This window comes from Buttiauxella sp. JUb87, from assembly GCF_004361975.1.
Taxonomy (GTDB): domain Bacteria; phylum Pseudomonadota; class Gammaproteobacteria; order Enterobacterales; family Enterobacteriaceae; genus Buttiauxella; species Buttiauxella ferragutiae.
Window position 1 is genome coordinate 1 of sequence record NZ_SNVY01000003.1, and the last position, 230,686, is coordinate 230,686.

Annotated in this window: 204 protein-coding genes, 2 tRNA genes, 1 rRNA gene, 1 other RNA gene, 4 pseudogenes and 1 other annotated feature (1 of these 213 cut by a window edge); of the genes and pseudogenes, 121 read left to right on the forward strand and 91 right to left on the reverse strand. The window is 50.2% G+C overall.

Annotation, left to right across the window (positions count from 1 at the left end):
- From rrf to dkgB, 3 genes are all read left to right on the forward strand, one after another.
- Positions 1 to 90 (forward strand): 5S ribosomal RNA (gene rrf / locus EC843_RS12085); the annotation flags it as partial.
- Positions 91 to 150: 60 nt separating this feature from the next.
- Positions 151 to 227, forward strand: a tRNA-Asp gene (locus EC843_RS12090).
- Between the two features lie 176 nt (positions 228 to 403).
- Entirely contained in the window at positions 404 to 1,207 is an 804-nt protein-coding gene (gene dkgB, locus EC843_RS12095; RefSeq protein ID WP_133522304.1) for a 2,5-didehydrogluconate reductase DkgB, read from the forward strand.
- A gap of 8 nt (positions 1,208 to 1,215) precedes the next feature.
- Here dkgB and yafC read toward each other — a convergent pair.
- A pseudogene (yafC, locus tag EC843_RS12100) lies at positions 1,216 to 2,117 on the reverse strand (DNA-binding transcriptional regulator YafC); the annotation flags it as partial.
- A gap of 104 nt (positions 2,118 to 2,221) precedes the next feature.
- Between yafC and EC843_RS12105 the strand changes: the two are divergent.
- The 3 genes from EC843_RS12105 to EC843_RS12115 all read left to right on the forward strand — a co-directional run bounded on the left by EC843_RS12105 (position 2,222) and on the right by EC843_RS12115 (position 5,190).
- Complete coding sequence (locus EC843_RS12105; RefSeq protein ID WP_133522305.1) at positions 2,222 to 3,397, forward strand: MFS transporter; 1,176 nt, start codon at positions 2,222 to 2,224, stop codon at positions 3,395 to 3,397.
- Between the two features lie 150 nt (positions 3,398 to 3,547).
- Positions 3,548 to 4,351, forward strand: coding sequence for an endonuclease/exonuclease/phosphatase family protein (locus tag EC843_RS12110; RefSeq protein WP_064549333.1), 804 nt, complete (start codon positions 3,548 to 3,550; stop codon positions 4,349 to 4,351).
- Positions 4,352 to 4,422: 71 nt separating this feature from the next.
- On the forward strand, positions 4,423 to 5,190 hold the full coding sequence (locus EC843_RS12115) for a class I SAM-dependent methyltransferase (RefSeq protein WP_133522306.1): 768 nt from the start codon (positions 4,423 to 4,425) through the stop codon (positions 5,188 to 5,190).
- A 50-nt stretch (positions 5,191 to 5,240) separates the two neighbouring features.
- On the opposite strand, the gene mltD is transcribed toward EC843_RS12115, so the two are convergent.
- Together mltD and gloB are read right to left on the reverse strand one after the other, a co-directional pair.
- Positions 5,241 to 6,599, reverse strand: a complete 1,359-nt coding sequence (gene mltD, locus EC843_RS12120; RefSeq protein WP_064549329.1) for a murein transglycosylase D — start codon at positions 6,597 to 6,599, stop codon at positions 5,241 to 5,243.
- A 70-nt stretch (positions 6,600 to 6,669) separates the two neighbouring features.
- A complete protein-coding gene (gene gloB / locus EC843_RS12125) occupies positions 6,670 to 7,425 on the reverse strand; it encodes a hydroxyacylglutathione hydrolase (protein ID WP_064549327.1) in 756 nt (251 codons plus the stop codon).
- Between the two features lie 36 nt (positions 7,426 to 7,461).
- Here gloB and EC843_RS12130 point away from each other — a divergent pair, with 36 nt between their 5' ends.
- Positions 7,462 to 8,229: a class I SAM-dependent methyltransferase gene (locus EC843_RS12130; RefSeq protein WP_074388609.1), complete on the forward strand. Its 768-nt coding sequence runs from the start codon at positions 7,462 to 7,464 to the stop codon at positions 8,227 to 8,229.
- Here EC843_RS12130 and rnhA read toward each other — a convergent pair.
- On the reverse strand, positions 8,177 to 8,752 hold the full coding sequence (gene rnhA / locus EC843_RS12135; protein WP_162303012.1) for a ribonuclease HI: 576 nt from the start codon (positions 8,750 to 8,752) through the stop codon (positions 8,177 to 8,179). The genes EC843_RS12130 and rnhA overlap by 53 nt on opposite strands.
- Here rnhA and dnaQ point away from each other — a divergent pair.
- On the forward strand, positions 8,706 to 9,437 hold the full coding sequence (gene dnaQ / locus EC843_RS12140) for a DNA polymerase III subunit epsilon (protein WP_064549323.1): 732 nt from the start codon (positions 8,706 to 8,708) through the stop codon (positions 9,435 to 9,437). The two genes, rnhA and dnaQ, sit on opposite strands and share 47 nt — an antisense overlap.
- A 133-nt stretch (positions 9,438 to 9,570) precedes the next feature.
- Positions 9,571 to 9,647, forward strand: a tRNA-Asp gene (locus EC843_RS12145).
- Positions 9,648 to 9,699: 52 nt separating this feature from the next.
- Here the strand turns inward: EC843_RS12145 and EC843_RS12150 are convergent.
- The gene (locus tag EC843_RS12150; protein ID WP_064549321.1) at positions 9,700 to 11,187 is read right to left on the reverse strand and encodes an NCS1 family nucleobase:cation symporter-1; all 1,488 of its coding nucleotides are present in this window, start codon (positions 11,185 to 11,187) and stop codon (positions 9,700 to 9,702) included.
- A gap of 225 nt (positions 11,188 to 11,412) precedes the next feature.
- On the opposite strand from EC843_RS12150, the gene hpxA reads away from it, so the two are divergent.
- Both hpxA and puuE read left to right on the forward strand, forming a co-directional pair.
- The gene (hpxA, locus tag EC843_RS12155; protein WP_074388607.1) at positions 11,413 to 12,150 is read left to right on the forward strand and encodes an allantoin racemase; all 738 of its coding nucleotides are present in this window, start codon (positions 11,413 to 11,415) and stop codon (positions 12,148 to 12,150) included.
- A 31-nt stretch (positions 12,151 to 12,181) separates the two neighbouring features.
- The gene (gene puuE, locus EC843_RS12160) at positions 12,182 to 13,138 is read left to right on the forward strand and encodes an allantoinase PuuE (protein ID WP_133522307.1); all 957 of its coding nucleotides are present in this window, start codon (positions 12,182 to 12,184) and stop codon (positions 13,136 to 13,138) included.
- Positions 13,139 to 13,179: 41 nt separating this feature from the next.
- Here the strand turns inward: puuE and hpxZ are convergent, their stop codons facing one another.
- From hpxZ to EC843_RS12180, 4 genes are read right to left on the reverse strand one after another with little or no spacing between them, the layout of a single operon-like run.
- Positions 13,180 to 13,563, reverse strand: a complete 384-nt coding sequence (gene hpxZ / locus EC843_RS12165) for an oxalurate catabolism protein HpxZ (protein WP_064549318.1) — start codon at positions 13,561 to 13,563, stop codon at positions 13,180 to 13,182.
- Between the two features lie 10 nt (positions 13,564 to 13,573).
- Entirely contained in the window at positions 13,574 to 14,953 is a 1,380-nt protein-coding gene (locus EC843_RS12170) for an AtzE family amidohydrolase (protein ID WP_133522308.1), read from the reverse strand.
- Positions 14,950 to 15,138: an oxalurate catabolism protein HpxX gene (hpxX, locus tag EC843_RS12175; protein ID WP_121814255.1), complete on the reverse strand. Its 189-nt coding sequence runs from the start codon at positions 15,136 to 15,138 to the stop codon at positions 14,950 to 14,952. Before hpxX ends, EC843_RS12170 begins: the two co-directional genes overlap by 4 nt.
- 10 nt (positions 15,139 to 15,148) lie before the next feature.
- On the reverse strand, positions 15,149 to 16,735 hold the full coding sequence (locus EC843_RS12180) for a gamma-glutamyltransferase (protein WP_133522309.1): 1,587 nt from the start codon (positions 16,733 to 16,735) through the stop codon (positions 15,149 to 15,151).
- Between the two features lie 115 nt (positions 16,736 to 16,850).
- Between EC843_RS12180 and EC843_RS12185 the strand changes: the two genes are divergently transcribed.
- The 5 genes and pseudogenes from EC843_RS12185 to uraH all read left to right on the forward strand — a co-directional run bounded on the left by EC843_RS12185 (position 16,851) and on the right by uraH (position 21,291).
- A complete protein-coding gene (locus EC843_RS12185; protein WP_064549348.1) occupies positions 16,851 to 17,690 on the forward strand; it encodes a MurR/RpiR family transcriptional regulator in 840 nt (279 codons plus the stop codon).
- A gap of 273 nt (positions 17,691 to 17,963) precedes the next feature.
- Positions 17,964 to 19,205, forward strand: a complete 1,242-nt coding sequence (locus tag EC843_RS12190; RefSeq protein WP_133522310.1) for an alanine--glyoxylate aminotransferase family protein — start codon at positions 17,964 to 17,966, stop codon at positions 19,203 to 19,205.
- A pseudogene (gene hpxK / locus EC843_RS12195) lies at positions 19,205 to 20,458 on the forward strand (allantoate amidohydrolase); the annotation flags it as partial. The gene EC843_RS12190 and the pseudogene hpxK, both read left to right, overlap by 1 nt.
- On the forward strand, positions 20,441 to 20,959 hold the full coding sequence (gene uraD / locus EC843_RS24815; protein WP_243739145.1) for a 2-oxo-4-hydroxy-4-carboxy-5-ureidoimidazoline decarboxylase: 519 nt from the start codon (positions 20,441 to 20,443) through the stop codon (positions 20,957 to 20,959). The pseudogene hpxK and the gene uraD, both read left to right, overlap by 18 nt.
- Positions 20,956 to 21,291, forward strand: coding sequence for a hydroxyisourate hydrolase (gene uraH, locus EC843_RS12200; RefSeq protein WP_064549308.1), 336 nt, complete (start codon positions 20,956 to 20,958; stop codon positions 21,289 to 21,291). Before uraD ends, uraH begins: the two co-directional genes overlap by 4 nt.
- A 2-nt stretch (positions 21,292 to 21,293) precedes the next feature.
- On the opposite strand, the gene EC843_RS12205 is transcribed toward uraH, so the two are convergent.
- Both EC843_RS12205 and fadE read right to left on the reverse strand, forming a co-directional pair.
- Complete coding sequence (locus EC843_RS12205) at positions 21,294 to 22,061, reverse strand: amidohydrolase (protein ID WP_064549306.1); 768 nt, start codon at positions 22,059 to 22,061, stop codon at positions 21,294 to 21,296.
- 109 nt (positions 22,062 to 22,170) lie between these two features.
- Positions 22,171 to 24,615, reverse strand: a complete 2,445-nt coding sequence (gene fadE / locus EC843_RS12210; protein WP_121814252.1) for an acyl-CoA dehydrogenase FadE — start codon at positions 24,613 to 24,615, stop codon at positions 22,171 to 22,173.
- 213 nt (positions 24,616 to 24,828) lie between these two features.
- Here fadE and lpcA point away from each other — a divergent pair, with 213 nt between their 5' ends.
- Together lpcA and EC843_RS12220 are read left to right on the forward strand one after the other, a co-directional pair.
- Entirely contained in the window at positions 24,829 to 25,410 is a 582-nt protein-coding gene (gene lpcA / locus EC843_RS12215; RefSeq protein WP_133522554.1) for a D-sedoheptulose 7-phosphate isomerase, read from the forward strand.
- 163 nt (positions 25,411 to 25,573) lie between these two features.
- Positions 25,574 to 26,341, forward strand: coding sequence for a class II glutamine amidotransferase (locus EC843_RS12220; protein ID WP_064549303.1), 768 nt, complete (start codon positions 25,574 to 25,576; stop codon positions 26,339 to 26,341).
- Here the strand turns inward: EC843_RS12220 and dpaA are convergent.
- Positions 26,312 to 27,049 carry a peptidoglycan meso-diaminopimelic acid protein amidase gene (gene dpaA, locus EC843_RS12225; protein WP_064549301.1) on the reverse strand — a complete coding sequence of 246 codons (738 nt, stop codon included), beginning with the start codon at positions 27,047 to 27,049 and terminating at the stop codon, positions 26,312 to 26,314. The genes EC843_RS12220 and dpaA overlap by 30 nt on opposite strands.
- Positions 27,050 to 27,535: 486 nt before the next feature.
- Between dpaA and EC843_RS12230 the strand changes: the two genes are divergently transcribed.
- The 8 genes from EC843_RS12230 to dinB all read left to right on the forward strand — a co-directional run bounded on the left by EC843_RS12230 (position 27,536) and on the right by dinB (position 34,779).
- Positions 27,536 to 28,879, forward strand: coding sequence for a Na(+)-translocating NADH-quinone reductase subunit A (locus EC843_RS12230; protein WP_133522311.1), 1,344 nt, complete (start codon positions 27,536 to 27,538; stop codon positions 28,877 to 28,879).
- A 3-nt stretch (positions 28,880 to 28,882) separates the two neighbouring features.
- Positions 28,883 to 30,121: an NADH:ubiquinone reductase (Na(+)-transporting) subunit B gene (locus EC843_RS12235; RefSeq protein ID WP_121814250.1), complete on the forward strand. Its 1,239-nt coding sequence runs from the start codon at positions 28,883 to 28,885 to the stop codon at positions 30,119 to 30,121.
- On the forward strand, positions 30,114 to 30,908 hold the full coding sequence (locus EC843_RS12240; RefSeq protein WP_064549295.1) for a Na(+)-translocating NADH-quinone reductase subunit C: 795 nt from the start codon (positions 30,114 to 30,116) through the stop codon (positions 30,906 to 30,908). Before EC843_RS12235 ends, EC843_RS12240 begins: the two co-directional genes overlap by 8 nt.
- Positions 30,901 to 31,539, forward strand: a complete 639-nt coding sequence (locus EC843_RS12245) for an NADH:ubiquinone reductase (Na(+)-transporting) subunit D (RefSeq protein ID WP_081908371.1) — start codon at positions 30,901 to 30,903, stop codon at positions 31,537 to 31,539. The genes EC843_RS12240 and EC843_RS12245 overlap by 8 nt, the downstream gene beginning before the upstream one ends.
- Before the next feature lie 6 nt (positions 31,540 to 31,545).
- Complete coding sequence (gene nqrE / locus EC843_RS12250; RefSeq protein ID WP_064549293.1) at positions 31,546 to 32,142, forward strand: NADH:ubiquinone reductase (Na(+)-transporting) subunit E; 597 nt, start codon at positions 31,546 to 31,548, stop codon at positions 32,140 to 32,142.
- A 12-nt stretch (positions 32,143 to 32,154) separates the two neighbouring features.
- Positions 32,155 to 33,378: an NADH:ubiquinone reductase (Na(+)-transporting) subunit F gene (gene nqrF / locus EC843_RS12255; RefSeq protein WP_064549291.1), complete on the forward strand. Its 1,224-nt coding sequence runs from the start codon at positions 32,155 to 32,157 to the stop codon at positions 33,376 to 33,378.
- 11 nt (positions 33,379 to 33,389) lie between these two features.
- Positions 33,390 to 33,614: a (Na+)-NQR maturation NqrM gene (gene nqrM, locus EC843_RS12260; protein ID WP_064549290.1), complete on the forward strand. Its 225-nt coding sequence runs from the start codon at positions 33,390 to 33,392 to the stop codon at positions 33,612 to 33,614.
- 109 nt (positions 33,615 to 33,723) lie between these two features.
- A complete protein-coding gene (gene dinB, locus EC843_RS12265) occupies positions 33,724 to 34,779 on the forward strand; it encodes a DNA polymerase IV (protein WP_064549288.1) in 1,056 nt (351 codons plus the stop codon).
- Between the two features lie 97 nt (positions 34,780 to 34,876).
- Here dinB and pepD read toward each other — a convergent pair whose 3' ends face one another.
- Positions 34,877 to 36,334 (reverse strand): cytosol nonspecific dipeptidase, encoded by a 1,458-nt coding sequence (gene pepD / locus EC843_RS12270; RefSeq protein WP_064549287.1) that lies wholly within the window; start codon positions 36,332 to 36,334, stop codon positions 34,877 to 34,879.
- Between the two features lie 265 nt (positions 36,335 to 36,599).
- On the opposite strand from pepD, the gene gpt reads away from it, so the two are divergent.
- The 3 genes from gpt to crl all read left to right on the forward strand — a co-directional run bounded on the left by gpt (position 36,600) and on the right by crl (position 38,877).
- Positions 36,600 to 37,058 carry a xanthine phosphoribosyltransferase gene (gene gpt / locus EC843_RS12275; protein WP_064549286.1) on the forward strand — a complete coding sequence of 153 codons (459 nt, stop codon included), beginning with the start codon at positions 36,600 to 36,602 and terminating at the stop codon, positions 37,056 to 37,058.
- Between the two features lie 112 nt (positions 37,059 to 37,170).
- Positions 37,171 to 38,418 carry an esterase FrsA gene (frsA, locus tag EC843_RS12280; protein ID WP_133522312.1) on the forward strand — a complete coding sequence of 416 codons (1,248 nt, stop codon included), beginning with the start codon at positions 37,171 to 37,173 and terminating at the stop codon, positions 38,416 to 38,418.
- Positions 38,419 to 38,475: 57 nt separating this feature from the next.
- Complete coding sequence (gene crl, locus EC843_RS12285; RefSeq protein ID WP_064549283.1) at positions 38,476 to 38,877, forward strand: sigma factor-binding protein Crl; 402 nt, start codon at positions 38,476 to 38,478, stop codon at positions 38,875 to 38,877.
- Between the two features lie 46 nt (positions 38,878 to 38,923).
- On the opposite strand, the gene EC843_RS12290 is transcribed toward crl, so the two are convergent.
- A complete protein-coding gene (locus tag EC843_RS12290; RefSeq protein ID WP_064549281.1) occupies positions 38,924 to 40,024 on the reverse strand; it encodes a porin in 1,101 nt (366 codons plus the stop codon).
- A gap of 294 nt (positions 40,025 to 40,318) precedes the next feature.
- On the opposite strand from EC843_RS12290, the gene proB reads away from it, so the two are divergent.
- The 4 genes from proB to EC843_RS12310 all read left to right on the forward strand — a co-directional run bounded on the left by proB (position 40,319) and on the right by EC843_RS12310 (position 46,790).
- Positions 40,319 to 41,422 (forward strand): glutamate 5-kinase, encoded by a 1,104-nt coding sequence (gene proB / locus EC843_RS12295; RefSeq protein WP_064549280.1) that lies wholly within the window; start codon positions 40,319 to 40,321, stop codon positions 41,420 to 41,422.
- A gap of 10 nt (positions 41,423 to 41,432) precedes the next feature.
- Entirely contained in the window at positions 41,433 to 42,686 is a 1,254-nt protein-coding gene (gene proA / locus EC843_RS12300; RefSeq protein WP_064549279.1) for a glutamate-5-semialdehyde dehydrogenase, read from the forward strand.
- 492 nt (positions 42,687 to 43,178) lie between these two features.
- Positions 43,179 to 46,019, forward strand: a complete 2,841-nt coding sequence (locus EC843_RS12305) for an autotransporter outer membrane beta-barrel domain-containing protein (RefSeq protein WP_064549276.1) — start codon at positions 43,179 to 43,181, stop codon at positions 46,017 to 46,019.
- Positions 46,020 to 46,169: 150 nt separating this feature from the next.
- Complete coding sequence (locus tag EC843_RS12310) at positions 46,170 to 46,790, forward strand: helix-turn-helix domain-containing protein (RefSeq protein WP_064549274.1); 621 nt, start codon at positions 46,170 to 46,172, stop codon at positions 46,788 to 46,790.
- A gap of 33 nt (positions 46,791 to 46,823) precedes the next feature.
- Here the strand turns inward: EC843_RS12310 and ampH are convergent, their stop codons facing one another.
- On the reverse strand, positions 46,824 to 47,975 hold the full coding sequence (ampH, locus tag EC843_RS12315) for a D-alanyl-D-alanine-carboxypeptidase/endopeptidase AmpH (protein WP_255424171.1): 1,152 nt from the start codon (positions 47,973 to 47,975) through the stop codon (positions 46,824 to 46,826).
- Between the two features lie 177 nt (positions 47,976 to 48,152).
- Entirely contained in the window at positions 48,153 to 48,440 is a 288-nt protein-coding gene (locus EC843_RS12320) for a hypothetical protein (RefSeq protein ID WP_064549271.1), read from the reverse strand.
- 433 nt (positions 48,441 to 48,873) lie between these two features.
- Here EC843_RS12320 and lpxP point away from each other — a divergent pair, with 433 nt between their 5' ends.
- The 3 genes from lpxP (at position 48,874) to sbmA (ending at position 51,695) form a co-directional block, all read left to right on the forward strand.
- Complete coding sequence (gene lpxP / locus EC843_RS12325; protein ID WP_064549268.1) at positions 48,874 to 49,800, forward strand: kdo(2)-lipid IV(A) palmitoleoyltransferase; 927 nt, start codon at positions 48,874 to 48,876, stop codon at positions 49,798 to 49,800.
- A gap of 56 nt (positions 49,801 to 49,856) precedes the next feature.
- Positions 49,857 to 50,378 carry an isochorismatase family protein gene (locus tag EC843_RS12330; RefSeq protein ID WP_133522313.1) on the forward strand — a complete coding sequence of 174 codons (522 nt, stop codon included), beginning with the start codon at positions 49,857 to 49,859 and terminating at the stop codon, positions 50,376 to 50,378.
- A 96-nt stretch (positions 50,379 to 50,474) separates the two neighbouring features.
- Complete coding sequence (gene sbmA, locus EC843_RS12335; protein ID WP_133522314.1) at positions 50,475 to 51,695, forward strand: peptide antibiotic transporter SbmA; 1,221 nt, start codon at positions 50,475 to 50,477, stop codon at positions 51,693 to 51,695.
- Positions 51,696 to 51,731: 36 nt separating this feature from the next.
- On the opposite strand, the gene EC843_RS12340 is transcribed toward sbmA, so the two are convergent.
- From EC843_RS12340 to EC843_RS12350, 3 genes are read right to left on the reverse strand one after another with little or no spacing between them, the layout of a single operon-like run.
- Entirely contained in the window at positions 51,732 to 53,267 is a 1,536-nt protein-coding gene (locus EC843_RS12340; RefSeq protein WP_121814246.1) for a DHA2 family efflux MFS transporter permease subunit, read from the reverse strand.
- Positions 53,268 to 53,277: 10 nt separating this feature from the next.
- The gene (locus EC843_RS12345; protein ID WP_133522315.1) at positions 53,278 to 54,456 is read right to left on the reverse strand and encodes an efflux RND transporter periplasmic adaptor subunit; all 1,179 of its coding nucleotides are present in this window, start codon (positions 54,454 to 54,456) and stop codon (positions 53,278 to 53,280) included.
- A gap of 20 nt (positions 54,457 to 54,476) precedes the next feature.
- Positions 54,477 to 54,932, reverse strand: a complete 456-nt coding sequence (locus tag EC843_RS12350) for a MarR family transcriptional regulator (RefSeq protein WP_133522316.1) — start codon at positions 54,930 to 54,932, stop codon at positions 54,477 to 54,479.
- Between the two features lie 195 nt (positions 54,933 to 55,127).
- Here EC843_RS12350 and EC843_RS12355 point away from each other — a divergent pair, with 195 nt between their 5' ends.
- A complete protein-coding gene (locus EC843_RS12355; protein WP_133522317.1) occupies positions 55,128 to 56,237 on the forward strand; it encodes a DUF1615 domain-containing protein in 1,110 nt (369 codons plus the stop codon).
- 48 nt (positions 56,238 to 56,285) lie between these two features.
- Here EC843_RS12355 and EC843_RS12360 read toward each other — a convergent pair whose 3' ends face one another.
- The gene (locus EC843_RS12360) at positions 56,286 to 56,609 is read right to left on the reverse strand and encodes a DUF2755 family protein (RefSeq protein WP_064549248.1); all 324 of its coding nucleotides are present in this window, start codon (positions 56,607 to 56,609) and stop codon (positions 56,286 to 56,288) included.
- Between the two features lie 273 nt (positions 56,610 to 56,882).
- Here EC843_RS12360 and EC843_RS12365 point away from each other — a divergent pair, with 273 nt between their 5' ends.
- Positions 56,883 to 57,113: a DUF2754 family protein gene (locus tag EC843_RS12365; RefSeq protein WP_064549245.1), complete on the forward strand. Its 231-nt coding sequence runs from the start codon at positions 56,883 to 56,885 to the stop codon at positions 57,111 to 57,113.
- 3 nt (positions 57,114 to 57,116) lie between these two features.
- Here EC843_RS12365 and ddlA read toward each other — a convergent pair whose 3' ends face one another.
- Positions 57,117 to 58,217, reverse strand: coding sequence for a D-alanine--D-alanine ligase (ddlA, locus tag EC843_RS12370; RefSeq protein WP_121814243.1), 1,101 nt, complete (start codon positions 58,215 to 58,217; stop codon positions 57,117 to 57,119).
- A gap of 247 nt (positions 58,218 to 58,464) precedes the next feature.
- On the opposite strand from ddlA, the gene EC843_RS12375 reads away from it, so the two are divergent.
- The 4 genes from EC843_RS12375 to adrA all read left to right on the forward strand — a co-directional run bounded on the left by EC843_RS12375 (position 58,465) and on the right by adrA (position 61,954).
- The gene (locus tag EC843_RS12375; RefSeq protein WP_064549239.1) at positions 58,465 to 59,685 is read left to right on the forward strand and encodes a multidrug efflux MFS transporter; all 1,221 of its coding nucleotides are present in this window, start codon (positions 58,465 to 58,467) and stop codon (positions 59,683 to 59,685) included.
- 254 nt (positions 59,686 to 59,939) lie between these two features.
- On the forward strand, positions 59,940 to 60,200 hold the full coding sequence (gene iraP, locus EC843_RS12380; RefSeq protein ID WP_064549344.1) for an anti-adapter protein IraP: 261 nt from the start codon (positions 59,940 to 59,942) through the stop codon (positions 60,198 to 60,200).
- Positions 60,201 to 60,418: 218 nt separating this feature from the next.
- Positions 60,419 to 60,736: a PsiF family protein gene (locus EC843_RS12385; RefSeq protein WP_064549236.1), complete on the forward strand. Its 318-nt coding sequence runs from the start codon at positions 60,419 to 60,421 to the stop codon at positions 60,734 to 60,736.
- A 150-nt stretch (positions 60,737 to 60,886) separates the two neighbouring features.
- Positions 60,887 to 61,954: a diguanylate cyclase AdrA gene (adrA, locus tag EC843_RS12390; protein ID WP_064549233.1), complete on the forward strand. Its 1,068-nt coding sequence runs from the start codon at positions 60,887 to 60,889 to the stop codon at positions 61,952 to 61,954.
- A 34-nt stretch (positions 61,955 to 61,988) separates the two neighbouring features.
- Here adrA and proC read toward each other — a convergent pair whose 3' ends face one another.
- Positions 61,989 to 62,798 (reverse strand): pyrroline-5-carboxylate reductase, encoded by an 810-nt coding sequence (gene proC / locus EC843_RS12395; protein ID WP_064549230.1) that lies wholly within the window; start codon positions 62,796 to 62,798, stop codon positions 61,989 to 61,991.
- A gap of 147 nt (positions 62,799 to 62,945) precedes the next feature.
- Here proC and EC843_RS12400 point away from each other — a divergent pair, with 147 nt between their 5' ends.
- The 5 genes from EC843_RS12400 (at position 62,946) to ppnP (ending at position 65,760) form a co-directional block, all read left to right on the forward strand.
- Positions 62,946 to 63,407 carry a YaiI/YqxD family protein gene (locus EC843_RS12400; RefSeq protein ID WP_133522318.1) on the forward strand — a complete coding sequence of 154 codons (462 nt, stop codon included), beginning with the start codon at positions 62,946 to 62,948 and terminating at the stop codon, positions 63,405 to 63,407.
- A gap of 263 nt (positions 63,408 to 63,670) precedes the next feature.
- Positions 63,671 to 64,195, forward strand: a complete 525-nt coding sequence (gene aroL / locus EC843_RS12405) for a shikimate kinase AroL (RefSeq protein WP_133522319.1) — start codon at positions 63,671 to 63,673, stop codon at positions 64,193 to 64,195.
- Positions 64,196 to 64,239: 44 nt separating this feature from the next.
- Positions 64,240 to 64,431, forward strand: a complete 192-nt coding sequence (locus tag EC843_RS12410) for a YaiA family protein (protein ID WP_121814240.1) — start codon at positions 64,240 to 64,242, stop codon at positions 64,429 to 64,431.
- Positions 64,432 to 64,708: 277 nt separating this feature from the next.
- Positions 64,709 to 65,386 carry an AroM family protein gene (locus EC843_RS12415; protein WP_133522320.1) on the forward strand — a complete coding sequence of 226 codons (678 nt, stop codon included), beginning with the start codon at positions 64,709 to 64,711 and terminating at the stop codon, positions 65,384 to 65,386.
- 80 nt (positions 65,387 to 65,466) lie between these two features.
- Positions 65,467 to 65,760, forward strand: coding sequence for a pyrimidine/purine nucleoside phosphorylase (ppnP, locus tag EC843_RS12420; protein WP_034457894.1), 294 nt, complete (start codon positions 65,467 to 65,469; stop codon positions 65,758 to 65,760).
- Between the two features lie 42 nt (positions 65,761 to 65,802).
- Here ppnP and rdgC read toward each other — a convergent pair whose 3' ends face one another.
- A complete protein-coding gene (rdgC, locus tag EC843_RS12425; RefSeq protein ID WP_064549221.1) occupies positions 65,803 to 66,714 on the reverse strand; it encodes a recombination-associated protein RdgC in 912 nt (303 codons plus the stop codon).
- Positions 66,715 to 66,839: 125 nt separating this feature from the next.
- Between rdgC and mak the strand changes: the two genes are divergently transcribed.
- Complete coding sequence (gene mak / locus EC843_RS12430; RefSeq protein WP_064549218.1) at positions 66,840 to 67,751, forward strand: fructokinase; 912 nt, start codon at positions 66,840 to 66,842, stop codon at positions 67,749 to 67,751.
- 81 nt (positions 67,752 to 67,832) lie between these two features.
- Here mak and sbcC read toward each other — a convergent pair whose 3' ends face one another.
- Both sbcC and sbcD read right to left on the reverse strand, forming a co-directional pair.
- Complete coding sequence (sbcC, locus tag EC843_RS12435) at positions 67,833 to 70,988, reverse strand: exonuclease subunit SbcC (protein ID WP_133522321.1); 3,156 nt, start codon at positions 70,986 to 70,988, stop codon at positions 67,833 to 67,835.
- Positions 70,985 to 72,202, reverse strand: a complete 1,218-nt coding sequence (gene sbcD, locus EC843_RS12440; protein ID WP_064549215.1) for an exonuclease subunit SbcD — start codon at positions 72,200 to 72,202, stop codon at positions 70,985 to 70,987. Before sbcD ends, sbcC begins: the two co-directional genes overlap by 4 nt.
- A 191-nt stretch (positions 72,203 to 72,393) precedes the next feature.
- Here sbcD and phoB point away from each other — a divergent pair, with 191 nt between their 5' ends.
- The 4 genes from phoB (at position 72,394) to proY (ending at position 77,732) form a co-directional block, all read left to right on the forward strand.
- Positions 72,394 to 73,083, forward strand: a complete 690-nt coding sequence (gene phoB / locus EC843_RS12445) for a phosphate response regulator transcription factor PhoB (protein ID WP_064549213.1) — start codon at positions 72,394 to 72,396, stop codon at positions 73,081 to 73,083.
- Positions 73,084 to 73,105: 22 nt separating this feature from the next.
- Positions 73,106 to 74,404 carry a phosphate regulon sensor histidine kinase PhoR gene (gene phoR, locus EC843_RS12450; protein WP_064549211.1) on the forward strand — a complete coding sequence of 433 codons (1,299 nt, stop codon included), beginning with the start codon at positions 73,106 to 73,108 and terminating at the stop codon, positions 74,402 to 74,404.
- 566 nt (positions 74,405 to 74,970) lie between these two features.
- Entirely contained in the window at positions 74,971 to 76,293 is a 1,323-nt protein-coding gene (brnQ, locus tag EC843_RS12455) for a branched-chain amino acid transporter carrier protein BrnQ (protein WP_064549209.1), read from the forward strand.
- 71 nt (positions 76,294 to 76,364) lie between these two features.
- Entirely contained in the window at positions 76,365 to 77,732 is a 1,368-nt protein-coding gene (gene proY, locus EC843_RS12460; protein WP_064549207.1) for a proline-specific permease ProY, read from the forward strand.
- Between the two features lie 45 nt (positions 77,733 to 77,777).
- On the opposite strand, the gene EC843_RS12465 is transcribed toward proY, so the two are convergent.
- Complete coding sequence (locus EC843_RS12465; protein WP_064549205.1) at positions 77,778 to 78,071, reverse strand: YicS family protein; 294 nt, start codon at positions 78,069 to 78,071, stop codon at positions 77,778 to 77,780.
- 185 nt (positions 78,072 to 78,256) lie between these two features.
- Between EC843_RS12465 and malZ the strand changes: the two genes are divergently transcribed.
- The 4 genes from malZ to EC843_RS12485 all read left to right on the forward strand — a co-directional run bounded on the left by malZ (position 78,257) and on the right by EC843_RS12485 (position 83,379).
- Complete coding sequence (gene malZ, locus EC843_RS12470; RefSeq protein ID WP_133522322.1) at positions 78,257 to 80,074, forward strand: maltodextrin glucosidase; 1,818 nt, start codon at positions 78,257 to 78,259, stop codon at positions 80,072 to 80,074.
- Positions 80,075 to 80,247: 173 nt separating this feature from the next.
- Complete coding sequence (locus EC843_RS12475) at positions 80,248 to 80,889, forward strand: hydrolase (RefSeq protein WP_121814234.1); 642 nt, start codon at positions 80,248 to 80,250, stop codon at positions 80,887 to 80,889.
- Positions 80,890 to 80,944: 55 nt separating this feature from the next.
- Positions 80,945 to 81,487, forward strand: coding sequence for an antibiotic biosynthesis monooxygenase (locus tag EC843_RS12480; RefSeq protein ID WP_121814233.1), 543 nt, complete (start codon positions 80,945 to 80,947; stop codon positions 81,485 to 81,487).
- A gap of 23 nt (positions 81,488 to 81,510) precedes the next feature.
- On the forward strand, positions 81,511 to 83,379 hold the full coding sequence (locus tag EC843_RS12485) for an amidohydrolase (RefSeq protein WP_133522323.1): 1,869 nt from the start codon (positions 81,511 to 81,513) through the stop codon (positions 83,377 to 83,379).
- Positions 83,380 to 83,430: 51 nt separating this feature from the next.
- Here EC843_RS12485 and EC843_RS12490 read toward each other — a convergent pair whose 3' ends face one another.
- Complete coding sequence (locus EC843_RS12490) at positions 83,431 to 84,033, reverse strand: peroxiredoxin C (RefSeq protein WP_064549195.1); 603 nt, start codon at positions 84,031 to 84,033, stop codon at positions 83,431 to 83,433.
- Between the two features lie 201 nt (positions 84,034 to 84,234).
- On the reverse strand, positions 84,235 to 84,816 hold the full coding sequence (acpH, locus tag EC843_RS12495; protein WP_133522324.1) for an ACP phosphodiesterase: 582 nt from the start codon (positions 84,814 to 84,816) through the stop codon (positions 84,235 to 84,237).
- 107 nt (positions 84,817 to 84,923) lie between these two features.
- Here acpH and queA point away from each other — a divergent pair, with 107 nt between their 5' ends.
- The 7 genes from queA to EC843_RS12530 all read left to right on the forward strand — a co-directional run bounded on the left by queA (position 84,924) and on the right by EC843_RS12530 (position 91,708).
- Positions 84,924 to 85,994, forward strand: coding sequence for a tRNA preQ1(34) S-adenosylmethionine ribosyltransferase-isomerase QueA (gene queA, locus EC843_RS12500; RefSeq protein ID WP_064549191.1), 1,071 nt, complete (start codon positions 84,924 to 84,926; stop codon positions 85,992 to 85,994).
- A gap of 80 nt (positions 85,995 to 86,074) precedes the next feature.
- Positions 86,075 to 87,202 carry a tRNA guanosine(34) transglycosylase Tgt gene (tgt, locus tag EC843_RS12505; protein ID WP_064549189.1) on the forward strand — a complete coding sequence of 376 codons (1,128 nt, stop codon included), beginning with the start codon at positions 86,075 to 86,077 and terminating at the stop codon, positions 87,200 to 87,202.
- Positions 87,203 to 87,223: 21 nt separating this feature from the next.
- Positions 87,224 to 87,556: a preprotein translocase subunit YajC gene (gene yajC / locus EC843_RS12510; protein ID WP_034457929.1), complete on the forward strand. Its 333-nt coding sequence runs from the start codon at positions 87,224 to 87,226 to the stop codon at positions 87,554 to 87,556.
- A gap of 27 nt (positions 87,557 to 87,583) precedes the next feature.
- Positions 87,584 to 89,431, forward strand: coding sequence for a protein translocase subunit SecD (gene secD / locus EC843_RS12515; protein ID WP_074388604.1), 1,848 nt, complete (start codon positions 87,584 to 87,586; stop codon positions 89,429 to 89,431).
- A gap of 10 nt (positions 89,432 to 89,441) precedes the next feature.
- Positions 89,442 to 90,413 carry a protein translocase subunit SecF gene (gene secF / locus EC843_RS12520; RefSeq protein ID WP_064549185.1) on the forward strand — a complete coding sequence of 324 codons (972 nt, stop codon included), beginning with the start codon at positions 89,442 to 89,444 and terminating at the stop codon, positions 90,411 to 90,413.
- Between the two features lie 140 nt (positions 90,414 to 90,553).
- Positions 90,554 to 90,919, forward strand: a complete 366-nt coding sequence (locus EC843_RS12525) for a VOC family protein (protein WP_064549342.1) — start codon at positions 90,554 to 90,556, stop codon at positions 90,917 to 90,919.
- A 72-nt stretch (positions 90,920 to 90,991) separates the two neighbouring features.
- Entirely contained in the window at positions 90,992 to 91,708 is a 717-nt protein-coding gene (locus EC843_RS12530) for a YafY family protein (RefSeq protein ID WP_133522325.1), read from the forward strand.
- 36 nt (positions 91,709 to 91,744) lie between these two features.
- On the opposite strand, the gene EC843_RS12535 is transcribed toward EC843_RS12530, so the two are convergent.
- Both EC843_RS12535 and EC843_RS12545 read right to left on the reverse strand, forming a co-directional pair.
- Positions 91,745 to 92,638, reverse strand: a complete 894-nt coding sequence (locus EC843_RS12535; RefSeq protein WP_064549181.1) for a nucleoside-specific channel-forming protein Tsx — start codon at positions 92,636 to 92,638, stop codon at positions 91,745 to 91,747.
- A gap of 884 nt (positions 92,639 to 93,522) precedes the next feature.
- Positions 93,523 to 94,083 (reverse strand): DUF3251 domain-containing protein, encoded by a 561-nt coding sequence (locus EC843_RS12545; RefSeq protein ID WP_133522327.1) that lies wholly within the window; start codon positions 94,081 to 94,083, stop codon positions 93,523 to 93,525.
- 151 nt (positions 94,084 to 94,234) lie between these two features.
- Between EC843_RS12545 and nrdR the strand changes: the two genes are divergently transcribed.
- From nrdR to pgpA, 6 genes are all read left to right on the forward strand, one after another.
- Positions 94,235 to 94,684: a transcriptional regulator NrdR gene (nrdR, locus tag EC843_RS12550; protein WP_064549177.1), complete on the forward strand. Its 450-nt coding sequence runs from the start codon at positions 94,235 to 94,237 to the stop codon at positions 94,682 to 94,684.
- A 5-nt stretch (positions 94,685 to 94,689) separates the two neighbouring features.
- Positions 94,690 to 95,808, forward strand: a complete 1,119-nt coding sequence (ribD, locus tag EC843_RS12555) for a bifunctional diaminohydroxyphosphoribosylaminopyrimidine deaminase/5-amino-6-(5-phosphoribosylamino)uracil reductase RibD (protein WP_133522328.1) — start codon at positions 94,690 to 94,692, stop codon at positions 95,806 to 95,808.
- 76 nt (positions 95,809 to 95,884) lie between these two features.
- On the forward strand, positions 95,885 to 96,355 hold the full coding sequence (ribE, locus tag EC843_RS12560; RefSeq protein ID WP_064549174.1) for a 6,7-dimethyl-8-ribityllumazine synthase: 471 nt from the start codon (positions 95,885 to 95,887) through the stop codon (positions 96,353 to 96,355).
- 20 nt (positions 96,356 to 96,375) lie between these two features.
- Positions 96,376 to 96,795: a transcription antitermination factor NusB gene (gene nusB, locus EC843_RS12565; RefSeq protein WP_034457944.1), complete on the forward strand. Its 420-nt coding sequence runs from the start codon at positions 96,376 to 96,378 to the stop codon at positions 96,793 to 96,795.
- A gap of 57 nt (positions 96,796 to 96,852) precedes the next feature.
- Positions 96,853 to 97,830, forward strand: a complete 978-nt coding sequence (gene thiL, locus EC843_RS12570; protein ID WP_121814225.1) for a thiamine-phosphate kinase — start codon at positions 96,853 to 96,855, stop codon at positions 97,828 to 97,830.
- Positions 97,817 to 98,323: a phosphatidylglycerophosphatase A gene (gene pgpA / locus EC843_RS12575; RefSeq protein WP_133522329.1), complete on the forward strand. Its 507-nt coding sequence runs from the start codon at positions 97,817 to 97,819 to the stop codon at positions 98,321 to 98,323. Before thiL ends, pgpA begins: the two co-directional genes overlap by 14 nt.
- Before the next feature lie 618 nt (positions 98,324 to 98,941).
- On the opposite strand, the gene EC843_RS12580 is transcribed toward pgpA, so the two are convergent.
- Positions 98,942 to 99,604 carry a DUF1120 domain-containing protein gene (locus tag EC843_RS12580; protein WP_064549168.1) on the reverse strand — a complete coding sequence of 221 codons (663 nt, stop codon included), beginning with the start codon at positions 99,602 to 99,604 and terminating at the stop codon, positions 98,942 to 98,944.
- A gap of 375 nt (positions 99,605 to 99,979) precedes the next feature.
- Between EC843_RS12580 and EC843_RS12585 the strand changes: the two genes are divergently transcribed.
- Positions 99,980 to 100,660, forward strand: a complete 681-nt coding sequence (locus EC843_RS12585) for a DUF1120 domain-containing protein (protein WP_064549166.1) — start codon at positions 99,980 to 99,982, stop codon at positions 100,658 to 100,660.
- 168 nt (positions 100,661 to 100,828) lie between these two features.
- Here EC843_RS12585 and EC843_RS12590 read toward each other — a convergent pair whose 3' ends face one another.
- From EC843_RS12590 to xseB, 4 genes are read right to left on the reverse strand one after another with little or no spacing between them, the layout of a single operon-like run.
- The gene (locus EC843_RS12590; RefSeq protein ID WP_064549164.1) at positions 100,829 to 101,803 is read right to left on the reverse strand and encodes an aldo/keto reductase; all 975 of its coding nucleotides are present in this window, start codon (positions 101,801 to 101,803) and stop codon (positions 100,829 to 100,831) included.
- A gap of 55 nt (positions 101,804 to 101,858) precedes the next feature.
- On the reverse strand, positions 101,859 to 103,721 hold the full coding sequence (dxs, locus tag EC843_RS12595) for a 1-deoxy-D-xylulose-5-phosphate synthase (RefSeq protein ID WP_133522330.1): 1,863 nt from the start codon (positions 103,719 to 103,721) through the stop codon (positions 101,859 to 101,861).
- 17 nt (positions 103,722 to 103,738) lie between these two features.
- Positions 103,739 to 104,638 carry a (2E,6E)-farnesyl diphosphate synthase gene (gene ispA / locus EC843_RS12600; RefSeq protein WP_064549159.1) on the reverse strand — a complete coding sequence of 300 codons (900 nt, stop codon included), beginning with the start codon at positions 104,636 to 104,638 and terminating at the stop codon, positions 103,739 to 103,741.
- Positions 104,639 to 104,881, reverse strand: a complete 243-nt coding sequence (xseB, locus tag EC843_RS12605; protein WP_034493701.1) for an exodeoxyribonuclease VII small subunit — start codon at positions 104,879 to 104,881, stop codon at positions 104,639 to 104,641. It lies immediately after the preceding gene.
- 204 nt (positions 104,882 to 105,085) lie between these two features.
- On the opposite strand from xseB, the gene thiI reads away from it, so the two are divergent.
- Positions 105,086 to 106,534: a tRNA uracil 4-sulfurtransferase ThiI gene (gene thiI / locus EC843_RS12610; protein WP_133522331.1), complete on the forward strand. Its 1,449-nt coding sequence runs from the start codon at positions 105,086 to 105,088 to the stop codon at positions 106,532 to 106,534.
- A 707-nt stretch (positions 106,535 to 107,241) separates the two neighbouring features.
- On the opposite strand, the gene yajL is transcribed toward thiI, so the two are convergent.
- A complete protein-coding gene (gene yajL, locus EC843_RS12615; protein ID WP_064549155.1) occupies positions 107,242 to 107,835 on the reverse strand; it encodes a protein deglycase YajL in 594 nt (197 codons plus the stop codon).
- The gene (panE, locus tag EC843_RS12620) at positions 107,795 to 108,709 is read right to left on the reverse strand and encodes a 2-dehydropantoate 2-reductase (protein ID WP_133522332.1); all 915 of its coding nucleotides are present in this window, start codon (positions 108,707 to 108,709) and stop codon (positions 107,795 to 107,797) included. The genes yajL and panE overlap by 41 nt, the downstream gene beginning before the upstream one ends.
- A 138-nt stretch (positions 108,710 to 108,847) precedes the next feature.
- Here panE and EC843_RS12625 point away from each other — a divergent pair, with 138 nt between their 5' ends.
- A complete protein-coding gene (locus EC843_RS12625) occupies positions 108,848 to 109,339 on the forward strand; it encodes a YajQ family cyclic di-GMP-binding protein (protein ID WP_034457969.1) in 492 nt (163 codons plus the stop codon).
- A 72-nt stretch (positions 109,340 to 109,411) separates the two neighbouring features.
- Here EC843_RS12625 and EC843_RS12630 read toward each other — a convergent pair whose 3' ends face one another.
- From EC843_RS12630 to EC843_RS12665, 8 genes are all read right to left on the reverse strand, one after another.
- Complete coding sequence (locus EC843_RS12630; protein ID WP_121814219.1) at positions 109,412 to 110,782, reverse strand: MFS transporter; 1,371 nt, start codon at positions 110,780 to 110,782, stop codon at positions 109,412 to 109,414.
- A 118-nt stretch (positions 110,783 to 110,900) separates the two neighbouring features.
- Positions 110,901 to 111,788: a heme o synthase gene (cyoE, locus tag EC843_RS12635; protein ID WP_064549149.1), complete on the reverse strand. Its 888-nt coding sequence runs from the start codon at positions 111,786 to 111,788 to the stop codon at positions 110,901 to 110,903.
- A gap of 11 nt (positions 111,789 to 111,799) precedes the next feature.
- Complete coding sequence (locus EC843_RS12640) at positions 111,800 to 112,129, reverse strand: cytochrome o ubiquinol oxidase subunit IV (RefSeq protein ID WP_064549147.1); 330 nt, start codon at positions 112,127 to 112,129, stop codon at positions 111,800 to 111,802.
- Positions 112,129 to 112,743, reverse strand: a complete 615-nt coding sequence (locus EC843_RS12645; protein ID WP_064549145.1) for a cytochrome o ubiquinol oxidase subunit III — start codon at positions 112,741 to 112,743, stop codon at positions 112,129 to 112,131. The genes EC843_RS12640 and EC843_RS12645 overlap by 1 nt, the downstream gene beginning before the upstream one ends.
- Complete coding sequence (gene cyoB / locus EC843_RS12650; RefSeq protein WP_121814218.1) at positions 112,733 to 114,724, reverse strand: cytochrome o ubiquinol oxidase subunit I; 1,992 nt, start codon at positions 114,722 to 114,724, stop codon at positions 112,733 to 112,735. The genes EC843_RS12645 and cyoB overlap by 11 nt, the downstream gene beginning before the upstream one ends.
- 19 nt (positions 114,725 to 114,743) lie before the next feature.
- Entirely contained in the window at positions 114,744 to 115,691 is a 948-nt protein-coding gene (gene cyoA / locus EC843_RS12655) for a cytochrome o ubiquinol oxidase subunit II (protein ID WP_121814217.1), read from the reverse strand.
- A 473-nt stretch (positions 115,692 to 116,164) separates the two neighbouring features.
- Positions 116,165 to 117,640: a muropeptide MFS transporter AmpG gene (gene ampG, locus EC843_RS12660; protein ID WP_133522333.1), complete on the reverse strand. Its 1,476-nt coding sequence runs from the start codon at positions 117,638 to 117,640 to the stop codon at positions 116,165 to 116,167.
- Positions 117,641 to 117,688: 48 nt separating this feature from the next.
- A complete protein-coding gene (locus EC843_RS12665; RefSeq protein ID WP_064549138.1) occupies positions 117,689 to 118,267 on the reverse strand; it encodes a lipoprotein in 579 nt (192 codons plus the stop codon).
- A 305-nt stretch (positions 118,268 to 118,572) separates the two neighbouring features.
- On the opposite strand from EC843_RS12665, the gene bolA reads away from it, so the two are divergent.
- The 9 genes from bolA to EC843_RS12710 all read left to right on the forward strand — a co-directional run bounded on the left by bolA (position 118,573) and on the right by EC843_RS12710 (position 129,228).
- On the forward strand, positions 118,573 to 118,890 hold the full coding sequence (gene bolA / locus EC843_RS12670; protein WP_064549136.1) for a transcriptional regulator BolA: 318 nt from the start codon (positions 118,573 to 118,575) through the stop codon (positions 118,888 to 118,890).
- Between the two features lie 355 nt (positions 118,891 to 119,245).
- Positions 119,246 to 120,544 (forward strand): trigger factor, encoded by a 1,299-nt coding sequence (tig, locus tag EC843_RS12675; RefSeq protein ID WP_064549134.1) that lies wholly within the window; start codon positions 119,246 to 119,248, stop codon positions 120,542 to 120,544.
- A 318-nt stretch (positions 120,545 to 120,862) separates the two neighbouring features.
- Positions 120,863 to 121,486 (forward strand): ATP-dependent Clp endopeptidase proteolytic subunit ClpP, encoded by a 624-nt coding sequence (gene clpP / locus EC843_RS12680; protein ID WP_034457992.1) that lies wholly within the window; start codon positions 120,863 to 120,865, stop codon positions 121,484 to 121,486.
- A gap of 130 nt (positions 121,487 to 121,616) precedes the next feature.
- Positions 121,617 to 122,891, forward strand: coding sequence for an ATP-dependent protease ATP-binding subunit ClpX (gene clpX, locus EC843_RS12685; RefSeq protein ID WP_034457994.1), 1,275 nt, complete (start codon positions 121,617 to 121,619; stop codon positions 122,889 to 122,891).
- Between the two features lie 307 nt (positions 122,892 to 123,198).
- Positions 123,199 to 125,553 carry an endopeptidase La gene (lon, locus tag EC843_RS12690; RefSeq protein WP_064549120.1) on the forward strand — a complete coding sequence of 785 codons (2,355 nt, stop codon included), beginning with the start codon at positions 123,199 to 123,201 and terminating at the stop codon, positions 125,551 to 125,553.
- 211 nt (positions 125,554 to 125,764) lie between these two features.
- Positions 125,765 to 126,037 (forward strand): nucleoid-associated protein HU-beta, encoded by a 273-nt coding sequence (gene hupB, locus EC843_RS12695; protein WP_034457998.1) that lies wholly within the window; start codon positions 125,765 to 125,767, stop codon positions 126,035 to 126,037.
- A gap of 268 nt (positions 126,038 to 126,305) precedes the next feature.
- Positions 126,306 to 128,177 carry a peptidylprolyl isomerase gene (gene ppiD / locus EC843_RS12700; RefSeq protein WP_133522334.1) on the forward strand — a complete coding sequence of 624 codons (1,872 nt, stop codon included), beginning with the start codon at positions 126,306 to 126,308 and terminating at the stop codon, positions 128,175 to 128,177.
- A 163-nt stretch (positions 128,178 to 128,340) separates the two neighbouring features.
- Positions 128,341 to 128,706, forward strand: a complete 366-nt coding sequence (locus EC843_RS12705) for a helix-hairpin-helix domain-containing protein (RefSeq protein ID WP_133522555.1) — start codon at positions 128,341 to 128,343, stop codon at positions 128,704 to 128,706.
- A gap of 123 nt (positions 128,707 to 128,829) precedes the next feature.
- Complete coding sequence (locus EC843_RS12710; RefSeq protein WP_064549116.1) at positions 128,830 to 129,228, forward strand: YbgC/FadM family acyl-CoA thioesterase; 399 nt, start codon at positions 128,830 to 128,832, stop codon at positions 129,226 to 129,228.
- A gap of 33 nt (positions 129,229 to 129,261) precedes the next feature.
- Here the strand turns inward: EC843_RS12710 and queC are convergent, their stop codons facing one another.
- Positions 129,262 to 129,957, reverse strand: coding sequence for a 7-cyano-7-deazaguanine synthase QueC (gene queC, locus EC843_RS12715; protein ID WP_064549114.1), 696 nt, complete (start codon positions 129,955 to 129,957; stop codon positions 129,262 to 129,264).
- Positions 129,958 to 130,035: 78 nt separating this feature from the next.
- Entirely contained in the window at positions 130,036 to 131,739 is a 1,704-nt protein-coding gene (locus EC843_RS12720; RefSeq protein ID WP_133522335.1) for an SgrR family transcriptional regulator, read from the reverse strand.
- Positions 131,740 to 131,840: 101 nt separating this feature from the next.
- Between EC843_RS12720 and cof the strand changes: the two genes are divergently transcribed.
- A complete protein-coding gene (gene cof, locus EC843_RS12725; RefSeq protein WP_064549111.1) occupies positions 131,841 to 132,662 on the forward strand; it encodes an HMP-PP phosphatase in 822 nt (273 codons plus the stop codon).
- Positions 132,663 to 132,724: 62 nt separating this feature from the next.
- Here the strand turns inward: cof and EC843_RS12730 are convergent, their stop codons facing one another.
- Both EC843_RS12730 and EC843_RS12735 read right to left on the reverse strand, forming a co-directional pair.
- Complete coding sequence (locus EC843_RS12730; RefSeq protein WP_208111320.1) at positions 132,725 to 133,939, reverse strand: lysozyme inhibitor LprI family protein; 1,215 nt, start codon at positions 133,937 to 133,939, stop codon at positions 132,725 to 132,727.
- A 64-nt stretch (positions 133,940 to 134,003) separates the two neighbouring features.
- A complete protein-coding gene (locus tag EC843_RS12735) occupies positions 134,004 to 135,056 on the reverse strand; it encodes a PLP-dependent cysteine synthase family protein (protein WP_133522336.1) in 1,053 nt (350 codons plus the stop codon).
- 126 nt (positions 135,057 to 135,182) lie between these two features.
- On the opposite strand from EC843_RS12735, the gene EC843_RS12740 reads away from it, so the two are divergent.
- The 5 genes from EC843_RS12740 to amtB all read left to right on the forward strand — a co-directional run bounded on the left by EC843_RS12740 (position 135,183) and on the right by amtB (position 141,161).
- Positions 135,183 to 135,644, forward strand: a complete 462-nt coding sequence (locus EC843_RS12740) for an Lrp/AsnC family transcriptional regulator (RefSeq protein WP_064549128.1) — start codon at positions 135,183 to 135,185, stop codon at positions 135,642 to 135,644.
- Between the two features lie 56 nt (positions 135,645 to 135,700).
- Positions 135,701 to 137,479, forward strand: coding sequence for a SmdA family multidrug ABC transporter permease/ATP-binding protein (locus tag EC843_RS12745; RefSeq protein ID WP_133522337.1), 1,779 nt, complete (start codon positions 135,701 to 135,703; stop codon positions 137,477 to 137,479).
- Positions 137,472 to 139,250 (forward strand): SmdB family multidrug efflux ABC transporter permease/ATP-binding protein, encoded by a 1,779-nt coding sequence (locus EC843_RS12750; RefSeq protein WP_064549105.1) that lies wholly within the window; start codon positions 137,472 to 137,474, stop codon positions 139,248 to 139,250. Before EC843_RS12745 ends, EC843_RS12750 begins: the two co-directional genes overlap by 8 nt.
- Positions 139,251 to 139,503: 253 nt before the next feature.
- Positions 139,504 to 139,842 (forward strand): P-II family nitrogen regulator, encoded by a 339-nt coding sequence (glnK, locus tag EC843_RS12755; protein ID WP_002891893.1) that lies wholly within the window; start codon positions 139,504 to 139,506, stop codon positions 139,840 to 139,842.
- Positions 139,843 to 139,874: 32 nt separating this feature from the next.
- Entirely contained in the window at positions 139,875 to 141,161 is a 1,287-nt protein-coding gene (amtB, locus tag EC843_RS12760; protein WP_133522338.1) for an ammonium transporter AmtB, read from the forward strand.
- 157 nt (positions 141,162 to 141,318) lie between these two features.
- Here the strand turns inward: amtB and tesB are convergent, their stop codons facing one another.
- Positions 141,319 to 142,179, reverse strand: coding sequence for an acyl-CoA thioesterase II (gene tesB / locus EC843_RS12765; protein ID WP_064549101.1), 861 nt, complete (start codon positions 142,177 to 142,179; stop codon positions 141,319 to 141,321).
- Positions 142,180 to 142,394: 215 nt separating this feature from the next.
- Here tesB and EC843_RS12770 point away from each other — a divergent pair.
- Positions 142,395 to 142,907, forward strand: a pseudogene (locus EC843_RS12770) (YbaY family lipoprotein); the annotation flags it as partial.
- A gap of 131 nt (positions 142,908 to 143,038) precedes the next feature.
- Here the strand turns inward: EC843_RS12770 and EC843_RS12775 are convergent.
- On the reverse strand, positions 143,039 to 143,350 hold the full coding sequence (locus EC843_RS12775) for an MGMT family protein (RefSeq protein ID WP_133522339.1): 312 nt from the start codon (positions 143,348 to 143,350) through the stop codon (positions 143,039 to 143,041).
- Between the two features lie 172 nt (positions 143,351 to 143,522).
- Between EC843_RS12775 and ffs the strand changes: the two genes are divergently transcribed.
- Positions 143,523 to 143,619: signal recognition particle sRNA small type (ffs, locus tag EC843_RS12780), an RNA gene on the forward strand.
- 23 nt (positions 143,620 to 143,642) lie between these two features.
- Here the strand turns inward: ffs and EC843_RS12785 are convergent.
- A complete protein-coding gene (locus EC843_RS12785; RefSeq protein ID WP_133522340.1) occupies positions 143,643 to 145,073 on the reverse strand; it encodes a PLP-dependent aminotransferase family protein in 1,431 nt (476 codons plus the stop codon).
- Positions 145,074 to 145,163: 90 nt separating this feature from the next.
- Here EC843_RS12785 and EC843_RS12790 point away from each other — a divergent pair, with 90 nt between their 5' ends.
- The 3 genes from EC843_RS12790 (at position 145,164) to EC843_RS12800 (ending at position 147,081) form a co-directional block, all read left to right on the forward strand.
- Positions 145,164 to 145,778 carry a hypothetical protein gene (locus tag EC843_RS12790; protein WP_064549126.1) on the forward strand — a complete coding sequence of 205 codons (615 nt, stop codon included), beginning with the start codon at positions 145,164 to 145,166 and terminating at the stop codon, positions 145,776 to 145,778.
- Positions 145,779 to 145,812: 34 nt separating this feature from the next.
- On the forward strand, positions 145,813 to 146,631 hold the full coding sequence (locus EC843_RS12795) for a GNAT family N-acetyltransferase (protein WP_121814209.1): 819 nt from the start codon (positions 145,813 to 145,815) through the stop codon (positions 146,629 to 146,631).
- A 96-nt stretch (positions 146,632 to 146,727) separates the two neighbouring features.
- Complete coding sequence (locus tag EC843_RS12800) at positions 146,728 to 147,081, forward strand: DUF1428 family protein (protein ID WP_064549091.1); 354 nt, start codon at positions 146,728 to 146,730, stop codon at positions 147,079 to 147,081.
- 41 nt (positions 147,082 to 147,122) lie between these two features.
- On the opposite strand, the gene EC843_RS12805 is transcribed toward EC843_RS12800, so the two are convergent.
- Positions 147,123 to 148,694, reverse strand: coding sequence for an EAL domain-containing protein (locus EC843_RS12805; RefSeq protein WP_121814208.1), 1,572 nt, complete (start codon positions 148,692 to 148,694; stop codon positions 147,123 to 147,125).
- 142 nt (positions 148,695 to 148,836) lie between these two features.
- Between EC843_RS12805 and EC843_RS12810 the strand changes: the two genes are divergently transcribed.
- Positions 148,837 to 149,559: a GntR family transcriptional regulator gene (locus EC843_RS12810; protein ID WP_133522557.1), complete on the forward strand. Its 723-nt coding sequence runs from the start codon at positions 148,837 to 148,839 to the stop codon at positions 149,557 to 149,559.
- Here the strand turns inward: EC843_RS12810 and EC843_RS12815 are convergent.
- On the reverse strand, positions 149,547 to 150,746 hold the full coding sequence (locus EC843_RS12815) for an enolase C-terminal domain-like protein (protein WP_133522341.1): 1,200 nt from the start codon (positions 150,744 to 150,746) through the stop codon (positions 149,547 to 149,549). The two genes, EC843_RS12810 and EC843_RS12815, sit on opposite strands and share 13 nt — an antisense overlap.
- Before the next feature lie 306 nt (positions 150,747 to 151,052).
- Between EC843_RS12815 and EC843_RS12820 the strand changes: the two genes are divergently transcribed.
- Complete coding sequence (locus EC843_RS12820) at positions 151,053 to 152,423, forward strand: PTS transporter subunit EIIC (protein ID WP_133522342.1); 1,371 nt, start codon at positions 151,053 to 151,055, stop codon at positions 152,421 to 152,423.
- A 64-nt stretch (positions 152,424 to 152,487) separates the two neighbouring features.
- Here the strand turns inward: EC843_RS12820 and EC843_RS12825 are convergent, their stop codons facing one another.
- From EC843_RS12825 to EC843_RS12840, 4 genes are read right to left on the reverse strand one after another with little or no spacing between them, the layout of a single operon-like run.
- On the reverse strand, positions 152,488 to 153,159 hold the full coding sequence (locus EC843_RS12825; RefSeq protein WP_064549083.1) for a methionine ABC transporter permease: 672 nt from the start codon (positions 153,157 to 153,159) through the stop codon (positions 152,488 to 152,490).
- Positions 153,144 to 153,935: a methionine ABC transporter ATP-binding protein gene (locus EC843_RS12830; RefSeq protein WP_133522343.1), complete on the reverse strand. Its 792-nt coding sequence runs from the start codon at positions 153,933 to 153,935 to the stop codon at positions 153,144 to 153,146. The genes EC843_RS12825 and EC843_RS12830 overlap by 16 nt, the downstream gene beginning before the upstream one ends.
- Positions 153,932 to 154,741: a MetQ/NlpA family ABC transporter substrate-binding protein gene (locus EC843_RS12835; RefSeq protein ID WP_064549081.1), complete on the reverse strand. Its 810-nt coding sequence runs from the start codon at positions 154,739 to 154,741 to the stop codon at positions 153,932 to 153,934. Before EC843_RS12835 ends, EC843_RS12830 begins: the two co-directional genes overlap by 4 nt.
- An 18-nt stretch (positions 154,742 to 154,759) precedes the next feature.
- Positions 154,760 to 155,797 carry an isopenicillin N synthase family oxygenase gene (locus tag EC843_RS12840; protein ID WP_064549079.1) on the reverse strand — a complete coding sequence of 346 codons (1,038 nt, stop codon included), beginning with the start codon at positions 155,795 to 155,797 and terminating at the stop codon, positions 154,760 to 154,762.
- A 294-nt stretch (positions 155,798 to 156,091) separates the two neighbouring features.
- Between EC843_RS12840 and ykgO the strand changes: the two genes are divergently transcribed.
- On the forward strand, positions 156,092 to 156,232 hold the full coding sequence (gene ykgO / locus EC843_RS12845; protein WP_034458060.1) for a type B 50S ribosomal protein L36: 141 nt from the start codon (positions 156,092 to 156,094) through the stop codon (positions 156,230 to 156,232).
- Between the two features lie 39 nt (positions 156,233 to 156,271).
- Here the strand turns inward: ykgO and EC843_RS12850 are convergent, their stop codons facing one another.
- From EC843_RS12850 to acrA, 6 genes are all read right to left on the reverse strand, one after another.
- A complete protein-coding gene (locus EC843_RS12850) occupies positions 156,272 to 156,730 on the reverse strand; it encodes a YlaC family protein (RefSeq protein ID WP_064549077.1) in 459 nt (152 codons plus the stop codon).
- A gap of 102 nt (positions 156,731 to 156,832) precedes the next feature.
- Positions 156,833 to 157,399 (reverse strand): maltose O-acetyltransferase, encoded by a 567-nt coding sequence (maa, locus tag EC843_RS12855; RefSeq protein WP_064549075.1) that lies wholly within the window; start codon positions 157,397 to 157,399, stop codon positions 156,833 to 156,835.
- 195 nt (positions 157,400 to 157,594) lie between these two features.
- Positions 157,595 to 157,813, reverse strand: a complete 219-nt coding sequence (locus EC843_RS12860; protein ID WP_064549071.1) for an HHA domain-containing protein — start codon at positions 157,811 to 157,813, stop codon at positions 157,595 to 157,597.
- A 29-nt stretch (positions 157,814 to 157,842) separates the two neighbouring features.
- The gene (gene tomB / locus EC843_RS12865) at positions 157,843 to 158,217 is read right to left on the reverse strand and encodes an Hha toxicity modulator TomB (RefSeq protein ID WP_064549070.1); all 375 of its coding nucleotides are present in this window, start codon (positions 158,215 to 158,217) and stop codon (positions 157,843 to 157,845) included.
- A 555-nt stretch (positions 158,218 to 158,772) separates the two neighbouring features.
- On the reverse strand, positions 158,773 to 161,922 hold the full coding sequence (gene acrB / locus EC843_RS12870) for a multidrug efflux RND transporter permease subunit AcrB (RefSeq protein ID WP_064549068.1): 3,150 nt from the start codon (positions 161,920 to 161,922) through the stop codon (positions 158,773 to 158,775).
- Positions 161,923 to 161,944: 22 nt separating this feature from the next.
- On the reverse strand, positions 161,945 to 163,144 hold the full coding sequence (gene acrA, locus EC843_RS12875; RefSeq protein ID WP_064549066.1) for a multidrug efflux RND transporter periplasmic adaptor subunit AcrA: 1,200 nt from the start codon (positions 163,142 to 163,144) through the stop codon (positions 161,945 to 161,947).
- A gap of 143 nt (positions 163,145 to 163,287) precedes the next feature.
- Between acrA and acrR the strand changes: the two genes are divergently transcribed.
- Positions 163,288 to 163,929: a multidrug efflux transporter transcriptional repressor AcrR gene (acrR, locus tag EC843_RS12880; RefSeq protein WP_064549064.1), complete on the forward strand. Its 642-nt coding sequence runs from the start codon at positions 163,288 to 163,290 to the stop codon at positions 163,927 to 163,929.
- 130 nt (positions 163,930 to 164,059) lie between these two features.
- Positions 164,060 to 167,437, forward strand: coding sequence for a mechanosensitive channel MscK (gene mscK, locus EC843_RS12885; protein WP_083963461.1), 3,378 nt, complete (start codon positions 164,060 to 164,062; stop codon positions 167,435 to 167,437).
- Positions 167,438 to 167,440: 3 nt separating this feature from the next.
- Here mscK and rsmS read toward each other — a convergent pair whose 3' ends face one another.
- Together rsmS and priC are read right to left on the reverse strand one after the other, a co-directional pair.
- A complete protein-coding gene (gene rsmS / locus EC843_RS12890) occupies positions 167,441 to 167,596 on the reverse strand; it encodes a pleiotropic regulatory protein RsmS (RefSeq protein WP_064549061.1) in 156 nt (51 codons plus the stop codon).
- A gap of 152 nt (positions 167,597 to 167,748) precedes the next feature.
- Entirely contained in the window at positions 167,749 to 168,285 is a 537-nt protein-coding gene (priC, locus tag EC843_RS12895) for a primosomal replication protein PriC (protein WP_064549058.1), read from the reverse strand.
- A 44-nt stretch (positions 168,286 to 168,329) separates the two neighbouring features.
- Here priC and EC843_RS12900 point away from each other — a divergent pair, with 44 nt between their 5' ends.
- The 4 genes from EC843_RS12900 (at position 168,330) to EC843_RS12920 (ending at position 172,013) form a co-directional block, all read left to right on the forward strand.
- Complete coding sequence (locus EC843_RS12900; protein WP_064549056.1) at positions 168,330 to 168,707, forward strand: DUF454 family protein; 378 nt, start codon at positions 168,330 to 168,332, stop codon at positions 168,705 to 168,707.
- 126 nt (positions 168,708 to 168,833) lie between these two features.
- Positions 168,834 to 169,385 carry an adenine phosphoribosyltransferase gene (apt, locus tag EC843_RS12905; protein ID WP_034493753.1) on the forward strand — a complete coding sequence of 184 codons (552 nt, stop codon included), beginning with the start codon at positions 168,834 to 168,836 and terminating at the stop codon, positions 169,383 to 169,385.
- A 297-nt stretch (positions 169,386 to 169,682) separates the two neighbouring features.
- Positions 169,683 to 171,596 (forward strand): DNA polymerase III subunit gamma/tau, encoded by a 1,914-nt coding sequence (dnaX, locus tag EC843_RS12915; protein ID WP_133522344.1) that lies wholly within the window; start codon positions 169,683 to 169,685, stop codon positions 171,594 to 171,596.
- Positions 170,932 to 170,996, forward strand: a sequence feature (DnaX frameshifting element). It overlaps the preceding gene by 65 nt.
- A gap of 87 nt (positions 171,597 to 171,683) precedes the next feature.
- On the forward strand, positions 171,684 to 172,013 hold the full coding sequence (locus EC843_RS12920) for a YbaB/EbfC family nucleoid-associated protein (RefSeq protein WP_034458087.1): 330 nt from the start codon (positions 171,684 to 171,686) through the stop codon (positions 172,011 to 172,013).
- Between the two features lie 98 nt (positions 172,014 to 172,111).
- On the opposite strand, the gene EC843_RS12925 is transcribed toward EC843_RS12920, so the two are convergent.
- Positions 172,112 to 173,017, reverse strand: coding sequence for a LysR family transcriptional regulator (locus tag EC843_RS12925; RefSeq protein WP_133522345.1), 906 nt, complete (start codon positions 173,015 to 173,017; stop codon positions 172,112 to 172,114).
- Between the two features lie 110 nt (positions 173,018 to 173,127).
- On the opposite strand from EC843_RS12925, the gene EC843_RS12930 reads away from it, so the two are divergent.
- The 7 genes from EC843_RS12930 (at position 173,128) to EC843_RS12960 (ending at position 180,766) form a co-directional block, all read left to right on the forward strand.
- On the forward strand, positions 173,128 to 173,994 hold the full coding sequence (locus EC843_RS12930; protein WP_133522346.1) for a pirin family protein: 867 nt from the start codon (positions 173,128 to 173,130) through the stop codon (positions 173,992 to 173,994).
- A 74-nt stretch (positions 173,995 to 174,068) separates the two neighbouring features.
- Entirely contained in the window at positions 174,069 to 174,746 is a 678-nt protein-coding gene (locus EC843_RS12935) for an isochorismatase family protein (protein ID WP_064549047.1), read from the forward strand.
- Positions 174,747 to 174,854: 108 nt separating this feature from the next.
- Entirely contained in the window at positions 174,855 to 175,460 is a 606-nt protein-coding gene (recR, locus tag EC843_RS12940; RefSeq protein WP_064549045.1) for a recombination mediator RecR, read from the forward strand.
- A gap of 111 nt (positions 175,461 to 175,571) precedes the next feature.
- Complete coding sequence (gene htpG, locus EC843_RS12945) at positions 175,572 to 177,446, forward strand: molecular chaperone HtpG (RefSeq protein WP_064549122.1); 1,875 nt, start codon at positions 175,572 to 175,574, stop codon at positions 177,444 to 177,446.
- 208 nt (positions 177,447 to 177,654) lie between these two features.
- Positions 177,655 to 178,299, forward strand: a complete 645-nt coding sequence (gene adk / locus EC843_RS12950; RefSeq protein WP_064549043.1) for an adenylate kinase — start codon at positions 177,655 to 177,657, stop codon at positions 178,297 to 178,299.
- A gap of 135 nt (positions 178,300 to 178,434) precedes the next feature.
- Entirely contained in the window at positions 178,435 to 179,397 is a 963-nt protein-coding gene (gene hemH / locus EC843_RS12955; RefSeq protein ID WP_133522347.1) for a ferrochelatase, read from the forward strand.
- A 64-nt stretch (positions 179,398 to 179,461) separates the two neighbouring features.
- On the forward strand, positions 179,462 to 180,766 hold the full coding sequence (locus EC843_RS12960) for an inosine/guanosine kinase (protein ID WP_064549039.1): 1,305 nt from the start codon (positions 179,462 to 179,464) through the stop codon (positions 180,764 to 180,766).
- 87 nt (positions 180,767 to 180,853) lie between these two features.
- Here the strand turns inward: EC843_RS12960 and ybaL are convergent, their stop codons facing one another.
- Positions 180,854 to 182,512: a YbaL family putative K(+) efflux transporter gene (gene ybaL, locus EC843_RS12965; protein ID WP_121814197.1), complete on the reverse strand. Its 1,659-nt coding sequence runs from the start codon at positions 182,510 to 182,512 to the stop codon at positions 180,854 to 180,856.
- Positions 182,513 to 182,726: 214 nt separating this feature from the next.
- Positions 182,727 to 183,935 carry an MFS transporter gene (locus tag EC843_RS12970; RefSeq protein WP_064549035.1) on the reverse strand — a complete coding sequence of 403 codons (1,209 nt, stop codon included), beginning with the start codon at positions 183,933 to 183,935 and terminating at the stop codon, positions 182,727 to 182,729.
- 171 nt (positions 183,936 to 184,106) lie between these two features.
- Between EC843_RS12970 and ushA the strand changes: the two genes are divergently transcribed.
- Complete coding sequence (gene ushA / locus EC843_RS12975) at positions 184,107 to 185,759, forward strand: bifunctional UDP-sugar hydrolase/5'-nucleotidase UshA (protein ID WP_133522348.1); 1,653 nt, start codon at positions 184,107 to 184,109, stop codon at positions 185,757 to 185,759.
- A gap of 167 nt (positions 185,760 to 185,926) precedes the next feature.
- On the opposite strand, the gene EC843_RS12980 is transcribed toward ushA, so the two are convergent.
- The 4 genes from EC843_RS12980 to copA form a co-directional block, all read right to left on the reverse strand.
- The gene (locus tag EC843_RS12980) at positions 185,927 to 186,814 is read right to left on the reverse strand and encodes an AraC family transcriptional regulator (protein WP_133522349.1); all 888 of its coding nucleotides are present in this window, start codon (positions 186,812 to 186,814) and stop codon (positions 185,927 to 185,929) included.
- Positions 186,815 to 186,906: 92 nt separating this feature from the next.
- Positions 186,907 to 187,386 (reverse strand): Cys-tRNA(Pro)/Cys-tRNA(Cys) deacylase YbaK, encoded by a 480-nt coding sequence (gene ybaK, locus EC843_RS12985; protein WP_064549003.1) that lies wholly within the window; start codon positions 187,384 to 187,386, stop codon positions 186,907 to 186,909.
- Positions 187,387 to 187,710: 324 nt separating this feature from the next.
- Positions 187,711 to 188,517, reverse strand: a complete 807-nt coding sequence (locus EC843_RS12990; RefSeq protein ID WP_121814194.1) for a TraB/GumN family protein — start codon at positions 188,515 to 188,517, stop codon at positions 187,711 to 187,713.
- A 112-nt stretch (positions 188,518 to 188,629) separates the two neighbouring features.
- Positions 188,630 to 191,137, reverse strand: coding sequence for a copper-exporting P-type ATPase CopA (copA, locus tag EC843_RS12995; RefSeq protein ID WP_133522350.1), 2,508 nt, complete (start codon positions 191,135 to 191,137; stop codon positions 188,630 to 188,632).
- Positions 191,138 to 191,245: 108 nt separating this feature from the next.
- Here copA and cueR point away from each other — a divergent pair, with 108 nt between their 5' ends.
- Positions 191,246 to 191,647, forward strand: coding sequence for a Cu(I)-responsive transcriptional regulator (gene cueR / locus EC843_RS13000; protein ID WP_133522351.1), 402 nt, complete (start codon positions 191,246 to 191,248; stop codon positions 191,645 to 191,647).
- Between the two features lie 162 nt (positions 191,648 to 191,809).
- Here the strand turns inward: cueR and EC843_RS13005 are convergent, their stop codons facing one another.
- From EC843_RS13005 to tesA, 8 genes are all read right to left on the reverse strand, one after another.
- Positions 191,810 to 192,727: a hypothetical protein gene (locus EC843_RS13005; RefSeq protein ID WP_133522352.1), complete on the reverse strand. Its 918-nt coding sequence runs from the start codon at positions 192,725 to 192,727 to the stop codon at positions 191,810 to 191,812.
- Between the two features lie 114 nt (positions 192,728 to 192,841).
- On the reverse strand, positions 192,842 to 193,615 hold the full coding sequence (locus tag EC843_RS13010; RefSeq protein ID WP_133522353.1) for a hypothetical protein: 774 nt from the start codon (positions 193,613 to 193,615) through the stop codon (positions 192,842 to 192,844).
- A complete protein-coding gene (gene tssI / locus EC843_RS13015; protein WP_133522354.1) occupies positions 193,608 to 195,947 on the reverse strand; it encodes a type VI secretion system tip protein TssI/VgrG in 2,340 nt (779 codons plus the stop codon). The genes EC843_RS13010 and tssI overlap by 8 nt, the downstream gene beginning before the upstream one ends.
- Positions 195,948 to 196,286: 339 nt before the next feature.
- On the reverse strand, positions 196,287 to 196,733 hold the full coding sequence (locus EC843_RS13020) for an NfeD family protein (RefSeq protein ID WP_133522355.1): 447 nt from the start codon (positions 196,731 to 196,733) through the stop codon (positions 196,287 to 196,289).
- Positions 196,730 to 197,644: an SPFH domain-containing protein gene (locus EC843_RS13025; protein ID WP_064548991.1), complete on the reverse strand. Its 915-nt coding sequence runs from the start codon at positions 197,642 to 197,644 to the stop codon at positions 196,730 to 196,732. Before EC843_RS13025 ends, EC843_RS13020 begins: the two co-directional genes overlap by 4 nt.
- 159 nt (positions 197,645 to 197,803) lie before the next feature.
- Positions 197,804 to 198,658, reverse strand: coding sequence for a co-chaperone YbbN (locus EC843_RS13030; protein WP_064548988.1), 855 nt, complete (start codon positions 198,656 to 198,658; stop codon positions 197,804 to 197,806).
- Positions 198,659 to 198,717: 59 nt separating this feature from the next.
- Positions 198,718 to 199,488 (reverse strand): SDR family oxidoreductase, encoded by a 771-nt coding sequence (locus EC843_RS13035; protein WP_121814191.1) that lies wholly within the window; start codon positions 199,486 to 199,488, stop codon positions 198,718 to 198,720.
- A gap of 28 nt (positions 199,489 to 199,516) precedes the next feature.
- Positions 199,517 to 200,146 carry a multifunctional acyl-CoA thioesterase I/protease I/lysophospholipase L1 gene (gene tesA / locus EC843_RS13040; protein WP_121814190.1) on the reverse strand — a complete coding sequence of 210 codons (630 nt, stop codon included), beginning with the start codon at positions 200,144 to 200,146 and terminating at the stop codon, positions 199,517 to 199,519.
- Between tesA and ybbA the strand changes: the two genes are divergently transcribed.
- Together ybbA and ybbP are read left to right on the forward strand one after the other, a co-directional pair.
- The gene (ybbA, locus tag EC843_RS13045) at positions 200,114 to 200,800 is read left to right on the forward strand and encodes a putative ABC transporter ATP-binding protein YbbA (protein ID WP_064548982.1); all 687 of its coding nucleotides are present in this window, start codon (positions 200,114 to 200,116) and stop codon (positions 200,798 to 200,800) included. The genes tesA and ybbA overlap by 33 nt on opposite strands.
- Positions 200,797 to 203,214 carry a putative ABC transporter permease subunit YbbP gene (gene ybbP / locus EC843_RS13050; RefSeq protein ID WP_133522356.1) on the forward strand — a complete coding sequence of 806 codons (2,418 nt, stop codon included), beginning with the start codon at positions 200,797 to 200,799 and terminating at the stop codon, positions 203,212 to 203,214. The genes ybbA and ybbP overlap by 4 nt, the downstream gene beginning before the upstream one ends.
- A 47-nt stretch (positions 203,215 to 203,261) precedes the next feature.
- Here ybbP and mnmH read toward each other — a convergent pair whose 3' ends face one another.
- The 6 genes from mnmH to EC843_RS13080 all read right to left on the reverse strand — a co-directional run bounded on the left by mnmH (position 203,262) and on the right by EC843_RS13080 (position 209,588).
- Entirely contained in the window at positions 203,262 to 204,359 is a 1,098-nt protein-coding gene (gene mnmH / locus EC843_RS13055) for a tRNA 2-selenouridine(34) synthase MnmH (RefSeq protein ID WP_133522357.1), read from the reverse strand.
- A 122-nt stretch (positions 204,360 to 204,481) separates the two neighbouring features.
- Positions 204,482 to 205,546 carry a 5-(carboxyamino)imidazole ribonucleotide synthase gene (gene purK, locus EC843_RS13060; RefSeq protein ID WP_121814187.1) on the reverse strand — a complete coding sequence of 355 codons (1,065 nt, stop codon included), beginning with the start codon at positions 205,544 to 205,546 and terminating at the stop codon, positions 204,482 to 204,484.
- Positions 205,543 to 206,052, reverse strand: a complete 510-nt coding sequence (purE, locus tag EC843_RS13065) for a 5-(carboxyamino)imidazole ribonucleotide mutase (RefSeq protein WP_133522358.1) — start codon at positions 206,050 to 206,052, stop codon at positions 205,543 to 205,545. The genes purK and purE overlap by 4 nt, the downstream gene beginning before the upstream one ends.
- A gap of 207 nt (positions 206,053 to 206,259) precedes the next feature.
- Entirely contained in the window at positions 206,260 to 207,387 is a 1,128-nt protein-coding gene (locus EC843_RS13070; protein WP_133522359.1) for a glycoside hydrolase family 99-like domain-containing protein, read from the reverse strand.
- A gap of 21 nt (positions 207,388 to 207,408) precedes the next feature.
- Positions 207,409 to 208,671: an MFS transporter gene (locus EC843_RS13075; RefSeq protein WP_133522360.1), complete on the reverse strand. Its 1,263-nt coding sequence runs from the start codon at positions 208,669 to 208,671 to the stop codon at positions 207,409 to 207,411.
- Positions 208,672 to 209,057: 386 nt separating this feature from the next.
- Positions 209,058 to 209,588 (reverse strand): hypothetical protein, encoded by a 531-nt coding sequence (locus tag EC843_RS13080; RefSeq protein WP_064548969.1) that lies wholly within the window; start codon positions 209,586 to 209,588, stop codon positions 209,058 to 209,060.
- 421 nt (positions 209,589 to 210,009) lie between these two features.
- Between EC843_RS13080 and EC843_RS13085 the strand changes: the two genes are divergently transcribed.
- The 7 genes from EC843_RS13085 to EC843_RS13110 all read left to right on the forward strand — a co-directional run bounded on the left by EC843_RS13085 (position 210,010) and on the right by EC843_RS13110 (position 227,036).
- A complete protein-coding gene (locus EC843_RS13085; protein ID WP_133522361.1) occupies positions 210,010 to 210,582 on the forward strand; it encodes a hypothetical protein in 573 nt (190 codons plus the stop codon).
- A 90-nt stretch (positions 210,583 to 210,672) separates the two neighbouring features.
- Complete coding sequence (locus EC843_RS24545; RefSeq protein ID WP_166642060.1) at positions 210,673 to 210,846, forward strand: hypothetical protein; 174 nt, start codon at positions 210,673 to 210,675, stop codon at positions 210,844 to 210,846.
- A 470-nt stretch (positions 210,847 to 211,316) separates the two neighbouring features.
- Positions 211,317 to 220,832 (forward strand): autotransporter-associated beta strand repeat-containing protein, encoded by a 9,516-nt coding sequence (locus EC843_RS13090; protein WP_133522362.1) that lies wholly within the window; start codon positions 211,317 to 211,319, stop codon positions 220,830 to 220,832.
- A gap of 73 nt (positions 220,833 to 220,905) precedes the next feature.
- The gene (locus tag EC843_RS13095; RefSeq protein WP_133522363.1) at positions 220,906 to 222,087 is read left to right on the forward strand and encodes an outer membrane protein transport protein; all 1,182 of its coding nucleotides are present in this window, start codon (positions 220,906 to 220,908) and stop codon (positions 222,085 to 222,087) included.
- Positions 222,088 to 222,400: 313 nt separating this feature from the next.
- Positions 222,401 to 224,380, forward strand: a complete 1,980-nt coding sequence (locus tag EC843_RS13100; protein WP_064548960.1) for an alkyl sulfatase dimerization domain-containing protein — start codon at positions 222,401 to 222,403, stop codon at positions 224,378 to 224,380.
- Positions 224,381 to 224,431: 51 nt separating this feature from the next.
- Positions 224,432 to 225,223 (forward strand): hypothetical protein, encoded by a 792-nt coding sequence (locus EC843_RS13105; protein WP_133522364.1) that lies wholly within the window; start codon positions 224,432 to 224,434, stop codon positions 225,221 to 225,223.
- A 205-nt stretch (positions 225,224 to 225,428) separates the two neighbouring features.
- On the forward strand, positions 225,429 to 227,036 hold the full coding sequence (locus EC843_RS13110) for a mechanosensitive ion channel domain-containing protein (protein ID WP_133522365.1): 1,608 nt from the start codon (positions 225,429 to 225,431) through the stop codon (positions 227,034 to 227,036).
- Positions 227,037 to 227,044: 8 nt separating this feature from the next.
- On the opposite strand, the gene EC843_RS13115 is transcribed toward EC843_RS13110, so the two are convergent.
- Positions 227,045 to 227,299, reverse strand: coding sequence for a membrane-associated sensor domain-containing protein (locus tag EC843_RS13115; protein WP_064548953.1), 255 nt, complete (start codon positions 227,297 to 227,299; stop codon positions 227,045 to 227,047).
- A 149-nt stretch (positions 227,300 to 227,448) separates the two neighbouring features.
- On the opposite strand from EC843_RS13115, the pseudogene EC843_RS24820 reads away from it, so the two are divergent.
- Positions 227,449 to 227,523, forward strand: a pseudogene (locus EC843_RS24820) (type II toxin-antitoxin system mRNA interferase toxin, RelE/StbE family); the annotation flags it as partial.
- A gap of 2 nt (positions 227,524 to 227,525) precedes the next feature.
- On the opposite strand, the gene EC843_RS13120 reads toward EC843_RS24820, so the two are convergent.
- The 3 genes from EC843_RS13120 to ppiB all read right to left on the reverse strand — a co-directional run bounded on the left by EC843_RS13120 (position 227,526) and on the right by ppiB (position 229,646).
- On the reverse strand, positions 227,526 to 228,311 hold the full coding sequence (locus EC843_RS13120) for a hypothetical protein (RefSeq protein WP_133522366.1): 786 nt from the start codon (positions 228,309 to 228,311) through the stop codon (positions 227,526 to 227,528).
- A 106-nt stretch (positions 228,312 to 228,417) separates the two neighbouring features.
- Positions 228,418 to 229,137, reverse strand: a complete 720-nt coding sequence (gene lpxH / locus EC843_RS13125; protein WP_202914399.1) for a UDP-2,3-diacylglucosamine diphosphatase — start codon at positions 229,135 to 229,137, stop codon at positions 228,418 to 228,420.
- 14 nt (positions 229,138 to 229,151) lie between these two features.
- Positions 229,152 to 229,646 (reverse strand): peptidylprolyl isomerase B, encoded by a 495-nt coding sequence (gene ppiB / locus EC843_RS13130; RefSeq protein WP_064548946.1) that lies wholly within the window; start codon positions 229,644 to 229,646, stop codon positions 229,152 to 229,154.
- A gap of 176 nt (positions 229,647 to 229,822) precedes the next feature.
- On the opposite strand from ppiB, the gene cysS reads away from it, so the two are divergent.
- Positions 229,823 to 230,686 carry the 5' portion of a cysteine--tRNA ligase gene (gene cysS / locus EC843_RS13135; protein ID WP_121814172.1) on the forward strand. The gene runs 525 nt beyond the window's last position, so 864 of the gene's 1,389 nt are visible here — the first part of the coding sequence; the start codon lies at positions 229,823 to 229,825; its stop codon lies off the right edge, out of view.

Here is a 230,686-nt window from a genome sequence, read left to right on the forward strand (position 1 = left end):
ACCTGACCCCATGCCGAACTCAGAAGTGAAACGCCGTAGCGCCGATGGTAGTGTGGGGTCTCCCCATGCGAGAGTAGGGAACTGCCAGGCTCCAAATTCAAAGCAGTAAAAGCCAGACTGTGACATCTGGTGGTAGTAAAGAAATTCGGTGGAGCGGTAGTTCAGTCGGTTAGAATACCTGCCTGTCACGCAGGGGGTCGCGGGTTCGAGTCCCGTCCGTTCCGCCACTTATTAAGCCCTGAGTCTTTTAGACTCAGGGCTTTTTGCCGTCTAAAATTCACTGAAAATTTTCTTATTATTGTTAATTTCGCAAATATCTTCTGCATTTGGATCTCTTTTTTAGCAAAGTAATCACCTCCATAATCCTCGTATAACAAATATATATCCCCCAACGAGGTAAAAAATGACAATTCCTGCATTTGGTTTAGGTACTTTTCGCTTAAAAGACGACGTTGTTATCGCATCGGTAAAAACTGCTCTTGAACTGGGATACCGTGCCGTAGATACAGCTCAAATCTATGATAATGAAGCTGCAGTCGGCCAGGCGATTGAAGAAAGTGGAGTGGGGCGTGATGAACGGTTTCTCACCACCAAAATTTGGATTGAGAATCTTGGAAAAGACCAATTAATTCCAAGTCTGAAGGAAAGTTTGCGTAAACTGCGTACGCCATACGTTGATATGACACTTATTCACTGGCCTTCACCGAATAATGCTGTTTCGGTAGAAGAATTCATGCAGGCATTGTTGGAAGCAAAAAGTGAAGGCTTGACTCGCCATATTGGTGTTTCTAACTTCAATATTGATCTGATGCAGAAGGCTATTGATACCGTTGGGGCTGAAAATATTGCAACTAACCAGATTGAGCTTTCACCTTACTTACAGAATCGCAAGGTAGTTGAATGGGCACAAGTGCAGGGGATTCATATAACGTCATATATGACGCTTGCCTATGGCAAGGCTCTGAAAGACGAAGTGATTAGCCAGATTGCACTGAAACATAATGCGACTCCGGCCCAGGTTATTTTAGCGTGGGCAATGCAGTTGGGTTACGCAGTCATTCCTTCTTCGACTAAGCGCGAGAATTTGCAAAGTAATTTACAAGCACAGGCTGTGCTTCTCGATACTGAAGATATGACTACTATTGCTGCTCTGGATTGCAATGACCGGCTGGTTAGCCCAGAAGGTTTGGCTCCTGAGTGGGATTGATTACCCATTACAGCCCCTGCGGGGGCTGTTGAACATGTTCACTCAGAAAATCAATGAACGCCCGTATCCGACTACTCACGGCCCGATCACTGTAATACACCGCGCTAAATGGCATCTCTACCGGCAGTAACTTATCAGCCAGTAATTCGACAAACTTCCCCTCAGCAATTTCCCTGTTAATCATATAGTCAGAAAGGCAGGCTATCCCATTCCCATTCAGGCAAAGTTGCTTGAGAGTCTCACCACTGTTTGAGGTTATTCCTGGTGTTATGTCATACCGTAACCCATCAGACTGTGCGACAGGCCATTTATTCAAACTCTCCGTCTCAGAAAAACCCAGGCAAATATGATCCTGAAGATCTTCTGCACATTGTGGTAAGCCATGCTGCGCTAAATATTCTGGTGATGCGATAATTTTACGGCGGCTGGTAAAAAGCGGTCTGGCTCGTAGAGTTGAGTCAGTCAAAGTACCTGCGCGTATAGCAACATCTACTTTGCGCTCAATCAGATTTATGAATGTTTCTGATGAAATGAGAGAAAGTGTCACATCCGGGTAACGTTCACGGAATGGTTTAATCAACGGCATTAAAAGATGTAGCATTACTGGTGTGGCAGCATCGATACGCAGTAAACCACGCGGGCTTTGTCTGGTTTCCATCAACTCATTTTCTGCGGTGGTCATATCTTGCAAGATCTGCTGTACGCGGCGGAAATAGCGCTCACCTTCCTCAGTCAAGCTCAACTGGCGCGTTGTACGATTAAGAAGTGTCACACCCAACTTCATCTCTAGTTTCTTTACCGAACGACTCACAGCTGAATTTGCTTGTTCGAGTTGCACTGCCGCACGACTGAAACTTCCGTTTTCCACAACGGCGACAAAAATTGCCAGTTCTTCAGAGGTGGCTTTCATTATTGCTCCTGAGACAAAATTGTATTGAGATTTTGCATATTTTTGTTATTTAACCACCTTGCCATACTGCGTGTCATCAAAAGACACCTGCTATGGAGTAAATCATGCCACTGGCACTATGGGCACTGACTATCAGTGCATTTGCTATCGGTACTACCGAATTCGTTATTGTTGGGTTGGTGCCAACAATTGCCGATCAACTTTCAATTTCACTACCTTCTGCTGGGTTACTGGTTTCAATTTACGCATTGGGTGTTGCCGTCGGAGCACCGGTATTAACTGCTCTGACAGGAAAACTCCCACGCAAACAGCTGTTGGTAGGTTTAATGGCACTTTTCACTGCAGGCAATTTGTTAGCCTGGCTGTCACCAAACTATGAAACATTGGTTGTTGCTCGTCTGCTGACGGGTCTGACACACGGAGTGTTCTTTTCAATTGGCTCCACGATTGCAACAAGCCTCGTACCTAAGGAGAAAGCTGCCTCAGCGATAGCGATTATGTTTGGTGGTTTAACCGTTGCCCTGGTGACAGGTGTTCCACTTGGGACGTATATCGGCCAGCATTTCGGCTGGCGTGAAACCTTCCTTGCGGTATCTGTTATCGGAGTTATTGCCTTAATTAGCAGCACTATTCTGGTTCCTAAAGATATCCCGATGCGAGCAGTCGCTAGCCTTAAAGATCAATTAAAAGTGATGACCCATCCTCGCTTGCTGATCATTTATGCGATCACTGCGCTGGGCTATGGCGGTGTGTTTACCGCATTCACCTTCCTGGCTCCGATGATGCAAGACCTTGCAGGTTATTCACCGGTGGCAGTAAGTTGGATTTTATTGGGCTACGGCGTTTCTGTTGCGATTGGCAATATCTGGGGAGGTAAACTTGCAGATCGCCATGGTGCAGTACCGGCATTAAAGTTTATTTTTGCTTCACTTGCCGTATTACTTTTAGTGTTTCAATTTACCGCGAGTTCACATGTTGGATCGTTAGTCACAGTGCTGATTATGGGGGTTTTTGCCTTCGGAAATGTGCCTGGTTTGCAGGTCTACGTGGTGCAGAAAGCAGAGGAATATACCCCAAATGCGGTAGATGTTGCCTCTGGACTAAATATTGCCGCATTTAATATTGGGATAGCATTAGGATCGATTATTGGCGGACAAACAGTACAAAGCTTTGGTTTGGAGCAAACCCCATGGATCGGGGCGGTTATTGTCGCTGGTGCATTACTGTTAATTAACTTCAGTGGTCGGCTTGATACACGCCGTGAAATTGCTATCGGTTAACCTACGCGAGCCAGATTGTTAGCAATTACTTACGGTCTTGTTCAGCAATGGTTTGAATTGGTCGTTGAAACTCGACTCTAAAGTCCCTATAACTGAAAGACAGCCTTCGATGTGGAGGCTTCTTTGGTTACAGGAGTCATTAGTAAAAACGTGCGCAAAAATACTTATGCCATGAGATATGTTGCCGGTCAGCCAGCAGAACGCATTCTGCCTCCAGGCTCATTTGCGACTATAGGTCAGGCATTGCCGCCCGGAGAACCCCTGCCGAGTGAGGCATCATTAAAAGTATTGGTATGGAACATCTTCAAGCAACAGCGCGCAGAATGGCTTTCAGTGCTGCAAAATTTCGGGAAAGATGCCCACCTGGTTTTATTGCAAGAAGCGCAAACTACGCCTGAACTGGTTAGATTTGCCACCAGTAATTATCTGGCGGCAGACCAGGTACCGGCTTTTGTATTGCCTCAACATCCTTCAGGCGTCATGACGTTATCTGCGGCACATCCTGTTTATTGCTGTCCATTACGCGAAAGAGAACCGATTTTACGTCTATCTAAATCCGCATTAGTGACAGTTTATCCATTACCTGATGGGCGGCTGTTGATGGTCGTTAATATTCATGCTGTGAACTTTAGTCTCGGCGTGGATGTGTACAGCAAACAACTTGGTCCAATTGGCGACCAAATTGGTCACCATAACGGCCCAGTTATCATGGCAGGGGATTTCAATGCCTGGAGCCGCCCACGTATGAATGCGCTTTACCGCTTCGCTCGTGAAATGACATTACGCGAAGTGCGCTTCACTGACGATCATCGCCGTCGTGCATTTGGGCGCCCACTCGATTTCGTGTTTTACCGTGGTTTGAACGTCACAGAAGCCTCTGTTCTGGTGACTCGCGCATCTGACCATAACCCTCTACTAGTCGAATTCCGTCCCGGCAAACCTGAGCTGAAGTAAGGTTAGTCAGGTCTGCCATCGGGCAGACCTATGTGCTGCCCTTTCTTATCATCAACTGCAAGGACAAGACAATGACAACACAATCTCACCATGACAAAGTCGATCAGCAATTTGGCTCACAGGCTAGTGCCTATCTGACCAGTGCGGTTCATGCTTCTGGTCGTGATCTCGAACGCCTCAGTGAACGCCTGGTGGCATTTCCACAGGCTCGATTACTCGATATGGGATGTGGGGCCGGGCACGCGAGCTTTATTGCGGCAGCGCAGGTGAGGGAAGTTGTTGCTTATGATCTCTCAGAGCAAATGCTGGCTGTGGTGAATGAAGCGACTAAAGCTCGTGGGATCAATAATGTTGAAACTCAGCAGGGTTACGCTGAAGTCTTACCTTTCGATGATTGCTCATTTGATGTTGTGATAAGCCGTTATTCAGCCCACCACTGGCATGATGTCGGTAAAGCGTTGCGTGAAGTAAGGCGCGTATTGAAACCTGGCGGTGTTGTCATTTTCATGGATGTGATGTCTCCGGGACACCCTGTGTTAGACATCTGGTTGCAAACGGTAGAAGCATTACGCGATACCTCTCACGTGCGTAATTATTCTAGTGGCGAATGGTTGAGTCTGTTTAATGACGCAGGGCTGAGCTCACAAAATCTGTTGTGCGACCGCTTGAATCTGGAGTTCTCAAGCTGGATTGCGCGGATGAGAACACCTGCAACGCTGGCTGACGCTATTCGGATGTATCAGCAAAGTGCATCTGATGAAGTGCGGCGCTACTTTGAATTGCAAACGGACGGTTCGTTCACAAGCGACATTATCATGCTTGAAGCTAAACGAGTGTAAGTGATAAATAAAAAAGGCACCTAAAAGGTGCCTTTTTCTTTGATTAACAATCACGTATCAGGTGTAGAGTTGTTGCCAACGTACAGTGTTAGCTGATCGCCAGGTTTCAGATCGTCAGTATCATCGTTCCAGCGCAATACATCTTTAATGTTCACGCCGTGACGTTTTGCAATACTCGACAATGAATCACCCTTACGAACCTTGTAAGTGATGCTATCGTTTTTCGCTAAACGCTCATCGCCTTTTTTGACGCTAAGTGTTTGACCAACTTTGATATGTGCGCCGCGGATGCCGTTCCAGCTTTGCAAATCTTTAGAGCTCACGCCTAAGCGTGTAGCAATGCTCGATAAGGTATCCCCTGAACGAACACGATAAGATTTGTTGCTGCCTGCATTAGCTCTGTTATCAGCGACTAACGTAGGTTGCACTGCTGCAATTTCACCTGCAGCCAAAGAGGCTTTAAGCTTATCAGCATGCTTTTTAGGTACCATTACATAACGCTGATTTTTGCCTATCGTCGAAGTTTTAACCCCAGCGTTGAACGTTTTCAGCGTACTTAATGATATCCCGGCCATTTCGGCAACCTGCGTAAGCTCAACCGGATCACTCACTTCTACACGTGCTAATGCACGGCTTTCGTCAGTGGTCGGCAGGCGTACACCGTACTTTTGGCTGTTCTTGAGAATATCACTCAAAGCCAGCATTTTAGGTACGTAAATCTTGGTTTCCCGTGGCAGTGAAAGCGACCAAAAATCTGTGGGCAAGCCACGCGCTTTATTCGCTTTCATTGCCTTCAGTACACGACCTTCGCCGCTGTTGTACGCCGCCACGGTTAACAACCAGTCGCCGTCAAACATCTTGTTCAGACGTTGCATCATATCGAGTGCAGCAGTGGTTGAAGCCACTACATCACGACGTGCATCGTATGCTTTGGTCTGTTTTAAACCATAATTTCGACCCGTGCTCGGTACAATCTGCCAGATGCCAGCGGCATTCGCAGATGATGTAGCGTGGGGGTCAAAAGCGCTCTCCACTATGGGTAGCAGTACTAGTTCCATTGGCATGTTGCGTTTCTTAACTTGCCCGGCAATCCAGTACATATACGGCTCTGCCCGTAATGTTACATCGTGGAGATAGCTCTTATTCTTAAGGTACTTCTGTTTCTGTTCGCGGATCCGGGTATTTTCCGGTATCCCCATCTTTAGCTCGTCGCCAATGAAGTTCCACAAGTTTTGGTTATCTGCGAGATATGTCCCATCGTCCATCCATCGCGTACTTGTGTACTTACCTGCTTCACCTTGACCAGCTGCAGACAGACTCTGTGCGTGCTGTTGGATGTTGCCGTCATACTTTGACGCCTGGCACCCCACAAGCAGGACAGAGGCGAGTAATATCGCTTTTGCCTTCATGTGTGTGTCAATAGTTGCTTAAAAGACGAGCAAGAATACCTTCAGCTTTCCAACAACACAACCAGAAAATTCAGAAAGAGTCTTTCTTTGTCCGTAACCAGGCAAATATTTGCTGTGGTTGTTGCAAGTTTGTTTCTTTAGAAATTTTTTCTTTTAAATCAAGGTCATTTGTTTTTAAAAATAAATTTATATTACGCTCAATTGCCAGGGAACTGGGTAAGGTTGAGTGGTTTTTTGCGCGTAACTCCTTAACTTTTCGACAATAACGGTTTAACTCATCATCGTCAGGCAAGATAGATAAGGAAAATTTCATATTTGAAAGCGTGTACTCATGTGCACAACAAATTAACGTATCAGCAGGGAGTTTGTTAAGCTTTTGAAAAGAATCATACATATTCTCGGCGGTACCTTCAAAAAGTCTGCCACACCCCCCGGAAAACATCGTGTCGCCGCAAAAAAGATAAGGTTTACTATAGAAACAGATATGTCCTAAAGTGTGACCGGGTGTAGCAATAACGCTAAATTCACACTTCAAAATATTGACCTTATCGCCCTCTCTGACTACCCGGTTCGTTCCCTTATCTTGTGTCTCTTCGGGCCCATATACCACAAGGCCTGGGTACTTTTTGAGAAGTTCTTTTACACCACCTACATGATCGTTGTGATGGTGTGTCAGTAAAATGGCTTCTGGCTGCCAGTGATTCTCTTCAATCGCTTTTAGCACCGGTTGAGCCTCACCAGGGTCCACAATGATACATTTACCCTGCTCATCATTCAGAACCCAGATATAGTTATCCTGGAATGCGGAAATACTGTTAAGATTCATAATTCGACCTCTTTGAATTGCGCTAAGAAGGTAGTGATGAAACCGGCAAGGATACCTGAAAATTTCATTTCACCGCATCATTGGGGAGAACTCCCGTGGGGCGAGTACTACCGTGAGGCACTGGAAACTCAACTCCAGCCCTGGCTTGCTAAAATGTTTGGTTTCCATCTATTGAAGATAGGCAACCTAAGCGCTGAAATTAACACTGAAGCTTGCGCTATTTCACATCAGGTTAATGTCGCACTTCAGGGCGACAGGCTTCAGGTTAATGCCGATCCACTTCATTTACCCTTTGCGGCGAAATCTGTAGATGCTTGTATGTTGGCCCATACATTGCCCTGGTGCCAGGATCCTCACGGATTACTGCGTGAAGCCGATCGGATATTAATTGATGACGGATGGTTAATTCTGAGCAGCTTCAACCCGATGAGTTTGTTAGGTTTGGGCAAAACAGTGCCATTTATGCGCAAGCGCACGCCGTATCATTGCCGAATGTTTACGCCGATGAGGATTTTCGATTGGTTGGCATTGCTGAATTTTGAAGTCATGCACCAGCGAAGTTTCCAGGTTTTACCCTGGAGTAAACAAGGCGGAAAAATGCTGAGTACTCACTTGCCAGCGCTGGGCTGCATGCATGTCATAGTGGCGCGTAAGAGGACCTTGCCACTTACGCTTAACCCAATGAAAAGCCGAAAAGCGAAAACGCAAATCCGCTCGGCAGTTGGCGCTACCAGGCAGTTTCGGAAAACGACTAAAGTTTCGTCACCTCTGGTTGATAACCAACATCCTCAAGAGTTGGATTAGAAGCGGCAACGCGTGCCAGTTCATCGCAGCGTTCGTTTTCAGGGTGGCCGGCATGCCCTTTCACCCATTCCCAACTGATTTTGTGCTCGCTCAAAGCCGCATCAAGACGCTGCCATAGGTCGACATTTTTCACTGGTTTTTTATCGGCAGTTTTCCAGCCGCGCTTTTTCCAGTTATGGATCCATTGGGTAATTCCCTGGCGAACATACTGACTGTCGGTGCTGAGCACAATGTCACAAGGCTCGATTAACGCCTCAAGAGCAACAATAGCGGCCATCATTTCCATGCGATTATTCGTCGTCAAACGATAACCGACACTAAAAATTTTTTCGTGTTGTTTGTACCGTAGAATGGCGCCGTATCCACCTGGCCCTGGGTTACCGAGGCAAGAGCCATCGGTGAAAATTTCTACCTGTTTACGCATCTCTGGTAGACTTCCTGTGATTAAAAAACCAAGTCTGACATAAACGAGCGCCATGAGCACAGCAATTACACGACAGATCGTTCTCGATACTGAAACCACCGGTATGAACCAAATCGGTGCTCACTACGAAGGGCACCGCATTATTGAAATCGGTGCGGTTGAAGTGATCAACCGCCGCCTGACAGGCAATAACTTCCATGTCTACTTAAAGCCAGACCGGCTGGTGGACCCGGAAGCATTTGGTGTCCATGGAATTGCCGATGAGTTTCTGGCGGATAAACCAACCTTTGACCAGGTTGCTGATTCGTTTATGGATTACATCCGCGGTGCAGAACTGGTTATCCATAACGCATCGTTTGATATCGGGTTTATGGACTACGAGTTCAGTAAGCTCAAGCGCGATATCCCAAAAACCAATACTTTCTGCAAAATCACGGACAGCCTTGCACTCGCACGTAAGATGTTCCCTGGCAAGCGTAACAGCCTCGATGCTCTTTGCTCGCGCTACGAAATAGACAACAGTAAACGAACGCTGCACGGCGCATTGCTCGATGCCCAAATCCTGTCTGATGTCTATTTAATGATGACCGGTGGGCAAACCTCTCTGAAGTTTGCTATGGAAGGGGATGTTCAACAGCGTAGTGGAGACAACGGTATTCAGCGTGTTGTCCGCCAGAGTTCGGGCGTACGCATCATTCGGGCCAGCGATGCAGAATTGGAAGCACATGAGTCGAGACTTGATTTGGTAGAAAAGAAGGGTGGAAGTTGTCTGTGGCGCATGTAAAAACAGCATTGATGGATTAAAAATAACCGTTTGGGTGAAAATAGCGGCAAGCGATTAGATTTATAAGAAAAAACATTGACGCTCATGAGTGCAATACGTAATATCTGCCTCGTTCCCGACGGGGAACAAACGCGGAGCGGTAGTTCAGTCGGTTAGAATACCTGCCTGTCACGCAGGGGGTCGCGGGTTCGAGTCCCGTCCGTTCCGCCACAATCAGAAAGCCTGAATCAGAAATGATTCAGGCTTTCGTCGTTTCTGAAGCCTAATCTTTTGAAGCAACAACCTGTCCGTTATATCCCGCCACTTCACTCTCTATTTCCGCACGTGCCAGCCAGCGGTAACAACCTGCACTCAGGAATGCACCGATAAACCAGCTAAAGTTAGCTACTTCATGCAGCGATGGAATAAAGCTGATGGTCAGGCAAACGGCGACTGAGGGCAGTAGTGCCAGAATCGCTTTGGGATTGAAGCCACTTTTGTACCAGTAACGCCCTTTTGATGTGTCATCAAACAGATCCTCGACATAAATTTTGCTGCGTTTAATGATATAGAAATCAGTTAACAAAATGCCGAACAGTGGTCCAATGAACGATCCCAGCACATCGAGCGTGTAGTGAATAAGTTCTGGCGACTGGAACAAATTCCACGGGGTCAGCAGTACTGAGCCTACTGCCGCAATCATGCCACCGGTACGGAAGCTGATTTTCTGTGGTGAGCAGTTAGAGAAATCGAAAGCCGGTGACACGAAATTCGCCACGATATTAATACCAATGGTGGCGGTGATCATGGTCAGCAAACCAATTGCCATTGCTAGGCTGTTACCAACGTGGCTGACGGTTTCGATAGGGTCGGTAATCATTTTGCCGAACAGCGATTGTGTCCCGGAGACAATGATCACGGTAACAATAGAGAACAGTAAGAAGTTAAATGGTAGCCCCCAACGGTTACCACGGCGGATCTCTTTCATACTCTTGCCGTAACGCGAGAAGTCACCGAAGTTCAGCAGTGGACCGGAGAAGTACGAAACCACCAGAGCGATTGCAGTCAACATCTGCCACGCTTGCTCACCAGAAGTCAGTTGTTTGCTGGCAAGCGTAAATGAAATGCCATCAAAGCCTGTCTGATACAAAATCCAGCCAGCCAAAGCCATCATCACGATGTAAACCGCAGGCCCGGCGATATCAATAAAGCGCTTAATCGCGTTCATACCGTGCCAGAACACCATCGCCTGCAGCACCCACATAATGCCGAAACAAATCCAGCCGAGATGTGAAAGCCCGAGGAAGTGCCCGGTGGTCATGGGTGCCAGTGATGGCCAGAATTTCAGCATAACCAGCATCAGGGCGTTGGCTGCCAGCCAGGTTTGTATGCCGTACCAGGCGAAGGCGATTAACCCACGAATTACCGCCGGAATATTGGCACCGAACACGCCAAATGCCTGACGGCAAATCACTGCGTAAGGTACACCAGCCATTTGGCTTGGTTTGGCCACCAGGTTCGCACAAAGCTGAACGATGCAAATCCCGACTAACAGGCAAAGCAAAACTTGCCAGCTCGCCAGCCCCAAGGTGAAGAAGCTGGCGGCGACCACGTAGCCGCCCATACTGTGGACATCGGACATCCAGAAAGAAAAAATATTGTACCAGGACCATGTCTGGTTGCGCGTCGGCGCCAAATCTTCATTGCATAAACGTGGGCTATAACCGGCGTTATCGTTCATGGCTGTCGTGTTGTGTTTAATACCTGGCATGATATCTGCTCCCTAATAAAAACAGATGCTGACGGATTGTCTGAAACCTTTGTTGCAGGAACCAGGCCAGGTTTGATTTTTTAGCAGCAAGACGCAAACCGCGGACTACGAAAGCAGAAAATGAAGAGCATCCAGGAATGACGCGCCTTTTCATGGTGCAGATGTTTAATTTTTTGCCCAGAAGTGGTGCTAATCACTGGGCTAACGGAACCAAAAGGAGTGAACGTGAAGAAACATTTGATTCAGGTAGTCAATCCCAACACCAATGTGGCGATGACCCACACTATCGCCGAAGCGGCTCGCAGCGTAGCCGCAAACACCAGCGAGATTATTGCTGTCTGCTCCTCACAGGGTGTGGAATCGATAGAAGGACATTTTGATGAAACGATTGCTGCTATCGGAGTTCTTGAGCAAATCAAACGCGGTAAAGAGCAGGGAGTCAGCGGCCATGTGATTGCCTGTTTTGGTGACCCCGGTTTGCTGGCCGCGCGTGAACTGGCAACTGGGCCGGTAATAGGTATTGCCGAAGCTGCGATGCATACCGCCACAATGGTTGCCACGCGCTTTTCTATTGTCACCACTTTGCCGCGAACGGTGATTATTGCCCGTCATTTACTTCGGCAGTATGGGTTTGAGCATCATTGTGCCGCGCTGCACGCCATCGATTTGCCGGTTCTGGCATTAGAAGATGGCACGGGTCTTGCTCAGATGAAGGTACGCGAGCGTTGTATCCAGGCCATAAAAGAAGATAACAGCGGGGCGATTGTGCTTGGCTGCGGGGGGATGGCAAATCTTGCCCGTGAGCTAACGGCCGAATTGGGTGTTCCTGTTATTGATGGCGTCACCGCTGCGGTGAAAATGGTGGAATCCCTCATCGCACTTGGACTTGGAACCAGCAAACACGGTGATCTCGCGTATCCGAATAAAAAGCCGTTATCAGGCTGTTTTGACATGCTGAGTTGATGTTCTGGCTCGGCTCATAAGGAACCGAACCATGAATGAAGTAGCGAAAAATAAGCGCTATCACTTTACCGAGAACTATCCGCGTGACATGAAAGGTTATGCGGGTAAACCACCTCATGCGCAATGGCCGAATAACGCCCGAGTCGCCGTGCAGTTTGTGCTGAATTTTGAAGAAGGCGGTGAGAACCATGTTCTGCATGGCGATGCCGGATCTGAACAATTCCTCTCCGATATTATCGGTGCCGCCAGCTTCCCCGACCGCCATATGTCGATGGATTCACTGTACGAATATGGTTCCCGCGCGGGTTTCTGGCGTATCCACAATGAGTTTCAAAAACGCGGCCTGACGATGAGTATTTTCGGCGTCGCAATGGCGCTGACGCGAAATCCTGAAATCGTCGCCGCGATTAAAGCGGCGGATTACGACGTGGTGAGCCACGGCTGGCGCTGGATCCACTATCAAAATCTCGATGAAGCGACTGAACGCCAGCATATGCACCAGGCGATCGAAATCCTGGAGGATTTGTTCGGCAGCAAGCCGCAGGGTTGGTATACCGGCCGCGATAGCCCGAACACGCGCAGGCTGGTGGCGGAAAACGGCAGCTTCCTTTACGACAGCGATTATTACGGCGACGACTTGCCATTCTGGAGTGAAGTGACCTGTAGCGACGGTTCCATCAAGCCGCATCTGGTGGTGCCATATACCCTGGATGCCAACGATATGCGCTTTGCCACCGCGCAAGGTTTTAATACCGCCGAGCAGTTTTATACCTATCTGAAAGACAGCTTTGATGTGTTGTACGAGGAAGGGGAAACCGCGCCGAAAATGATGTCTATCGGCATGCACTGCCGTTTACTGGGGCGTCCGGGGCGATTCAGGGCGTTACAACGTTTTCTGGATTATGTGCAGCAGCATGATGATGTGTGGATTTGCCGCCGTCAGGATATTGCCGAGCATTGGGTGAAGACGCATCCGTTTAAAGGCTGATTTGAGTGGCTGCGGGTAACACGAGTTTACCCGCCCACAGCTTAGCTCATGATACTGACGTGTGCGGCGACTATCCGCCAGCCATAGGGGAACTTGACCCAGGTCTGCATCTGGCGGCCAATTTTGTCACTGCCTTCGCGAGTAAATTCAGTGCTGGCCACCGCCATGTCATCACCGTAAGTTGTGATGGTGGTATTTTGCAACAGCCGCTCTAACCCCTGAGTAGAGCGGGTATTCCTGAACGCTCTGATCTCGTCGATTCCATACAGATTTTCACTGGCACCGTAGCGAACGGTGCGGGGATCGGACCAAAATAATTCATCTAATACGGCGACATCGTTGCTAATTAACGCCTGTTCGTAGCGGTAAAACGCAGCGCTTACCTCATTGACGATGGCAGGACGATCAATATTGTCACGCATCATAGTATTTACCTTACCTGGTGGGTTTTCCCATCAGCATACCCTTTATTTCAAGCTGATGGGCGGCTCTCAGGCAGATATCTTCTCGCCAGGGCGCGGCAATGAGTTGCACACCAATTGGGCTGCCATGGGCAGTGGCTAATGGCACCGTCACAACCGGCAGGCCGAGGAAGGAAATGGGTTGTGTCAGCATTCCCATACTGGCTTTGACGGGAAGGTCTGCCCCGTTGATCCGCATTGTTTGCTGGCCTATTAGCGTGGCGCTGCAAGGTGTCGCGGGTGCGATGAGCAGATCGTATTGCTTGAAAAGCGGCAGTGTTTTATCACGGAACCATGCCCGAAACCTTTGTGCCTGTGTGTACCAGGCTGATGGCGTCATGGCGCCAGCCAAAAGGCGCTCGCGGGAATTCAGCTCAAACTGTTCAGCGTGCTCGCGCAATGCGGGCAAGTAATGATTTCCCCCTTCGGCTGCCGAGAGCAAAAATGCCGCCGAGCGTGCTAATTCAGCTTCCGGCATTGAAATAGACTCGAGCGCCTCCAGAGTGTGAGCGACCTGAGTCACCGCCGCTTTGGCGTCGGCGTCACACCAGTCATCAAAAAAACCGCCCAGAACCGCGCAACGCAAACTTCCAGCCGGTTGCAGTTTTTCACTGGTCAGATCGATGCTGCGTATGGACTGAAAGTGATCGCTTGGATCCGCGCCCTGAAGGGCATCGTACACGCGAGCCAGATCGTCGACGTTACGCGCCAGCGGGCCAATATGATCGAGGCTGGCAACAAAAGGTTGGCTGCCGCTGCGTGAAAGCCGCCCAAATGTCGGTTTTAGCCCGAGCACACCACACAGCGAAGCTGGCACGCGAATCGATCCGTTAGTATCGGTACCCAACGTAAAGTTCACCATGCCAGCCGCGACGGCAGCCGCAGAACCGCCGGATGATCCTCCGGCAATTCGTGCCAGATCATGTGGGTTGCGGGTCGCGCCGTAATAGCTATTTTCGGTGGTGAAACCGTAAGCGTAGGCATCCATATTCAGTGCGCCTGAAAGCATGGCTCCGGCAGTAGTCAGTTGTTTGATGGCAAATGCATCGCTATTTGCCGGGGGTTGCGAGCTAAACAGTTCTGCGCCAGCCAGCGTCGTCACCCCTTTAATATCAAACAGATTTTTTACCGCATAAGGCACACCCGCTAATGGCGGCAGTGTTTCACCACGTGCGCACTGTTGATCAATGGCTTCGGCTTCTTGTAGCAGACGCTGCGCGGTCACTTCGGTAAAAGCATTAATCTCGGGATTAGCCTGTGTGATTTTTTCCAGTGTAAGCCGGGCCAATTCCTGAGCTGAAAACTCGCCGCTGGCTAATCCTTGCTGAATATCGCGAATGGAAAGTTCGCTCATAATTTATAGACTCCGGCGACTTCCTGGCGTTGCGGTAGCGGAAAATCCATTAACGGTTCTGCCAGGGTCTCCATGCGAGCCAGTTGTATTTCAAGTTCTTTACGGCGTGCTTCATCGAGTGGAACGTTGAGAAGTTGTTCCATGACTTTGATGTATGCGGGCCAGTCGATAGAATTTAATGTCATTTTTACCTCCTTAAAATCCTGCCGCGCTGCCGTTGCTGCGCGGGTCGTAAGCCCCTTCAAGCATGCCATTGGTATAGCGCACAATTGCACCCGCATGGCCGACGGCTTCACTAAAATCTGGCAGAGACTCAACTTCATGCCCTAACTGGCGCAGGGTGTCGAAAGTCTCCTGGCTAAATCTGGCTTCTAATTTCAGGCTGTCTGAGGCTTGCCCCCAGGTTCTGCCCAGTAACCAGCGCGGGGCGCTAACGGCTTCCTGTAACGGCATACCCTGAATCACATGGCGGGTAAAAATAGCTGCCTGGGTTTGCGGTTGCCCGTCGCCGCCCATCGAGCCATACACCATCGTCCGTCCATCAGCCAGGCGGGCCGCTGCCGGATTCAGGGTGTGAAACGGCTGTTTACCGGGCGCAAGACTTAACAGGCTATCGGGGTTGAGGCTGAAGGCTGCGCCACGGTTTTGCCACAGCACACCGCTTTTTGGCAGAACCACGCCGCTTCCGAACTCGTGATAAATGCTTTGAATAAACGAAACGGCCAGGCCGCTGCTATCAATCACGCCCATCCAGACAGTGTCGCCAGGGCCTTTTCCGGTTCCCCAGTTTGCGGCTTTACCGTCATCAATTTCTGCGGCCAGCGCCGCAAGTGGCGCGGGATCTAACAGGCTTTGGATTGATGTCGTGATATGACGAGGATCGGTGATGTATTTGTCGCGCAGGGCGAAGGCTTTTTTAGTGGCCTCGACGATACGGTGAACCGTTTGGGTTTCGTTGGCTTGCGCCATCTCTAAATGGTCGGTGATCCCCAGAATCGCCAGTGAAACCAGGCCCTGCGTTGGCGGTGTCATATTATAAATCTCACCCTGCTGGTGGTGCAGATGCAGCGGAATACGGCGTTTTGCACGCTGGGCGGCGAGGTCCTGTAAGTTAATCGGCATCCCTAAATCAGCGAGTTCTTCGGCAAGCAGTGTGGCTAATGGCCCGCGATAAAAGCTATCAAGCCCTTCAACGGTCAGGCGTGTCAGCGTTTCGGCCAGCCGTGGTTGAGTAAACCGGCTGCCCGCGCGTGGGATTTCGCCTCGTTCCAGAAAGGTTTCGGCAAAACCGGTGATGTTAACCAGTTCGTCATATTTACTGTGTGTGGCGAGCGCCTGAGATTGGGTCACCGGAATACCATCTGCCGCATAGCGGATGGCGTCAGCCAATAAACGCGAGAGAGGTAATTGCCCGCCACCGAGTTGCCCGGCAATTTTTAGCGCTTCGTCCCAACCACTTAGCGTGCCAGGTACGGTTAATGCCGCTTTTGGGCCACGATGTGGGATTGCGTTTTCACCGGCGTAAAACTCCAGTGAGGCAAGCGAACCTGCTGCACCGCTGGCATCAATGGCAATCGGTTCGCCTTCTGGCGGCACGATCAACCAAAAGCCATCCCCGCCAATACCATTCATATGCGGATAAACTACGGCGATAGTTGCCGCCGCCGCGACCATCGCTTCGATGGCGTCCCCCCCGTGGCGTAGCACGGATAATGCGGATTCACTGGCCAAATGGTGCGGAGTCACCGCCATGCCGGAAGGTGCCATATTGCTTTGCATCATCGTGTTATCTCTCAGAATGGAAGACGGGGTTATCTTTAAGCAAAAGATGTTCCAGGTTGACGCGATTGATTTCACTGTGCCAGGCTCGAGTGAAACAAAAGTTACAGAGGTCATAATGAAACAATTAGATGAGCGTTTAAGAGCGACATATGAGCAGCTTTCTCCGCAAGAACAACGTGTTGCCACATTTATTTTCGATCATTTTGACGACCTGATTAGCTACAACAGCGCGGAACTTGCTCGCCTTTCTGGCGTATCAAAAGCCACGGTTAGCCGTTTATTTAAGCGTTTGGGCTATGACCGTTACAAAGATATGCGTGAAGAGTTACGTACCTTGCGCCAGAGCGGAATGCCGCTGACAGAAAACCGCGATGCAGTGCAGGGAAACACCTTATTAGCACGACATTATAAGCAAGAAATGGCCAACCTGACGCAGTGGGTTAGCCTGCTGGATACGCAGCAATTTGCCGATGTCGTGAGTGCGATTAATACCTCAAAACGTATCTTCATCATTGGCTTAAGGAATTCATGGCCAGTGGCGACGCATTTGCGCCAACAGTTATTGCAGACTCGCAACGATGTCTGGTTACTGCCGCAACCGGGCCAGACGCTGGCAGAAGAAGTGGTGGATATCAGTGAGCAGGATTGCGTTATTGCTATTGCGTTTCGCAGAAGGCCGAGAATTATCAAGCCATTGCTGGCAAACCTGCATAAGCGCCAGATACCGTTGCTGGTAATGAGCGAAGCGCAAGGCTCAGGTCTTACGCCATTCTGCCGCTGGCACTTTGCAGCACCGCTTGATAGCGTTTCAGCTTTTGATAGCTATAGCAGCGCGATGAGCCTGGTGAACTTGTTGTCTAATGCGGTACTCCACGAGGCGCTTACCACCGGTCGCCAGCGTATTCATCATATTGCTGAGTTGTATTCCGAACTGGATGAGCTGGAACAACGGTAATGCACTTTAGTGGTGCATTTGCACGCATCATGGGAACCATTCTGGTTCAGAGATGAAGAGTCAGTGAACGGGTTTTTGTAGGGTGGATAAGCGGTAGCGTCATCCACCATTTTCGCCGCTTTTGTCGGATGACGCTGCTGCTTATCCGACCTACGAAGAGGTATGTCATCTGTCTCTTTTCTTCTTTTGTCTTTCACAAAAATTGGTGGCACATTAGTTGCAGAATATTTTCATTAAGAATCTTTTGTTTCACGCAGAATAAAAGGAAATGCCATGTTCGATATTCAGCACTTCACACAAATTAATCCACCTCATCGTTTATTGATGGGGCCGGGACCCATTAATGCCGATCCGCGTGTATTACGCGCCATGGCGAGCCAGTTAATTGGGCAATATGACCCGGTCATGACCGGCTATATGAATGAAGTGATGGTGCTGTATCGCGAGCTTTTCCGTACCCAAAACCGCTGGACGATGCTGGTAGACGGCACTTCCCGTTCCGGCATTGAAGCAATTCTACTTTCGGCTATTCGGCCTGGTGACAAAGTGCTGGTGCCGGTGTTTGGGCGTTTTGGTCATCTGCTATGTGAAATTGCCCGCCGCTGCCGCGCTGAAGTTCACACCATCGAAGTGCCGTGGGGCGAAGTGTTTACACCTGACCAAATCGAAGATGCTATCAAAAGTGTTAAACCCCGTTTACTGCTGACCGTTCAGGGCGACACTTCTACGACTATGTTGCAGCCATTGGCTGAACTGGGCGAAATCTGCCGCCGCCACGGCGTGTTGTTCTATACCGATGCGACCGCTTCGTTTGGCGGCAACGCGCTGGAAACCGACGCATGGGGATTAGATGCCGTTTCGGCGGGGCTGCAAAAATGCCTTGGCGGCCCATCTGGTAGTTCTCCCATCACTCTCAGCCCGCAAATGGAACAAGTGATTCGCCGCCGTAAATGTATCGAAGAAGGGATCCGCACCTCTGCACACCAGGATGGCGATGACGAAATGATCTACTCGAATTATTTCGATCTCGGCATGGTGATGGATTACTGGGGACCGGAACGCCTCAACCACCATACTGAAGCCACCAGCATGCTGTTCGCCGCACGTGAATGCGCGCGCATTATTCTCGAAGAAGGTCTGGATGTGGGCATCGCTCGCCACGAGTTGCACGGACGTGCGCTGGTGGCCGGGATTCAGGGCATGGGTCTGGAAACCTTCGGCGATCTGCAACATAAAATGAATAACGTACTGGGCGTGGTGATCCCATCTGTCGTCCACGGCGAAGAAGTGCGCAAAATGCTGCTGGATGATTTCCATATCGAAATCGGCACCTCTTTCGGCCCGCTTCAAGGCAAAATCTGGCGCATTGGCAGCATGGGTTATAACGCGCGTAAAGATTGCGTGATGCAAACGTTGACCGCGCTTGAAGCCGTCTTGAATCGCCTCGGTTTTAAAACGACGCAAGGGGCTGCAATGCAGGCGGCGTGGGATGTCTATTCTCAGGAAAATCGCTGATGGTAAAACTTGCGATGAATGCCGTACAGGCAAGTCTGGCCGCGAAACGCGTCATGCAGCGAGCAGATGAGCTGGCGCAAATTAGCGAAACCCCGGGCCAGTTAACGCGTGTCTACCTTTCAACCGAACATTTACGTGCCAACCATTTGGTCGCCAGTTGGATGGAACAGGTCGGAATGACCACCTGGCAGGATGCGGTAGGGAATATTTGCGGGCGCTACGAAGGTGCAAGAGAAGGTGCTCAGGCGATTTTGCTAGGGTCACATCTGGATACCGTGCGCAATGCCGGGCGTTACGATGGCATGTTAGGGGTGTTAAGCGCACTGGAAGTTGTCGCCTTCTTGTATCAGCACGATCTCCAGCTTGAGCAGGCGATTGAAATCGTCGGCTTTGCTGATGAAGAAGGGACGCGTTTTGGTATCACGTTGTTGGGGAGCCGTGGGATTACCGGAACATGGCCGGATAATTGGCTAGCCTGTGAAGATGCAGCGGGAATCAGTGTTGCTCAGGCGTTAGTGAATGCAGGTATTGATCCGTCGCGGATTCACAGTGCGGCACGTCGCCCGGAAGAATTCAGCGCTTATCTTGAGTTACACATTGAACAAGGGCCGGTGCTGGAGCGTGAAAACCTGGCACTTGGCGTGGTAACAGCCATCAACGGCGCTCGTCGTTTAAAGTGCCGCTTCACGGGTGAAGCAGGGCATGCAGGCACGGTGCCAATGGTGATTCGTAAAGATGCGCTTGCGGCGGCGGTGGCCTGGATGACCTTCGTTGAAAGTGCAGCGCGCGCTTATGCCCCAGACATTGTCGCCACTATCGGGTCGCTACAATGTTTACCCGGTGCGGCGAATGTCATCCCCGGTGAAGTTCAACTCACTCTGGATATCCGCAGCCCGCGAGATTCTGACCTCGAAGCGTTGCTGGAAAATCTCTTAAACGAGGCCGATAAAATCGCCGCCTCGCGTGAAGTTGCGTTCAGTGCTGAAACCTATTATTCGATTCCGGCGACGCCATGTGATGTTCATTTACAGCAGCAGCTAAGTTCCGCAATTACTACGGTGCAAGGCCGCAGTTTGTCGCTACCAAGTGGGGCAGGGCATGATGCCATTGCGGTTGCTGAATGCTGGCCTTCAGGCATGTTGTTTGTGCGTTGTGACCGCGGGATCAGCCACCATCCGGCTGAGTCGGTGATGGAAGCGGATGTGATGCAGGCAGTTCAGGCTTATACGCAAACGGTGATCGCGCTGGCTGCGAAAAATGCTTTGGCAGAATTTAACGAAGCGCCAGAGCATGAAGCGCTTAGCCTTATCACGCCATGCGTTGCGATACCCGCGTGGGCTGAGCATTTAGTGGCTGCGCGGCCATTTTCAGCCATCGACGTGTTGCAGCATTATGCTGCGCAATTGACCGATGACTGGGGAACGACTGAGCTGAATCAGGCGCTGAGCGCCCATCCACGGATTGGCGAAAAGGCGCAAGGCAACAGCAAAGAAGCGGCGCTTTCAAAAAATGAACAATCCGCTGTTGATGGGCAAAAGAGTGCGTTAATTGTGGCTCTGGCGCAGGGAAATACCGAATACGAAGCGCAGTTTGGGCGCGTGTTTTTGATTCGCGCCAAGGGGCGCTGCGGTGAAGAAATTCTGGGTGAACTCTACCGCCGCCTGAAAAACTCCGCCGTGGAAGAAGAAGTGGAAGCTCTGGAACAACTACGCCAAATCACCTTGTTGCGTCTGGAAGGAGTGTTTGCACAATGAGCCAATTGAGTACGCATATTCTGGATACTGCGTTGGGAAAACCGGCGGTCAATGTGGTGATTCGCCTGGAACAACAGGACGCAGAAACCTGGGTAATTATCGCTCAGGGTGTTACGGATGTTGATGGGCGTTTGAAGGATTTCACTCAATCGCCATTAGCGGCAGGGCGCTATCGTCTGACTGCAGAAATCGGCCAGTATTTTGCGGCGACGAACAGAGAAACGTTGTATCCCTCCGCGCAAATCGATTTCGTGATTACGCAAAATGGCGGGCATTATCACCTGCCATTTTTGATTTCCCCGTGGTCGTGGTCGACGTATCGGGGAAGCTAATACTAAAGGATAAACGGATCGGCATCCTGCCAGGCAGGGAATTTCTCACGGTATTCCTGCAAGGCAATCAGCGACAAATCGGCATCCAGGCGCATCGCTTTATGGGCTTCACCATTTGCCAGAATGTCGCCTTGCGGGTTAATAATTTTGCTGTCGCCACGGTAATGATGCCCGTTTCCATCAGTGCCGACACGGTTACAGCCAGCAACATACGCCTGGTTTTCAATCGCACGAGCGATCAGCAAACTTTGCCAGTGCAGCGAACGTGGTGCTGGCCAGTTTGCGACATACAGGGCTAAGTCATAATCGTTGCGATTGCGTGACCATACCGGGAAACGCAAGTCATAACAGACCTGCGGCAAAATACGCCAACCACGCCATTCGACCACAACGCGCTCTTCACCCGCCTGATAATGATGATGCTCATCCGCCATGCGGAATAAATGACGTTTATCGTAGAAATGGACTTTGCCGTCCGGCTGAACAAGAAGAAAGCGGTTCACCGGTCCGCGTTCAGTTTGCAGCGCTGCGCTTCCGGCAATCATCGCCTGCGTTTGCTGGGCTTTAAACTGCATCCAGTCAATCACTTCCTCTTCGGCGAGCGACTGAGTGGCGGCTTCCATGGCAAAACCGGTGGTGAACATTTCCGGCAAGACAATCAGGTCACGGCCATGAATGCCATCTAACAGCACATCGAACTGACGTAAGTTGGCTGCGCCATCCATCCAGACTAGCGGTTGTTGCAGAACGGTAATTTTCAAACCAGACACAATCGGAAGCCTCATGATAAACAGTCTTTCATTCACTTTAGCATGAGTTAACTGCCTTTTGTTGGGCAATAAAAAACCCCGCGAACGGGGTTTTTTAAACTATCGAGTGTTATGCGGCTTCAATCTTACGATGCTTTTCCGGCACCTTTACTGGCATGGTTGCCAGCTCCTCCGGTTCGAACTCATCGACATTAATACTGCGCAGACGGCTTGCTTCGGCTTTGGTAAGGATCGCCGCTTCGTCTGCGTTGATTTTGCCTTCCGCCAGCCACTGTTTCGCTTGTTCATCCAGGCGAGTGAATGGCAGGTTATGCCCGGTTTCTTTGCAGATGCGCAGATGGATTGGCTCGGCAGCCATTACGTCCATCAGTGCTTCTTCCAGCAGACCTGCCGGGTTGAACTCGCTTGGCGTCAGATACTGACCGCGACCAATGCGTGAACGTGTCGCTGATGGGATCTGCATGATCTTCGCCAGTTTATGATCCAGCTTGTCCGATGGTGCATCGTAACGGCGGCCAAGTGGGAAGATAACCACACGCAACATGCCAGCCACGAACGCATTCGGGAAGTTACGCAGCAGATCGTCAATCGCCTGTTCTGCCTGATACAACGCATCCTGAACGCCCCAGTGAACCAGCGGCAGATCCGCTTCGTTACGGCCTTCGTCGTCATAACGTTTCAGTACTGAAGAAGCGAGGTACAGCTGGCTCAGAATATCACCCAGACGAGCCGAGATACGTTCACGGCGCTTCAGGCTACCGCCTAACACGGCCATCGATACATCAGACAGCAACGCCAGGTTGGCACTCAGCCGGTTCATATACTGATAGTAGCGTTTGGTTGAATCGTTAGTCGGTGTGGCGCTGGTCAGGCCGTTGGTCAGACCCAGCCACAGGCTGCGCATTTTGTTACTGCCGACGTGGCCGATATGTTTGAACAACAACTTATCGAACGCGTTAACGTCATTGTTTTGCGCCGCCGTCATTTCATCCAGAACATACGGATGGCAACGAATAGCACCCTGGCCGAAGATAATCATGCTGCGAGTCAGGATGTTTGCGCCTTCCACGGTAATGGCGATAGGTGCGCCCTGATAAGCTCGTGCCACAAAGTTAGAATTGCCCAGCATAATGCCTTTACCGCCGACAATATCCATCGCATCCAAAATGGCGCGTTGGCCACGATGGGTACAGTGATACTTCACGATGGCAGACAGAACCGCTGGTTTTTCGCCAAGCATGATGCCGTAGGTCACCAGTGAAGCGGCTGCATCCATCACATACGCGTTACCCGCGATACGTGCCAGTGGCTCTTCAATCCCTTCCATTTTGCCGATAGAGATTCTGAACTGACGGCGGATATGAGCATAAGCACCCGTTGCCATCGCCACAGATTTCAAACCACCGGTAGAGTTGGAAGGCAGTGTAATACCGCGGCCAACGGACAGACATTCCACCAGCATACGCCAGCCCTGACCGGCCATTTTCGGACCACCGATGATGTAATCAATCGGTACGAAAATGTCTTTACCGCGAGTTGGACCGTTCTGGAATGGCACATTGAGCGGGAAGTGGCGTTTACCAATTTCCACTCCCGGAGTGTGAGTTGGAATTAACGCACAGGTAATGCCTGGTTCTTCTTCATCGCCCAGCAAATGGTCCGGATCCGACAATTTAAATGCCAGCCCCAGAACAGTGGCAATAGGTGCCAGCGTGATGTAGCGCTTGTTCCAGGTCAGACGCATGCCGAGAACTTGCTGACCTTGCCATTCGCCCATGCAAACCACGCCGGTATCAGGAATCGCGCCTGCATCAGAACCGGCTTCTGGGCTGGTTAATGCAAAGCAAGGGATTTCTTGCCCACGAGCCAGGCGTGGCAGGTAATGATCTTTCTGTTCTTCAGTACCGTAATGTTGCAGCAGTTCGCCTGGACCTAATGAGTTAGGCACACCTACGGTAATCGCCAGAATGCCGGAAACACCAGACAGTTTTTGCAGTACGCGAGATTGCGCGTAAGCAGAAAACTCCAGGCCGCCGTACTCTTTCTTGATGATCATCGCGAAGAAGCGATGTTCTTTTAAATAAGCCCACAACTCTGGCGGTAAATCTGCCATTTCGTGTGTGATTTGGAAGTCATTCGCCAGGCGGCAGGCTTCTTCAACCGGGCCATCGATAAAGGCTTGTTCTTCTTCAGTCAGTTTTGGCTGCGGGTAGTTATGCAGTTTTTCCCAGTCTGGTTTACCGCGGAACAAGTCACCTTCCCACCAGGTTGTACCGGCGTCGATAGCCTCTTTTTCAGTACGTGACATTGGTGGCATGACTTTACGGAAGCTACGGAATACCGGAGCGGAAATTAAAGATTTACGCATTGGTGTAAAGACGAACGGCACCAGAATTATCGCCAGCGGAACGAGCACCCAGATTGACCAGATACCGGCGAAACCAAGCGCTGCCGTCCACACCAGCAAAATTGCGCTACTGAGCAGTAAATTGACCTGGTGATAGAAAAGCACACCGAGGAGAACAACCGTTGCAACAATACTCAAAATCAACATATAGGAAACTCCCTTGCTTGTAGGAGGTCTGACCACTTGGATGTATTGGTTTTAGTTCATGTGGTTTTTTTTAGCAATATGTTCACAAAATAATTACAACCTTGCTCACATTGTTACCGCACAGAACTGCAAAAGAAGGAGGTTATGGCGCTTCTCGCGCTATCCGGTAAACTGCTTGGGTTAATCAATCGAAAAATGCTGAAGGACATCCTCATGTACCAGGATCTTATTCGTAACGAATTGAATGAAGCAGCAGAAACACTGGCTAACTTCCTGAAAGATGACGCTAACATTCACGCGATTCAGCGTGCAGCAGTACTGCTGGCTGATAGCTTCAAAGCAGGCGGCAAAGTGCTGTCATGCGGTAACGGCGGCTCACATTGCGATGCAATGCACTTTGCTGAAGAACTGACAGGTCGCTACCGTGAAAACCGCCCAGGCTACCCGGCAATCGCTATTTCTGATGTCAGCCACATCTCTTGTGTGAGCAACGATTTTGGCTACGAGTATATATTCTCTCGTTACATTGAAGCGGTTGGGCGTGAAGGTGACGTGCTGCTGGGGATCTCCACTTCAGGTAATTCCGGCAACGTGATTAAAGCCATTGAAGCTGCGCGTGCGAAAGGCATGAAAGTCATTACCCTGACCGGGAAAGACGGTGGCAAAATGGATGGCGCTGCGGATGTTGAAATTCGCGTTCCGCACTTTGGTTACGCTGACCGCATTCAGGAAATTCACATTAAAGTGATTCACATCCTGATCCAGCTTATCGAAAAAGAGATGGTTAAAGCTTAAGTTCTGCCTGATCTTGTTCCCTCTCCATCAGGGAGAGGGTTAGGGTGAGGGGGAAAAGATGGCACCTGAATATTGAGTTTGCCCTCAGGTTCGGGTCGCCCTCATCCCTGCCTTCTTCCCAGGGAGAAGGTGAAAACAAAAGAATGAGTAGTGGGAGGTTAATATGTGCGAACTGCTCGGGATGAGCGCCAACGTACCAACGGATATTTGCTTTAGTTTTACTGGGTTGGTACAGCGTGGCGGTGGAACAGGGCCACATAAAGATGGCTGGGGAATTACCTTTTATGAAGGTAAAGGTTGCCGCACGTTCAAAGATCCGCAACCCAGCTTTAATTCACCCATTGCTAAACTTGTGCAGGATTATCCGATCAAATCCTGTTCAGTAGTCGCACATATTCGTCAGGCAAACCGCGGTAAAGTGGCGCTCGAGAATACCCATCCGTTTACGCGTGAACTATGGGGCCGTAACTGGACTTATGCCCACAATGGCCAGCTTAAAGGTCATCGCTCTCTTGATACCGGGCCGTTCCGTCCAATCGGTGAAACTGACAGTGAACAAGCATTTTGCTGGCTGCTGCATAAGCTGACACAACGTTATCCACGAACGCCTGGCAATATGCAGGCAGTGTTCCGTTACATCACCGAACTTGCGGGGCAATTGCGCGAGAAAGGTGTGTTTAATATGTTGTTGTCGGATGGGCGCTACGTGATGGCGTTCTGTTCCACGAACCTGTACTGGATAACCCGACGGGCACCCTTTGGCGTGGCAAAACTGTTGGACCAGGATGTGGAAATCGATTTTCAGGAAGAGACCACACTCAATGATGTGGTCACGGTCATCGCGACTCAACCTCTGACAGGAAACGAAACCTGGCACAAGATTGCACCAGGTGAGTCGGAATTATTTTGTCTCGGGGAGCGCGTAGTTTGATGCCAGCTGTGGTTGTGTCGTTGGCACAACCGGCTTACTAATCACGTAATTACCGCTGATAACAGAAACGCCTGGTGGCTGGTGATTTGCCGTAAAGTAGTCATAGCCCGGCTTCAGTTGTTTCCAGAAGTTGATGTAGTACGAATACTTGTGGCGTTCCATATTGGCGTCAGTCATGCGGAACGGATAAATGCTAACTTGCACGCTTGGCTGGCCGAACACCAGTGCCCCGGTAACAAACTGGAAAATCTCATCAATGTTGCTGTCAGTCATGGCATAGCAGCCAACAGACACGCAAGCACCGTGAATCATCAGATATTGGCCTTGATAACCATGTGAGCGATCAAACTCATTTGGGAAGCCGATGTTAATGGCTTTATAAAAGCGGCTATCAGGTTTGAGCTGGTTGCGGGTCACGTTATAAAAACCTTCAGGACTCTTAAAATCACCCTGACGCTGTTTTGGACCTAACCCACCGGAATAGTTACAGATGCTATAGCTGTCGAGCAGTTGGAACTGTTCGCCCATCTTTACGTATAGCTCTAGTGTGCGCTCTTCCTTAAATATCTGAATATAAACAGGAGAGCCCATAAGTTGTTGCTTGAATTCTTTGCTGACAGGCGTGGTTGACGTATTGCCGCTCAATAAGCTGGCAAACGACATGCACGGTATCAGAAGCATCGCAATAATGAGTGCGATCTTACGCATACTGCTTTATTCCTTGATAAGACTTATACCAAATGCCAGGACGGCAAAATAAGAGACCCGAAATCAGAATGCTCTGGATTAGGAGCGCTCAACATTAGCACCGTTATGAATTTTCGCAAGCTTGATACGAAGCATTTAGCAACATATCTAACGTTTATCTGATAATAGATAAACCCTGTAAGTTAACTTTTTGCGTAACAGCTCGCATTGCTGCATATCGGAGTGTCGATTTCTCGCCATTCCAGGCCCTATTGATGCTAAAATCCCCCGCGAATGTTGACCTGCGGATTAGAACGGAAACTATCCATAAGTCAGTTGTCCCGATCATAAGGGCGACTTAGCACTCCCTCTCGCAATAGTGAACGGATGCGTTTCCATTTTTAATCTGCCTTATGTGTCGCATCGGTTGAACCCTGTTTCGACCCATCCGTTGTCGGCTACAGTTTTTGTCGGTATGTTTAAGCCAATTTTAAACGTGATAACCTTATGATAAAAATCAAAAAAGGTCTGGATTTGCCTATTGCCGGTTTGCCGGAACAGCAAATTCATGACGGCCCAGCGATACCCTTAGTGGCCCTGCTCGGTGAAGAGTATGTGGGCATGCGTCCTTCTATGCTGGTGCAAGAGGGCGACAAGGTATTGAAAGGCCAGCCACTCTTCGAAGATAAAAAGAACCCAGGCGTACTCTTTACTGCACCTGCAAGTGGAACGGTAAAAGCGATTAACCGTGGCGAGCGTCGAGTGCTGCAATCTCTGGTTATTGAGGTTCAAGGTGATGAGCAGGTCGTTTTCGAACGTTTTGCACCAGACAGCCTTGCCAAACTGCCGCGTGAGACCGTTCAGTCGCAATTATTAGCTTCCGGTTTGTGGACTGCGCTGCGGACTCGTCCATTCAGCAAAGCCCCACAACCCGCAAGCGTTCCTGCCGCCATTTTTGTCACCGCTATCGACACCAATCCGCTGGCGGCTGACCCACAACCCATTATTCGCGCCCACCGCGAAATGTTTGACGCCGGTTTAACCCTGCTATCCCGATTGACGGATGGCAAAGTCCACGTCTGTCAGGCGGGGGGCGGTAAGCTCGGTGGTCATCCTGTTGGGCAAGTGACTTTCAATGAGTTTGCTGGCCCTCATCCCGCTGGGTTAGTGGGCACACACATCCACTTCCTCGAACCGGTTAGTTTGCAAAAAATGGTCTGGCACCTGAATTACCAGGATGTGATTGCCATTGGCAAATTGTTCGTGGAAGGCGAGCTGTGGACCGAACGCGTTATTGCGTTAGCTGGCCCGCAGGTTAAAAAGCCGCGCCTGATTCGCACGCGCCTGGGTGCTTCGCTCGATGTGCTTACGGCGGGTGAGCTGGAAGAAGGCGAAAACCGCGTTGTTTCGGGTTCGGTGTTAAGTGGAACAATGGCTGCTGGTCCGCTAGCCTGGCTTGGTCGTTTCCACCTGCAGGTTACCGTGCTGAAAGAAGGGCGTGAAAAAGAGCTATTTGGTTGGGTTATGCCGGGTGCTGATAAATATTCAATTACCCGTACCACCGTCGGCCACTTCCTGAAGCGGAAACTCTTTAACTTCTCAACAGATACCAATGGTGGTGAGCGCTCAATGGTGCCAATCGGCAACTATGAACGTGTGATGCCGCTGGATATTCTGCCAACGATGTTATTGCGCGATTTACTGGCGGGGGATACCGACAGCGCTCAGGCGTTGGGGTGTCTGGAGCTGGATGAAGAAGATTTAGCGCTTTGTACCTATGTTTGCCCTGGGAAGTATGAATACGGTCCAGTGCTACGCGAGGTGTTAACCCGCATCGAGCAGGAAGGATAAGTCATGGGCTTGAAGCATTTATTTGAAAAACTAGAGCCGCATTTCACTCAAGGCGGAAAGCTAGAAAAATACTACCCACTCTTTGAAGCTACGGCGACATTGTTCTATACACCAGGCATCGTTACGCCTGGAGCTTCCCATGTTCGTGATGCTATCGATCTGAAACGCATGATGATCCTGGTGTGGTTTGCGGTATTCCCAGCCATGTTCTGGGGCATGTACAACGTCGGGCTACAAACCATTCCCGCACTGAACAAAATGTACGGTGCAGAACAGCTCCAACAGGTGATTTCATCTGACTGGCATTATGTTGTTGCCCAATGGCTCGGAGTGAACTTTACGCCGGATGCTGGCTGGCTCAGCATGATGACCCTCGGGGCGGTCTTCTTCCTGCCAATCTACATCACTGTATTTTTGGTGGGTGGTTTTTGGGAAGTCATGTTTGCGATCATCCGCAAACATGAAGTTAACGAAGGCTTTTTTGTCACTTCTATTCTGTTTGCGCTGGTGGTTCCTCCAACGCTACCACTTTGGCAAGCCGCACTCGGTATCACTTTCGGTGTGGTTATCGCTAAAGAGATCTTCGGTGGAACAGGCCGTAACTTCCTAAACCCGGCATTAGCTGGCCGCGCCTTCCTGTTCTTCGCATACCCTGCGCAGATTTCAGGTGATTTGGTGTGGACTGCGGCAGATGGTTTCTCAGGTGCAACTCCTCTTTCCCAGTGGGCGAACGGCGGTAGCGAAGGCCTGGTGAATGTAGGAACCGGTCAACCTGTCACATGGATGGATGCTTTCCTTGGCAACATTCCTGGTTCGATTGGTGAAGTTTCAACACTGATGATTCTGATTGGTGGTGCGATTATTCTGTTTGGCCGCGTGGCTTCCTGGCGCATTGTCGCGGGGGTGATGCTCGGCATGATTGCGACAGCCACCCTGTTTAACTTCATCGGTTCTGCAACTAACCCGCTGTTTGCTATGCCGTGGTACTGGCATATGGTGCTGGGTGGTTTTGCCTTCGGCATGATGTTCATGGCGACCGACCCTGTTTCTGCCTCGTTTACCAACAAAGGTAAATGGTGGTACGGGGCACTCATCGGGGTGATGTGTGTCTTGATTCGTGTCGTCAACCCAGCCTATCCAGAAGGGATGATGCTGGCGATCTTGTTCGCCAACCTCTTTGCGCCACTGTTCGATTACCTGGTGGTGCAGGCCAATATCAAGCGGAGGAAGTCGCGTGGCTGAAGTGAAAAGTAACGATAGCATCGGCAGAACACTGCTGGTGGTGCTGGTGCTTTGCCTGGTGTGTTCCGTCGTGGTGGCAGGCTCGGCTGTAGGGCTTAAAGCTCGCCAGCAAGAGCAGAAAGCGCTCGATAAGCAACGTAACATCCTGGATGTTGCAGGCTTAGCAACACCCAAAATGACCGGCGAAGATGTCAAATCAATCTATGAGTCACGCATTACACCGCGCTTGTTAGACCTAAAGAGTGGTGAACTACTGGATAAAAATTCCTCAAAATTTGACCAGGCTGCAGCACTCCGTGATCCAACACAGAGCATCACGCTTGATTCAAGTGACGACCGTGCCGGGATAAAGCAGCGCAGCAATATCGTCGAAATTTATCTGGTGCGTGATGAGCAAAATAAAGTGCAGGAAGTCGTGTTGCCAGTTTATGGCAAAGGCTTGTGGTCGATGATGTATGCCTTTGTTTCTCTGCAAACCGATGGCCGTACGGTAAAAGGCATTACTTACTATGATCAGGGTGAGACCCCAGGTCTGGGTGGTGAGGTTGAAAACCCGAACTGGCGTGCGCAGTGGATTGGTAAAAAACTGCTTGATGACAATGGGCAGCCAGCGATCCGCTTAGTGAAAGGTGGTGCACGTCAGGGGGATGAGTATGGGGTAGATGGTTTATCCGGTGCCACACTGACGGCAAACGGGGTACAACACACTTTTGATTTCTGGATGGGTGAACTTGGTTTTGGCCCGTTCCTGAAACACGTTCGTGAAGGAGCGCTCAACAATGGCTGATATTTCAGACATGAAAGAGGTCAAACGGGTACTGGTGAGTCCTTTGGTGGATAACAACCCGATTGCCTTGCAAATACTCGGGGTCTGTTCGGCGCTGGCAGTGACCACGAAACTGGAAACTGCATTCGTTATGACCATCGCAGTAACCGTGGTAACGGCATTTTCCAGCATGTTCATTTCGATGATCCGCAATCTGATCCCAAACAGTGTGCGAATCATCGTGCAGATGGCGATCATTGCTTCGTTGGTTATCGTTGTGGATCAGATTCTGCGTGCTTACGCCTACGAGATTTCCAAGCAGCTTTCGGTCTTCGTCGGCCTGATCATCACTAACTGTATCGTTATGGGGCGTGCTGAAGCTTACGCCATGAAGTCGCCACCGTTGGCAAGCTTCATGGATGGCATCGGTAATGGCTTGGGATATGGTGTGATATTGCTGCTGGTTGGCTTCCTGCGTGAACTCATTGGTAGTGGAAAATTGTTTGGTATCACGGTACTGGAAACGGTGCAGAACGGTGGTTGGTATCAGCCAAACGGTATGTTCCTGCTCGCGCCAAGTGCGTTCTTTATTATCGGCCTGCTTATCTGGGCCTTGCGTACGCTTAAGCCTGCGCAACAGGAAAAGGACTAACTGATTATGGAACATATGATTAGTCTGTTTGTTCGCGCAGTGTTTATTGAGAACATGGCGCTCGCGTTCTTCCTTGGTATGTGCACCTTCCTGGCGGTGTCTAAGAAAGTCTCCACTGCATTCGGTTTGGGTGTAGCGGTGACCGTTGTTTTAGGGATTGCCGTTCCGGCGAACAATCTTGTTTATAACCTGATTCTTCGTGACGGCGCGCTGGTCGAAGGTGTTGACCTTAGCTTCCTTAACTTCATTACCTTCATTGGTGTGATCGCCGCTCTGGTACAAATCCTCGAAATGATCCTCGATCGTTTCTTCCCGGCTCTCTACAACGCGTTAGGTATCTTCCTGCCGCTCATCACCGTTAACTGCGCGATCTTTGGTGGCGTGTCGTTTATGGTGCAGCGTGACTATAGCTTCGGTGAATCAATTGTTTATGGTATCGGCTCAGGTGTGGGTTGGATGCTGGCAATTGTCGCGATGGCAGGGATCCGCGAGAAGATGAAATATGCCAATGTGCCCGCAGGATTGCGTGGCTTAGGAATTACCTTTATCACCACTGGATTGATGGCACTGGGCTTTATGTCATTCTCCGGTGTGCAGCTATAAGGGCGAAAACGTATGGAAATTATTCTTGGCGTGGTGATGTTCACGCTAATTGTTTTGGCTCTGGCGCTGTTGATTTTGTTTGCCAAGTCAAAGCTCGTTAACTCCGGCGATGTGCTGATTGAGATTAACAACGAAGCAGACAAACAGTTTCATGCACCCGCGGGTGATAAGCTGCTCAACACACTCTCAAGTCAGGGGATTTTCATCTCCTCGGCTTGTGGTGGCGGTGGTTCTTGCGGGCAATGCCGCGTGACCGTAAAAGAGGGCGGTGGTGATATTCTGCCTACTGAGCTTTCGCATATCACCAAGCGTGAAGCGAAAGAAGGTTGCCGTCTTGCCTGCCAGGTTGCTGTTAAGCAGGACATGAAAATTGAGCTGCCAGAGGAGATCTTTGGTGTTAAGAAATGGGAGTGTGAAGTTATCTCTAATGATAACAAAGCCACCTTCATTAAAGAGCTCAAACTGCGTATCCCTGATGGTGATGTTGTGCCGTTCCGTGCTGGTGGCTATATCCAGATTGAAAGTCCACCGCATGAGGTTAACTACCAGGACTTCGATGTTCCTCAGGAATACCGTGGCGACTGGGATAAGTTTAATCTGTTCCGCTTCAAGTCGGTGGTTAAAGAGCCATGCGTTCGCGCTTACTCAATGGCTAACTATCCAGATGAGAAAGGCATTATCATGCTGAACGTGCGTATCGCTACTCCGCCGCCGAATGTGCCTGATGCGCCTCCGGGGATTATGTCCTCATATATATGGTCGTTAAAAGCGGGCGACAAAGTGACAATATCCGGTCCATTTGGTGAGTTCTTTGCTAAAGAGACGGACGCTGAAATGGTGTTCATCGGCGGTGGTGCAGGTATGGCACCAATGCGATCACACATTTTTGACCAGCTTAAACGTCTTCATAGCACGCGAAAAATGAGTTTCTGGTACGGTGCTCGCTCTTCGCGTGAGATGTTCTACGAAGAAGAGTTTGAAAAACTGGCTCAGGAAAACCCGAACTTCACGTTCAATGTGGCGCTCTCAGATCCGCAACCAGAAGACAACTGGACTGGTTACACCGGCTTCATCCACAACGTATTGCTTGAAAACTATCTTCGTAGCCATCCGGCACCAGAAGATTGTGAGTTCTATATGTGTGGGCCACCTATGATGAATGCCGCGGTTATCAAAATGCTCAAAGATTTGGGTGTTGAGGATGACAACATCATGCTAGATGACTTTGGCGGCTGACAGGAGCGTTTATGCTGACAGTATTTTTAGCCACCTTCGTTATTTTTCTACTGGTGATCTTTGGAATGTCACTGGGCGTTATTGTGAAGCGCAAATCGCTTCAGGGTAGCTGTGGTGGTATTGCCGCGTTAGGCATGGAGAAAGTTTGTAACTGCCCTGAACCCTGTGATGCTCGTAAGAAGCGTATCGCAAGGGCTGAGCGGCAAGCAAAACTTCAGCAGAACCGCATCCTGTAAACCAGTAAAACCTCCCGCATCGTCGGGAGGTTTTCTTTCCATTGAAGACTTTCCTCCTTAATTATTTTAACTGTATACTTATCCAGTAATATAACTGGTGCGAACAAGTATGCGTAAAATCATTCATGTCGATATGGACTGCTTTTTTGCCGCCGTAGAAATGCGTGATAACCCAACTCTGCGGGATATTCCGATAGCTATTGGAGGTAGTGCGAAAAGGCGCGGTGTCATTAGTACGGCAAATTATCCCGCTAGAAAATTTGGTGTGCACAGCGCGATGTCGACTGCAATGGCTCTCAAGTTATGCCCACATCTGACACTGCTTCCTGGACGTTTTGATGCTTACAAAGAAGCTTCAAATCATATCCGGGAAATTTTTAGCCGCTACACAACGCTTATCGAACCGCTGTCACTTGATGAGGCTTATCTGGATGTCACTGATAGCCCGAACTGCCATGGTTCTGCAACTCTCATGGCCAGGGAAATTCGCCAGACTATTTCAGATGAACTTAATCTCACCGCATCGGCTGGTATTGCACCGGTTAAATTCCTCGCCAAAATTGCCTCTGACCTCAATAAACCTAACGGGCAGTTCTTGATCACTCCCGAGGAGATTCCAGCATTTTTGCAAACCTTACCGCTTGGAAAAATCCCCGGCGTAGGGAAAGTTACAGCGGGCAAACTGGAAAGCCTTGGGTTGCGCACCTGTGCCGATGTGCAGAAAACGGATTTAGCTTCGTTACTCAAGCGGTTTGGCAAATTTGGCCGTGTACTGTGGGAGCGTAGTCAGGGTATAGATGAACGCGAGATTAACAATGAGCGGCAACGTAAATCTGTCGGAGTTGAAAAAACACTCGCGGAAGATATTCATCAGTGGCAGGAGTGTGAGGCTATTATTGAGCAACTCTATCCTGAACTTGAACGCCGTTTGAAAAAGGTAAAACCTGATTTATTGATTGCCCGCCAGGGTATCAAACTTAAGTTTAATGATTTCCAGCAAACGACTCAGGAACATGTCTGGCCTCAGCTGAATAAAGCCGATTTAATCGCTATTGCGAAGCAAACGTGGGAAGAACGGCGAGGAGGGCGGGGAGTCAGGCTGGTGGGGTTACATGTGACTTTACTGGACCCGCAGATGGAGCGCCAATTGGTGTTGGGGCTATAAAAAAAGCCCTCATCCCGGCGTTCTCCCTCAGGAGAAGGAGAAAACCAAACAAGTTCCCTCTCCTGGGAGAGAGGGTTAGGGTGAGGGCGTTTAGAACTTACTTAACTGGAATAGCTTTCAGCAATTCTGTCAGCAGAATCCAGTATTGGCCTACGCTTTCGATATGAACTTGTTCATCCGGAGAGTGTGGACCTGTGATGGTCGGCCCAATAGAAACCATATCCATATCCGGGTAAGGTTTTTTAAACAGACCACATTCCAGACCCGCATGGATGACCATGATGTTAGGGGTCTTGTTGAACAGTTTTTGGTAAGTCTCACGCACCAGGTGCATTACCGGTGAGTTTGCATCCGGCTGCCAGCCAGGATAGCTGCCTTTGGCCACGGTTTGTGCGCCAGCAAGCTGACCCAGAGCGTGAAGCATGCCAACGACATAGTCTTTGCCGCTATCAATCAATGAACGAATCAGGCAGATGATTTCTGCACTTTCATCATTCATTGTGACCACACCCACGTTCAGTGAGGTTTCCACAACACCTTTAACTGCGTCGGAATTACGGATGACACCGTTTGGCGTGGCGTTCAGCAGGCTCAGGAAAGTGTCACGGCTTTTCGCTGTCAGTGCTTTCTTGTCTGTGGTGACTGAATCCAGCAGTACAGTGACGTTTTTCTCGACTGCCGCCAGTTCATTTTTCAGAATCGACAGGAATTCATCTGACAACGACTTCAGCTGTGCAGCTTTGTTTGCCGGAACAGCCAGAGTAGCAAAGCCTTCACGTGGAATCGCGTTACGCAGTGTACCGCCGTTCAGATCAATCAGACGAGCATCCAGTTCTGCTGTGTGAGCAAACAGGAAGCGAGCCAGCAATTTGTTTGCATTGCCCAGACCCAGATGGATTTCACCACCGGAGTGACCGCCTTTCAGGCCTTTGATGGTCAACTTAAATGTTTCGTAACCGGCAGGAATCTCTTCGCGTTGCAGTGGCAGCGTGGAGATAAAATCAATCCCACCTGCACAGCCCATATAGATCTCACCTTCTTCTTCAGAATCGGTGTTAATCAGAATATCAGCTTGTAACCAGCCCGCTTGCAGACCAAAAGCCCCATCCATTCCCGCTTCTTCGGTCATGGTCAGCAGAACTTCTAATGGGCCATGAGATACCGAATCATCGGCCAGCACTGCCAGTGCGGACGCCATACCAATACCATTATCAGCGCCCAGCGTCGTACCGCGTGCTTTGATCCACTCACCGTCAATATACGGTTGAATCGGATCTTTGGTGAAATCATGGACAGTGTCGTTATTTTTCTGCGGCACCATATCCAGGTGAGCCTGCAGGACCACCGCTTTACGGTTTTCCATGCCCGCTGTCGCAGGTTTACGGATCAGGATATTACCGACCTGGTCACGCTCTACATGTAGGCCTTTTTCTTTTGCCCAGGACAGAATATGTTCCGCAAGTTGTTCTTCATGATAAGAAGGGTGCGGAATGGAACAGATTTTGGCAAAAATATCCCACAGCGGTTGCGGAGATAATTGAGACAATTCAGACACGATAAGTCTCCTTGACATCGACTCTGCAGACCATATTGGTTAACAGAGACCAGGATTGATCTAAATGAAATACACCACAAGTAAGCATTGTGTGCTGGCCTGAGAATACCACTTTAACTAACGTTATGACGATCAAAAGCACCTAAAAACGAAAGCGGCGAGCCTACAGCACTGGTTTTTAGTGCGCCAGATCTCTATAATCTCGCGCAACCAAAACCCCTTTGAACATTTTTAAGCCGTTAATAACTGGCTGGGATAATTTCACATGAGCGAAAAATACATCGTCACCTGGGACATGTTGCAGATTCACGCGCGTAAGCTGGCAAGCCGTCTGCTTCCTGCTGAACAGTGGAAAGGCATTATTGCCGTTAGCCGTGGTGGCCTGGTTCCTGGCGCACTGCTGGCACGTGAACTGGGGATTCGTCATGTTGATACCGTTTGCATCTCCAGCTATGACCACGACAACCAGCGTGAACTGACCGTGCTGAAACGTGCTGAAGGTGACGGTGAAGGCTTCATCGTTATTGATGACCTGGTTGATACCGGTGGCACCGCAGTGGCTATCCGTGAAATGTATCCAAAAGCGCATTTCGTTACGATCTTCGCTAAGCCTGCTGGCCAGCCGTTGGTTGACGATTACGTCGTTGATATCCCTCAGGACACCTGGATTGAGCAGCCGTGGGATATGGGCGTGGTGTTTGTACCACCGTTGGCTGGTCGTTAATAGCCTGAGAATATGCACTGATTTACGCCCGGCATCGCCGGGCGTTTGTGTTATTTAGTTGCCGACAGAGTACAATAGCTGCATTCCTGACGTTTGTATGGAGGCAGAAGCGATGGTACAGACCAATCTTAGCGAAACGCTATTTAAACCCCGATTTAAACATCCCGAGACGTCGACTTTAGTTCGTCGTGCTCAACATCAAACTGCCCCCGTTATCCAGTCTGCGCTGGATGGTAAATCTGTCCCTCACTGGTATCGAATGATTAACCGCCTGCTGTGGGTATGGCGTGGTGTCGATCCACGCGAAATCCTTGAGGTGCAAGCTCGCATTACGGTTAATACAGCAGAACGTACCAATGACAGTCTGTTTGATACCGTGGTCGGTTATCGCAGCGGCAACTGGATTTTTGAATGGTCGAAGCAAGCAATGCTTTGGCAGCAGCGGGCCAATCAGGAAACAGATATAGTTCTTAGTGGAAAATATTGGCTACAGGCTGCCAATCTTTACAGCATTGCCGCCTATCCGCACCTGAAAGGCGACCAACTGGCAGAACAGGCGCAAGTTCTGGCAAACCGTGCCTATGAAGAAGCTGCGCCACGTCTTTCCGGCGGCTTGCGTGAATTGGAGTTTGCTATTCCAGGTGGTGGTGCAATCACTGGGTTCCTCCATGTTCCTAAAGAAGGTGACGGTCCATTCCCGACGGTGCTAATTTGTGGAGGTTTGGATGCGCTGCAAAGCGATTATTACACGTTGTTTGAGAAATATTTTGCACCTGAAGGTATCGCGATGTTAACCATCGATATGCCGTCGGTCGGATTTTCTTCAAAATGGAAACTGACTCAGGATTCTAGTCTTTTACACCAGCATGTTTTAAAAGCTCTACCCAACATCCCCTGGATTGACCACACCCGTGTGGCGGCGTTCGGTTTCCGATTCGGTGCAAATGTTGCAGTGCGTTTGGGGTATATCGAAGCACCTCGTTTGAAAGCCGTCGCATGTCTTGGGCCGGTTGTTCACAGTTTATTGAGTGATGCATCACGCCAGGCTCAGGTTCCAGAGATGTATATTGATGTGCTGGCGAGCCGCCTGGGAATGCACGATGCATCTGACAACGCGTTACGTGTGGAGTTAAACCGCTACTCGTTAAAAACACAGGGTCTATTGGGGCGTCATTGTCCAACACCGATGTTATCTGGTTACTGGGCGAATGATCCGTTCAGCCCGGAAGACGATTCCCGATTAATTACTTCGTCATCTGCGGATGGTAAGTTGTTAGCTATACCGTTTAACCCGGTGTATCAAAACTTTGACAAAGCTCTGAAAGAAATTACCGGATGGATCAAGCAGAGATTACGTTAATGATTTGCTAAATTTCATTGGTTTGGTAAAACAGATGCTTCACAACAGGAGATCGGAATGACGTTACCAAGTGGACACCCGAAAAGTAGATTGATTAAAAAATTTGCCTCGCTTGGCCCATATATCCGGGAAGAGCAATGTGAAGATAACCGTTTCTTCTTCGATTGCCTGGCTGTGTGCGTCAATGTGAAGCCTGCACCAGAGAAACGTGAATTCTGGGGCTGGTGGATGGAGTTGGAAGCTCAGGAAAAACAATTTACCTATACCTGGCAGTTTGGTCTGTTCGACAAAGACGGTAAATGGACTGCGACGGCCGCGAAAGATAAAGAAGTGGATGAAAGACTTGAGCAAACACTGCGTGGTTTCCATGAGCGCTTGCGTGAGTTATTAAGTACATTGGGTCTTGGATTAGTTCCGGCACAAGATTTTACGGAAAAACCGGTAAAGTTATCAGCATAAAAAAAGTCCCCACCGGCCAGGTGGGGACTTTTTTTTTACCCGAATCTTAGAACTGATAAACTAAACCTAATGCGACAACATCATCGCTGTTCAGATTTAGGGCATTGTCGTCGCTCAGTTGGTTAATTTTGTAATCAACAAAAGCTGACATGTTTTTATTGAAGTAATACGTGGCACCAATATCAATATATTTAACCAAATCCGCATCACCCACACCTTCAATATCCTTACCTTTAGACTGGACATAACCCAAAGAAGGGCGTAGACCAAAGTCAAATTGATATTGTGCAATAACTTCGAACGCCTGGTTTTTATTTGCGAAACCACTAATGCTTCTGTTTACACCATTAATAGATGCAGTGCCGGAAATGGGTGTCATATTACGTGTTTCTGCATACATTGCTGCCAGATAAACATTGTGATCATCGTATTTCAAACCAGTGGTCCAGGCTTCGGCATTATCACCAGTGCCCACGGCCAGGTTTTTCTGTGCCAAAGTACGGTTGGAGTTAGAGTAACCCGCACCAATAGTCAGGCCAGTATCAGCAATGTCATAAGACAAGGAAGTACCAAAACCGTCACCGTTTTGCTTACTGGTCGCACGCCCGTCATTCTCGTTTTTCCCCTGGTACTGCAAGGAAAGTTTCAGGCCATCAACCAGACCAAAGAAGGTGTTATTACGATAGGTTGCCACACCGTTTGCACGGCCCGTCATGAAGTTATCGGTTTTAGTGTAAGAGTCATCACCAAACTCAGGCATCATATCGGTGTAAGAGGCGATGTTATAAAGAACGCCGTAGTTACGGCCATAATCGAAGGAACCAATATCACCTGCTTTTAACCCTGCAAACGCCAGACGAGTTTTGGTTGTATTCGCATCACCTTCAATTTTGTTAGCAGCAACTTGATATTCCCACTGACCAAAACCCGTTAATTGGTCATTAATTTGTGTCTGACCTTTAAAACCGATACGTACATAAGACTGATCGCCATCTACAGACTTGTTATCACTTAGATAGTGTTCAGCTTTTACTTTTCCGTAAAGGTCGAGTTTGTTGCCATCTTTATTATAAATTTCCGCTGCATGCGAATATGTTGATGATGCCAGAAAACCCAATACCATTACTGCCAATGTGCTTTTCTTCATTTTTCATCCCAATAGTGTATTCGCGCTAAAATTTAATCGGAAAGTATTCCGTTAAAAAACGCAGAGAGTTTTATCGTTTGGAGATGAAAGATTTATGACAAAGTAAGAGAAAGTTTAAATAATGGTAATTATTTGTATTTGTCATAAAAATGACAAAATTGGCCGCTACGTTTATGGATCACTTTACATCCAAATCGCTGTTTTCCTTCTGAGCCTGTTGGCAAGCCGCGTCACTCCTGCTACAACGTCATCTGGTATTTTAATTTTCCAATTTCGTTGAAACGGCAGAGAATCATGAGTGAAAGCCAGACGCTGGTGGTAAAACTAGGCACTAGCGTATTAACCGGTGGCTCGCGCCGCCTGAATAGAGCTCATATTGTTGAGCTGGTGCGTCAGTGCGCACAACTTCACGCCTCCGGGCATCGCATTGTTATTGTGACCTCTGGGGCAATTGCTGCGGGTCGCGAGCATTTAGGTTATCCCGAACTGCCCGCAACCATTGCATCCAAGCAATTACTGGCAGCCGTTGGTCAAAGTCGATTGATCCAGCTCTGGGAACAACTGTTTTCTATTTATGGCATTCATGTTGGGCAGATGCTGCTGACGCGTGCCGATATGGAGGATCGCGAACGTTTCCTTAATGCTCGTGACACTTTACGTGCACTGCTTGATAACAACATCGTGCCGGTAATCAATGAAAACGATGCCGTTGCAACCGCAGAAATCAAAGTTGGTGATAATGACAACCTGTCTGCGCTGGCAGCCATTTTGGCTGGTGCAGATAAACTATTACTGCTGACTGACCAACAAGGGTTATTTACTGCTGATCCGCGTAATAACCCTGAAGCTGAACTCATTAAAGAAGTTCACGGCATTGACGACGCACTGCGAGCAATAGCTGGTGATAGCGTGTCTGGCCTGGGAACTGGCGGCATGGGGACGAAATTGCAGGCTGCTGATGTCGCTTGCCGCGCAGGTATCGACGTAGTCATTGCGGCTGGCAGCAAACCCGGGGTGATTGGTGATGTTATGGCGGGTACGCCAGTGGGGACTCGTTTCCATGCTCAACAATCACCATTAGAAAACCGCAAACGTTGGATATTTGGTGCGCCTCCTGCAGGTGAAATCACGGTCGATGATGGCGCGCTTGCGGCGATTCTTGAACGCGGAAGCTCTTTATTGCCAAAGGGTATCAAAAACGTCACTGGAAACTTTTCCCGCGGTGAAGTTATTCGCATTCGCAGCCTTGAAGGCCGCGATATTGCCCATGGTGTTTGTCGCTACAATAGTGACGCTTTGCGTCGTATCGCAGGTCATCACTCTCAACAGATCGGTGAAATTCTTGGCTACGAATATGGCCCAGTAGCCGTTCATCGTGACGATATGATAGTTAACTAAGGAGCAGGCAATGCTGGAAAAAATGGGTAAAGCAGCTAAAGCTGCCTCTTATCAGATGGCTCTGCTCTCCAGCCGCGAAAAAAACCGCGCGCTGGAATGTATCGCAGATAATCTGGAAGCTCAGGCTGCAGCTATTTTGGAAGCCAACGAAAAAGACCTGGCCGAAGCAAAGGCCAATGGCCTAAGCGAAGCGATGTTAGACCGATTACAACTCACTCCTTCACGTCTGAGTAGCATTGCGAATGATGTTCGTCAGGTATGCAATTTGGCAGATCCAGTGGGTCAAATCATTGATGGCGGTGTGCTGGACAGTGGTTTACGTCTTGAGCGTCGGCGTGTTCCATTAGGTGTAGTTGGTGTGATTTATGAAGCTCGTCCTAATGTTACGGTTGATGTTGCTTCACTGTGCCTGAAAACAGGAAATGCAGCGATTTTGCGTGGCGGGAAAGAAACCTGGCGCACTAATGCCGCAACGGTCAAGGTTATTCAACAAGCGCTGACGGAGTGTGGCCTACCTGCGGCAGCGGTTCAGGCGATAGAAAGTCCCGATCGCGCACTGGTGAATGAGCTGCTACGCATGGATCGTTATGTAGACATGCTGATTCCTCGTGGTGGCGCAGGCCTACATAAACTCTGTCGCGAGCAATCAACGATTCCAGTTATTACCGGTGGGATTGGTGTTTGCCATATCTTTGTGGATGACAGTGCTGAATTTGAGCCGGCACTGAGAATTATTGTTAATGCCAAAACTCAGCGTCCAAGTACCTGCAATACAGTAGAAACCTTACTGGTCCATCAAGGAATAGCAGCAAACTTCTTGCCTGCGCTAAGCCAACAAATGGCTGAATCTGGCGTAACATTGCATGCTGACGAAAAGGCTCTGCCACTGTTACAGAATGGGCCTGCGGAAGTACTGCCTGTAAAAGCAGAAGACTATGATGACGAGTGGTTGTCACTGCATTTGAATGTGAAAGTTGTCGCTAATATTGATGACGCTATTGACCATATCCGGGAACATGGCACACAACACTCTGACGCGATTTTGACTCGTACACTGCGTAATGCGAACCGCTTTGTGAATGAAGTTGATTCCTCTGCCGTCTATGTGAATGCTTCAACACGTTTCACCGATGGCGGCCAGTTTGGCCTTGGTGCCGAAGTTGCGGTAAGTACGCAGAAACTTCATGCTCGTGGCCCTATGGGGCTGGAAGCGCTCACGACTTATAAATGGATTGGATTCGGCGACGATACAATCCGAGCGTAATTGAACCAAAGGTAATACGTCTTTCTGGAAACTATAAGGTTATACGTGTTACCTACCCTTCTTTATTTACTATTACCCTGAAGCCTCAAGTGATCTATTAAAACAATCCGCCTTAATAAGTTTTAATTAATTCCAATAAATTTAATGTTAATCGTTAATATGGCATTGTCTTATATGTTACCTCTGTTTTTATTTGTTTGTTGAATGATACTTTGTATTTAAGTGAGCTGTGAAATTTATGCGTTATTTATATGTGTTGTGCTTTTTTTAATGAATGTCATTGATGTTTAAAATGTTTCTCCATTTTGTATGAAATAACACTTTTTAGGTATAAATCTGTTTTCGTACTTACAGCAGAAATTAATTGAACGATTTGCTATTGGAACATAATAATCCTCTCACTAATAACGTTACATGTATTAGTGGTTACCGCTTACTGCATTGACTATTGATGGACCAACATAAGATCTAGTCCCTGAGGAGGGATGATAAATGCACTCTTGGAAAAAGAAACTCGTTGTATCACAACTAGCATTAGCCTGCACTTTGGCAATTGCTTCTCAGGCAAATGCTACTACTTATAACACTTTCGGTTATCACGATGACGCGACCACCGCTTTTAGCTGGAGCGATTGGGAAAATGCCGATAAGCTTAACTATATTACTTATGATGGTTATATCTATAACAATGCGGCAGATGGCGCTTATGATCAAACCTTCAATAACGATGTAGTAAACGGCGTTATCTCTACTTACTATCTGAATAATGATTACGCAGATGGTGATGCTAATACGCTGAACATTTCCAACTCAGTCATTCACGGTATGGTTACCTCTCAAAAAGTTTACGACCACGATGGTTATGGCTGGACGAACGGTACTGCTGTTGATTATAAGTGGGTTGATGGTGATGTATTCACTCTGAATATCGCTAATTCTACAATTGACGACGATTACGAATATTTCTATTTTACTGACAGTTATTTGAATGCTGATGCTATAGCAGCATCAGAACAGTATCGCACAGCTGATTATGCCTATTTGGGCGCAGCAGTAACGCTAGATGTTGAAAGCAATATCAACATTAGTGATAACTCTCGTGTTGCCGGTATTGCACTGTCTCAAGGGGACACCAGCAATACAGATTACGCCACAGAATATCGCACCTGGGACAACAACATCTCTGTTGTTAACTCTACAGTGACTTCAGGTGCTTACACCCCACTGGAAGGCGACGGTTTCTATGGTAACTCTGAGGAACCAAGTGACTATAACGGTGATGGTAGTGTAAACGACATCGCAATGTCTTTTGCTGATAGTTCAGCATCAAATTATGCGATGAAAAACAATGTAAGATTCGACCATTCTACCCTGATGGGCGATGTTGCGTTTGCCAGCACCTGGAATGCTAATTTCTATCCAAGTGGTCATGATTCTATCGATAATGGTGTTCTTGATACCAATGGCGGTTGGGCTGACGATAGTCTGAACGTTGACGAACTGAATATCACCCTGGATAACGGTAGTAAGTGGGTTGGTGCAGCTGTATTCAGCTATGACGCTATTGGCCCTGCAAGCATGTACGATGTTGCAGTCAACAGCCTTGAGCCAAACTCTACTTATGATCATTGGGGTAATGTTGTCGATGATCAGACTTTCCAGAGCGGTGTGTTCAACGTTGCACTGAACAACGGTTCAGAATGGGATACAGTCAATAATTCCAATATTGATACACTGGCCGTGAATAATGGTTCTCAGGTTAACGTAGCCCAAGATTCTTCTCTGCTGTCAGACTCAATTACTCTGACCAACGGTTCTACGATGAACCTGAGTTCTGGCGGTGAAGTGGGCACTGACCATCTGACTGTTGATAGTTACAGTAAAGTCGATCTGACTGATGAAACCACCTACCTGCGTGCTAACACTGTTACCGTTTCTAACGGTGGCGAATTTAGCATTGGTGCTGGTGATTTCGATGCCAACCTGTTTAGCACTGATAGAATGGAACTGACTAATGGTGGTGTATTCAACATCAATAGCAGCGACTATGTATTAGATGCTGACTTAGTGAATGGTCATACTAATACCTCGAATACTCAAGATGCGACTTATGGTTATGGCGTAATTGCTATGAACTCTGACGGACATCTGACCATTAATGGTAACGGTAATAGTAACAATGCTGATCAAGAATTCAGTGTAGATGATACCAACGATGGAACAGTAGCGGCTGCTGGTAACTACAAAGTGCGTATCAATAATTCAACGGGTGCAGGTTCTGTTGCTAACTATAAAGATAAAGAAATTATCTATGTTAACGATGTGAACAGCACTGCAACTTTCTCTGCTGCTAACAAAGCTGATTTGGGTGCTTACACCTATCACGCTGAGCAGTATGGTAATACTGTTGTGCTCAAGCAGGGTGAGCTGACTGACTACGCTAACATGGCGTTGAGCATTCCTTCTGCAAATACCAATATCTGGAACCTGGAGCAAGACGCGCTGGCAACCCGCCTGGCAAATGGCCGTCATTCTGAAGGTGATACTGGCGGTGCATGGGTCACTTACATCGGTGGCGGTTTCTCCGGTGACAATGGCGTGTTGAACTATGACCAGGATGTAAGTGGTATCATGGTTGGTCTGGATAAACAGATCGAAGGCAATAGTGCTAAGTGGACTGTCGGTGCAGCAGCAGGCTTTGCAAAAGGCGATATCAATGATAACAGCGGTAGCGTAGATCAAGACAGCCAGTCTGCTCGTATCTACTCTTCGGCTCGCTTCCAGAACAATATCTTCTTTGATTCAAGTCTGAGCTATAGCCATTACAGCAATGACCTGACTGCAACCATGAGCAATGGCGCAGCAGTAAGCGGCGATGCTTCATCCGATGCCTGGGGCTTTGGCTTGAAACTGGGTTACGACTGGCAGCTCAGCAAGGAAGGTTATCTGACCCCTTATGCTTCTATTTCTGGTCTGTTCCAGGATGGCGACAACTACCAACTTAGCAATGATATGAAAGTGGGTAGCCAGTCGTATGACAGCATGCGTTATGAGTTAGGTATGGACGCTGGGTATACCTTCGACTACGGTGATCAAGCTCTGACTCCTTACTTCAAGCTGGCGTACGTCTATGACGATTCTAACGGCAATAGTGCTGATGTGAATGGTGACAATATTGACAATGGGGTGGAAGGTTCTGCGGTACGCGTAGGACTTGGTACTCAGTTCAGCTTCACTAAAAACTTTGCAGCCTATGCTGACACTAACTACCTTGGTGGTGGTGATGTTGACCAAGATTGGTCGGCAAACGTGGGTGTTAAATACACTTGGTAATTAAATAAATAATTATACGACTCACTGAATATAAGGTTTTTGCCTCCCCTTAGTATTCTCTTCAAAGTGAATCAAGTGATTATAAAGATGCCTGTCTCGAATAGAGACAGGCATTTTATTGAGCTATCATTAGATAAAAGAGTATCTATTATGATTACAAAACCATTAACCCCGCTCGAAGCTATTCGTAGCAGGTTGGTGGAGGTTGGCAATAAATTCACCTTGCCAGCAGACAGTGAATTAAGCATGTTTAATGAACATAATGAACCATTAATCTGGTTCTTTAGCGAAGGGAGTATTATTTTACACAGGGAAACAGACGAACTTTTGATGGAGCTCGTATCTGCTCCCACTCTGCTAGGTTTGGCAAATATATTCCAAACGACTCCAATTAAATATCGCTTGGTTACGCAAACTGATTGCCAAGGGTTCACCGTTCCCGCACATCTTGCATCTGAAATTATTGAAAAAAATAGATTGTGGCAACAGGCATGTCACTGGACAAGCTATGTTGTTCGTGGGCTTGAAAGGCGTGATTCTCGTTTTATTGGTACAACAACCTATTCTCAGATTCGGGTGACGTTGCTCATTATGGACTCATGGAGTTTTGATTTACGTGCGCGTATTGGGGTCATTAGTTTTATACAAAAAAGAACTAAAATATCACGCTCTGTAATTGCTGAAATATTGTCTGCGCTACGCAAAGGTAATTACATTGAGATGGATAAAGGTAAGCTGGTTTCTGTTGGTCGTCTGCCGACCAGTTATTGAGAAAGCAGGTCGAAACATCGACCTGCTTTTCTATCAGGACGCAGGGCCGGCTTGAGACGTGGAACCACTTAGTTCAGAAACTAAATCATTTACACCATCACTCATATTCACAAAACGAGTTAATGGTGAGCGTGTGATGACAACAAACACTCCCACATTGCTTTGCGGAACCATTGCCATATACGTGATAAATCCGCCACCGCCACCTGTTTTTTGCACAATGCCAGGACGACCATTCTTTGGTGCCATATACACCCAGCCCAGTCCCAAAGCATCGGCTTTTCCTGGAACATCCATACCAATAACTTTGGTGAGTTGTGTGCGTTGATAGATAAGCGTCTGCATTCTGTCAGCTTGAGTATTACGACGATGAAAATCAGAACTCAAAAACTGCTGCATCCAGCGCATCATGTCGTCAGGTGTCGAATAAACGCCGCCACTGCCAATCGCTGCGAGTGTATTATCGCAAGGACTGGCACCTTTTTCTGCCACCATCAGGCGCTTGCACTGGTCAGGTGAAGGAGTAAATGTTGTGTCCTTCATACCCAATGGGCGGGTGATTTGTTCTTCGAACAATTGAGGGTAAGGTTTGTTTGCAGCCCGGGCTAGCGCATCGGCGAGAAGATCAAATGCGAGATTTGAATAAGAGGCAATTGTACCTGGTGCGCTTTTTAAACTTGCATTGGCGAGCCAATTCCAGCGTTGATCACGCGTCGGCCAGGTAAACACAGTTCGATGCGCGGCACCGCCAGGTTGCTCACGAGGTAATGCGCTGGTGTGAGTCGCCAGATTCACCAGTGTAATGGGTTTGCCATTATAAGTAGGGACTCTGACTCCGCCAGGGGCATACTTGCTTAATGGATCATTGAGCTGAACCTTGCCCTGATCCAACATTTTTACCAGCATTTCACTGGTCATGAGTTTGGTTAGCGAAGCAATACGGATAACCGAGTCAAGTTGCGGGCGAACGTTATTACCTGGTCGTGTCTCACCAAAACTTTTGAAAGCGCGCTGGTTACCATCAATCACGACCATTGCCATTCCTGTAGCACCGCTGCCATAAAAAATATGATTGGCATAACGATCTGCTATTTCAGAAGCAAAAACAGGATCGGGAGAAGTTTGAGCAAAACTCATAATTGGCAGTGCAGCAATGACGAGTACTGCGAGACGTGGGAGACGAATTTTCAACGCGGATAACCCATAAACGAAGTGAAGCGATATTGATCGTATTTATACTACTCTATGGCGCTACGCAAACGCGGAAAATGAGGATTGTGATGAGAAAAAGCGTAACGCGGCATTTCAGGGGGATTATCGGTTAGTAAAGCACCACAGTTTGAGGCTGCGGTGCAATTTGCATTAATTTGTCTTTTGTACATCTTTCTGCGTTACTTCGTCAGTTGTCCCGCCTTTCTTAAGCATTTTATCGTCACTTTTATGCTCAGAACGCATCTCGTGTCCTGATTCGCAGCCTTTCTTGTTTTCATTTCCAGCGGCACGGCAGTCATCAATAATATGACCAGGGTTACTGAGTTGTTCCTTTTCTGCCTGCATTCCCGATGTGCTGGTGGCTGGGTTCTCGGCAAAGGCGCCGGCGCTTGCGAATAGAAGAGTGCTGGAAAGTAACGCTAAAGTTAGTTTTTTCATTGTGCCAGGTTCCTGAAGATTGTAGGGAAATCCCAATAAGTATTAGTCCAGAAATTGATTTTCGACAGCGGAAAAGACTAAAATTTATCCGTTAGAAATCACAATTTTAGCTTCGTGTTTTCACCGTCTATTGAGGTACTGGCAAATGCAACATTCTCTCCTGGTAAATCGTCGAAATATGTTTTGAATCGTCTATTTTTTAAACTAAAATGGGTGCGTAACTCCTAATCCTGACGCAATGAAGCGAAATACGTAAAAAAACTGACAACATCTATATATGGCTTGATCAGAAAATGCGTATTATCGGAGTCACTTTGATTTCACTGCTGCAACTATTACCGCCGAGTGGCGTCATAGTACGAGCACTATGCTGTACCGCTAATGAGTGACTTCTTTATGCGATACACACCCATTACGCATACAGAAGCTGATAATGTCTAGTAAACCGCGCTTTCGAACTGAACTCCTCCACCCTCGCTACTGGCTGACCTGGTTTGGTATGGCTATTTTGTGGTTGTGGGTGCAATTGCCTTACCCTGTGCTACTGAAAATGGGCGACTTCATTGGTCGCGCATCCATGCGTTTTCTCAAACGACGGGTTTCCATTGCTCGCCAGAACCTTAAATTATGTTTCCCGCATTACACCGATGAGCAGGTTGACGCCATCGTGGTACAGAATTTCTCGTCGCTAGGAATGGGTTTAATTGAAACCGGTATGGCCTGGTTCTGGCCGGATGCACGGGTACGCAAATGGTTCGAAGTGCGTGGGCTTGAACATATCACTGCTGCTTGTGATAAAGGGCAAGGTGTCATGGCTATCGGTGTGCATTTTATGTCGCTGGAATTGGGGGGCCGCGTGATGGGTCTCTGCCGTCCGATGATGGCGATGTACCGCCCACACAACAATAAAGCGATGGAATTTATTCAAACGCGCGGCCGTTCTCGCTCCAATAAAGCGATGCTGGATCGTCGTAATCTGAAAGGCATGGTGAAGGCTCTTAAAGCAGGCGAAGCTGTATGGTTCGCACCCGATCAGGATTATGGTCCGAAAGGCAGTTCATTTGCGCCATTTTTTGCTGTGCAAAAGGCTGCGACAACCAACGGAACTTACACCATTGCTCGTCTGGCAAAACCTGCGATTCTGACCATCGTGCTAATCCGTAAGCAAGATGGAACAGGTTATCAACTGGTTATTGAGCCCGAGTTTGAAGATTATCCATTAGATGACGAACAGGCCGCAGCGGAGTACGTGAACCGGAAGATCGAACGCGAAATCATGCGTGCGCCAGAGCAATACTTATGGCTGCATCGTCGATTCAAAACACGTCCAGAGGGTGAGCCTAAACTTTATACAGTTTAAAGCCAAAACAGGTATGTGGTACGCTCCGCAATTCCTCGTTTGATGAGAGCTAAATCATGCCTGCCCAACGTGTACTGATGGTTATTGATATGCAGAATGGGGTCTTTGAAGCCCCTCGTATTAACCGGGACATCTGCACGACACGTATTAACCAACTGATTAACACCGCTGATAAAGTCATTTTCATCCAACATACTGAACAGGGGTTGGAGCAGGGGACTGCGGCGTTTGATCTTTTAGCCGAGTTAATACAACCCATTGATGCGCTTTATGTTACCAAAACAGCGTGCGATGCGTTTTACCGTACTGAGCTTGATGAAGTCCTCAATCGCCACCAAATAAAAGAATTTGTGGTATGCGGTTGTGCAACGGATTATTGCGTGGACGCTACTATTAAAAACGGAGCCAGTCGCGGTTATGCCATGACTGTCGCTGCAGACGCGCATACAACAGCAAATCGTCCGGCTGCGCTTGCCGAAGTGTTGATCGAGCATTACAACGATGTCTGGCGTAACTTTACGATTCCGGGAAACACGCTGCGGGTAAAATCTACCGCGGAGATTCTCGAACAGTGGTAAAGCAGTAAACCTGACATCTCTTGATACAACATTCAGTGAGCCTTATTGAGTCGTGATGGTCATAACAATAAGAGTTTGTTTTCAGGAGTGTTGTAGATGTTTAAATCGTTTTTCCCAAGCCCAAGAGCTTTTTTCTTGTCGGCGGCTATTTGGGGTCTGCTTGCCGTCATTTTCTGGCAAGTAGGCGGGGGACACTGGCTTGAGCAACTGTTTGGTGCGAGCGATAAAATCCCTGTTAATGTCACCCGTTTTTGGACATCGAAGGCGTTAGTCTTTTATGCCTATTACGCCGTGTGCGTAGGACTGTTCGCCGGGTTCTGGTTTATTTATCGTCCACATCGCTGGCAGTACTGGTCAATTCTTGGTTCGGCGCTGATCGTCTTTGTCACCTGGTTCCTGGTGGAAGTCGGAGTGGCTATTAACGCCTGGTATGCCCCTTTCTACGATCTGATTCAGAAAGCGTTGAGTAGCCCGCCGAACACTGTCCCTATTGGTCAATTTTACAGCGAGACGGGTGTGTTCCTCGCAATCGCCCTGATTGCGGTTACGGTATCCGTACTGAATACATTCTTCATCAGCCACTATGTCTTCCGCTGGCGTACCGCGATGAACGAATACTACATGGAACACTGGCAGATGCTGCGCCATATTGAAGGGGCCGCTCAGCGTGTGCAAGAAGATACGATGCGTTTTGCCGCGACGCTTGAGGATATGGGCGTCAGTCTGTTGCAATCCATCATGACGTTGATTGCTTTTCTACCTGTATTGGTTGCCCTTTCCCCACACGTTAAAGAACTGCCAATAGTCGGGCAAATCCCTTATGGCCTTGTCTATGCGGCTATAGCCTGGTCGATTATGGGAACGGGGCTGCTGGCCGCGGTCGGGATTAAGCTGCCGGGCTTACAGTTTAATAATCAAAAAGTAGAAGCGGCTTATCGTAAAGAGCTGGTTTACGGTGAAGATGATGCATCACGCGCTACACCACCGACGGTGAAAGAGTTGTTCGCCGGCGTACGGCATAACTATTTTCGTCTCTATTTCCACTATACCTATTTCAACATCGTGCGAATTCTCTATTTGCAGCTAGATGGCGTATTTGGTGTATTTCTGCTGTTCCCGTCAATCGCTGCCGGAGCGATCACTTTTGGCCTTATGACGCAGATAACTAACGCATTCGGTCAGGTTCGCGGCTCATTCCAGTATTTGATTAGCTCGTGGACCACACTCGTTGAACTGATGTCTATCTACAAACGTCTGCGCAGTTTTGAGCGCACGTTGCAGGATATTCCAGTGGAAGCGGCAGGTGAGTCAGTCTAAGAATAAAAGTCTGGCGGGGAAACCCGCCAGATTCTATTAATGCCCCGCAGCCGGAGCGCCAGGTGCGCCAGAGCGGATAAACGGCGGTCGCGCGAACCAGATAATCACAATCAGCCCCATAAATCCCCAGCCCAAAATCCAGAAGTAGTCGATGGTCGACATCATGTAGGCCTGTTGTTCGATAGTTTTATCAACCCACGCCAGATGCTGTTGCGTCGCGCCACCCATTTTATCCAGATAATCCACCGCAGACGGGTTATAAATCGACACGCTTTCGGTCAGATTGGCATGATGGAAAACTTCACGACGTGACCAAATCCAGGTTGTCAGTGACGAAGCGAATGAACCACCCAATACGCGGAAGAACGTGGCTAAGCCAGAACCTTCCGCCACTTCAGCGCCATGAAGATTCGACAACACAATCGTTGTTAACGGCATAAAGAAGAATGCCACGCCGATACCCATAAACATCTGCACCTCAGCAATAGTGCGGAAATCTACGTTGGTATTGAACTGCGCACGGAACAAGCAGGACGCGCCCATAATCAGGAACGACATTGACGCCAGAATTCGTAAATCCACTTTGCTGGCATAACGGCCAACAATCGGCGTCAGTAACAGTGGCAAGAAACCCATCGGTGCCGCGGCAAGTCCGGCCCAGATTGCGGTGTAGCCCATCTGTGTTTGCAGCCACTGCGGCAGGATAATGTTGATAGCGAAGAAAGCCGCATATCCCAGCATTAATGCCGTGGTACCAATCGCAAAGTTGCGTTCTTTAAACAGACGCAAATTCACAATGGGGTGGCGCTCGCCCAACTCCCAAATGACAAAAGCCACCAGACCAATCGCCGAAATCACCGACATGATGATAATTTCTGGTGAGGCAAACCAATCAAGATCGTTGCCCTTATCCAGCACTACTTGTAACAGCCCTACACCGATTACCAGCAATCCGATGCCGATATAGTCAATCGGTGATGTAGTGGTAGTCTCTTCGCGCCCACGCATCTGTGTCCAAACGACAATCGAGGCAAAAATGCCGATTGGTACGTTGATGTAAAAAATCCATGGCCAGGAGTAGTTATCAGTAATCCAGCCTCCGGTAATTGGCCCAACGATGGGAGCAACCACTGTCACCATCGACAGAAGTGCCAGTGCCATTCCGCGTTTCATCGGCGGGAAGATAACCAACAACAGTGTCTGGCACATCGGGAACATGGGGCCGGCGAAAAAACCCTGCATGGCGCGGAAGATTATCAGTTCGGTCATACTGTGGGCAAAACCGCACAGGAATGAGGTGAGGGTAAACATCACCACCGATCCGATAAAAAGTTTCAGTTGACCAAAGCGTCGGGTAAACCAACCGGTGAGCGGCAAAGCAATAGCGTTACACACTGCAAACGAAGTGATAACCCACGTGCCTTGATCTGCACTAACACCCAGATTGCCGGCAATCGTCGGCAATGCGACGTTTGCAATGGTTGAGTCCAGCACCTGCATGAAAGTTGCCAGCGACAGTGCGAGCGTCGCGAGCAGCAGACTGGGTGGCGTATACGCCGCCTTATCTTGCATAACTTCTCTCTTAATGGGCGCTTGACGCTACCGCATTGCTGTTGTCATGAAGGATTTTCGTCACCAGTTTGTCTGCCGCTTCCAGTGAGTCTTGATAGACATCAGTGGTAAAGCGAGGGGCGCTGACAGTTTTTTGTGGCAGCAGGTGACCCTCTTCATTGCGAATATCCACACGTGCATTCATCGACAACCCAACGCGCAGCGGGTGCTTGCGCATATCATGTGCATCGAGCGTGATACGTACTGGCAGACGCTGAACGATTTTGATCCAGTTACCGCTGGCATTCTGCGCTGGCAACAACGAAAACGCGCTGCCAGTGCCAATCCCAAGGCTTTCAATCGTTCCGTGGTATTCAACATCATCACCGTACAGATCGGCGTTAAGCGTCACTTTCTGGCCCAGACGCATGGTTTTCATCTGGCTTTCTTTGAAGTTAGCATCCACCCACACTTCATTGAGCGGCACGATGGCCAGCAAAGTGGTGCCAGAAGTGACCTGCATCCCCAATTGCACGGCGCGTTTGGCGACATAGCCACTTACCGGAGCCACAATAGTGGTACGCGAGTTATCCAGATAACGCTGACGAAGTGTTGCAACAGCCGTTTTGATTTCCGGATGGCTTTCGATAACGGTGTCATCCACCATCGCCAGGTTGGTACGCAATGCTTGTTGTGCAGCAGCCAAATCGCTTTGTGCGCTGGTGACGGCATCGCGATAATGCGCGAGGTCTTCTGCGGCAATCGCACCAGTCGAGAATATTTTCTCGCGGCGCGCATAGTCATTTTGAGCCGTTTGCAGGGCGACCTGTTTAGCGGCGACTTGCGCACGGTAATTATCCGCTGTGCTGTATAAACCGCGCACCTGGCGAACGGTGTTTGCCAGGCTGGCTTCTGCTTGTTGTAGTGCAATCTGAGTATCGCTTGGGTCAAGTAATACCAGCGGTTGGCCTTTCTCGACGAAATCCCCTTCGTCTGCGGTGACCTGAGTCACTGTGCCGTTAATTTGCGGGGTTAGCGCGACCTGATTGCCATTCACGTAGGCATCATCTGTTGACTCATAAAAACGAGCATACAAGAAATACCATGTGAGACAGCCGGCGGCGGCCAGCACAAGAATCAGGATAAAAATAATAAAATTACGTTTGCGCTTACTGGATTGCTGAACGTGTTCTTCTGGAGTGGTTTCCATCTTTTGGCCTTTAAACGGTGTTAGCGATGTGGCGCGGTGATGTCATCCGGCAGCATTTTGGTAATTAATGCCACCAGTTGTTGAGATTCATCCTGCGTCAGGCGTGCGGTGAGAGAGGCAATAATTGAAGCGAGCGCTTCATTCTGAAAACGATCGCAAATCAACTGGCCCTTGTCTGTCAGAGCCAGAATCACCTGGCGCTTATCTTGTGGATTCGGATGGCGAACAATCAGTTCGCGCTTGACCATGCGGCCAACCATACGGCTCATCGCGCCAGCATCCATCACCAGGTTTTTGCTGATGACAACAGGGCTGGTCACGCCTTTATAAATATTAATCAGTACCTTAAATTGCGCTGCGGTGATATCCGCACCAGAGAAATATTGGCTGATCAACTGATCTTTAAACTGGTTCGCGAGGTGGATAAGCAAACCGAGATGAAGCTTGTTATTGATAATACCCGGATTGTTCGTCATGATAGTTGCCTGGTCAGTAATTACATTTGAAATTACTGACCAGGCAATTAACTGTCAAGTTTGTGTCAAGATAAGCGCACTTTTTGTCAGCGCGCCGAATGCTCCCTGGCATTTATCAGTCAATCTCTGATAAACGCCAGATTGCAGAACTGTTATTGTTTATCCAGCCTTACAAAACAATTACAACGGAACGTTATGACTATAGTGACTTTAAGCAGGCAACAAGGACTTTTTGCACTCAGCCTCGGCGCCATTTTGGTGCTGGCGGGTTGTACCACTAAAACCACGCCTTCTGTTTCAGAAACCGCAAAGCCGGTTGATGTCGAAACGGTGGTAAAGCAGAAAATCCCTGCTAGCGTAAAAGACCGTAACAACTGGGCGAAAGATTTAGCGAGCACTTTTAAGAGCCAGGATATTGCGCCAAGCGAGGAAAATATCTGCTCGGTTTTGGCGGTAGCGCAGCAAGAATCCAATCTGGTTGCCGACCCGACCGTGCCAAATCTGAATAAAATTGCCTGGAAGGAAATCGACCGTCGCGCCGAGAAAATGCATATTCCAGTGTTCCTGGTTCACACCGCGCTGTTAATCAAATCGCCGAATGGCAAGAGCTACAGTGAACGTCTGGATAACGTGAAAACGGAAGGGCAGTTGAGCGCCATTTTTGATGATTTCATCGATATGGTGCCGATGGGGCAGAAATTATTCGGCAATCTGAACCCGGTTCATACCGGCGGCCCAATGCAGGTGAGTATCGCTTTTGCTGAACAGCACACCAACGGCTATCCATGGAAAATGGAAGGCACCGTGCGGCAGGAAGTGTTCACGCGTCGCGGTGGCTTGTGGTTTGGCACTTATCATTTACTGAATTACCCAGCGAATTACACCCAGCCACTTTACCGTTTTGCGGATTTCAACGCCGGATGGTACGCCAGCCGCAACGCCGCATTCCAGAGCGCCGTCAGCAAGGCCAGCGGTGTAAAACTGGCGCTGGATGGCGACTTAATTTTGTATAACACCGATAAAGCAGGCAACACCGAACTGGCTGTCAGGAAGCTGGCGAAAACACTTGATATGAGTGAAAGCCAGATTCACCGTGCACTGCAAAAAGGCGACAGCATCGACTTTGAGAAAACTGATTTATATCAGCAGGTTTATGCTATAGCGGAGAAGAAAACCGGTAAGAAGGTGCCACGAGAAATGTTGCCAGGCATTACGCTCGAAAGTCCAAAAATCACCCGTAATTTGACGACAGCCTGGTTTGCTAAGCGAGTGGATGAGCGGCGTGCTGCGTGTATGAAATTGTAAGTCGGAATTCGCAGGCGGATAAACGAAATGTTATCCGCCAAAACAGGTTTAAAAATAATGGCGTTGATGGAATTTCAGCGCCAGGCAAATGACTCCGACTAATGCACAGCCTGCAAGAAAGGGGACCAGACCAAAAACAGTGCTAACTGCAAAACCCATTTCAATGCGCGGGCGCGAGGCATCATTACCCTGGGCGAGATGTTCAAGTACGCCAGGGGCGTGAACCATCAAACTCAGGATTTGCGCCCCCACCCAGAAGCAGAACAAAATGAATGCGGCATAAGCCAGATTACTCCGGGTAGATCTCTCTGTTTTCGTTGTTGAAACAAGGCCTACCGGAACAACCTGTTTCGACAAACTTATATCAGTCATCACGACCTCCCATGTAACAGTAAAACGATTCAGGCATCGGCCTGATAAATCAATTGCGCTGAGTTTGGCAGGTCATATTGTTTGTCAATATCAGATTGTTGGTAATTTAGGGGGCGGAATAGTCCTGGTTTGCGATTATATGTCTGAGATCACATATTCGTAACTTAGGTGAAATTTTCGTAACATTATGCTGTTTAGCCCGCATCAACGTGCGGTTTATCGCCGCAGGCTATGCCACAATAAGTCCTCTTTTTTGTCCTGACGGGTTGCACCATGTCTGCGAAAACATTGTCTTTAAAAATGCGCCGTGACTGGCACTATTACGCCGTAGCGATTGGCATGATCTTTATTTTGAATGGTGTGATTGGCTTGCTGGGATTTAAAACCGAAGGCTGGCAGAACTATGCAGTCGGGTTGGTGACGTGGGTAATTTGCTTCTGGTTGGCTGGGTTGATCATTCGCCGCCGTCCAGAACCAGAAGAACCGGCGGCAGCGAAAGAGTAGAACTTAAGCTGTAATCGAACTTTTCAGAGCGCTATCTTGCTGGTGGCGCTCAAGAGCCAACTCAATCAAACGCGTAATCAACGTTTGGTAATCTAAGCCGCTTGCTTGCCAGAGTTTTGGATACATGCTGATGTTGGTAAAACCAGGCAGCGTGTTGATCTCATTGATAATAACTTCATTATCAGCAGTCAGGAACACATCCACCCGCGCCATCCCACTGCATTCCAGCGTCTGATAAGCACGTACCGCAATTTCACGGATTTTATCGTTGATATCAGCCTCGATCGCCGCAGGTACTACAACTTGCGCGCCTTTATCATCGATATATTTGGTGTCGTAAGAGTAGAAATCGCTGTTAACAACCACTTCACCGCAAGTGCTGGCTCGTGGTTCATCGTTACCCAACACCGCACATTCAATCTCGCGGCCTTTAATACCAGTTTCCACCACGACTTTACTATCAAATTCGAAAGCTAGTGCCACTGCCGTTTCGTACTGCTCAGCGGAGCTGACTTTACTGACACCGACGGATGAACCCTGATTAGCAGGTTTAATAAACAGCGGCAGGCCGAGTTTGGCCTGGATTTCGGCAAAGCTAGTTTTGTTACGGTTTGCTCGGGTCAGTGTGATAAACGGAGCGATGTTCAGCCCGGCATCTCGCAGCAGACGTTTCGTCACGTCTTTATCCATGCTTACGGCGGAACCCAACACACCAGAACCGACAAACGGTAAGTTAGCCATGCGCAGCATCCCTTGCAGGGAGCCATCTTCGCCCAGCGTTCCATGAACGATTGGGAAAATCACATCCACCGGGGCTAAAAACTGCGCAGAGGAGGATTCAATCAGTTGGTTCTGGGTTTGACCAGGCACCACGGCGACATTTGTTCCGGAGCGATTCAGGGCGATCAATGCCGGATTTTCTGCGTTTAACAGATAGTTCGACGCATCATTGACATGCCACTGGCCTTGTTTATCAATTCCCAGCAACACCACTTCAAACTTTGATTTATCAATGGCGTCGACAATATTTTTCGCTGACTGCAGCGACACTTCGTGTTCTGCTGACTTGCCACCAAACACGATACCCACCCGCAGTTTTGCCATGCCTAAACCCATCCTTAAACTGTGCAAAGGCGGACAACATACCACGCTCATTGCGAGGATTCATGTGCTTCCTGCAGCTTAAAACAACGCAATTTCTATAATGATTATTCCGTAATCAATATTGCATGTTATTAGGGCTTGGCAGTGAAAATACCGGGCAACAACTCGGCTCGATAAAATCAATTTGTATGATAAAGTTCACATTCTTCGCTATTCTTTTTTATCTCACTTATAAAATGTGCACGGTATGGAATCCTGGAAGGTCAATATTATCTCGGTATGGTTCGGGTGTTTTTTTACCGGATTAGCCATTAGCCAAATTCTGCCGTTTTTGCCGCTGTATGTTGAACAACTCGGCGTAACGTCCCATCAAGCATTGTCTATGTGGTCAGGGCTGACCTTCAGCGTGACGTTTCTGGTTTCCGCTATTGTATCGCCAATGTGGGGTAGTCTTGCCGATCGCAAGGGGCGGAAATTAATGCTGCTGCGGGCATCACTGGGGATGGCTGTCGCCATTTTATTACAGGCGTTTGCCACCAACGTCTGGCAACTTTTTATTCTACGAGCCATCATGGGGCTCACCTCTGGCTATATCCCCAATGCGATGGCGTTAGTGGCCTCTCAAGTTCCTCGGGAACGTAGCGGCTGGGCATTAAGTACTCTTTCAACCGCGCAAATTAGTGGGGTTATTGTTGGCCCATTATTGGGTGGATATATGGCCGATACCCTTGGTTTAAGAATGGTCTTTTATGTCACCGCGGCGTTGTTAATGGTCAGTTTTTTAGTGACATTATTCCTGATTAAAGAAGGTGCACGACCTGTAATAAGTAAATCCGACCGTTTGTCAGGCAAAGCCGTGTTTGCTTCACTTCCTTATCCTAAATTAATGATGAGTTTGTTTGTCACCACCATGGTCATTCAGCTTTGTAATGGTTCGGTGGGACCAATACTCACTCTGTTTATCAAACAGCTTTCTCCTGAAAGTAACAATATCGCTTTTATCAGTGGTTTTATTGCGGCAGTTCCCGGTATCTCGGCTCTTATTTCGGCCCCACGATTAGGTAAGTTGGGTGACAGAATTGGCACTGCCCGTGTATTAATGGCAACGTTGATTATTTCAGTCCTATTATTTTTTGCTATGTCATGGGTGACCTCGCCTATGCAATTAGCCGTATTACGTTTTTTACTGGGATTTGCCGATGGCGCGATGCTACCAGCGGTTCAAACGTTGTTAGTGAAGTATTGCAGTGACCAGGTGACCGGGCGGATTTTTGGATATAACCAGTCGTTTATGTATCTGGGGAATGTGATTGGCCCCTTAATTGGTGCGGGTGTATCTGCCATGGCGGGGTATCGCTGGGTATTTATTGCTACGGCGTTGGTGGTGTTACTTAATGTATGGCAGTTGGCCGTGATGTTAAGGCGTAAAAGGCAGCAAGATGCCATGCGAAATCAGATGCTGCCTTAATCTTTAAAGTTTCTGCAAGGTATTACCCCTTTTAAAAGGGACAAAAACCAAGCAAAATTACATCAACCACAAACTATGTTGTTAATTTTAGATCTGAAATAACTGCATGATGATATTTTTAAGTTGTCATCTATAAGATGTTTTTGCGCTCCAACACAAATTTGTTAATCCATATAAAAATAGTCGCCACTCCCTCTAGGCAACATGAAAACAGAATGATAACGTCAGGTTTCAAATCCTTTGGGATAATTATGATGAGAAACCTCATTTCTGAGTTACTGACCAGACTCGCCGAAAAAGAAGAAGAGTCAAAAGAGTTTGTTGCACAGATAGAAGCCCTTGAAATAGTCGTTACTGCCATTCTCCACCGCATGGGGCACCAGGATCAGCAGGCAATAACATCTAGCATTGAAGACTCTTTAGCCAATGTCAAACCCAGTGATACAGTCACATCTTATGACACTGATCTATTGAAGAAATATTTAATCCGACTTCTGAATCGCCCATCAGTTTGAATTTCGGTATTACTCTTTTTTCTGTCTGGTTTTTTATTATTAATACCCTTAATAGTTAATAAGGGTAATTAAGTTGTACTCATCGTTTTTATTTCTCCATTATTCCTCACAGCTGAGTTTCGATAACGGACGAAGCGGCAGAATACCTGCGTCCGGCAGTTCGCCTTTTCGCACTCTACAGACCAAAATTAAAGCATCACATTAAAAAGGGTGGTGCTATGAAAACGGTATTAATGTTCGCTTTATTGGCAGGTATTGTTGGCTCTGCGGGGGCGGCAGACAAAGCGCTGACGCCGCAGCAACAGCGTATGACGACGTGTAATCAAAAAGCCACCGCACAAATCTTAAAAGGGGATGAACGCAAAACCTACATGAGCAACTGCTTAAAAAATAGCGAGTCGCCCCCCGCAGATAAAAGCCTGACCCCGCAACAACAGAAGATGAAAGAGTGTAATGCGCAAGCGGGGCGACAAACCTTATCCGGTGATGTGCGAAAAACCTTCATGGATAATTGCCTGAAAAAACAGCCTAAATAAGCTAAATGGGTGAGACGCTCCGCTGGCTCACCCTAAAAATCATACTTTCCCCCAAAGCATGCTTTCTATAATTACGGCAAATGTTTCAGAATATTCCTAAATATCATGATTAATGATCACAATTCTGGTAGATGGATTCCTGGGGGGCTTATGGACGGTTCAACATACCTCGATGAGGATCGACATCGTTCGGGAAGGCGGTTTGCCCGCCGCCTTTACATACCGAGAACTATTGGGTTAGGGACCGGTTTTTTCTGTGTCGCCTCGGTATTGGTGATGCAGCCAGTATCGGGGTGGTGGTGGTTGTTACTTATCGCCTATGGCTATATCTGGCCGCACTTAGCATGGCAAATGGCCGATCGCGCACCTGACCCAGCCCGGGCAGAAACCCGTAATTTAATGATTGATTCGTTAATGGGCGGCGTATGGATTGGGGTGATGGGAATGAATGCACTCCCATCAGCATTAATCCTCGCGATGATATGCATGAACAATGTCGGTTGCGGTGGATTGAAACTGTTCTTCAACGGCTTGGGCTTTATAGTGCTGAGTTGCCTGTTGACGCTAGGTATGTTCCTAATACCCCTTAATCTAGAAACCATGCCATCTCAGGTCTGGATTTGCTTGCCGTTTTTGTTGATTTACCCGACTTACTTTGGACTGGTCAGTTACCGAACCGCGCTAAAACTTTCCGAGCATAAACGGCGCTTAATGCACATGAGCACTCGTGATGGCATGACCGGCGTATATAACCGTCGTCACTGGGAACATCTGCTGCACGGTGAATATGACAACTGCCAGCGCTATCATCGCAGTGCCACCTTGATTTTGATTGATATTGACCACTTTAAATCAATTAATGATTCATGCGGCCATGATGTAGGTGATGAGGCGATTCTGGCCATTACAGAGCATTTGCAGCTCACTTTGCGCATTACAGATGTTGTCGGACGCTTCGGCGGTGACGAATTTGGCGTGATTATGTCAGGCACGGCGCAAGATAGCGCGATACAGGCCATGGCTCGTGTACGTGACTATCTTGATGAGTTTCGTTTACCGCATGCACCGCATATCTCACTGCGTATCAGTGTCGGTGTGGCAGAGTTTGATCACAGCATGGTGAGCTATCGCGAATGGTTGAAAGCGGCAGATGTTGCGTTGTATAAAGCTAAAAACCTGGGGCGCAGCCGTACTGAAGTGGCCGATATTGCAGCTTAAAACCCCCTCCCGGAAACAGGAGAGGGTAACAAAATTATGATTTGCCCAAGTGTTCTGATTTCGCCATACATTTCACCATGGCTTCCATCACTGCAGCTCTGAACCCTTTTTCTTCCAGAACCTTCACGGCTTCAATAGTGGTGCCGCCTGGCGAGCACACCATATCCTTTAACTCACCAGGATGTTTACCCGTTTCCAGTACCATTTTGGCTGAGCCCATGACGGCCTGCGCAGCAAATTGATAGGCCTGTTTGCGCGGCATCCCCCCTAACACAGCGGCATCAGCCATGGCTTCGATAAACATAAACACATACGCTGGTGCAGAGCCGCTAACCCCCACAACCGGATGGATCATGGTTTCAGACACCACTTCGGCAAGCCCGAAGCTGCGGAAAATGTTAACCGCATCGGCAATATCTTCGGGAGTAGCCAGCGCGTTTGGCGTGATGGACGTCATACCCGCATTCACTAACGCTGGGGTATTGGGCATGGCGCGAATAATTTTGCGATCGTGGCCCAGTGCTTTAGCCAGAGAATCCAGCGTTACGCCCGCAGCAATGGAAATCACCACCGAGTCTTTATTCAGGCTGGAATTGACTTCACTCAGCACTTTTAGCATGACATTTGGTTTCACGGCACCGAAAACAATATCTGCAATTTGTGCCACTTCTTGCGCACTTTCTGCCGCATTAATACCATATTGATCGTGCAACTCTTGCACTTTATCGGGCGAAGGTGTGTAGACCCAGATATTACCAGGAAGCACCTGTCCACTGGCTATCAGACCACCAAGGATGGCTTTCCCCATGTTGCCGCAACCAATAAAACCAATCTTCTTATCCATAGTCTCACTCCATCTTCTGAGTTGTACGATGAGCATAGCTTAACGTGATTTCCGCCGCTTCGGCTAACCGTAAGCAAAGATAAAGTTTGCGATTCTGCAAAAGCACGGCAAGATCGCCACCATAAACCCCGACCCACAGGAATCGTCATGCAAATCTGGGTGGATGCTGATGCGTGTCCAAAAGTGATTAAAGAAGTACTGTTTCGTGCAGCGGAACGCGCACAAATGATGGTAACTCTGGTTGCCAACCAGGGGCTAAAAGTTCCACCATCGCGTTATATCCGCAGCCTGCAAGTGGCAAGCGGATTTGATGTTGCTGATAACGAAATTGTGCGCCGCTGCGAAAAGGGCGACTTAGTCGTCACCGCAGATATTCCTCTGGCCGCTGACGTGCTGGAAAAAGGTGCGATTGCACTGAACCCTCGTGGAGAACTGTACACGCCTGCGACTATCCGGGAACGCCTGACGATGCGCGATTTTATGGATACTTTACGATCCAGTGGTGTACAAACTGGCGGGCCAGACAGCCTCAACCAGCGTGACCGCCAGCTGTTTGCCAACGAACTGGAAAAGTGGCTGCTGGTTGCCAGCCGTTCAAAAGGCGCCTAAAACCGATGTAATTCTATTCCGCGTACTAGCTTGCTGATATGATGATTCGCGTAACGAAAAACGTTATAGATTCAGATTGCTGACAAAGGGTGATAAATGTGTTTTGTAGGGTGGCTAAGCGTTAGCGTCATCCACCATTTACGCCAGTTGTGTCGGATGACGCTGCGCTTATCCGACCTACGAAGACGTTTGTCATCAGTCTCTGGATTTTTACCTACTCAGATTTTTACCAACTCTGGCGTACTGCTGAGGATTAGCCACTGATGACTCAACCCATTTATTTAGTCGGCGCACGAGGTTGTGGCAAAACAACCGTCGGTGTTGCATTAGCGCAGGCATTGGGCTGTAACTTTGTCGATACCGACCATTACCTTTTAGACAGCACCAAAATGAGCGTTGCCGATATTGTGGCAAAAGAGGGCTGGGAAGGTTTTCGTCGTCGTGAATCAGGTGCGCTGCAAAGTGTTACTGCTCCCGGTACGGTTATTGCCACCGGCGGCGGCATGGTTCTGGCCGAAAGTAACCGTCAGTTTATGCGTGAGCATGGTGTCGTCATTTATTTGCGAGCTCCTGCGCAAATCCTGGCATCACGTTTAGAAGCTTTCCCGGAAGAAGGACAGCGTCCAACGCTCACTGGCAGACCTATTACGGATGAAATCGTTGAGGTTCTCGCCGCGCGTGAAGCGCTTTACAACCAGGCTGCACACCATGTCGTTGATGCCACTCGTCCGCCTGCGGAAATTGTTGAAGCGGTGTTGGCGGTACTGCATACGGCTCGAGCCAGCTGATTTTTGTCTATACTTAACGCTCATTCATCTCCAAAGGAAGAGCGATGGCGAGCAATCCTCCATACCCCCGGGAAGCGCGTATAGTTGCCGTTGAAAAAGGTGCGACAGATAAAACTGTGACCTGGTATCAACTTCGAGCCGATCATCCCCATCCTGATACGCTGATTAGTGAGCACGAAAGCGAACAAGAAGCGCTGGATGCTAAACAGCGTTATGAAGATCCGCGAAAGACGTAACATCCCGGCAAGGACGCCAGAATCCCCTCATCTTTTAAGTGAATTCATTGACCTGGTGATTAATCACATCTTTTGCTCAATTCATTTGTTAAATATTCATTACCATGATGTTGTATCAATGTCGTTGACGTTTCGTTGAATATTCCAGCAGGTGCTCTGCAAATATGCTGCTACGCTTTGTGGTTAATTATTGAGCGACCTTCAGCAGAGTATCATTTGTAAGGATTGGTACCAGCGCAGCATTGAGGGGCTGATATGGGACAAGGGCGGAACGAACATGAAACAAACATTGGCAATTATTACCATCGGCGTCGTCCCGGTCAGTGAAATACTGCCGTTACTGACAGATCACATCTCTGAAGATCAAATCAGACACCTCAGTTTACTGGGCCACCTCTCTCACGATGAAGTGATGGCTGAATACGCCCCTACACCGGGAAATGAACCACTTCTGACGCTTTTATCCGGCAACGTGCTGGTTTATGTCGATAAACAAAAAGTTGAGAAGGCGCTGCAGAGTGTGATTGAAGTGCTGGATAATCAGGGCTTCGATGTCATTTTGCTGATGAGCACCCACCGCTTATCGAATCTCTCCGTGCGTAACGGTATTTTGCTCGAGCCGGAACGTATTATCCCACCGCTGGTGGCCTCAATTGTCGATGGGCATCAAGTCGGTATCATCATCCCCGTTCCTGAATTGCTGAAATTTCAGAATAAAAAATGGCAGTTGTTGGAAAACGAGCCGCTGTATGAATTGGCGAATCCCATTCATGGAAGCGAGCAGGATTTAATCGAAGCCGGAAAGAAACTGGTTAAAGATGGTGCGGATGTGCTGGTTCTGGACTGTCTGGGTTTCCACCAAAAACATCGTGATTTGTTGCAAAAATCACTCGATGTTCCGGTATTGTTATCGAACGTGTTAATTGCGCGCTTAGCGTCAGAGTTGCTCGCATAACGACGGTCAATAATTTGCGTGACAGGCTCTTCCGTTCCCCTCTATATTGTTTTTTCAACTATTTTAAAAAGGGCCTGGTTATGCTTCAAAGTAATGAGTACTTTTCCGGTAAAGTGAAATCTATTGGGTTTACCAGCAGCAGCACTGGCCGCGCAAGTGTTGGGGTGATGGTTGAAGGTGAATACACTTTCGGGACCGCCCAACCAGAAGAAATGACAGTGATTAGTGGGGCATTGCACGTGTTACTGCCGGGTGAAACCGAGTGGAAAACCTATGCGGCGGGCACCGTGTTCCATGTTCCAGGACACAGCGAATTCCATTTACAAGTTGCTGAACCTACCTCTTATCTTTGCCGTTATCTGGCTGATAAATAATGTCTTTATTTCCCTCTTCCCGTCGGGAAGAGGGAACAGATTTTAGCGCTGAGCTTCGCCGCCTAACGCTTCCACCAGGTTCTTAATCAACGCCGCCAGTTCACCCGTCATCAGAATAAAATCTGCATCAAAACGAGCACCGAAATCTTCACGGTCAATATCCTCGTTTTGGTCGCGCAGCGTATCGGCAAACTTCAGACGCTTAATTGAACCATCATCGGCAACCAGGAACTGAATACGTTCTTGCCAGTCCAGAGCTAATTTCGTCACCACTTTATCGGCTTCGATATGCGCAGCAATTTCATCGCACACCAGATCCTGCTGCTTACAGCGGATCACACCACCACCTTCGAGAATGGCTTTCAGCTCGGCTTCATCCATCAGCGCAAAGCCTGGAGGTACATCGCCGGAGCGCACCCACTCAGTCAGCGTCAGTTCAATTGGGTTTTCCAGTGCCAACGGGACAACCGGTAGCGAACCGAGGCTTTTACGCAGCAGCGCCAACGTATCTTCAGCTTTCTTGGCGCTGGCACAATCAACCATGATCAAACCGTTTACGGTATCGATCCACATCATCGTTTGGTTAAAACGGCTGAATGCGCGTGGCAGCAAAGAGTGCAGCACTTCATCTTTTAGAGAATCTTTCTCGGTCTTTTTCAGCTTGCGAGCTTGTTCGGCTTCGAGCCTGCTGATTTTTGCTTCCAGCTCTTGTTTAATCACTGGAGCCGGGAGAATTTTTTCTTCTTTACGGGCGCAAATCACAATTTGCCCATTGGCGACATGGGTTAATGAATCGCTGTGTGAGCCCATTGGCGATACCCAACCGGTCTTGGCCATGTCCTGGCTACCGCATGGGGTAAAAGTAAATGCGGCCAACTGCTTTTCCATGTCATCCGCTGAAAGCGTGATGTCACGGCTTAAACGGTAAACCATTAAATTTTTGAACCACAGCATGATTTTTTCCCGGACTGTCAGTTAAACGCAGCGGGCATGATAACGAATCAGGCGCTGTGTTTCATTGTCTTTACGGCGTAACACTTCTATTCTATTGATAATACTAATCAAATGAGGGGGTTGCTGTGCGCATTGGTATCGACCTGGGTGGGACAAAAACAGAAGTGATCGCTCTGGCGAACGACGGAAAGCAACTTTTTCGTCATCGCCTGCCAACACCAAAAAATGATTATCAGCAAACCATCGCAACTATCGTTGAACTCGTGCGTCTGGCTGAAGAGGCTACCGGGGAGAAGGGAACGGTCGGAATGGGTATTCCAGGTTCGATTTCACCCTATACACGCGTGGTCAAAAATGCGAACTCCACCTGGCTTAACGGGCAGCCTTTTGATAAAGATTTGTGCGATGCGCTCCAGCGCGAAGTGCGTTTGGCAAACGATGCCAACTGCCTGGCGGTTTCGGAAGCTATCGACGGAGCGGCGGCTGGTGCGGCGATGGTTTTTGCCGTGATTATTGGTACAGGATGTGGTGCAGGCGTGGCCATTAATGGCCGCAGCCTGATCGGCGGCAACGGCACGGCGGGCGAGTGGGGCCATAACCCATTACCGTGGATGGACGAAGACGAACTCCGTTTTCGTGAAGAAGTGCCTTGCTACTGCGGAAAACAAGGTTGTATCGAAACCTTTATTTCCGGTACTGGTTTCGGCACCGACTACCATCGCCTGAGCGGGAAATCATTGAAAGGCAATGAGATTATGCATCTGGTGGATCAACAAGATCCGATCGCTGAACTGGCGATCTCACGCTATGAAATGCGCCTCGCAAAATCTTTGGCACACATCGTCAATATTCTCGATCCTGATGTGATCGTGTTAGGCGGCGGCATGAGCAACAACGAACGCTTGTACAAAACGGTGCCACAGTTGGTGAAACCGTGGGTGTTTGGTGGCGAATGTGAAACTCCAATCCGCAAAGCAGTGCACGGCGATTCCAGCGGCGTGCGCGGTGCCGCATGGTTGTGGCCGCTGGAGAAGTAAAAGCTGGCGGATGACGCTACGCTTATCTGCCCTACGAGATCTCACATGTAGGTTGGATAAGCGCAGGGTCATCCGATAAAATTACTCGACAGCAAACTCCTTAGCGAGGCGGCTAACACCCAATCCGTTGATCTTCTTAACCTTAATCTGTACCGGAATACGTTCTTTCATTGCCTCAACGTGGCTTATCACGCCGATGGTTTTGCCGCTGGCATTCAGCGTATCTAACGCATCCAGCGCGGTGTCCAGTGTCTCTGCGTCCAGCGTGCCAAAGCCTTCATCAAGGAACAGCGAGTCGATGCGGGTTTTGTGGCTCACCAGGTCGGATAACGCCAGCGCCAGCGCCAGGCTGACCAGGAAACTCTCACCACCTGAAAGCGTGCGAGTGTCGCGCACCGCATCGGCCTGCCATGTATCGACCACTTGCAATTCCAGCGCTTCGCTATCTTTGCGTTGTAACAAATAACGCCCATGCAAACGGTTTAGCTGGTTGTTCGCCAACCACACCAGATTATCGAGCGTCAGCCCCTGGGCAAACTTACGGAATTTATCGCCTTCCTTCGAACCAATTAACGCATTGAGATAGCCCCAGTCTTCAACTTGCTGCTGGCACTCGACGATGGACTGCATCAGCCCTTGCTGGCGTAGGCGATTTTCTGCGTCATGGCTAAGCTGTTGCTGAATCTGTCCTTGTTGCGTGGTGTTCTCGCGCAGTTGCTGATTACACAGCGTTAATTGTGCGTCCAGCAAACTCAGTTCTGCATCGTCAGCAAGCGTAGTTGGGCGAGCCGCTTTATGGTCAGTGAGCGCTTTCTCAGCTTGCTGGCAAAGAATGGTTTGCTGCTGATGCTGTTGCTCAAGATGCTGTTTTTTCTGCTCAAGTTGCTGGCGTTCACTTTCATCGAGTAATGCTGCCTGGAATGACGGTGCATCGGCGAACTGGCTAGCGGCAAGGGCGGACAGGAACTGCTCATTTGCCTGACCCACGCGGGCTTCTTCCTGTTGCAACTGCTGTTGCAGCGTCTTCCACTGGCTCTCCAGCGCAATACAGTCGCTGTGCAAGTTATGCCAGTTTTGCAATGCTGAAATTTGTTCGCTTTCGGATAGCGGAGCGGGCGTGGTGCCATCATCAATCAGCGCATTGAGCAGGTTTTCCAGGGCGTTTAGTTGCTGTTGTAAACGTGGAAGTTGTTCATTGCGCTGTTGCCAGCTTTGGGATTCCTGTTGGCGCTGTTCCAGCCAGCTATGTTCTTCACCGTGAGCGGGATGTTGTAGGCCAGCATTTTCGAGCACGCTATTGAGTGTTTCTCGTTGTGCCGCGGCCTCTGCCGCTAGTTTGCTGTGTTGCAGACGCGTCCGAGCGAGTTGCTCCTCCAGCACGATCCGTTGGCTGAGTTGATGCAGCTGCTGCTCGCGTTTTTCTTCACTTTCCAGCCACTGCTGGAGGTCGTCCTCGGGCTTCAGCGCCAGTTGCAGGCTGGCGCACAGTTGCTGCCAGCGTAGACGTAATGCCTTCTCTTCTTCATCAAGCGTTTTGATGGCGACAACCAGGTTTTCGCGCTGTGAACGCAACGTGTCGAGTTGGCCTTTCATCGCAAAACCAGCTTCCGCAAGGCTGGCAACTTCACGTTTTAGTGCCGTCAGACGCTGCTGATTTTCTCCTGGCTGTATGGCCTGATAATCCGCCACTGCCGGATGCTGCGTGGAACCACACAGCGGGCAAGGTTGATCGGGTTGCAAATGGGCGCGTTCAGCTTCGAGACTGACAATGCGCATTTCCAGTTCGCATACTTTTTCCAGGTCACTTTCATGCTGGCGGCGCTCTTTGTATTGCTGGCGTTTGAGTGCCAGCTCGACATCGCCTTGAGTGATCTGTTTTTCAAGCGCAGTAATATCTTGTTGCTGCTGGATTTTTCGCTTGTGAAGTGAGGCAAGTTGCGGCTGTAAAGCAGCAAGCTGCTGGCGCAAAGGGCGCGCGGTAATCGTTGCTTGTAAATGAGTACTCACTTCATCAGCAGTGAGCGTAAGCTCAACGGCTGGCAGCAGTTCCAGCTTTTTCTGGCTAGTTTCAATATCACGCTGCAAGGTCTGTAGCTGGCTGGCATCGCGTTGTTGTTGATTGAATGCCATGCGCCAGCCTGCAAGTTCAGCGCCCCACAGGCGGTACCTGTCATGCGTTTTCAGCCAGGCTTGCAGCTCGCTGTTTTCATGCGCCAGTTTTGCTGCCTGGCTTGCGGCGGCCTGCCGGGTCTGCTGGCGTCGCACTGTCGCTTGATGTAAGCGAGTATTCACTTCTTCGCTTTGTACGCGGGTGTTTTGCAGCGTGGCCTGTAATTCCTGCAAGCGTTGCCAGTCAGGGCGCAGTTTTTCTGCGGGCTGGGCTCGTGTTAGTTTTTCGAGAAGCGGCGCTGCTTCTTCGATTGCGCGAGTTGCCGCATTCAGTGCCGTTCCCGCATGCGAATGTTTTTGAGTCAACAGGTCGAGTTGGCTGAGCCATTGCTGGTGTTGCTGAAGTGTCTGCTGTTCAGCCAGGCGGTTTTTTTCTTCTGTAGTAAGTGCCTGCAAACTCTCTGAAAGCTGCTGGCGCTGGGATTCATCCAGAAGTGCTACACCTGCTGCCTGCGCTTGCAGGTTCTCTAATTGGCTGCGTACATTTTTATGATTTTCGAACACCGCCGCAGAAACTGTACCGTAAATTTCAGTACCGGTGAGTTCTTCAAGCAATGAGGCACGGTCATTGGCGTCGGCATTTAAAAACGCCGCAAACTGCCCCTGAGAAAGCATCATGGAGCGGGTGAAGCGGTCGTAATCGAGTCCGGTCAATTTGGCGGTGATATCGAGCTTATCTTTCACTTTATCGGCGATGATCTTGCCGCTTTCTACTTCAGCCAGCTCAACGCGCGGGGCTTGCAGATTGCCGTTGGCCGCATTACGCGCCCGGTTCTGGCTCCAGAATGCGCGGTAGGCAACACCTTTTACTTCAAATTCCACTTCCGCCAGACACTCGGCAGTGTCGCGGGTCATCAGGTCATTCTGCGATTGCGAGACCGTGTTGAGACGTGGCGTTTTGTGATAAAGCGCGAGGCAGACAGCATCAAGTAGCGTAGTTTTACCCGCTCCTGTTGGCCCGGTGATGGCAAACAAACCATTGCTGGCGAAAGGCTCGCGGGTGAAATCAATTTTCCATTCCCCTTTCAGGGAGTTGAGGTTTTTCAATCGCAGACTGAGGATTTTCATGCTTGTTCCTCCGCGTCATGCAGGCTGGCGACCGTTTGGGCAAACAGAGTGCGCAGGCGTTTTGCGCGTTCTTCAGTGGTTTCTTCCTGAACCAGGCGGCGTTCAAAAACCTCTTCAACCGTCAATTCACTTAGGGTTTCTTTATGTTGTTGAGCAATAACACGCTCGCGCTGCTCACGGCTACGGCGCAGCAAAACCACTTCAACAGGTAGCGTTTCGGTTAGCTGTTGAATATGGCGCTGCATATCATGCAGATATTCATCGGTGGCGATTTCAATATCCAGCCACACTTTGGGTTCTGTCGGTGCATCGCGCCATTGTTCAAGCTGCTGTTCAATTTCGTTCAGCGAACCTTTGATCACCGCCAGCGGCTGGCTAACTGGTACCGTAAGTGGGGTGACTTCATGAAGTTTACCTTCTGAAAATTCAACCAGATAAACACTTTTAGTCTTACCGGTTTCGTCAAAACTTAACGGTATTGGTGAGCCGCTGTAGCGGATATGCTCGGTGCCACCAATTAATTGCGCACGGTGAATATGGCCCAGGGCAATGTAATCGGCATCCGGGAAATGCTGCGCCGGGAAAGCGTCGAGTGTGCCAATATAGATGTCTCGCACGGCGTCACTTTTCGTCACGCCGACGGTGGTTAAATGCCCGGTGGCGATAATTGGCAACTGCGCGTCAGCGCGCAGAACGCAAGCGGCGCTAAAACACTGCTGATAATGTTCACCGATCGCTTCCATTAATGAACGCTGCTTTTCATGGCCGGATAAACCCGCCAGACTGTTTTGAATATCGCGTGGCCGCAGAAAGGGAATAGGGCAGAGAATAGCACCAGGCGCGCCATCTTTCGTATTCAGTACAATTGCCTGCTGGCTGGTATCGTGGCGTGCGCTGGCGACGACATAAGTGTTAAGACACGCCATCAGTTCACGGGACTCGTTCAATGTGGCAACTGAGTCATGGTTACCGGCGAGCACCACCAGTGAGCAGCCGGTAGACTGGAGTTGCACCACAAAGCGGTTATACAGTTCTCGCGCATAGCTTGGTGGCGAGCCAGTATCAAAAATATCGCCCGCGACGATTATTGCATCCACATCATGTTCAACGGCAGCTTTCAGCAGCCATTCAAGAAAAGCCTGATGCTCCGGCCCGCGGCTTTTGGTATAAAAATTTTGACCAAGGTGCCAGTCTGATGTGTGAATTATGCGCATAACCTGTCCGGTGGCTTAAAAGCGAGGCCTCGATTATAAGGGGGCGAGGCGGAAAACGGCATAGGTCTCTGTGTCATAAATCAAATTGATGAGTCACTAAACAGTCATGTTTTTCATAAATCTGTCATAAATCTGACGCATAATGGCGCCGCATTGAAACAACTATAATTATTCCTTGAGCAGGGCGAATCATGGCGAAGCGTATTTTAGTCGTAGAAGATGAAGCTCCAATCCGTGAAATGGTGAGCTTTGTGCTTGAGCAAAACGGTTTTCAGCCTGTAGAAGCGGAAGATTATGACAGTGCAGTGAATCTGCTTATCGAACCCTTCCCGGACCTGATTTTACTGGACTGGATGTTGCCAGGCGGCTCGGGTATTCAGTTTATCAAGCACCTGAAGCGTGAAGCATTGACGCGGGAAATCCCGGTAATGATGCTGACAGCACGTGGTGAAGAAGAAGATCGCGTGCGTGGCCTGGAAGTTGGTGCCGATGACTATATTACCAAGCCGTTTTCACCGAAGGAGCTGGTGGCGCGCATTAAAGCTGTGATGCGCCGAATCTCTCCGATGGCGGTGGAAGAGGTTATTGAGATGCACGGGCTGAGCCTTGACCCTTCATCACATCGCGTGATGACCGGTGAAAACCCGCTGGATATGGGGCCAACTGAATTTAAGTTATTACACTTCTTTATGACGCATCCGGAACGGGTATATAGCCGTGAACAGTTGCTTAACCATGTATGGGGCACCAATGTGTATGTCGAAGACAGAACAGTGGACGTACATATCAGGCGGTTGCGTAAAGCGCTCGAACATAGCGGGCATGATCGAATGGTACAAACAGTACGCGGTACGGGTTATCGGTTCTCAACCCGCTTTTAGTTCCTTATCAGGAGAGTGACGCGTGCTGGAACGGCTGTCATGGAAAAGGTTGGTGATGGAGCTGCTGCTCTGTTGCTTACCTGCTGTCATCTTGGGCCTTATTTTTGGCTATTTACCCTGGTTTTTATTACTGGCGGTCACAGGACTGCTGGTTTGGCATTTCTGGAATTTGCTTCGTTTGTCGTGGTGGTTGTGGGTTGATCGCAGTATGACACCGCCCCCTGGTCGCGGGAGCTGGGATCCGTTGTTATACGGTCTTCATCAAATGCAGCTGCGTAATAAAAAACGCCGTAAAGAATTAGGCAATTTAATCAAACGCTTTCGCAGCGGTGCGGAATCACTGCCCGATGCGGTAGTGCTGACTACCGAAGAAGGGACCATTTTTTGGTGTAACGGGCTGGCCCAACAGTTGTTGGGGTTACGCTGGCCGGACGATAACGGGCAGAACATCCTTAACTTGCTGCGTTACCCTGAATTTACCCGCTATTTGACGCAAAAAGATTTCGCCCGGCCGTTGACGCTGGTGCTTAACAATGGCCGTCATCTGGAATTCCGTGTGATGCCATACAGCGACGAGCAGTGGCTGATGGTGGCACGTGATGTCACGCAGATGCACCAACTGGAAGGGGCGCGACGTAACTTTTTTGCCAACGTTAGCCATGAACTGCGTACTCCGTTGACGGTACTGCAAGGTTATCTGGAGATGATGCAGGATCAGGCGCTTGAAGGGCCGCTGCGCGATAAGGCTCTGGGCACCATGCGCGAGCAAACTTCGCGGATGGAAGGTCTGGTGAAACAGCTTTTGACGCTATCTAAAATTGAAGCGGCACCGGCAATGGTGCTCAATGAAAAGATTGATGTGCCACTGATGCTGCGTGTGGTGGAGCGAGAAGCACAAACCCTGAGTCAGCAAAGGCAGACGCTAAAGTTCGATATTGATCCCTCACTCAAAGTCTTCGGTAATGAAGAACAGTTACGCAGCGCGATTTCAAACCTGGTGTACAACGCGGTAAACCATACGCCGGAAGGGACGCAAATTACCGTGAGCTGGAAACGGGTCGCGGGTGGTGTGGGCTTTAGCGTGGCGGATACTGGTCCTGGTATTTCTGCGGAACATATCCCACGCCTGACCGAGCGGTTCTATCGAGTGGATAAAGCGCGTTCAAGGCAAACAGGTGGTAGTGGGTTAGGCTTGGCAATAGTGAAACATGCGTTAAGCCATCACGATGCGCGTCTGAATATCGAAAGCCAGCCAGGGAAAGGTTCCACGTTTTCCTTTGTGTTGCCTGAGCGTTTAATCGTTAACGATAAAGTGCTGTAAGCCGCGTAAGTTATGACACTGATGACAAGTTTTTCGTAGATCGGATAAGCGAAGCGTCATCCGACACTTCTCTCTGTAACAACTGGCGCAAATGGTGGATGACGATATCGCTTATCTACCCTGCAAAACCCGTTTATCGCTGAATAGTGTCAAAATAACTTTCCACAGGTCAGCTTGCTGGCCTGTGTTTTTTTTGCCCACATGTAAATCAAAAAAGCTTAATTGGTGATATTTTAACCACACAAAAAACCATACAATTTTCTAATGTATAAACAAATCCACTGATTTTAAGTCTAATTTAAGGAGATCAATCTGGTTTTTGGATCCCTTCTTGCCTTCAAACGCTATAAGCGTTTTAATTGCGCCCCTGTGAATAGCAGACCGACTGGATTTGAGTGGTAATTCAAACAACTATTCTTCGCCACCGATCCCGGAAAGGATTTTCCGCTGTCGTTACTGCCAATCACCGCTTTTATGCCGATGTATGACTGTCTAAGGATTGGCAAATACACGCATAAAAATTTGAATACTTACAACACCACACATCCACAGGCTGCCAAAATTTTATGACCCATCATCTGAAATCTCGAGACATCCTCGCGCTAGGCTTTATGACCTTTGCGCTGTTTGTCGGCGCAGGCAATATCATTTTTCCACCAATGGTGGGGTTACAAGCTGGCGAACACGTCTGGATTGCCTCACTTGGCTTCCTGGTGACCGCGGTTGGTCTGCCCGTTTTAACTATCGTCGCGATTGCTCGTGTCGGTGGGGGTATTGATAGCCTGAGCTCACCGATTGGCCGTCGTGCCGGTGTGCTGTTAGCGACTATTTGTTACCTGGCGGTTGGCCCATTGTTTGCCACCCCGCGTACGGCTACTGTTTCCTTCGAAGTCGGGATTGCACCACTGGTGGGGTCGGGTGAACTGCCACTGTTTATCTACAGTCTGGTTTACTTCGCGATTGTTATCGGTATTTCACTGTATCCAGGTAAATTGCTGGACACCGTTGGCCACGTGCTGGCTCCGGTGAAAATCGTTGCGCTCCTGGCGCTGGCGGCGGGTGCAATGCTGTGGCCAGCAGGCGGTATCAGCACTGCGACTGAGGCGTATCAGAATGCGGCGTTTGCTAACGGTTTTGTGAATGGCTATCTGACGATGGATACCCTGGCTTCGCTGGTGTTCGGGATTGTGATTGTTAACGCGGCACGTTCCCGTGGCGTGACTGAATCCCGCTTGCTGACACGCTATACCATTTTGGCTGGCCTGATTGCTGGTGTTGGCTTAACGCTGATTTACCTTGCGCTGTTCCGCCTGGGTTCTGATAGCGCTACGCTGGTCGCTGACCAAAATGCCAACGGTGCTGCGATCCTGCATGCCTATGTGGCTCATACCTTCGGTAGTGCTGGTAGCTTCTTCCTCGCCGCGCTGATTTTCCTTGCCTGCATGGTCACGGCAGTTGGCCTGACTTGTGCGTGTGCTGAGTTCTTCAGCCAGTATCTGCCACTGTCTTACCGTTCGCTGGTGTTTATCCTTGGCTTGTTCTCGATGGTGGTTTCTAACCTCGGGTTGAGTCACCTGATTCAGGTTTCAATTCCGGTGCTGACGGCGATTTACCCGCCGTGTATTGCGCTGGTGGTGCTGAGTTTCACCCGTCCGTGGTGGCATAACTCAACCCGCGTGATTGCGCCAGCGATGGTCATCAGCACCTTGTTTGGCATCATGGACGGGATTAAAGCTTCGGCAATCAGCGATATTTTACCCGCGTGGACTTCCCACTTGCCGCTGTCCGAACAGGGCCTGGCATGGTTGCTTCCGACCATTATCATGGTGGTAATTACCATCGTATGGGACCGCGCCGCAGGGCGACAGGTGGCCTCCGCCGCCCACTAAAAATTATAATTTTGTACAACCACGGGGCTTTGCTCCGTGGTTTTTTTTATTGTTAAGCAGGGTTGGAATTAATGGAAAACGCTAATAAGCTCAAGCGCGGCTTGAGTACCCGGCACATACGCTTTATGGCGTTGGGTTCGGCAATTGGCACCGGGCTGTTTTATGGTTCGGCAGACGCTATCAAAATGGCAGGGCCAAGTGTGTTGTTGGCCTACATCATCGGTGGGGTGGCGGCTTACATCATTATGCGCGCCCTTGGCGAGATGTCGGTTCATAACCCTTCCGCCAGTTCATTTTCACGCTATGCGCAAGATAACCTCGGCCCGCTGGCAGGTTACATCACCGGCTGGACTTACTGTTTTGAGATCCTGATTGTCGCAATTGCCGACGTCACCGCATTTGGTATCTATATGGGGCTGTGGTTCCCGGCGGTACCACATTGGGTCTGGGTATTGAGCGTAGTGCTAATTATCTGCGCCATTAACCTGATGAGCGTCAAAGTGTTTGGCGAGCTGGAATTTTGGTTCTCTTTCTTCAAAGTCGCGACCATTATCATCATGATTGCTGCCGGTATTGGCATCATCGTTTGGGGTATTGGTAACGGTGGTCAGCCAACTGGTATCCATAATTTGTGGAGCAATGGCGGCTTCTTCAGCAATGGCTGGATAGGCATGATTATGTCGTTGCAGATGGTGATGTTTGCTTACGGCGGGATTGAAATTATCGGTATCACTGCGGGTGAAGCGAAAGACCCGCAGAAGTCGATTCCTCGCGCCATCAACTCTGTTCCGCTACGTATCCTGGTGTTCTATGTGGGCACGCTGTTTGTCATCATGTCTATCTATCCGTGGAACCAGGTGGGCACGGAAGGCAGCCCGTTTGTATTGACGTTCCAGCATATGGGGATTACGGCTGCGGCAGGGATTCTTAACTTCGTGGTGATCACCGCATCGCTTTCAGCCATTAACAGTGATGTCTTCGGTGTCGGCCGCATGTTGCACGGTATGGCAGAGCAGGGCAGTGCCCCGAAAGTGTTCGCCAAAACATCACGCAACGGTATTCCGTGGGTCACTGTGTTGGTCATGTGCTGCGCACTGTTACTGGCGGTGGTGCTCAATTACCTGATTCCAGAAAACGTTTTCCTGGTGATTGCTTCGCTGGCGACCTTTGCCACGGTGTGGGTTTGGATAATGATCCTGCTGTCGCAGATCGCGTTCCGTCGCAAGCTATCCCCTGAAGAAACTAAAGCGCTCAAATTCCCGGTACCGGGCGGCGTGGTAACCACCATTGTGGGCCTGGTGTTCCTGGTGTTTATTATCGCGCTGATTGGCTGGCATCCTGACACGCGCATCTCGCTGTATGTCGGCTGCGTGTGGATTGTGTTGCTGCTGGTTGGCTGGATGTTTAAACGTCGTCAAATACTCGCCACAAACTCGTAAGCGTCTTACAGGGTGGACTAGCGTTAGCAAAATCCACCCTATAACTTACATTTCTGGGCACTCTACTTTACTTATTGCTTCCCAGTAGTTTTTCTCGTTGTTGCGTTCAAGTGCAATTCTCGCGTCGCGGATATACATTTTGTTATCTTCGTTGGCGAGAATTTTGTTCCCCCAGGCTTCATCCGTCATTTTCTTTTGTGGATGGCAGGTCTTTTTTAAATCCGCAGTAATCTGTTGTTTATACTTTCCAAATTGCAGCGATTCATAAGGCGAGGCAGCCAACGTGTTGGCGGAATAAAATACGAACAGAAGCAAGGAAAGGCTACGGGCAATAGTCATGGCGAGCTCCTTGATGCAGGGCAGATGGAGTAAGAATATTCTCACTATAGGTATCGCTAACTTATTAAGCAACCGACGCTATTTCTCCGCCCCCGCTTTCCTCCCCCAATAAAAATAGTAATGATGAGTGATAAGCGCTTACGCTGTGGCAAGGTGGCGTCAATTTATTCTCTGGGAAAGCGATTATGTTTAATGCCTGGCACCTTCCGGTGCCCCCTTTTATTCAGACACGTAAAGACAAGCTGTACATCAGTTTGTGGGTTTCTGGTGATGATTTGCCGCACCGCGTGGTACTCCGTTATGAAAAGGATAACGAAGAAACCTCGGTACAGATGACTCGCCAGAAAGCCGCACCCGCTGAAGGTATTGTCGCCTGGCGCGGAGTGATTGATTTATCGGAAGGGCAACCGCGACGCCGCTACAGTTTTAAAATGTTGTGGCTGGATAAACAGCGCTGGTTAACGCCACAAGGTATCGGGTCGATCCCGCCGGCACGTCTTGAGCAGTTTGCGGTCGATCTGCCTGACGATGGCCCACAATGGGTACAGGATCAGATCTTCTACCAGATTTTCCCCGATCGTTTTGCCCGCAGTGAACAACGTACTCCGGAACAGGATCGGATCTATTATCACCACGCCGCAAAGCGCGACATTATCTTGCGTGACTGGGATGAGCCGCTGATCGCGGACGCAGGCGGATCGACCTTCTATGGTGGCGATCTTGACGGTATCAGTGAAAATCTTTCGTATCTGAAGACGCTGGGTGTCACTGCGCTGTATCTCAACCCGATTTTTACCGCGCCGAGCGTCCATAAATACGATACTCAGGATTATCGCCACGTCGACGTGCAGTTTGGTGGCGATCACGCCTATTTGCGGTTGCGTAAAAACACTCAGCGTTACGGTATGCGCCTGATGCTCGACGGTGTGTTTAACCACAGCGGCGATACTCACCAATGGTTTGACCGCCAACAAACACACGGCAGCGGTGCGAGCCACAACCCGCAATCACCCTGGCGCGATTTTTACAGTTATAACCAGGAGGGGCAAGCGCTCGACTGGCTCGGCTATTCCAGTTTGCCAAAGCTGGATTACCACTCCTCCAACCTGGTTGACGAGATTTACCAGGGCGACGAAAGCGTGGTGCGCCATTGGTTGCGTGAACCGTGGGGCATAGACGGCTGGCGGTTGGATGTGGTGCATATGCTAGGCGAAGAGGGTGGCGCGAAAAACAACCTGCTGCACGTTTCCGGTATCACCAAAGCGGCGAAAGAAACCAAATCTGATGCCTATATTTTGGGTGAACATTTTGGCGACGCCCGCCAGTGGTTGCAGACAGATGCCGAAGATGCGGCGATGAACTATCGCGGTTTCACCTTCCCGCTGTGGGGATTTCTTGCCAACACCGATATTTCCTATGATCCGCAACATATCGACGCACAAACCTGTATGGCGTGGATGGATGAATATCGTGCGGGGCTTTCTCATCAGCAGCAACTGCGCATGTTTAACCAGCTCGACAGCCACGACACCGCACGCTTCAAGTCGATCCTTGGCAAGGATGCGGCACGCTTACCTCTGGCCGTCGTGTGGCTGTATTGCTGGCCCGGCGTGCCTTGCGTCTACTATGGTGATGAAGTGGGTTTAGATGGTAATAACGATCCGTTTTGCCGTAAACCTTTCCCATGGAATCCGGATCAACAAGATCTGGGGCTACTGGCACTTTATCAACGGCTCGGAAAATTACGCCACAAAAGCCGCGCCTTGCGCCACGGCGGTTGCCAGGTAATTTACGCCGAGGGCGACGTGGTGGTATTCGTTCGTGTCTGGCAAAACGAACGTGTGCTGGTGGCGATTAACCGTGGCGATGAAGCACTGAGAACGCTGCCGTGGAACCCGCTGTTGCACGGCAAAGCGTGGACACAGCTTGAAGGCGAGGCGACGTTAGAAAATTGCGCACTGTCGCTACCTGCGGTCTCCGTTTCATTGTGGCATAGTCTCTAGCTCTGCAACCGGTTTCCCTTTTGCCAGGCAAAGGGGAATACCGGTGCTATCCTTACTTTTCCCTCTCATCAATAACCTCTGCTTAAGTTAGACATTTCCAGATCTCATACCATTTGGGAGGCTGTACCTTGTGCCGCTTCCTTAATCATTCAGATGAAATTTAAGGAAAATTTATGTCTATACGTGAACTGATTGACCCCACCAACTCCACCCTGATCTTTATCGATCACCAGCCTCAAATGTCTTTTGGCGTGGCGAATATCGACCGCCAGACGCTGAAAAATAACACCGTTGCGCTAGCTAAGGCCGGAAAGATCTTTAACGTTCCGACTATTTTTACCTCGGTAGAAACGAAGAGTTTCAGTGGATATATCTGGCCTGAATTGCTGGCGATACACCCAGAAATTACGCCTATCGAACGCTCTTCAATGAACTCCTGGGAAGATGCGGCTTTTGTTGCAGCGGTGAAAGCGACCGGGCGCAAGAAACTGATTATTTCTGCTTTGTGGACCGAAGTGTGCCTGACGTTTCCTGCCTTGATGGCGCTCGACGAAGGCTTTGAAGTTTACGTTGTGACTGATACTTCGGGCGGCACGTCGGTCGATGCTCACGAACGCTCAATTGACCGCATGGTACAAGCCGGGGCCGTTCCGGTGACCTGGCAGCAGGTGTTGCTCGAATACCAACGCGACTGGGCGCGCCGCGACACTTACGATGCGGTGATGGATCTGGTGCGCGAGCACAGCGGTGCCTATGGCATAGGCGTCGATTATGCTTACACCATGGTCCATGGCGCGCCAGAACGGAAAGCCTGATTTATCGCCGCAGGAAGCCTCCTGCCTTTTGCTTGTTTTGCATCAGGAATAGCCTATGGCTGACAACAATACTGTCACGCTGGTGATAACCCACGCTCTTAAATCAGGCCAGGCTGCGCATTATGAGCAATGGCTGGCGAAAATCATGCCAGCCGCTGCGCGTTATCCCGGACACCTTGGCGTGCACGTTATTCGCCCCACCACCGGAAACGATGTTTACAACATCGTGATTCGTTTCGACACCCTGGAGAATCTCACCGCCTGGACTAAATCGGCTGAGCGAGAAACGCTGGTTGAGGAGATAAAACCCGCGCTGCGACTTGACGATCATCTGGAAGTTCGCACCGAAAATGCCTTCTGGTTTACCCCGGAAACCCCAGCGCTGAAACGCCCCGCGCAATGGAAGCAATTCCTGATCACCCTGGCGGTCATTTTCCCGAGCACCAACGTCGTGCCGCGTGTTACCGCGATGCTTTTTCCTTCGCTGCACGGCTCGCTTTTGTTGCACCTCATCAATGATGCGCTGGTTGTCGCGCTGGTGGTGTGGCTGTGGATGCCAGTCATGACGCGGCTGTTTGCCGGTTGGCTGAAAAAATAACGTTTTACTGAGGAGTACAGGTTATGTCGCAAATTGCCTCACTCATTCTCACTAACGGTCAGTTTCACACTCTCGACAGCGAAACGCCGCTCGCCGAAGCCGTGGCGATCAAAGACGGTAAAATTGTTGCCGTGGGCAGCGAATCCTGGGTGATGAATTTTGCCAATGAAGAAACGCAGCGTGTTGATCTCAAAGGTTATACGGTGATTCCAGGCCTGAACGACTCACATCTGCATTTGATTCGTGGCGGCTTGAACTACAACCTGGAGCTGCGTTGGGAAGGTGTGCCTTCTCTGGCCGATGCCTTGCGTATGCTCAAAGAGCAGGCATTACGCACGCCGTCGCCACAATGGGTGCGCGTGGTCGGGGGGTGGACGGAATTTCAGTTTGCCGAGCACCGTATGCCAACGCTTGAAGAACTCAACGAGGCGGCACCGGATACGCCGGTTTTTGTGTTGCATCTCTACGATCGCGCATTGTTAAACCAGGCGGCACTAAAAGCGGTGGGTTACACCAAAGACACGCCCAATCCAGCGGGTGGCGAGATTATGCGTGACCGCAACGGTAATCCAACGGGCATGCTTATCGCCAAACCGAATGCCATGATTCTGTACTCGACGCTGGCGAAAGGGCCGAAATTACCGCTCGATTTACAGGTCAATTCGACGCGCCAGTTTATGCGTGAGCTTAACCGATTAGGGATTACCAGCGCGATTGATGCCGGTGGTGGGTTCCAGAATTACCCGGAGGATTATCAGATAATCGACCAGCTTCATGCCGAAAAGCAGATGACGGTGCGTATCGCCTACAACCTGTTTACCCAGCGTCCGCAGCATGAGCTGGAAGATTTTGAAAAATGGACCGATATGCTGAAACCGGGGCAGGGCACTGATTTCTATCGTGCAAATGGTGCCGGGGAAATGTTGGTCTTTTCAGCCGCCGACTTTGAGGATTTCTTGCAGCCGCGTCCGGATTTACCAGACGGTATGGAGCAAGAGCTGGAACGTGTGGTGCGCCATTTAGTGGAACATCGTTGGCCATTCCGTCTTCATGCGACTTATAACGAATCCATCAGCCGTATGCTGGAGGTGTTTGAGAAGGTGAATCGTGAGATTCCGTTTAACGGCCTGCACTGGCTTTTTGACCACGCCGAAACCATCAGTGAAAAGAATATTGAGCGCGTTAAGGCGTTGGGAGGCGGTATCGCGGTCCAGCATCGCATGGCTTTTCAGGGCGAATATTACGCGGCACGTTATGGTGCCGAAGCTGTTAAACAGACGCCGCCTATCGCGAAAATGCTCGCCGCTGAATTACCAGTTGGGCTGGGGACGGATGCGACGCGTGTCGCCAGTTATAATCCGTGGACGGCGCTTTACTGGCTGGTGTCGGGGCGCACGGTAGGCGGGATGCAAATGTATGACGACAATAACCGGCTTTCGCGTGATGTGGCGCTTGAGCTATGGACGGCTGGCAGCGCGTGGTTTTCCAGTGAACAGGGTAAAAAAGGGCGTATTAAAGCCGGGCAACTTGCCGATTTAGTCGTGCTTTCAAAAGATTTCTTTAAGGTGCCAGAAGAGGAAATCAAAGGCATTGAATCGCTGTTAACGCTGGTGGATGGCAAAGTGGTTTATGCAGCAGGTGCCTTTACCGCGCTTGCTCCACCACCGATTCCAGTGCTACCCGAATGGTCGCCTGTGGTGAACGTTCCTGGGCATTACCGTTCGGCACCGCCAGAGGCTGGGAAAGTGGGGATGATGGCGCAAGTTCACCAATGCTGCGGAAGCTGTAATGTGCATGGTCATCAACATGATACAGCGCGTAAATCAGCGATACCTGTTGCTGATGAAGGCGCATTCTGGGGCGTGATGGGCTGTTCTTGTTTTGCTTTCTAGAAACTAAAAAAGGCCGCTTGCGCGGCCTTTCTCGTCAAAAACGTTTAGCAATTACAGGCTAGAAACGTTTTCGCTCAGGTATTTAGCAACGCCGTCTGGAGATGCGTTCATGCCTTCTTTACCTTTTTCCCACTGAGCTGGGCACACTTCGCCGTGCTCTTCGTGGAATTGCAGCGCATCAACCATACGCAGCATTTCATCAACGTTACGGCCCAGCGGCAGGTCGTTAACAACCTGGTGACGCACGATACCGGCTTTGTCGATCAGGAAAGAACCGCGCAGAGCAACGCCTGCGTCTGGATGTTCGATGCCATAAGCTTTCTGAATTTCACGCTTAATGTCAGCAACCATCGCATATTTCACTTCACCGATGCCGCCTTTATCAACAGGGGTTTTACGCCATGCGTTGTGAACGAACTCGGAGTCAAAAGATACACCAACGACTTCTACGCCACGTTTCTGGAATTCTTCGTAACGCTTGTCGAACGCAATCAGTTCAGACGGGCATACGAAAGTGAAGTCCATTGGCCAGAAGAACACAACGGTGGTTTTACCATTGGTGTGTGCTTTGAAGTTGAAGTTTTCAACGATTTCGCCACTGCCGAGTACGGCTGCAGCTGTAAAGTCAGGGGCTGGACGAGTAACCAGGACCATATGTACTCCTGTTAATTTTGTTAAAGTGAGTGTTAACGCAACGGGGGGGAGTATAGGGGCGGCAATCCCTCTAACTCAACCATACTGTGCCGATTAATCAGATAGGATTTACCTATCAAAAAATGAATATTCGCACAGCAGCGATCCAAAGTAGCCCTTTTTTATAAAAGGGCAAGAAGTAAATAACCACGCTGAGATCGGTTACAAACTTTTTTGTTCTGCCATCGCCATCATGCGTGGGTAGAACTGCCAGAACAATTCTTCAAGCGCAGCGTAATGGGTATCAAGATCTTGCCAGGAAGCTCGCAAAGCATAGAGTTTTGGTCTACGCGTAGCCATCCCATTGAGAACATTAGCAATAAATGCCATGTCGCTATAACGCTCGAGCCAGCGCTCGTCCCACAGATAGTGATTAAGATTGATAAAGCGTTCTGGGGTATCGATTAAAAAGGGTTCGATATTGGCACGCGCGTAAGCGACAAATTCTGGCAGCGGCGTGTTTGGGCAGAGTGTCTGCCAGTGGCGTGAAACGAAATGGTCCCACATCACATCTAATGTTATCGGGGCGACACGGCGAGTTTCAGGGCGGAACCATTGTCGCGCAATCGCCACCTCCGGCAAGCTATCGGTCAGCACATCGACGCGACGATGCATATGGATACCCGCCACGACGTCACCCGGATAGCTTTCATTCGGGTTGCCACGGACAAAATCGGCAAGCAAATTCCCCAGAAGTGAGCTGTCAGCAAGGCTTGCAAGATGTAAATGGGCGAGAAAATTCATAGTAACCTTAATTGTCGATTCAGCATTAACGGGCGTCCTTTTCCTTGCAGGGAGTGTCCCCTGGCACTAGACTGTAGCGCCACTTTTTAAGTCTTGAGCTCTAAACCATGCGTGTTGCCGATTTTTCCTTTGAATTACCTGAATCCTTGATTGCCCACTATCCACAAGCACAGCGCAGTGGGTGCCGTTTGCTGTCTCTGGAAGGGCCCTCGGGTAATTTAACGCATGGCACTTTCACCGATTTGCTCGATAAGCTCAACCCTGGAGATCTGCTGGTCTTTAACAATACCCGCGTGATCCCGGCGCGCCTTTTTGGCCGTAAAGCCAGCGGCGGCAAGATTGAAGTGCTGGTCGAACGTATGCTTGACGACAAACGTATCCTCGCGCATATCCGTGCTTCTAAAGCCCCTAAACCGGGTGCTGAATTGTTGCTGGGCGATGATGAAAGCGTACATGCCACGATGGTTGCGCGCCACGATGCGTTGTTTGAAGTGCAGTTTGAAGACGAGCGCAGTGTCCTTGATATTCTCAACAGCATCGGCCATATGCCGCTGCCGCCGTACATCGACCGCCCGGATGAAGACTCTGACCGCGAGCTGTATCAAACCGTTTATAGCCAGAAACCTGGTGCGGTTGCCGCGCCTACTGCCGGCTTGCACTTTGACGAGCCATTGCTCGAAGCGTTGCGCAATAAAGGCATTGAGCAGGCGTTTGTGACGTTGCACGTAGGAGCCGGAACATTCCAGCCTGTGCGCGTGGATAGCATCGAAGACCACATCATGCACTCCGAATATGCGGAAGTGCCACAGGACGTGGTTGACGCGGTGCTAGCCTGCAAAGCGCGTGGTAATCGCGTTATCGCAGTAGGAACCACTTCAGTTCGCTCATTGGAAAGTGCGGCGCAGGCCGCAAAAAACGACCTGATCGAACCGTTCTTCGGTGATACCCAAATCTTCATCTATCCAGGCTATCAATACAAAGTGATTGATGCACTGGTGACCAACTTCCACCTGCCGGAATCGACTCTGATCATGCTGGTTTCCGCGTTTGCTGGTTATAAAAACACCATGAACGCCTATAAAGCCGCTGTTAACTCCGAATATCGATTTTTTAGTTACGGGGATGCCATGTACATCACGTACAATCCGCAGGCGATAAATGAGCGCCCTGGCGCCTAATCAGTCAATTCTACGTCGCCGGTCAATCCGACGACGTTTTGTCTTAACCATCAGACTGTTTCTCTGATGCTGGAGGAAATGTGAAATTTGAATTAGATACAACCGACGGACGCGCTCGTCGTGGCCGCCTGGTGTTTGACCGTGGCGTTGTAGAAACGCCTGCTTTCATGCCTGTTGGCACTTATGGCACCGTAAAAGGGATGACGCCAGAAGAAGTTGAAGCCACTGGCGCACAGATTATTCTGGGCAACACCTTCCACTTGTGGCTGCGTCCTGGTCAGGAAATCATGAAGTTGCACGGTGACTTACATGATTTCATGCAGTGGAAAGGTCCAATCCTGACTGACTCCGGTGGCTTCCAGGTATTTAGCCTGGGCGATATCCGTAAAATCACCGAAGCTGGTGTGCATTTCCGCAACCCAATTAACGGCGACGCGATTTTCCTCGATCCAGAAAAATCCATGGAAATTCAATACGATCTCGGTTCCGATATCGTGATGATCTTCGACGAATGTACGCCATATCCTGCTGACTGGGATTACGCGAAGCGTTCCATGGAAATGTCTCTGCGCTGGGCACAGCGTAGCCGCGATCGCTTTGATTCTCTTGAGAATAAAAATGCGCTGTTCGGCATTATTCAGGGTAGCGTTTACGAAGATTTACGAGATATCTCGGTAAAAGGTCTGGTAGAGATAGGCTTTGATGGCTACGCTGTCGGCGGCCTGGCTGTAGGTGAGCCGAAGGAAGACATGCACCGGATTCTGGAACATGTTTGCCCGCAAATCCCTGCAGATAAGCCTCGTTACTTGATGGGCGTAGGGAAACCGGAAGACCTTGTTGAAGGTGTTCGTCGCGGTATTGATATGTTCGACTGCGTGATGCCAACCCGCAATGCACGTAATGGTCACCTTTTTGTCACCGATGGTGTGGTTAAAATCCGCAATGCTAAGCATAAAGATGACACTTCGCCGTTGGATTCTGAATGTGATTGCTATACATGTCGCAATTATTCACGTGCCTACTTGCATCATCTTGACCGTTGCAACGAAATACTCGGCGCACGACTCAACACGATTCATAACCTGCGCTATTACCAGCGTTTAATGGCTGGTTTACGCAAGGCCATTGAAGAGGGTAAATTAGAGCACTTCGTGAGTGATTTTTACGAGCGAACCGGTAAACCAGTTCCACCTTTGAATGTTGATTAATTTAATAATGAGGGATTTTGAATGAGCTTTATCATTTCTGATGCGGTTGCTGCAACAGGTGCTCCGGCGCAAGGTAGCCCGTACTCTTTGATTCTTATGCTGGTGGTATTTGGTCTGATCTTCTATTTCATGATCCTGCGCCCACAGCAAAAACGTACCAAAGAGCATAAAAAGTTGATGGACTCTATCTCTAAAGGGGATGAAGTGCTGACTACTGGTGGTCTGGTTGGTCGCGTAGTGAAAGTAGCTGAAACTGGCTATATCTCAATCGCGCTAAACGACACCACTGAAGTGGTTATCAAGCGTGATTTCGTAGCTGCCGTTCTGCCGAAAGGCACTATGAAGGCGCTGTAATTTTCGTTTTTCCCTAAGGGAACTACCGTGCTAAACCGCTATCCTTTGTGGAAGTACATCATGCTGATCGTCGTCTTTATCGTCGGTCTGCTATACGCACTTCCCAACCTATATGGTGAGGATCCGGCAGTTCAGATCACTGGCGCGCGCGGCGTCGCCGCCAGTGAACAAACGCTGATCCAGGTCCAGAACACCTTAAAAGCAGATAAAATCACCGCTAAGTCTGTGGCGCTATCCGAGGGTGCAATTCTTGCACGCTTTGACACCACTGATACGCAGCTGCGCGCTCGTGAAGCGCTGATGGGCGTATTAGGCGACAAATATGTCGTCGCACTTAACCTTGCTCCGGCTACTCCTCGCTGGTTATCCGCTATTTCCGCAGAACCAATGAAACTGGGTCTTGATCTGCGTGGTGGCGTGCACTTCCTGATGGAAGTCGACATGGATACCGCACTGAGCAAGTTGCAGGAACAAACCATTGATAACCTGCGTACTGACTTGCGCGAAAAGAGCATCGCTTACACCAACGTGCGTAAAGCCGATAACTATGGTGCTGATGTTGTCTTCCGTGACAGCAAAACGCGTGATGACGCTATCTCTTATTTATCTCCACGCCATCGTGACCTGGTGATTTCCGCTCAGGGCAGCAACGCATTGCGTGCTGTAATGACGGACGCTCGTCTGAGCGAAGCGCGTGAGTATGCTGTTCAGCAGAACATTAATATCCTGCGTAACCGTGTAAACCAACTGGGTGTGGCTGAACCTCTGGTACAACGCCAGGGTGCAGATCGTATCGTGGTTGAATTACCTGGTATTCAGGATACTGCACGTGCGAAAGAAATTCTCGGCGCGACAGCAACACTTGAGTTCCGTTTGGTTAACACCAACGTGGATGCCACCGCTGCTGCCTCTGGCCGCGTGCCGGGTGACTCCGAAGTGAAAAATACCCGTGAAGGTCAACCGGTTGTCCTGTACAAGCGTGTGATTCTGACCGGTGACCATATCACTGACTCCACTTCGAGCACCGATGAATACAACCAGGCACAGGTGAATATTTCACTGGATAGTGCTGGCGGTAACATCATGTCTAACTTCACCAAGGACAACATCGGTAAACCGATGGCAACCCTGTTTGTGGAGTACAAAGACAGCGGTAAGAAAGATGCAACCGGTCGTTCAATTCTGGCGAAACAAGAAGAAGTTATCAACGTGGCAAACATTCAGTCGCGCTTAGGTAACAGCTTCCGTATCACCGGTATCAGCAACCCGAACGAAGCGCGTCAGCTCTCTTTGCTGCTGCGTGCGGGTGCATTGATCGCACCAATCCAAATTGTTGAAGAACGTACCATCGGTCCAACCCTTGGTATGGAAAACATCAAGCAAGGTCTGGAAGCGTGTCTGGCAGGTCTGGCAGTTTCAATCATCTTTATGCTGTTCTTCTATAAGAAGTTTGGTCTGATTGCGACTTCCGCATTGTTGGTAAACCTGGTGATGATTGTCGGGATTATGTCCCTGCTTCCAGGGGCAACGTTGACCATGCCGGGGATTGCGGGGATCGTGTTAACCCTTGCGGTAGCCGTCGATGCTAACGTACTGATAAACGAACGTATTAAGGAAGAACTTAGTAACGGGCGTTCGGTGCAACAGGCTATCCACGAAGGTTATCAGGGCGCGTTCAGCTCTATTTTCGATGCTAACATCACGACGCTTATCAAGGTCATCATCCTGTATGCCGTAGGCACCGGGGCAATTAAAGGCTTTGCGATCACGACCGGTATTGGTGTGGCGACGTCCATGTTTACCGCAATTGTCGGTACCCGTGCCATCGTAAACCTGTTGTACGGCGGCAAACGCATCAACAAGCTGTCTATCTGAGGAGTGCGTTGTGGCACAGGAATATACTGTTGAACAATTAAACTACGGCCGTAGAGTCCATGACTTTATGCGCTGGGATTTCTGGGCTTTCGGTATTTCCGGATTCCTGTTAATCCTTTCCGTCGTGATTATCGGGGTGAAAGGTTTTAACTGGGGTCTGGATTTCACCGGCGGTACCGTCATCGAAATCTCGCTGGAAAAACCAGCCGATTTGGACATGATGCGTAGTGCACTGGAGAAAGCTGGATTCCAGGATCCGTTGGTTCAGAATTTTGGTAGCAGCCGTGACATCATGGTGCGCATGCCACCTGCCCAAGGGGAAACCGGTGGTCAGGTGCTGGGTAGCCAGGTCGTTAAGGTCATTAACGAAGCAACCAGCCAGAATGCCGGTGTAAAACGTATTGAGTTCGTTGGCCCAAGCGTGGGTGCGGATCTGGCTCAGAATGGTGCTTTGGCGTTGTTAGCTGCGCTTATCTCCATTCTGGTATACGTCGGTTTCCGTTTTGAGTGGCGTCTGGCTGCCGGTGTGGTTATTGCGTTGATGCACGACGTCGTTATCACTCTGGGTGTGCTGTCGTTGTTCCACATTGAGATAGACTTAACCATCGTCGCGTCATTGATGTCGGTTATCGGCTACTCACTGAACGACAGTATCGTGGTATCAGACCGTATCCGTGAGAACTTCCGTAAGATCCGTCGCGGGACTCCATATGAGATCTTCAACGTTTCTTTGACGCAGACTCTGCATCGTACGTTGATCACCTCTGGTACCACATTGGTGGTGATTCTGATGTTGTATCTCTTCGGTGGGGCAATGCTGAAAGGCTTCTCCCTGACGATGCTTATCGGTGTTTCTATCGGTACTGTTTCTTCCATTTACGTCGCGTCCGCGCTGGCGTTGAAGCTGGGCATGAAGCGCGAGCACATGTTGCAGCAGAAAGTGGAAAAAGAAGGTGCGGATCAGCCATCGATTCTGCCTTAACCTTTAGGGTTTTGCTGGAAGCTAAAACCGCAGCCATTGTGCTGCGGTTTTTTTTCGTCTGAGTAAAAGTCTCCTGACAGTATGCTGTCAGGAGGGGCTAGTTAGACTCAATGTTGAACATCATCATTGAGGAGTTAAACATGAGCACTATCATCAATTGGTTTGAAATCCCGGTACAGGATCTGGAACGTGCAACAGCATTTTATGAGGCTGTTTTCGCGACTGATTTTCATCGTGAAACGATGTCTGGAATGGAAATGGCAATCTTCCCACATACCAAGCCGAATCCCGGTGGAGCACTACTAAAATCTGATGCGTTTAAACCTTCTGCGCAAGGCACGGTGGTTTACCTGCATGCGCCTGATTTAAGCGCCATGCTTGAACGGGTGGCCAAGGCCGGAGGCGAATGTGTGTTCGGCCCGCAGGAATTACCGGATGACATTGGTACTTTTGCACTCATCACCGACAGCGAAGGGAATCGGGTTGGCTTACATCAACCGTCTTGAGTACGGATATACTGAACAGAAAACGCCTGCCGGTTATGCTGGCAGGCATCACATCGTTCACAAAAGAAACCTATGAGCCGAAGAGCGGATCGCCTTTTTCAAATAGTACAAATTCTGCGTGGACGTCGGTTGTCGACGGCGGCTCTGCTTGCCGAACGCCTCGAAGTATCCGAGCGTACTATCTACCGTGATATTCGTGATTTGTCCCTGTCTGGCGTTCCCATTGAGGGTGAAGCGGGCTGCGGTTATCGCTTATTACCCGGCTATGATTTGCCGCCGTTGATGTTCACCCCTGGTGAAGTGGAAGCGTTAGTTGCGGCGATACGTTTAGTGCAAACGTGGAGTGGTGAAACACTTGCGCAAGCGGCGGGCACAGCAGAGGAAAAGTTGCTTGGGGTACTGACGCCGCAGCGGCGAGTTGTTGCGGAGCGTTGCCGCATCATTTCGCCAGACTTTAACAAATACCCGCAGGTTAAGACCTGGTTTGATATTTTTCATCGTGCAATCGGGGAGTTACAGGTGCTTCATGTTTGTTATGAAGATGAGAAGGGGCGAACGTCGAACAGGAATGTCCATCCACTTGGGCTGACATTTTGGGGCGAGGTATGGCTGCTAGTCGCCTGGTGCGAAGTGCGTGAGGATTACCGCAGTTTTCGACTCGATCGCTGTGTATCGGTAGATCCAACAGGACGATACTTTTCAGAGCGGCCAGATCGTTCATTGGCCCATTTTATCCAATTGCAGCAAAGTGAAGGATGTTTGCCGGAAACAAAAAAGCCGATCGGCTAAGAGCAGATCGGCTTTTTCTAAAGCTTCAGACGGTTATCAGAAGTTGTACCCAACCACTAAGTAACCACCCCAACCGGTAGAGCGCACGTTGAAATCACCTTCACCGAAGTTCAGGCTGGCGTTATCTGCCCACTGACCACCGTTGTGCCAGTAACGGGCAACAACTGAGTAGTGCCAGTGATCGTAGTTTAGAGCCAGGACATGGCTGGAAGCGATAGAGTTGCTGGTACGCGCATGTTTGCCGTTATTGTCGATGAAGTTGTCATCGCCCAGATCTGAACCCCAGTCAAAGTTGGTGAAGCCGATGTAGCTCAGGTTACCACCCCACAGGCTGGTAATCGGTACAAAGTATTTCACTTTAAAACGGTAGCCATCCCACTGGTTTTCGTTGGATGCGCCATAGTTCTGCCACTGGTATTTCGCATACACGTTCAGAGACAGGCTCATTGGCAGACCGGTGTCGATATCGGTGCCCAGACCCATGTACCAGGTGTTTTGTTTGCTGGCATCGTTACCGTGCGCGCCCATATCATAGATATAGTTGTTGGCGATGTACCACTCTTTGAATGGGCCAAATGCCAGGCTGGTGCCGGTCAGCTTATCAATAGAGAAGCGCGGTTCGATCTCCATGAACATACGTGAACCGTCGTCCCAGATACCTTTGTCGTTGCCGTTACCCCAACCGAAAGTTTTTGGAATATCGATGTAGCCATAAAAATCTAACCAATCTTTTTTGGCAAATGCTTCATATTCCAGATACACGTCGTTAGTGATCTGTGGTCCAAAGCGGGTGTGGTAGCTGCCCACAACGTTGACACTTTGATGCCACCAGTCGGAAACATATTCGGAATTTTTTGTATCTTCGGCGTGAGCCGTGAAAGAACTTGAAAGCGCCAGGACGGTGCTAGCCGCCAAAATAATTTTTTTCATTTTATATGCCACTGTTTTTTACATGATTCCCGTGAGGGCAGGGAGCGAGTGATCACCTAAAGTCATCAACCATTCAGCTGGTTTCTTATTGACGCGCCTATTATAGAAATCCCTGCTCACAAAAATATGCTTCATTTCACATTATCGCTGCATGCGTAATCGATTGCGTTCACGTTTGCGCACATTAAAAACGGGCGAGATTTTACCTGTATCGCCAATTTAAGCAAACAGAAGCTAATTGGTTACAAGTTTATGTGATTAAGATCACTAGATTTAATGCTGTGATGAGAGGGTTTTTAACGCATAGCGTCCAGGTAGATGTAACAAAAATCGTAGATGTGACTGTGGGTTACCCCCGCAAAGACCTGTCTCTTATATTCGGCACATCCCTGTGCCGAACCACTTCGTGGCCAACGCAAGCGTTGTTCAAAAATGTTCCTGACATTTTTGTCCGACGATCGCTCTCTTTCGCTGCTCCGGCAGCTCAACCCTGATTTATGGGGAACACCGGGGCAATTTATACCGGGAACAAGGTCAAAACCGGATCGGTGCTGTCTTTAGCCTTTGACGTTGACCCTGGGTTCCGGCTTCAATCGCGTCGTTTTTCACCCTTCAATCGGGGTCACGTGGTCGGGAACCACGTGAGTGAGCGATCGTCGGGAACGAGTCGCGAACGACCGCGAATGTTGGGTGAAAAACGGTGTTTACCGCTTGCGGCGATTGATTTGCCGGGAGTCTGGGTTCTTAGGGTGACGACGGTGGTCACCCTAAGACGTTCACCGGTTCAGTGGCTATATAAAACACTGAACACCGAGTGAACGGAACAGTCTCCCAACTCACTGAGATGTCACTAAGAGACGGCACAAGCGTGAGGGTTGTGGCTATTATTGCGCGGGCAATGCCTGTGAAGGGTCTACAGGCTGAATGTCATGAATACGAACAAAACCTGGTTGATTAGGTGAGAGCCCGGAAAGCTGCAACGGGATACTGATATCACTCGGCGCTAATACACTCGCAGGCGCATTGAATTGCTGCGATTGCACGTTAACTTCCTGGTAGTTATCCGTGGTGCCTTGAATCTGCCCCCATTCGACTTTGCCGGTGAAAGCAGGCAGCGGATCGTTGGATTCACCTTTGATAATCAGCATGACGCGGCTACCGTTCGCTTCCTGGGTGATGCTGCTCAGTGACATTTGCAAATTGCCTATTTGGCTATTCAGGCGCGCTGGCGTTTTTGAACCGGGTAATAAATAGACGCCGGTTGTTGATTTGGCATTCAGCGCATTTTGCTGCGTAAGTTTGACGGTTTGGTCAGTGAGTTGTGTCATCTCTTTATTCAATGAACCCACTTCGCTCTTCATCTGGCGCACTTCAGTTTGTTGGGCACAAGCACTGAGACTCACCAGGCTGGTAACCAGGATAATTCTTAGGTAACTCTTTGTCATGAATAGTTTTTCCTTAAGGTTTTGTCCTGATTTAAGCGTAGCTGTTCGCCATTGAAAAGTCATATTTCGCGGGATGAGGCGGCGTTGCCTTTGTACTCCTGCCACTTCGCGGTAAACTATTGTTCATTTGAATAATCCTTCAGGACGCGCCATGCATTGCCCATTCTGTTTCGCAGTAGACACCAAAGTGATTGATTCCCGTCTTGTTGGCGAAGGGTCTTCCGTGCGTCGTCGCCGTCAGTGCCTGGTTTGCAATGAACGTTTCACGACTTTTGAAGTGGCGGAGTTGGTGATGCCGCGGGTAGTAAAAAGTAATGATGTTCGCGAGCCATTTAACGAAGACAAGCTGCGAAGCGGTATTCTAAAAGCGCTGGAGAAACGTCCGGTCAGTTCCGACGACGTGGAAATGGCAGTCAACCATATTAAATCCCAGTTGCGCGGAACCGGCGAGCGAGAAGTACCAAGCAAAATGATTGGTAATCTGGTGATGGAGCAGCTTAAAAAACTCGATAAAGTGGCGTATATCCGCTTTGCCTCGGTTTATCGCAGCTTTGAAGATATCCGCGAATTTGGCGAAGAAATTGCCCGCTTACAGGATTAATGCTGATGTCGCTTGATGAAAAGTTTATGGCTCGTGCAATGCAACTGGCAAAGCATGGCCGTTTTACCACGTCACCTAACCCGAATGTCGGCTGTGTGATTGCCAAAGATGGTGAAATTGTCGGTGAGGGCTTTCACTTTCGTGCCGGTGAACCCCACGCGGAAGTGCATGCTTTAAGGATGGCTGGAGAAAAAGCTCGCGGTGCCACGGCGTATGTCACGCTCGAGCCTTGCAGCCATCACGGGCGCACGCCACCTTGTTGTGAAGCGTTAATTGCTGCTGGTGTTTCGCGTGTTGTTGCCGCGATGCAGGATCCGAATCCGCAAGTGGCTGGTCGCGGGTTGTATGCGCTGCAACAGGCGGGTATTGAAGTCAGCCACGGTTTGATGATGAACGAAGCTGAGGCGATTAACCGCGGTTTCCTCAAGCGCATGCGCACAGGTTTCCCGTTTATTCAGCTCAAACTTGGGGCTTCTCTGGATGGGCGCACTGCGATGGCTAGCGGTGAAAGCCAGTGGATTACCTCGCCTGAATCACGCCGCGACGTGCAGCGTCTGCGCGCACAAAGTTCAGCGATTCTTAGCAGCAGCGCTACCGTTCTGGCGGACAACCCTTCTTTAACAGTGCGCTGGAATGAATTAGATAGCGCGACTCAGGCGGTTTACGCCGAAGAAAATTTGCGTCAGCCAACGCGTATTATTCTCGATCGTGAAAACCGGGTGACGCCACAGCACAGAATTATTGCTCAGTCAGGTGAGACCTGGCTTGCCCGTTGCCAGGCCGATCAGCAAACCTGGCCTACGGGTGTTGAACAATTTATCGTGCCAGAACATAAAGGCCACCTTGATCTGGTGGTAATGATGATGTTGCTTGGCAAGCGTCAGATAAACTCTGTTTGGGTGGAAGCTGGCCCAACGCTTGGCGGTGCGCTGCTACAGGCAGGCCTTGTTGATGAGCTGATTGTCTACGTTGCGCCGAAATTATTGGGCAATGACGCGCGGGGTTTGTGTAACCTGCCTGGGCTTGAAAAATTAGCCGATGCGCCTGAATTTAGCTTTAGTGAAGTCCGTCAGGTTGGCCCTGATTTGTGTCTGCATTTGACGCCGCGATACGCCGGCTTGTAAAACGTAAGCAGCCGCGAAAAGATTATGATAAAATCCGCCCCCCTGCGGGGCTAAACAGAACCCGTAAAGGAAGATTATGAACATTATTGAAGCAGCCGTTGCAACTCCAGACGCTCGCGTCGCCATCACCATCGCGCGTTTTAACAACTTCATCAATGACAGCCTGTTGGATGGTGCGATTGACGCCCTGAAACGTATCGGCCAGGTTAAAGATGAAAACATCACCGTGGTCTGGGTTCCGGGTGCTTATGAGCTGCCACTTGCGGCTGACGCACTGGCGAAAACCGGTCGTTACGACGCGATTATTGCGCTGGGTACGGTTATCCGTGGCGGCACAGCTCACTTTGAATATGTTGCTGGTGGTGCCAGCAATGGCCTGGCACATGTTGCGCAGGAAAGTGGTATTCCAGTCGCCTTTGGCGTGCTGACCACCGAAAGTATTGAACAAGCCATCGAACGCGCTGGCACAAAAGCCGGTAACAAAGGTGCAGAAGCTGCACTGACCGCGCTTGAAATGATTAATGTATTGAAAGCCATCAAGGCCTGATTTTTTGTAAGGGGAAATCTGTGAAACCTGCTGCTCGTCGCCGTGCCCGTGAGTGTGCCGTTCAGGCGCTATACTCCTGGCAGTTATCTCGAAATGACATCGCTGATGTCGAATACCAGTTCCTGGCGGAACAGGACGTCAAAGACGTTGACGTTAACTACTTCCGCGAACTGTTGGTCGGGGTGGCTACTAACAGCGCGTATCTGGATGGGCTGATGAAGCCTTACCTGTCTCGCCAGCTCGAAGAGTTGGGTCAGGTAGAAAAAGCGGTTCTGCGTATCGCACTGTTTGAACTGGCTAAACGTGATGACGTGCCATACAAAGTGGCGATTAACGAAGCCATCGATCTTGCGAAAACCTTCGGTGCCGAAGATAGCCACAAGTTCGTGAATGGTGTTCTTGATAAAGCTGCTCCGCAAATTCGTCCCCGCAAAAAGTAATCTTCTGGCCGGTTAATTCCGGCCTTTCTTTATCTATTTCATTTATAGGCATAACGCATGGCATGCGGTGAGTTTTCCTTAATTGCCCGTTATTTTGATCGCGTAAGCAGTTCCCGCCGCGATGTGGAAACCGGAATTGGCGATGATTGTGCGTTGCTAACGGTAGCCGAAAAGCAGGTCCTCGCGATCAGTACCGATACACTTGTCTCGGGCATTCATTTCCTGGCTGATATTAACCCCCGCGATTTGGGTTACAAAGCGCTGGCGGTAAATTTAAGCGATCTGGCCGCTATGGGCGCTGATCCTGCCTGGCTGACGCTGGCTATTACCCTTCCTGAAGTCGATGAAAGCTGGCTTGAAGCCTTCAGCGACAGCCTGTTTGAGCAACTCGAATACTACGATATGCAGCTAATTGGTGGCGACACGACCCGTGGGCCACTTTCCATGACGCTTGGCATTCATGGCCTGGTGCCTGCTGGCCGTGCGCTAAAACGCAGCGGTGCGCGCATTGGCGACTGGATTTATGTCACCGGCACGCCTGGCGATAGCGCCGCGGGCCTGGCTATCTTGCAGGACCGTTTAACCGTCAAAGATCCTGCTCAAGCGGCCTATCTGAAACAACGCCATTTACGCCCAACAGCTCGGATTTTACAGGGCCAGGCCTTGCGCGATCTGGCGAGCAGCGCAATTGATCTTTCTGACGGGCTAATTTCCGATTTGGGTCATATCCTTAAAGCCAGTGAATGTGGTGCACGCGTTGATCTCGATGCTCTGCCATATTCTGATGCCCTGAAAGCGAATGTCAGTGCTGATCAAGCTTTGCAATGGGCGCTTTCTGGCGGCGAAGATTACGAACTGTGTTTCACCGTGCCAGAAGTTAATCGCGGTGCGCTGGACGTCGCCATCGGCAATCTTGGCGTTCCGTTTACCTGTATCGGCCAGGTTGGACCCGCTTCTGAAGGGCTACAGTTCCTGCAAAATGGCAAACCGGTAACCCTGGATTTAAAAGGATACGACCACTTTGCCTCGCTCTAAAGATGTGGCTAAAAGCCGTCTAAAGCTTAGCAACCCGTGGCACTTGCTCGCCACCGGGTTTGGTAGCGGATTAAGCCCGATTATGCCCGGTACAGCGGGGTCGCTCGCGGCGATCCCGTTCTGGTATCTGATGACCCTGCTGCCGTGGCAGCTCTACTCGATGGCTATCATGCTCGGCATTTGTATCGGGGTTTATCTTTGCCACCAGACTGCACGTGATATGGGCGTTCATGACCACGGCAGCATCGTGTGGGATGAGTTCATCGGCATGTGGATAACCCTGATGGCGCTGCCAATTAACGACTGGCGCTGGGTGGCTGCAGGCTTTGTGATTTTCCGCATCTTTGATATCTGGAAGCCGTGGCCCATCCGCTGGTTTGACCGCAATATTCACGGCGGTATGGGGATCATGGTAGATGACATTGTCGCGGGTGTTATTTCTGCGGGCGTGATTTATCTGATTGGGCACCATTGGCCGATTGGCTTGTTCTGATTTAGGACAACCCTCACGCCAGCCCTCTCCCTAAGGGCTGTCTCTAATACACAACTCGCCCTGGCAATTTTATCAGGGTGAGATCTTTAAGCCTCGCTGATTTTCCGTTCACCCGTGAGTTCAGTTATCTCTTTAATTCCAGAAAACGGGGAGCGAATCAAGGGGTTAACGCCAATCCCTTGATAATCCTGGCGCCCGGCAAATCAATCGCCGCTTGCGGCGATTGATTTGCCGGGAGTCCGGGTTCTTAGGGTGGCGACGGTGGCCACCCTAAGACGTTCACCGGTTCAGTGGCTATGTAAAACACTGAACATCGGGTGAACGGAACTGTCTCCCGACTCACGCAGATGTGACTAAGAGACAGCCCTAAGGGAGAGGGAACATAAACAGACCCTTTAAATATCTTTAAAAACAACTTGTTATGAATTTTTTTAATCAGTTTTTTCAAGTTTAAAGAAAAGTTCAAGTTTCAGGAGAGTAGAAAATAGGTTAATCAGATTTATGCACTATTAAGAATGGAATATCCTGGTGCTGGTTAAAAGCAATCTTCATTTTGGCTGGCTCTCTCTACCGGGGGAAGCACCACCCCAGTAAAGTACTCAACATGTAACCTGGTTATTAGAGGTAAGTCAGGCTAAATGTTATTTCTCCATCCAGTTCCGTTTTATCAGTAATGCCCAGTATATTTGTTGGCTGAACAGTCGCAGCCAACGTTAGAGGGAAAGCACATGTGGTAAAGGATTGTGGCATCAGACCAGAACCAACGGCTATGGTACGAAGATCACCCTCTGCCAGAATACCATCGCTCAGAACCCATCCAGTAGCAGCATGATGATCCCGAGAAAGAATCGGTGTAATAACGCCGTCAATAGTGACATTATTTTCATCGATTCGAATACTATAAGAACCAATATCAACACCACTCGCTGTTTTACCAAAACCAAAGAGGCTTTGAATATCGCTTACAACAACCCCATCGCTAAATTTTACTGGTAGGCCAGCATCGCTATCCTGACGATTGTCTGTTGTAGTAAAACCCACTTTGACAGTAGAACCACACTCAATAGTAAAATTCATATGCTGAACAGCCACTTCATTAATTTCTGTTGAGTTCATTGAGCCTACATAAAGAGAACCAAAATCAACTACCCCGCCGTTACTCATGTTTGGTGTGCAGGCAGCCATAATCAGCTTGCCCTGAACTTTCAATGCTGTTGTATCTGTAGCATAAGAGGATGAAGAAGTGGCAGCAATCAAGCTTGCCAGAATAATTTTTTTCATAGTAATTCCTGGTAATAGGTGATTAATATAAATATATTTGCGTCTTGTTTTTTTTCGAACCAGGCATTATCTACGAAAACATTTTTTTAGAGTAGTGATGCAGGTAATAATTAAGTTTTTAACTATATTTAAAACACCAGGGTATTGGCATTAATTCGAATGGTTGATTGAGCAGGTTGTAATACATTAAAAATCCAAACCTTATTATATTTTTATTGTAAGTGCATATATCAAGCGGCAAGCAAATATGTATAATCTTTTTTTCTGAGTAGAATGTAATTGTCAATCACACATGGCAATTATAGATAAATTATATGTATGTGTTACATGTATTTATAAAATAAATAAATCACTTAATTACATAAAGGTTTTACAATGAAGAAAATCATTCTGGCTAGTCTTATTGCTACCGCTACTTGTTCATCTTATGCGGCTAATACCGCCACTCTGAACGTTAATGGCACGTTAACTATGGGGGCCTGCACACCCGTTCTCAGCAATGGTGGCGTGATTGATTACGGAAATATAACTTTAGGTGACTTGTCAGCTACAGAAGATAATCAAATGGGCTCAAAAGATGTCACGCTTGAAATTAATTGTGAATCTCCAGTGAAAGTCGGTTTTACAACAATTGATAATCGCCCAAATACTAAAGTGCCGATGGATGTAGTGTTTGCTAACGGTAAAAAGGCAGGTGAGTCGTATACGGGTTATATTAATGGTTTAGGTACCACTGCCGAAGGGGCTAAAATCGGTGCTTATGGGGTGAAGGTTAAATATGACCAGGCCCTGGCTGATGGTGTTTCTGCTCAAATGATTTACGAACAAAGTTTATCTGGCTCCTGGACAGTGATCACTGATGCGGGTGCCGGGGTGTATTTCCAGGAAGCGAACATTCGTACTATGACTGTTGGGATTGATGGAGTTCCAGTGGCATTTACAACCGCGACTATTCCGCTGGAAGTTGCAATGGCTATTGCTCCAACGGATACTTTAGGGATTACCGATGAAGCCATTCTGGATGGTGAACTCACTATCAGTATGGTATATCTTTAATTTCGTAATATAACAATTTAATACCCTCGCAAGAGCGAATGAGTTGAGATTAAGTTTATAAAGTAGCGTACATCCTTGTGACAAAATTAGCGGGGCTTTTGTGGGCGACCCGGCCCCGCTTACCTGGTTCTGTTCCCTCTCCTGGGGGAGAGGGCTAGGGTGAGGGCGTTACTTAAATCCGACCCTTTTATGCGGTTGATATACCGTTTCCAGCTCCGCAATCTCCTCAGGCTTCAGTGTTAAATCCACCGCTGCCAATAAATCATCCAACTGATGTTCACGAGAAACGCCAATAATCGGTGCAGCAATCCCCGGTTTACTCAGCAACCACGCCAGTGCTACTTGCGCGCGCGTAGCGCCTTTATCATCTGCAACATTCGCCAGCCGCTCCGCAATTAGCGCATCGTTTTCATGGCTGGCATCGTATAGATCTTTACCGACTTCATCAGAGACTGAGCGCGCCGTAGTGTCACCCCACGGACGAGTCAATTTGCCTCTGGCCAACGGGCTCCATGGGATCACCGCGATCCCTTGTTCGTAGCACAGCGGTAGCATATCGAGTTCTTCTTCACGATAGATCAGATTGTAGTGATCCTGCATAGTGACAAACCGCGCCCAGCCATGTTGATCTTGCAAAGCCAACGCCTGAGCCAGTTGTGAACTGTGCATCGATGAAGCTCCGATATATCGCGCTTTACCTGCTTTCACCACGTCATTGAGTGCTTCAAGGGTCTCTTCAATTGGCGTGTTGTAATCCCAGCGGTGGATTTGTAACAGATCGACGTAATCGGTTCCCAGGCGTTTCAGGCTGTCATCTATCGAACGCATAATCTGCGCGCGCGAAAGTCCTTCGGGCAAATCACCAACCGGGAAGTAAACTTTGGTGGCGAGGACGGCATCTTCACGGCGCATGAAATCTTTCAAGGCGCGCCCGACAATCTCTTCGCTGCTACCGTCGGAATAGCTATTGGCGGTATCAAAGAAATTAATGCCGTTATCGATGGCGTGTTTGATGATGAGACGGCTGCTCTCTTCAGGAAGCGTCCAGGCGTGATTGCCACGGTCTGGCTCACCATAGGTCATACAACCCAGGCAAAGACGGGAAACTTTGAGGTCTGTTTTTCCTAACGTGTTGTATTGCATGGTTCCACTCCAGCTATTCAGGATCTTTTAAGCATAGCAGGAGTGGAGCAGGGGATTATTTAAGCCAGTCGCGGATTCGGTTTTCCATACCGATGGCATCCAGGCCTATGGCGGCGCGTGCCTCTTCCTGTGTACCTTGAGGGATGAAGTAATCAGGCAAACCGATATTCAGCACCGGAACCACCTTACGGTTAGCCATCAACACTTCGTTGACGCCACTACCAGCACCGCCAATTACCGCATTTTCTTCGATGGTGACCAGCGATTCATGGCTGGCAGCCAACTCAAGAATCAACGCTTCATCAAGCGGCTTCACAAAACGCATATCGACCAGCGTTGCGTTAAGGGATTGAGCAACGGCTTCGGCTTCTGGCAACAATGTGCCGAAGTTCAGCAGCGCAATTTTTTCACCTGCGCGTTTCTTAACACCTTTACCGATTGGCAGCGATTCCAGCGGTTGTAATTCAGCGCCAGTACCGTTGCCACGTGGATAACGCACCGCTGATGGGCCGTCGTTGTAGTGATAACCGGTGTGCAGCATCTGGCGGCATTCGTTCTCATCACTGGGTGTCATGATGACCATTTCTGGAATGCAGCGCAGGAAGGAGATGTCGAACGCGCCCTGGTGGGTTTGCCCGTCAGCGCCGACAATACCAGCGCGGTCGATGGCAAATAACACCGGCAACTTCTGGATAGCGACGTCGTGAATCACCTGATCGTACGCGCGTTGCAGGAAGGTGGAGTAAATGGCGACAACGGGTTTATAACCGCCAATCGCCAGACCAGCGGCGAACGTCACAGCGTGCTGTTCTGCGATAGCGACATCAAAATATTGTGACGGATACTGGCGTGAAAACTCGACCATGCCTGAGCCTTCGCGCATCGCAGGCGTTACGGCCATCAGTTTGTCGTCTTTGGCTGCGGTTTCGCATAACCAGTTACCGAAGATTTTCGAATAACTCGGCAGGCCACCAGCGGCTTTCGGCAGCGTGCCGCTTTGCGGGTCAAACTTAGGCACCGCGTGGAAGCTAATTGGGTCTTTTTCAGCTGGCGCGTAGCCACGGCCTTTTTTGGTCATGATGTGCAGGAATTGCGGGCCGTTCAGGTCGCGCATGTTTTTCAGCGTATTGACCAGGCCGACAACGTCATGCCCATCAACCGGGCCAATATAGTTAAAACCTAACTCTTCAAACAAAGTGCCAGGAACGACCATGCCTTTCAGGTGTTCTTCGGTGCGTTTGAGCAGTTCTTTAATCGGCGGTACGCCGGAGAACACTTTTTTCCCGCCTTCACGCAGCGAAGAATAGAGTTTCCCGGAAAGCAGTTGCGCGAGGTGGTTATTCAGCGCGCCGACGTTTTCGGAGATCGACATTTCATTGTCGTTGAGAATAACGAGCATGTTCGGGCGAATGTCACCCGCGTGGTTCATCGCTTCAAACGCCATACCCGCGGTGATTGCGCCATCGCCAATCACACAGACGGTACGGCGGTCTTTACCTTCTTTTCCGGCGGCCACTGCAATGCCAATTCCGGCACTGATTGAGGTCGACGAATGGCCGACGCTCAATACGTCATATTCGCTTTCGGCGCGCCATGGGAAAGGATGCAGGCCACCTTTCTGACGAATGGTGCCAATTTTGTCACGGCGGCCAGTAATGATTTTATGCGGATAAGCCTGATGTCCGACGTCCCAGATTAACTGGTCGAACGGCGTGTTATACACATAGTGAAGCGCCACGGTCAGTTCTACCGTGCCAAGACCTGAGGCAAAGTGCCCGCTGGAACGGCTTACGCTATCGAGCAGGTAACGACGCAGTTCGTCGCACAGTTTCGGTAAACTCTCTTTTGGCAACAGGCGTAGCTCAGGGGCTGATTCCACCAGTGCGAGGGTCGGGTATTTGGCAATATCAAAACTCATTAAATTAGAAACTCATCTTATTTATCACGTTGGATGATATAGCTCGCTAACGCTTCAAGTGCGGTAGTGTCTAACGACTGGCGAGCCAGGCCTTCCAGCGCCCGGAGAGATTCCTGATAGAGATCCCACGCTTTGGTTTTGGCATTTTCTAGCCCTAGCAGTGCCGGATAAGTGCTCTTACCCAGTTGCTGATCCGCGCCCTGACGTTTACCCAGTGTCGCGGTATCACCGATGACATCGAGAATATCGTCCTGCACCTGGAATGCCAGGCCGATGCTGTCGGCATAATGGTCGAGTAAAGGCAGGGCGTTACGTCCCGCATCACCTGCGCTTAATGCGCCCAGGCGAACTGCTGCACGAATTAACGCGCCGGTTTTATGACGATGAATACGCTCAAGACTTTGTAGGTCAACATGCTGGCCTTCGGCTTCCAAATCTAACGCCTGGCCGCCACACATACCGGCAACGCCACTGGCGGTTGCCAGTTCTTTTACCATCGCCAGTCTGTCTGCAATCGCCACGCCAGCCATTGGCGCATCACTTAGTATAGAAAACGCCAGGGTTTGTAGGGCATCTCCGGCTAAAATGGCGCTCGCTTCACCGAATTTGATGTGGCAGGTCGGTTGGCCACGACGCAAATCGTCGTCATCCATGGCAGGTAAATCGTCATGGATCAATGAATAAGCGTGGATGCATTCGATTGCCGCAGCTGGGGCATCCAGAGTTTCTTGCGCTATGCCGAACATTTCCCCGGTCGCGTAGACCAGGAAAGGGCGCAGTCTCTTGCCACCAAATAGTGCACCATAGTGCATGGCCTCAACCAGAGGAGTGTTCTGAAACGGTAGCGGCGCTAAAAAACGCAGCAGCGCATCGTTGGCCCGCTCGGCGTGGGCCTGCAACTGATGGTTAAAATCCATTTACTCGTTATCCGGGGTAAAAGGCTTGAGTGGAGCGTCTTCGCTATCGTTTAGCAGGATTTGCACGCGTTGTTCTGCTTGCTGCAGTTTCACCTGACCTTGACGTGCGAGCTGCACACCACGTTCAAATTCATTTAACGCCTCTTCGAGTGCTAAATCGCCGCTCTCAAGACGAGTAACTATCTGCTCAAGCTCCACAAGCGCAGTTTCAAAACTGGCCGGGACTTCGGTTTTTTTCGGCATAGTGAATGTCTGACTCTAATAATTTTTGCGACTCTGCAATGGTAGCGGAAACTGGCAAGCAAGTAACCATGAGCATGTTGGTTAGCAGAGGTTAGTGATATACTTGCGCGCCTCGGATGCAGCGGCAACTCGCCGTTGCAGTTCTTTAAGTCTTCCAGCCCGCATGATTAGTCATGCCTGGCTCATCAACGAATCTAAGCCGCCATGAAGTTTATCATTAAATTGTTCCCGGAAATCACCATCAAGAGTCAATCTGTGCGCATACGCTTTATTAAAATGCTCACCGGGAACATTCGCAACGTTTTAAAACACTACGATGAAGATCTGGCGGTTGTTCGCCACTGGGACAACATTGAAGTTCGCGCTAAAGATGAAAATCAGCGTATCGCCATTCGTGAAGCGTTGACCCGCATTCCTGGGATTCACCATATTCTGGAAGTCGAAGATGTGCCGTTTACCGATTTGCACAATATCTTTGAACAGGCGCTGGAGCTTTATCGCGAGCAACTGGAAGGCAAAACCTTCTGTGTGCGTGTGAAACGTCGTGGTAAGCATGAGTTCAGCTCAATTGAAGTTGAACGTTATGTTGGTGGCGGCCTGAATCAACACATTGAATCAGCGCGTGTAAAACTGACTAAACCTGATGTGACCGTTAATCTGGAAATTGAAAACGATCGCCTGCTGCTGGTGAAAGGCCGTTATGAAGGCATTGGCGGTTTCCCGATTGGCACGCAAGAAGATGTGCTGTCGCTGATTTCCGGTGGTTTCGACTCCGGTGTTTCCAGCTACATGCTGATGCGCCGCGGTTGCCGTGTGCACTATTGCTTCTTTAACCTCGGTGGTGCAGCGCACGAAATCGGCGTTAAACAAGTGGCGCACTATTTGTGGAACCGTTTTGGTAGTTCGCACCGCGTGCGTTTCGTGGCGATTAACTTCGAACCTGTGGTTGGCGAAATCCTCGAGAAAGTGGAAGACGGCCAGATGGGCGTGGTGCTGAAGCGTATGTTTGTGCGCGCGGCTTCCAAAGTGGCCGAGCGTTATGGCGTGCAGGCACTGGTGACCGGCGAAGCATTGGGCCAGGTTTCCAGCCAGACGCTGACCAACCTGCGTTTAATCGACAACGTTTCCGATACGCTGATTTTGCGTCCGCTGATCTCTCACGATAAAGAGCACATCATCGATCTGGCACGTGAAATCGGTACCGCTGACTTTGCGCGTACCATGCCGGAATACTGCGGTGTGATTTCGAAAAGCCCAACCGTCAAAGCGGTGAAAGCGAAGATTGAAGCAGAAGAAGCCAATTTCGATTTCTCCATTCTTGACCGCGTGGTTGAAGAAGCAACCAATATCGACATCCGTGAAATTGCCAATCAGTCCAAAGAAGTGGTAACGGAAGTTGAAACCGTTGACGCATTTGGCCCGAATGATGTGCTGTTGGATATTCGTTCTATCGACGAACAAGACGAGAAGCCATTTAAGCCAGAAGGCGTGGAAGTGGCTTCACTGCCATTCTATAAACTGAGCACCGCATTCGGTGATTTGGATCAGAGCAAAAATTATTTGCTGTGGTGCGACCGCGGTGTGATGAGCCGTTTGCAGGCGCTGTATCTGCGTGAGCAAGGTTTTGAGAACGTGAAGGTTTATCGCGCGTAAATTCTACGCCCTCATCCCGGCCTTCTCCCTCAGGGAGCTGTCTCTTATACACAACTCACCCGGGCATTTTGTCAGGGTGAGACCTGTAAGCCTCGTTGATTTTCCGTTCACCCGTGCGTTCTGTTATCTCTTTAATTTCCGAAAACGGTGAACGTATCAAGGGGTTAACGCCAACCCCTTGATAATCCAGGCGCCCGGTCATTAAATTGCCGCTGCGCGGTAAACCCCAGCTTATCCCCAACATCAGGGTCGTTCGCGACGCGTTCCCGACGATCGCTCTCTTTCGCTGCTCCCGGCAGCTCAACCCTGACTTATGGGGGAACACTGGGGCAATTTATACCGGGAACAAGGTCAAAACCGGCTCGGTGTGGTCTTTGGGTTTTGACGTTGACCTTGTGTTCCGGCTTCAATCGCACCGTTTTTTACCCTTCAGTTGGGGTCACGTGGTCGGGAACCACGTGAGAGAGCGATCGTCGGGAACGAGTCGCGAACGACCCCGAATGTTGGGTGAAAAACGGTGTTTACCGCTTGCGGCGATTGATTTGCCGGGAGTCCGGGTTCTTAGGGTGGCGACGGTGGCCACCCTAAGACGTTCACCAGTTCAGTGGCTATATGAAACACTGAACGTCGGGTGAGCGGAACTGTCTCCCGTCTCACAAAGATGTGACGAAGAGACAGCTCAGGGAGAGGGCCTGAGTGAGGGTGCTTTAGTAATCCCGGTAACTGTAAATCCCTGCCGCCAACACCAACTGTTGTGAAACCTCATGAGCTTTCTCACGGCTCACCAGTAAATCAATAATCTTCAGTGCAAAATCAATTGCCGTTCCCGGCCCCTGGCTGGTTAACAAGTTGACTCGCGGGTCCCAGACTATGCGTTTATCCTGCCACTGGGCTTCCGGAATGGTTTCTTTCAGGCCAGGAAAACCAGTCATATTCGCCACTGGAAATAGCTCATGTGGAACGAGTACCGTACCGGCTGCGGCACAAATGGCGGCGACAATACGCCCTGAAAGATGGAACTGGCGCACGGTTTCAACTAACAACGGGCTATCGCGAAAACACTCCGCGCCTTTCAATCCACCGGGTAGCACGATGATGTCGAACTCTCCGTCTGCCACTTCAACCAGCGGGGCATCCGCCAGTAGTTTTACCCCACGTGAACAGGTTATCGTCAGGTTTCCGTCGCTGGCAACGCTTGCTGTGGTGACGCTAATACCACCGCGAACCAGAAGATCAATTGTGGTGACCGCTTCTGTTTCTTCAGTTCCAGGAGCCAGGCAAACCAGTGCTCGAGCGCTCATATTCATTCTCCTTACGCTTAATCTGTTCATACAAGCGGCTGTTCACTGGCACAGACAGGCCATGGGTGCGCGCGCGTTGCAGTAAATAACCCGTGATGTAATCAATCTCGGTGTGGCGTTCGACTCGCACGTCCTGAAGCATTGATGAGATGTTCGCCGCCGTACTTTCGATAACGTTGCTGACATAATAAAGCAGGTCTTCGGCAGAGGTATGGTGGCCTTCGCGCTCCATCACCACCGCCACTTCCTGGCAAATCTCGGTGATTTCAAATTGATGATGGCGCAGCTCACCATTCGGGCAGTTGTAGAGTGCGGTCAGTGGGTTTATCACACAGTTTACCGCTAGCTTTTTCCAGTTGGCGAACTGAATATCGTTATGCCAGGCCATTTCAGGTAATGCGTGGTGCAGCATATCGGCAAGGAAACTAAAATCGTTGCCCGCTTCGTTTCCTGGTCCAATATGCGTGATGCCGTTCGCGACATGAATAATCAGGTTTCCGTCACGACGCGCCGCATGAGTGGTGACGCCAGACAACAGCGGCTGCGGGATTGTGCGCAATTCTTCAAGTGTACCCATGCCGTTGTGTAGCAGCAGAATAGGGCAGTGTACCGGTAGAGTACTGGCCAGGGTTTTCACAGCACCTGAAACCTGCCAGGCTTTCAGCGTTACCAGCAGTAAATCACTATTGGCGAGAAAATCAGGATCGTTGGCGATAAACGTTTGATTGAAGACGCTGCCATCGGTTTCAATCACGTTGACATGACAAAATGGCTGCGGCACACGCAACCATCCCTGAACTTCATGTCCTTGTTTAAAAAGTGATGCCAGCCAAAGTTGGCCGAGCGCACCGCAACCCAGCACGGTAATTTTCATTTTGCCTCCCCATCAGCGTTTAGCCACTGATGTTGTACATATTCTCTATTATACAGGGCTCTGGGCTGCTTTAACGGGTTGTTTTGCTCGGCTCAGCAGGTATTATGCAACGCAACAAGAAGAGAGGGAGAAGAAAGCATGCCATCTTTTGACATCGTGTCTGAAATTGATATCCAGGAAGTACGTAACGCGATTGAAAACGCGGAGCGCGAGGTTGCAACTCGTTTTGACTTCCGTAATGTGCCAGCAACGTTTGAACTGAATGAGAAAAATCAGTCCATTAAAGTTGCCAGCGAGTCTGATTTCCAGGTTAACCAACTGTTGGATATTCTTCGTGCCAAGCTGCTCAAGCGCGGTATCGAAGGGGCTTCAATTGATGTGCCGGAAGAGTTTGTGCACAGCGGTAAAACCTGGAGCGTGGAAGCTAAGCTCAAGCAGGGCATTGAATCTGCTATCGCCAAGAAAATCGTCAAGCTGATTAAAGACAGCAAGGCCAAAGTTCAGGTGCAGATTCAGGGTGAAGAACTGCGCGTAACGGGCAAGTCTCGCGACGATTTACAGGCCGCAATGGCGCTGGTTCGTGGTGGTGATTTGGGTCAGCCGTTCCAGTTTAAGAACTTCCGCGATTAAAGCTCGCCCTCACCCCGGCCCTCTCCTGCAGGAGAGGGGGAAAAGAATATTCCCTCTCCCTCAGGGAGAGGGTTAGGGTGAGGGTTGTTTTACCAACTGTTCAATCTCAAACCTGTTCGTCAGCTTACTGTCGATCTTCACGTAAGCGCTGCGCTCCTGCGCAATAATATTCACTTCACTTACGCCCGCTTGAGCCAGCAAACGCTGCTTCAAAGATTCATCGGCGGCGACATCTTCAGGCAGCTCAACTCGTAGGCTGGCGACATAAGGTGGTTCTGTCATGGTGCTACTGACCAGCAGCCATATCATTGCCAGTAATGCTCCCGCCAGGAAGACGGTTTGCGAATCAAACAACCCATCAATCCAGCCACCCAACGAACCGCCAATCGCCACGCCCAGGAACTGGCTGGTGGAGTAAATCCCCATCGCCGTACCTTTGTAACCCGCTGGCGATTCTTTACTGATCAGCGAAGGTAAAATAGCTTCCATCAGGTTAAAGGCGAGGAAGAACAACTGCACACCCAACACCAGTTCCCAGAAGTGCGGGCCTGAGCCCCAAAGCACGATTTCAGCAATCAGCAGCAGTGCCACGCAGCCAACAAACACGCGCTTCATGCGGCGTTTTACTTCTGCATAAATGATAAAAGGCACCACCGATGCAAAAGCGATAAGCATGGTGCAGAGGTAAATTTTCCAGTGCTCAGCCGCCGGGAAACCGGCTTGTTCGAGCTGGCCCGGAAGGGCGACAAACGTCGACATCAACATAATGTGCAGGCACATGATGCCAAAGTTGAGCTTGAGTAATTTCGGTTCCGCCAGCACTTTGCTAAAGCAGCCTTTGACCATGCCTGACTCGCGGTTCAGCACATGATTTTTGGAATTTGGCACCACCAACAGAGTTATCAGAATGCCGCAGGCTGCCAGAATCGCAATCATCCAGAACAAAGCATTTAAGCCAAGGCTATGAGTAATGATTGGGCCGAGGACCATCGCAATGGCGAACGTAACCCCAAAACTCACACCGATAAACGCCATCGCTTTGGTTCGGTTTTGCTCACGGGTTAAATCAGAAAGCAGTGCCATGACGGCTGCGGCAATGGCACCCGAGCCTTGCAACGCACGGCCAAGGATCACGCCCCAGATAGATTCAGAAAGTGCCGCAATCACGCTGCCGAGAACGAAAATCAGCAAGCCGCCAATAATCAGCGGTTTGCGGCCAATGCGGTCAGAAAGCAGGCCAAAAGGGATCTGGAAGATAGCTTGCGCCAGGCCATAAATACCGATGGCGATGCCAATCAGTGCTTCGCTTGCGCCCTGTAAGGCCATCCCATAAGTAGTAAGAACGGGCAGCACCATAAACATGCCGAGCATGCGCAGTGAAAAGACCGTGCCTAAACCCCACGTCGCACGTAACTCGACGGGCGTCATTTTATAATCGTTCATTACCACCTCAGATAAAATGCAGGCCTTAGTGTAGTGCGTGGGTAAAGGGGGGTAAATGGATACATTGATAGTACTAATAAAAAAGGGCACCGAAGTGCCCTTTTATCAGGTTCAGAACTTACCAGACGTAAGTCAGCAGATTGTGTGAATCTGGCACCATGAAATCGACCGACATCATCACGCTCAGTGAAGTGATAGCGACGATGGAAAAGACGAACAGTTTGCGCGCCCAGACTTTATCGTCTTCCACTTTATATCCGCGTAATGCCATGCCCAACCACCAGACGCTCACCGCAGCAGCTACCACCAGATATTTATATCCAGCGTAACCGCCCAGAGTCAGCATCAGCGTGGCAACAGCGAACGCAATGATATACAGCGTGATGTGGTTCTTGGCGACCGAAATCCCTTTAACCACTGGCAACACCGGAATGTTAGCAGCCTGGTAATCTTTAAAGCGGAAGATGGCAATCGCATAGGAATGCGGCATCTGCCACAGGCTAAAGATAGCCAGCAGGATCAAAGCACCAGTATCAAACTCGCCGGTCACCGCACAGTAACCAATCACTGGCGGTGCTGCACCGGAAAGGCTGCCAATCAGTGTGCCGTAGACAGATTTGCGCTTCATGTACAGGCTATAAACGCCGACATAAACCACAAAGCCCATCACGCCTAACCACATGGCTAGCGGATTAGCACCAAACCACAGCAGCATGAAGCCAGCAATACCCAACAAGGTGGCGTATACCAGCGAGGTTTTCGGCGCAATCAGGCCTTTGACCAGAACCCTGTTCTTGGTTCGCTCCATCTTGCGGTCGATGTCACGGTCGATGAAGTTGTTATATACACAACCCGACGCCACGACCAACGACACCCCAACAAGAGTGGAGATGAACAGGGAATAATCAATGCTGCCCTTTGAGGCCAGTAAAAATCCCCCAATGACAGAAATTAAATTGCCGAAAATAATTCCTGGTTTAGTGACTTGTAGGTACCGCTTCATCATATAGGCTGCTCTTAGTGAACCATCATGTTCTGGTTGAGGTTCCACATAATCCAGATAGAGCCGACCACCAGAATGGCTATTATCAGTGCGGTAAAGACAAAGGCCACCAGGTTCCAACGCTCTTCAGAAGAGGTATTCATGTGCAGGAAGCACACCAGGTGAACCAAAATCTGTACCACGGCACTAACCAGTACCGTGCCGAGAATCACGGCATGGGAGGCTGTTCCTGACATCACCATCCAGAACGGGATTGCCGTTAGGATTATCGACAGGATAAAGCCGGTCAGATACGTTTTAACGCTACCGTGGTGGGCGCCTGCGTGTTCAGTTGAATGACTCATTACATCGCCCCCATCAGATAAACAACAGAGAATACGCAGATCCATACTACGTCCAGGAAGTGCCAGAACAAGCTCAGGCACATCAGGCGAGTACGGTTAGCGCTGGTCAGGCCGCGACGGTAGACGTGGAACATCATCAACGCCATCCAGACCAGACCAGAAGTCACGTGCAGACCGTGCGTTCCGACCAGGGCAAAGAAGCCTGACAGGAAGCCGCTACGATCCGGCCCGAAACCTTCTTTAATCAGGTGATGGAATTCATAGATTTCCATCCCGACGAAGCCCGCACCAAACAGGAAAGTCAGCGCCAGCCAGGAGATAACCTGGCTCTTGTTGTCTTTGTTCATGGCGATGATCGCCATGCCGTAAGTGATGGAGCTGAACAACAGCAGGGCAGTTTCGACCAGCACAAACGGCAGTTCGAAAATGTCTTTCCCTGCCGGGCCGCCGGCAGTGCCGTTCACCAGAACAGCATAAGTAGCAAACAAGCAACAGAACAGAATGCAGTCGCTCATCAGGTAGATCCAGAAACCAAAGACCTTATTGGTTCCTGCATCGTGATGCCCATGCTCAGCGGCGTGGGCGTTAGCGTGAGTGAGAGTTTCAGTTGACATTTTTCAGCCCTGCTTTGGTAATTTCATCGAAATGCTGGTTTTCCAGTTTTTCGACTTCCGCAACCGGAACGTAGTAATCCACATCTTCGTCGAAGCTTTTCGCAATCCAGGTGATGATGATGCCGGCAAAGCCAACAATCGCCAGCCACCAGATGTGCCAGATCATCGCGAAACCAAACACGGTAGCGAACGCGGCAATAATGATGCCCGCAGCGCTGTTACGTGGCATATGAATTTCTTCATAATGCGCTGGCTGTTTGTACGCTTCGCCTTTCTCTTTCATTTCCCAGAATGCATCACGCTCATGAACGTGTGGCAAGTGGGCAAAGTTGTAGAACGGAGGAGGGGAGGAGGTTGCCCACTCCAGCGTACGGCCACCCCACGGGTCACCGGTCAGGTCGCGGTTCTGCTCACGGTCACGAATTGAGACGTAGAACTGAATCAGCTGGCACAGGATGCCCAGAGCAATCAGCGCGGCACCACAAGCTGCAACAACCAGCAGAGTGTGGAACTGCGGATCAATCTGCTGGCTCAGACGACGGGTCATACCCATGAAGCCCAGCACGTACAACGGCATAAATGCTACGAAGAAGCCGATGATCCAGAACCAGAAGGCGCGCTTGCCCCATGTTTCATTCAGCGTGAAGCCAAAGGCTTTTGGCCACCAGTAAGTCAGGCCTGCGAAGCAACCGAATACCACACCACCGATAATCACGTTATGGAAGTGAGCAATCAGGAACAGACTGTTATGCAGGACGAAGTCAGCACCCGGAACCGCTAACAGAACACCGGTCATGCCACCGATAGAGAAGGTGACGACGAAACCAATGGTCCACAGCATTGCGGAGTTGAACTCAATACGGCCTTGATACATGGTGAACAGCCAGTTGAAGATCTTCACCCCGGTCGGGATGGCGATAATCATGGTGGCGATACCAAAGAAGGCGTTAACGTTCGCGCCGCTGCCCATGGTGAAGAAGTGGTGCAGCCAAACGATGAACGACAGTACCGTAATCGCGATGGTCGCCCACACCAGAGAGGTGTAACCGAACAGGCGTTTTTTCGAGAATGTCGCAACCACTTCAGAGAACACACCAAACACCGGCAGCACCAGAATATAAACTTCCGGATGGCCCCATGCCCAGATGAGGTTGATATACATCATCATGTTGCCACCCATATCATTGGTAAAGAAATGGGTGCCAAGGTAGCGGTCAAGGGTTAACAGTGCGACGGTCACGGTGAAGATTGGGAATGCCGCGATAATCAGTACGTTGGTACACAGCGAAGCCCAGGTAAACACCGGCATTTTGAACATTGTCATGCCAGGCGTACGCATATTAAGGATAGTAACGAAGAAGTTAATACCCGTTAATGTCGTACCGATACCCGAGAGTTGCAGTGCCCATATCCAGTAGTCGACGCCGACCCCCGGACTGTATTCAATGCCTGATAGCGGTGGATAAGCCACCCAACCGGTTTGCGCGAATTCACCTACCCCAAGAGACAGGTTAACCAGCACCACACCCACAACGGTGAACCAGAAGCTCAGGTTGTTCAGGAATGGGAAGGCTACGTCACGCGCACCAATCTGCAACGGCACGACAACGTTCATCAGGCCGATAACAAATGGCATCGCTACGAAGAAGATCATGATTACGCCGTGGGCGGTAAAGATCTGGTCGTAGTGATGAGGTGGCAGGAAGCCTGCTTCTCCGGCGGAGGCCAGCACTTGCTGACTACGCATCATGATGGCATCGGCAAAGCCACGCAGCAGCATGACGATAGCGACGATCACATACATGATGCCGAGGCGTTTGTGGTCAACCGAGGTGAACCACTCTTTCCATAAATATTCCCACTTACCGAAGTAAGTGATAGCTGCAACTAGCGCCAGTCCCCCGACGATAATTGCTGCCACCGTAACCATGATAATGGGTTCATGGTATGGGACTGAATCCAGTGTAAGTTTTCCGAACATCGTATTATTCCTCGGCCCCTTAGTGAGAGGTTTCCGCGTGACTCATGTCCATGCCTTCCATACCTTCATGTGCTGCGTGCTCACCTTCTGGCTGGGTCATGTCCATGCTCTTCCCGTGTCCCATGAATTTGTTAATAACGTCTTTAAACAAATCAGGTTTAACAGCGGAGAAGTATTCGACTTTGTTGTATTCGCTTGGTGCTGCAAGCTTCTCGTAAGTCGCCATGTCATTCATGACTTCTGGAGATTGTTTCGCTTTAGCAACCCATTGGTTAAAGGTATCCATATCCGGTGTGGCGATAGCCTTAAACTTCATACCGGAGAAACCTTTACCGCTGTAGTTAGACGAAATACCGTCGTAGGTGCCTGCTTCGTCTGCAATCAGGTGCAATTTAGTCTGCATACCTGCCATTGCGTAGATCTGGCTACCCAGTTGCGGAATAAAGAAGGAGTTCATCACCGAGTTAGAAGTGATTTTGAATTCCACCGGGGTGTTGGCCGGGAAGGCAATTTCATTAACCGTTGCAATACCTTGCTCTGGATAGATGAAGAACCATTTCCAGTCCATAGCGATAACTTCGATGGTCACCGGCTTCGCATCGTGAACAAGCGGTTTGCTTGGCTCAAGAGCGTGCGTGGTTTTCCAGGTTAGTACCGCGAGGAAGATGACGATAAGGATAGGAATCGTCCAGACCACAGCTTCAACTTTGTTCGAGTGCGACCAGTTGGGGCTGTATTTGGCGTTTTTGTTTGAAGCACGATACTTCCAGGCAAAACCGATAGCCATTGCGATAGCGGGTATAACGACTATCAACATCAGCCCAATAGCTGTCAGTATCAATGAACGTTGTTCCAGTCCAATTTGTCCTTTGGGGTCCAGAAGCGCAGAATCACAGCCACTCAGTAAAAAAGTGCCTGTAATTAATGCCAACCATCCCAAACTTTTATTGTATTTCCTGAGTCTCATTTAACGACCTCAATTCCGGGGAGCTCTAATTGTCGTTTAAAGTGTGAAGGCATTTTACGGGAAGGTTACATTACTGTAAACATGAATGGCGTAGTGTCAGTAGGGTGTTACCGGGTTCTGCCAACAATGTCACATAGAATGCAACAAACTGTAAAATATCGAGATAGCCCGCAGGCTGGCTGAGTTATAACGAAAACCTGCTTTGTCACAAATAGTACAGGTTAATTGGTATAACCAATCATTTTAATAAACATAATTTTAACAAATTAGCATCAATTGCTAAACGAAATGATCTACAAATTTATTTAACCAAAAGCTGAATCGGTTAAAGGCAGGGGGGAAATAATTTTCCTGCTAATAATGTAAAAAAAGAGTTTTGCTGACGAGAAATAATTCACCCCAGACAACGTTGTGTGTTAATCGAACAATATAGTTACACACCGAAACTTATTATTTTTATTTACCTACGACTTCTACATTAAAGCTGTTTTCCGTAAGGCCAGGTAATCAAGTAACCCGCCAAACACAATCCCACCGATAGCAAACAACGCTCCCCACTCCAGGAACTGAATGTTGAACGCCCAATTAGTCAGACCCGTAGCGTTGGTAATCAACACCACAAGCCAGACCGCCAGAAGTGCACAACCTAGCATTAACGCTCTTAGCGCAATGCGATAGGCTGAAGAAAACTCGCTTCGCGGTAAGAAACTATCGTTATTCTGGGTGTATTCCAGCGTGGTTCTGCAAACCAACAGGAGCAGGATGCCCGGCACTGCTGCAACAACGGAGAATAAATAAAACGTCGGCCAGCCCTGAGCTTCAACGAACCAACCGGCTATCGGCCCCACGTAAACTCGCCCTACGGCGGAGAGTGCAGATAGCAGCGCAAATTGGGTCGCAGAAAACGATTTATTACATAACGTCATCAGCAGCGCGACAAATGCTGCTGTGCCCATACCGCCACAGAGATTTTCAAAGAAGACCGCTGAAGCCATGCTGATCATATGCTTATCGGTTATCGACAGGAGCCAATAACCCGCGTTGGAAACCCCCTGTAAAATGCCAAATATTAGCAGGGCGCGGAACAGCGACAGGCGCTGCATCAAAATGCCGCCGTACAAGGCACCGATAATGGTGGCAATCAGACCCAGTGATTTATTCACCATGCCGACTTCACCCGCGTCAAAACCCACACCACGGATCAAAAATGTGGTGGTTAAACTCATGGCGAATGCATCGCCAAGTTTGTACATCACAATCAGCAGCAGAATGAGCCACGCATTGTTGCGACCAAAAAAATCACGCAGCGGGGCGACGACTGCTTGTTCCAGGCTTCTGGGAACCGGTATCGCGTCAGTCGGTTCTGGGGCCAGTAAAGTTGCGATGATACATGGCAACATCAGTGCCGCCATCAGCCAGTACATGCCTTGCCAGCCGAGGTGTCTGTCGGCAAGCCAGAGCGCTAAACCACCAGAAACTAACATTGCCAGGCGGTAGCCCAACACGCTGATTGCCGCGCCTGTACCCCGTTCTTCGGCCGGGAGAACATCGGTTTTCCAGGCATCAAAGACGATATCTTGCGAGGCAGAGCAAAAAGCAATAATAACGGCCAGTGCCGCCATCCACCGCAATTGCGAACCGGGTTCCAGAAAACCCATACCGGCAATCGCAACCAACAGCAGTATCTGTGTAATCAGCAACCAACCACGCCGCCGACCGAGCAGCGGTGGCGTATATCTGTCCATCACTGGCGACCACAGGAACTTAAACACATAGGCTTGCCCGACGAGCGAGAAGAAACCAATGGTTTTAAGATCGATGTTCTCAACCGTCATCCATGCCTGAAGTGTGCCGGAGGTGAGAGCGAGAGGGAGGCCAGAAGCAAAGCCTAGAATCAACAGGATGGCTGATTTAGGCTGCTGAAAAAGACGAAGATAATGGTTGGGCATACTTTGCTCTGCAGCCAGCCCGCATGACACGGGCTGGTGGGGTATTAATTAACGAGCGTTCTGCTTAATAAAGTCATGAACGCTGGTGTCCTGGGCCATATCAGCAATGGTATCAGTCAATACAGAGTTTACTGCATTGGCGATATTCTTGTTGGTCGCCTGGAAAGCACCTTCTACGTTGTAATTAGAACGGTAGTTTTTGTTCAGCTTATTGCCATTTTTCGCCGTCGCAATAATCATGATGTCAGCTTTGGTGGCGATGTTGTAACGCACGCTGCCCTGAGACACGTCAGCATACAATTGGTTTACGATGATTTGCAGGTCAACCGGGCTGCTTGGCCCAACCATATAACCACGAGCAGTCATCTGTTTTTCCAGCACTTCTTGCAGCAGGAAACGCAGGTCACGTGATGGAGTCAACGTCACTAATTGGTTATCGCGGCTGACTTTTGCCAGAGCCTGGTCTTTGCGCTGATCTGCACCATTGATACTTACAGTTACGCCCATCAGGCTTGGATCTTGCTGTGGCAGGCTGATAGTTGGAGAAACATCAATGGTGGTTGGTGGTGTTGCGCAGCTGGCCAGCATAAAAATGGCAACCAACGGGAAGAATAATTTTTTTAACATGTTCGCTATCTCAATGTACTCAAGGGGCAGGCAGATAAAAAATCACGCCATCATAACACTGCGGATGCCCAGTGGAAGCAGTTAACGCACGTAATTTCATCGCGTTGCGCTTTTTCTGAGCGGTTGCAAAGCAATCTGACCATTTTGGTCTCGATTAGTGCCGTAATCACATTAAGCTACAGGGGCTTGGGTAAGAAAATCAGACGAAAGCTAAATAATTGTTGTTATTCTGTTATTAAAACGGCAAAAAGCGGCTAACATTTAAAGGGATGAGTGGCATCTCTACGCAGTCGAGGAGAAAGTTCATGATGATACGCGAGCAAATAGAATCAAAATTAAGGGCAGCGTTTGAACCCGTGTTCCTGGAAGTCGTGGATGAAAGCTATCGTCACAATGTCCCGGCGGGTTCGGAGAGCCATTTCAAAGTGGTTCTTGTGAGTGACCGTTTCGCCGGCGAGCGTTTTTTAAATCGCCATCGAATGATTTACGGCACCTTAAGTGCTGAACTCTCTACCACTGTTCATGCGTTGGCTCTGCACACCTACACCATTAAGGAATGGGAAGGGTTGCAGGATACGATTTTCGCCTCTCCACCTTGCCGTGGAGCAGGAACAATCGCCTGAAGTTAACCTTCAGGCTTGCAACTGAGGGAACTTTTCCTTTATGTTGCGGTATATGAATCGTGTTTTATAAACGGCCTACGGGCCGTTTTGTTTTGTCTGAAATAGCCGTTGTTAACGCAAGGCTTGGGCAATAAATCCAAAAGAACTGTGAAAAGGGCCGCAGCAACACTGTGTTGCCGTTCTCGACTCACCTTGGTGATGCCGCTATAATGCTGCGTCTTATTTTTCGGAATGTCTTCGGGACGATTCTGACGACAGGGAATGTGATTCTGATTCAGAAGGCATCCCGGTTCTGTGAAGCGCAATTGAGCGTTTCCAGAGTTGACCGAGCACTGTGATTTTTTGAGGTAACAAGATGCAAGTTTCAGTTGAAACCACTCAGGGCCTTGGCCGCCGTCTCACGATTACTATCGCTGCAGACAGCATCGAAACCGCTGTAAAAAGCGAGCTGGTCAACGTGGCAAAGAAAGCCCGTATCGACGGTTTCCGTAAAGGAAAAGTGCCGATGACTGTTATCGCACAACGCTATGGCGCTTCTGTTCGCCAGGACGTGTTGGGCGAACTGATGAGCCGCAACTTCGTTGACGCGATCATCAAAGAAAAAATCAATCCAGCTGGTGCACCGAACTACGTTCCAGGCGAATACAAACTGGGCGAAGACTTCACCTACGCGGTTGAGTTTGAAGTGTACCCAGAAGTTGAGCTGCAAGGTCTGGAAGCAATCGAAGTTGAAAAACCGGTTGTTGAAGTGACTGACGAAGACGTTGATGCAATGCTGGACACCCTGCGTAAACAGCAAGCGACCTGGAAAGATTCAGAAGCTGCTGCAACTGCAGAAGACCGCGTAACTATCGACTTCACCGGCTCTGTTGACGGCGAAGTATTCGAAGGCGGCAAAGCATCTGACTTCGTACTGGCAATGGGCCAGGGTCGTATGATCCCAGGCTTCGAAGACGGTCTGGTTGGTCACAAAGCTGGCGAAGAATTCACTATCGAAGTGACCTTCCCGGAAGATTACCACGCTGAAAACCTGAAAGGTAAAGCGGCTAAGTTCGACATCGTTCTGAAGAAAGTTGAAGAGCGTGAACTGCCAGAATTTACTGAAGAATTCATCAAGCGCTTTGGCGTTGAAGATGGTTCTGTTGCAGGCCTGCGTACCGAAGTGCGTAAAAACATGGATCGTGAGCTGAAAGGTGCTGTGCGTAACCGCATCAAGTCTCAAGCAATCGACGGTCTGGTTGACGCGAACAATATCGACGTTCCAGCAGCACTGATCGACAGCGAAATCGACGTTCTGCGTCGCCAGGCTGCACAGCGTTTTGGTGGCAACGAGAAACAAGCGCTGGAACTGCCACGTGAATTGTTCGAAGAACAAGCTAAACGTCGCGTAGTTGTTGGCCTGCTGCTGGGCGAAGTGATTCGTACCCATGAGCTGAAAGCTGACGAAGAACGCGTTAAAGGTCTGATCGAAGAAATGGCTTCTGCCTACGAAGATCCGACTGAAGTTATCGAGTTCTACGGCAAAAACAAAGAACTGATGGACAACATGCGTAATGTTGCTCTGGAAGAACAAGCTGTTGAAGCCGTACTGTCTAAAGCGAAAGTGTCTGAAAAAGCGACTACCTTTAGCGAACTGATGAACCAGCAAGCGTAAGCATAATTTTTGGCATCATCGCCAAAATATTGCTGCATCAAGCCCGTCACCTACTGGTGGCGGGCTTTTTTTATCAGTGACTCTCTGAAAACCCATCAATAAAACGCAGTTTCAGGGTTAGCGTAACAAGAAAAGGTTGTTATGCTTGAAACAGGGTAAGCTCATCCCCATAAATACGGGTATGGCTCAAACATGGATCCCTGACTGATAATCCGTCCAGATAAGGTGATAGGCGGCAAGGAGCGTAGTCTTCTTTTGGCGCCTCAAGTAGAATCAGTGCAGCAGGTATCGAAGGCAAAATTATTCCAGGAGACGGAAATGTCATACAGTGGCGAAAGAGATCAATTTGCACCCCATATGGCCCTGGTGCCGATGGTTGTTGAACAGACATCGCGTGGCGAACGTTCATACGATATCTATTCCCGTCTGCTCAAGGAACGTGTCATCTTTATGACAGGCCAGGTCGAAGACCATATGGCTAATCTGATTGTGGCGCAGATGCTGTTTTTGGAAGCTGAAAACCCAGAAAAAGACATCTATCTCTACATCAACTCACCAGGTGGCGTCATTACCGCTGGTATGTCTATCTACGATACGATGCAATTTATTAAACCAGATGTCAGCACTATCTGTATGGGACAAGCCTGTTCAATGGGCGCCTTCCTGCTGACCGCTGGGGCTAAAGGTAAGCGTTTCTGCTTGCCGAACTCACGAGTGATGATTCACCAGCCGCTGGGTGGCTATCAGGGCCAGGCAACGGATATCGAAATCCATGCGCGCGAAATTCTGAAAGTGAAAGCTCGTATGAACGAACTCATGGCGCAACATACTGGTAAGTCTCTGGAAGAAATCGAAAGAGACACCGAGCGTGACCGTTTCCTCGCGGCAAGCGAGGCGGTAGAGTACGGATTAGTTGACTCAATCCTGACTCACCGTAGCTAACGCCCGAAAACAGTGAGCCGTATACTATAGTTGAAGTAGCGGCTCATAGCGCGCTTACGATTGGCTGCGCCGTAGAATGGCACTTGTGCCGTCCAGTACGGTGCAAAGAAACAGAAAAGAGGTTTTACCGATGACAGATAAGCGCAAAGACGGTTCAGGCAAATTACTGTACTGCTCTTTTTGCGGCAAAAGCCAGCATGAAGTGCGTAAACTGATTGCCGGGCCGTCAGTGTATATCTGCGATGAGTGTGTCGATTTATGTAACGACATTATTCGCGAAGAGATTAAAGAAGTCGCGCCGCATCGCGAACGTAGTGCGCTGCCGACTCCGCATGAAATCCGTCACCATCTCGATGATTACGTCATCGGTCAGGAACAGGCTAAGAAAGTCCTGGCGGTTGCGGTTTATAACCATTACAAACGTCTGCGTAACGGCGACAGCACCAACGGTATCGAACTGGGCAAAAGTAACATTTTGCTCATCGGGCCGACCGGTAGCGGGAAAACCCTGCTGGCTGAAACCCTGGCGCGTTTGCTGGATGTTCCATTCACCATGGCTGATGCCACAACGTTAACCGAAGCGGGTTACGTGGGTGAAGATGTCGAAAACATCATCCAGAAACTGCTACAGAAGTGCGATTACGATGTGCAGAAAGCACAGCGCGGTATCGTGTATATCGATGAGATCGACAAAATCTCCCGCAAATCTGATAACCCGTCCATCACCCGTGATGTGTCTGGTGAAGGTGTGCAGCAGGCGTTGCTGAAACTTATCGAAGGTACTGTTGCGGCGGTTCCACCACAGGGTGGCCGTAAGCATCCACAACAAGAATTCTTGCAGGTTGATACCTCTAAGATTCTGTTTATCTGTGGCGGTGCATTTGCAGGGCTGGATAAAGTTATTGCTAACCGCGTTGAAACCGGTTCAGGCATTGGCTTTGGTGCGACCGTAAAAGGTAAATCTCAGAAGGCGACCGAAGGCCAGTTGTTAGGCCAGGTTGAGCCAGAAGATTTGATCAAGTTTGGTCTGATCCCTGAGTTTATCGGCCGTCTGCCAGTGGTTGCTACGCTGACCGAACTGAGCGAAGAAGCGCTGATTCAAATCCTGAAAGAGCCGAAAAACGCCCTGACCAAGCAGTACCAGGCGTTGTTCAATCTGGAAGGCGTGGATCTGGAATTCCGCGACGAAGCACTGGATGCGATTGCTAAGAAAGCAATGGCACGTAAAACGGGTGCTCGTGGTCTGCGTTCCATCGTAGAAGGCGCATTGCTGGATACCATGTACGACCTTCCTTCTATGGAAGATGTCGAGAAAGTGGTGATTGACGAGTCCGTCATCGACGGTCAAAGCAAACCATTATTAATTTATGGTAAGCCGGAAGCACAACAAGCATCCGGTGAATAATTCGCCAAAATAACCAGTCAGTTAGTATAAAAAGGGGGATTTATATCCCCCTTTTGCTTTTCCTTCATTCCTGGCATTGAATGCTCTGGAAACATCCCCATATACTGACTTACTTGTTGGTGATGTCATGATATTCGTCATCCTTCAAACCGCAGGTGCGTTGACTGCACCCACTCGCTCCAGTCACATAGTCAACTATGCTCCTGGAGATTCGTGGTCTGGTCGCCTTGCTGCAATTTGAATGATTTAGAATATAGACTGAGGCATCGCCCCATCACCAGGCGGACCTTAACTAAGAGAGAGCTCTATGAATCCTGAGCGTTCTGAACGCATTGAAATCCCCGTATTGCCGTTGCGCGATGTGGTGGTTTATCCGCACATGGTAATTCCACTGTTTGTCGGGCGAGAAAAATCCATTCGTTGCCTGGAAGCGGCCATGGATCATGATAAAAAAATCATGCTGGTGGCGCAGAAAGAAGCCTCGACAGATGAGCCAGGTATCAATGACCTGTTCTCAGTGGGGACCGTGGCATCCATCCTGCAAATGCTGAAACTGCCAGACGGCACCGTTAAAGTGCTGGTTGAAGGGTTACAGCGTGCGCGTATTACCACGCTTTCTGACAACGGTGACCATTTCTCAGCCCAGGCTGAGTACCTGAATTCGCCAGCTATCGAAGAGCGCGAACAGGAAGTGTTGGTACGCACCGCAATTGGGCAGTTTGAAGGCTATATCAAACTGAACAAAAAAATCCCGCCAGAAGTGCTGACATCGTTGAACAGCATTGACGATCCTGCGCGTCTGGCAGACACCATCGCGGCCCACATGCCATTGAAACTGACTGACAAACAGTCCGTTCTTGAGATGTCCGATATTAACGAGCGTCTTGAATATCTGATGGCCATGATGGAGTCAGAAATCGATCTGCTGCAGGTTGAGAAACGTATTCGCAACCGTGTTAAAAAGCAGATGGAAAAGAGCCAGCGTGAGTACTATCTGAATGAGCAAATGAAAGCCATTCAGAAAGAACTCGGCGAAATGGACGACGCTCCAGACGAAAATGAAGCGCTAAAACGCAAAATCGACGCGGCTAAAATGCCGAAAGAGGCGCGTGAAAAAACCGAAGCGGAACTGCAAAAACTGAAAATGATGTCGCCAATGTCTGCGGAAGCAACCGTAGTTCGTGGTTATATCGATTGGATGGTGCAGGTACCGTGGAATGCGCGCAGCAAAGTGAAAAAAGATCTGCGTCAGGCGCAGGAAGTCCTCGATACCGATCATTACGGCCTTGAGCGCGTGAAAGATCGTATCCTGGAATACCTCGCAGTCCAGAGCCGCGTTAACAAGCTCAAAGGGCCAATCTTGTGCCTGGTTGGGCCTCCAGGTGTAGGTAAAACCTCACTGGGTCAGTCCATCGCTCGTGCGACTGGACGTAAATATGTGCGCATGGCTTTGGGTGGCGTACGTGACGAAGCTGAAATTCGTGGCCACCGCCGTACCTATATCGGTTCCATGCCGGGCAAATTGATTCAGAAAATGGCGAAAGTGGGCGTTAAAAACCCATTATTCCTGTTGGATGAAATCGATAAAATGTCCTCAGACATGCGTGGCGATCCGGCATCTGCACTTCTGGAAGTTCTTGATCCAGAACAGAACGTGGCGTTCAACGACCACTATCTGGAAGTAGATTACGATCTGAGCGACGTGATGTTTGTAGCAACGTCAAACTCCATGAACATTCCGGCACCGCTGCTGGATCGTATGGAAGTGATTCGTCTGTCCGGTTACACCGAAGACGAAAAACTGAACATTGCTAAACAGCATCTGTTGACCAAGCAAATCGAACGTAACGCATTGAAGAAAGGTGAGCTGACGGTTGAAGACAGCGCCATTAGCGGCATTATCCGTTATTACACCCGTGAAGCGGGTGTGCGTAGTCTGGAACGTGAAATCTCCAAACTATGCCGTAAAGCGGTTAAACAGCTACTGCTGGATAAAACGCTCAAGCACATCACCATCAACGGCGATAACCTGAAAGATTTCCTTGGCGTGCAGCGCTTTGACTATGGCCGTGCAGAGAGCGAAAACCGTGTAGGGCAGGTAACAGGCCTTGCGTGGACCGAAGTAGGTGGTGATTTACTGACCATTGAAACCGCATGTGTGCCGGGCAAAGGCAAATTAACTTACACCGGTTCTTTGGGTGAAGTTATGCAGGAATCTATCCAGGCTGCGTTGACCGTGGTGCGTGCGCGTGCAGAGAAATTGGGCATTAATGCTGATTTCTACGAAAAACGCGACATCCACGTTCACGTACCGGAAGGTGCAACACCGAAAGATGGCCCAAGTGCGGGTATTGCGATGTGTACTGCGCTGGTATCTTGCCTGACAGGTAACCCTGTTCGTGCAGATGTGGCGATGACCGGTGAAATTACGCTGCGTGGTCAGGTTCTGCCAATCGGTGGTTTGAAAGAAAAACTGCTCGCGGCACACCGTGGTGGAATTAAAACTGTTCTGATTCCGGATGAAAATAAACGTGATCTGGAAGAGATTCCTGACAATGTTATCGCCGATCTGGATATCCATCCGGTGAAGCGCATCGAGGAAGTTTTGGCTCTTGCATTGCAAAACGAACCCTACGGAATGCAGGTTGTAACTGCAAAATAGTGACCTGACGCATATTCGGTCAATAAAATCAGAGCTGGCTGGTGAATTGTCACTTGCCAGCTTTTTTTTGTATCGCTACTTTAGACTGCTGGTGAGGCATGTCCTGAACAACGGGTGTTGTAAGGGCATGACAGGCCTGATATAACTGCTGCGCGGTCGCACTTTGAAGGATATCTGGTGCGATATAAATTATAAAGAGAGGAAGAGAAGAGTGAATAAATCTCAACTGATAGACAAAATTGCCGCAGGTGCTGATATTTCTAAAGCCGCGGCTGGACGTGCATTAGACGCTGTGATTGCTTCTGTTACCGAATCTCTGCAGTCCGGGGAAGACGTGGCACTGGTTGGCTTTGGAACTTTTGCTGTTCGTGAACGTGCTGCCCGTACTGGCCGTAACCCACAAACAGGTAAAGAAATCACCATCGCGGCTGCAAAAGTACCAGGCTTCCGTGCTGGTAAAGCGCTGAAAGAAGCTGTTAACTGATATATCGCGAGCCCTAACCTGCGTGATTCGGGTTGAATGATGACGGGGATATAGGGCAAGTCGAGTAAAGTTAGGTCAGGGCGCATCGTTAGATGTGCCTTTTTTTATGGCTGATGCCTAATTTTGCGCATGTTTGATGATTTGAACCCATTTTCTTGTCACAATACCCGCTTGCACACAGCGGCACAGCAGTACGCATATTCAGGGATGCCCATTTAGCGGCTGCGCTGGGTTTACCATTCACACTACAGTGGAGTGTTGTTACACCATGATGGACAATTTACGTACGGCGGCAAACAGCCTCGTAATCAAGATAATTTTCGGCATCATTATCGTGTCATTCATTTTGACTGGCGTGAGTGGCTACCTGATTGGCGGTAGTGCCAACTATGCCGCAAAAGTGAATGGTCAAGAAATCAGCCGTGGTCAGTTTGAAAACGCCGTTGCTAGCGAACGTAATCGTCAACAGCAGCAACTGGGCGAACAGTACTCTGTGCTGGCTGGCAACGAAGGCTACATTAAGCAGATGCGTCAGCAGGTGCTGTCACGCATGGTTGATGAAGCGTTAATGGATCAATACGCCAAACACCTTGGCCTTGGTATCAGCGACGAACAAATCAAACAAGCCATCTTTAAAGAGCCGGCATTCCAGAACAACGGCAAGTTTGATAACGCGCGTTATACCTCCATCCTCAACAACATGGGCATGACACCCGATCAATACGCGCAGGCACTTCGCAATCAACTGACCACTCAGCAACTGATTAACGCCGTCGTTGGCACCGATTTCATGCTGACCGGTGAAACTGATGAGCTGGCAGCCCTGGTATCACAGCAGCGTGTCGTTCGTGAAGCCACAATTGATGTGAACGCACTGGCTGCGAAGCAAGAAGTTACCGAGCAGGAAATTAACTCCAGCTACGAGCAAAACAAAAACAACTACATCGCTCCTGAGCAATTCCGGGTCAGCTACATCATGCTTGATGCGGCGTCTCAGAAAGTGGAAGTCGCAGATGCTGATATCCAGTCGTACTACGACCAGCATCAGGACGAGTTCACTCAGCCTCAGCGTAATCGCTACAGCGTGATTCAGACCAAAACTGAAGCCGAAGCTAAAGCGGTTCTTGATGAGCTGAGCAAAGGTGCTGACTTTGCTGCACTGGCTAAAGAAAAATCTGCGGACATCATCTCTGCACGTAAGGGTGGTGACATGGGTTGGCTGGAGCCAGGAACTACACCGGACGAGCTGAAAAATGCAGGTCTGAAAGATAAAGGCCAACTTTCTGGGGTAATCAAATCTTCTGTTGGTTTCCTGGTGGTTCGTCTGGATGATGTTCAACCTGCGCAAACCAAACCGTTGTCTGAAGTTAAAGATGCGATTGCGGCGAAAGTGAAACAAGAGAAAGCGGTAGATGCATACTACGCGCTGCAACAGAAAGTGAGCGACGCGGCAAGCAACGATAACGAATCTCTGGCAAGTGCTGAAAAAGTCGCTGGCGTTAAAGCGGTTGAAACCGATTGGTTTGGCCACGATAACCTACCCGCTGAGCTGAACTTCAAACCGGTTTCAGATGCTATTTTCAATGGTGCTCTGGTCGGTGCTAACGGTACGCCAGGAAGCAACTCTGACATCATTACCGTTGAGGGTGACCGTGCTTTCGTGGTGCGTGTAGCAGAACATAAAGCAGAAGCAATTAAACCGTTAGCTGAAGTTCGTGAGCAGGTTATCGCACAGGTTAAACACCAAAAAGCTGAGCAACAAGCGAAGCTGAATGCAGATAAAATCCTGAACGAACTGAAACTGGGTAAAGGCGACGAAGCGATGAAAGTTGCAGGTTTGAGCTTCGGTTCCGCAAAAACGCTGGCGCGTACTGGCCAGGACCCAATCAGCCAGGCTGCTTTCACTCTGCCATTACCAGCTAAAGACAAGCCTTCCTTCGGCGTGGCTAACGACATGCAGGGTAACGTTGTTCTGTTAGCGGTCGATGAAGTTAAACCCGGTGATATGCCAGCTGAGCAGAAAAAAGCAATGGTACAAGGTATCACCCAGAACAATGCCCAAATTGCTTTCGAAGCGTTGATGACCAATCTGCGCAAAGAAGCCAAAATCAAGATGGGCGACAGCATCGAACAGCAGTAACGTTCTTCGGCGTTGCTCGCACTCCAGTGCAACGCTCTGCAACATTCAAAGGCCGCTTTCGCGGCCTTTTCCACATTTGAAGATTGCCATTTGCCCCTGTTTTTCCCTCCCGTTAAGGTTAATTCGCTGTCAACACACAAGGAGGAACAGCATGAAAACAGGAATCAAAAGCGGAATGAAAGCAGTCTGCATTGCGGTAGCTCTTATCGGTGCCAGCGCGTGCTCTCTGGCTACAGCAGCACCGGCTGTCGTCAAAAATGAAGCGGCTCAGCAACAAAGCGATAAAACCCCAGCCGCACCTGTCACCACCGCGAAGCAAGGTGATGCCGACGATGGCGTAGTAAGTATTAACACTGCCAGTGCAGAAGCTATGGCGCAGGCGATGAATGGTGTGGGGCTGAAGAAAGCTCAGTCGATTGTAAGCTATCGTGAAGAGTACGGCCCATTTAAGGCGATTGAGCAATTACAGGAGGTGCCAGGGATTGGCAGCGCGTTAGTCGAACGCAATCTGTCTCGCATTAAGCTCTGACGCATTAGCCCCGTTACTCGCATACGTTAAAAAGTTTGCTATGCTAAATGACAGGTCATACCAGTTTGGTGTGGCCTGTTTACTTCACCTGATGACCAAAACTAAAAATAGGGTTTTAGCGCTATGCAAACACAAATCAAAGTTCGGGGTTACCATCTTGATTTCTATCAGCATGTTAACAATGCCCGCTACCTTGAGTTCCTTGAAGAAGCCCGCTGGGAAGGGCTGGAGAACGCAGCGGGTTTCCAATGGATGACGGCCCACAACATTGCGTTCATCGTGGTAAACATCAATATTAACTACCGCCGTCCGGCAGTGCTTGGTGATGTATTACGCATTGAAAGCTCCCTGCAACAACTCAATGGCAAAAGCGGTGTTTTAAGCCAGGTGGTTAAACTTGAGCCTGAAGGCGAGGTTGTGGCGGACGCGCTGCTGACATTCGTGTGTATCGATTTGAAAACTCAGAAGTCGGTGCCGCTGGAAGGAGAACTGCGCGAGAAGTTAGTACAGATGATGGAATAACTGATGGGGCGTGGCAAAACCACGCCCGCTGAATTACTTCAGACCCGTTTTCTGCTTCATGGCCGCCATGACCGCAGATTTATCTGCCAGGTAATGGTTTAACCCGTTAGCCCGCAGGTTGCAGGCCGCACACTCACCGCAGCCATCCCCCTGAATGCCGTTGTAACAGGTCAGGGTTTGCTGGCGTACCAAATCCAGTTGCTGCCAGTAATCTGCCAGCGCCCAGGTTTCTGCTTTATCCAGCCACATCAGTGGCGTTTCAAAACGAATATCCCGCGCCATACCGAGGCTGACTGCATGATTGAGCGCTTTCACGAATTCATCGCGGCAATCCGGGTAACCTGAGAAATCAGTTTCGCAAACGCCGGTAATCACCGCTTCCGCTTCAACCTGATAGGCATAAATCGCGGTTAGCGTCAGGAACAGAATATTACGACCGGGTACGAAAGTGCTTGGAATGCCATTTTCTGTCGGATCGTAATTGGGCACCGGGATGCTGTCACGCGTCAGGCTGCTGACAGCCAGTTCGTTCAGCAAAGTGACATCGAGAACTTTATGCGCACGCGCGCCCAGTTTCAGAGCAAGCTCACGGGCAACGTCAATCTCAGCACGGTGGCGCTGGCCATAATCAAACGTCACACAGTGGACTTCATCATACTGTTGTAATGCCTGAATCAGGCAGGTTGTGGAATCCTGGCCACCACTAAAGACGACAACTGCACGTTTCATGTGTAATCCTGTTAAACAACTAAAAATATATGGTAACGCGTGGGCGTATGGCTGCCCAGCTCCTTGACGCCATTGTTTTCAAACCATGGTCGGTGGCGGTAACCACGCCTGAGTAAAATCGAACCAACCCCAGGCGTTCAATTCAATGCCATTTACACCTGGCGGCGCACTAATCTGGTAACGGTAATTAAACAGTGGCGACACGATGGCATCGCGCATTAATGCGCTGAACACTTCTTGCAAACCTGTATTGCGGGCATTTTCGTCGGGGTGGATTTGCACGGTATCGAGTGTTGCCTGCAAATGGGTGTACTGGTTTTCAGTCAGAACCGCAGGCCACAGCACATCGCTGCGTAACCACTGCTCCAGCGTGTAGACCGGTGCCTCGCCAATTAACCGGTCGCCCATCATTAAATCAGCTTCAGCTAACGCATCACACCCGGTCCAGTTTTTCGCGTCGTGGAAGACTAGCGTTAATTCACAACCTAAGGCAGCAAGAGATGTTTTAAGCTGCTGGGCCATCACGTGCAATTCAACCGGCAAATGATAAAGCAGCGTCACTTGTGGCGGCAGCGCAACCGCGTCGCACTGAGTCCACTCGGGAATTTTCCAGCCGGGGATCATCTCAACGCTTGGCATGATCAGCGATTCATCGACGGGCAGGCTGGCGATCAACTGTTGCTGGTGGATTACCTGCATCAGAAAGCGCGCCTGCTCTGGCGACAAGTTGCTGTTTTGCTTCACCGCCAGATAACAAAAGCCGAGGCTGATGCTATTGCTGACAGGGCGAAGATGGACCAGTTCATCTTGTTGCCCAATGGCAATTTGCACCGGATGGCGGCAACTGGTGCCCAGTTCGGTGTCGAACAATTGTGGGGTAATCCAGTATTCCACTGCTTTGAGTAACGGATGGCCGAGATGGTAAGACTCAAAGCTCTCGATGCGTACCAGATTCTCTTTATAGCTGCTGATGCGAAATGGCCCGCAGCCGATTTGGTCATCTTCTGGGTGGGCCAGGCGGCTGCAATAACTCGCCAGCCGATGAGCCAGCCAGTAGTCGGGGCTATGCAGCACAAAACGGATGCATTGCGTATGGGCGAGCTCAATGCTTTTCACGCTGACAAACAGATGCCGCATTGCCGGAAGTGCCAACAGCATCATTAAACGTTGCTGTAATTGCGTGCTTTCCACTGGCTCGCCGTTGTGCCAGTGAAGTGTGGAGCGAATAAAAAAGTTCCAGTTCAGGCCGTCTTCGGAGACTTCCCAATGATGAGCAAGGTCAGGTTGTGGGAGCGTGCCAGAGGAGGTGAATCGGGTGAGGCCAGCAAAGATTTGCCCAGCTAAATGCTGCTCGGCACGACCTGGCAGAAAACCCGGCTGCAAAGGTTCTAGCGGACGATAATAGGGAATACGTAGCGTCGGCGTATCATTTTGCCACTGCCCACCTAAAAATGGTTGCAGCAAATGGCGCAGTTGTTCCGGTGCGATCTGCGCCAGTTCGAGCGCATTCTGATGCTGTCCTTTGTGCAACACCTGTTCCATCATTCCTGAACGAACGCTTTCCGGCGTCACCAAAAATGTCAGGGTGCCGCGTTTCCCGCGCCCGGACTTCGCCTCCCAGGTTAACCACCCCGCATCCTGTAGCTGATTGAGCAACGTTCGCACATGGCGTTCACTGCAAAAACAGCGAGCGGCCAAATCCGCTACGGTGACGTGTTGAATTTCCCCCGCCGAGGGTTGCCACAAACGTTGAAATTGGTTGAGTCGATTGAGTAGTCGCATAGTTAAACCCGGAACAATTTTAAAAAAGTATTCACTATTAGTTCCGTATATACCAGGTGATACTGCCAGCTGTGTTTTAGTCGTCACAAATCGGGGTAAACATGGCTCGTCTGGCTGCATTTGATATGGATGGTACGTTGTTAATGCCCAATCATCTTTTGGGCGAAGAAACGGTGCGTACCCTAAACCGGTTGCGCGATGAACGCCAGATGACACTCGCATTTGCCACGGGTCGCCATGTGCTGGAAATGCGCCATGTCCTGAACAAACTCTCACTGGAAGCGTTTTTGATAACCGGCAACGGGACACGCATTCACTCAACGGAAGGCGAACTTCTGCACCGCCAGGATCTTGCAGCAGAGGCAGCGGAAACCGTGATTCACGGGCAGTGGGAAACCCAGGCTAGCCTGCACGTGTTTAATGACACCGGCTGGTTAACGGAATATGCAGTTGGGGAAATGCTCAACGCCCACGTTTACAGCGGCTTTAGCCCGAAAATTGTTGATGTAAAACGCATCCCTTCTGATGAAGTGACGAAGACCTGTTTCTGTGGCCCGCACGATGACCTGCTACGGCTGAAAGTTCAACTGGAAGAGGCGCTGGGTGACCGCGCGTTTCTCTGTTTCTCGGCGGTAGATTGCTTAGAAGTGTTACCGGTGGGCTGCAACAAAGGCTCGGCGTTGAAGGTATTAAGTCAGCATCTTGGCCTGACGATGAAAGATTGTATGGCATTTGGCGACGCGATGAACGACCGCGAAATGCTCTCAAGCGTGGGTCATGGATTAATCATGGGCAACGCGATGGCACAACTGAAAGCAGATTTACCGCATTTACCTGTTATTGGTCATTGCCAAAAACAGGCCGTTTCTCATTATTTGACTCATTGGCTTGATACACCAAACCTCACTTATTCCCCCGAATGATAAGGCATTAAGCCAGCCGGGCATTAGCCCGGCTTTTTTTTCGTTATTGCCTGAATAATTCGTCACTGATCCCCTGTCGACAAATTCTCGCTGAGATAATCCAGTTGCTCATTTAACCACGCATTAACGATAGCTGTTGAGGCTTTACTGGCATCGCTGGCGGTGAATTTTCGCTCTGTTTGTAGCCACTCCATCGTCGCTTTACTTGCCGGATCTATCGCGATAAGTAGCTGTTCACGTTGCACCTTTGGCCAGCTTTTGTCATCCCATTCGCTAATTCTCTTCTCAGGGGATTCCTGCGATTGACCTTCAATTGGCTTAAGGAAATCGGTGGGTGAGAGCGTTGCACGCAGCCGGAGTATCGCCCAATCCGCATAGCTGGCATAACGAATGGTACCCGAATTTGGGTACGCAGCACTCATGACTGGATCGAGGATTTTATTAAGCTGCTTCCACGCAGGTAGTTCAAAAAGATTGCCTTGCGGTGGGCAGATAGGGGCCTGGCTATCGCGAGAGGAACCCCATAATGCCCCAAAAGCGCGATAAGCCGCATCGCCCTGGCGGCTAAAAACAAAGCAATGAACATCAGGGCGGGGAGGGACTTCATCATACCTGCCCTGCTCAATGGTCATGCGCAGAAAGGTCAGTACGGCAACGTTCTTGCTGGTTTTAGGATCGTTCTCAATATCTTTCAGCAATGAGGCTGCAAAGTCGTTCTGTTTATTTAACGCGGTGACCGCAACCTGGTGGCGTTGTTTCGCTTCTTCCGCCGTGACGCCACTGGTGGGTTCAAAACGATTGAGGTAGACCAGCCATGCGGAGGCAAGCGGGCCACGATACTGCTTCAACTGATAAGCGGCATTTGCCGGATCGGCAGGAATACTGGCAATAATCGCGTCGAGTTGAGTTTCCGCCTGTTGCGTTGTTGCTTGTAGACTGGATTTACGCTGGTTAAACAGGTTTTCCAGGCAAGCCGCATCGGCGTTACACGCATCGCGTTCTTTTAGCCAGCTACGCTGGTTTTTGCGTAACTCACTTGCCCCTTCATCAGACAGGTTCGCCATTGCCGTTTGGTATTTTTCATTGAGAGTACTGTCGAGCTGGCTCAGTGTTTCGTTATCACAAATAGCGTGTTCGATGGCCGTTGTCGCTTTGCTGCAATCGAACGAGGCCGCATGTGTTGAATGAACCACGAAGAAGCCTGCCAGGCTGAGACTCAGTAACAAACGCCGGTCAACTAACCGGCGTGGAAAGCGAAGAGAAGCGTGAATATGCACAGTGAGTTCCTTTCAGTGTCCTTTTTGGGGAGAACAATAATACCTCACTTCTCGCCTGTGGATTCTATTGTGCAGCCACCTGTTTGTGAATTTCAGCCATCCACGGCGCAACATCGCCGATGTTCGCCTTCACCCAATCCGCGTTGTAATAGGTTTCCAGATAACGTTCACCGCTGTCACAAAGCAACGTCACAATAGAACCGGTGCGCCCTTCATCACGCATCCGTGCGGCAAGCTGCAACACACCCCACATATTGGTGCCGGTCGATGCGCCGACTTTACGGCCCAGTATCGTTTCCAGCCATTGCATCGTGGCAATACTGGCCGCATCAGGGACACGCATCATTTCGTCGATAACATCCGGGATGAACGATGGCTCGCAGCGTGGGCGGCCAATCCCTTCAATTTTACTGCCGATAGCACTGCGCAGGCTGCAATCGCGGTTCTGCCAATAATCCATGAACACTGAATTTTGCGGGTCGACAACCGCCAGTTGCGTCGGATACCCCAGGTAGCGCAAATAACGGCCAATCGTTGCGGAAGTGCCGCCGGTACCGGCGCTCATCACAATATACTCAGGCACTGGATTAGGCTCATGTTCCATCTGGCGGAAAACACTGTCGGCAATGTTGTTATTGCCACGCCAGTCGGTGGCGCGTTCGGCGTAAGTAAACTGATCCATATAATGGCCGTTCAGTTCGCGAGCCAGCGTTTCAGAAGCTGCGTAAATTTCGCAGGCGTTTTCCACGAAATGGCAGCGGCCACCATAAAACTCAATTTGTTCAACCTTACGTTTCGCCGTGTAGGCGGGCATCACGGCGATAAAAGGCAGCCCTAACAAACGGGCAAAATAGGCCTCTGAAACAGCGGTAGAACCGGAAGACGCCTCAATGATGGTGGTGCCTTCTTTAATCCAGCCGTTACACAAACCATATAAAAACAGCGAACGGGCAAGACGATGTTTCAGGCTACCTGTTGGATGCGTACTTTCATCTTTCAGATACAGCTGAATACCGGGAAAACCAGGCAGCGCCAGGCGAATTAAATGTGTATCGGCGGAACGTTGGTAATCGGCGTTAATTTCGCTTATTGCGTGGTTTACCCAGATGCTGGTCATGTTGTTGTCCGTATGAATTTTCGTTTGTCTATTTGTGCCTAGAGTAATGCAAAAATGAGATAAAAAAGTTGCCTTTTAGCCTGTCAGGAACGTTCAATGGAGAAAAAATTTCTCCCGGAGGTCGCCATGTTAGATAAAATTGACCGCAAGCTGCTATCCTTGCTGCAAAAAGACTGCACCCTCTCTTTGCAGGCACTCGCTGATGCCGTTAATCTGACTACCACACCCTGCTGGAAACGCCTGAAACGGCTGGAAGACGACGGCATCATCCGCGCCAAAGTTGCGTTATTAGACCCGGAAAAACTCGGCCTCGGTCTGACAGCATTTGTGTTGATAAAAACCCAACACCACAGCAGTGAGTGGTACTGCAAATTTGTTTCTGTCGTGGAGCAGATGCCTGAAGTGCTCGGTTTCTGGCGCATGGCGGGGGAGTACGACTACCTGATGCGTGTACAGGTAGAAGACATGAAACGGTACGATGATTTTTACAAACGGCTGGTGAATGGTATTCCTGGTTTAACCGACGTGACTTCGAGTTTTGCCATGGAACAGATAAAATACACCACGGCCTTGCCACTGGAACGCTAAGTTAGGTTCTCCGGCCTCAATAGCATTTCACTAGTATTTCTCAGGAATTTGACTGCGTGCGATTATTTGCTCAATTAAGCTGGTACTTCACCCGCGAATGGCGACGCTATCTCGGGGCTGTCGCCTTGCTTATTATCATTGCTATCTTGCAACTTGTGCCGCCAAAACTGGTGGGCGTAATTGTCGATGGTGTGACTCAACAGCGCCTTTCTGGCAGCGACGTGCTGATGTGGATTGGCGTGATACTGGTTATCGCGGTGATCGTCTACATCCTACGTTACGTCTGGCGCGTGCTGTTGTTCGGGGCAAGCTACCAGCTTGCCGTTGAATTGCGCGAAGATTATTACCGCCAGTTGAGCCGCCATCATCCCGAGTTTTATCTACGTCACCGCACCGGTGACTTAATGGCACGCGCGACAAACGATGTTGATCGCGTGGTTTTTGCTGCAGGTGAAGGCGTGTTAACGCTGGTGGATTCGCTGGTGATGGGCTGCGCGGTATTAATCGTGATGTCGACGCAAATCAGCTGGGAGTTGACGCTGCTCGCGCTGTTACCTATGCCAGTTATGGCGCTGGTCATCAAACGTTATGGCGACCAATTACATCAACGCTTCAAACTCGCCCAGGCCGCATTCTCAACGCTAAATGACCGCACGCAGGAAAGTTTATCCAGCATCCGCATGATTAAAGCCTTTGGTCTTGAAGACCGCCAATCCGCGCTGTTTGCCGCTGAAGCTAAAGATGCTGGCGAGAAAAACATGAAAGTGGCGCGGGTGGATGCACGCTTTGATCCGACGATTTATATCACCATCGGCACCGCAAACCTGCTGGCGATCGGCGGCGGCAGTTGGATGGTGATTCAGGGTTCGCTCACCCTTGGGCAACTCACCAGCTTTGTGATGTACCTCGGCCTGATGATTTGGCCGATGCTGGCGCTGGCGTGGATGTTCAATATTGTTGAGCGCGGCAGTGCGGCGTACAGCCGAATTCGCAGCATGCTCTCCGAAGCGCCGTCAGTCACCGATGGCACCAAAGAAGCGCCAGCCGGTCGCGGTACAGTTGAAGCGAATATCCAGGCGTTCCACTATCCGCAAACCGCACGCCCGACACTTGAAAATGTCTCCTTCAGCTTAAAACCAGGCGAAATGTTGGGGTTATGTGGCCCAACGGGCGCCGGGAAAAGTACCATTCTGTCCTTGCTCCAGCGTCATTTTGACATCGACCAGGGTGAGATTTGTTTCCATGGTATTCCGCTGGTGCAGATGCAGCTCGACTCCTGGCGTAGCCGTCTGGCGGTGGTCAATCAGACACCATTCTTGTTCTCTGACACGGTGGCCAGCAATATTGCTTTGGGCAAACCGGGCGCCACGCAGCAGGAAATTGAACATGTTGCCAGGCTTGCCAGCGTTCATGACGATATTCTGCGTTTACCACAAGGTTACGAAACTGAAGTCGGTGAGCGTGGCGTGATGCTATCCGGCGGCCAGAAACAGCGTATTTCTATCGCTCGTGCATTATTGCTTGATGCAGAAATCTTGATCCTCGACGACGCGCTTTCTGCCGTTGACGGGCGTACCGAGCACCAAATCCTGCATAACCTGCGCCAGTGGGGCGAAAACCGCACCGTTATTATTAGCGCGCACCGTCTGTCGGCTTTGACCGAAGCCAGTGAAATCCTCGTGATGCAGCACGGGCATGTTGCCCAACGCGGCAATCACGATGTGCTGGTAGGGAAGTCTGGTTGGTATCGCGACATGTATCGTTATCAACAACTGGAAGCGGCGCTGGATGATGCGCCAGAAACGACGGTAGACGAGGAACCTGCCAATGCGTAAATCCATACAGCAATGGCCAACCATCAAACGCCTGCTGGCATATGGCTCACCGTGGCGTAAACCGCTCGCAGGGGCGGTAGTGATGTTGTGGATTGCGGCGGCTGCCGAAGTCAGCGGCCCGATTTTAGTGAGTTATTTTATTGATAACATGGTGTCTGAGCATCGCATGCCGATTGCGGCGGCAGCGGGGCTAGGAACAGCCTACCTGTTGCTGTCAATTTCGGCGGCGACGCTGCATTACTGGCAGGCTTTATTATTTAACCAGGCCGCTGTTGGCGTAGTACAAAAGCTGCGTACTGACGTGATGGATGCCGCATTGCGCCAGCCACTGAGTACCTTTGATACCCAGCCGGTTGGGCAATTAATTTCCCGTGTTACCAACGACACCGAAGTCATTCGCGATCTCTACGTGACGGTCGTTGCGACAGTATTGCGCAGTGCCGCACTGATTGGCGCGATGCTGGTGGCGATGTTCAGCCTCGACTGGCGCATGGCGTCGGTGGCGGTCTGCATCTTCCCGGCGGTGATCATCGTGATGTTTATCTACCAGCGTTACAGCACACCGATTGTGCGCCGGGTGCGTAGCTATCTGGCGGATATCAACGATGGCTTTAACGAAGTGATTAACGGGATGAGCGTCATCCAGCAGTTCCGCCAACAGGCAAGATTTGGCGAGCGGATGGGGGCGGCGAGCCGTTCGCACTATTTAGCGCGGATGCAAACCTTGCGCCTCGATGGTTTTTTATTACGACCGTTGTTGAGTCTGTTTTCCGCAATGGTGCTGTGCGGCTTGCTGATGCTGTTCGGTTTCACCTCAGTTGGCACCATTGAAGTTGGCGTGTTATACGCGTTTATTAACTATTTGGGGCGTCTTAACGAGCCGCTGATTGAACTCACCACGCAACAATCGATGCTGCAACAGGCAGTGGTGGCAGGTGAACGCGTGTTCGAATTAATGGACGGTAAGCGCCAGGATTACGGCAACGATACTCGTCCGCTGGAAAGCGGCCATATCGAGGTGGATAACGTCTCTTTCGCCTATCGCGGTGACCGTCTGGTATTGCAGGATATTCACCTTGATGTCCCGGCGCGTAGTTTTGTGGCGCTGGTGGGACATACCGGAAGTGGGAAAAGTACCCTCGCAAACTTGTTGATGGGCTATTACCCGCTGACCAACGGTGAAATTCGTCTTGATGGCCGCCCTCTGGATACGCTGAGCCATAGTGTGTTGCGCCAGGGTGTAGCGATGGTGCAACAAGATCCGGTGGTACTGGCGGACTCTTTCTTTGCTAACGTCACGCTAGGGCGCGACATCAGCGAAGCGGCGGTCTGGCAAGCGCTGGAAACGGTGCAACTGGCAGAACTGGCTCGCACCATGAGTGATGGCATCTACACGCGGTTGGGCGAGCAGGGCAATAACTTGTCTGTTGGTCAGAAGCAATTACTGGCTCTGGCACGCGTGCTGGTGGATGCACCGCAGATTTTGATCCTCGATGAAGCAACAGCAAATATCGACTCCGGCACCGAGCAGGCCATTCAACATGCGCTGGCCGCGGTGCGTGAGCACACCACGCTGGTGGTGATTGCTCACCGTTTATCGACTATTACCGATGCCGATACCATTCTGGTGTTGCACCGTGGGCAGGCTGTTGAACGTGGTACGCACAGTGAATTGCTGGCAGCACAGGGCCGTTACTGGCAGATGTACCAGCTGCAACTGGCAGGTGAAGAATTAGCCGCGGCAACTCGCGAAGAGCCTGCCACCGCTTGATGCACCAAAAGCACGCATAAATCCAATGGGTATCTCCATTGGTGCAGAAGCGAAACGCACCATGCACTGAAATGGTGCGTTTTTATTACCTAAGAACTTTCTTAATCCCAGTCATCGTTATTCCTTCCCCATCAACCCTTATTCGGCGCGGCTTAACGCGTTGAAAAAACCTGTTTTTCATTTTTGGCATGGCCTTTGCTTTATGTAATCAGTGTTGCAAGGGCAATTACCCAATTCTGACTGGAGGGGATCTATGAAGCTGGTTACCGTGGTGATCAAACCGTTCAAACTCGAAGATGTACGCGAAGCGCTGTCTTCAATCGGTATTCAAGGGCTGACTGTTACCGAGGTTAAAGGCTTTGGCCGCCAGAAAGGTCACGCAGAGTTGTACCGCGGTGCTGAGTACAGCGTCAATTTCCTGCCTAAAGTGAAAATTGATGTGGCAATTGCCGATGATCAACTTGATGAAGTGATTGATGTCATTAGCAAAGCTGCCTACACCGGCAAGATTGGCGATGGCAAAATTTTTGTTGCTGAACTGCAACGCGTCATCCGCATTCGTACCGGCGAAGCCGACGAAGCTGCACTGTAATCGTCTTGCCACTCGTGAAAGGGATGGAAAAAATGAAGAAATTAGCCTCTATCTTAGGCGTTGTAGCCCTGGCACTTGCGCCATCAATCGCGCTTGCGGCACCCGCTGTGGCCGATAAAGCAGACAACGCCTTTATGATGATTAGCACCGCATTGGTGCTGTTTATGACAATACCTGGGCTGGCGCTGTTTTACGGTGGCCTGATTCGCTCCAAAAACGTGCTGTCGATGCTGACTCAGATAACGGTCACGTTTGCGCTGGTTTGTGTGCTGTGGGTGGTTTATGGCTATACCCTGGCCTTTGGCTCCGGTGGCAGCTTCTTTGGTAACTTCGACTGGGTATTGCTGAAGAATATTCAGCTCACCGCGTTGATGGGCTCTTTCTACCAATATATTCATGTGGCGTTCCAGGGTTCCTTCGCCTGTATCACCGTGGGCCTAATTGTTGGAGCGCTGGCTGAACGTATTCGCTTCTCAGCGGTGCTGATTTTCGTCGTGATTTGGCTGACGCTCTCTTATGTGCCGATTGCCCATATGGTGTGGGGTGGTGGCTTACTGGCAACACACGGTGCAATGGACTTCGCGGGTGGTACTGTCGTCCATATCAATGCCGCGGTTGCGGGCCTGGTAGGTGCTTACCTGATTGGCAAACGTGTTGGCTACGGTAAAGAAGCGTTCAAACCGCACAACTTACCGATGGTGTTTACCGGTACTGCGATCCTCTACTTCGGCTGGTTTGGCTTCAACGCCGGTTCGGCAAGTGCTGCAAACGAAATCGCCGCTCTGGCCTTTGTGAACACGGTTGTTGCAACTGCCGCTGCCGTCCTCGGCTGGGTATTTGGTGAGTGGGCATTGCGTGGCAAACCTTCTCTGCTGGGCGCGTGTTCCGGTGCCATTGCAGGTCTGGTCGGTATCACTCCAGCGTGTGGTTATGTTGGCGTCGGCGGTGCACTGATTATCGGTATCGTAGCGGGTCTGGCCGGTTTGTGGGGTGTGACGCTGCTGAAAAAATGGCTGCGTGTCGATGACCCTTGTGATGTGTTCGGTGTCCACGGCGTGTGCGGTATCGTAGGTTGCATCATGACCGGTATCTTTGCCGCAACTTCACTGGGTGGTGTGGGCTATGCACAAGGCGTGACCATGGGCCATCAAATCCTGGTGCAACTGGAAAGTATCGGGGTGACGATTGTCTGGTCTGCGGTAGCCGCGTTCATTGGCTTCAAAGTGGCTGACCTGACAGTTGGTCTGCGTGTACCAGAAGAACATGAGCGTGAAGGCCTGGATGTGAACAGCCACGGCGAGAATGCTTACAACGCATAAATGATTTCCCCCTCACCCTGGCCCTCTCCCCAGGGAGAGGGGATAACCGGTGTTTTCTCTGACTTTCTCCCTCTCCTCAGAGAGAGGGGATAACCGGTGTTTACTCTGACCTTCTCCCTCTCCTGGGGGAGAGGGGCGGGGTGAGGGCGAGCCAATCTTAACCTCGCTTACGCATAACCCCCTCTTGCACCGTAGACGCCACCAGCACGCCATCGCGTGAATAGAATTCACCTCTAACAAAACCGCGCGCACTAGAAGCCGAAGTACTCTCCACGCTGTAAAGCAGCCAGTCATTCATATCGAACGGGCGGTGGAACCACATCGAATGATCGATTGTCGCCACCTGCATGCCCGGCTCCAGGAAACCGACGCCGTGAGGCTGAAGGGCGACGGGCAGGAAGTTAAAATCAGAGGCGTAACCCAGCAAGTACTGATGGACGTGTAACTCGGTTGGCATTTTCCCGTTGGCACGCATCCACACCTGGCGTACCGGCTCATCGACATGCCCTTGCATCGGGTTGTGGAACACCACCGGGCGGATCTCCAGCGGTTTTTCACAGAGAAACTTCTCTTTCAGGCTCTGAGGCAGCAGCTTTTCAAACGCCATGGCGATTTCTGTTTCTGACTTCAGGTTTTCCGGCGCAGGGGCTCCAGGCATAGCTTTTTGATGTTCAAAACCGGGTTCTGGCGCCTGGAAAGAGGCGGTCATATAGAAAATGGGTTTGCCATTTTGAATCGCCGCCACGCGACGAGCGCTGAAACTATTGCCATCACGCAGGGTTTCGACGTCATAAACAATCGGCTTTTGGCTATCGCCGGGACGCAGAAAATAACTGTGGAATGAATGCACCAGACGTTCAGCTGGCACGGTTTCTTTGGCGGCATACAACGCCTGGCCAACAACTTGCCCACCGAATACCTGACGTAAACCTAAGTCCTCGCTCTGGCCACGAAAAATACCTTCTTCAATCTTTTCCAGATTGAGTAATGCCAACAAATTGCTGAGCGCCTGACTCATAAAAGGTCCTCAATGGAATTAACAAAAATCGCGCAATTGGCCTGATTATAACAGGTTTCCTGTAATCGCCACTCAGTGGCCCGACCTGACGAAATGTCTTAGTTTTCAGAAAAAGTCAGAAGTTTGTGCCACACTTAGCATGATAAGTATATTTAACCACTCATTACTCGTGGGCCTGAAGCCTGCTGGTGCGTTGATAAAAGGAGAACAAATCAATGAAACTTGTGCACACGTTAAGTGGTTTAGCCATGGCAGTTGCGTTGACGGGATGCGCGCATAACAAAAGTGCTGACATCCCAACGCCAGCCCCAGCTGCGACGACGTCGTCAGCGGCAGCATTAGCACAATCTGATATTCAACAGCCGAATGTATCGGGGACAGTCTGGATTCGTCAGCGTATTGCGCTTCCGCCGGATGCGGTGCTAACGGTGACATTGTCTGACGCATCTTTGGCAGATGCTCCGTCAAGAGTGCTGTCGCAAAGAGCGGTCCGTACTGAAGGGAAGCAATCACCTTTCAGCTTTGTGTTGCCGTTTAACCCAGCGGATATTCAGCCTAACGCTCGCATCATCTTGAGTGCGGCGATCACCGTAAACAATCAGCTGATGTTTATCACCGATACCATTCAGCCGGTCATTAACAACGGTGGGACCAAAGCAGACCTGACCCTGGTGCCCGTTCAGCAAACGGCGGTTCCAGTCCAGGATAACGGTGGTGCGGTATCGACCGTTCCTGCGCCAACGCAGTACTGATACTAAGCATATAAGCGCCTCTGCGGAGGCGCTTGACGCTGATATCGTAGGTCGGATAAGCGCAGCGTCATCCGACACAACTGGCTAATCCCCTCACGGAGGCGCTGCTAGTAATTCCAGCGATAACGTTCCATCTCAATTTTCCCGTCCCCAGACACCATAATCCCTTCTGATAGCAAAGCTTGCCGCTGGCGCTGTAGATCCGAGCCGGTCAGCGAAATCGTGCCATGACGATTCACGACGCGATGCCACGGTAATTTACTGCCTTCAGGTAAGCGCTTGAGAACACCTCCGACTTGTCGTGCGGCACGCGGTGAACCCGCCAGGCGCGCCACATCGCCATATGTGGTGACGCAACCTTCAGGAATAGCGGCAATAATCTGATAAACACGCTGCGGGAATGAATCGTTGTTATCCATAGCAAACTCCAAATCAGGATGCCGGTAAGGATAATCGTCGTGTACTAAACTAGAAAGAAAAACTGGGGGTGCGCAAGAAAGCAACACCTGACCGCTCCTTGCTTGCAATTGCCGGGGGCAACATGGATAATGCGCCAGCGCGTTAGGTAACTAGCGCTCTCAATGGGGGCCCTGTTGGTTCTCCCGCAACACTAATTTGTGAATTCGGTCAGGTCCGGAAGGAAGCAGCCGCAGCAGATGACGTGTGTGCCGGGATGTAGCTGGCAGGGCCCCCACCCAATTCTGGGGTCTGCTAAACCACCGTTCTTCTTAGATATTCACTACCTGTTTGCGCAACACTCTCCCAAATCGGTTTTAATCGTTCCAGCGCGATGCGCATTTCCGTGGTTTCTAACGTAAACGGCATTCTTAAATAGCGTTCAAATGCGCCATCAATGCCAAAACGTGGCCCTGCGCCAATGCGGATGCCTTGCGATTCTGCACTTGCGGCAAACACCGTCGCCAATGGTTTTGGCAACTCAATCCACCACGATAATCCCCCTTGTGGCACCACGGTCAGTTTCCAGTCGGGAAACAGTTCTTTAATGGCTGCACCGCAGGCATCTCTGCGCTGGCGTAAAATTTCACGGCGTTGGGGTAAAAAGTTTTCAGCGTCGTTAAACAGGTTAATCGCGGCAAGTTGCTCAAGGATTGGCGAGCCTAAATCCAGCGAATCGCGGATTTGTATCAGCGAAGCAATGGTGCGTGTACTGGCGCGTATCCAGCCGAGGCGCAAACCACCCCAGAAGCTTTTTCCGGCGGAACCTAGCGTAATCACCCGGTCGGCATCATCAAAAGCGGCCAGTGGTGGCGGTGGTGGGGCGTCGTACCACAGGTCGGCCATGGTTTCATCGACCACTATTGTGGTACGTGTTCGGGCGGCAATATCAGCGATGGTTGCACGAGTTGTGGCATCCATACAGCAGCCGACAGGATTATGAAAATCGGCCAGCAAGTAGGCCAGCCGTGGCGAAGTTTGTGCAATGGTGGCTGCCATTCCTTCAGTGTCCCAACCTTGTTGTGTCAGGCTAACGGGAACAGCACGGCATGACGCTCCTTTAATGGCGGCGAGTGCCATCGGGTAAGTAGGCTGGTCGATGACCACGCGGTCGCCAGGGCCGGTTAACAAACGTAAGATCAAGCCAAAACCACTCAGCGCACCGTTGACGATCATAATCTGATCGGCGTCAGTTGGCAGCCCGCGGGCGGCATAGCGTTGCGCGATAATCTCACGCAGTTCAGGCAAACCCTGCTGGTTATAACCGGTCGTCGCTAAATGTTCTGGCAAGGCAATCAGTGCCTGAGCATAGGCCTGATGAATTTCTGGCCCGGCAGTGAGTGCCGCAGTGGAAAGATCTAATGTGGTCGCCCGGCCAGGAAGAGGAGAGACGGTTTGCCGCCCTTCCGGCAGCATGGTGACAGAACCTGAACCTTGTCGGCTTGCCAGATATCCTTCATCCCGCAACTGAGCCAGCGCGGTGGCGACCGTGGTACGGCTAATACCGAGTGCGGCTGCCAGTTCTCGCTCACCAGGCAGGCGGCAATCGAGCGGCAAGCGTCCATCCAGAATCAGCAACCGTAGCCCATCCGCCAGTTGGCGATAAACCGGGGAGCGCGGTAAATCCTGTTGCCAGTTTCCCAGCAATTTTGTCAGCGATGATGAACCGGTTCTGCGCTGTGTCATAGCAATCCACTTTGTATTAACTGGACCTTAATATCAGATCCATTTTGCGTGAAAGTAAAGCCACAAAAGATTTCTGAGGTGAAGATAATGATCGCTCGTCGCTTGCTGCAACTGTATACCGGTCTGGTGCTATACGGTGTCTCTACCGCCATGTTTGTGCGAGCCAATTTAGGGGCCGATCCATGGAATGTGTTCCACCTTGGTGTGGCGCGGATCTTCTCTCTTAATATTGGCATGGTGATGATTGTGGTCGGCGCGTTGGTGCTGCTGCTGTGGATCCCGTTGCGCCAAAAACCTGGGCTTGGGACCATCAGCAACGTGATTGTGTTGGGGTTGGCCGCTGATGCCGCGTTAGCCTTAATGCCGCCGCTTGAATCGCTGGCAGCGCGCAGTATTTTGCTGTTGGCAGCGATACTGGTGAATGCGATTGCCACGGGGATGTACATCGGCGCTGGGTTTGGTTCAGGGCCACGAGATGGCTTAATGACCGGGATTAACGCGCGAACGGGTTGGTCGGTGCGCAGTGTACGCACCGCCATCGAATTGACGGTTTTACTGGCGGGATGGTTGATGGGCGGCACATTTGGCGTCGGGACGGTGTTATACGCGCTGGCGATTGGCCCATTAATTCAACTCTGTTTGCCGTGGTTTCGTATTCATATTCAACGGGAGAAAAAACTGGTTGAACCGACAATAGTACCCTAATGTTGAAACCTAAAACCGACAGTTTGAGGTCACGATGCACAACACGGTCATTAGCAAAGCGGCGGCACATTTTAGTAGCTATCAGTTAGCAGAAATTTTATCTCACTGTTTTGAAGGGTATTTAGTCCCTTTCACCATTGACGGCAAGGCCTTTGCCTCGCGTTTTGCCGCTGAAGATATGAGCCTCAATGATAGCCGTGTGTGGATGCAAAACGATGAACCGAAAGCGTTGGCGATCATCAGTCGCCGTGGCCAATCCTGTCGCCTCGCCGCATTTGCTATTCGCCCTGAACTGCGTGGGCAGGGGTTTGGCAGGCAATTCATGCAGCAATTAATTGATGAAGCGAAAGCGCGTGGCGACCGCAACATGTGGCTGGAAGTCATCGTCGGTAACGACAGTGGGCTGGCACTGTATGAGCGTATGGGATTTGTGCGTCAGAATACGTTCGTCGGATTTTACGCTACAAGCCCGGCGCGCTTTATTGCCACCAACGAATTAACTGAAGTCGATCCTCTGATGGTTGCCAAAAAAATGATGGCCGATACGCACCTGCGTTTGCCGTGGTTAAGCGGGGGGGAGACGCTGTTTAAATTACCCGGCCAGGCATTTTCGCTGCAAGATGCCGCTTACGCCATGGTAGTGACGGCGCCATACCTCAGGTTACGAATGCTGTATGTAGATCCGGCTGCGCGAGGCAAAGGGCTGGCGAAAAAGCTGCTGATGTTATTGCGTGAGCGCTTCCCAGGTATTGCAACTGCAGCGGCTATCCCTGAACAAATGTCTCCTCTTTTCCTGAGCTGCGGCTACCGTCAAGACCCCATTACGCAATATGAAATGCTACTCAAACTCTGAGTAAGCAGTTTTCATTCTCAACGACTAAACTTATCAATCGCAATCATCACGGGTGGAAAACATCTACCCGTCTTCACCACACCGTGGAGGTTCACCATGCATTATGTTGATGGTTTCGTTGTTGCTGTACCGGCAGCAAATAAAGATGCGTATAAGCAAATGGCCGCGAAAGCGGCGCCGCTATTCAAAGAGTTTGGTGCGTTACGCGTAGTAGAGTGTTGGGCTGACGATGTGCCCGATGGCAAACTCACTGATTTTCGTATGGCGGTGAAAGCTGAAGAGAAAGAAGAAGTGGTTTTCAGCTGGATTGAATATCCTTCCAAAGAAGTTCGCGATCAAGCAAATGCCAAAATGATGTCTGACCCACGGATGAAAGAGTTTGGTGAGTCAATGCCATTTGATGGCAAGCGCATGATATATGGTGGCTTTGCACCACTGCTTGACGAGTAAAAAAGGGTGGGTGACGCCAGGCCAGGTAGCCTGATCTGGCGTCAAGAGCGCTTCGTTGCCCTGGCGTGATAGTTCGCCACCCAGGCAATAAACTCCTCTTTCGGCAGCGCTCTACTGTACAACCAACCTTGCCCGTACTGCACACCCTGCTGGCGTAACCACGAGGCCTGAGCGGGTGTTTCAATACCTTCGGCCACCATTAAAACCCCCAGAGTATTGGCCATTTCAATGATATGTGGCGTGACGTTTTTATATTCCAGCGCATCGACAAACGACTTATCTATTTTAATGATATCGACATCGAGATCCTGCAAATAACTGAGACTCGAGTAACCAGTACCGAAATCATCAATATAAATGGCATGGCCCGCTTTGCGATATTGCGCAAGAATCGGTGCTGTCACTTTCGGATCGGCAAAACCCCGCTCGGTAATTTCAAGTGCAATTTGCTCTGGTTTAACGGAATAACGACTTAGATAAGGGGTAATGACTTCAAGAATATGTAGACTTCTTGCGTCGCGCACGCCCAGATTAACCGAAATATGGTGGTCTGGGTTTTGGCTAAGCCACTCGCCAAGCTCGAGGAAAATAAGCTCAATGACTTGTTCAGTTAATTGCGTGACCAGCCCGGTTTGTTCCGCCAGCGGAATAAACGCATCAGGATTCAGCATTGAACCATCTTGCTGCTTCCAGCGAATTAATGCTTCAGCACCAACGCTTTCACCGCTTTGAAGATGGACAATAGGTTGATATACCACGCTAATTTCACGGTTTTTAATGGCGTCCATCAAGCGGTTACGTGGTGATAATAACCGGCGCAGAACACGAATTAAGAATGTACCCGCAAGAAGACTAATCACTAAACCGACGGGTAGCCAAATCAATAGTTGCTCATACCAAACCGTATTCAGCGGCTCCAGTGAAGCCCAGGCCACCATGGCCAGGCCAGTTTCTGGATTGCGACGGATAACATAAAAATCGTTCTCGCTTTGAAATTCCTCTACACCTTGTTTCAGCGGTTCACGCCACGCGTCTGGAATATAGTGACTATTGCTGGCAATTATTCTCTGTTTAGCCAGACCGACCATGGCAATATTTAGCGTGTATTTACCAAATGGTAGTACGTCAATAAAGGACATCGGGTCAACTAAGGCAACATGAGAGAACTTGCCAATATAGATCATCTTGCGTTTAAAGCCTGGCAGCGGTGGCGTGGTATACCATGCATTAAAGCCATAACTACCAGAATGTTCGGGTTTACCCAGGGTTTCACCGTGGCTGAATAACTCCAGCGAACTACACAGAAGATGGTCATCCTTTTGAAATATCACTTCTTGCACATAGCGATATTCAAGGGCGATGCGATGCATGGCCTCCGCATGAGCCGGAGAGCAGGTATTGTCTTTATTGAGGTTAATATCATCAACAGCAGCAACAGCCTGCTCGATAACATTGCCGGTGCGGTACAAGGCGTGATCGGCAAACTCTCCCAGTTCGTTATGAAAAACTTGCTCGGCATTACGATGAGCAAGATAAATGCTTAACAAAATAGGCAGCAAAACCGCCAAAATAAGTATGCCACTGACCAGGCTAATAAGCTTTCGGGATGTCATTCTTTTAGACCCCGTGAGAAATTTCGTTTTTATAATGGTTTTTCATAGAAGAGGTTAGTCTATCTCACATGAATGAGGGATGTTATGTTTTCATGCTGAGTGGGCATGGAGTCTTGAGATGCGAGCATCTGGTGAGCATAAAATGAAGAAAAAAGAGTTTGTTATTCAGGATTTGTTGAGCAAGATTTATCAACATAATGATTCACAGCGACGCAAATTACCCCCTGAACGCCAGCTTGCCATGGAATATGATGTTTCGCGTTTTACTATTCGCAAAGCGCTGGAAAAACTGGTGAGTATTGGGGTCGTGGAAATTGTCCAGGGATCTGGAATTTGGATTAACCCACAGGCCCGTAATAACCCGCTGGTCTATAACTCCATCACCGAAAAGCGTTTTGATCAGATGGCGTTTCGCATGGTGAATCTACATAAGAAATTACCTAATCGCGAAGAGCAGCAAGTTTTTGGTGTGGGTGAAAATGACTACGTCTGGCAGTTTTGCCGCTTGCGATATGTCGATAATCAAAAGGTACAAATCGAGATTTCGCGTATGCCGGTACAGGATTTCCCTGATTTAAACCAGCAAGTGATTGAACGCTCGATTCAACAATATGTGCTGAGCAAGGGGTTGCGAATTTCTCACCTGCTAACCAGTTATCAGGCGGTGGCGGTTAGCAAAGAACAGGCGGCCTTACTGGAATGTAAAAAAGGTATCCCGGCGATGCACATCATCAACCGGGGCATTCTGGAAGGGGGGCGCGTTTTTGAAATCAGCGACATCATCGACATCAACTATTCCTGCACCTACGTCATCCCCTATAACCATGACAATTTAGCGTATCGGCAGGGCACTCAAGGCGTGTGAATCGCCCCATTAGGCAAGCGACTTTGCGTCCACTCGTGTGGGCGATATTCCACCGGGAAGGCTTCCGCTTTTTGTTGATCGAAACCGACGCCAATACCCGGCTTTTCAAGCGGATAAATATAACCGCGCTCTGCAACTGGCGCGCCGGGGAACACCGCTTCGGTATTCGGTTTATTCGGAATAAACTCCTGAATCGCCGCATTGTGCAGGTGAATATTTAAATGGGTATTCACCGCCACGCCGATTGGCGTCATGTCAGATGGGCCATGCCAGGCCAGACGCACACCAAATGCCTGGCAAAGAATGGCGAGTTTCAACGCTGGAGTTATCCCGCCAATTTGTGAAACGTGGCAGCGAATAAAATCGATGCGCCGATTCACAATCAAATCATGCCATTCAGCCGGGTTATTAAACAATTCGCCCATTGCCAGCGGCACTGATGAATGCGCGCGGACTTGCTCTAACCAGGCACTTTGTTGCGGTGGCAGAATATCTTCGATAAACCACGGTTGATAAGGCTCAAGCGCTTTTGCCAGCTGCACCGCTTGCTGCGGGAATAAACGTTCATGCACATCGTGAAGAATATGGAACTGGTTGCCGTACTTCTCGCGCAGCGCTTTGAACATCGCCACGTTATTCGCCATATATTCGTCCTGATCGTAATAGGCGCCAGGCGTTGGCTCACGAGTGGCATGCAAACCTTGCGGCGTGCCACCGTAGAAACCTAACTGGCAGCGAATGTAGCGGTAACCTTGCGCCAGCAGTTTGTCCACTTCCAGATACAACCCTTCGAGGGTTTCACTGGCGGCGTGGCTGTAAGCGGCGATAGCGTCTTTCGATTTTCCGCCCAGCAATTGGTATAGCGGCATTCCGGCAAGCTGGCCTTTGATATCCCAAAGTGCCATATCCACACCGGCAATAGCGTTGTTGATGACCGGGCCGTTACGCCAGTAAGCGTTGACGGTCATCATCTGCCATAAGTCTTCGATATTATTGGCATCGCGCCCGATAAGCAGTGGTTTGAGGTATTCATCGACCATGGTTTTCACGGCCAGCGGGCGTTGCTGGAAGGTGGCACAGCCGTGGCCGGTCACACCCTTATTGGTGGTAACTCGCACTGTGACCAGGTTGTGACGGTCGGGGCGGGTAATAAAACATTCGATATTTTCAATAATGGTTGGCTGCACAAGATGACTCCGCAATGCGTTTTAAATACGTACATTGGCTTTTCAGGTTTAAGGCTTCTGCTTTTTACTATCACCCTATTTTTGACTGCGGGTAAATCATTTTTTTTGCTTATTTTTATTGGTCAGGAAAAGGTGTCAGGTGAACATAAAAACCGTACCAATTTGTCTCTTTAGGTGGTTTCATGGCTTTTGTATAGGCTAATTGTGATGTTGTTCAAAGTTTATTGGTTTGTTTTAGTGGTTGCGATTCCCTACCATCATGGGCATTCAACACATAACAATAAGCAATTTTTTGGGGAGTGACAGATGGGGACCCGTGATGCCATTAATAATATTATTCACCTGATTGGTGGGGCGGATAATATTAGTAAAGCCTGGCACTGTATGACGCGCTTGCGCTTCTCTCTGATTGACGAGAATAAAATTGATCAGTCCGGGATTAAAAAAATCCCTGGTGTTTTAGGGGCGCAGATTCAGAGCGATCAATTCCAGATAATTATTGGCCCGCAGGTCAACAGTTGGTATGAACAACTGACCCACGAGCTTGGCTCCACTCCTGAACAAACTTCACCAACCCACGCGAAGAAAGCGCGAAAAAGCCTGGTGTCAATGTTTATGGATACCGTGTCGGGCGTGTTTGGCCCGATTGTTCCCGCCATTGCCGGTGCCGGGATGATTAAAGGCCTGCTGGCGGGTTTGATTGCCTTGAAAGTGGTTTCGGCGAAAAGCGACACGGTGATCGTTATCGATTTAATCGCCAGTGGCGTGTTCTATTTTTTACCGTTCTTTTTGGCCATCTCCGCGGCGCGAATCTTCAAGACCAATGAATACCTGGCTGCGGCTGTCGCGGCATGCTTTATGTATCCATCGCTGATTGAAGCCGCCAAAGCACTGGCGGGCCACGCACCTGATGCGGTCGGTGCGTTTTACTTCCTGAATGTGATCCCCGTTTCGGTGTTCAACTACGCCTCAAGCGTGATTCCGGTGATTTTTTCGGTTCTGGCATTAAGTTACATCCATCGCTGGGTGGATAAAATCATGCCGGATGTGCTGAAAACGGTGTTTACCCCGACGCTCACCCTGTTCCTTGCGGCGTTAGTGGCGCTGGTGGTGATTGGGCCGCTGGGGATTTATCTTGGCAAAGGGTTGGCGTGGTTTATTGAAGGGCTATTTGGGGTGTCGGCGAGCTTTGCCGGATTAGTCGTAGGGGCGATTCGTCCGGTGGCTATTCTGACCGGTATGCACCACGCCATGACGCCAATCGCACTGCAAAACTTTACCGATCGCGGCTACGACATGCTGATGCCAATGATGTTCATGGCCAATATGGCGATTGCCGGTTCCACGCTTGCCATCTGGAAGCAGAGCAAATCCCGTGAAGAACGTGCAGTGGTTCTGCCAGCGGCAATTTCCGCGCTGCTGGGTATCACTGAACCGGCACTGTTTGGTGTACTGACTCGCTACAAGAAAGCGTTTATTGCCGCCACGGTTGCCAGCTCCCTCGCTTCGGCATTCATTGCTTTCTTCGGTGTGCGTTTGTATGGCTATATTTTGTCGAGCATTTTCAGTTTGCCGGCGTACATCGGCCCGTACTTTATCTTTGCGTTGATGGGCGTGGCGCTGGCATTGGGACTGTCGTTTACGCTGACAACTTTACTGGTGCGCGAGAAGAACTGAAAACAGGCGCTTATCCGACCAATGTGTCTTGTCGGTCGGATAAGCGTTAGCGTCATCCGACGCTTTACCGCCGGTGCGCGAGACGGCGTACCAGGCGGTCACCAATACTTTGTACAAGCTGCACCATCACCACTAAAATCACCACCGTGCCGACCATCACCTGGTCGTTAAAACGCTGGTAACCGTAACGAATCGCCAGATCTCCCAGACCGCCACCGCCAATCACACCTGCCATCGAGGAAAAGCCAATCAGCATCACCACGGTGAGCGTAATCCCTGCCAGAATGGCCGGTAGCGCTTCGGGTAGCAGCACTTTTCCGACGATATGCCAGACATTTCCACCCATCGACAAAATGGCTTCAATACGGCCTTTATCGACTTCATCCAGGGCGTTTTCCACTACTCGGGCAAAAAATGGAAACGCACCAATGGTGATGGGGACCACTGCCGCCGTGCTGCCCAACGTAGTGCCGATGATAATGCGGGTGAATGGGATTAAGGCAATCAACAGCACAATGAACGGTAGTGAACGCCCAACATTCACCACGCTGCCAATAACCTGATTCAAAACCGGTGCCGGTAGGACGCCGTCACGACGGGTGAGAAACAGCAACACGCCCAGCGGCAAACCGATAATCACGGTGAAAAGCGCGGCAAGGCCGACCATATATAACGTATCGAGCGTGCCATCGAGCAATAAAGGCCACAAATCTTCCCAGGCTAGGCGACTTCGCATAACACTCTCCCTGACACTCCAATACGGCGTAAAAATGCTTGTTCCGCAGCGTCGCCAGGTAATAGCGCCTGGCGCAGGCGGGAATAGGGGGTTGCCAGCAATTCAGATAACGAACCGCTTTCCACTAATTTGCCGTTTTCCAGTAGTGCTGCGTGATCGCATATTGCTTTCACCACTTCCAGTTGATGGGTAATCAGCACAATCGTGACGCCCAGTTTACGGTTGATATCCATCAGCAGCGCCAGTACGGAAGCGGTGGTTTCGCTATCTAATGCGCTGGTGGCTTCATCACAAAGCAGCACATCAGGATGCGCGGCCAGGGCACGAGCGATGCCTACGCGCTGCTTCTGCCCGCCGGAAAGCTGCGACGGAAAAGCCTGGGCTTTATCGCTCAGCCCAACTAATTCAAGCAACTCAATAATGCGTTTCTGGCGCACCTCACGCGGTTGCCCGGCGATTTCCAGCGGTACGGCAATGTTGTCCGCGACATTACGCGCATGAATCAGGTTGAAGTGCTGGAATACCATTCCGGTACGCTGGCGATGGGTGCGCAATTCGCGGTTATTGAGCGTGGTAATGTCCACGCCCTGCATCAGAATACGGCCCGAAGTGGGCCGCTCCAGTAAATTGAGACAGCGGATCAAGGTGCTTTTCCCCGCGCCACTGCGCCCGAGAATGCCGTAGATTGCACCGTCTGGCACAGTCAGCGAGACATCATCCATTGCCGGTTGGCCTCCTCCGGCATACACTTTGCTCAGCCGCTCAACGGTAATCATGATTGCGGAGTAGCGACAGGGATGACTGAGCCATTGAACTGTTTGCGAATAAAGTCAGCAACTTGTGGGGATTGCAGATCTTTCGCCAGCTCTTTGATGCGCGGATCGTTAGCCAGATTTGGGTTGGTAACCAGAATATTGGCGTAAGGATTATGCGTGGCACTTTCCAGACCCAGTGCGTCTTTCGACGGCGTTAACCCGGCTTCCAGCGCGTAGTTGCCATTAATCACCGCCAGATCAACATCATCGAGCGAACGCGGCAGTTGCGGGGCTTCGATCTCGACGATCTTCAGCTTCTTCGGATTACTGGCGATATCACGCGGTGTGGCCTGGTTTTGCGCGGCATCTTTAAATTCCGGCTTCAGCGTAATCAGCCCTTTGTCCTGTAACAAATAGAGTGCGCGACTCAAGTTGGTGACGTTGTTCGGCAGGGCAATGGTGGCGTTTTCCGGCACCGACTTCAGGTCTTTATATTTGTGTGAATAGATTCCGAGCGGCTCGATATGCACGGTTGCGGCGACGGTGAATTTTTTACCCAGCGCTTTTTCCTGATCGCGCAAATAAGGAACGTGCTGGAAATAGTTGGCATCCACATCCCCGTTTGCCAGCAATTCGTTGGCATTCACACCGTTACTCAACTCAACCACTTTGAGTTTTAAATTCGGATCGAGCTTCTGCACAAAAGCGAGGATCTCGGCATGCGGTACTGCGTCAGCGGCGATGCGCAAAGTTTCTGCTGCGTGAGCGCTGAAGGCCAGAGTCAAAGACAGCGCGATCCCTGCCAGTTTAAAAGAGGCATTTTTCATGGTGTTTTCCTTTAAGGTTTAAGCGATGAGTTCACTGCTGTTACGCAAGACATCCGGGTAATAACGTTCCGCCACGTCGGGATGCGACCGCAGGCGACCTTTGAGATAATTCCAGCCGACATCGCGCAGCAACGGGTTGTCTGGGTCACTTTCTGGCCCATGAGCTTGTTGAGCGAGTTCGGGTGGCAGAGCATAAACGGGCACGACAGCGTCTAACTGCGCGCCGAGGAAAAAGGCAATCGACTGACGTTCCAGCCCAGGTAATGGGGAAACCACCCGATGAACCGTGGCGCGTAAATAGCCGTTGGTTGCCAGTTCCAGCAACTCGCCGATGTTCACCACAAAACTGCCTGGCAATGGGGCGGCATCTATCCAGTTATCTGGTGAGACTTCGACCTGCAAACCTTGCTGCTGGTCCTGCAACAGGAAGCTCAGGAAGCCTGAATCTTTATGCGCACCGACACCCTGATTGCCTTCCGTTGCTTGTTGGCCTGGATAACGAATCAGTTTGATGTGTTCGTTGGGTTGATGGCCGTACAGGTTATCGAAACTGTTGGCCGGCAGTTGTAACGCCTGCGCAAAAGTACGCAGCAGCTTGAGTGCCACCGCCGTCATTTCACGCTGAAATTGCAACAGGGTAGGTTTTAGAGAAGGCAACGATTCTGGCCACAAATTTGGGCCTTGTAAGCGCAGCCAGCCTGGCTGATCTTCATGAATTGCCAGCGCCGGACGTTCTGCGCCGATATCAAACTGTTCGCGCCAGTCCGGTTTGCCACGAGTTAATTCGCTGGCAGCACGGTTGTAACCACGAAAATGAGGGGAGTGGATCATCGCCACTTTTTGTTTTTCAGCTGCAGGCAAAGCGAAAAACTGCTGCGCTTCATCCTGGACGGCCTGTTGCAATTCTGGGCTGATGCCGTGATTGATCAGGTAGAAGAAACCGATGTCACGCGCGGCATGGCGCAGTTGTTCAAGAAATGCGGCTCGATCTGTCGCGGTGCCGTTAAGGGCCAGTAGATCGAGTATTGGCAAGGCCTGGGTCGTTGTGTTGCTCATAATGAACTCCGCGTAAGACAAATGTTTTCCCGACAAACTCTGATTTTTTGTCCCAACAATAATTTTCACAACGACAGCGCTGATTCATGGTTTAACTCTTCTGACTGAGGTGGAGTACATGGAAATTACATTGCCGTAAGCGCGTCGTGCCGCCCAATATTGTTATCTTCTAAGTTATGGCTGTGTCGGGTTCTAAGCTTTTGCGAAATTCAGCAATGCCAACAAAACAGAGTTGCATTCTTTTTATGTGTCATTTATTGTTATGTTATAACATAATTTATTAGGCGTAGATTTATGCAGGTTTTGAATTCATTACGCAGCGCAAAGCAGCGTCATCCGGATTGCCAGATTGTGAAACGCAAAGGACGGCTGTATGTGATTTGCAAAAGTAATCCGCGTTTTAAAGCGGTGCAGGGCGGGAAAAAACGGCGTTAAAACAAGGGGCTTTGGCCCCTTTCTTTCTTAATGAGAGGGTTACGAACGCCCAAGAGAGAAGATATCGTAAAAAGAGAGTTCGCCTTTTGTGGCAACCATTTTATGCAGTAAAGATTTTTGTTGTTCGTCAACACCAGGGGAATGCAGGATTTTATCAATCAATGTCGACGGGACATTGCGCGTGTTGTACCACTCGCCGTTGTAACAAACGCGTAAATCCAGTACATCGATATCGTCGTAGCGATAACGGGGGTTCACATCAAAAAAGAAGAAACCATTAAGTAGCGCAAATAGCACCACCAGTAACCAGACCGAGCCTGCCAGAGTATCTGATTCCAGCATCACCCACAGTGTGGCAAACCAGCCTATCCACATGCCGATAAACAACCCCGGGTGTTTGCGAATGAAGCTGATGCTAAAACGCGGACGGTTATCGCGTTTTTCTTCGGCATTAAGTTGCTCGATAGTATCGGTGAGCAGGCGCTGAATTTCGGTCATGATGAGCCTTCTGAACGGAAACGTTACGGGCAGAGAACTGTTATTTTAAGAAGCCCTGTACGGGTAAAAAAGTAACAGTTATGCCAAAAAAAACCATAACAGTTAGTGGCCGATGACGGGAACCGTTTTAATCACTCGTGCCGGGTTTCCTGCAACCACTGAGTTGGCTGGAATGTCTTTCGTGACGACAGAACCCGAGCCAATCACCACGTTATCACCGATGGTGACACCGGGATTGATGACCGCACGTCCGCCAATCCAGACGTTATCACCAATCGTAACGGGTTTGCCAAACTCAACGCCACTGTTGCGTGTTTCAGCATCCAGCGGGTGTGTTGCAGTATAGATATGAACGCCTGGCGCCAACATGCAGTTTTCACCAATGTGAACCGGGCAAACATCGAGAATGACGCAGTCAAAATTGGCGTAGAAGTTTTTGCCGAGAAAAATATTGTAACCATAGTCACAGCGAAACGTTGGCTCAATATAAGCATTCAGACTTTGGCCCAACAGTTGTTCAAGCAATTGTGCACGCACAGCTTGTTCATCGGGTTCGGTGTGATTAAAACGGTAAATCAAATGACGCGCTTTAATACTATCGTCACGAAGTTGTGGGTCACCAGGGCGATAAAGTTCGCCGGCAATCATTTTCTGTTTCTCTTCACTCATCGCGATGCCTCAATTAAATAGACAGAACAGTGGTTACCGTAAGCGATGAGGTTGTTATTGATGAAAATGTTGTTTCTTTTTGTGACTTTAATCACATTGCAAAGCTGGTAATCAACAATCACTAACAATGAACCGCGACTGACGCATTCAGCAGTTAACTGTTTAAACCATGAACCTAATAACAATTACGAGGTATTAGCGGATAAATGTCCATACAGAGGGTGGTATTTTATCGTAAAGCTTATTCATGGTGAGTTCAGCAAGTCGGTGGTCGGCAGCTGAATAAAATACCGCCAATTCATTATCTGATAATTCGTATTTATTTTTTTCAATTACACGTTCTAAGGTCTCAATTGTTTGGCAGCGTCGCAGACGCATCAAATAATCAGTCTTAGTTAATGGTTTAGTAGTCATGAAATCACCTTATACATCTTGTAATATTTTTAAAAGGAGAGGCTTACAGGGTTAGCGCGGCTCTCTGTGACGAAACATCGGAATAATCGATTCCCGGACTTACGCCATTTCTGCAAATCGTGTGCATTGATGCCGTAGTTGCTGAACAGCATAAAGGTATCGTCCAAATATTCGTCAATTTGTTCAATCAATTTACTCTCATCATCATACTTAATTTTGTAATTAAGTGCGAAGGCAGCTATGTGCTCAATCAATTCATTCAACTGCAAGTTAATGGCCGAAGTAGGATCATTAACCCAACCATGATTACTCTCGCCAAGGTTGGTAAGGCAGTCATGATACAGGTTTTCGCAGAGAAATTTAAGCTGCGCAATATCATGCCGTTTTGGTGAGTATTCGTCCATAATGCAGCCCCTTTTATCGAAGAAAATTGATAAACACTACGCGTTGGGGTGGACACACCTGGATGAGGTGGGGATCAATAACAACGATTATTCCATATACTTTCACTATAAATCAATCTGCAGTAGATTTCCTTTCACTATTACGAAAAATTACATTTGTAGCAAATGTGTTTACCCTAACGTAATGTTTATAAAGACTTTCACGTTTTTTAAAAGCAATGTCTTATAAATTATCCTAAAAGGGTACTTAAGAAAACAGTTTGCTTTCAACAGGTTAATCTCCTGTTGCTGTAATATCTCGTGGGCAGGTGTAAATAAAAAATCGACTAGGAATGTTCCTAATAAATAAGTATGAATCCGTATTTACAAATTCACCAGTCAGTTTGGGAAATATTTTGTCATGATATTCGAATGAAACATCTCCTGAACGGCAACACTTTGAAACCTACTCAGGGCCAGAGTCAGCATTTTCGATATTTAATAATATAGCAAATGAGGATAGGGCACAGATATAAAAAAGGCCGCTTGCGCGGCCTTGTACTTGCAGTCTAAGACTTACTTGTGGTGCTCAACCGGGTGAGCGTGCTCGAGGTCTTCAGTCTTACGGCTGAAGCGACGGCGTACTACCACGAAGAACACAGGTACGAAGAAGATAGCCAGAACAGTTGCAGTCACCATCCCGCCCATTACACCAGTACCTACGGCGTTCTGCGCACCGGAACCTGCACCGGAGCTGATGACCAGCGGCATTACCCCGAGGATAAACGCCAGTGATGTCATCAGAATTGGACGCAGACGCATACGCACCGCTTCAAGTGTAGCTTCAATCAAGCCTTTGCCTTCTTTCTCCATCAAGTCTTTGGCGAATTCTACGATAAGTATCGCGTTCTTCGCCGACAAACCAATGGTTGTCAGCAGGCCTACCTGGAAGTATACGTCGTTAGTCAGCCCACGTAATGTGGCGGCTAGCAGTGCACCGACAACACCCAATGGAACAACCAGCATGACCGAGAACGGAATTGACCAGCTCTCATACAGTGCTGCCAGACACAGGAATACCACTATCAAGGAAATCGCATACAGGGCAGGGGCCTGGTTACCAGACAAACGCTCCTGATAAGACATACCCGTCCAGTCGTAGCCGATACCGGTTGGCAATTTGCTCGCCAGTTCTTCCATCATGTTCATCGCTTCACCGGTACTCTTACCTGGCGCCGCCTGACCAAGGATTTCCATGGAAGGCAAGCCATTGTAACGTTCCAGACGTGGTGAACCGTATTCCCAGTGCGCGGTAGAGAACGCAGAGAACGGTACCATCTGGCCGGTAGAACCGCGCACATACCAGTCGTTGATATCGCTTGGTAGCATACGGAATGGAGCATCAGCCATCAGGTAAACTTTCTTCACACGACCACGGTCGATGAAGTCGTTTACGTAACTACCGCCCCATGCAGCACCCAGAGTGGTGTTGATGTCGCTGATAGAAACGCCCAATGCTTGCGCTTTTTCCTGGTCGATATCGACTTTAAACTGCGGCGTATCTTCCAGACCGTTTGGACGCACGCCCACTAACAGGTCTGAGTGTTTAGCGACTTCACCAAACAACTGGTTACGCGCCTGAGTCAGTTTTTCGTGTCCAAGGTTCGCCTGGTCAATCAACTGGAAGTCGAAGCCCGTTGCGGTACCCAGTTCTACGATCGCTGGCAGGTTAAATGCGAACACGATGGCATCTTTGATTTTCGAGAATTGGGCACTGGCGCGAGCAGCAATCGCCGGAACCTTGTTCTCTTCACCAGGGCGCTCATCCCAATCTTTCAAGGAAACGAATGCCAGACCGGTGTTCTGCCCCTGGCCTGAGAAGCCAAAGCCGTTAACGGTAAATACCGAGTTAACGTTGTCTTTCTCTTTTTCGAGGTAATACTTGCTCACCTCATCAAGAACGGCTTGGGTACGTTCTTGTGTCGCACCTGCAGGCAACTGAGCCATAGTCAGGAATACGCCCTGGTCTTCTTCTGGCAAGAAGGAACTTGGCAGACGAACAAACAGGAACGCCATACCCACCACAATCAGCAGATACAACACCAGGTAACGACCGGTGCTACGCAAGATGTTACCGACACTGTCGGTATAATGATGCGTGCTCTTATCGAACATGTTGTTAAACCAGCCGAAGAAGCCTTTCTTCGCATGGCTTTCACCTTTAGCGACCGGCTTGAGCAAAGTGGCGCAGAGTGCTGGTGTCAGAATCAGTGCTACCAGAACAGAAAGCACCATTGCCGATACGATGGTAATGGAGAACTGACGATAGATTGCCCCTGTAGAACCGCCGAAGAATGCCATCGGTATAAATACCGCTGACAGAACCATCGCGATCCCGACCAGAGCGCCCTGAATCTGCTCCATCGATTTGCGTGTGGCTTCTTTCGGTGGCAACCCTTCTTCCACCATCACACGCTCAACGTTTTCTACTACCACGATGGCGTCATCAACCAACAGGCCTATCGCAAGCACCATCCCGAACATCGTTAGGGTGTTTATCGAATAGCCAAAGATGGAAAGGATAGCGAACGTCCCCAGCAATACCACCGGCACGGCAATCGTTGGAATCAATGTGGCGCGGAAGTTCTGTAAGAACAGATACATTACCAGGAACACCAGCACGATGGCTTCAACGAGAGTTTTGACTACCTCTTTGATAGAGATTTTAACGAATGGCGTGGTGTCATACGGATAAACCACTTTTAGGCCAGCCGGGAAAAATGGCTGCAGTTTTGCCACAGTGGCACGTACCGCATCAGCTGTATCCAGTGCGTTAGCACCGGTTGCCAGTTTGATACCTAAACCAGAAGCCGGTTGGCCGTTGTAACGTGCAACAACGTTATAGTTCTCGCCGCCCAACTCAACTTTTGCCACATCTTTGAGCAGAACTCGTGAGCCATCTTGATTCACTTTCAGCAGAATTTTGCTGAACTCATCGGCAGATTTCAAACGGGTCTGAGCAATGATTGAGGCGTTAAGTTGCTGACCTTTAACCGGTGGCGTACCACCCAACTGACCTGCTGCTACCTGGGCGTTCTGCGCTTTAATAGCATTGATAATATCGACCGGCGTGAGTTGGTAGTTGTTCAGTTTGTTCGGATCCATCCAGATACGCATCGCGTACTGAGCACCAAACAGCTGAACATCACCGACACCACGAGTACGGCTGATAGGGTCTTTAATGGTTGCGCCAACGTAGTCCGAAATATCTTCCTGGGTCATGGAGCCATCGGTGTTGATCAAACCGAGAACCATCAGGAAGTTACTGGAAGACTTCTCAACGCTAACACCTTGTTGCTGTACTTCTTGAGGAAGTAGCGGCATCGCAAGTTGCAGTTTGTTCTGAACCTGTACCTGGGCGATATCCGCGTCAGTACCAGAATCAAAGGTAATGGTGATGGTGACAGAACCAGAGGAATCACTGGAAGAGGACATGTACAGCAGGTTGTCGATACCGTTCATGTTCTGTTCGATAACCTGTGTCACGGTATCCTGTACCGTCTTCGCATCTGCACCTGGATAGTTTGCTGAGATCGAAATCGCCGGTGGCGCAATGGTTGGATATTGCGCGATAGGCAATTTCATGATCGCAAGCCCGCCCGCCAACATAATAATGATGGCGATTACCCAGGCAAAAATCGGGCGATCGATAAAAAACTTAGCCATGTCTTAACGTCTCCTGTTTAAGTTAAGACTTCGTTTGTTCAGACTGAGTGCCAGCGGCTGCTTGATTCTGACCTTTATCATCTGCCGCTACTTCCTGCGCTTTCACCTGAACACCGGGTTTCACTTTTTGCAAACCGGTCACAATTACGCGATCGCCATCCTTCAACCCACTGGTAACCAGCCATTTATCGCCGATAGCCTGAGCTGCTGTGATATCGCGAACTTCTACTTTGTCATCTTTGCCAATGACCAGGGCGGAAGCATCACCACGCGGTGTACGAGTGACACCTTGTTGCGGAACGAGCAGTGCGTTTGGATTAGTACCTTCTTCCAGTTGTGCGCGGACAAACATGCCCGGAAGCAGCGTTTTATCTGGGTTAGGGAAGATGGCACGCAGAGTGATAGAGCCGGTGCTCTGGTCAACTGTCACATCAGAAAACTCTAAAGAGCCTTCTTGCGGGAATGTAATACCGTCGTTAGTGACTAATTTGACTTTCGCTTTGCCGTTTTCTTGCTTCAGTTTGCCGTCAGCCAACTCTTGCTTAAGGCGCAAGAAATCGTTGCTGGACTGGGTGACATCCACGTAGATAGGATCAAGCTGTTGGACGGTCGCCATAGCGGTGGCCTGGGCTCCCGTTACCAGCGCGCCTTCAGTAACAGAAGACTTACCGATGCGACCACTAATTGGTGAAGTCACTTTGGTATAAGCCAGGTTAATGCGTGCCGATTCAACAGCGGCTTTAGCAGCAACAACTGCCGCATTTGCCTGTTGAGAATCGGCAAGAGCGGTGTCGTAGTCTTGTTGACTGATGTACTTAGTACCCAAAAGCTTCGCATAACGTTTCAGTGTCAGTTGAGCAATATTTGCACTCGCCTGTGCTTTCGCGAGGTCGCCTTTGGCGCTGTCATATGCGGCCTGATAGGTGGCCGGGTCAATTTGGTACAGCGACACACCAGCCTGAATTTCACTTCCCTCTACGAAGTTACGTTTCAGAATGATGCCACTGACTTGCGGGCGAACTTCTGCAATACGATAAGCACTTGTACGGCCTGGAAGCTCTGTGGTTATCTGCAAAGGAGCACTTTTTAGCGTGACGACACCCACTTCAGGGGTATGCGGCGCACTCTTTTGTGTATCTTTGTCATTACATCCTGTAAGCACTAAGCTGCCTGAAAGCATCAGAACGGCCGCCAGAGGCGTAAACCCTCTGTTTTTGTTCATATGTAAACCTCGAGTGTCCGATTTCAAAGTTGTTCAATGGATCAAATGTCCACAAACCCATTGCTGCGTTTATATTATCGTCGTGCTATGGTACATACATTCACAAATGTATGTAAATCTAACCACCTTACTTTCACCCACTTATGGCACGAAAAACCAAACAACAAGCTCTTGAGACTCGTCAGCATCTTCTTGATGTGGCAATCCGCTTGTTTTCTCAACACGGTGTTTCATCAACTTCGCTGGCAGATATTGCTAAAGCGGCAGGCGTCACCCGTGGTGCAATTTATTGGCATTTCAAAAATAAGTCGGATTTGTTTAATGAAATCTGGGAGCTAACTGAATCCAGTATTGGTGATTTAGAGACTGAGTATCAGGCAAAATTTCCTGACGATCCACTTTCTGTTGTAAGAGAGTTATTAATTTACATATTACAAGCAACTGTCACTGATGAACGTCGCCGCTTAATGACGGAAATCATCTTCCATAAATGTGAATTTGTTGGAGAACTTGCGGTATTACAACAGGCCAGACGCAAACTTCATCTCGAAGGAAACGAAAGAATCGAGAGCAGTTTGCAGCGTTGTATTGATGCAGAAATGTTGCCAAAGGGTTTACGTATCCCTGTCGCGGTTATTCTGATGCGCAGTTATATCACTGGCCTCATCGAAAATTGGCTGGTTGCGCCAGATAGCTTTGATCTCCACGGCCAGGCCGAAGACTACATCGCTATTTTGATAGAAATGTTTCAGACCTGCCCAACCCTGCGAAATACTCCACACTAAAAATATGCTTATTAGGGCAATTCCGAAGCGAGTTGACCAAGGATTTTTTGACAAGACGTGCTAATCTGAGCGCTCGTATTTCGTCTTTAACTCGCCATCCTTTCGGCCTGTTCTCAAACACTGTCAAACTATGCCGCAATTCTTGTGTTCACTGTATTCGCGTCGCTTATCTGCACGGTTTTTACTTATCGCTTTTATGAGCCTGTTTTGCCTGCTGGCGCAGCCAGTTTGGGCGAAAAATAACAGCAGCGATCTCCCGAGCCGCGATGAAATTCAAAACCAGCTAACTGCGCTTAATAAGCAAAAGACGCTGTCACCTAATGACAAACTCACCCAGCAAGATCTCAATGAAACACTTGAGGTGTTGGACAAAATTGACCGGGTCAAGGATGAAGCGGCAAAACTGCATCAGCAGATCACTGAAGCACCAAAAACGCTGCGCAAAGCCACCGATGCTTTAAATGAGATAAAGAATCAGCGAGATAACCAGGCCAATGAAGAGGCCGAAATTGAAGCGCTGAACTTACGCCAGCTCGAATCTCGCCTGAATGATTTGATGACGGATTTACAGAATTCACAGAGCGATTTAGCCACCTGGAACAGCCAACTGATTTCGCTGCAAACGCAGCCAGAACGTGTGCAGAATGCGATGATGGCCGCGTCGGCGCAACTCGAAACCATCCGTAACCGGCTGAATGGTGTCGCACCCGGTGCAGCAGAATTACGCCCCAGCCAGCAAACCTTATTACTGGCGCAGCAGGCGTTACTGAATGCGCAACTCGACCAGCAACGTGACAGCCTGAAAGGCAACACGCTGTTGCAAGATACCCTGCAAAAACAACGTGATTACACCAACGCCCATATCAACCAGATGGAACACACGCTGCAGCTGTTACAAAAGGCAGTCAGCAGCAAGCGTCTGACGCTAACCCAGCAGACCGCGCAAGAAGCCATCGACTCCGAAGACACGGTTAAAATTCAGCAAAACCCGTTGGTGAAACAAGAGCTGGATATTAACCACCAATTAAGTCAGCGGTTGATCGATGCCACCGAGCGAGCCAATGAGATGGTGCCGCCGAGTATCCGCATCAAAAACACGCTGGATCGTGCGGTGCAATCGGAACGCAATCTGAAAGAGCAAATCGCCGTCCTGAAAGGCAGCTTGCTGTTATCGCGCATTTTGTATCAGCAGCAACAACAGAACATGCCTTCAGCGGAAGACACAGAAGACCTGACCAACCGTATTGCGGATATTCGCCTCGAGCAGTTTGATATCAATCAGCAGCGTGACGCGCTATTCCAGCCTGACGAAATGGTGGCGAAAATTGAAGAAGGGCACAGCGCTGAAGTCACGCCTGACGTTCACGATGCACTGTTACAGGTTCTGGATACGCGCCGCGAATTACTCGACCAGTTGAATAAACAACTCGGCATGCAGCTAATGCTGGCAATCAACCTGCAGAATAATAAACAGCAACTGCAAAACGTGACCAAATCCCTCGACCAAATTCTGACCGAGCAGATTTTTTGGGTCACCAGTAATAAGCCGATGGACTGGGACTGGCTGAAATCGTTGCCTTCTTCGTTACGCGATCAGTTTAAAAACAGCCATATCAATTTTAATGGAGCGGAAAGCTCGTTTAAAATTCTCGCGATTCTCTTGTTGATGATTCCCGCATTGCTGTTGGCAGGGGTGATTCGCTGGCGCTTTAAAGCAATCGACCGCTATCTGGAGAAGCAGGCAAGTCGAGTGGGGCAACTGCGTAACGACAGCCAAATGCTGACCCCGAAAGCCATTGCGTTGACCCTGGTGAAAGTCTTACCGGGGGCGCTTATCATCTATGCCATCGGCTTAGTATTTGCTGGCATTGACCTGAATATCAGCGAATCGATACTGGCGTTTTGTAAAAAGCTTTCCCTGTTCTGGATTGTTTTTGGCCTGACCTACAAAGTGTTGTCGAGCGATGGTGTTGCGGTTCGCCACTTTAATATGCCCCCACAACTGTGTAGCCATTATCGCCGCCAATTAGTGCGCATTGGCTTTGCACTCATGCCGTTGCTGTTTTGGTCGGTGTTGGGCGAGCGTTCGCCGCTGCACCTCGTGGAAGATGCGTTTGGTCAGTTGTTAATCTTCTTCAACCTGTTGCTGATCACTGCATTTGTCTTCCCAATGTGCCGTGAAAACTGGCGCAACAAAAATAACCATACTATGCAGCTCTTTACCGTTACGGTGATGGGGGTGGTGCCTGCGGTGTTAATTGTGCTGACGGCGATGGGGTACTTCTATACCACGTTGCGCCTTGCCGGCCGCTGGATTGAAACCATCTACCTGGTGCTTATCTGGAACCTGGTTTACCAGACCGTACTGCGTGGGCTTAGTGTAACGGCGCGCCGTATGGCTTATCGTCGCGCCGTGTTGCGCCGTGAAAACCTGGTGAGAGAGGGGGCTGAAGGGGGCGAGCCGGTAGAAGAACCGCCGTTGGCTCTGGATCAAATCAACCAGCAAACCATGCGCCTGGCGATCATTGCGCTGTTTGCGCTATTTGCCATCTTCTTCTACACCATTTGGTCAGACTTGTTTGGGGTATTCGGTTATCTCGACAGCATCCAGCTCTGGAGCTACAACGGCACTGAAGCGGGGGCCGCGGTGGTGAAAAACGTCACCATGGGCAGCTTGTTATTTGCGGTGATTGCCTTCGCCATTGCCTGGGTACTGATACGCAACTTACCGGGTTTGCTGGAAGTGTTGGTGCTCTCGCGTCTGAAGATGCGCCAGGGCGCTTCTTACGCCATCACTACCATTCTTAATTATGTGATTATTGGCGCTGGTGCGATGACCATCTTTGGTTCGCTCGGTGTGTCGTGGGATAAATTGCAATGGCTGGCAGCGGCGTTATCAGTCGGCCTGGGCTTCGGTTTGCAGGAGATATTCGGTAACTTTGTTTCCGGCTTGATTATCCTGTTTGAGCGCCCGGTGCGTATCGGCGATACCGTAACCATCGGCACCTTCTCGGGCAGCGTCAGCAAGATTCGTATTCGTGCCACCACCATCACTGACTTCGACAGGAAAGAAGTGATCATCCCGAACAAAGCCTTTGTGACCGAACGTTTGATCAACTGGTCGCTGTCCGACACCATCACGCGCGTGGTTATCCGCCTTGGCGTTGCTTACGGATCGGATCTGGATAAAGTGCGTGAAATATTACTGAAAGCCGCTCATGAACATCCGAAAGTGATGCACGATCCTGAACCGACCGTGTTCTTCACTACCTTCGGAGCCAGCACGCTGGATCATGAATTGCGCCTGTATGTGCGCGAACTGCGCGATCGTAGTTATACGGTTGATGAACTGAATCGGACCATCGATCGTCTGTGCCGTGAAAATGGCATTAACATCGCCTTCAACCAACTCGAAGTGCATCTGCGTAATGACAAAGGCGATGAACTGACAGAAGTGAAACGCGATAACAACGGTAAATCGAACGGCGGCATCGTCCCGGTGCAGTAAAAATTAGCGGGAGGTGCTTTCTTCCCGCTTACGCAAAAAATCCTGACGGACAATCTCTAACGCAGCAAGCGCGGTTTCCGTCGGGACTTCATGTTCTTCCAGAAGCATTATCAAATCGACAGCCAGTTTCACTTCATCTGGTGCATTTTCCAGCGACATTGTATTAACCCGTAATTTGCGAAATAAAAAGAGACGGCTGACGAAACCTTTTTCGTAGGTCGGCTAAGCGCAGCGCCATCCGACGCAACCAGCGCAGGTGGTGGATGACGCTATCGCTTATCCACCCTACAACACCAATTTAGTGGCTGTGATTAGCTTAGCCCACGTTCCCGCCGTTCAATCGCACGTTCAATTCGCGTAATCGCCTGGCGGCAGCGTTGCAGGCGGCCTTCAAGAGCCGCGATTTCTTTCTGGATCTTTTGTTGCCCAACGAGCGTCGTTTGAATCGCAAGTTGGCTGTCACGATCGCTAATCATCGTTTGCAGACGGCGTTCATAATCCTGATGAGTGGAGAGTTTCTCATACAGGTTTTCAACCACCGGCGGTTGGGGATCGTTTTTGCGCATCTGCAACGTCGCCAGTTCACGCTGCAAAGCGGCAATTTGCGCCACCAGTTTTTCGGCAAGATACGCCACTTGATCTGCTTTTCCGACTTTCACGCTAAGCTGTAATTGTGCGAGATTAGCCTGAACTTCGCTCAGATAATCTTTAAGTTGTGTGCTGTGAGTGGAAAATAAATTACGATCGAAGCGGGCCTGAGAGGCGCGTTGCAACGAAATGGGCGCAATGGCTTGGGCGAGATCCGCGACGCGAACATCCAGGGCTTGTAACAGCGAAGCGGTTTTCACAAAATGGCTCTCCAGTGTTGCAGGTGTTTAAATTTAAGGAATGAATGAAACGGACCATTTTAATCATCATCGGTTGGCTGGCGGTAGTCCTTGCGACGCTGGGTGTGGTGTTGCCTTTGCTGCCTACCACCCCATTTTTACTGCTGGCGGCCTGGTGCTTCGCCCGTTCTTCGCCGCGCTTTCATCACTGGCTGCTGTATCGTTCGTGGTTTGGTAGTTACATTCGTCACTGGCAAGAACATCGTGCTCTACCACCGGGAGCGAAACCCAGAGCATTGATTTTTATTGTTATCACCTTTGCTGTCTCCCTTTATCTGGTCAACATTCTTTGGGTCAGACTACTCTTACTGATGATGATGTGCGCACTGCTGTTCTTTATGTGGCGCATGCCGGTCATTGACGAAAAGCAACAAAAGCCATAATCCGCATTTGCAGTGGTTGCAATTGTTGATGCCAGCCAGTAAATTCGACCGTTTTCGAGCACGGTATGACTGTTTAATAAGTAGTCTCGTGCTTTGTTAGAACCATGTTTTTAGCAGGCATTAATTATGACCGCGACTGCGCAGCAGCTTGAATATCTGAAAAACAGCATCAAAAGCATTCCAGACTACCCAAAGCCTGGGATCTTATTCCGTGACGTTACCAGCTTGCTTGAAGATCCGAAAGCCTACGCCACCAGCATTGAACTCTTAGTTTCACGCTTTAAAGATGCCGGTATCACCAAAGTGGTGGGCACTGAAGCGCGTGGTTTTCTGTTCGGCGCACCGGTTGCGCTGGAATTAGGCGTGGGTTTTGTGCCAGTACGCAAGCCAGGTAAACTGCCGCGTGAAACCATCGCTGAAAACTACGAACTGGAATACGGCACCGATCAACTGGAAATCCACGTTGATGCGATCCAGCCTGGTGACAAAGTTCTGGTGGTTGACGATCTGCTGGCAACCGGTGGCACCATTGAAGCGACCGTTAAGCTGATCCGTCGTCTGGGTGGTGAAGTGACCGACGCTGCGTTTATCATCAATCTGTTTGATATTGGTGGTGAGCAACGTCTGGAAAAAATGGGCGTGAAAAGCTACAGCCTCGTACTGTTCCCTGGCCACTGAGTCCTGCCTCCGTATTCCCCAAATTATACCCGTTAGCATTCGAGTTGCAGGTAGGCGGTAAGGACGAGACAAATTCGTCGGGAACGAATTTGACCAGCCGAAGGCTGGCCTCCGGTGAGAGACAGGAGTCTCTCATTAATCCCATGGAGCTTACTTGAGTAAGTGACTGGGATGAGCGTATGCAGCCAACACCCCTGCAGCTTGAAGGAGGATGGGTATAGAAGCCTCGCCCGATGGGTGAGGCTTATGTTAGCATTACCCCCTGAATTCACACCCGCGATGTAGAGCCTATCTCGAATGAGCTACCAGGTCTTAGCCCGCAAATGGCGGCCACAAACTTTTGCTGATGTTGTCGGCCAGCAACACGTGTTGACTGCGCTGGCTAATGGCTTATCCATGGGCCGAATCCACCACGCCTATCTCTTTTCAGGGACGCGCGGCGTGGGGAAAACGTCCATCGCTCGCTTGCTGGCGAAAGGGTTAAATTGTGAAACAGGCATTACCGCCACGCCTTGTGGTGTTTGCGATAACTGCCGCGAAATTGAGCAGGGGCGCTTTGTTGATCTCATTGAGATTGACGCCGCCTCGCGTACCAAAGTCGAAGACACCCGTGACTTGCTGGACAACGTTCAGTACGCACCGGCGCGTGGCCGCTTCAAAGTCTATTTAATCGATGAAGTCCACATGCTCTCTCGCCACAGCTTCAACGCCCTGTTGAAGACGCTGGAAGAGCCACCTTCGCATGTCAAATTCTTGCTGGCGACCACCGATCCACAAAAACTGCCGGTCACTATTCTTTCTCGCTGCCTGCAATTCCACCTGAAAGCGCTGGATGTCGAACAAATCCGCCATCAGCTGGAATACATTCTTGGCGAAGAAAAAGTCCCCAGCGAAACTCGCGCTTTGCAACTGTTGGCCCGTGCCGCAGATGGCAGCCTGCGTGATGCGCTAAGTCTTACCGACCAGGCAATTGCCAGCGGCGATGGGCAAGTGACCACTGCGGCTGTTAGCACCATGCTCGGCACGCTGGACGACGACCAGGCTCTGGCGCTGATAGAAGCGATGGTGCAGGCAGATGGCGAGCGCGTGATGAGCTTGCTTAACGATGCCGCAAGTCGCGGAATTGAGTGGGAAGCGTTGCTGGTGGAAATGCTCGGCTTGCTGCACCGTGTGGCGATGGTGCAATTGTCTCCTGCCGCATTGGGCAGCGACATGGCGGCCATCGAACAGCGTATGCGTGAGCTGGCGCGCGTGGTGCCTCCTGCTGAAGTACAACTTTATTACCAAACCTTGCTGATTGGTCGCAAAGAGCTTTCCTGGGCTCCCGACCGCCGCATGGGCATTGAGATGACACTGCTGCGCGCGCTGGCATTCCATCCGAGAAAACCTTTACCGGAACCAGAACAACCGCGTCAGGCTCCGAGTATTCCGGTCATCAACCCGGTTCCGGTTCGGCAACAAGCGTCACCTCCGCCACGGCAAAATGAAACCCCGTTGCCGGACACCACAAGCCAGGTGCTGCAAGCGCGAACACAGTTAATGCGCCAGCAGGGAGCCAACAAAGCAAAAAAGAGTGAGCCGGCAGCGCCAAATCAAGCGCGGCCGGCAAAGAGTACTGCCCTGGAACGTCTGGCATCAGTCACCGATCGTATCCAGTCCCGGCCCGTTGCGGTAACCGAAGAGAAAGTCGAGAAGCCGGAGGCGTATCGCTGGAAGTCGCAGAACGTTTCTGAGGTTGTCGAAGAGCCGGTTGCCACGCCAAAAGCATTAAAGCGCGCGATGGAGCATGAGAAAACACCAGAGCTCGCATTGAAGCTGGCGCAGGAAGCCATTGAACGCGACAGTTGGGCGGCGGAAATTAGCCAACTCGTATTGCCGAAGTTAGTGCAACAACTGGCGCTAAATGCCTGGAAAGAGCAGGACGGCAACCGCGTTTGTTTGCACTTGCGCCCTGCATTACGCCATTTGAACTCACCGTCGGCACAGCAAACACTGTCTGACGCAATGAGTACTTTTAGCGGCGAAACAGTTGAGCTGACTATTATTGAAGATGATAATCTCGCACAACGCACCCCGCTGGAGTGGCGTCAGGCTATCTACGAAGAGAAGCTGGCGCAGGCACGGGAATCAATGAGTGCTGACAACAATATCCAGACGCTGCGTCGATTCTTTGATGCGGAACTGGATGAAGACAGTATTCGACCAATTTGATAAACCGGTTCACCCGGTTTGTTGTAAACCCTGATAGCCGATAATCGCACTCTGCGATTAGTCGGCCCGAGCAAAAGAGAGAAGACTATGTTTGGAAAAGGCGGTCTGGGCAACATCATGAAGCAAGCCCAGCAGATGCAGGAAAAAATGGCCCAGGTTCAGGAAGAAATCGCCCAAATGGAAGTCACTGGCGAATCTGGCGCGGGTCTGGTGAAAGTGACCATCAACGGTGCTCACAACTGCCGTCGCGTGGAAATCGATCCAAGCCTGATGGAAGATGACAAAGAAATGGTTGAAGACCTGGTTGCTGCAGCCTTCAACGATGCTGCGCGTCGTATTGGCGAAGCGCAGAAAGAGAAAATGGCGGGTGTTTCCAGCGGGATGCAGTTGCCACCAGGCTTCAAAATGCCATTCTGATCAGTTTGGCGGATGACGCATGCGCTTATCCGCCCTACGATTGACACTGTTTGTCTTTTGTAGGCTGGGTAAGCGCAGCGTCACCCGACATGACATTCTCACTCTTCCTCGAACGCCGCATAACTCTCCACCAGAAAATCAATCAATGCCCTGACCGCCGGTAACTGACCGCGCCGTGAAGGAAACACCAAATGTATCACCTCCCGTCTTGCCCGCCAGTCCGGTAACAAATGCACCAAAGTTCCCTCTGTGATTTGCTTGTGAATCATCAACATCGGCAACTGAACAATTCCCACACCCGCCAGCGCGGCGGCGCGTAACGCAATCATATCGGTGGTCACAAAACGCGGAGTATGGTGCAGCGTCACTTCCTGATTATCCGGGCCAAACAGACACCAGCGGTAAACCTGCTGTGGTTTGGATAACGCCAGGCTCGGCCAGTGTTGAAGATCGGCCGGCGATTTCGGCTGGGAAAAACGCGCGACTAACTCGGGGCTGGCGACCAGGCACATGCCGCGATCCGCCAATTTACGCATCACCAGATCGCTGTCATCCAGCGGCAACGGGCGCACCCGCACCGCTAAATCGACATTCTCATTCAGCACATCAACCTGGCGATTAGTCTCTTCAAGCTGCACCGTTACCTGCGGATACAGCGTCATAAATCGCGCCAGCATGTCGCCGATATGCACATGCAGCAAAGCAACCGGGCAGGTCAGGCGAATCAGCCCGCGCGGCTCGGCACGCAGTGTGTTGATGGCTTCCTGTGCCGCTTCGGCTTCAATAATCATCGCTTTGCAATGGCGATAAAAAATCTGCCCGGCTTCGGTCACCGTGAAACTGCGCGTTGAACGCTGAATCAGGCGGGTTTCCAGGCTTTCTTCCAGCAAAGCAATACGCCGACTCAGGCGCGATTTGGGAATACCGATAACGCGGCTCGCCGGAGAAAAACCGCCGTTATCCACCACTTGCACGAAGTACCACAGATCGTTGAGGTCCTGCATGGCTATTGTCCTGTATATGGAACACTGAGTTCATTTTCAGAGTCTACCGCGGCTTTCGTCTTATGAGTAAGCTTTATCTCAACAGAAATCGACACTCAATGGAGATAACGATGAAATCAATTCTTGGCGTTTATTCAGCACCGGCGTCCCACTGGGTGGGTGATGGCTTCCCGGTTCGCTCACTGTTTTCTTACTCAAAATTCGAAAAACAGCTCAGCCCATTCTTGCTGTTGGATTACGCAGGTCCGGCAGACTTTAAACCGAGCAATAAAGGGCAACGCGGTGTAGACGTCCACCCGCATCGCGGTTTTGAAACCGTCACCATCGTTTACAAAGGCGAAGTGGCACACCGCGACTCCACCGGCAGCGGCGGGGTAATTGGCCCAGGCGACGTGCAGTGGATGACCGCCGGTAGCGGCATTCTGCATGAAGAGTTTCACTCGCCGGCATTCAGCGAGCAGGGCGGTACGCTGGAAATGGTTCAGCTGTGGGTCAATTTGCCAGCCAAAGACAAATCAACGCCACCGAACTACCAGTCGATTACCGATGCGGACATTCCGGTGGTGACATTGCCGGATAACGCCGGCCAGGTGCGGGTTATCGCCGGTGAAATGGCTGGTGCAAAAGGCCCGGCACACACCTTTTCACCATTGCGTGTGCTGGATATGCGGCTCAATGCGCACAGCACCACCCAACTGACGCTGCCTGATGGCTGGAACACCGCACTGGTGGTGCTTAAAGGCACCGTGCAGGTCAATGGTGAGGAAGTGGCACGTGAAGCGCAACTGGTGGTGCTGGACGCGAAAGGCGAAACCGTCACCCTGGAAGCCAATAACGACGCCGTTGTGTTGGTGTTGAGCGGTGAGCCACTAAACGAGCCAGTGGTCGGTTACGGGCCGTTTGTGATGAACACCCGCGAGGAAATCAAAGAGGCCATTGACGATTTTAATCAGGGAAAATTTGGTCAGAAAGTTTAACAAACTCAAACGGCTATCGTTCCGGTAGCCGTTAATTTTCAGCAGCTTATTCAGATAGCAAAGAGGATATAAACATGGCACCTGCAAATTTTAACGGACAAATCCCGACCATCGATGCCAACGACGCGGTCATGCTGCTCATCGACCACCAGAGCGGTTTGTTCCAGTTGGTCCACGATATGCCAATGCCGACTTTACGCACTCACGCCACGGTGCTGGCCAAAGTTGCGACACTGGCCAATATTCCGGTCATCACCACCGCTTCCGTACCACAAGGCCCGAACGGCCCGCTGATTCCTGAGATTCACCAGTACGCTCCCCATGCGCAATATGTGCCGCGTAAAGGCGAAATCAACGCCTGGGACAACCCGGATTTCGTCGCCGCTGTTAAAGCGACAGGTCGCAAAACTCTGATTATTGCCGGTACCGTGACCAGCGTGTGCATGGCGTTCCCGGCCATCAGTGCTGTGGCGGAAGGTTTCAAAGTCTTTGCGGTGATTGATGCTTCAGGCACTTATTCCAAAATGGCGCAGGAAGTGACTTTGGCGCGAGTGGTTCAGGCTGGAGTGGTGCCGATGGATACCGCAGCGGTTGTTGCTGAAATCCAGCATACCTGGAATCGCGACGATGCGATGGACTGGGCAAATCTGTGGGGCGGCGTATTCATTGAGTACGGCTTGCTGATGGAAAGCTACCAGAAAGCGCAAGATGTGGTGAGTAATCAAGAGCAACTCGACTCCCAGCGCGCTTAATATATTTCCCCCTTTGCGAGACATCGCGCAGGGGGAATATCTTTTTCTATCCCCTTGCTCCGGGCTAATGTTAGGCTATGTCCCACTCTTTTTTCAGAAGTCTGAGCGATGCAAACCAGTCCTTTACTTACTGCCCTTATGGAATCCCTGCGCTGCCTGCCAGGTGTTGGCCCGAAGTCTGCCCAACGTATGGCGTTTGCGCTACTGCAACGTGACCGCAGTGGTGGGATGCGTCTGGCTCAAGCATTAACGCGCGCAATGTCCGAAATTGGGCACTGTGCGGATTGCCGTACCTTTACCGAACAAGAAATCTGCGCCATTTGCGCCAACCCACGCCGCCAGGAAAATGGCCAGATTTGCGTGGTGGAAACCCCGGCGGATATTCACGCTATTGAAGCGACCGGCCAGTTTTCCGGGCGCTATTTTGTGCTGATGGGGCATCTGTCCCCGCTCGACGGTATCGGCCCGCAAGACATCGGCCTCGACAGGCTGGAACAGCGCCTTGAGCGCGAGACTATCAAAGAGCTGATCCTCGCGACCAACCCAACGGTTGAAGGTGAAGCCACTGCAAACTACATTGCTGAATTGTGTGGGCAATATGGTGTTGATGCCAGCCGAATCGCGCATGGGGTGCCGGTTGGTGGCGAGCTGGAAATGGTCGATGGCACCACGCTTTCACATTCTTTAGCGGGCCGCCACAAGATTGTTTTTTAATCACTTGTGGGGAGTTTATTAGGCTCCCCGCTTGAAAACCTCCGTTTCTATCCTCATATCACCCTCAACGTTTTCATCACCCCTATGTATTTTGTTGAGGTATCAATGACCATGAAAGGACAAGAGACTCGTGGCTTCCAGTCCGAAGTGAAACAACTTCTGCACCTGATGATCCACTCCCTCTATTCAAATAAAGAAATTTTCCTGCGTGAGCTGATCTCCAACGCCTCTGATGCGGCAGACAAATTGCGTTTCCGCGCGCTGTCTCATGCTGACTTGTATGAAGGTGACGGCGAACTGCGCGTGCGTGTCTCTTTCGATAAAGAAAAACGCACCCTGACGATTGCCGATAACGGCATCGGTATGACACGTGACGAAGCCATTGATCACCTCGGGACCATCGCAAAATCCGGGACCAAAGCGTTCCTGGAATCTATGGGTTCTGACCAGGCGAAAGATAGCCAACTGATTGGCCAGTTTGGTGTCGGCTTCTACTCTGCGTTTATCGTGGCTGATAAAGTCACCGTGCGCACCCGTGCGGCTGGTGTTCCAGCCGATCAAGCGGTGTTCTGGGAATCTGAAGGTGCGGGTGAATATACCGTCGCGGATATCACTAAAGCCGATCGCGGGACTGAAATTACCCTGCACCTGCGCGAAGGTGAAGACGAGTTCCTCGACGACTGGCGTGTGCGCAATGTTATCGGCAAATATTCCGACCACATCGCCTTGCCGGTTGAGATTGAAACCCGTGAAGAAAAAGACGGCGAAACCATTCTCGGCTGGGAAAAAATCAACAAAGCTCAGGCTTTGTGGACTCGTAGCAAGTCTGAAATTAAAGACGAAGAGTACAACGAGTTCTACAAGCATGTAGCGCATGACTTCACCGACCCGCTGGCATACAGCCACAACCGTGTGGAAGGGAAACAAGAGTACACCAGCCTGCTGTACATCCCATCCCAGGCTCCGTGGGACATGTGGAACCGTGACCATAAACACGGCCTGAAACTGTACGTGCAGCGCGTATTCATCATGGACGATGCTGAACAGTTCATGCCGAACTACCTGCGTTTCGTGCGCGGTCTGATAGATTCCAACGACCTGCCGCTGAACGTATCGCGTGAAATTCTGCAAGACAGCCGCGTAACGCAAAACCTGCGTAGCGCGCTGACCAAACGCGTATTGCAGATGCTGGAAAAACTGGCGAAAGACGACAGCGAAAAATACCAGACCTTCTGGAAAAACTTCGGCCTGGTGCTGAAAGAAGGCCCTGCTGAAGACAACGCCAACCAGGAAGCTATCGCTAAACTGCTGCGCTTTGCGACTACGCATACCGATTCCGCTGCACAAACCGTGTCGCTGGAAGAGTACGTGTCACGCATGAAAGAAGGGCAGGAGAAGATTTACTACATCACCGCCGACAGCTATGCAGCCGCGAAAAGCAGCCCGCATCTGGAATTGCTGCGTAAGAAAGGCATCGAAGTATTGCTGCTTTCTGACCGCATCGACGAGTGGATGATGAGCTACCTGACCGAATTCGACGGCAAAATGTTCCAGTCAGTCAGCAAAACTGACGAGTCGCTGGAAAAAATGGCCGACGAAGAAACTCCGGAAGCGAAAGAAGCTGAAAAAGCCCTTGAGCCGTTTGTTGATCGTGTGAAAACCCTGTTGGGCGAGCGTGTGAAAGAAGTGCGTCTGACGCACCGTTTGACCGACACGCCAGCTATTGTGACCACCGACAGCAACGACATGAGCACGCAAATGGCAAAACTGTTTGCTGCGGCGGGCCAGGAAGTGCCGGAAGTGAAGTACATCTTCGAGCTGAACCCGGATCACGGGCTGGTGAAACGCGTCGCGGATACCCAGGACGAAACCCAGTTTGCTGAATGGGTTGAGTTGCTGCTTGACCAGGCGCTGTTAGCTGAACGCGGTACGCTGGAAGATCCAAACCAGTTTATCCGTCGGATGAACCAGCTGCTGGCTTCCTAAGTTCTTCCCCTCACCCTAACCCTCTCCCAAAGGGAGAGGGAATCGCCATTATTCCCCCTCTCCTGGGGGAGAGGGTCGGGGTGAGGGCGTCCTAATCAACTAACCACTCCGAAATACCCGCCATTCTTGAGCTGAATACGCCTTTAATGGTAAGGTCTCAACTTCTGCTTTAAAAAATCAAAAATCCAAACGAATGGGGAATTACGCAATGCGTATTATTCTGCTTGGCGCTCCGGGCGCAGGTAAAGGAACTCAGGCTCAGTTCATCATGGAGAAATACGGCATTCCGCAAATCTCCACCGGTGACATGCTGCGTGCCGCAGTAAAATCTGGCTCAGAGCTGGGTAAACAAGCAAAAGACATCATGGACGCCGGGAAACTGGTTACAGATGAACTGGTTATCGCTCTGGTTAAAGAACGTATTACCCAGGAAGATTGCCGTAACGGTTTCCTGCTTGATGGTTTCCCACGCACTATTCCACAAGCTGATGCGATGAAAGAAGCTGGCATCAATGTGGACGTGGTTCTGGAATTCGCCGTACCGGACGAACTGATTGTTGAGCGTATTGTTGGCCGTCGCGTACACGCGCCATCTGGCCGCGTTTACCACGTCACTTTCAATCCACCAAAAGTGGAAGGCAAAGACGATGCGACTGGCGAAGAGCTGACCACCCGTAAAGACGATCAAGAAGAAACCGTGCGTAAGCGTCTGGTGGAATACCATCAGATGACTGCTCCGCTGATCTCTTACTACAGCAAAGAAGCGGCTGCCGGTAACACCAAATATGCGAAAATCGACGGCACTCGTAAAGTGACCGAAGTTAGCGCAGAGCTGGCTAAAATCCTCGGCTAATTCATTGCTGATACAAAAAATACCGGGACGTGTTCCTGGTATTTTTTTGCCCAAATTTTGCCCTTTCGCTGTAATCGGTTTTCCTGAAGCACTTTTACGTTACAATTATCAGTAATTTGTTGATAAGGAGTGGAAATGAATCAGGAAAAAGTGGGCATCTTACTGGCAAACCTCGGCACACCTGATGCCCCCACTCCGGCGGCGGTGAAACGCTACTTGCGCCAGTTTCTCAGCGACAAACGTGTCGTGGATACCCCGCGCTTAATCTGGTGGCCGCTATTACGTGGCGTGATTCTGCCGCTGCGTTCTGCCCGCGTAGCCAAACTTTATCAGTCTGTCTGGATGGACGAAGGCTCACCGCTGCTGGTGTATAGCCGTCGCCAGCAAGCTGCCCTGGCAGCACAACTGCCTGATACCCCCGTCGCACTCGGCATGAGCTATGGCTCGCCATCGCTGAAAAGTGCAGTGGATGAACTTTTGTCCCACCACGTCGACCACATCGTTGTGTTGCCGCTATACCCACAATTTTCCTGCTCAACTGTCGCCGCAGTGTGGGATGAATTAGGGCGCATTTTTGCCGACTACCGCTCGCTGCCGTCGATCTCGCTGATCCGCGACTACGCTGAAGATACCTCCTACATAAATGCGCTGGTGGCTTCGGTCAGGCACTCTTTCGCCCAACACGGTGAGCCGGATGTTTTGCTGCTTTCCTACCATGGCATTCCGCAGCGTTATGCCAATGAAGGCGATGATTATCCGCAGCGCTGCCGCGACACCACGCGTGAGCTGCTTTCAGCACTCGAACTGCCACCTGAAAAAGTGATGATGACTTACCAGTCACGCTTTGGGCGCGAGCCGTGGCTAATGCCGTACACCGACGAAACGCTAAAGATGCTGGCGGAAAAAGGGGTGAAACACATCCAGGTGATGTGCCCAGGTTTTTCAGCCGATTGCCTGGAAACGCTTGAAGAAATGGCGGTACAAAACCGTGAAGTTTTCATTGAAGCGGGTGGCACCAAATATGAATATATTCCTGCGCTTAACGACGATCCGGCACACATCGCCATGATGATGAATCTGGTAGATAAATATCGCTAATCCCGCTTATGGCCGTTAATGTGCTACCATTTCCGGCCTGATTAGCAACCTTTCGAACAACATCATGAAATTTCCCGGCAAACGAAAATCCAAACACTACTTCCCTGTTAGTGCGCGCGACCCTCTTCTGCAACAGGTTCAGCCTGAACATGAAACTGGCACCTCCTGGATTGTCGGGATTGACCAAACGCTGGTGGATATTGAAGCAAAAGTGGATGACGAGTTTGTTCGTCGTTACGGTTTGAGTTTTGGCCATTCGCTGGTGATTGAAGATGATGTGGCCGAAGCCTTATATCAGGATCTGGTGAAAAAAGATCTGATTACTCATCAGTTTGCCGGTGGCACCATTGGTAACACCATGCATAACTATTCGGTATTAGCCGATGACCGCTCGGTGTTACTGGGCGTGATGTGCAGCAATATCGAAATTGGTAGCTACGCCTACCGCTATCTGTGCAACACCTCCAGCCGTACCGACCTCAACTACCTGCAAGGCGTGAATGGCGCGATTGGCCGCTGCTTTACGCTGATTGGCGAGCAGGGCGAACGCACCTTTGCCATCAGCCCTGGCCACATGAACCAGCTTCGCGCCGACAGCATTCCCGAAGAGGTGATTGCCGGTGCCTCCGCGCTGGTGCTGACTTCCTATCTGGTGCGTTGCAAAGACGGCGAGCCGATGCCGGAAGCGACCATGCAGGCTATCGCTTACGCGAAAAAGTACAACGTACCGGTGGTACTCACACTCGGCACCAAATACGTTATCGCTGAAAACCCAGAATGGTGGCAGGCGTTCCTGAAAGAGCATGTCTCGATTCTGGCGATGAACGAAGAAGAAGGGCTGGCGCTGACTGGCGAAAACGATCCGCTGTTGGCGGCCGATAAGGCGCTGGATTGGGTCGATTTAGTCTTATGTACCGCGGGGCCGGTTGGGTTGTACATGGCGGCCTTTACTGAAGAATCTGCTAAACGCACTACGCAGCATCCGCTATTGCCAGGGGCGATTGCTGAATTTAACCAGTACGAATTTAGCCGTGCGATGCGCCATAAAGATTGCCAGAACCCGAAGCGTATTTTCTCGCACATTGCGCCATATATGGGTGGGCCTGAGAAAATCATGAATACCAATGGCGCGGGTGATGGTGCGCTGGCGGCACTGCTGCACGATATTACAGCGAATAATTACCACCGTTCTAACGTGCCAAATTCCAGCAAACACCAGTTCACCTGGCTGACCTATTCGTCTTTGGCACAGGTGTGTAAATACGCCAATCGCGTCAGCTATCAGGTGCTGAACCAGCATTCTCCGCGTCTGACTCGCGGGTTGCCCGAGCGTGAAGACAGCCTCGAAGAGTCTTACTGGGATCGCTAATCAAACGCCCTCACCCTCTCCCCCAGGAGAGGGGACTATCCGGTTTTCTCCTTCTCCTGGGGGAGAAGGCCGGGATGAGGGCGCTAATCACACCACCGCTTTATCCAGCATTCCCATCATAGTATTAGCAATTTCACGCTCACCCATAACGACCTGATTGGCACCACGTTCGGTGATGTAATTCACCTCATCGTCATAATGAGCGCGGGCAATAATCTCGATGTCCGGGCATTTCGCTCGCGCTGTCGCGACAATTTCACCGGCTTCGTAACCGTTCGGGATGGTCAACAACAACCAACGCGCGCAATCAAGATGGGCGAGATTCATGATCTCTTCATTGGCAGCATTCCCCAACACCGCACTGATCCCACGCTCGCGCAGTTCATCAACCCGGCTACGTGAAGTTTCAATCACCACCAGTGGAATGCCTTGCGCTATTAATTTCTCGCCCAGCAAACTCCCTACGCGCCCAAACCCAACCAACAAGGCGTGATTGCAAATATCGACCGGGACTTGCTTCTCGTCCTCAATCACTTCTTCCAGCGTCTGCTCTTCCAGCGTTTCGGTTTTGGCGAGATAACGCTCAAGGATGGCAAACAAAATTGGATTGAGCATAATCGACAAAATCGCCCCGGCCAGCACCAGATTTTGCCCGGTCTGCGGCAACAGATTCAGCGCCATTCCTAGCCCAGCCAGGATAAAGGCAAACTCACCAATCTGCGCAAGGCTTGTTGCAATGGTTAATGCGGTGCGTTGCGAGTGGCCGAACAGGCGCACCAGGAAGAAGGCCGCCAGGGATTTACCAAACACGATGATGGCGACAGTACCCAGCACCGCAAGCGGTTCCTGAATCAGAATCATTGGGTCGAATAACATGCCGACCGAAACAAAAAACAGCACCGCGAACGCGTCGCGTAGCGGCAGGGTGTCGTGTGCCGCGCGATGGCTCAGCTCAGATTCGTTGAGCACCATCCCGGCAAAGAACGCACCGAGTGCAAACGACACATCAAACAGCTCAACCGCGCCAAAAGCGATACCCAGCGCCAGCGCGAGAACCGCCAGCGTAAACAGCTCGCGTGAACCGGTCGCAGCACTACGTGCCAGAATCCACGGCACCAGACGGCGGCCAACAATCAGCATAATGGCGATAAACGCGACCACTTTGCCTATCGTCAAACCCATATCCAGTGACAACGAAGCCAGGCCTACGTCGCCTTTTTCCATCATTCCGGCAACTGCGGGCAGCAGAACCAGCGTTAACACCATCACCAGATCTTCAACAATCAACCAGCCAATCGCGATTTGCCCGCGCTGGCTGTCAATTAATTGCCGCTCTTCCAGCGCCCGTAACAGCACCACGGTACTGGCGGTGGAAAGACACAGGCCGAACACGATACCGGTCATCAATGACCAGCCCATCAGCGATGAAAGCGCCATACCCAGCAGCGTCGCCACACCAATCTGGGCGATAGCTCCGGGGATGGCGATAGCCTTTACCGCCATCAAATCCTTTAAAGAGAAATGCAAACCAACGCCAAACATCAGCAAGATAACGCCCAGTTCGGCCAGTTCCGGGGCCAGTTTAGTGTCTGCGACAAAACCTGGCGTAAAAGGGCCAGCTAATACCCCAGCTAACAAATAGCCCACCAGTGGCGATATTCGCAGTTTGTTGGCGAGCATACCGAGTAAAAAGGCCAGGACAAGGCCTCCGACAATGGTGGTGATAAGCGGGGTGGCATGATGCATTCAGTCTCCTTTCGTAACAAATAAGATCCAATACTCTACTTTTAGTTTATGACAATTTTTTAATCGGTGTGGGTGTTAAATAAGTGATTTTTTAAGAAAAGGCGCATTTAGACAAAAATGGGTGCAGGAAGGGGGTTTTACAAGGTTAATCTCTAAAAGACATTGAGGAACATGCGGGAAGTGCAGGGCCAGAGAAACTATCTGGCCCTTATAACTAAGACTTATGGCGATTGTCAGGCAGGAATATGGTCAATATGCCAAGAAGTGGCAGGAAAGCACATATTTTATAGACTAACTCGATACTTGTGTGGTCAGCCACTAAGCCCAATATCGCAGCGCCCAGCCCGCCCATGCCAAAGGCAAAACCGAAGAACAGCCCGGAAACCATACCGATACGTCCAGGCATCAGTTCTTGCGCGTAAACCAGAATAGCGGAAAATGCCGAGGCCAGAATAAAGCCGATAATTACTGTCAGTATGCCTGTCCAGTACAGCGAAACGTACGGCAGGAATAGCGTGAATGGCGCGACACCCAGAATCGAACCCCAGATGACATACTTACGGCCAATTTTATCGCCAACAGGCCCGCCAATCACAGTTCCAGCGGCTACCGCAAACAAGAAGGCGAACAGATGGAACTGGGCGTTTTGTACTGACAAACCAAATTTGTGCATCAGATAGAAGGTGTAATAGCTGCTGATACTCGCCATATAAAAGTACTTAGAGAAAATCAGCACCAGCAACACACTCACCGCCTGAATCACTTTTTTGCGTGGCAGTGGGTTGACTACGGGAGCCGCAGTCTTACCTTTCGCCATACGATGTTGCGCGGCATACCAGCGGCTAATTTGCAGCAAGACAATAATCGCCAACAGCGCAGCCAGTACAAACCAGCCGACGTTACCTTTACCATACGGAGCAATAATCAGCGCGGCCAACAACGGACCTAATGAACTACCGAAGTTGCCACCAACCTGGAACAGCGACTGCGCAAGACCATGGCGACCGCCGGATGCCATACGCGCCACACGGGAGGATTCCGGGTGGAATACTGAAGAACCGGTGCCCACCAGGCCTGCTGCCAGTAGTACCATCGGGAAGCTACCCGCCAGGGCCAGAATGACCAATCCGCAAAGTGTGAAGCACATGCCAATCGGCAATGACCATGGCATCGGGTATTTATCTGTGTAGTATCCTACCACCGGCTGAAGAAGCGATGAGGTGACCTGGAAGGTCAGCGTGATCATCCCTATCTGCACAAAACTCAGCGAGAACTCACTCTGTAGCAGCGGGTAGAGCGCCAGAATGAGCGACTGAATCATATCGTTGAGCAAATGAGAAAGGCTGATTGCTCCTAAAATTCCGAACGCGGTGCGAGCCTTCTTAGGCTCAGGCGGTGCGAGAGTTTGTTCCGAGATTGCCATAAGTACCTGTCATATATTGAGTGATTTATTATTATCCGGTTCACTGATGGAACCGTAGGAAATCATTACTCAGCTAACATACCTGCAGGCGTGAGCTGAATAAAGTCACAATCATAAAAATGATTAATCTATGCTAAACCCAGGCTTACTAATTAAATATGGAGATTTGCGATGAAGTTCGTAGTGAAAGGGGTGACCACGGCATTGCTGATGGCAGTCAGTCTGACCAGTGCATCGGCACTGGCATGGGAAAAAGATAAAACTTATAACATCACCATTCTGCACACCAACGATCACCACGGTCATTTTTGGCGTAACGAACACGCCGAGTACGGCCTGGCTGCGCAAAAAACTCTGGTGGATAGTATTCGTAAAGAGGTGGCAGAGCAGGGAGGTAGTGTGCTGCTGCTGTCTGGTGGTGACATCAACACTGGTGTTCCCGAATCCGACTTGCAGGATGCGGAACCCGATTTCCGTGGCATGAACCTGATTGGCTACGATGCGATGGCTATCGGCAACCATGAATTCGACAACCCGCTCACGGTGTTACGCCAACAAGAAAAGTGGGCGAAATTCCCGCTACTTTCGGCCAATATTTACCAGAAAAGTACCGGTGAGCGACTGTTTAAACCGTGGGCCATCTTTAAGCCTCAGGGTATTAAAATTGCGGTGATCGGTTTAACCACCGACGATACGGCGAAAATTGGTAACCCTGAATACTTCACCGATATCGAATTCCGCAAACCTGCTGATGAAGCAAAACTGGTGATTCAGGAGCTGCAAACCACTGAAAAACCAGATGTGCTGATCGCTGCAACCCATATGGGCCATTACGATAACGGCCAGCACGGTTCCAACGCGCCAGGCGATGTGGAAATGGCTCGCAGCTTGCCTGCCGGGGCGCTGACCATGATTGTTGGCGGCCACTCACAAAACCCAGTGTGTATGGCTGCGGAAAACAAAAAGCAGGTTGATTACGTACCGGGTACACCGTGTGCGCCAGACAAACAAAACGGTATCTGGATTGTTCAGGCTCACGAGTGGGGCAAATACGTTGGCCGTGCCGATTTCGAGTTCCGCAACGGCGAGATGAAACTGGTGCATTACCAGTTAATCCCCATCAACCTGAAGAAAAAGATCACCTACGATAACGGTGAAAGCGAGCGCGTGCTCTATACGCCGCAAATCCCTGAAAACCAACAGATGCTCTCACTGTTGACGCCATTCCAGAATAAAGGCCAGGCGCAGCTTAATGTCAAAGTGGGTAGTGTGAACGGGCATCTGGAAGGCGATCGCAGCAAGGTTCGTTTTGTGCAAACTAACCTCGCACGTCTGTTACTGGCGGCACAAATGGCGCGTACCAGTGCCGACTTCGCCGTCATGAGCGGTGGTGGTATCCGTGATTCGATTGAAGCAGGTGACATCACTTATAAAGATGTGCTGAAAGTGCAGCCGTTTGGCAACACCGTGACCTATATCGATATGACGGGCAAAGATGTGGTTGAGTATCTGAGCGCGGTTGCGCAGAAGAAACCCGATTCCGGAGCCTATCCGCAGTTCTCGAATGTCAGCTTTGTGGCAACGGCCGCCGGTCTGCAAGATTTGAAAATCAAAGGTGAGCCAGTAGACCCTGCGAAAACATACCGCATGGCGACGCTGAACTTTAACGCTTCCGGTGGTGATAGTTATCCGGAAATCGACAAAAAACCAGGTTTTGTGAATACCGGTTTTGTGGATGCGGAAGTGCTGAAACAGTACATCGAGCAGAATTCTCCGCTTGATGTGAATGTTTACGAGCCGAAGGGCGAAGTGATCTGGCAGTAAGGATTTTTCCCCTCACCCTAACCCTCTCCCAAAGGAGAGGGGACTGTTCGGTATACCCATGTGGGAGAGGAAATTGTCCGGTATAGTTTTCTCCCTCTCCTGAGGGAGAGAGGACTGTTCGGGATGGTTTTCTCCCTCTCCTGGGGGAGAGGGCCGGGGTGAGGGCGCTATTTCAGCGGCAATAAAATATCAGTCTGCTGCGCATGCTCAGGGTGGTTTTTATCCAGCTCCAGATAGCGGAAATAGACCGGGAAATCGCGCAACTCCTCACCACTTTGTGGCAACCACTGGCGGTAAAGATAGTAAACGCTTTCGCTGATACGCTCGTAGGCACCGACATGCCGAACTACCGCACAACGTCCACCAGGCAAGGTTTTGCAGATAACGCCTTGCGGGTTATCTGGAACCTGGCCATTTGCTTCTTTGCTCAGCTCCCCGCACACATCAAAGCGGAACTCATCGCCGGGTGTCGTGGCCGGGTCACTATACGGCACGCCGTAAGTCCCATGAGTGATGTAGTCTGAAAGCCCTGATGCTTTACGCCATTCAATAAACGTCGCAACGGTATTATTCACCCGTAACGGGTCGCCAAGATGTTCCAGTACCGCGACTTTCATTGGCTCAACGGTGATGATTTTCACATCCATATTCTCTAGCCTCTGCTGATTTTCCCGTCCGGGAAATTGAAAATGTACCTGCCAGTCGACCCAAATGGGATCTTTGCGAAATTCGCTGGGCGTCAGGCCGAAGGTGTTTTTGAAGGCACGGGAAAATGATTCAGGATTCTCAAATCCGGCATCCAGGGCAATGTTTATCACCTTTTCCTGCGGATGGTTCACCAACCGCAAAGACGCTCTTTTCAAGCGCATTAGCGTGATGTAGCGACTGATACTGATGCCACAAAATAGGCTGAACTGGCGATGAAAGTGAAAACGAGAAAAACAGGCAACTTCACTGAGTTGCTCAACCGTTAACGGGCTGTCCAGATGCTGTTCGACATAGGCAAAAACCTGTTCAAAACGCCGGGTATACAGATTGAGTCTATCGCTATTCATTGTTCCTCCCTCAAGACGCTTACTTTGCCTGCAGCACGTCGCTGCGTCCTGACTGAAATTGCTCTTTTGGGAGGATTGCGTGGGCATATCCGTCAATCGCGACGGGCAATCTCAGCGAAAGTCGCATTCAGCAGCTTCGCCAAATCACTGGCTGCCAGTTCAATATCCAGCCCGCGTTTACCGCCCGAAACGTAAATAGATGGGAAAGTTTGTGCCGGAGCATCAATCACCGTCGGCAGGCGTTTTTTCTGCCCCAGAGGGCTAATGCCGCCTACCAAATAACCGGTAATGCGCTGTGCGACCAGCGGATCGGCCATATCAACTTTTTTAGCGCCTAACGCTTTCGCCACCTTCTTTAAATCCAGTTGTCCGGAAACGGGCGTCACGGCAACCGCTAATTGTTTCATGTCGCCGTTGATGGCGACCAGCAGCGTTTTGTAGACTTGTTCGGCATTCAGGCCCAGTTTGCGCACCACTTCGTCACCAAAATTGGTTTCACCTGGATCGTGGTCGTAAGCATGTAATTGAAATGAAACGCGGTTTTTTTCGAGCAATTTTACGGCGGGAGTCATCTGTCCTTCTTAGCGCTTTTGCCTTAAAAGCGCACGTATTAGTAAGCAGCGTGATATGTTTTCCAAATATTATAATGTCACTGAATAGTGATGGCGTTAATCGTCACATTGAGCGACAATTCTCTATCTGGTCGTTAATTCGACCAGAATAACTACAACAATATACAAATTCCTCTTTGACGGGCCAATAGCGATATTGGCCGTTTTTTTATCTCCCCGTCATACTTCAAGTTGCCTCTTTGTTGGCTGCGTTCAGTCGCCCTAATCACTTACTAGAGTAAGCTCATAGGAACTCATTCTCTTGCCGCCGCAATGCAACTCGAATTATTTGGGGATATTTTTCAATAGCTCAGGTAAATTTCCCTTCCCGTACAAATGCAGTGCACCGACGGCAACCACATAGCGCCCGGCGGGCAATTGTTGCAGGAAATGCTGCCAGGCCAGATTACGTTGACCCATAAGTACATCGTATAACTCATCGCCAAAAGTGTTTGGCAATTGCACATTGCCACCTTGTGGCGGTGCTTCCAGCCACCAGCTGATCATCATTTGCAGCAGACGAGCATTGGTATGCCAGTGCGTGAGCGTGTCGGTTAACAGCGGCATACCGCCATCGGGTAAACGGGTAAGAATATCAATTTGATGCTGCGCACCTTCCAGTTCAATAACCGGAACCGCCATGGTTTTTGCCGCTTCCAGTAACTGAAAATCAATCCCGTAATTGGCGCGTAAACCCAGACGCTGCGCCTGGTGAGCCTGCAACACTAGCGCAATTTGCCACGCCGGTTGGTTATCTATTTGGCTCATCGGGATACCCATTTCCTGGGTTAACGACACCACTTGTGCCCAGTTTTCGGCAGACAAGCGCTGCTCCAGTGGCAGTTCATCGGCAATATCGGGGAAGGGGGAGCTATTCTCGGAAATGTCCGCCTCAACAATCAGTGCGTCAGCGTCCCTGAGTTTATTAAGCAGCTTGTCGGACAGCGGGGACATGTCGCATGTCCCCATATGAATACTGCCGACCAGGTGCAGATGGCGCTGGCCGGGCAGCACAATATCCAGAGCAGGCCAGGGATAGCGGGTGTTAGAAAGGTTTGAAAACAATGCGCTAATTCGCGATAGCAGACCCATTGGCAGATTCCCTGGCAAAAAAGTCATGCTACCGCTGCGATTGGCCCGGTGCAAATTTCACAACAGTAAACACTCGAGCCGTAGGTCGGAAAAGCGTAGCGTCATCCGACAGCTAGTCCTTCGGTTTAAAGCGCAACAAACGGTTGGCGTTGCTGACTACGGTAATCGATGACAGCGCCATTGCCGCACCGGCAACCACCGGGTTAAGCAACGTTCCGGTTAGCGGATACAAAATCCCTGCGGCAATTGGGATGCCCAGCGTGTTGTAAATAAACGCCCCTACCAGGTTCTGCTTCATGTTACTCAGTGTGGCTTTGGAAATCGCCAGCGCGTCCGCCACTCCCACCAGACTGTGGCGCATCAGCGTGATGGCGGCAGTTTCGATGGCGACATCACTGCCACCGCCCATCGCAATCCCGACTTCAGCCTGCGCTAAGGCTGGTGCATCGTTAATGCCATCACCCACCATAGCGACCTGGCGGCCCTGCTGTTGCAGATTTTTAATCGCTTCGGCTTTACCATCCGGCAGCACCCCGGCGATCACTTCATCAATTCCGGCTTCTTTGGCAATGGCGTTGGCGGTCGTTGGGTTATCGCCGGTCAACATCACCAGGCGGTAGCCGTTACGATGCAAACGTTGCAGGGCGCTGATGCTGTCAGCTCGCAGGGGATCGCGGATGGCAAATAATGCGACCAGTTTGCCGTCGACGGCCAGCAGCACCGGCGTTGCACCACGGCTGGCCTGCGCTTCAATTTCTGCCGCCATTGGGGCGGTATCTACTTTCTGCTCATCCATCAGCGCTTTGTTGCCGAGCAACAATTGTCTGCCCTCGGTTTCGCCGCTGACGCCTAACCCACGCAAGGTGCGGAAGCCATTGACCTGTGGCAGTTCGGCACCGCTCACTTTATCGAGAATGGCACGTGCCAGCGGGTGGCTTGAACCTTGTTCCAGTGCGGCGGCAAATCGCGACGCGTCGGCTTCAGTGCTGCCGTTATACGTGACGACGGCAATGACCTGCGGTTTGCCCTCGGTCAGCGTGCCGGTTTTATCAAACACGATGGTATCGAGCGTACTGGCGCGTTGCAGCGCGTCGGCATCACGGACTAACACACCAAATTCAGCAGCACGACCGACACCGGAAATAATCGACATCGGCGTTGCCAGGCCCAGAGCACAAGGGCAGGCAATAATCAGCACGGTGGTAGCGATCACCAGCGTATAAACGATTTGCGGTGCCGGGCCGAAGAAGTACCAAATCGCGGCGCTAAACAGCGCAATCAGCACGACCACCGGAACAAATACCGCCGAGATTTTATCTGCCAGTTGGCCGATTTCCGGCTTACTGCTTTGTGCCTGGCGCACCATGCGAATAATGCGTGACAGCGTGGTGTGGTTACCCGTTGCTGTCGCGCGAAACAGCACGCTGCCGTCTTGCACTACCGTCCCGGCATGAATCGACTCGTCGGTCGATTTTTGCTGCGGCACCGGCTCACCTGTCAGCATTGCTTCATCAAACCAGGCTTCACCCTGGGTAATTTCCCCATCAACCGGTACACGGTCGCCGGTAGTCAGGCGCAAAATCATGCCCGCGGTAACTTCGGCCAGTGGGACACTTTTCTCACCTTCTTCGGTTACCACACGCGCCGTTGGTGGAGTTAAATCCAGCAGGCGTTCAAGTGCTTTAGAAGAACGCTGGCGGGCGCGTTGCTCCAGCATATGCCCGAGGTTTATCAGGCCGATAATCATCGCACTGGCTTCGTAGTAAAGGTGGCGCGCTTCCATTGGGAAGTGCTGCGGCCAGAGGTTGACGGTGATGGAATAAATCCATGCCGCACCAGTACCAAGTGCCACCAGCGTATCCATGGTGGCAGTTTTGTTGAGCAAACTGCGCCAGGTGCTGCGATAGAAATGCCCACCGGCAAACACCATCACACCGAGGGTGACTATCCCGATAACCAGCCACAATGAGCGGTTGTCATCGGAGACCATCATGTTGTCGCCGATCATTCCCCACGCCATCACCGGAATACCCACGGCCAGCGCCAGAATAGCCTGCCAGCGGAAGCGCTTCACGGCGGCGTTGGCGGTTTCTTGCTGGCGTTCGCGGCGTTTCGCATCGTCTTCGATGGCTTCAGCGCCATATCCGACGCCTTCAACGGCTTTGACTAAAGATTCGGCAGAGGCAGTGCCCATTATCAGGGCGCTGCGCTCGGCAAGATTTACCCGCGCCATGCTGACGCCGGGCACGTTTTGCAACGCACTTTGTACCCGGGTCACACAACTGGCGCAGCTCATGCCGTTAATCAACAACTGTTGGCTCTCGTCGTCATCAACGGTGGCTGTCGGAAGCGAAGGGGATGCCGCTGTCAGTGCTTCCGACGGGTTTGATGACTCTGCCAGCGGATCAGACTTTGGGTGGCTGGCTGCGCTCGCCTCGTATCCGGCTTGTTTCACCGTGTCGATTAACGCTTCAACGGAAGCTGTACCCGTTACGCTGGCGTGAGTTTGCGTCACTTCTGCCTGTTCAACATCAGGGCGGTTTTCCAGGCTCTCTTTAACGCGTTTGACACAATGGCCGCAGGTCAGGCCATCCAGGTTAAGATCGATAATATGAGACATCATAAGATTCCTGTATGATCGTGAGGTTAAATATTGACCGTCAGACTGACTTCGTTGACTTATGATAAAGGTTAAACCTTCCATCAAGGGGAAGGTCAAGGGGAAAATATGAACATCAGTGATGTAGCGAAAAAGACCGGTTTAACCAGCAAAGCGATTCGTTTTTACGAAGAAAAAGGGCTGGTGACCGCGCCGTTTCGTGCCGAAAATGGCTACCGGAGTTACACGCAAAAGCATCTTGATGAACTGACCTTATTGCGACAGGCTCGCCAGGTGGGCTTTAATCTTGAAGAGTGCCGTGAACTGGTCAATTTATTCAACGACCCGGCACGGCACAGTGCGGATGTGAAAACCAGAACACTGCAAAAAGTGGCTGATATTGAAAAACACATCAGCGAACTTCAGGCAATGCGCCAACAATTGCTGGCGCTTGCCGAATCCTGCCCTGGTGACGATAGCGCGGATTGCCCGATAATTGATAATCTAGCGGGGTGTTGTAAGAAGGGGTAGGGCGCAGGTTGTTCTGGTAAGGTTATTTATAACTGCTGATATATCACTTTGTTCAAGAGCTAACATAATGTTGATACATTGTCTCGATTTTAGGATGGAGTGATCATAAATAGTTTTATTCCCTTTTAAAGGACCAAGTGCATTCCCATTAAAATAATATTTTTAATCTGTAAATTGAGTTGTTTTCATATCATAAGGTGATGTGAGTTTGTTCCCATTTATTTCAACAACAACCTGATTAGACCTGATTTCAAAATAATTGTCAGAATTCAAACCATAATGATAAAATTTATACATTAATCCTTCAATAGTGTCTTTTTTCCATCTATATTGTACCTTGCATAACCCGTTAACTCCTCTTAAATAGTTGGCGTTTTTTAGTGTAATACATGAGTAATATTTCCAGTCAAGAATGGAAAAAAGAAATTTGTTGACTCTTTTTTCATGGAAAAATATATCACTTGCCAGAAGGAACTCCATTGAACCGATATTGTAACGGCGATTTCCTGGGGGGAATAAATAAGCATCATTAAGTATCACCGTATAAGAAAATGTTTTACCTGCTGGAAGTTCCAACCAGTTTGATTCTTTATCATTACTCTCGTCTTCAAACTGACATCGTTTTGCCAGATAAATCAATCGGATATTATCGGTAGCTATCGAAAATGTATGGCTACACAACGGATAAAAAGGTGAGCTTTTGGGTTCATCAAGTCTGCTTCTATGCACAAAATACGATTGTTGACTTCTGTTATAAAAACTGACTGTAGCTAAAGCGTGATTGTTTTCCTGGCGTACTCCCAAATGAATATTGATCAGATGTTTTTCTTGCACTAATTCACTTTCGTTATCACTAATGTTGTAAAAAGAATATACCTTTTTAATCGTCCCGTTTTCATTTAATTCTATATTGCTTACTGGTTCAAGTAGTGGAGGGAAGTATTTTTCCTCTTTTACTTGACGTAATCCATAGACATATTTTTGAAGAACCATATCCTCACTTGCAGACACATAAAACAGCGGAGTCATAAAAACAAATAGTGTTGATACTATTCTCACCCAAAGTAAACTTGTTTTCATAGTATTAGTCTTGTCAGGAAAACACTTCATACCTTTACCCTCTGGCAAAGTAATGCTACACAGTATAGTAATAGATAATAGAAAAATTACCGCTCTGATTTCATTTCTTAGTGTTTACAATACTAATTCAAAATATTTTTCAATATTGTATGAGTTTTTAAAAACATATTGACTACTAGTGTCTATTAATTCATTTGCGTATTCATAATATAGTCTTTCTCTACCTTTCTTTGACATATCGATCGTTCCCATCCCACCGAATATGCCATTATCACCACTTCGGTAAAAATGAGAGAGTTCGTGGCAAAGTGTAGAAGTTTGGGACTCAAAACCCATCAAAGGCTTACCTATAAAATTCTGATAGATATTTATTCTTAATATTTTATTATACCGGTCAATATTAAGGCCTAGAGTCTGATTTGCTGGCACACTAGCAGAGCCCTTATTTAGGTTGGTGGTGTTTAAAAAATTTCCGTGAAGAATTGAATCATTGTTTTCAGTGTCGCTTTCGACAGATATTCTGTCACATATATTGATTAATCTATCCACACTCTCCTGCATAAATATATAGGCTGTAATATTCCGTTTTTCAATGTAGGGATCCATAGGGTTAATTGGGTCAGCAGCCTTAGCCTTTTTCTTTTCTTCCTCGCTATCGATGGTTATCACTGCACTATCTTTCACGCCAAATATTTGATAAAACTCCTCCTGCTTTTCATTACTCCATCCTTTTTCGCTTAGATCATTTTGTCTCTGATCCAGAACTTTTCTGGTAGCTTCAAGAGCTTCACTCATCATTTTTTTGAATTGATTAGTAACCTTAACTTCTTTAATACACTGTTTCTTTTTCTCACTCGTACCTTTCGAACTTCCTTTTTCTTTACTCATGAACTCCTCCTAAAATCATATCAATATTCTGGCTTAACAACCTGACTTCAATTACCTGAGCTTGATCCTCAGTATTAAAGTTTTTGGTATTTCCTTCGTTGTCAGTTACTCCCTCCTGCTGCGTTCCGTCAGAAAACTTAGCGATATATCTGGTATGGCGATAAGGAGTGTCATCATCATTCGCAAAATGAAACTGGATATTGTACTGGTCAGATTCATCCTCATCTTCCGGCTCATTCGGTGAATTATCATCCTCATCCGCCAGCGCACTCAGCACCGCCGGAAGCTGCGTCTGCACCGGTGTCCCCGGACTGCCGCCGCTGTTAAGGTTGATTTTCAGCCCGCTGATATCCACACCGCCGGGATGGATGACGATAAATGAGCTGCCCATTTTCAGGGTGATTTTCGTATTGCTCTGCAGCACGATATCGCCCTGTGCATCCGTGCCCAGCGCACCGGCCACTTTCTGGGCCAGGTCACCTTTGACCTCCAGGCTGTGGTTACCTTCCACCAGGCTGAGGTGGTCTTTCGTGGTTTTGTGCGCCTGGCTGCCTTCCACCGTCACTTTGCGGTCATTTGCCACATACAGCGCGTCATCACGACCGGTATTCACGGTGTGGTCACGGGTGACTTTCAGGGTCTGGTCATTGTGTACCGTGATACTGCGGTCGTGCGCCACGGTGATGTTCTGGTCATGCCCGCCGGCATTCTCTTTGCCGACCTTCACCGTCTGCCCCAGCCCGACGGTGATGCTCTGGTTATTACCAATAGTCTCGGTGTGGTTGACTTTCACATCAGTGGTGCGGTTATTGAGCACCTCGGTGTCCATGTTTTTCTGCGCATGGAGATACACCTGCTCATTGGCTGTCGCATCGTCGAACTTCAGTTCATTAAACCCACTGCCCTGGTAGGTTTTCGATCGCAGGGTCATCTGGGTTTTCGTCCCCGGCAGGCTACCTGGTGAGCGGTTATCTTCATGATACGTACGCCCCATGACGATGGGCTGGTCCGGGTCGCCGTTGAGGAAATCGACTATCACTTCCTGGCCGACACGCGGTATCGCCAGGTGACCGAAGCCGGCACCGGCCCACGCCTGCGACACCCGTATCCAGCACGAGCTGTCTTCTGTTTCGCCGTGATAACGGTCCCAGCGGAATTTCACCCGCACCCGCCCGTGTTCGTCGCAGAAAATTTCCTCCCCCGGCGGACCGGTGACCACCGCGCTCTGCGGGCCGTCGACCTTTGGTTTCTGCGGGCGATTCGGGCGCCAGGTGCGGTCTCCCGGTATGGCCACAAACCGGTTGGTGAGGGTGGTGCCCTCGCCGCGACTGCCGTGCAGGGCCTGCGGCTGCTCACCGGTCATCGCACTGCTGATGACCTGCCATTGCCGGTTGTGGCTTTTTATCGGGTGGCCGGCAAGGGGGAAACGCACGCCAGGCGACAGCGCCGGAGAGTTGCTGGTGCCAGTGGCGGTTTCGGCCTGGTTACGCCAGGCGTCCAGTTTATAGCGGGTGAAATCTTCGCCGTGCTGTTCATCCTTAAAACGCCCTGGATAATCCAGCACTTCATACTGTGTGCGCTGGCCATTCAGGCTCTGTGCTTTATGGCGATAGACCCCCGGCCAGTCCGGCATCTTAAAGGTGTAATCCAGGCTGGTGACCGATGATGGCGCAATGCCCGCTTCGTGACGAAACACACTGATGTGCTCCGTGGTGGTTCCAGTCGATACATTCGGATTAAAGGGAAAGGCATCCTGCATCCTGCGCAGGCCGGTCACATCATCAGTCAGCATCAGCCGCTGCACCCCGTCCGGGGAGACGTCGTCAAAGAAGAAAATGCCTTCTTCGGCCCACAGTCTGGATAAAAAAGCGAAGTCACTTTCCCCGTACTGGGCGCAGAACTCGCGGGCCGGATGGGATTCATAAAACACCGACGTCCAGTTGGTGACGCCGTTTTCTGCCAGCAACGTGGCGGTGATGGTCTGAATATCCTGCTGCTGGAAGATGCGGAAGTTCTGGCGCAGACCGCAGCGCCACAGGGGAGGATGAATACGCAGGGTGTACTGCATCTGCCAGCCGTTGTGCTCGCTCATGCCGAAGGTGGCAATAATGCCGCTGACATGGCGCAGGACTTTCTGCCCCTGCCAGAGCGTCAGGGTGACGTTTTTCTCCAGCAATGGGTCAGCCGTCTGGCGGAAAGACTTACTGGCGACGTCAGCATCGAGGACAAATGCAGCGGAGTTGTGCTGCAGCAGGCGAAAGCTCACCACCGCAAAAGTGTCCGGCTCCAGTCCTTCCACTTCCAGTGTAAAACGCAGTCCTTTTAACGACACGGCTCTCTCCCTGAGGCAAAAAAACGTTGCCGGGGAACCCGGCATGATGTCTGCGGAAGCATAATCGTATGCGGGTCTTGTACTGTGATGTGGCGCAGCTTTACGGAAGAAAAATCAACAGGAAAGAAAAAATATGACTTATATATCAGTTATTTAATCTATTTTGTGTATGAGTGAGGGAAATAGATTAGTAACATGAATTAAATGTGCATGATTCGTAGTTTCTGTCGCTTGGCAGGATGGGTAATGCGGGAGCCATAGAAAGATAAATACCGCTTGTTTTACGCAAGCGGCATAACAAGTTACGACGTTTTTTGAAAAGTAAATCTGGTACCGAAATTATACCGCCTGAACCTTCAAGGTAATCCCTTCAACGGCTATCACGACGATCTCTGTACCGGCCACTAAATCGCTGTCGGCCATTACCGGCCATGAGCTATCCGCGACGCGCACATGACCGCGTCCGTTGACCAAATCAGTTTCCAGACGCAGATGCCGACCAATAAGTTGGTGACCACGCTGATTGAGCACTTCGCCGGGTTCCTGCTGTTTACGCGTCGACAGCCAGCGCCACCACAAAAATGCGGCGACCATCGTTAAAACAGCAAAGCAAACGCCTTGCCATTCCCAGCCCAACGGCACGACCCAAACCAGCAAACCGGTTAATACCGCCGCCACGCCACACCACAGTAGATAACCGCTGGCACCGAGCATTTCAGCCGCCAACAGTAAACCGCCTAGCGTCAGCCAGAAGATGTGCGCGTGGGAAAACAGCAGGGCTATCATTTTTTACGCTCAGTACCGCTTTGCGCGATAAGTTCGCTGATCCCGGCAATCGAGCCCATCAGGCTGGTGGCATCCAGCGGCATTAGCACCACTTTGCTGTTATTGGCAGAACCAATCTGTTGCAGCGCATCGGTATATTTCTGGGCAACAAAGTAGTTAATTGCCTGAATATCGCCTTTGGCGATCGCTTCAGAGACCATTTGCGTGGCACGGGCTTCCGCTTCAGCACTACGCTCACGGGCTTCAGCTTGCAGGAATGCTGACTGGCGTTCACCTTCGGCTTTCAGGATTTTCGATTGCTTGTCACCCTCAGCTTTCACAATTTCAGCCTGACGGATCCCTTCGGCTTCCAGAATGTAGGCGCGTTTGGTTCGCTCGGCTTTCATCTGCGCATTCATCGCATCAATCAGTTCAGCCGGTGGGCGCACGTCCCGAATCTCGATACGGGTGATTTTGATGCCCCAAGGATTGGTCGCTTCATCGACGATATGCAGCAGGCGAGTATTGATGTTGTCACGCTGCGACAGCATTTCGTCCAGCTCCATCGAACCCAACACAGTACGAATATTTGTCATGGTGAGGTTCATGATCGCCAGCTCAAGATTGCTGACTTCATACGCTGCACGTGGGGCGTCAACGACCTGGATAAAACACACGGCGTCGATAGCGACGTTGGCGTTATCTTTAGAAATGATTTCCTGGGACGGGATGTCGAGCACTTGCTCCATCATATTGATTTTGCGGCCAACGCGGTCCATAAATGGCACCACAAGGCTTAAGCCCGGCATCAGAGTTTTGGTGTAACGGCCGAAGCGCTCCACGGTCCATTGGTAGCCTTGTGGCACGATTTTTACCCCGGCGCCGACGATGATCAGCGCGACGAGGATTAGTACAGGAATGACGATTAGCATCAAAAAAACCTCCATTGTTTATTTGATGTAAGTCTAACCCTTAACGCGGAAACATTCTGTGACTTCCTGCTATACCCGTCATCCTTCAAGCTGCAGGGGTGTTGGCTGCAACTCGAATGCTAACGGGTATAGCGAAGAGGGAATTTACTCAATAAGCACTTAATACAGCAGTGAATAAATCTGGCGGCGATACTTCGATGCCAACGCATCACCTGTCCCCAGGGCTGCGAGGATTTCCATCATCATTTTGCGCACCTGGCCGTCTGCAGCCCCGAGATCTTTCTTCAGGTGGGTATACAGCAATTCCAGTGCTTCTTCATTCCGCCCAACCTGATGCAGTTGCAGCGCCAGTTGGCTGGCTAACAGCGCATTTTCAGGATCTTGCTCAACTTGTTGTTGTAGCAATTGAATCTCTGGGGTGTCAGCAGCTTGTTTGAGCAAATCAATCTGGGCAACGAGGCCTTGATAGCGGCTGTCCTGGTCCTGCAAAGGAACGGTTTTCAGCACCGCTTCAGCCTCTTCGCTGCGGTTCAGCGCAATCTGCACTTCCGCCAGCATCAGGCCGATTTCGCTGTTTTGGTTTGACAGTTGCCACGCATCTTTAAGCAACGGCAGCGCTTCAGCATGTTTGCCTTCCTGCATCAGCAGCATCGCTTCTTGCGCTTTCAACTCTTCTTCGCGTGGCAGCACTTTTTCCAACAGAGCGCGAATCGCTTCTTCGGGCTGTGGCCCCTGGAAACCGTCTACCGGTTGGCCATTCTGGAACAGGTAAACGGTAGGAATGCTGCGTAAGCCAAATTGTGACGCGACCATTTGCTCGGCATCACAATCCACTTTGGCGAGAATAAACTGGCCCTGATACTGCGCGGCAAGCTTATCCAGAACCGGTGTTAACTGTTCGCAATGCTGGCTGCGCGCCGACCAGAAGTAGAACAGAATCGGTGTGGTCACGGATTGTTCCAGCGTCTGGTGTAGGTTCGCTTCGGTGATATCAATATTGTACGGTGCAGACATGGCTTAACTCTCTTTTAAATATTTAATATTTACATGGGGGTTGGCTGCAGGCGCTTCAACTAACCACGTAAAATTTTATCCAACATACGGCCTGGTAACAGGCGGCGTAACCACGTTAAAGCATGGGCGACCAGCGTCACCGGATAGCGTAATTTTGGGTTCGGGCTTGCAAAAGCATGGCGCACTTTTTCCACTACCGCTTCTGGGCCAAGCGTAAAGCGTGCGGCGATCCCCGGATTTTCTACCGGATGGTCGGCTTGAGTCTGGTTGACGTTTTGCGTGAACTGCGTGCGGATAGGACCCGGCTCTATCAAACTGACTTTGATGCCGCTGTGATGCAGCTCCATGCGCAGCGCATCCGACCATGCCTCCAGCGCGTATTTACTGGCGGCATACGCGCCACGGCCTGGTGTTGAAACCAGCCCCATTACCGAGCTGGTCATCACAATGCGCCCTTCGCGGTGCGGCAACATGGCGGGAAGCAACAACATTGTCAGTTGGTGAGTGCCGAATAAATTGGTGGAAAACTGTTGCTCAAGCTGTTCGCGGGAAAGCGTTTGTAGCGGCCCATAGACACCAAACCCACCATTATTAAACAGCCCAAATAGGCGATTCCCCGTCAGTTTGATGACTTCTGCCGCCGCCGCTTGCACGCTTTCAGGCGAATCGAGATCGAGCAGGATACCGGTAAATCCGGCTTGATTCATGCGTTCAACATCTTCGCTCTTGCGGCAGGCCGCCAGAACGCGGTAACCCTGTTGTTTTAAATCTTGTGCGCAGGCCAGGCCAATACCGCTGGAACAACCTGTAATTAAAACTGATTTTTGCATAACTTTACCCGCGCGAAGCTCCGCTTGTTCATGAGTCGTGTTTTACTAAAGGAGCCAGACGGGAAGACATCCAGTCGGCGATAAACGGTTGAGCATCACTATTAGGATGGATACCGTCATCCTGCATCCATTGCGGTTTCAAATAAATCTCTTCCATAAAAAATGGCAGCAGAGGAATCGAAAACTCTTTGGCAAGTTGCGGATAAATAGCGCTAAACGCCTCATTATAACGACGGCCATAGTTTGCGGGCAGACGTATTTGCATCAGCAAGGGTTGTGCCTTTGCCGTTTTCACATCGGTTATTATCTGGCGCAGACTTTTTTCGATAGCTTGCGGCTGGAAACCACGCAGACCATCGTTGCCGCCAAGTTCAATTAATACCCAGCGAGGCTGATGCTGTTTCAGCAGCGCCGGTAGCCGTGCCAGCCCTTGTGGCGCGGTGTCGCCACTAATACTGGCGTTCACGACTTTGGTATTTTGCTGCTGCCATTTTGCATCCAGCAGCGCAGGCCAGGCCGCGGTTGCCGACATTCTGTAACCGGCGCTCAGGCTATCACCCAGAATCAACAACGTGTCCGCGTGTGCGGCGCGAATGGTCAAGAAAGCCAGAAACAGGAAGGGCAAATGCCAGCGGAAAACATTGTTGAAGTTCATCATCTTAGTAAGTCCGTAGGAACTGGGGAACATCAGCTCTCCATCCTTACCGGAGTTGAGCTGGTTGTCAAACCGGCGCAGACCATCGCGTTAATCGGTGAATCAGGCTCCGGGAAGTCTACACTACTGGCGATTCTGGCGGGGCTGGATGATGGTAGTGACGGGGAAGTTCACCTGTGCGGCCAGCCGTTACACTCAATGGATGAAGAAGCCCGAGCGGCACTGCGGGCGAAAAACGTCGGCTTTGTGTTCCAGTCATTCATGTTAGTGCCAACGCTAAACGCGCTGGAAAACGTCGAGCTTCCTGCTTTGTTACGCGGTGAAAACGATGCTTCAAGCCGTGCCCAGGCAAAAGCGTTGCTCGAACAACTTGGCCTGGGCAAACGCCTCGATCACCTTCCGGCTCAGCTTTCAGGTGGTGAACAGCAGCGCGTGGCGCTGGCTCGTGCATTTAATGGGCGCCCTGCCGTGCTGTTTGCCGATGAACCGACCGGCAATCTCGACCGCCACACGGGCGACCGCATTGCCGATTTACTCTTTTCGTTAAACCGTGATTTCGCCACTACGCTAATCCTCGTGACACACGATGAACAACTAGCTGCCCGCTGCGACCGCCGCTTGCGCCTGCGCGAAGGTCAATTGTGGGAGGAAGCATGATTGCCCGCTGGTTCTGGCGTGAATGGCGCTCGCCCTCGTTATTGATTGTCTGGCTGGCATTGAGCCTGGCGGTGGCGTGTGTGCTGGCGCTGGGCAATATCAGCGATCGCATGGAACAAGGGTTAAATCAGCAAAGCCGCGACTTTATGGCAGGCGACCGCGCCCTGAGAAGCGCCCGGGAGGTGCCGCAAGAATGGCTGGACCAGGCACAAAAAACGGGCCTGAAAGTCGGCAAGCAACTGACCTTCGCGACCATGACATTTGCTGGCGATACGCCACAACTGGCATCGGTAAAGGCGGTAGATAATGTCTACCCGATGTATGGTCAGCTCGATACCAACCCGCCAGGGCTGAAACCTGAGCCAGGCAGTGTGTTGCTGGCACCGCGTTTAATGGCACTGCTCAATCTCAAAGTCGGGGATTCGCTGGATGTTGGCGACACCACTTTGCGTATTGCGGGCGAAGTGATTCAGGAACCTGATTCTGGTTTTAATCCCTTCCAGATGGCACCACGTTTAATGATGAACCTGGCTGATGTGGAAAAAACCGGCGCGGTACAGCCGGGAAGCCGCATCACCTGGCGCTACAAATTTGGTGGCACACCGCAACAGCTCGATAAATTTGAAAACTACCTGCTACCGAAACTGAAGCCTGAACAACGCTGGTACGGCATGGAGCAAGATGACGGCGCGCTCGGCAAATCCCTCGAACGGTCACAGCAATTTTTGCTGCTTTCCGCACTGCTGACGCTGCTGTTGGCGGTGGCCGCCGTTGCTGTAGCGATGAACCATTACTGCCGCAGCCGCTACGATTTAGTGGCTATTCTGAAAACCCTTGGGGCAGGGCGCGCGGCACTACGTAAGTTGATTATCGGCCAGTGGCTGATGGTTTTAGCACTCGCTGCAATTACCGGTGGTGCGGCTGGCCTGGTGTTTGAAGCCGTGTTAATGCGCCTGCTAAAACCGGTTTTGCCAGCGGCACTTCCGCCTGCAAGTCTATGGCCCTGGATCTGGGCTATTGGTTCGATGGTGGTGATTTCGCTGCTGGTGGGTCTGCGCCCGTATCGTTTATTGCTGGCAACACAACCGTTGCGGGTGTTACGCCGTGATGCGGTGGCAAACGTCTGGCCGCTGAAAATCTACTTGCCGATTATTACTATCGTGGTGGTGGCCCTGTTAGCGTTACTGATGGGCGGAAGCACGTTGCTGTGGGCGGTGCTGGCGGGAACCGTGGTTCTGGCCGCGTTGTGCGGCATTGTTGGTTGGGGCGTATTACGGTTATTGAAAAAACTGACGCTAAAAAACCTCGCGTTGCGTCTGGCCGTGAACCGCTTGTTGCGCCAGCCCTGGGCAACGTTGAGCCAACTGGCTGCGTTCTCGCTGTCGTTTATGTTACTGGCATTATTGCTGGTGCTGCGTGGCGATTTACTCGACCGTTGGCAGCAACAATTACCGCCAGAAAGCCCGAACTATTTCCTGCTAAACATAGCTACTGAACAGGTACAGCCGGTGAAAGAGTTTTTGGCTGAACACCAGATTATCCCCGAGTCGTTCTACCCGATTGTGCGCGTGCGTATGACGGCGATAAACGGTAAATCTACGGAAGGTAACCCGGATGAAGCCCTTAACCGCGAGCTAAACCTGACATGGCAAAGCCAGAAGCCGACGCATAACCCGATTCTTGCGGGGAGCTGGCCGCCAAAAGCGGGCGAAGTTTCCATGGATGAAGGTGTGGCAAAGCGGTTGAGTATCGGGCTTGGCGATACCGTCACGTTTATGGGCGATACTCAGGATTTTTCCGCCAAAGTGACCAGTTTGCGCAAAGTTGACTGGGAGAGCCTGCGGCCTAATTTCTACTTTATCTTCCCGCCAGGCGCTTTGGATAATCAGCCACAAAGTTGGTTAACCAGTTTCCGTCTGGAAGGAAAGAACGGCATGTTGACGCAGCTGAACCGTGAATTCCCAACGGTTAGCTTGCTGGATATTGGCGCGATATTACGCCAGGTTGGGCAGGTGCTGGAGCAGGTTAGCCGGGCGCTGGAAGTGATGGTCGTGCTGGTTACCGCTTGCGGCGTGTTGCTGTTGCTGGCACAGGTTCAGGTTGGAATGCGCCAGCGCCATCAAGAACTGGTGGTGTATCGCACCCTGGGAGCCGGAAAACGCCTACTGCGCACCACGTTGTGGTGTGAGTTTGCGGTGCTGGGGTTTGTCTCCGGGCTGGTTGCCGCCATGGGGGCTGAAACTGCGCTGGGGCTGTTGCAGACGCGGGTGTTTGATTTCCCATGGGAGCCTGACTGGCGGCTATGGGTCATTCTGCCAGTGAGCGGCGCGGTGCTGCTTTCACTGTGCGGCGGCTGGTTAGGTGTGCGCTTACTGAAAGGTAAGGCGTTATTCCGCCAGTTTGTCGCTTCGTAGCGGGTTATTCACGGGCTAATGTTGTGTTTGGCATTAGCCTGTTTGATTTAAATATTGTTGTTAAGCCAGGCTTCTACCTGCTGATAGTCACCACGAAACACAATATTGTCGGCTTTTTTGCTGAGCTGGTAGCGGTACATCGGGTCGTAATACTCTTCGAGCAGCGGCGAAAGCCAGGCCAGATGCCCATCTACTGAACCGGTTTTTCGTTGCTGAACCAGCGCGTCATCCAGCAGCGCGCTGAACTGCGCAAAACGTTCCATCCCTAAACGGCGGCGAATGGCAAACAGGCCGTGATGCAGATATTCGCCGTAGTTAAGCCATGCGGTTTCTTCATCGCTTACCGACAAAAATGCTTCGCTCATTTGCAGGAAATATTCGGTTTTTAGACGCTCTAAACGCTGCTCGAAGGGATCTTCAATCACCACAATCGGTGAGCGTTGCATCTGCTCTCTGAAACACTCCGGGATGTGGCGCGAGCCAATCATTCGGCCTTCATCTTCGACAACCCACGTCACTTCCGCGCCATCACTTTTTTTGAGTAACGTCACTGCGAGGCTATTTTCGAAATTGGTTTGCGAAGGTTGTTCGACAATGGTGCGGCCAAATGACGAACCACGATGGTGTGCCAGCCCTTCAAGATCGACGCCGGTTGGCAGTGAACGGATAAGGATCGTTTTGCCGCCGCCAGTGTTGCCACTGACCAGCACCATCGGCCAGCGCGAGCGGGATTCAATCACGCCCATCGCATAATGGCGCAGCGCTTTATAACCACCTTCAACCAGCGGATAGTCGACACCCGCTTCATACAACCACTGTTGAACCAGGTGGGAACGCAGGCCGCCTCTGGCACAACACAGGTATCCTTGTGGGTTTTGGCGGCATTGTTCCAGCCACTTCTCTAAACGGGCTTCGCGGATATCGCCATGTACCAGACTGTGGCCCAATTCAATCGCGGCTTGTTGACCGTGTTGCTTGTAACAAGTGCCTACCGCGACACGTTCGTCGTCTGACATCAACGGTAAATTTACTGCGGCAGGCATTGTTCCCTGAGCGAATTCAACCGGCGCACGCACGTCGATAAGCGGAATATCGGCGCGCAGCAGATGTTCATAATGTTGAGTATTGGGACGAGCGTTTTGCATGGATAACCTTAAAGCGAGTGAGGCCAGAAACGCTGGGGATTGTGCGCTTTTGCATGCAAAAAAGAAAGGAAGGGGCTGGAATGGCAGGGCGGGTAAGCGCTTAACGCTACCCGCCGCTGTGATTAGAGTTTGCTTTGCGCCCAGGCAATCCCACTGGCGTATTCCACGGGTAACAACGGCACCAGCGCTTCAAGCGTTGCGCCCAGTCTGTCGTTATCGCTGTCATTAAGATTGAGATGGCCGACTTTACGACCTTCACGCACGTCTTTGTCGTACCAGTGTAAATGCACCAACGGCAGTTTCAGCCAGTCGTAATTTAAATCGGTACCGATAAGGTTGATCATTACTGACGGTGAATTAACGACAGGTTGCGGCAACGGCAGATCAACAATGGCGCGCAGATGCAGCTCAAACTGGCTGATAGATGCGCCGTTTTGTGTCCAGTGGCCGCTGTTGTGCACGCGCGGTGCCAGTTCGTTAATCAGCAACCCGGCAGGCGTGACGAAGCACTCCATCGCCATCACGCCGACATAGTTCAGCTCATGCAGAATTGCCGAAAGCATCGCTTCCGCTTGCTGCTGTTGCTCAATGTTTGCCTGCGGGAAAACCACGCTGGTGCGCAGAATACCGTCCTGATGCAGGTTGTGAGTTAGCGGATAAAACACCGTGCTGCCGTCATGCCCGCGTGCGCCAACCAGCGAAACTTCGCCGGAAAAGTTAATGCCTTGCTCAACGATACACTCGCCGTAGCACTCATCGGGCAATTGGCTGGTTTCATCGCTGCGCAAACGCCACTGTCCGCGTCCGTCGTAACCGCCAACGCGACGCTTCACAATCGCCAGTTCGCCAAGGTTGTGGAACACGTCAGCCCATTGGTCGCGGCTGGAAAGCAACTGCCACGGTGCGGTCGCCAGTTCGAGTCTATCGAACAGCTGTTTTTGCGTCAGACGGTCGGCGATAATCGGGAAAACATCGCGGTTCACAAATGCATTGTGGCGCGCCAGTTCGCGGGTGAGGGCGGTTTCAGGCCAGCGCTCAATTTCTGCGGTGATAACACTTTGCGCAAATGGTACGGCTTCAGGTTCAGCGTCAAGACCCACCGGATAAACCGCGATGCCCAGCGGTTCGCCCGCCTGGCGCAGCATTCTGCCTAACTGGCCGTTACCCAACACGCAAACGCGTTTCATGCTTCACCCCGTGGGTCCGGGTTTTCCAGCACTTCGTCGGTCTGGCTTTGACGCCAGTCTGCCAGGCGCTGATTGAGATCTTTATCGTGCAGAGCGAGAATTTGCGCCGCCAGTAAAGCAGCGTTGGCCGCACCGGCTTTGCCGATTGCCAGCGTACCAACCGGAATACCGCGTGGCATTTGAACAATAGAGTAGAGACTGTCGACGCCGCTTAAAGCCGCGCTCTGGACTGGCACACCCAGCACCGGAACCAGGGTTTTCGCCGCGATCATACCCGGTAAATGCGCCGCACCGCCTGCACCTGCAATAATCACCTGATAACCGTTGCTGCTCGCCTGTTCGGCAAAGCTGAAGAGTTTATCGGGAGTGCGGTGTGCGGAAACCACTTCAACGTGGTGTGGGACATTAAGGGCGGTGAGGATTTCTGCGGCAAACTGCATGGTGGCCCAGTCACTTTTGGAACCCATGACAATGGCGATACGCGCCGGGGTCTGGTTGGAGGACATGCGTCTCAAAACTCCTGTGGGTATGCAAACATCACCGAACGTGGCTCGGTCGGTCAGAAGGGCTCAGAGAATAGCATGAACATGCAGCAAGGAAAACGGTTGCGTGGCGATTGTTAACGCCAGAATGTCCTGTTTCCTGACATGATAAAAGTGAGAACGATGCGGAAATAAAATTCCGCACCGGGTAGCGCCTCTGGATACATTACTTTAGCTAAATACTTTTTTGACGGCTGCTAAGTAGCTAAAACCATTAACGGTGTCTGGCTCGAGATAGCTCCCTTCCGTCCATTCGTTCCACGCGTTGATCGTACAAACGGGAAATACCGATTTTTCTGTATCCATAAAGTTCTTAACGTCCTGCAGCGCCTTTTCGAATTCCGCAGGGGAATTATCCGTATACACCGGGAACCAGGGATAGCCAATGTCATCGAAGCAGTCGGTTTGCACCGTTCTGGGGGAAGAATCCCAGCCGACTGTTACGTTGGGGATATAAGGGAGCGCGTGTTGGCTGCTCAGGCGTGCATGTTCTGCTTTGGCGCATTCGCGGATCTCGTTGTAGGGGCAATCAGGAAAATGACCCGGTGTAATATGATGAACCCACACGTAGCTGGTCACGCTGTCAATTCCCAGATACTCAATCACCTTATCAGCATCGATAAGCGTATTTTCGGTTGGTAAGGTTTCTATGCCCCATACCACGGCATTGAGATGCAACTCGCCCAGCCCGCGCGCGCGAATTTTTGCTCGAAAATCCTCCAGCACTCTTTTGGTATTGCTCAGCCCACCCAGGCCTTTAACCAGGCTCATCATCTCGTAAATCGAAAAATAAAATTTCCCGTCTAACTTCCAGTAAGAAGGATGAGTGAAATAGCGTTCAATAATATGCTCGGTTGCATCTATAAATATCTGCTCGGAGACAGCCCCCGTGAGGCGGGTTGGGTAAGGCTGATAACGGGTAGCCGGATGAATCTCCAGCCAGTCATGGTTGGCCCACATAATGGCAAATTTAACATCACTATTGTTGGCGGCGTTTAAATAGCCTTCGTCAAGACAGCGTTCAAGAAATGGCCCCTCCTGGTGCCAGTACCAGTCAAAGATAAAGGCAGAGATCCCGTGCCCGGCGGCTGCGCTAATTTTCTTTTCCATAACCACTGGGTCAGCTTCATCTTCATAACCCCATAGCGGCACTTTGGGTTGCATATGGCCGACAAACCGTGGGGTAGCATTTTTCACCAGTTCCCATTCGGTCCAACCTTTGCCGTGCCATTGCTCTACTTTGGGATCACAGTGGAAATTGGGGAAATAATATGCAGCCACTTCATATTTTCTTTGCATTATCGTCAGTCCTTTTACGTATTAATGATGGTTTTGAATAATATCTGCCTCGGAATTAAACTCATTGCGCTGGTTGCCATGAAAGCAGAGCCAACCGATAACCATACCGACACCGGCCATACATGAGAGGACGGTATATAAAAAAGTTGTTCCCATTTCGAGTAATAAGGGGGTCACAAATGCCAGTAGCCCGCAGGTCAGCCTGGATACCGCAACGATGATGCCCTGCGCCGTTGAGCGTAACATCGTGGGAAATGATTCCTGCGACCATACTTTCATAATGCCTTCAAATGCCAGTCCGGCCCCTGTGCTGGTAAATAACATGGCGCAGAACCAGGAGAACGGTGCAAAGTTAAATAAAACCGGCATAACAAACCCTGCGGTATAGAAAAATGCGCCAACAATAAATCCGGTCATTCTTTTGGGAGTATCAACCAGTTTCATAAAGGCAACCCCAGAGACAATACATACCGGAAGCATTAATAAGCTCCAAAATGAGTGGGTTTCAATCGGTATACCGACGATATTAACGGCAATATATGCACCAAATTGCCCACTGGTGTTAGCCGCCAGGTTAGTCAACATATAGAAAAGACAAAGTGCGATAAACGGAGTGAGATATTTTCTGTTAAATAAATCTTTGAATGAGGCTGTTTGGGCGCGAATCGTTTTTACTCCACAGAGGCGTTCATGGTGTGCGGCCAACCACAGGGGAGATTCAGGGATAAGCGAGCGCAGGATTAATAATGCGATACCAGTAATTCCAATATGGAAGTAAAGAATTTGCGCGCCTAAAATGCCCCAACTGCCGACTACTGAAGCGATGGCCATTGATACGCTTACGCCGCCAGCCCACAAAAGATTAGACAGTCCAATAATTTTCCCGCGATTTTTATCCGTTGCCGCCTCCGAGATGGTCGCCAGAGAAACCGGTAAATCTGCACCTGTCGCCAGACCCAATAAAAGAGTGCCGAGAAGTAAGAGGGGAAATGTTCGACCGAATGCCATTAGCAATGCGCCAACGACAATCATTGCCATTGTGGTGATGAATATTTTTTTTCTGCCGAACATGTCGCCTAAACGGCCGCCGAAAAAAGCCCCCAGGGCAATACAGAGTGTTAATACACCGGAGAAAATACCGATTTGCCCTGCTGTGACGCCAATCGTTTTTGAATAGATAACCAGAGCGGTTCCGCTTGATACAATCGCGGCCGAGTCGATATAGGATGCCATCCCTGATACAGTGCCAATATACCAGGGATTAGTCTGTTTAATGATGGACATAAATTATTACTCCATGTAATAGATTGTTTTATAAAGATCCTAATTTATGGTTCAATTAATGCCTCCTTAGTTATGGTTTCTGGTTGTTGATTATGGGTTGGTAATGCATGAATATAACCATCCCGTTTATAACGTTAAATTAAAGAACAGTCCTTCTGTTGAGTGCCATCATTAACCAAATAGGGAGAAATGTGGCGAAATATAAAATATCGACGAGCTCAATATCACATAACTGCCAGGAAGCCAGGTGCACCATGGTTTTTTTTGAACTAATATTGACGATGCTGATCGGTAATATATTCCGCTGTTTTGGTCAGTTATTTCAGGGGGGGATAAGGCAGATACACCAGCGATACCTGTCACCAGGTACCGCCCCTTAGAGTTGTTTAATGAATGCCCGGCACGGCCTCACCCTCTATCATTGCCAGCCCTGTCGTGGTGCGGATAAAACGCGGCGCTTTCAAATCCTCTGCCAGCATGCTCAGTAATTCAAATAATAATTCGCTGATCTGTTCCTGCTGATCCAGCGTGATCTGTTGGTTCAGTAACACCATGGTTAATGCGCAACAATATTCACAGGTTGTCTCTGAATCTGTTGAAAGTGGACTGCGATATTCATCGTAATTATTGTCATTCACCGTTAATTGCTCAATAAGATGTTTTGGCAACGGCGATTTTAAAACCACTTTCAGTACATTCAACCCCGCCAGTAAACGCCCGCATAACGCCATATATTCAGCGTGATTATTAACTTCGATTAATTCATCAGCATAACGTTGGCAAATATCCACAACCTGGAATAAATCATGCGTGGCACTCAACGGTATTTTTAATAAAGCTGCGATGTTCCCCGCAATAACGGATTGAGCAGCAGTGATTTCAGGGCGAGCGAATGTGTTACTATTGGCAACAGCCATAGCGTTACTCCTAATTAGTTAACGTTTGTGGTTAGCCCTCTTTTGGTGTTCGTGCACCATTCGGGGGCGAATCTTTTTACCCCTCCACCTTCTGCTAAAAGTACTGGATAAGTCAACAGTAAAACCTTGCTTAATTATTGGAAACTGAAAGTCTTCGGCGCAAATCACTATATAGTGAAAATTGAATTTTGGAATTGCAGGGGATATTAAACCAGGTGTTCGGGCTGCTTTTAGCGATCAGCAGACGTTCGTAATTGAGTCACCATGAATCTTGCTAACATGCCGTGTGTCAATCAACTGGGAACAGGTCACGTCAGCCCTCTAAAACCACGTATAGCGGGGGGGCAGGTCAGAATAACTCGCCTACTTTCACACCTGAACGATATATTAGCCATGGGATAGAAGAAAAGGACGACATGAAGTGAGCTTCCTATCTACTCAGCAAATACATGATCATTGCCTGGCAACAACACAAGAAGCTATTGAAATACTTGGATGGACTAATATCTCAGTAGGCGTTTTGAGCGACGAAGAGAGACGCCAGCTTGAAGACGCAAATTTACAAAGCCCCTTGGACTGGCGATGGGCGATGCAGACCTATAGCGGTAACTCTGAAGACGGAATACTGGATATAACTTTAAAGCTGATCGACCGTGATGAGCCGGAACAGCTTCATGCGGTTATCATTTGTAAATACGACTGGCGCCGTGAGCAATTCTCAATTTGCATGTTAGAAAACTTCATTTCAGATGAAGATACCGACCTAACAGGCAACGTATTGATCATCGCACTTATTTACGCGACTACCTTCTGCCAGATCGCGGAGCTTGACGACGTCTATATTCAAGATCCTACTGAAGATGCACAACCGCGTTATAGGAGCTACGGATTTGCCCAGGTATGGGATGACCACAGTAAGATGTCTGCAGATGTGCGCGACATCCTCAATACCATACGATTGAAAGTGAATGGCATTGACCCAGATGAAGAATGACAATCTCAATCAGCAGTCGATGGGCTGTTTGTTTAATGAACGCATTTGTTATAAAATTATCCATAAGATCTATAGCCAAAGAGGTTAAACATGATCAAACAACATAGAAAAATCACTTCTGATAAAGCTATGGCTGGTGCAAGACGCTCTCTCGACTTCTGGGCTTCCATCGACGGCAACAAACTTGCCAAAGTTGGTCAGAAGGAAAAAGACATGGATATGGTCGGGCCGAAGAAAGGTGTAAAGCCAGTAAGCCTCGGATAATATTCATCATCCCTATCAAAAAGTAAGGCTCCTTCAATGGGAGCCTTATTCATCATAACGGTTTCCCGTAACCAAGTTCGCTCTTCTCTTTGCTGAGCTGCTGCATAGCGTATGTGACCTGCCCCCAGCACGTAGGGTCGTTAGCCCGACTATACAAACCTAAAAATGCTAGAGCTGGCAATGCCTGTTTTTGGCACGCAGCGGACCAGCCAGCTGCCTGTCAGGTCCGCTATGAGCGATGAGCAGACGTAACCATCATACCGTTGCAATAATAAACAGAGCTCATCATGAGTTTCTTCACTGAACCTGCACATTATATAAAAGCATCCGTTAAATAAGACTTATTTACTCTTTCGCCATCTCAAAACTCAACCTTGTACTAATGTTACTCAAAGTGTTTCGACAAGTGTTTCTTGTTGTTTATTTGTGTCAACGCGCTATTTCATTATGCGGCCTTGCAGAGATGACTTATGAATAATATTTATCGTTTGGTATGGAGCCATGTGGCGAACAGTTTTATTGCCGTTGCAGAAACATCCCGAACAGGGAAAAAAGGATCGAAGACCGGGCGTGGAGGCCGAAAATTATTAACTACTGCGCTGATTGTTGCCGGTGTTTATGGCCCGACAGCCAGCGCTGTAGATGTGACGTGGAGCGCGGCTTATCCAAACTACCTGTTTCTACCGGTTTACGATGCGGTTAAAGAGACGGGTTACGCGTTTACCATTGATGGTCAGCCACTGGCAAATCATTACGCCCCAGGCACCGAACTGAATATTACTGGCGCGATACCCAACATTGCCACGGGGACGAACGGCAGCAGTACGGGGGTCACGGTACTGAATGCGCTTCCTGACCCCGGTGGAACCGGGACGGGGACCGATCCAAACCGCATCATCACTATCGAAGCCACGGATTCAACCGGGGCTGCTACGCCAATAACAGCGGCAAACATTGATCAGTACACGTATTCGCCTTCTCCGGCCAGACCTCAGGAAAGCCAGGAACTGAACGTCGAAGTGCCAGGCCTTGACGGCAGTTATCAGGTCATCAGCATTTATGATTCCTCGACGTTTATTGCTGCCGATGACACGGCCGTCAGCGACATGTTGTTGCCGGTTTACGACCCAAACTCGATTCGTATCTTTAATAATTTCGGGATCGCGTCGGTGGCGGCAACCGGCGGGCAGGCCAATATCAATGTAGGTTCAAGCGATGCGAACACGCCGATTGCAGCAGCTGCAAATACCATCGACCTGTTGACTAAAAATTCTGTACTGGCAAAAGCGGACGGCAGCGGGAGTGCGACCAGCCGTACCGAATGGCGTTCTGATAACTTTATCCATTTCCGCCCGGCGATCGTGCTCTCATCTGATACCCAAAATCTTGAAGCGCAAAGTGCGAAATACGATTTCACCATCACGCTGCCCCACTACGAGCAGGTCGGGAATAAGGCCCTGCTATTGGGGAATAAAGACTTCGTTATTCATTCATCCACTGACATTGCAGATGTTAATGATTTCCTGACAGGCCAGGGGGCTTATGCTGGAAAACCGCAGATCCAGTACTGGCTGACGGCGGGTGCAACAGTAAATGGTGAGGTTATTGACTCGTCTGTTGAAGCGCAAAACACCTACGACGCGATTATTAGCGGCATGTTGGCACAAGAGGAAAATACCAGTATCAACCTGACCTACCATGTCTGGGATGACAAAGGAGTACACAACAACAACGCCACGGTTTCAACCGGAGATTTAAACGTTATATATGCCACAGGTGCGAATGCGTCTGGTTTGGTCACCAGCGACGGGAGCCTGGCGGTTGACGGGGCATCGGCGGTGATGCGCGCGGACAATGATGCCATCATCACAAACGACGGGGCGATCAACGCCTGGCGCAGCAGCGGCAGTAGCCCAGACTCTGTTGGTATGCTGACGACGGACGCCAAGGCCATCAACAATGGCACGCTCAACGCGGGTCTGTTTATTGAAAAGGATGGCAGCAACCAGAACGTTTCTAATGCGGGCAGCACAGGCATGCAGGGCAGCGGTAACAGTACGCTGACCAACAACGGTCATATCAATGCGGCGATTACTGACTCCACCACCAACGGTGCCGTGGGCATTCGCGCGTCAGGCACCACAACGGTTTCGAATACTTTAGCAGGTACCATCGCACTGGTTGGCAACAGTAATAATCAGTTCGGCAAAGCTGGCGGTTACGGCGTCTGGCTTGATCAAAGCGCCACATTCAATAATGCCGGTAATATCTACCTTGGCGTCAATCCTGTCTTAAATTCCACCGCGCCAATACCTGTTCCGATGACCGGTGGCGATCTGTCGGCGGGGATTCGCACGCAAAGCACCGGCGCGGTGAACAACACCGGTACGATAACCATTGCTGAAAATACCCGTAATGCCGCCGGGATCTCCATCGAAGGGGCGTCAGGGGCGGTAACTAACTCCGGCACGATCAATGTATTAGGTAAACTGACTAACGGTTCGGCTGCAGCAAACTATGGTTTAAACGTGGTTGACAATATCGGCACCGTGACGCACAGCGGCCTTATCAAGGTGGACGGTGATAACAACATTGCCATCAACGTGCTGGCGCAAGATGCGGGGGCGGAAGTTACCACCACAACAGGCAGCGCGATTACTGTCGGGAAAGCGGGGGATACCGGCGGTAGCGACGGCCAACCCTACACCTACCGTAACTATGCGGTTTATGCAGAAGGGCTAAACACCCAACACGCCCAGGTTAACCTGAATTCTACCATTCGCTTGTTATCTGCCGGGGCGATTGGTGTACATGCGCGTGGCGATGCGCGCATCGATATTGATTCAGCTTCGACGCTTTCTTTCGAAAACGTCAAACAGATGGGTTACTACGCCTGGGGTAATAAGGCGCAGATTAATCTCGGCAATGCGAATATCAATGATAACGGCCAGGCCGATTCTATTTTGTTTGCTGTGGATCACGGGGCGACTTTTGCCGGTAATAGCGGTGCTGCAGCGGGATATCAACTGACGGTATCAGGTAACAATGGAACCGGGATTATTGCCAATGGCGTCGATGAAACGACCGGAACTAAAACCTCACTCACCACCGGAACCGCACAGATATTCGTCAATGGCGAAAAAGCGGTTGGGGTAAAAGTGACTGGCGGGGCAGTCGGCAATATTAGTGACGGCGGTATTGTCCTGCAGCATGACAACACCACCGCTGTCCTGATTGATGGACGTAATTACAATATCGACGGCACCATTGATTCCGATGAAGTGCAGACTGACGTGACATCCAATGCCTCGATTACCAGCAGCCCAGGACAAAGTGGCATTGTTGGCTACAACGTGGCTCATGCGGGTGTGCTCAATCTCAGCGGCCCTGGCATTTCATTAAATGGCACCAACAGTACCGGGATCATTCTGCATGACAACGGTACCGCAACGGTCGGTGCGCCGGTGAATGTTTCTGGCACCAATAATATTGGTGTCGATATTCAAAATAATGGCGTGCTGACGAATAACGGCATTATTAGCGTCAGCGGTGCCGCGAATAGCGGCAACGTCGGGGTTCGTGTGGGTGGAGCGAATGCGGTGGTTAACCGCCTCGGCACAGTCAATGCCTCAGGCGGTTTAGCGGCAGTCCAGCTCATTGGAGCAGGCGCGAATTTAACGGTTAACGGTACAGGCAACCAGATTACGGCCTCTGGTGGAGCCGATGGTGTAAGAATGGATGCCGGTGCCACCTCCTTTAACGCCTCGGATACAGTTATCGACATTTCCGACAGCGGCGCGGGGATTAATAACAACGCCGATACCTCCAACATCAATCTTAGTAACGTCACGATTAACGCCTCCGATGGCCCGGCGATTCGCACTGCCGTCACCTTTAGCGCTGCAGGCACCAGTAACACATTAAATGTTTCCGGAAATGGCGAAGGTTTTGCTTTCATGAAGGCCGATGGTTCGGTTACCACGGGTGATCTCACTATCGGCAGCGGCTACACCATAAATGGCAACGGGGCGGGGAGCGTCGGCATTCTGGCGAGAACCTCCAACAATGTCAGTTCTGGCGCGGTTATCAACATGGCCGCCAATGCGGGTTCCGCGATTGTGGCAACCGATGGTTTGAGCGGTAGCAGTCGTACCATCACCAACTCGGGAGTTATCACCAGCCTCGGGGCGGGTGCACCAGTGATTAATGCTTCGGGCAGCGGCAATACCACGGTGAATAACAGTGGCACCTTGTTGGCTGCGAATGCCACGGCGCAGGCTATTTTGACCGGAACAGGCAATGATAATGTGGCGTTAAGCGGGACGACGGCCAACACTCTCGGTGAAATTGTGCTGGGTAGCGGCAGCGATCGGTTCAGCTGGACGGCAGGTGATTACACTGGTGGCGTGACATTCACGGGTGCTGACGGCAACGACAGCGCCACGCTGGGTGATGTGTCGATGGCGGACGTGACGCATATTCTCAGTGAAGGCGGCACCAATAATACGTTGACTCTTAATGGTACGAATGAGGGGGCAACGCCTGCATTACTGGGATCCTTTAGCGCGGACGACCTGGCGAAAGGCACCAATATTGGGTCGGGCTGGAGCACGCTGACCTTAGATAGCTTAAATGGCGTTCCGACTGATGCACGCGTGGTGGATAATTTAACGCTCTCTGGTGTGCAAGCGATCAATATCAACAATGGTGCCACGCTGCGTAGCGGCGACAGCGCCCCGACTGCGGGCGAGGCCACCATCCATAACTACAACGTCGCCACCTCGGGGGCGACAAGCTTGCTGTCATTCGATGGGGCGGGCGACCAAGTCTACAGTGGCGTGATCAGCGGCACCGGCGGCATGGAGCGCATCAATAGCGGTAATACTATTCTGCTGGGCGATAACACCTACACCGGGAATACTTTGATAGGCGCAGGATCGGAGCTGACTCTCGGCGATGGTAATACAACCGGCAAACTATCAGAGCAAACCAACATTACTGATAACGGTATCCTGACGGTTAACCACTCTGATGCAGTGGCGCTCAATGGCGTTATTTCAGGAAGTGGTGCGTTCCGCCAGATTGGTAGCGGCGTCACTCGCCTCGGTGGCAATAACAGCTATGCGGGAAGCACTACCGTTGAGCAGGGTACCTTGCTGATTAACGGTGTGCAGAGCGGAACAGGGCTGACCACCGTCAAGAGCGGCACTACGCTTGGCGGTTACGGCACCATCGGCGGTGATGTGCTGTTCGAGAGCGGGACCACATTGCGCCCCGGTGATGACAGCCGTGGCAATCGCACCGGGACGCTGACCGTTCAGGGCGATCTGACACTTGCCAGTGACACCAACAGCCAGTTCCAGTTGGGGGAAGTTTATACACCGGGTGGCTCACTCAATGACCTGGTGGATGTGAAAGGTGACTTAATACTTGATGGTTCACTCAATGTGGCGCTGACCGCAGGCGGAGCCTTCCTGCCGGGTGTGTATCGCCTGTTTAACTATGGCGGTTCGCTCACCGACAACACCATGGATATCGCGTCGCTGCCACCCAACGACGCCAGTAATTACGCCATCCAGACCAACATCGACAAGGAAGTTAACCTCGCGCTTAACTTTATTGACCCGACAAATCAGTTGCAGTTCTGGGATGGTGACCTTGATGTGATCCCTGGCAACCACGGGGATGGTACGACAGGCAATGGCAGAGTTGACGGTGGCTTCGGTTACTGGACCAGCCTGATTTCAGGCGTCAGCAACAACTGGACGCAAGTTGATGGGGTCGGTAATGCGCCGTGGGCGCAGGATGCTTTCGCTGTCTTCCAGGGGCAAGGTGACGTGGTACGGGTCAGCAATGCCTTTGGTGACGTGCTCACTTCCGGGATGCAGTTCGCCAGTAATGGCTACATCCTGAATGCCGACCCTGCACGCCCGGATTCGCAACTGTTCTTTGATGCGACTAACCCGCCGGGTAATTTCCCGCCGGATAACAGCTACGAAGCGCAAGGCGCGACCCATGCCGACAGCTATTTTGCGATTCGTGTGGGGAATGGTGCGGCGGGAGCCGACATCACGACGCTTATCAACGTCAACCTGGTGCAGAACGATTTGTCCGCTGGCAATATCCGTTTGCTGAAAACCGATCCAGGTCGCCTGATTTTAACCGGCAATAATGTGTTTACCGGTGGCGTGGAAGTCTGGAACGGCACGCTGAATATCACCAACGACAACGCGCTTGGTGCGACCAGTAACTCAGTGTTGTTGAAAAATGGCGCCACCTTCCAGGCGGGGGCCGATCTCACGACATCACGCTTATTCTTTGTCGATGGCGTTGCGGGCGCTGCGCTGGATGTATTCGGCCATACCTTTACCCCAACAGGCGTGATTGGCGGTGATGGTCCGCTGACTATTAAAGATAGCTCCACGGGCACCAATAATGGCGTGCTTGAGTTGGGCACCGCGAATACCTATCAGGGCGACACCACGATTATCGGCAAAAATGGTACCGGGCAACTGACCGTTAATGCGAATACCAGTGGGGCATTAGGTGCGTCAGATAGCCTGGTTTCATTAAGCTCTCTGGCGCTGTTAAATCTCAATAACGCCGCTTCGGGTGAAACGCACGTCTTTGCCGTCGACAACGCATCACTGGCGTTCCACGACAACGCCGGAGCCGGGCAAAGCACTATCAATCTGACTAACGGCGGTAATGCGACTTTCAGCGATACGAGCCAGGGGGATAATGCAATTGTGTCGGTTGATGCCAGTTCCCTGCTTGCGCTCAACGGCAGTGCCGATGCGGGTTCATCGACGGTCAATAACAGCGGACGTGTGACCTTTGCTGACAACGCTCAGGGCGCAGGCGCGGTGATTTCTAACCTCGTGGGCGGCCTGGTGGATATCAGTTCTGCGCTGTCGGGCACCTCGATAGGTTCATTATCAGGTGCAGGTAACGTGATGCTGGGTGCGGCAACTCTGGTTGAAGGCGCCTTAGGGCGCAACGACGCCATCAGCGGCATTATCAGCGGTGACGGAAATCTGGTGAAAACCGGAAGCGGAACGCTAAACCTCACCGCCGCCAACACCTGGACCGGAACCACCGATGCACAGCAAGGCGTATTACTGATTAACGGTAATCAAGTGGCGGCAACCGGGCAAACCACGGTAAATAGCGGTGCAACACTTGGCGGTGCGGGCCTGCTCGGTGGCAGCGTGGTGATAGACAACGGCGGGCACCTGGCGGCTGGGCAGGATCTGTCAAGTGTCGGTGTGCTGACGATGGGCGCGCTAACCCTTAATCAGTATTCGCAAGTCGATTTCCAGTTTGGCCAGCCTTACACCGTCGGCGGCACGCTTAACGATCTTGTCAACATTAATGGCGACCTCAATCTTAACGGCAAACTGAATATCACCCAGACACCGGGCGGCAGTTTTGATGTCGGGATCTATCGCGTCTTTAATTATTCCGGTGCGTTAACCAACAACATTCTCGATATTGGCACCGCGCCTGCGGCGGCAGACGATCTCTACGTTCAGACCTCTATCGCAGGCCAGGTGAACCTCGTCAACCGCAGTGGTTATGTCATGCGCTTCTGGGACGGTTTCGGCGGTACGGGCGGGGCGTTGAAAAATAACGACCAGATCGATGGCGGCAACGGTATCTGGCAAAACAGCAGCGGCAATGACAACTGGACCACGGAAGTCACCGATCCTGAAGGGCGCTTTAATACACCGTTCAGCAATGGTTCCTTTGCTGTATTTGGCGGTACCGCCGGTAATGTCACTATCGACACCAGCCTCGGAGAAGTGGCGATCAGTGGCGCGCAGTTTGCCACTGACGGTTATGTCATCGGCGGGAATAATCTAACCACCCATACCGCTAATACAATTATTCGCGTCGGTGATGGTACGGCACCGAGTGCGGGTTATACCGCCACTATTAACTCGGTTATTGACGGTGAAGGTGGAATTAATAAAGCCGATCTCGGCACCTTGATTCTGAACGGCAATAACCAATACCAGGGCGGCACGCAGGTTAGCGGCGGGGTACTGCAAGTTTCTGCGGATAATAATCTCGGTGCAGCGGGAACCGGAATTGGCCTGAGTGGCGGCACGTTGCGCTATGGCGCGGCGTTTGATACTGCTCGCCAGGTGACGCTTTCGGGCGTCGGTGGGGCAATTGACACCAACGGTCATGCGGTTTCGCTGTTAACGGCGGTTACCGGCAATGGCGATTTCACCAAACTGGGCGAAGGCGCGTTGACGCTCACAAAAGACAGCACATTCAACGGGCAAACCACCATCAGCAAAGGCACATTGCAGTTGGGGAACGGGGGTACGGCGGGCAACATCGGCGGGAATATTGTCGATAACGCGACCCTTGCGATTAACCGCAGCGATACGTTGACGCTTAACGGGAATATTTCCGGCAACGGACAGGTCTGGCAGCAGGGCAGCGGCACCACCATTCTCAATGGCAACAATAGCTGGAGCGGAATTACGCTGGTGGAAAAAGGCACCTTGCTGGCTTCAGGTGAGAATCGCTTTAGCCAGCCATCCAGCCATATTGTAAGCCGCGGTGCGTTACTGGATACCGGTGGCTACAGCCAGTCGGTCGCCAACCTGGTGAACCAGGGCACTATTAATTTGCGTGGCGGTGATGTCGGATCAACCCTGACGGTCAACGGTGATTACGTCGGCCTGAACGGTACGTTGAACATTGCTGCCCAGCAACATAGCCCAGGTGTCGCCGACCGTCTGGTGATAAATGGCGGCAGTGCTACTGGCCTGACGAACCTGAATATTGATGTTAGCCAACTCGGCGAACCGACCACCGGTGACGGCATTATGGTGGTTGAAGCCATTAATGGGGCGACCACCACCGCTCAGACCACCAAAGATGCCTTTACCATTGGCGATGGCGTGCTTACCGCGGGCGCATGGCAATACCAGCTGTTTGCCGGTAACGCGCAGGGGGCGGGTGAAGACTGGTTCTTACGCGCCGGTTATCGTCCTGATGTACCGGGCTTCGATACGCTGGCCGCGATTATCCGCCAGGCCGATTTAGCGGTTCTTGGGACACTTCACCAGCGTGTGGGCGATGAACAACCCTGGCGTGCGGATGTTGCGGCCGATCAGGAAAGCCGTTTTTGGGCACGTTACATCGTCAAATCGGTCGACCAAAAACACGACGATCCAACCGGCTCGCAAAGCAGTTCCAACTTCAACGGGATGCAGATGGGGTTGGACCTGTGGCAAAACGATAAATGGCGTGCAGGTTTGTACACCACCTTTATGGATATCGACAGCTCGATCAATGGTGATACCGGGATGAGCGGCGGGGCCGCCTACAACTCGACCTTCTCCTCATACCTGGGGGGTTACGCCACATGGACTGACACCGACGGTTTGTACGTCGATAACGTCCTGCAGTACGGTTATCACTCTGTCGATTTGAAGAACTTGAGCAGTCATGAATCGTACAGCCCGGACGGTAGCTCGGTGGTGGCGTCGGTTGAAGTCGGAAAACCGTGGCAATTAGGCGATAGCAACTGGCAGCTAGAACCGCAGGCGCAACTTATTTATCAGTACAGTAATTTTGATGATGTCACACTTGCCGATCGGTCGAAAACCAAAGTTTCGGTGGACGCTGACGGCTCTGTGATTGGCCGCCTTGGGGTCCGTCTGACTGCCGATTACGACACCGACTATGGCAAAGTTAAGCCTTATGTTCGCGCAAACTACTGGCAGGAACTGTCTGACGGCCAGGACAGCGTGACGTATCGCAATACGGCCAACCAAGCCGGTGCGACGGAAATCAACGCCAACCAGCGCTTTCAGGCAACTGAAGTGGCTCTCGGTACGACATGGGCGGTAACCACCGATGTGCAGGCCTATACCGAGGTGGGCAAAAGCTGGGATAACGGTGGCGACACGTCCGTATCCTCTGATATTTCAGCGTCTGTTGGGATGAAAATTCGCTTCTGATGATACTGCGGCTCGCTTCGAGCCGCAGGCTATCCCAGGCCTTTTAGCGGTTATTTTAAGAAACAGGTGGCACATGAAAAAGAGCATCGTGGCGTGTTCAGGACTGCTGTTAGCCTCATTTTCTCATGCGAGTGGCCTTTATTTTTATGAGATGGGTACAGAAGATACGGCACTGGCCGGTGCCGGGCAGGCTGCACGCGCTCAGGATGCTTCTACCATTGTTACCAATCCGGCGGGTATGACCCGTCTACCGGATCATATGTTCACCGGTGGTCTACAGGTCATGGGGGGAGATATCAATTATCAGTTAGATAACGCCAGACAGAGCCCGGGGAATGTCATGAATCTTTTCCCTAATGCCAGTAGCTTCTATAGCCAAAAAGTCAGTGAAGATGTGTACGCGGGCATTGGTCTGTATGGAAACTATGGTCTGGGGATAGATTTTGGCGACTGGGCTGGAGACCGGTTAATCAAAAAGAGCACCATGGTTGCCATGACCCTGAGCCCCTCTCTGGCCTGGAAACTGAGCGATCGTGTTTCCATCGGGGGGGCAGTCAATGCCAACTATGGCTTCTTGTCGCTGACGCGCAACGTTGAGGGGGATGATAAAACGCAAAAAGACCACGACTGGGCGATGAGCTATCGTCTCGGTTTGTTGATGGATCTGACTGACCAAACCCGCGCGGGGATAACCTGGAACAGTAAAACCGATTACGACTTTAATATTGATGCTCAGGCGCGGTTCCCCAACCTGCCAAATGTCGATTTCACCTTACCCATCGGTGCGCAAGTCCGGGCGCCACAGCAAATCATGCTAAGCCTGGTACACGATATCGATAAACAGTGGTCTGTGATGGGCGATCTTGGCTGGCAGGACTGGAGCCAGTTTGGTGCGCCACAGATTACCGTGGCAGGCGAGGCGATCGACAAAACCAGCCGCCTTAAAGATACCTGGCATACCGCATTGGGTGTGCAATACCGTCCAGCTGAAGAGTGGCGTCTCAATGCCGGCGTGGCATTTGATAGTACTGTATACAAAGATCAGAGTGATGCGGCATTAACCCTGCCAACTGGCGACGAATGGCGTTTTGCCACCGGTGCGCAGTACCAACTGAGCCAGGCAAGCAATATTGGTATAGCAGTGGAATATCTGCATATGCAGTCTTCAAAAATCCAGTCTCCGGCGGTTTTGGCGGGCAATTACGATAATCCATATCTGTGGTTTACCAGCGTCAATTACAGTTATCAGTTCTGATTATTGAAAGGCCATTATCAGTTGTGAGTTCAACTAATGGATACTGGCTGACGATATGAGTCATGTCTGCTGCTGGTTACGCGATGCTGTCCTCAGGCAACCAGCAAACGACTCTTCTCCAGACAACTTCGAACCAGCAAAAGTTAAATTATTAATATTTTGTATTCCAATATGGCGAAATGTAACTATTTGGTTATATTTAAAAACGATAATACTCCATGAACGTTATTGTTATTTGATTCAATGAATTATTACTCGATGTAACTACTCGGATAATCTGAGTGGTTTGAGGGAATACATATGAGGAAAAGAAATGAGACTTAAATTAATAGTCAAAAGTCTTGCACTGGCAGGGCTGCTTTCATCCACAGCACTGACTCCGTTATTTGCACAGGAAGTTCCCAAAGAGGCAACGGCTTCAACAAAACAAGCTAACGACGCACTCTATAACCAACTTCCTTTCTCTGATAACACTGATTTTACCAACGCGCATAAAGGCTTTATCGCCGCAATCCCCACTGATGTCATAAAAGGTGCGCAGGGTAATGTGGTCTGGGATCCTCAGAAATATGCCTTTATTAAAGAAGGTGATAAATCGCCGGATAGTGTCAACCCTAGCCTGTGGCGTCAGTCTCAACTAATCAATATCAGCGGCCTTTTTGAAGTGACCGAGGGTGTATACCAGATCCGTAATCTCGACTTATCCAATATGACCATTATTGAGGGTAAAGAGGGTATTACCGTTGTTGATCCACTGGTTTCTGCTGAAACAGCAAAAGTTGGCATGGATTTGTACTTCAAAAATCGTGGCAATAAACCGGTTGTCGCGGTGATTTACACCCACAGTCACGTTGACCATTACGGTGGTGTGCGCGGGGTTGTTGACGAAGCTGATGTTAAATCAGGCAAAGTGAAGATTTACGCCCCGGCGGGCTTTATGGACGAAGCCGTGTCCGAGAACATTATGGCAGGGAACGTCATGAGCCGCCGCGCCAGTTACATGTACGGCAACCTGCTGAAGCCTGATGTTAAAGGCCAGGTGGGTGCGGGTCTGGGTACCACGACTTCTGCCGGGACGGTAACATTAATCGCTCCGACTAACTACATCACCAAAACCGGACAGAAAGAGACGATTGACGGCCTGACCTACGATTTCATGATGGCGCCAGGCTCTGAAGCACCGTCCGAAATGCTGTGGTACATCGAAGAGAAAAAACTCATCGAAGCCGCGGAAGATGTGACCCATACCCTGCACAACACCTATTCACTGCGCGGAGCGAAGATTCGAGACCCGCTGGCATGGTCGAAATATATCAACGATGCCATTAACCGCTGGGGTGATAAGGCCGAAATCATTATGGCTCAACACCACTGGCCAACGTGGGGCAATGAAAACGTCATTAACCTGATGAAAGGTCAGCGTGATATGTACCGCTATATCAACGACCAGACCTTACGTCTTGCTAACACCGGCCTGACACGTGATGAAATTGCTGCCAACTTTAAACTTCCAGACGGCCTGGCAAAAACCTGGGCAAGTCGTGGCTATTACGGTTCGGTGAGTCACGATGTTAAAGCGACCTACGTGCTGTACCTCGGCTGGTTCGATGGCAACCCGGCAACACTCGATGAATTGCCACCAGAAGAAGCTGCAAAGAAATTTGTAGAGTACATGGGCGGTGCCGATAACATCCTGCAAAAAGCGAAAACGGATTACGAACAGGGTAACTACCGTTGGGTTGCGCAGGTTGTCAGTAAAGTCGTATTTGCCGATCCAAACAACGAGGCAGCACGTAACCTGGAAGCTGACGCCCTCGAGCAACTGGGGTATCAGGCTGAGTCCGGGCCATGGCGTAACTTCTACCTGACCGGCGCGCAGGAGCTGCGTAATGGCGTTCAGAAATTACCGACTCCAAATACCGCAAGTCCGGATACGGTGAAAGCCATGTCACCGGAGATGTTCTTCGATTACCTCGGTGTTCACATCAATGGTGAAAAAGCGGCAAACGCTAAAGCGGTATTTAATATCGATCTCGGCAGCGACGGCGGCAAGTACAAGCTGGAGCTGGAAAATGGCGTACTGAACCATACTGCGGGTGCGGAAGCGAAAGACGCGGATGCGACCATTGCGCTTAACCGTGAAACGCTCAATAAAATCATCCTGAAAGAAGAAACCCTGAAGCAGGCTGAAGATAAAGGCGAAGTGAAAGTAACCGGTAACGGTGCGAAGCTCGACGAGATGCTGGGCTACATGGACAAGTTTGAGTTCTGGTTCAACATCGTTACACCATAAATAATTCCCCTGCGGCGTCACGGCTGCAGGGGATTTACTTCAGGTTATCCTATGCGTCTTTCATACTCGATTTTGCCTTCACTTTTATGCCTTGCCTCATCTTATGCCTATGCTGTTGAAGAGCATTCCCCGGATGCGGCGCAGGCAAACAACCCTCTGGCGAATATGACTGCATTTAATATGCAGAACTATTACATCGGGGATGTTAGCGGTACGGATCAGGATGCCAATCAGTTCTGGTTCCGTTATGCGCAACCTTTTTCACTAGGTGACAGCCACTGGCTGTTGCGGGGTTCATTACCGATTAATACCTATCCTGTTGCGCCGACCGGGGGTCATAAAACAGGTTTAGGTGACCTGAACTTATTTGCGTCATGGCTTATTGATACCGGCAATCCGGCAGTGAGTTTTGGGTTCGGTCCACAAATCACGGCGCCGACGGCTACTGAAGATGCTCTGGGAACAGAAAAATGGTCTGCGGGTCTGGTCAACGTGCTCTTCGATGCCAGTTCGCCAAAATTCCAGTACGGTTATCTGGCCTCATGGCAGCATAGCTTTGCCGGAGAAGACAACCGCAGCGACGTGAATCTCGGTACTTTCCAGCCATTTTTATTCTATCAGTTGGGTGGCGGCACTTACCTGCGAGCGGCACCTATCTGGGTCTACAACTTCCAGAATGACAGTTACAGTGTGCCGATGGGGCTAGGGGTTGGACAGGTTATCAAGCAGGGTAAAACCGTTTACAACTTCTTTGTGGAGCCTCAGGGTTCGGTTGCAGACCACGGCCCAGGACAGCCGCGCTGGCAGATTTTCTTCGGGTTAAACCTTCAGTTCCTGGATTAATCCGTTTGTGGGACATGCTTGTCAACGATTTACATTACCGCAGCCCTTCGGGTGGCGTTAACTCGTTCATGTGTGCTAGCTCTAACTGGACGATCCCGATACACGCTTTCTGATTACGTATACTTGGCAATTTTAAAAGGATGGTTTGACGGTTGCCTTACGGACTGATGTACCACCAGGCAGTAACGGATTTTCGGGAGGAAGGATGAGCAAAGCTTTAATGGGTCTATGCATTTGTCTGTTGCTATTCACTTTACAAGACGCAATCAGTGCTGAGCCACGTCAGGCACCTTCCCCGCAGGAACAGGCGCGTACCTTGTCTCTGCTTAATCAACCCGTTGTGATGCTACAGGCAAAATTTGGGCTTACCACGCCAGAAGAACGGGTTAAGCGTATCGTTACGATCTTGCGCTCACTCGATGATAAGGATCTGGCCCAACCGGTTGAAACTCATAATGTAACGCGATACCGACAGCCTGCCGTGCTTTTTTCTGTCAACGGCAAACCCTTTATGTTACTGGCTCAGGGAGACCTTGATGAAGGGGATGACCTGACGCTTGCGGAGTCGGCGGAACGTGTCAGGTTGCGTCTCGATACGCTTCGTCTCTCATTGTCTGAACAGTACTCTTCGCGTTACCTCTTATCCTCCTCGGTAAAAAGTCTGGCTGGGGCACTGGTGATAGTCGCATTGATTTGGTTTTCCCTGCGATCCTATGCCTGGCTGAAACGGGTATATACCGTGCGGCGCGCTCAGCGGAAAAGTATCATTCCTGGCGAGCTTCGCGCGTTTCTCGGTCCGATTGAGGTGCGGCTGTATGCTGTTGTTCTTACCACCACCATCCTCGTAGCATTTTACATCTGGGTAAGCTGGGTATTGCGGCTGTTTCCCTGGACGCGGATTTGGGGCATGGAGCTGGGAAGTTATGCGATAGGGCTATTGCAACTGATGGGGCTGGCGGCACTTTCCGCTCTACCGGGTCTGGTCATTGTTATCGTAATTTTTATCATCACAGCGCTGGTAACGCGTTTGTTGAGACTGGTGTTAAGGCGAGTCGAAACCGGACAATTACATCTGCCGGGGTTACATCCGGATACGGTTGGCGTGACCCGCAAGCTTATCAGCGTAGTCATCTGGTTATTCGCTTTGTCAGCGGCATATCCATTTCTGCCGGGCGCTAATTCACTCGCCTTCAAAGGGATAAGCGTTTTCTTCGGCCTGATGCTGACGCTGGGATCTGCAGGATTGATGAACCATGCCATGAGCGGGCTGGTTCTGACCTATTCCCGTGCACTGCGTAAAGGTGAAGTCATCAGAATTGCAGATCATGAGGGGGTTGTCAGTGAGGTGGGCATGCTGGCAACTAAAATTCTGACACGAGAGAACTACGAGGTGACGGTTCCCAACGCGGTGGTCGTTAGCGGCAGAATAGTTAACTTAAGTGCAACGCTCAAAGGCGAGGGTGTCAACATGACGACCAGTGTCACCATTGGTTATGACACGCCGTGGCGGCAGGTTGAAGCTATGCTGGAACTTGCCGCAAGCCGTACACCTGGAATTAACCGTGACATTCCTCCGTTGGTGCGGCAGTTGGCGCTGCAGGACTGGTATGTGGCGTATGAGCTTCAGGTTAGGCTTAAGGCGGGTGAGTCACTGGCTGGTGTCAGAAGTACTCTACATGGCCATATACAGGATGTGTTTAATGAATTCGGCGTGCAGATCATGTCACCTAATTTCATCAGCCAGCCCGATCAGCCGGTACTCGTGACCAAGTCGAACTGGTTTGCCCCTCCAGCAGGAGAAAAAGAAAAATAAGATGCCGATCAGCCGTGTTTCCACATCAAGCTGATAGTCATCAGCATTGCCATACAAAGAGGTGTGAAGCTGGCAGGGAGACGATAGATGAAAAGTACCAACAGAAGCGACAAAGCAATAATACCGCCCGTAATTTCGTCTATAAACGGCAATATTTCCATGTGTGCACCGATCGAGCGGTCAAAGTTACTGATGAGAACATTGCGGAACAAAATGATCAGCGCAAAACTGACATTCACAAATGTGAACCACGGGATACTCACTGATAGCGCCTGTCTGACCATATCACTATGGTTCTGCTACAGTGTATTCAAAGGAGGTGACGCGGTCTGACGTATTTTCCCTGTTTTTTATCACATAATCACGGCAGGCCAGATGAGACAACTTTTTATACCTGCGAATTGAAGTATGACGGGGGATGCCTGACTGCCACAAAATAAAGCTCAGGTCATCCGGTTATCGCTTTGTATACCAGGTCATTAATGAAAATTATTCGCTTCGAGCAAATTCATTTTCGACCTGATTGACCCTTTGTAAGTACTGTGAAAATTGCTGTTCCAGCACGTTGAGGTCTACATTTTTTATATTTGATTTTTTCAGGCGAATTTCTTCTGTGCGATTGCCATATTCTATATCAATCACGATTTCGACTTCATTAATGCCTATTTCTTTGATGAGGATCGGTGGAATAAGTAAGGGATCGGAAAATAAACCAGGGGTAATGACTACCGTTTCTGTCGTCCAGGCTATTGCCGGGCGCTTATGCAAACGGAACCCGTTATACAGGAAGACTGCTGCTATTGATGCAAGCATGATGCCGAGTAGTGAGCCAGAGCTAAAGACTAGCCCTAAACCCGGCCCCATAAGAATGGCTCCGGTGATCAAAACCTTATCGGAATTGAATAAATAAACCTGTTCCCATTCCATATTTTCTTTTTTCGATAAAGAAGCGAGTTTACTAAAAGTAGCCAGGCTGTTACTGCGTAAAATACCGTGGAGCAGAAAAGCCCCGATAGGCAGAAGAGCAAGGGTGGCTATGGATATCAGCCATACAGATAGCAGCCGCCAACGTGAGAAAAGAAAGGCAGAGATGAATACAACGGCCAGCGCACCCCAAAATAGGTTTTGCATGAGATATAAAATAATCATCAGGTCGCGATCGGTCATTACCATCAACATTTCATATGCCAGGTAATTAAAAATGGCGCTAAATATCATTACGGCGAATAAGTTGATAACAAATCCAATCCAGAAGCATCGCGCTAAGTTTTTCACGGGTAATCCTTTTAGATGAAAAAAAGATTGTCTACCCCTGATATATAAATGCAATGTTAATTATGCTGCCTATATATTCGCAGTTTATATTTTTCTGGGTTATGAATTAAAACTCGAAGGGAATTAACTCGACGTCTTGGGCTGTGACTTTAATCATTGACCCTTGTGTATGCCATGCGCCAAGCACGCAGCGAAACGCGGGTTTTCCGTTTGCAGAAAGAGCGTGAATTTCCGGGCGATGGGTATGACCATGAATCATCCACTGCACCTGATGGCGGCTGAGGGCGTCGATCACCGCGTGCGGATTCACATCCATAATCGCCATGGATTTGCTGCTATTTGAGGCTTTGCTGCCAGCACGCATTTTGGCGGCGACGCGCTTGCGAATAAACAGCGGTAGGGCGAGGAATAACCATTGCAGCCAGGGCTGGTGGACTTTTTTGCGGAACGCCTGATAACCGTGGTCGTCAGTGCATAACGTGTCGCCGTGCAGCGCCAGCATTTTGCGGTCGTATAAGTTGAGGACTTGTTCTTCTGGCAGTAATGTCATGCCGCTCAAACGGGCAAAACGTTTACCGACTAAGAAATCGCGGTTGCCATGAATAAAGAAGCAGGGTACGCCGGAATCAACCAGCTCTTTGATCGCTACTGCAATTTGGCGGTGCAGCGGTTCGGGGTCGTCGTCACCAATCCAGGCTTCAAACAGATCGCCAAGGATATAAAGCGCGTCTGCTTCCCGTGCTTGACCCGCCAGAAAACGCAGAAAACCGGCGGTGATCGCCGGTTCTTCTGAACACAGATGTAAATCTGCGATAAAAAGCGTCATCGCCATCGGGCGAGTTATTCGCTTACGGTTACGCTAGTGATAACCACGTCTTCTTTAGGAACGTCCTGGTGCATACCGCTGCGGCCAGTGGACACGCCTTTGATTTTTTCAACAACGTCCATGCCTTCTACAACTTCGGCAAATACGCAGTATCCCCAACCTTGCATGCTTTCGCTGCTGAAGTTCAGGAAATCGTTGTCAGCCACGTTAATGAAGAACTGAGAGCTTGCAGAATGTGGTGCCTGAGTACGCGCCATTGCCAGCGTACCTTTGGTGTTTTTCAGGCCGTTATTCGCTTCGTTCTGGATGGTGTCTTTGGTTTCTTTCTGCTTCATACCCGGTTCAAAACCGCCGCCCTGGATCATAAAGCCATTGATCACACGGTGGAAAATGGTGTTGTTGTAGAAACCTTCGCGGCAGTAATCGAGGAAGTTTTTAACAGTTTCCGGCGCTTTATCATCAAAAGTTTTGATGACGATATCGCCGTGATTAGTTTGAAAAGTAACCATGCTGTGTATCCTATATTAGTCAGACAGTGTTCGGGCAGACGGTGCCGCGACACAAGGTGGTTGTTATAGCATAACTGCTGATGATCATCACCTTGCAAAGCGTGCTGCTTCCGTGTGGAATTTTGAGGTAACATATAACCTAATTTCGATTACACACGCTGATATGGAATCCCCTGATGTTAAAAATCTTTAATACAATGAGTCGCCAAAAAGAGGAATTCAAACCTATTCATGCCCCAGAAGTTGGCATGTACGTGTGTGGTATCACCGTTTACGATTTGTGTCATATCGGACATGGCCGCACTTTTGTCGCTTTCGACGTGGTTGCACGTTACCTGCGTTTTCTCGGCTATAAGCTTAAGTATGTGCGCAACATTACCGATATCGACGATAAAATTATTAAACGCGCCAATGAAAATGGCGAAGATTTTGTCGCGCTGGTTGACCGTATGGTGGCTGAAATGCACACCGATTTCGACGCGCTGAATATTTTGCGCCCGGACAGCGAGCCGCGCGCCACCAAACACATCCCAGATATCATCGAAATTGTTGAACAGCTTATTGCGCGTAATCACGCCTATGTTGCCAGCAATGGCGATGTGATGTTCTCCGTGGAAACCGACGCGGATTACGGCAAGCTTTCGCGTCAGGATCTGGATCAACTGCAAGCTGGCGCTCGTGTTGAAGTAGAAGCGAACGTTAAACGTAATCCGATGGATTTCGTGCTGTGGAAAATGTCCAAGCCGGGCGAGCCGAGCTGGTCATCTCCGTGGGGCGAGGGCCGTCCTGGCTGGCACATCGAATGTTCGGCGATGAACTGCAAACAGCTCGGCAACCATTTTGATATTCATGGCGGCGGTTCAGACTTAATGTTCCCGCACCACGAAAACGAAATCGCGCAGTCAACTTGTGCACACGGCGGCGAGTACGTTAACACCTGGATGCACTCCGGGATGGTGATGGTTGACCGTGAAAAAATGTCCAAATCGCTGGGCAACTTCTTCACTGTGCGTGACGTGCTGAAATATTACGATGCCGAA

What these genes read in the sequence shown, in the direction of transcription:
- dkgB (WP_133522304.1), top strand. Translation starts at nt 404, where the DNA reads ATGACAATTCCTGCATTTGGTTTAGGTACTTTTCGCTTAAAAGACGAC.
- EC843_RS12105 (WP_133522305.1), top strand. Translation starts at nt 2,222, where the DNA reads ATGCCACTGGCACTATGGGCACTGACTATCAGTGCATTTGCTATCGGT.
- EC843_RS12115 (WP_133522306.1), top strand. Translation starts at nt 4,423, where the DNA reads ATGACAACACAATCTCACCATGACAAAGTCGATCAGCAATTTGGCTCA.
- mltD (WP_064549329.1), bottom strand. Translation starts at nt 6,599, where the DNA reads ATGAAGGCAAAAGCGATATTACTCGCCTCTGTCCTGCTTGTGGGGTGC.
- gloB (WP_064549327.1), bottom strand. Translation starts at nt 7,425, where the DNA reads ATGAATCTTAACAGTATTTCCGCATTCCAGGATAACTATATCTGGGTT.
- EC843_RS12130 (WP_074388609.1), top strand. Translation starts at nt 7,462, where the DNA reads ATGAAACCGGCAAGGATACCTGAAAATTTCATTTCACCGCATCATTGG.
- dnaQ (WP_064549323.1), top strand. Translation starts at nt 8,706, where the DNA reads ATGAGCACAGCAATTACACGACAGATCGTTCTCGATACTGAAACCACC.
- EC843_RS12150 (WP_064549321.1), bottom strand. Translation starts at nt 11,187, where the DNA reads ATGCCAGGTATTAAACACAACACGACAGCCATGAACGATAACGCCGGT.
- puuE (WP_133522307.1), top strand. Translation starts at nt 12,182, where the DNA reads ATGAATGAAGTAGCGAAAAATAAGCGCTATCACTTTACCGAGAACTAT.
- hpxZ (WP_064549318.1), bottom strand. Translation starts at nt 13,563, where the DNA reads ATGATGCGTGACAATATTGATCGTCCTGCCATCGTCAATGAGGTAAGC.
- EC843_RS12170 (WP_133522308.1), bottom strand. Translation starts at nt 14,953, where the DNA reads ATGAGCGAACTTTCCATTCGCGATATTCAGCAAGGATTAGCCAGCGGC.
- hpxX (WP_121814255.1), bottom strand. Translation starts at nt 15,138, where the DNA reads ATGACATTAAATTCTATCGACTGGCCCGCATACATCAAAGTCATGGAA.
- EC843_RS12180 (WP_133522309.1), bottom strand. Translation starts at nt 16,735, where the DNA reads ATGATGCAAAGCAATATGGCACCTTCCGGCATGGCGGTGACTCCGCAC.
- EC843_RS12185 (WP_064549348.1), top strand. Translation starts at nt 16,851, where the DNA reads ATGAAACAATTAGATGAGCGTTTAAGAGCGACATATGAGCAGCTTTCT.
- EC843_RS12190 (WP_133522310.1), top strand. Translation starts at nt 17,964, where the DNA reads ATGTTCGATATTCAGCACTTCACACAAATTAATCCACCTCATCGTTTA.
- uraH (WP_064549308.1), top strand. Translation starts at nt 20,956, where the DNA reads ATGAGCCAATTGAGTACGCATATTCTGGATACTGCGTTGGGAAAACCG.
- fadE (WP_121814252.1), bottom strand. Translation starts at nt 24,615, where the DNA reads ATGTTGATTTTGAGTATTGTTGCAACGGTTGTTCTCCTCGGTGTGCTT.
- lpcA (WP_133522554.1), top strand. Translation starts at nt 24,829, where the DNA reads ATGTACCAGGATCTTATTCGTAACGAATTGAATGAAGCAGCAGAAACA.
- EC843_RS12220 (WP_064549303.1), top strand. Translation starts at nt 25,574, where the DNA reads ATGTGCGAACTGCTCGGGATGAGCGCCAACGTACCAACGGATATTTGC.
- dpaA (WP_064549301.1), bottom strand. Translation starts at nt 27,049, where the DNA reads ATGCGTAAGATCGCACTCATTATTGCGATGCTTCTGATACCGTGCATG.
- EC843_RS12230 (WP_133522311.1), top strand. Translation starts at nt 27,536, where the DNA reads ATGATAAAAATCAAAAAAGGTCTGGATTTGCCTATTGCCGGTTTGCCG.
- EC843_RS12235 (WP_121814250.1), top strand. Translation starts at nt 28,883, where the DNA reads ATGGGCTTGAAGCATTTATTTGAAAAACTAGAGCCGCATTTCACTCAA.
- EC843_RS12245 (WP_081908371.1), top strand. Translation starts at nt 30,901, where the DNA reads ATGGCTGATATTTCAGACATGAAAGAGGTCAAACGGGTACTGGTGAGT.
- nqrE (WP_064549293.1), top strand. Translation starts at nt 31,546, where the DNA reads ATGGAACATATGATTAGTCTGTTTGTTCGCGCAGTGTTTATTGAGAAC.
- nqrF (WP_064549291.1), top strand. Translation starts at nt 32,155, where the DNA reads ATGGAAATTATTCTTGGCGTGGTGATGTTCACGCTAATTGTTTTGGCT.
- nqrM (WP_064549290.1), top strand. Translation starts at nt 33,390, where the DNA reads ATGCTGACAGTATTTTTAGCCACCTTCGTTATTTTTCTACTGGTGATC.
- dinB (WP_064549288.1), top strand. Translation starts at nt 33,724, where the DNA reads ATGCGTAAAATCATTCATGTCGATATGGACTGCTTTTTTGCCGCCGTA.
- gpt (WP_064549286.1), top strand. Translation starts at nt 36,600, where the DNA reads ATGAGCGAAAAATACATCGTCACCTGGGACATGTTGCAGATTCACGCG.
- frsA (WP_133522312.1), top strand. Translation starts at nt 37,171, where the DNA reads ATGGTACAGACCAATCTTAGCGAAACGCTATTTAAACCCCGATTTAAA.
- crl (WP_064549283.1), top strand. Translation starts at nt 38,476, where the DNA reads ATGACGTTACCAAGTGGACACCCGAAAAGTAGATTGATTAAAAAATTT.
- EC843_RS12290 (WP_064549281.1), bottom strand. Translation starts at nt 40,024, where the DNA reads ATGAAGAAAAGCACATTGGCAGTAATGGTATTGGGTTTTCTGGCATCA.
- proB (WP_064549280.1), top strand. Translation starts at nt 40,319, where the DNA reads ATGAGTGAAAGCCAGACGCTGGTGGTAAAACTAGGCACTAGCGTATTA.
- proA (WP_064549279.1), top strand. Translation starts at nt 41,433, where the DNA reads ATGCTGGAAAAAATGGGTAAAGCAGCTAAAGCTGCCTCTTATCAGATG.
- EC843_RS12305 (WP_064549276.1), top strand. Translation starts at nt 43,179, where the DNA reads ATGCACTCTTGGAAAAAGAAACTCGTTGTATCACAACTAGCATTAGCC.
- EC843_RS12310 (WP_064549274.1), top strand. Translation starts at nt 46,170, where the DNA reads ATGATTACAAAACCATTAACCCCGCTCGAAGCTATTCGTAGCAGGTTG.
- EC843_RS12320 (WP_064549271.1), bottom strand. Translation starts at nt 48,440, where the DNA reads ATGAAAAAACTAACTTTAGCGTTACTTTCCAGCACTCTTCTATTCGCA.
- lpxP (WP_064549268.1), top strand. Translation starts at nt 48,874, where the DNA reads ATGTCTAGTAAACCGCGCTTTCGAACTGAACTCCTCCACCCTCGCTAC.
- EC843_RS12330 (WP_133522313.1), top strand. Translation starts at nt 49,857, where the DNA reads ATGCCTGCCCAACGTGTACTGATGGTTATTGATATGCAGAATGGGGTC.
- sbmA (WP_133522314.1), top strand. Translation starts at nt 50,475, where the DNA reads ATGTTTAAATCGTTTTTCCCAAGCCCAAGAGCTTTTTTCTTGTCGGCG.
- EC843_RS12340 (WP_121814246.1), bottom strand. Translation starts at nt 53,267, where the DNA reads ATGCAAGATAAGGCGGCGTATACGCCACCCAGTCTGCTGCTCGCGACG.
- EC843_RS12345 (WP_133522315.1), bottom strand. Translation starts at nt 54,456, where the DNA reads ATGGAAACCACTCCAGAAGAACACGTTCAGCAATCCAGTAAGCGCAAA.
- EC843_RS12350 (WP_133522316.1), bottom strand. Translation starts at nt 54,932, where the DNA reads ATGACGAACAATCCGGGTATTATCAATAACAAGCTTCATCTCGGTTTG.
- EC843_RS12355 (WP_133522317.1), top strand. Translation starts at nt 55,128, where the DNA reads ATGACTATAGTGACTTTAAGCAGGCAACAAGGACTTTTTGCACTCAGC.
- EC843_RS12360 (WP_064549248.1), bottom strand. Translation starts at nt 56,609, where the DNA reads ATGACTGATATAAGTTTGTCGAAACAGGTTGTTCCGGTAGGCCTTGTT.
- EC843_RS12365 (WP_064549245.1), top strand. Translation starts at nt 56,883, where the DNA reads ATGTCTGCGAAAACATTGTCTTTAAAAATGCGCCGTGACTGGCACTAT.
- ddlA (WP_121814243.1), bottom strand. Translation starts at nt 58,217, where the DNA reads ATGGCAAAACTGCGGGTGGGTATCGTGTTTGGTGGCAAGTCAGCAGAA.
- EC843_RS12375 (WP_064549239.1), top strand. Translation starts at nt 58,465, where the DNA reads ATGGAATCCTGGAAGGTCAATATTATCTCGGTATGGTTCGGGTGTTTT.
- iraP (WP_064549344.1), top strand. Translation starts at nt 59,940, where the DNA reads ATGAGAAACCTCATTTCTGAGTTACTGACCAGACTCGCCGAAAAAGAA.
- EC843_RS12385 (WP_064549236.1), top strand. Translation starts at nt 60,419, where the DNA reads ATGAAAACGGTATTAATGTTCGCTTTATTGGCAGGTATTGTTGGCTCT.
- adrA (WP_064549233.1), top strand. Translation starts at nt 60,887, where the DNA reads ATGGACGGTTCAACATACCTCGATGAGGATCGACATCGTTCGGGAAGG.
- proC (WP_064549230.1), bottom strand. Translation starts at nt 62,798, where the DNA reads ATGGATAAGAAGATTGGTTTTATTGGTTGCGGCAACATGGGGAAAGCC.
- EC843_RS12400 (WP_133522318.1), top strand. Translation starts at nt 62,946, where the DNA reads ATGCAAATCTGGGTGGATGCTGATGCGTGTCCAAAAGTGATTAAAGAA.
- aroL (WP_133522319.1), top strand. Translation starts at nt 63,671, where the DNA reads ATGACTCAACCCATTTATTTAGTCGGCGCACGAGGTTGTGGCAAAACA.
- EC843_RS12410 (WP_121814240.1), top strand. Translation starts at nt 64,240, where the DNA reads ATGGCGAGCAATCCTCCATACCCCCGGGAAGCGCGTATAGTTGCCGTT.
- EC843_RS12415 (WP_133522320.1), top strand. Translation starts at nt 64,709, where the DNA reads ATGAAACAAACATTGGCAATTATTACCATCGGCGTCGTCCCGGTCAGT.
- ppnP (WP_034457894.1), top strand. Translation starts at nt 65,467, where the DNA reads ATGCTTCAAAGTAATGAGTACTTTTCCGGTAAAGTGAAATCTATTGGG.
- rdgC (WP_064549221.1), bottom strand. Translation starts at nt 66,714, where the DNA reads ATGCTGTGGTTCAAAAATTTAATGGTTTACCGTTTAAGCCGTGACATC.
- sbcC (WP_133522321.1), bottom strand. Translation starts at nt 70,988, where the DNA reads ATGAAAATCCTCAGTCTGCGATTGAAAAACCTCAACTCCCTGAAAGGG.
- sbcD (WP_064549215.1), bottom strand. Translation starts at nt 72,202, where the DNA reads ATGCGCATAATTCACACATCAGACTGGCACCTTGGTCAAAATTTTTAT.
- phoB (WP_064549213.1), top strand. Translation starts at nt 72,394, where the DNA reads ATGGCGAAGCGTATTTTAGTCGTAGAAGATGAAGCTCCAATCCGTGAA.
- brnQ (WP_064549209.1), top strand. Translation starts at nt 74,971, where the DNA reads ATGACCCATCATCTGAAATCTCGAGACATCCTCGCGCTAGGCTTTATG.
- proY (WP_064549207.1), top strand. Translation starts at nt 76,365, where the DNA reads ATGGAAAACGCTAATAAGCTCAAGCGCGGCTTGAGTACCCGGCACATA.
- EC843_RS12465 (WP_064549205.1), bottom strand. Translation starts at nt 78,071, where the DNA reads ATGACTATTGCCCGTAGCCTTTCCTTGCTTCTGTTCGTATTTTATTCC.
- malZ (WP_133522322.1), top strand. Translation starts at nt 78,257, where the DNA reads ATGTTTAATGCCTGGCACCTTCCGGTGCCCCCTTTTATTCAGACACGT.
- EC843_RS12475 (WP_121814234.1), top strand. Translation starts at nt 80,248, where the DNA reads ATGTCTATACGTGAACTGATTGACCCCACCAACTCCACCCTGATCTTT.
- EC843_RS12480 (WP_121814233.1), top strand. Translation starts at nt 80,945, where the DNA reads ATGGCTGACAACAATACTGTCACGCTGGTGATAACCCACGCTCTTAAA.
- EC843_RS12485 (WP_133522323.1), top strand. Translation starts at nt 81,511, where the DNA reads ATGTCGCAAATTGCCTCACTCATTCTCACTAACGGTCAGTTTCACACT.
- EC843_RS12490 (WP_064549195.1), bottom strand. Translation starts at nt 84,033, where the DNA reads ATGGTCCTGGTTACTCGTCCAGCCCCTGACTTTACAGCTGCAGCCGTA.
- acpH (WP_133522324.1), bottom strand. Translation starts at nt 84,816, where the DNA reads ATGAATTTTCTCGCCCATTTACATCTTGCAAGCCTTGCTGACAGCTCA.
- queA (WP_064549191.1), top strand. Translation starts at nt 84,924, where the DNA reads ATGCGTGTTGCCGATTTTTCCTTTGAATTACCTGAATCCTTGATTGCC.
- yajC (WP_034457929.1), top strand. Translation starts at nt 87,224, where the DNA reads ATGAGCTTTATCATTTCTGATGCGGTTGCTGCAACAGGTGCTCCGGCG.
- EC843_RS12525 (WP_064549342.1), top strand. Translation starts at nt 90,554, where the DNA reads ATGAGCACTATCATCAATTGGTTTGAAATCCCGGTACAGGATCTGGAA.
- EC843_RS12530 (WP_133522325.1), top strand. Translation starts at nt 90,992, where the DNA reads ATGAGCCGAAGAGCGGATCGCCTTTTTCAAATAGTACAAATTCTGCGT.
- EC843_RS12535 (WP_064549181.1), bottom strand. Translation starts at nt 92,638, where the DNA reads ATGAAAAAAATTATTTTGGCGGCTAGCACCGTCCTGGCGCTTTCAAGT.
- EC843_RS12545 (WP_133522327.1), bottom strand. Translation starts at nt 94,083, where the DNA reads ATGACAAAGAGTTACCTAAGAATTATCCTGGTTACCAGCCTGGTGAGT.
- nrdR (WP_064549177.1), top strand. Translation starts at nt 94,235, where the DNA reads ATGCATTGCCCATTCTGTTTCGCAGTAGACACCAAAGTGATTGATTCC.
- ribD (WP_133522328.1), top strand. Translation starts at nt 94,690, where the DNA reads ATGTCGCTTGATGAAAAGTTTATGGCTCGTGCAATGCAACTGGCAAAG.
- ribE (WP_064549174.1), top strand. Translation starts at nt 95,885, where the DNA reads ATGAACATTATTGAAGCAGCCGTTGCAACTCCAGACGCTCGCGTCGCC.
- thiL (WP_121814225.1), top strand. Translation starts at nt 96,853, where the DNA reads ATGGCATGCGGTGAGTTTTCCTTAATTGCCCGTTATTTTGATCGCGTA.
- EC843_RS12580 (WP_064549168.1), bottom strand. Translation starts at nt 99,604, where the DNA reads ATGAAAAAAATTATTCTGGCAAGCTTGATTGCTGCCACTTCTTCATCC.
- EC843_RS12585 (WP_064549166.1), top strand. Translation starts at nt 99,980, where the DNA reads ATGAAGAAAATCATTCTGGCTAGTCTTATTGCTACCGCTACTTGTTCA.
- EC843_RS12590 (WP_064549164.1), bottom strand. Translation starts at nt 101,803, where the DNA reads ATGCAATACAACACGTTAGGAAAAACAGACCTCAAAGTTTCCCGTCTT.
- dxs (WP_133522330.1), bottom strand. Translation starts at nt 103,721, where the DNA reads ATGAGTTTTGATATTGCCAAATACCCGACCCTCGCACTGGTGGAATCA.
- ispA (WP_064549159.1), bottom strand. Translation starts at nt 104,638, where the DNA reads ATGGATTTTAACCATCAGTTGCAGGCCCACGCCGAGCGGGCCAACGAT.
- xseB (WP_034493701.1), bottom strand. Translation starts at nt 104,881, where the DNA reads ATGCCGAAAAAAACCGAAGTCCCGGCCAGTTTTGAAACTGCGCTTGTG.
- thiI (WP_133522331.1), top strand. Translation starts at nt 105,086, where the DNA reads ATGAAGTTTATCATTAAATTGTTCCCGGAAATCACCATCAAGAGTCAA.
- yajL (WP_064549155.1), bottom strand. Translation starts at nt 107,835, where the DNA reads ATGAGCGCTCGAGCACTGGTTTGCCTGGCTCCTGGAACTGAAGAAACA.
- panE (WP_133522332.1), bottom strand. Translation starts at nt 108,709, where the DNA reads ATGAAAATTACCGTGCTGGGTTGCGGTGCGCTCGGCCAACTTTGGCTG.
- EC843_RS12625 (WP_034457969.1), top strand. Translation starts at nt 108,848, where the DNA reads ATGCCATCTTTTGACATCGTGTCTGAAATTGATATCCAGGAAGTACGT.
- EC843_RS12630 (WP_121814219.1), bottom strand. Translation starts at nt 110,782, where the DNA reads ATGAACGATTATAAAATGACGCCCGTCGAGTTACGTGCGACGTGGGGT.
- cyoE (WP_064549149.1), bottom strand. Translation starts at nt 111,788, where the DNA reads ATGATGAAGCGGTACCTACAAGTCACTAAACCAGGAATTATTTTCGGC.
- EC843_RS12640 (WP_064549147.1), bottom strand. Translation starts at nt 112,129, where the DNA reads ATGAGTCATTCAACTGAACACGCAGGCGCCCACCACGGTAGCGTTAAA.
- EC843_RS12645 (WP_064549145.1), bottom strand. Translation starts at nt 112,743, where the DNA reads ATGTCAACTGAAACTCTCACTCACGCTAACGCCCACGCCGCTGAGCAT.
- cyoB (WP_121814218.1), bottom strand. Translation starts at nt 114,724, where the DNA reads ATGTTCGGAAAACTTACACTGGATTCAGTCCCATACCATGAACCCATT.
- cyoA (WP_121814217.1), bottom strand. Translation starts at nt 115,691, where the DNA reads ATGAGACTCAGGAAATACAATAAAAGTTTGGGATGGTTGGCATTAATT.
- ampG (WP_133522333.1), bottom strand. Translation starts at nt 117,640, where the DNA reads ATGCCCAACCATTATCTTCGTCTTTTTCAGCAGCCTAAATCAGCCATC.
- EC843_RS12665 (WP_064549138.1), bottom strand. Translation starts at nt 118,267, where the DNA reads ATGTTAAAAAAATTATTCTTCCCGTTGGTTGCCATTTTTATGCTGGCC.
- bolA (WP_064549136.1), top strand. Translation starts at nt 118,573, where the DNA reads ATGATGATACGCGAGCAAATAGAATCAAAATTAAGGGCAGCGTTTGAA.
- tig (WP_064549134.1), top strand. Translation starts at nt 119,246, where the DNA reads ATGCAAGTTTCAGTTGAAACCACTCAGGGCCTTGGCCGCCGTCTCACG.
- clpP (WP_034457992.1), top strand. Translation starts at nt 120,863, where the DNA reads ATGTCATACAGTGGCGAAAGAGATCAATTTGCACCCCATATGGCCCTG.
- clpX (WP_034457994.1), top strand. Translation starts at nt 121,617, where the DNA reads ATGACAGATAAGCGCAAAGACGGTTCAGGCAAATTACTGTACTGCTCT.
- lon (WP_064549120.1), top strand. Translation starts at nt 123,199, where the DNA reads ATGAATCCTGAGCGTTCTGAACGCATTGAAATCCCCGTATTGCCGTTG.
- ppiD (WP_133522334.1), top strand. Translation starts at nt 126,306, where the DNA reads ATGATGGACAATTTACGTACGGCGGCAAACAGCCTCGTAATCAAGATA.
- EC843_RS12710 (WP_064549116.1), top strand. Translation starts at nt 128,830, where the DNA reads ATGCAAACACAAATCAAAGTTCGGGGTTACCATCTTGATTTCTATCAG.
- queC (WP_064549114.1), bottom strand. Translation starts at nt 129,957, where the DNA reads ATGAAACGTGCAGTTGTCGTCTTTAGTGGTGGCCAGGATTCCACAACC.
- EC843_RS12720 (WP_133522335.1), bottom strand. Translation starts at nt 131,739, where the DNA reads ATGCGACTACTCAATCGACTCAACCAATTTCAACGTTTGTGGCAACCC.
- cof (WP_064549111.1), top strand. Translation starts at nt 131,841, where the DNA reads ATGGCTCGTCTGGCTGCATTTGATATGGATGGTACGTTGTTAATGCCC.
- EC843_RS12735 (WP_133522336.1), bottom strand. Translation starts at nt 135,056, where the DNA reads ATGACCAGCATCTGGGTAAACCACGCAATAAGCGAAATTAACGCCGAT.
- EC843_RS12740 (WP_064549128.1), top strand. Translation starts at nt 135,183, where the DNA reads ATGTTAGATAAAATTGACCGCAAGCTGCTATCCTTGCTGCAAAAAGAC.
- EC843_RS12750 (WP_064549105.1), top strand. Translation starts at nt 137,472, where the DNA reads ATGCGTAAATCCATACAGCAATGGCCAACCATCAAACGCCTGCTGGCA.
- glnK (WP_002891893.1), top strand. Translation starts at nt 139,504, where the DNA reads ATGAAGCTGGTTACCGTGGTGATCAAACCGTTCAAACTCGAAGATGTA.
- amtB (WP_133522338.1), top strand. Translation starts at nt 139,875, where the DNA reads ATGAAGAAATTAGCCTCTATCTTAGGCGTTGTAGCCCTGGCACTTGCG.
- tesB (WP_064549101.1), bottom strand. Translation starts at nt 142,179, where the DNA reads ATGAGTCAGGCGCTCAGCAATTTGTTGGCATTACTCAATCTGGAAAAG.
- EC843_RS12775 (WP_133522339.1), bottom strand. Translation starts at nt 143,350, where the DNA reads ATGGATAACAACGATTCATTCCCGCAGCGTGTTTATCAGATTATTGCC.
- EC843_RS12785 (WP_133522340.1), bottom strand. Translation starts at nt 145,073, where the DNA reads ATGACACAGCGCAGAACCGGTTCATCATCGCTGACAAAATTGCTGGGA.
- EC843_RS12795 (WP_121814209.1), top strand. Translation starts at nt 145,813, where the DNA reads ATGCACAACACGGTCATTAGCAAAGCGGCGGCACATTTTAGTAGCTAT.
- EC843_RS12800 (WP_064549091.1), top strand. Translation starts at nt 146,728, where the DNA reads ATGCATTATGTTGATGGTTTCGTTGTTGCTGTACCGGCAGCAAATAAA.
- EC843_RS12805 (WP_121814208.1), bottom strand. Translation starts at nt 148,694, where the DNA reads ATGACATCCCGAAAGCTTATTAGCCTGGTCAGTGGCATACTTATTTTG.
- EC843_RS12810 (WP_133522557.1), top strand. Translation starts at nt 148,837, where the DNA reads ATGAAGAAAAAAGAGTTTGTTATTCAGGATTTGTTGAGCAAGATTTAT.
- EC843_RS12820 (WP_133522342.1), top strand. Translation starts at nt 151,053, where the DNA reads ATGGGGACCCGTGATGCCATTAATAATATTATTCACCTGATTGGTGGG.
- EC843_RS12825 (WP_064549083.1), bottom strand. Translation starts at nt 153,159, where the DNA reads ATGCGAAGTCGCCTAGCCTGGGAAGATTTGTGGCCTTTATTGCTCGAT.
- EC843_RS12830 (WP_133522343.1), bottom strand. Translation starts at nt 153,935, where the DNA reads ATGATTACCGTTGAGCGGCTGAGCAAAGTGTATGCCGGAGGAGGCCAA.
- EC843_RS12835 (WP_064549081.1), bottom strand. Translation starts at nt 154,741, where the DNA reads ATGAAAAATGCCTCTTTTAAACTGGCAGGGATCGCGCTGTCTTTGACT.
- EC843_RS12840 (WP_064549079.1), bottom strand. Translation starts at nt 155,797, where the DNA reads ATGAGCAACACAACGACCCAGGCCTTGCCAATACTCGATCTACTGGCC.
- ykgO (WP_034458060.1), top strand. Translation starts at nt 156,092, where the DNA reads ATGCAGGTTTTGAATTCATTACGCAGCGCAAAGCAGCGTCATCCGGAT.
- EC843_RS12850 (WP_064549077.1), bottom strand. Translation starts at nt 156,730, where the DNA reads ATGACCGAAATTCAGCGCCTGCTCACCGATACTATCGAGCAACTTAAT.
- maa (WP_064549075.1), bottom strand. Translation starts at nt 157,399, where the DNA reads ATGAGTGAAGAGAAACAGAAAATGATTGCCGGCGAACTTTATCGCCCT.
- EC843_RS12860 (WP_064549071.1), bottom strand. Translation starts at nt 157,813, where the DNA reads ATGACTACTAAACCATTAACTAAGACTGATTATTTGATGCGTCTGCGA.
- tomB (WP_064549070.1), bottom strand. Translation starts at nt 158,217, where the DNA reads ATGGACGAATACTCACCAAAACGGCATGATATTGCGCAGCTTAAATTT.
- acrB (WP_064549068.1), bottom strand. Translation starts at nt 161,922, where the DNA reads ATGGCTAAGTTTTTTATCGATCGCCCGATTTTTGCCTGGGTAATCGCC.
- acrA (WP_064549066.1), bottom strand. Translation starts at nt 163,144, where the DNA reads ATGAACAAAAACAGAGGGTTTACGCCTCTGGCGGCCGTTCTGATGCTT.
- acrR (WP_064549064.1), top strand. Translation starts at nt 163,288, where the DNA reads ATGGCACGAAAAACCAAACAACAAGCTCTTGAGACTCGTCAGCATCTT.
- mscK (WP_083963461.1), top strand. Translation starts at nt 164,060, where the DNA reads ATGCCGCAATTCTTGTGTTCACTGTATTCGCGTCGCTTATCTGCACGG.
- rsmS (WP_064549061.1), bottom strand. Translation starts at nt 167,596, where the DNA reads ATGTCGCTGGAAAATGCACCAGATGAAGTGAAACTGGCTGTCGATTTG.
- EC843_RS12900 (WP_064549056.1), top strand. Translation starts at nt 168,330, where the DNA reads ATGAAACGGACCATTTTAATCATCATCGGTTGGCTGGCGGTAGTCCTT.
- apt (WP_034493753.1), top strand. Translation starts at nt 168,834, where the DNA reads ATGACCGCGACTGCGCAGCAGCTTGAATATCTGAAAAACAGCATCAAA.
- dnaX (WP_133522344.1), top strand. Translation starts at nt 169,683, where the DNA reads ATGAGCTACCAGGTCTTAGCCCGCAAATGGCGGCCACAAACTTTTGCT.
- EC843_RS12920 (WP_034458087.1), top strand. Translation starts at nt 171,684, where the DNA reads ATGTTTGGAAAAGGCGGTCTGGGCAACATCATGAAGCAAGCCCAGCAG.
- EC843_RS12925 (WP_133522345.1), bottom strand. Translation starts at nt 173,017, where the DNA reads ATGCAGGACCTCAACGATCTGTGGTACTTCGTGCAAGTGGTGGATAAC.
- EC843_RS12930 (WP_133522346.1), top strand. Translation starts at nt 173,128, where the DNA reads ATGAAATCAATTCTTGGCGTTTATTCAGCACCGGCGTCCCACTGGGTG.
- EC843_RS12935 (WP_064549047.1), top strand. Translation starts at nt 174,069, where the DNA reads ATGGCACCTGCAAATTTTAACGGACAAATCCCGACCATCGATGCCAAC.
- recR (WP_064549045.1), top strand. Translation starts at nt 174,855, where the DNA reads ATGCAAACCAGTCCTTTACTTACTGCCCTTATGGAATCCCTGCGCTGC.
- htpG (WP_064549122.1), top strand. Translation starts at nt 175,572, where the DNA reads ATGAAAGGACAAGAGACTCGTGGCTTCCAGTCCGAAGTGAAACAACTT.
- adk (WP_064549043.1), top strand. Translation starts at nt 177,655, where the DNA reads ATGCGTATTATTCTGCTTGGCGCTCCGGGCGCAGGTAAAGGAACTCAG.
- hemH (WP_133522347.1), top strand. Translation starts at nt 178,435, where the DNA reads ATGAATCAGGAAAAAGTGGGCATCTTACTGGCAAACCTCGGCACACCT.
- EC843_RS12960 (WP_064549039.1), top strand. Translation starts at nt 179,462, where the DNA reads ATGAAATTTCCCGGCAAACGAAAATCCAAACACTACTTCCCTGTTAGT.
- ybaL (WP_121814197.1), bottom strand. Translation starts at nt 182,512, where the DNA reads ATGCATCATGCCACCCCGCTTATCACCACCATTGTCGGAGGCCTTGTC.
- EC843_RS12970 (WP_064549035.1), bottom strand. Translation starts at nt 183,935, where the DNA reads ATGGCAATCTCGGAACAAACTCTCGCACCGCCTGAGCCTAAGAAGGCT.
- ushA (WP_133522348.1), top strand. Translation starts at nt 184,107, where the DNA reads ATGAAGTTCGTAGTGAAAGGGGTGACCACGGCATTGCTGATGGCAGTC.
- EC843_RS12980 (WP_133522349.1), bottom strand. Translation starts at nt 186,814, where the DNA reads ATGAATAGCGATAGACTCAATCTGTATACCCGGCGTTTTGAACAGGTT.
- ybaK (WP_064549003.1), bottom strand. Translation starts at nt 187,386, where the DNA reads ATGACTCCCGCCGTAAAATTGCTCGAAAAAAACCGCGTTTCATTTCAA.
- EC843_RS12990 (WP_121814194.1), bottom strand. Translation starts at nt 188,517, where the DNA reads ATGGGTCTGCTATCGCGAATTAGCGCATTGTTTTCAAACCTTTCTAAC.
- copA (WP_133522350.1), bottom strand. Translation starts at nt 191,137, where the DNA reads ATGTCTCATATTATCGATCTTAACCTGGATGGCCTGACCTGCGGCCAT.
- cueR (WP_133522351.1), top strand. Translation starts at nt 191,246, where the DNA reads ATGAACATCAGTGATGTAGCGAAAAAGACCGGTTTAACCAGCAAAGCG.
- EC843_RS13005 (WP_133522352.1), bottom strand. Translation starts at nt 192,727, where the DNA reads ATGAAAACAAGTTTACTTTGGGTGAGAATAGTATCAACACTATTTGTT.
- EC843_RS13010 (WP_133522353.1), bottom strand. Translation starts at nt 193,615, where the DNA reads ATGAGTAAAGAAAAAGGAAGTTCGAAAGGTACGAGTGAGAAAAAGAAA.
- EC843_RS13020 (WP_133522355.1), bottom strand. Translation starts at nt 196,733, where the DNA reads ATGATAGCCCTGCTGTTTTCCCACGCGCACATCTTCTGGCTGACGCTA.
- EC843_RS13025 (WP_064548991.1), bottom strand. Translation starts at nt 197,644, where the DNA reads ATGCTAATCGTCATTCCTGTACTAATCCTCGTCGCGCTGATCATCGTC.
- EC843_RS13030 (WP_064548988.1), bottom strand. Translation starts at nt 198,658, where the DNA reads ATGTCTGCACCGTACAATATTGATATCACCGAAGCGAACCTACACCAG.
- EC843_RS13035 (WP_121814191.1), bottom strand. Translation starts at nt 199,488, where the DNA reads ATGCAAAAATCAGTTTTAATTACAGGTTGTTCCAGCGGTATTGGCCTG.
- ybbA (WP_064548982.1), top strand. Translation starts at nt 200,114, where the DNA reads ATGCCAGCGGAAAACATTGTTGAAGTTCATCATCTTAGTAAGTCCGTA.
- tesA (WP_121814190.1), bottom strand. Translation starts at nt 200,146, where the DNA reads ATGATGAACTTCAACAATGTTTTCCGCTGGCATTTGCCCTTCCTGTTT.
- ybbP (WP_133522356.1), top strand. Translation starts at nt 200,797, where the DNA reads ATGATTGCCCGCTGGTTCTGGCGTGAATGGCGCTCGCCCTCGTTATTG.
- mnmH (WP_133522357.1), bottom strand. Translation starts at nt 204,359, where the DNA reads ATGCAAAACGCTCGTCCCAATACTCAACATTATGAACATCTGCTGCGC.
- purK (WP_121814187.1), bottom strand. Translation starts at nt 205,546, where the DNA reads ATGAAACGCGTTTGCGTGTTGGGTAACGGCCAGTTAGGCAGAATGCTG.
- purE (WP_133522358.1), bottom strand. Translation starts at nt 206,052, where the DNA reads ATGTCCTCCAACCAGACCCCGGCGCGTATCGCCATTGTCATGGGTTCC.
- EC843_RS13070 (WP_133522359.1), bottom strand. Translation starts at nt 207,387, where the DNA reads ATGCAAAGAAAATATGAAGTGGCTGCATATTATTTCCCCAATTTCCAC.
- EC843_RS13075 (WP_133522360.1), bottom strand. Translation starts at nt 208,671, where the DNA reads ATGTCCATCATTAAACAGACTAATCCCTGGTATATTGGCACTGTATCA.
- EC843_RS13080 (WP_064548969.1), bottom strand. Translation starts at nt 209,588, where the DNA reads ATGGCTGTTGCCAATAGTAACACATTCGCTCGCCCTGAAATCACTGCT.
- EC843_RS24545 (WP_166642060.1), top strand. Translation starts at nt 210,673, where the DNA reads ATGATCAAACAACATAGAAAAATCACTTCTGATAAAGCTATGGCTGGT.
- EC843_RS13090 (WP_133522362.1), top strand. Translation starts at nt 211,317, where the DNA reads ATGAATAATATTTATCGTTTGGTATGGAGCCATGTGGCGAACAGTTTT.
- EC843_RS13095 (WP_133522363.1), top strand. Translation starts at nt 220,906, where the DNA reads ATGAAAAAGAGCATCGTGGCGTGTTCAGGACTGCTGTTAGCCTCATTT.
- EC843_RS13100 (WP_064548960.1), top strand. Translation starts at nt 222,401, where the DNA reads ATGAGACTTAAATTAATAGTCAAAAGTCTTGCACTGGCAGGGCTGCTT.
- EC843_RS13105 (WP_133522364.1), top strand. Translation starts at nt 224,432, where the DNA reads ATGCGTCTTTCATACTCGATTTTGCCTTCACTTTTATGCCTTGCCTCA.
- EC843_RS13110 (WP_133522365.1), top strand. Translation starts at nt 225,429, where the DNA reads ATGAGCAAAGCTTTAATGGGTCTATGCATTTGTCTGTTGCTATTCACT.
- lpxH (WP_202914399.1), bottom strand. Translation starts at nt 229,137, where the DNA reads ATGACGCTTTTTATCGCAGATTTACATCTGTGTTCAGAAGAACCGGCG.
- ppiB (WP_064548946.1), bottom strand. Translation starts at nt 229,646, where the DNA reads ATGGTTACTTTTCAAACTAATCACGGCGATATCGTCATCAAAACTTTT.